A 230,686-nucleotide genomic window follows, 5' to 3' on the forward strand; every position below is an offset into this window, starting at 1 on the left:
CAGCCACCCACACCACCCTCACCGACCCGGGCCGCGTCGCCCACCTACTGCAGGAACTACGCAGGGCAGGGCAGGAGGAAGCGGTGCAGGCACTGGCCTCCCGCGCAGCCACCCACACCACCCTCACCGACCCGGGCCGCGTCGCCCACCTACTGCAGGAACTACGCAGGGCAGGGCAGGAGGAAGCGGTGCAGGCACTGTTGGCGCGCGACCCCACCAACCCGTTCGGCGTCGCCTACCTGCTGCAGGAACTGCGCGACGCAGGGCAGGAGGAAGCGGTGCAGGCACTGGCCTCCCGCGCAGCCACCCACACCACCCTCACCCACCCAGGCGGCATCGCCTACCTGCTGCAGGAACTACGCAGGGCAGGGCAGGAGGAAGCGGTGCAGGCACTGGCCTCCCGCGCAGCCACCCACACCACCCTCACCGCCCCGGTCGGCGTCGCCCTCCTGCTGCAGGAACTGCGCGAGGCAGGGCAGGAGGAAGCGGTGCAGGCACTGGCCTCCCGCGCAGCCACCCACACCACCCTGACCGCCCCGGACGGCATCGCCCTCCTGCTGTGGGAGCTGCGCGAGGCAGGGCAGGAAGATGCGGCAAAGACGGTGGAGCGCCGGGCCCTGGACTCCTGACACGCTGTCTCGTGCCGGGTTTCTTGAGAGTTCGTCATGACCACCTCCTGCTTCGGAAGGTAGACCCGGTCCGGCCGAGGGACCCTAGCCCGGAGCTAGGGTCCTCGGAGGGAAGGCTCGGTGTGGGCCTCCTCGCGCGAGGATCTACGGTCGAAGCACGCGACCGATTCCGCGTTCCGACGGCAGACACCTGGGCCAACTCCTGAACCGACCGCCAGCCCCACGACTCCGCTGTCGCGGCTTCCCACCGACCTCCAACAGGTGCTACTCGCAGCCGACACCGTCGCCGTCTCGGTCCAGGTGGGGTCCGTAGCCCGGGTCTCCTCGGCGTACCGGCGCCGCTCCGGCAGCGCGGGCGGCGTCGCAATTCTCGTAGTAAGCGCTCGCGCCGCCACCCGAACCATCGCCGTCAGAGCCTGTCCCGCTCTCCGCTCGCACGGTCTCGGTAGCGGTCACCGTCACCTCGACCTCCTCGGTGGCCGTGACCGTCACCGTCTCGGTGGCGGTCACGGGGACCTCCTCGGTAGCGGTGACCGTCTCCACGACGGTCGGGGCATCGGAGGTGTCGGGGGCGTCCCCGGACAGCGCCGACACACATCCGGCGAAGAGCGCCAGCATCGCGAAGAGGCCGAGGCAGCCGAGGCAGCTGGCACCGATGATCTGATTGGTGGACATATTGGTCCGCGGCTGCTGGGAGGGCTGGGGGATGGTCATCTCGTGATCCGTTCTTCCACGGGAAGTGAGAGACGGCGGAGCGGGCGCCCTGAGTGCTGAGACGGTACCGCCTACCGGACAGCTCCGCCAGCAGTTCTTGTCCGTCGGCCAGCCACCTACCCGGTCGCGGTGCCGTTCACCAACAACCTGGCTGAGCCTGGTGCTCAGACCGGCCAAGACCCGGGCGAAGATCTCCGGTTGCCTCCAGTCAGAGCAAGAAGCGGCGGCGTGACCAGCACACGCACTCTCACGTTTCCGAATATTTACGCTTCGACAGGTTCGCAGCGAAGCCGGTTACCCAAGAGGACACAGTCGAACTCGGAATTTCGTGACCGCTTCCGGACACGGACGCGAAACCAACCCTCAGAGAATCGTTCTTCGAGGTCAGGACAAGTTCCGAACCTTCCCTTAACCCGGAAACCGTCCGCGATCTCGACGTTCAGACAGCCGTCATCGAATGCCACCTTGTCCTCGCACACCATGCCGTTATAGTAGTGAGCCCTTCTCGAAGAGCGACCCTCGCGGCATCACGAATCTTTCCCCAGAGCCGAACGGGAGCACCTTTGACAGATATCGAAACCCTCACTTCCCAGGTGTTTCCATATGTGAAAGACGCGGTCAGTGCCTATGGGCAGGCAGTGCTGTCCAAGTCCGAGGACGCGGCGGCGAGCGTCACCGTGCGGCACGGTCAACGGTTACTGGCCGCCATCCTCAGGCGCGGGAAATCCGAACCGAAGGTCGAAAGCGCGGTCAGGAAGCTCAGCCGAGCACCGGAGGACGCCAACGCCGCCGAGGAACTCCGCGACCAGATCAAGCGGGCCCTGCGGGAGGACCCGGATCTGGCCAGAAGCCTGGCCGCCATGAACACGCAACTGTCCTCGGTCAACGTGTCGGGACACCACAACGTGGGTGTGGGCGGAAACCACCAGGGACCGATCCACATAGGCGACAACACCAGCAACACGCGCCACAACGTTCACCACACGGTGCACAACAACATCCATGAGCAGAGGATCAGCGGCTTCTCCATCGCGACTCTCGTCCTGGGCCTGTTGGGCTTCCTCATCCTGCCCATCCCCGTCGCCATCGTCCTCGGCCTCCTCGCCCTCACCCGAGTGCTCCGGGCGCCATCCTCGGCCCCGCCCTCGGGCAGCGGCCAGGCGAACAGCGGCGCGACCGGTCCCGGAGGAGCGCCGACCGCCACCGACCCCCAGGGATCGATGGCAGGCCCCGCAGATTCGACCAGCGCGAACTCCGTACCCGCGGCCCACAGCACGCCCCGACCTTCCGATCCGACCGGGTCCGCCACCGACCCGGCGACCGCCGCTCCCGACGGATCCGTGGGCCAGACCAGCCCTTCCACCGTCGGCACGGACCCGGCCTCACCAACTGCACCGGACGGACCTGCGGTACAGGCGGATCCCACCGCCGGCATGTGCCCGGCACCGGCCGCCGAGTCAGCTGCGGCGAGTACGCCGTTCACACCACCGGTCGCACCGCCGTTCGCCGGGGCGTCGGCCCCCTTCGCGCCGGCCACCGCGACAGGATTCGCGGCCGCTAAGGCGATCAGCGTCGTCTTCTCCCTGATCGGACTCCTGGCCGCGTGCTTGTGGGGCCTCGGATGGACGACCGCGGCCGTCATCATCGTGCAGGCGGGATCCGGCTCCTACGCCTCGGAGAGCACGGACCCGTTCGCCCCCTACGACCCGCAGGGTGTAGACCCCTCAGTCTCCACCGGCGAAGGCCAGGGACCCTCCCCCACCGAGCTCTGCGAGCCCTCGCCCGGGTACGCCACGGTGTGCACGCTGCAAACCGGCGACTGCTTCATCGATCCTCCGACCACGGAGTTCTACGAGGTCGAACTCACCTCCTGCAACGAGCCGCACAACGCCCAGGTGATCGGCTCCTACTCCCCCTCCGGAGGTGATTGGCCCGGACGGGCCGCCTTCGACGCCGACATCGAGGCCACGTGCGACCCGATGAGCGAACGCACCCTGGACCCCGCGCGTACCCCGGACACGTATTTCGTCGGCTACATCGCGCCGAACCAGGACTCGTGGAACTACGGAATCCAGAACGTCTTCTGCTACGTGGCCGCTGACGGAGAGTCGTGGACCACGTCCCTCATCTCATGACTATGCGGCCGACGGCCCCGTGCTGGCGGAAGCAGCCGGTTGTGAGCGGGGAACGACGATGATCTCCCAGCAGGAGATCTACACGCGCCCACGCCGAGAAGGCGATCGAGGCGTTCACGAAGACCTACGGCACGAAGGGGCCCAAGGCCATCGCGAAGATCACCGAGGACCGGGAGGAGCTGCTGGCGTTCTACGACCGCGATGGTGTTCAAGCTCGCCGAGACCGCCCAGGCCCGATGGCGCGCGATCACCGGCGCCCACCTCGTCCCGCTGGTCCGCGCCGGGGCCCGCTTCGAATGCGGTCAGCTCGTCGAACGCCCCAAAAACCCCGCAGCATGAACGTGCTCAGCTGACACACTGAGGCCGAAGCGCAGAACCGCGCAGAGGACCCAGGCGCCCATGTTGAACCCACTCGACGCTCCAGACGCGGTGTCAGCCGCGGCTGAACCGCTCGAGGAGCTGCTCGACGACTGCGACCATGTGTCGTCCATAGAACTGCTCCATGTAGTCCCAGTGGCCGGGACGACACCCGGTCATGACTGGATGAAGGGCCTCGCTCAAGCCGTGTACGACGCGGGGGCCAGTGGACACCAAATGCTAATCCGATGGCCGCAGGTGCGAACCCTGCCGGGTGCGCCACAAAACCACAGGTCAAACTGGGTGCGGCACCTCACCTCAGAGGACGTACCGCGCCGATGGGTCCAGGGTGGGTCCAGGGCGGGACCAACTCCAGACCCCGCCGACCACCCCGCCCCTCGCATGCCGACGCTCCCTCCCGGCGTCCCCGAGCGCCAGCTACCCTGTCCGTTCGCCCAACCGCGCTACCACCTCCGGCGGCTCGACGCCGGCCGACCCCGCAGTACGTTCGGAGTGTGCCCCAGATCGAACGCGACGAAGACCCGGCTCACGGGGAGTGACGGGAGGCGATCCCAGCACACACCACAGCCTCCATCACCCCCAGCACGAAACACACCGCTGACGCGGGCGGGCCGAACGGCCACCGGGTCCGGGCCATGACCGCTTCGCCTGTCTGGGGGATCGAGGTCACCGTGCTGTGCTTTCCGCCGGAAACGTCGAAGCGGAACAAGATCGAGCACCGCCCGTCCGCCCAGATCTCCTCGAACCGGCGCAGCTCCGAACAGTCATCCCCACACCGGTCGGCCACGAGCTCCACGGCGAAACCGAGGGCTCCCGTCGTAGGCCCTCGTTCCCCCACCGCCCCGGGACCCCCGCGGGGCACCGCTTCAGCCGCGGGTCCTTGCGGTGACGACGCCGGACGGCCGCACCTCGACGACGCGTTCGAGGCGGGCGAGGGTCTCGGCCCGGTGGGACGCGATGAGGACGGTGCCGTGGAATTCGGCGATGACGTCGGAGATCAGCCGTTCGGTGGCCGGGTCGAGGCTGGCGGTGACCTCGTCCACGAGCAGGACGCGTGGGCGGCGCGCGAGGGCACGGGCAAGGCACAGGCGTGCCCTCTGTCCGCCGGACAGCCGCACACCTCCCTCTCCGAGTTCGTCGTCGAGGCCGATCCAGTCGGCGGCTCCGACGCGTTCGAGCAGAGCGGCCAGGTCGCCGTCGGATCGTGGCCCGCAGCCGCGCAGCAGGTTGTCTCGAACGGTGCCGTGGAAGAGCATCGCGTCCTGGTCGACCAGGGCGACGGCCCCCCGCAGTGCCGCGTCGTCGAGATCGGCGACGGGGATGCCCCCGCCGTCCGCCGTGACGAGTTCGACGGTGCCCGCAGAGGGGTCCCAGAGGCGGGCCGCGAGGGAGATGACCGTGCTCTTGCCCGAGCCGGAGGGGCCGACCAGCCCGACGTGCTCGCCGGGGGCGAGTTCGGTGGACCAGGACGCGAGCGTCGGCTGTCGGCCCTCGTAGGAGAAGGACACGTCCCGGAACCGGAGGCCGAGCGGCCCGGGGGGCAGCTGTCGTGGCACTTCGGGCACGGTGACGACCGAGGGGCGGTTGATGCCGGCGGCGACGCGTTCGGCGCCGGAGACGAGTGGATGGAGCCGGGTGAGGGTGTCGGTGGCGTCGACGACCGCGGCGATGCCGACCAGGGCCAGAGCGACCAGCGCTGGCAGCTCCGCGGAGGGCAGCCGCACCTGAGCGCCTTCTGAGAGCACACCCGCGGCGGTGGCGCTGATGGCGATGACGCCGATGATCACGGCGGTGAGGATGAGTTCCCGGACTGCGGTGACCAGGTGCGACAGCAGTTCGCGCCGTCGCGCGATCGTGGCGGCGCGTGCGGTGGCGGCACTGGTCTCGGCGATGATCCGAGGGGCGAGTCCGTAGGCGAGTACTTCGCGCAGGGCGCCCAGGGCGTCGACGATGTGCTCGGACAGGTCCGAGCGCTCACGCCGTTCACGCTCGCCCAGCCGCCGGGCGGCCCGTGCCCAGTACAGCGCGCTGCTCGCTACGACGGCGGCGCCGAGGAGCATGACGAGTGCGGACTCGGGCAGCAGCAGTGACGCCGTCACGAGGGAGACGACGAACACGGTGAGCGAGGCGCCGAGCTGGGCGATCGTGTGAGCGTAGAAGAACTCGAGCTTTTCGATGTCGTCCATCGCGACGGCGGCCGCCCGTCCGGAGTGCTCACGACGCCGACCGGGAACGCTGCGTGCGTAGGCGTCGAACAGTGCCATCCTCAGCCGGGCCAGCACACGGTAGGCCAAGGCATGGGAGACGTCCATCTCCCGCCAGGTCAGAACCACGCGCAGCAGCACGAGCCCGAGGACCAGGGCCCACCAGAGGGGTCCGGGCGGTGTCCGCTCCACGACGGCGTGGCCGACCGCCCATGCCGTGAGGACGGTCAGACCGGCCAGACCGAGCGAGCTCGCGGTGCCGATCACGTAGATCCAGAGCATTCCCCGCCATTCGGGCCGTAGGACGGGCAGCAGATCGCGGAAGGCTCGGAACGCGGAGAGGGTGTTCACGAGGCGCTCCTGTTCAGGTGTCCGGAGTCGAGGCTCAGCACGTGGGGGACCTCGGTGAGGGTCTCGGAGCGGTGGCTGATCATGATGACGACGCGGTCGCGGGCGACACGGTGCAGCGTCTGGACGACGTCCGCGGCACGGTCGGCGTCCAACGCGCTCGTCGGCTCGTCGACGAGGAGGACCGGGCGCTGTGCCAGCAGTGCGCGGGCCAGGGCGAGGCGTTGACGCTGTCCGCCCGACAGGCTGGTACCGGCCTCCGTGACCTCGGTGTCGAAGCCGCGCGGGAAGCGCTGGATCTCGTCGAGGATCCCCGCATCGCGGCAGGCCGCGACGAGGTCCGCTTCCGCGGTGGCGCCGGTGACCGCGAGATTGTCGCGGATCGTCCCGGCGAAGAGCACCGGCCGCTGGGAGACCACGGCGATGTCCGAGGTGTGGAGCGACCGACCGTCGAGGTCGATGCTTCCGGTGTGCGGGGTGAGGAAACCCAGGAGGAGGTCGAAGAGGGTGGACTTTCCCGCCCCGGAGGCGCCGACGATCGCGGTGAGGGAGCCCCGCCGGGCGGTCAGATCGAGGTCGTGGATGACGTCGCCGGGTGCGTCGGGGTAGCGGAAGCTCAGACCGGTCACGCGCAGCACGTCCGCCCGTCGGTCCTCGGTCGCCCGGCCGTCTCCGGGGCCGGGCGCGGTGTGGTCGGGGGTGGCGTCGCGCTGTTCGGTGAAGGCCCCGATCCGTTCGAGGCCGGGGATCGCGGTGAGGCCGAGGAATCCGGCGTGCCAGTGCCGTGAGAGGTCCCGGATGGGACGGAACGCCTCGGAGGAGAGCAGGAGGAGCAGGTAGACCTCCACGGCGGGGGCCTGCCCGGTGACCGCGTGGGCGATGGCGACGGCCGCGGCCGCGACCGCTCCCCCCTGGACGGCCGCGTCGGTGACGGCCGTCTCGCCCAGGGAGCCGCGCATCACCCGTTCGGTGGCCCTGCGCAGCGCATCCGATCGGCCGTCCAGCCGGTCACGGGTGCCGGACACGTCGCCGAGCGTGCGCAGGGTGGCCATTCCGCGCAGGGATTCGAGCAGGTCGGCGCTGAGCGCCTCGTAGCTGTCCCAGTGATCGAGACCGCGCCGGGCCATCATCCGCTTCCACGCCATGGGCCCCACCAGTGCGAGCACGACCCCGGCCGCGACGCACAGTCCCGCCCACGGTGCGATCAGCATCAGGCCGATCACGACGATCGGGCAGGTGAGGAGCAGTTGCACGATGGCGGGAACGTACTTGGACACGTAGGCGTCGATGCCGTCGACGCCGTCACCGAGGCTGGCGCGCATCGAACCGTCCCGGGCCGCCGTGTCGTGCAGCCGCTCGGGCACGAGCGCGGCCCGCATCGCGCGGCGGCGGACCGTCTGCCTGACCCGGCCGCCCAGATGTGCGGCGGCCGACGCCTGTGCGAGGGAGAGCACCAGGCGCAGCAGTGCGATCCCGAGGATCAGCGACAGCGCGACGATCACGTCCCGGGCCTGCCCGTGCAGCACCGCCGACATCGACCAGGCGATCGCCACGGCCTGTCCGACGTGGGTGAGGAAGACGAGGACCAACAGGGCGACACTCCGTGCCAGGGCCGCGGGGAACCGGGCCGCCTCCCGCCACAGCAGGGGGACGATCATCATGCGTGTGACTCCTTGTCGAGGTCGGGTGCGCCGGGGAGCGTCGCCAGGGCGTGCACGGTCCAGCGGTCCCGCGTGGCGACGAATCCCGACACCGGGCGGCAGCGCCATCGCCGGGACAGGGCGCCCGCGTAGCACAGGCCGGCCGCGGCCCGGTGGGCCCGCCACAGGGTCTCGGTGAACTCGGCGGCGGGCGCGTCGATCGCGACGGACCACGTCTCCAGCCGGTGGGCCCCGAGGACCCAGGCCTGCCCGGAGGCCCGCGCGACGTCCACGGCCCGCGGATCGCGTGCGCGCTCCGCGGCCTCGAACTCGCCGATCGCCGGGGAACGCCGCGCGGCCAGGGCGTCCCGGTGCGTGGGAACGACCGACCAGGAGTCGGGCAGCTCGATGGCGGCCAGCGGGATCTCCGGCGCGAGTCCGCGCGCGAGCCACCTACCGTGGTCGGCTCCGCGCGGCACGCCGAGCAGTGCGCGCAGCCACGGACCGGGACCCAGCCGTACCGCGACGGGGGCCGGAGCGCACAGGAACTCCACCGCGGTCAGGGCGTAGGCGGTGTCCGCGATCCACAGCGGCCAGGCCCGGTGGCGGTACCGGCCGAAGCTTCGACCGGGCTGCACGGTCAGGACCAGGTGGGTCCCCGTCACGTCGGCGCCCGTGCGGTGGACGTTCCAGCCCGCTTCCCGTTCTCGGGTCTCGTCACGCCGGTCGAGCGTGCCGTGTTCCAGGTCGAAGGCGTACCGCCCCGCCGTCAGGGGGCCGTTCGCACCGACGACCAGGTGGGTGCGCACGGGGTACGTCGCTCCCGCGGAGGGCACCGGGCGCCTGGGGACACGGGTCACCGTCCCGTCGGCCAGGCGGTGGTGTCCCGCACCGCGCCACAGGCCGTCGAGCAGGGCGCGTTCGCGTTCGGGTACCGGCACCGGGTCGGCTCCGGCCCGCCGCCAGGGGTTGGCGCGCGGCCCGGGCGGGAGGGGAGGACCCGGTGTTTCGGCCGAGAGGGCGCGTGCCAGCGCGGGCGGCAGGCGCGGCGGGTCCGCCGGACCGCGCCCGGCGCCGAGCGGTGAGGGGGTCGGTGGGATGGGGCGGGACATGGGTGCGCCTCACATGTGCGGGGGCGGAACGAGGGTGACGTCCGTCGGGCTCCCGTCCCAGGAGGTGCGCCACCCCCGTTCGAGGGCCGTGTGCTCGAAACGGGACATACCGAGGTAGGCGAAGGCCGCGGGGGCGTTCGGGACGAGTCCCGTGACGAAGCTCCGCACCACCCGCAGCGAGGTGCGACGGACATCCCTCGTCGTCAGATCGCGGGTGAGGACGCGGTGTCCGCGAACGGCCAGGGACCGGTAGACATCGTCCATCGACACGGCCGGGACCTCGGCGATCGAGCGCATCCCCAGGGCGGGCGCCGTGAAGCGCCGGGCCTCCCCGTGGACCCGGGGGTCGAGCCAGACCTGGACGTGCGCGCCCAGATCCACGATGTGCTCGCACTGGGCGCCGGCGGCGTCGAGGTAGGTGGCGTCGGCGCGGAAGTCGAGGTAGAGGCCGCGAGCCATCAGGCCCTGCTCGACGGCACGGAAGACCCACCCGTCGGCGGCGGTGCAGCCCTGGGTGTAGACCCAGGTGTGGACGGCCTCGAGGACGGCCTTGCGGGCGGCCCTGACCGGGTCGAGCGAGGCGGAGAATCCCGCGGCGTACAGGCCGCGTTCCCCGTCGTGCACGAGTGCCGCCACGGCGGGGGCGAACTCCGAGGGCATGGCCACCAGGGACACGTCCAGGGAGCTGCCGCGCAGGTCGTCGGCCAACCCGGGAACGCTGGCGGGGTCGATGCCGAAGGTGGGTCCGTCCAGGTGCCACCACAGTTCGAGGGCGTCGCGTTCGATGATCTCCAGGACCCCTCGGTCCCTCGCGTCGTCGGCCCCCTGCCCGGTGGCGATTCCGGCGTAGTTGAGGTGATGGACACGCGGCAGGTGCCGGAAGCGCGACTGCCTCCAGTTGAGGTAGACCAGCGAGGCCGGCATCCAGACCTCGGCGCCGTCGCCGTCGTCGCAGCGCGCCCAGAGGGTGGGGGTGTCCTCGGTGAGCGGTCGGTAGGGGAACGCGGCCCGGGTGTACTGCCACGAGGCGAACTGGGGCAGCTCACCCAGGCTGATCGGCTGACGCCCCGCGGCCAGCAGTTCCGCGCGGGATCCGATGCGCAGTTCGTCGTCGGGAAGGTCGGCTGGAAGCCAGTTCCCGCAGTAGCGCTCGATCCCTTCGGCGATCGCGGCGATCCTGGCCTGCTCGACGTCGTCGAAGGACGTGCCCAGCGAGACCCGGTCGGCCGGCCACTCACCGAGCTGTCGGGCGTCGGCGACGGACGCGGTCAGCCCCAGGTAGGACGCGGGAGCCCCCTCGGGGTGCGGCACGGCCCGCACCGAGCGGATGATGCCGCATTCGGGGTCGACGAGCGCCTCCACGGGCATGGGGTGGTCGGCCCTGGTCGTCTCGTTGCGGGCGGCCCCCAGGTGGCGCCGCCCGGTCGTGGTGGGGGTCAAGGTGAGTTCCCTTCATGGCGCCAGGTCCCTGACGCGGAATCGAGGGTGGACCTGGTGTGGGGCACGGACGCGGCCGTGAGGACCTCGGTCCACTCCGCCGGGGAGCCCGGCAGTCCCTGGGCCGCCAGCCACGGGTCGACGATGCGGGTCAGCCCGCCTGCGGCCCTGATGCCGGCCCGCAGGACCTGATCGGCGACGCCGGCGACCAGGCGGTGCCCCCAGGGGCCGCTGGCGAAATGGCTCGGGGCGGGCCACGTACGCGCGAGTCGCCGGGCGTCGTCGTGGAAGAAGTCGTCATCGCCGCTGATCACCAGGAGCGGCGCATCGATGCGGCCGTAGCGCGATGCCAGGTCCACACGCTCCGCGCTCCACAGCCGCCGCCAGCCGGTCAACGTCGACGGCGACCAGTCCCAGTGCTCGGCGGCCTCGACGACACCCAGCTCGTGTGCCTGTGCGACGCGGCGGTCGAGCTCGCCCGCGGGCAGCGGGGGTTGGGAGCGCCGGTGGCGCCCGTGTTCGTGCCACCATCCGATCCGGTGCAGGATCTGCGGGGCGCCCTGGGTGTCCCACGCGGTCTCGGCCAGTCCGAGGGCTGGGACGAGGGCGATGATCGCCGAGACCGGGGGCGCGCCGTCGCGTGCCACGGCCCGAGCGGCTTCCAACGCGGTGTGAGCGGCGTACGAGGCGCCGAAGAGGACCAGCGGCAGCCCTTCGTACTCGTCGAGCAGATGAGCGAGGACCCGTCCGCCGTCGTCCTCCTCGTGCGCGTAGGGGGACCAGGCTCCCGCTGACCGGTAGCGTCCGCGCACGTCCTGCACGAGGCAGTGGTAGCCGCGGGCGTTCCATGAGCGTGCCGTCGTCTCGTGCTGGTCGGCGTCGTAGGGGGTGCGGATCACCACGAGGCCCTCCGGGTTCGCGCATTCCCAGATCCGCCCGCGCAGGACGGCGCCGTCGCCTGCCCGGCAGAGGTGTTCGCGTCGGGGCTCCTCGGTCATACCCGCTGACGTGCCCCTCGGTCGATGGCGGACGGCGGGTCATAGGCCAGGAGCGGGTGCTCACTGACCGTGCCGGTGGCGGGGACCAGCTTCCACAGCGTGCTGCGGTAGCCCTCCAACGTGTCCGACTCCTGTGCCCATGCCAGGGCGAGGGTGAGCAGTCGGCTCGTCAGCAGCATGTGTGCGGCGGGCGAGGGGGGTGCGTCGGCCACGGCCGCGCGCCGCCAGGCGTCGAGTTCGTGGGGGACCGAGCTCGCCGCCAGGCGTCGCCGATACACCTGTTCGGCGCCGGGGTCGTCCCCGTTGAGGCAGATCGGATCGACGAAGCCGTTCTCGCCCTCGCGGTAGGCGCGCAGCCAGGCGACGCCCTGGCTCGGCAGCGCGTCGAGCCGGTCCCATCCGAGGCGCTCGGCGGGTGAGTCCGCGTACGCGACCACGAGCCCCCACGGCGGGGCGCCCTCTCCGCGGGGACCGGCCGTGCCGCCGTCCTCGCGGTCGTCGTCGGCCATGCCGTCCATCGCGGCGAGCAGGGCCGCGGCGTCGGTGTGGCGGGTGACGGCCGCGCCCCAGTCGGTCAGGGCCTCAGCCACCGTGTCGACGAGCTGGCCACCGCCGACCAGGGCGACCTCGCGTCGCGGACCCGGCCAGCGGCGCTGTGCGTCCTCCTCCTGGCGTGCGGACAACCTCGCCCGGAGCGCCTCGGTGAACGCGGCGGCCTCCCCGTGACCGCTCGAAGCACCGCGCAGGACGTCCAGGAGACCGGGCGGCGGGGACACGAGACGGAGGATGTGTCCGGAGGAGGTGCGGACGACACCGGTACCCCCGCCGTCGACGATGACGTGCGCGCCGGTCCCCGGCACGGGGGCGATGGATGGTTCTGGGGGCATGGCCGACCTCTCACACGGCCCGGTCGGGCAGCGCGGGGCTGCCCGACCGGGTGGTTCTCACCGACTACGTCGCGGGGGACGAGGGTCAGTCGAAGGGGTTCTCGACGAGCGCGTTGGAGTGCGTGGCCGACAGGTGCGCCAGCTGCTCGGACTCCACGATCTCGGCGACGACGTCGAAGGGGTTCTCGACGAGGGCGTTGGAGTGCGTGGCCGACAGGTGGGCGAGCTGCTCGGACTCCTCGATCTCGGCGACGATCTGGTTGTCCATAGGGAGTTCCCTTCTCAAGGCAGGACGTATCGGTCATCTGTGCCGACAGGTGTTCGCCGGGGCGAACAGGACTCACCCTAATTGAAAACGATTGTCATTTCCAATAGGCTGGCCTCATGAACTTCCAGGAGCTCCTCGTGGCCGACTACCGCGCGGGCCGCACCTACGCCGTCGCCGACGGCGCCGTGAGACCGCTCGGCAACGCCGTCCTCGCCGAGCACGCCGGGTTCCTCACGCTGCCCCGCCATGGCGAGGGCGGTGCCGCATGGGCCTTCGTCGACGACCGCTCCGGCGCGCTCGTGGTCTCCGGCCCTCGCGGGGAACGGCGCTTCCCCGTGGCCATCCCCGGTGAGCACCTCGCCTGCGACGCCTCGGGCCGCTACGTGGTGGTGACGACCGGACTGGGCGCGAACGCGCGGGCGTGGAGCGACGTCGTCACCCTCGTCGACCTGGAGCGGGGCGAGTCGGTACGGTTCCGCTCCCGGGTCGGCGAGCCCGGGGTGATGATCGTCCCGGACCAGGCCGACGGCGAACCGGTGGCCGTGCTGCGGCACAGGGAGCCCGGCGCCCTCGAGGCGCTTCCTCTCTCCCGGTGCCTCGACGTCGCCCCCCACGTGCCCCGGATCACCGGTGAGACCATCCGCGGGATCGCCGACGACGGGCACGGCGACGTCGTCGACCAGCGCACCGGCATCGCCGCGACCGCGACCAGCGAGGGACTGGAGCGTTTCGTCATCGACGGCGGCGTCCCGCGCATGCTCGACACCGTCGCCTGGCCCGTACCCGGACGCGCCTACTACCTGCGCCTGGACCCGGCCACGGGCCGTGCGGTGGGCGTGGTCCGAGGCGGTCCGGCGTCCCCGACGGCATGGACCGAGTGGACGAACCACCTGGTCGACGTCGACCTGTCCACCGGCCGGACCCGCTGCCTGGAGCTGCTTCCGGGACTGGCCTTCCGCTTCGCGCTCGGCGGCGCCCGGGCCGCCGTCGCCACGATCCATCCCGACGGGGACCAGCTCACCGTCATCGAGCGGGCCGATCCGCTGATGGGCGTCGCGCACCGGATCCCGCTTCCCGCGATGTCGTGTCCGCCCTCCCCCGGGCACCTGCCCTGGGACCCCGTCGGCGACTCACCCGCCCAGCGGCGCTCCGTCGCCGTCGATCCCACCGGGACGACGGTCGCGGTGACCCGAGGGGGCGACGGCCAACTGCACCTGTTCCACGACGGCGAACTGGACACCGTCACCGTGCCCAGCGCCCTCGACGAGGGCGGGCACCTGTACTGGCACGGCGGCGACATCGACACCGTCGGCCGGTGAGCGATGCACGACTCCTTCCCTCCCATCGTCCCCGCCATCGACACCGCGCTCGCGAAGTGGGAACGGCACGGCCGCCCGGGTCTGCCGGAGAACGGGTACGCGCTCAGCCGACCGCCCGGACGCCGACGCCACGGCATCTACCGAGTGGACGCCGGCACACCCGTGATCGAGCCCGAGGGGCACATCCTGCGCATGGCCCCCTCTCCGGACGGACGCAGCATCTGCGTCCAACTGGCCGAGCACGCGGACGAGGACGCCGCGCTCGGGCTGGTCGACACCGCCACCGGAGCGCTGCGGCTCTACCCCCGGGTGCGCTGCCGCTACGACCCCATGCTCTGGGACGACGACTCGTCCGGTGTCGAACTGGTGGCCGGCCGGTCCCACAGCCTCGTCCGCCTCGACGCGCGCACCGGGCGGTCGACGGCCTCGGCCGTGTCGCCGGACACCCGGCTCAGGCTCTTCCCCGGAGGCCGGTGCGGCCTGTTCGCCGAAAGCCGCCACGGTGGGCCCAGCCGCCTCATCGACCGAGCCACCGGCGTCGAGATCGCCGCGTTCAGCGCCGTCGCCCGGGTCCTGCCCGCCGGCGACGACATCGTCGTCGACGACGGCACACGCCTTCAGTGCCTCGATCCGGGCAGCGGTGCCGAGAGATGGCGCTGGGACGACCCGAACCTGCGAGTCACCTCCTTCGCCACCCGCGGCCAGGACATCGTCGCCGTCGGCGTGCGCGCCGGCCGCAGTGTCATCGTGCGGCTCCTCCAGGGCTCGGTCGTGGCCGAACGCGAGGTCACGTACCAGGGCGCCCCGGCTGTCGCGACCGGGGTGAGCGCTGACGCCGGTCGGTTCCACGCCCTCGTCGAGGGCCCTGTCCTGCCCCCGCGGGTCGTACCCGCCGAGGAGTTGCTGTCCCCTCGGCCGGCAGCGGTCCACCAGGTGACCCCGGCACGCACCGAACGGCACGTCTTCACCGCCGAGGACGGCGCACGCGTCCCCGTCGTGGTCACCTCACCGGCCGACGCCCGGGGCCCCGCACCGCTGATCCTCACCTGCTACGGCGGCTTCGGGGTGCCGAGTCTGCCCACGTTCGAGCCGACCGTGCCGACGTGGGTCGAGCAGGGTGGCCGGTACGCCATCGCCCAGGTCCGAGGCGGAGGCGAGCACGGACCGGCCTGGCGGCGGGCCGGGCACGGCCTCGCCAAGGGCCGCGGCATCGACGACCTCGCCGTCATCGCACGCGGTCTGGTCGAGGCCGGGATCACCCGGCCCGACCTGCTCGTCCTGGCGGGCGCCTCCCACGGCGGAGTCCTGGCCACCAGCTGCGCCCTCGGTTCGCCGGACCTGTGCGCCGGTGTCGTCAGCACCGCGGCGCCGCTCGATCTGCTCAACCTCGGCGCCCATCCGCTCGGACAGCGGTGGGCCGGCGAGTTCGGGGCCTCGGACTCCGCCGAGGGGATCGCCCACCTGCGCCGCATCTCACCGCTGCACCGTGCCGAGGCCCTCGCCTCCGGCACCCCTCTGCCCCGCTTCCTCGGCATCGTGTTGGCGGAGGACTCCCGGGTGGCCGCCGACGACACCCTGGCGGTCGCCGAAGCGCTGCGCCGCGCCGGAGGCGGCGCCACCGTATGGCGCGCCCCGGAAACGGGCCACGGCGGCAACCACCTCGACAGCCTCCACCGTCTCGGGGCGACCGTCCTCAGCTTCGCCGCCGTCACCACCGGATCAGCACAGACCGCTCCGTCAACGACCTGAGAGAGCCCCCGCGACAGATGGCACAAGCAACGAACGAAAGACGCGTGTCGACTTCCCTCCAACGCCTCCTGACCAACGCGCGCCCCGGAGGAGGACGATCCGGCGGCGCCCCGGGTCCGGCCGCTCCCGCGGCCGACACCCGGCGGCGCGGCGTCCTCGCCGCTCGGATCCTCGTTCCGGTCCTGGCTCTCGCGCTGGTCGCGGTGGTGCTGCTGTCGACGAGCGTCGGCACGATCGACGTGTCCCCGGCGGACGCCCTGCGTATCGTCATCGGCCATCTCGTGCCCGGAATGCCGTGGATGTCGGACGGGTCGCTGACGACGGTGCAGGACAACGCCGTCTGGCAGTTCCGGCTGCCCCGCGTGCTTCTGGCCGCGACCGCCGGTGCCGCGCTCGCCCTGGCCGGTGCGCTGATGCAGGCCGTGGTCCACAACTCCCTGGCCGAGCCCTACATCCTCGGCGTCTCCGCCGGCGCCGGGGTCGGCGCGGTCTCGTTCATCGTCCTGGGCATCGGAGCCACCTCCCTCGGGGTGGGGGGCGCGGCCTTCCTCGGCGCTCTCCTGGCCACCGCGGCCGTCTACACCCTGGCCCACAAGAACGGGCGCATCGCGCCCCAGCGCCTCATCCTCGCGGGCGTCGCCCTCGGTTCCCTGTTCAGCGCCGTGACCAGCTACCTGACCATCACCACCGAGGCGCAGAACGTCTTCAGCATCATGTTCTTCCTGCTGGGGTCGGTCTCCGCCGCCACGATGGGCCACCTCGCCCTGCCCTCGGCGGCGCTGCTCGCCGTGGGGCTCTACGCCGCCCTCCGCGCGCGAGCGCTCAACGCCCTTCTCGTCGGGGACGACGCGGCCGCGTCCCTGGGCGTCAACGTCAACCGGCTGCGCAGCGGAACCCTCGTCGCCGCGGCCCTGCTGACCGGATCGGTCGTCGCGGTCTCCGGAGGCATCGGCTTCGTCGGGCTGATCATCCCCCACATCGCCCGCATCATCGTCGGTTCCGACCACCGCAGGATGCTCCCGGTCGCCCTGCTCGGAGGAGCGGTGTTCCTCGCCACCTGCGACTTCCTGGCCAGGACCCTCGCCGCTCCCGCGGAGATCCCCCTGGGCGTGCTCACCGCGATGGTCGGAGCACCGTTCTTCCTGTGGCTGCTGCGACGCGACCGCGCCGACAGCGTGGGGGTGGGCCGATGAGGATCGACATCGAGAACCTCGCCGCCCACCGCGGCGGACGGCCCGTCGTCACCGACGTGAGCGTCTCGGTGCCCTCGGGCACCGTGCTCGGGCTGCTCGGGCCCAACGGGAGCGGCAAGTCCACACTGCTGCGCACCGTCTCGGGGCTCACGGCTCCCTCAGCCGGCCGTGTGCGGTTCGACGGTACCGACATCACCGCGCTGAAGCGCAAGGAGCTGGCCCGGCACGTGGCGGTGATGGCACAGGAGCACAGCGAGGAGTTCGAGATCCCCGTCCTGGACATGGTGCTGCTCGGGCGCATCCCGCACGGACGCGGGTACGGCCGCGACTCCGACCGCGATCTCGCCCTCGCGCGGGAGGCACTCACCCGCGTCGGCGCCGCGCACCTGGAGACCCGCCCGGTCTCGGCCCTCTCGGGTGGCGAGCGCCAGCGTGTGCTCTTCGCCCGCGCGCTCGCCCAGGACACACCCGTGCTCGTCCTCGACGAGCCCACGAACCACCTCGACATCGCCCATCAGCTTGAACTCCTCGATCTGGTCAGAGCCACCGACCGCACCGTAGTGGTCGCCCTGCACGACCTGAACCTGGCCGCGCGCTCCTGCGACGCCATCGGCGTCCTGGCCGAGGGGCGTCTGCTCTCCCTCGGCACCCCGGACGAGGTGCTTCACACCGACCTGGTCCGTTCGGTCTTCGGCGTCGAGACGACCGCCGTCGCCCATCCGCGTTCCGGACGGCGGCACCTGCTCTTCGACGCCCGCAGCCCGCTGAAGCCGAACGACCACGGCCCCGCGAACCCATCCATCACGACTCAGGAAGAAATCAGGACCCCATGACAGTCAATGCCACCCGGGCCATGTCTCGGCGCGGTTCCCGCCCCCTCACCCTCTCGACCGCGTGCGCCGCCCTCGCCGTGCTACCGCTGGCGCTGACCGCCTGCGGCACCGGCGTCACCGTCGATTCGGCGGACACCGGGGACTCCGGGCAGACCGTGACGGTCACGAACTGCGGACGGGAGCTGTCCTTCGACACCACTCCCAGCAGCATCGTCGGACTGATGCCCTCGCAGACCGAACTGCTCATCCGCCTCGGCGTGCGGGACTCCATCGTCGGCCAGGCCCAGACCGAGGTCTCGGCGCTGCCGGACGACATCGCCGACGAGGCCGCCGACATCCCGGTGATCAGCGCGGACGCGCCGCCGGCCCGCGAGGACCTGCTCGCCGTCACCCCCGACTTCGTGGCCTCCCCGACGGAGTACGAGTTCACGGCCGAACAGGGCTTCGCCAGCATCGAGCAGCTGAACGAGAACGGCGCCCAGGCCTACGTCGCGACCGGTGGTTGCGCCGACCGCCGCAACACCGCGGAGGTCACCGACGTGTTGACGGACATCACCGACCTCGGCGCCATCCTGGGCGTCCCCGACGCGGCCGAGGAGCTCACACAGGACGTCGAGGCACGGCTGGCCGCCGTGGAGGACGCGATCGGCGACTCCGCGCGGCCCACCGTCGCGCAGGTCTACGTCGAGGGCGACTCGCTGTCGGCCATCGGCGCCGGCATCGAGGCGAACATCATCGAGACCGCCGGCGGCGACAACGTCTTCGACCCCGACGCACCCGAGTTCGCCGACTTCTTCGCCGCCCAGATCAACCCGGAGGAGATCATCAGCCGCGCTCCCGAAGCCATCGTGTTCGGTGTGACCGGAGCCGAGCACGAAGAGCGGACCCGCGAGTACCTTCGCGGCACCTTCCCCGACGTCCCGGCCGTGGAGGACGATCTCCTCATCGCCGTGCCCGCGAGTGATCTGTTCCCCGGCGCCCTGGGGAATGTCGACGCTGTGGAGACGATCGCCCGGGAGCTCTACCCGGACGCGCTCTAGACGGCCTGAAGGAGGATCACGAAGACGCCGGGACCCCGCTCACATGCGTTGCCCCGTGGGTTGCCGACCAGGCAGAACCTGGCCGGTAGCGCCTACGTGTGGGGGAGGTCCCGGCCCAGGCGGTCCGGTACCAAGCTGTCGCGGGGCTCAGGAACGGCGGAGCCAACCCCGTGCAGGAGGACGAACAGCACGAAATCCCGAGCTGCACGAGGCTGGCGCGGAGCTCCGTCGACCTCGCGCGGCAGTGGCGCGATGCTGGGTGGGGAGAGCGCCGATCGGTCAGCCGGTGGTCTTGCCGCGGATCCAGTAGTACTGCGTGTGCTGCCGGTGTTTCGGCAGTGCCCACTCGCGGCGGAACAGCTGGCGCATGCCCGACACGTCGGAGCGCTCACCCGCGCCCCACGCGTACACGTCGTCGGCGTCGACGTCGAGTGCGCGCAACAGTCGGAGCTGTTCGGCCCCGGTGCGCACGATCGACAGCCGCGTGTTCTCGCGCGTGCGGAACGGCAGCTCGGCGGCGTCGTCGTGGGGGTCGGTGAACACCACGTGCGCCGTGGCGTGGTCGGGGATGTGGTCCAGCAGCGAGTTGATCGCCGGCAGCGCCGAGGCGTCGCCGCCGATCACGTAGGTGCCGATCGCCGGGTCGGGATCGATCCTGGCCGGCGTGAACGCGATCTCGGCGCTGTCTCCCACCCGCACGGTCTCGGCCCAGCGCGCCGCGGCGCCCGCGGGCTGGTGCAGCACGAACTCCAGGGCGAAGGTGCCCGCGGCGGGATCGGGGTCGACGAGGGTGTATCCGCGTTGCCTGAGCACCGTGGGGTCGTCCAACGAGGGCACCCACAGCCGGATCCACACCGTCGGGAACACCTCGAGCCCGCTCAGGAACTCCGGCGCGGAGAAGTGCACCCGCCGGTACCAGGGGAGCACGTCGTCGACCGCGGTGACGGTCACCGGTTGCTCGCGCGCGCCGATGGCGCGCAGGATGGTGCGCTGGATGTTCAGGGCCATGGGGTTCCATCCGTTGCGGGCGTGAGGCGCCACCCCGCGGCGCGGGAGCGTTCGTTCCAGAACGCCGCGTAGCGGCCGTCCGCGGCGAGCAGGTCGTCGTGGGTACCGCGCTCGACGACGCGGCCTTCGTCGAGGAAGACGATCTGGTCGGCGTGCTGGATGGTCGCCAGCCGGTGGGCGACGACGAGCACGGTCTTCCCGGCGGTGAGTTCCCGGATGCCGCGCACCACCGCCGCCTCGTTCTGCGGGTCGAGGGCACTGGTCGCCTCGTCGAGCAGCACGACGGGGGCGTCCTTGAGCAGGGCCCGTGCGATCGAGACCCGCTGGCGCTCACCGCCCGACAGCGACGACCCGCCCTCACCGACCCGCGTGTCCCAGCTCTCGGGGAGGCGGTCGACGATCTCGTCGACGCGCGCGATCCGGGCCGCCTGGCGGACCTCGTCGTCGGTGGCGCCGGGGCGGCCGATGCGGATGTTCTCCTCGATCGTCTGGTCGAACAGGTACACCTCTTGGAACACCAGCGACACCTGTGACAGCAGCGTGTCGGTCGCGCAGGCGCTCACCGGCAGACCGCCGAGGCGGACGGTGCCGCGGTCGGTGTCGTAGAAGCGGGCGGCCAGGCGCAACAGGGTGGTCTTGCCCGACCCGCTCGGGCCCACGATGGCGGTGGTGGTGCCCGGGCGGAGCTCCAGCGAGATACCACGCAGCACCTCGCGGTCGGCGTGGTAGCCGAACCGCACGTCGTCGAAGCGCACCCAGTCCGGGCTCACCAGACCGCGCCGGACCCCCGTCGCCGTCGGCGAGGACCCGCGGTTCCGGCGTCTGCCGCACGTCGTACAGGCGCACGGCGGCCGTCGTCGCCTGGCGCAGCGACTGGGCGGCGTACCCCACGGTGAGCACCGTCGCCCCCAAGCCCAGCCCGACCAGCAGGAAGGGCACGAGGGTCAGGGGAGGCATGCCGAACCCGACGCCCACGAGCACCAGCGCAAGCGTGAACACCGGGTTCAGGAGTGTTCCGGCGCCCGCCTCGAGGCGGGTCATCGGGGTCGCCCACTCGCGGAAGTACGCCGCGAACCCGTCCACCGCCTCCTGGTAGCGGCGGTGGGCACGTCGGGCCTGACCGAACGTGCGCACGACCTGGATGCCGTCGACGAACTCGACCGTGGCCGCCTCGGCGCGGCGCTGCCAGTCCTCGTAGGTGCGCATCTGCTCGCCGTACCCGGGGCCGAGCATCTTCGCCAGCGCCGCCGCGTAGACCCCGAGCGGCACGCGGCCGAGCTTGGCCGCCAGGAAGCGGCGCAGCGAGAGCTGGTTGTCGGCGTCGATGAAGTGGGTCCACAGCAGCGCGGCCGAGCTGAGCAGGCCCCGCGCGCCGAGGGCGACCAACGCGATGACGGCCATCCGCCAGGCGCCGTCGGCGTCTCCGGCGAGCAGGGCGCGACAGGCCTCGACGACGAGGAGGAAGGGGGCCACGGCCAGAGCCGAGGCCAGCACGGCGACCGCGCTCGCGGCGGCGAGGGGGCCGCGCACTGGTGCCATCACCTGCGCGGTCGCCGCGCGGGTGTGCGCTTTCCGCTCGCCGGGGTCGTCGGGTGGGCCGGTCGCGGTAGCCGGATGTTCCGTGACGGGGGCAGCCAATCCGCGCCTTTCTCAAGCGGTGTGGGAAACTCAGGACACGATAGTACTCCGAGGCTACGAAGGGAAGGCTTTCCTAACCATGAGGAGCGAGGATGCCGCGCCCCGCGTGGGCAGACCGCCGCGCGTCACCCGCGACGACATCATCGAGGCCGTTCTCGAACTGGGGTTCGACGCGGCGACGGTCACCGCCGTCGCCCGGCGGCTGCGAGTCGACCCGTCCACCCTGTACGGCCACGTGCCGGGACGCGAGGCGATGCTGAACGCCGCCGCGGAGACGGCGATCGCCCGGGCTCCGTGGCCCGAACCGACCGGATCGTGGCGTGACTACGTGCGGGCATGCGCTGAGGTGATGTGGGTGCTGTTCGACGCGCACCCCGGGTTGGCGCGGCGGCTGCGGACCATGGCGAGTCTGCCGCCGTCGCTCGCCGCCGTGTCGCTGCGGATCACGCGACACCTCGTCACCATGCTCGACATCGACGTGCACTTCGCGGCGCTCATCGTCGACACCGTCGGCGACATGATGATCGACTCCCACATCACGGCGATCGCGCTCAACGAGCCCGTGGCCGGCACGGCGCGGGGGCTCACCGGACGCGAGCGGTCCCAGCACCTGCTCGACACGGCGGTCGGGATCGACGATCCCTTCGTCGCCGAGTACACCCGGGTGATCCACGAGGCGATGGGAGAACCCGGACGCCCGAGCGGCTGGTGGCGCGAGAAGCTCGCCCTCGTCCTCGACGGCATCGAGCACCGCCTGGGCCGATGACGCGAACCGCCCACTCCCGCGGGCCGCGCACCTGCTTGCGTTCCGGGTTCATCGGAGGCGTCCTCCATCACACCCGGCACGAAACGGCCCCGCTACCCGATCCGGTGGACGCCGGACCTCACCGGCCGGATCCTTGGCGCGCGTCGTCCGCGGATCCATGGTCGGAGTGCGGGCGGAACCGCGGGTGCGCCGTGACGAACACCGCGACGACCGCCATGACGACCGTGCCGACGATGACCGGCAGCGGCGCCCACACACCGTAGAGTGCCGTCCCGGCGGTGGGCGCCACGACGAACGTGAGGCCGTTGGTGGCGCCGATCAGGCCCGCGAGGCCGCCCTGCTCGTCCCGGTCGACGAGGAGCGTGGGACCCGCGGTGTAGCCGGGGATCGCGATGCCCAGTCCGAGGCCGATGAGGAGGAGGGCGGCGAAGAGCGAGACCTCCCCGAGGTCGGGGACCAGCAGCGCGAAACCGGCCAGGGCGACAACGCCGCCGACGCGCAGCAACGTCGGTGGGCTCCACCCGCTACGGGGCACGAGACCGCCCTGGGCGACGACCATGCCCACCCCCGCGGTGAGGAGGGCTCCACCGGTGACCAGGCCGGTGGTCTCCGCGTCGAGTCCGAGCCTGTCCTGGACGATGAACCCCGTGACCACCTGGATGAAGCCGAGGGCGGTGAACATGCCGAACCCGGCGAACAGGAACGGCCAGACGCGGGGGTCGGTGGGACGGACGCGGGCGGGCTGCTCGATGAGCTCCGCACGGGATTCACGGCGCAGTCGGAAGGCGACGAGGACGAGGCCCAGGCCGAGCAGGACGGGCACGGCGACGAGGGGGGTGATCAGCCCGAACGCGGCCAGCACTCCGCCGACGACGGAACCGGCCACCATGGCGACGCCCTGCGCGGCGCCGATGCCCGCCATCCCCTTCACCCGGACCGCCTCGTCGTGGGTGACGTCGGCGATGTAGGCCTGAGCGGTCGGCGGGACGGCCGCGATGGCCGTGCCGAATCCGACACCGCGGAGCAGGACGAACAGGGCGAACAGCGCGCCTCCGGTCAGGACACCGCTCATACCGAGTTGGGCGAGGAGGGCGAACAGCGCCATCGTGACCGTCGCGAGTACGAAGGCGGCGACGAGCACGGGTTTGCGGCCCCACGACTGGGAGCGCCGCCCCCAGAACTGGCTCGTGGCCACGACCATGACGGCCGCCGCACTGATCGTCACCCCCACCTGCCACTCCGCGAGTCCGACCTCGCGTGAGAGCGGAGCGATGATCGGATTCAGTGTCATCTGCCCGAGGAAGATGAGGAAGACCGCGCCGAGCAGGAGGGGGATCTGGGGTTTCGGCGCGCTCGCGCCGTGGTCGGGGGTGGGGACCGAGCGGTGTGTGGCCATACCGTCCTTCTTCGGTTCACGGGCGGGGGCACGGGCGCGCCCGGTGGGGGTGTGGGGTGTGGGGTCGGCGCCGTTCGTCAGGGCCCCTCCCCCGGCGGCGCCAGTTCGCGTTCGATGCCGCTGAGGACGACGCGCAGCTTGCCGCGGAACCACGTGATCGGCTCCGCCTGGATCGCGCGCACCATCTCCGCGCGGATCACGGCACGCGTGTCGTCGGGGTCGTCCCCCGGATCCGTGCGCGCCCACTGTTCCTCGACCCGCCGCCTGGCTCCGTGGCGCACGTCCGTCCCTCCGGGGGCTGGGGACACCGCGTCGAGGGCCTCGACGCCGCGCCGGTTGTCGGCGGCGAGGTCGAACACGAGGTCCACGGCGAGCACCGCGTCGCGGGCCGTGAATCCGCGCGCCGTGAGAGCGGCGCCGACCCGGTCCGCGAGGTCCACCATGGTCGGGGGGATCACGCCGCGCGCCACCTCGGTGACGGCGCCGGGGTGGCGCTCCCACACACGCCAGGACGCCAGCGCCCAGCGCTCCAGCAGGTCGCGCCACGACCCGTCCAGTCCGGGCCACTCGGTGCGGCGCATCGCGAGGTCGACGCCGAGCCGCACGAGTTCGTCGCGGTCGGGCGCGTGCCGGTAGAGGGTCGCCTGCCCGACGCCGAGCCGGGCGGCGACCGCGGCGAAGGTCAGATCCGGGAACCCGACGGCGAGGACCGCCTCGGCGATCGCCTCCGCGTCGACCGCGGGCGGTCTGCCCGGGCCGCGCCGGGTCCGTCGACTCATCGCCACCGCCTCCACTGTAGGTGAGGCTTACCTTATCAGATTATGAGAGTGAACTATCTAATCTGTACGCGCGAACCTTCCCCCACCCCCGGCCGGGAGCGGTCAGTCCGCCTCGGCCCGGACGGACATGGGCAGAACACTCGTCCAGTGCGTCGTGACGTAGTCCAGGGCGGACGCGTGGTGCTCGGCGCTGCAGTCGGCGACGAGGAAGGGCTCGATTGGTGAGCAGCACGTCGTCGGCCCCGGGCACCAGGTGCGGGTCGATCGCGGTGTGCCGTTCGGCCGCCGTCATGCCCGGCCCCCAGAAGTCGAGCTCCAGGCCCCGCTGGCTCTGGGTCATCCCCCCGGGCTTGACCGTGTAGACCACGGGGACGCCCGCCCGGTGACACGCGTCGCGCAGGGCCCGGATGTGGGCGCGTACACCTGCCAGGGGCTGGGCGTCGGCGCGGTACGGGCTCAGGAAGTAGCTCTGCATGTCGTGGACCAGGAGGAACGCGCGCACCGGGTCGATGGTCCAAAGCGCCCGGTTGGCGGGCAGGTCGTCCGCCGCGGGCAGCGGGTAGGGATCGATCGTGGGAAGGGCCATCAGTCGTCCAATCGGGCCAGCGCCCGCCGCAGGTCGCGGCGGGAGACCTTGCCGACAGCCGTGGCGGGGAACTCCGCCACGACCTCGACGCGGTCGGGGATCTTGTAGGCGGCCAGTCCGCGCTCGCGCAGGAAGCGCAGGAGCTCACCGCGGGTGGGGGCCTGCTCTCGGGCGATGACGTAGACGCAGGAGCGTTCGCCCAGGTAGGGGTTGGGAACCGCGACCACGCAGGCGTCACGCACGGCCGGGTGGGCGAGGATGTGGTCCTCGACCTCGTCGGCGCTGATCTTCTCGCCGCCGCGGTTGATCTGGTCCTTGGCCCGCCCGGTGACGACGAGGTTGCCCGACGGGTGGCGGCGGACGATGTCGCCGGTCCGGTGGAAGCCGTCCTCGGTGAAGGCCCGCGCGTTGTGCCCGGCCGCGCGGTAGTACCCGCGGATGGTGTAGAGGCCGCGGGTGAGCAAGTGCCCAGGCTCGCCGTCGGCGACGGGCCGGTCGTGGTCGTCCACGATCCGGATCTCGTCGTGCGGGCTGATCGGCCGCCCCTGCGTGGTGGTGACCACGTCGTCGGGGTCGTCCGGCCTGGTGTAGTTGACCAGCCCCTCGGCCATGCCGAAGACCTGTTGGACCATCCCCGCGTGCGCGGGGAGCAGACTTGCCGACCTGGGCCTTTACTCTCCCCGGTAGCTCAAATCTGCAAGTTGCTGAAAATCAGACACAAGAAACAAAAATGAACAAAAACACACATAAAACCCCATCAGCCGCAAAACCCCACTCATCACCGGAGGACCCACCCACCCCCGATCGCCTCACATCATCCACGGAATGACAAGCTCGCGAGGTGCCATCGGACACCGCCGGCAGCCCGTGTGTGCTCCGTTCGTGCTCTTCAGTTCCGTACCGACACGACAGCCGACGGCTTCATGCGCCCCCAGGCGGCACGGCGGATCGGATGGGGTGACACGAAACGGTATATAGCGACACGCGACGGCACCAGATCACCGGACTTCTAACGATGGCCGCAGGTTCGAATCCTGCCGGGGGCGCCACAAAACCCCAGTTCAGGCGAGGTGCGCGAGTCGAACAGACGAGGTGCGAGGCCCGTCTGGGGGCGGACCTCGCGGAGCATTTTGCCATCCCGTGCCCTGCCCGGGGCGGCCCATGTCCGCCCACCAGCGCCCCGCCACAGCCGGTGGCAAACACGGCCCTGTACGGCCGCGTCCGCCCCGAACACCCCCGCCCCCTACCCCGGGGGGCCAACCAAACGCGTCAGCCGCCCACACGCGGCCTGTCCGCCAGTCACAACGCAGCCCGCTAAACCCCGCGATCGGTCCGTGGTGGAGCATCAGGCCGTGCGTAGACCCCGGCCGGTCCGATCACCAAGTGTCGACAGTCCTCCGCAGCGGTCTCAACGGCTTCTTCGATGTGAACGAGGAACAGTTGAAGCGCACCGATCTCCTGAGGGGTGTTCGGGAACAGTTCGCTGATGTCCTCCATGGCCCGCAGATGCTCGGCCAGGGTCGGCGGGTCCACGTGCAACACATACGGCGGATCCAGCCCACGGCCCCGCCAGCGGTGCAGAAGGACACCCTCCCGCGCGGGAGCTTCGTCGGCCGAGCCGTCGTCCAGGTTGAGCCGGTACACGAGTTCGGTGAACAGGCGTGTGTCGTCCATGAGCTCTCCAGCGCCTACCCGCGCCGAGGAAAGGCCGTGATGATGTTACGTGACTCATTGCTCACGGAGACCAGAGGTCGGTAGGTCCTGACGATGTTCGCGTCATCGTCTCAGATCTGCACTGGTGCCGCAAAAGCATAGGTGTCGTTCTTAGCCTCGCAGGAGACACTCTCGGGCGCGATAAGAATCTGGTCAATAGCAAAGTCGGCAAACGATCGCCAGTTATCTCCGATCTGGACGGCGACGTTGTTCCAGTCATCCATGTGCCTGTCCTTGATGTGTCGATATCCCCAGTTTCGTGAGCCGCATTTGAGGTAGGCGTATTGTCCGGACGGCCCTCCGTTCTTGGTGAAATTACGGACGAGCTTGTGATTGTCGTCCCGCACCCCGCAGGCCGCCCAAGTCTGGGAGCGCCCTGCGACGGCTGATACTCGACCTCGTTGATCTCTGCTTAGTAGTTCTCGACTGTGGTCCTTGGTGAAGCATGTGCAGCATGGGCTTGCGGCATCGAAGCAAGAAGAGCAAGAGCCATCAAGGCAGCAAGCACTGGGGATCTTCTTGAGCATGCGGACTCCTAGCATCCCACGCCTCATTGACAGAAGTACGCCACGTTCATTCCACGGTCCAACGGCAGGGAAACCATCTCCTCGAGGGCACAACCTTGCCCACATGAGAATATTTTCCGCCTGCGAGGAATCTTCCGACAGGCGACCATGATTGGGGATTTCTCCCCCGATTTCAGAAGAAAGCGGCGTCGAATTGACTACAGCGTCCAGCTCAATCCAGGGGACCTTCCATCCGATGGGATGACAACCCCGGGAACGAGAAAACCCCAGGCCAGCACGGGTGAGTCTCCCGCGCAGCCCGGGGCCGGAGGCGTTTTCTCGCTCCTGGTGTGCTCCCCAGTCCGGCTACCCCGCCACAGCTACGCGCGCACGGGCCTGAGCAGGGCCGCTGTCGCCTCAGCCGCCGCTTTGGCGACCTCGGGGAACACTGTCTGGTAGGTGTCCTGGGTGAAATGGGTAGTCGCGTGGCCCAGCTCGGTGGAGACGACCTTCACGTCCGCCCCCGCCGCCAGGGCGAGGGAGGCGGCCCCGTGGCGGAGCCCGTGTAGGTGGACCGGCGGGAGCCCTGCTGTTTTCACGATCCGGTTGATCCAGCGGGTCACCACCCCCGGATGCCACCCGGACCCGTCGGGCTGGGTGAACACCAACCCCGAGTCCGCCCACGCCTGCCCCGCCTGCAGGCGAGCTTCGTTCTGGAACCGCTTCCACGAGCGGAGTACCCGCACCGTGCCGGAGTCCAGAGTGATGGTCCTCCGTCCGGCCGCGCTCTTCGGGGTGGTCGTGATCGTCTTCCACCCCAAGGTGACGACCTGGGTACGGATGTCGACCTGACCATCGGTCAACCGGGTGTTGGACCAGGGCAACCCGACCGCCTCACCGCGCCGGAGCCCCTTGACGGCGATGAGGTGGAACATCGGGAACAACCACCGGTACTTGCCTGCGTGGGTCAGGTAGGTGATGGTCTGCTGAGGTGTCCACACCATCACCTCCCCCGGCACCACCCCGTCGATCTGCCACTGACGCACCCGCTCCGGTGTCCACACCAACGGCTTGCTGCGCGGACATGACGGCAACCGGCAGGTCCGGACGCCGCACCGCTTCGGAGAACGCGCTGCGCAACGTCGCCCTGATCCGGTGCTTGGTCGACAGCGAGATGACCCGCTGCCCCTTGACCGAGTCCCGCACCTTCGCGTTGTCGGACTCGCGGCACTCCAGGATCCGCTGGTTGTTCTCCTCGATCGCGGCGAACATCTCCTCCACCTGCCAGGACGTGAGCTTGTCCAGGCGTGTGGGCCCCAGGTGCGGCACGAGGTGGTTGCGGATGTGCCCCTCGTACGAGGCCCGGGTCTTGGGTGCCAGGTCGGGTTTGCCGTTCAACCATTCCTTGAGCCACTGGGCGACGACGGGGATCTTCTCGCGGGTGCGTGCCCCGGCCCCGATGCGGCGTTTGACCTCGACCGTCTCCGGCAACGGACGACGTGCCCGCAGGGCTTGCTGGATGAGGTCGGCGACCTGCGCCTCGATCTCGGGCTCGTCCTCGGCCAGGCGGATCAGCGCCTTGAGGTGATCGAGCTGGGCCTGGGCCTCTTCTTGGGAGGCCAGTCCGCCCCGGCGTGCCTGACGCCGCTTCCCCTCGCCAGTGCGGGGGAGTTCAAGTTGGAAGGCCCACTCGCCATGGCGGGGGTTCCACGCCCCGTCCTCACGGCGGGGTCTGTCAAGTTGAGGTGTGTAACTATCTCTGCTGGCCAGAGGCGTGTCGCGGTCAACCGGCCGTCGAAAGCCAGATCGAACGCGTTCAACGCCCGCTTCCAGCGACTGGTCCACTTCGCGCGCCCCGCCCCCATCGGATCCAGCGCCATCAACGCCGGATAGACACACTTGAGCGCGGCCTGCTCGCTGGGGAAATGCCCCCGAGCCTTGACCGCCCGCCGGATCCGGGCGTTGATCGACTCCACCGCGTTCGTGGTGCAGACGATCCGCCGGATCTCCACGTCGAAGGCCAGGAACGGCACCATCTCCGCCCACGCGCTCTCCCACAACCGCACGATCGCCGGATAGAGCTCACCCCAGTCGTCGCAGAACTCACCGAACCGCTCCAGGGCCGCCTCCTCGGTAAGGGCGGTGTAGACCGGCCGCAACCCAGCGGCGACCTTGCGCCGGTCGGTGTAGGAGGCATACCGGAAGCTGTTGCGCAGCAGGTGGACGATGCAGGTCTGCACCACCGTGCGCGGCCACACCGACTCCACCGCCTCGACCATGCCCTTGCCCCCGTCGGCCACCAGCATCAGCACGTCCGTCACGCCGCGGTTGCGCAGCTCGGTGAACACCTGCGCCCAGTACTTGGCGCCCTCGCCCCCGTCGCCGGCCCACAGACCCAGGATGTCGCGCTCGCCCTCGGCCGTGACGCCCAGGACCACGTAGACGGGCCGGTTGGCGACCTGGCCGTCACGGATCTTGACGTTGATCGCGTCGACGAACAGCACCGGGTAGACCGGGTCCAGGGGCCGGTTCTGCCACTCGGTCATCCGCTCCATGGCAGCCTCGGTGATGGCCGAGATCGTCTGCTTGGACACGTTGGCGTCATAGACCTCGTCCAGGTGGGCGCAGATCTCCCCGTGGGTCAGGCCGCGGGCCGACAGGGATAAGACGATGCCGTTGACCCCGGACAGCCGCCGCTGCCTCTTCTTGACGACCTGGGGCTCGAAGGAGCCGTCGCGGTCGCGGGGCACGTCGAGCTGGACCGGACCGGCTTCGGTGGTGACCGTCTTGGACCTGGTCCCGTTGCGAGCGTTGCCGTGCCCGTTCGTGGAGCGTTCGTGCTTGGCGTAGCCCAGGTGGGAGTCCATCTCGGCTTGCAGGACGTTCTCCAGGGTGGTCTTGGTCAGGCGGAACAGCAGCCCGTTCTCCCCGACCAGGTCGATGCCCTCGGCTTTGGCTTTGGCCACCAGCTCTTGGGCGAGTTCCTCGTCCGACCTGCCAGTATCCGCCTTGACCCGCGTCTAGTCACTCATGGTGAACCCCTACGCCCTTGGAGTTACACCCTTATCTTTACAGTCCCTTCTCATCCGGCGGCCACAGGTTCGAACCCCGCCGAGCACGCCACAAAACCCGTTCACATCCCTACTTGACGGTGACCAGGAGTTACCTACTTCTGCTGGGACCGCAGGTTGGAACCGGCCCTTGTGGATGCCCCGGTCTCCCCGCCCCTTGGTCTGGCCGGAGTCGCATGGCACCAGCCGCGCCGTCCCCTCCGCCGCATCTGGCAGCACGCTGGTGTAGGCGTCCGCGGTCAACGCGATGCTGACAGGACCCAGCGCCGCCCGCTCCACCTTCAACGCGTGCCCCTGCCCGGAGACCGAACCCAACGACTGGCCGACGCACGGGAGTGACGGGAGGCGAACCCGGCACGTCCGGGTCTCCATTACTCTCACCACGGAACCGCCCCCACCGTGGACACCCTGGCAGCGGCCACCCTTCCTTCAGGTTCACTGGCCGACCTCATACGACGCCCATGACCACACCGCCCTCGCCATCGTTGAAAGGCGTGTACACCAGGACCGCCCCGGGCCCCGCCAGCAACGCCAGGTCCACGAGGGAGTGCCGGTCATCGAGCCCCTCCAGTCCGACCAGGGGCACCGTTGTTGGCCGCGACCCATCCCACGGCAAGACGTCGACGCGCCAGTCCCAGTCCACCCTGGCAACGCGCACCACCGCGTCGTCCAAGTCGAGAGCCCCCAGCGCGGAGAGGCCCTGACCACGATAGTTGACGCCAGTTGACCGTAGGGTTTGCCCGGACCAGTCCGTCTCCTCGTAGCGCAGGGACGCGCAGTGCTCATCCTCGGCCACCGACTCGGCGCACCGCCAGCCCGTGTACGAACGGTCGGTGAACCCGGTCACAGCGCCCCTGTCCAGGAAGGGATCGCCCCCGTCGTACAGCGCGTCACCGGTCCCGGAGTCGACGACCAACCTGTTGGACTCCATCGTCACGGCAGACCCGTCCTCAGAGGCATCGAACCACGCCGACCTCGGCTCGTCCTGACCCGCGGCGTCAGAGACCGACCATGGATACTCCCGCCGCCACGCCTCCACGCCAGTGGCCGTGTCGATGCCCAGAAGGAGGCCGTGCATGTCCTGGCCCACACCGCAGGCCAAGGACAGGACCACCGTGCCCCCCGCCACCAGGGCCTGCCCCTCGTCGGGACGCAGGTGCCCGTCTGGCGAGGGAAAACAGCCTTCCTCCCCCGGGTGGCCCCAGCGCTCGGTGCCGTCGGCGCTCTGGAAGCCCACCAGGACGTTCTCTCCCCCGTCGCGGTTCAGGTAACCGTCCTCCTCCTCGGAGAGTCTCCCCATCGCCTGGGCTAGGAGCAGGGAGGACTCGGATCCGGCCAACTCGTCGGCCCCGGACAAGAGGACCTCACCGGTGGAGGCCGCCAACACGGCCCAGCCCCGCTCCGGGCCGTCTCCGTGGTGGCTGAGGTACACGCGCTCCCGGTCAGCGGACAGGTCAGCCCCGACCGTGGTCGATGGGTCACGGTAGGAATCGGCCGAGATACCCTCGGGACGGCGGTAGCGCCACCGTTCCTCTCCGGTGAGGGGGTCCAGGGCGACGACGCCGTCCGACAGTCGTACGATCCCGACCGTGTCCGTGGTCCACACGTCCAAGACACGCGTATTCTCCGGAGACTCCCACGTCCAGGCGTGCTCGCTGACTGTGCCGTCCTCCGGCGCGCGAGCCGGTAAGGCGTCTGCAGTACTGTGCACCACTAGGTGCTCGGCGAGCACCAGGCCACCCGCGCCCGTTCCCACCATCAACAGGAGCGCCGTACCTGCTGCGCCGACGACCGTCCACCGCTCCGGAGCCTGCGGCGCGGTCGTCCCCGTCGGCGGACCGGCCAGGGCGAGCACGATCCCCGCCAGCACGAACAGAGCGGACCCTACAAGGATGAGGAAAGGGCCGGGGTCGCTCAGAGGGGGCAGGACCAGGGTCGTGTACCGGCGGACGGAGGATGTGGCAGCGACCGCCATGAGCACGGCGGCGGAAAGCTGGACAGTGGTTCGGAGACCGTTCGTCTTGGTATCGGGCCACTGCCGACCGCGCCGCCAGGACACGTACAGGGCCGCCCCGGCCAGCCCAGCGGCGCTCCAGGAGCCAATGGACCACAAAAGGGTGGCCCCGACGGCGGCCGGTCCCCGTGCGAGGGTCACGCCCAGTGCCGCGCATAGCACACCGAGTGCCAGCAACAGAACACCGGACAGCGAGACGGCTGTCCGTGCCGGCGCAGCCAGTCGCATTCTCAGCCTCCGTACCGTTCATCTCCGCTCGTGGGCGTCCACTATGCCCCATGCGTGGCGCGGACTGCCCTAAAGGGTGTGGGCTATTGAGGGGGCTGCCTGAGCCCCCCGAGCACCAGCCATACGGTCCGCTCAGCCGCCTCCCGCGCAATCTGCAGTAACAAGCTGGATTCGGTGCCCGCGGTCAGCATGATGCCAATCGGGGACCAGGACCGCTTGCATCAGCGTCGATGTTCACCGCGAGATCGAGATCGACGACTTCTCAGTTCACGGGAGTGACGGGAGACGATCCCGACACACACCCCAACCACCATCACGACCAGGGCACGACACCTGAGGCTCCCCGAACTCGAGAGCGATCGCCAGGTCCTCACACAGCCCCGGCGATGCCTGATCGGTCACCAAGCCGACTTCCTGGAGCCCGCGTACCCACTCCAGGAGACCAAGGGACGCCAGCGATCCGGTTCACCACATGAGCCTCAGGAGGTACACGGGTGCACACCGTCACCTGAAGAGAACCAGCACCGACAGTACTCGTCGATACCCGTGCGACAACGATCGGCACAGCACCTGGCGAACGCTACCAAGCCCCGAGTTCAGCGTCGGTGGCGCCCCGCCAGAGCCCCGTCTCCTTGTCCTGGACGAGACACGGTTGCTGGAGTGTGCCCTCGACCCACCGGCGCATCCATTCAGTGAAGGTGAACCGCTCCGGGAACAGCATCACGTCCGGGTCGTCCTCGGGCGCCGGGTTGGGATCGATGGCCCACATCCCGCCGGACGGGTTGCGACAGTCGACCAGCGACTCGATGCCGCACCCCCAGTCACAGAGCGGCAGGAGCGACCCCGCCATCGGCCGCCATCCCCCGGGCCACTCCGCCTGTCGTTTGACGGCGTCCATGACGGAGTCGCCGTACTCCGAATCCCACAGTGGGAGCAGGCCGTGGCCGGGGCCGAAGCCCCCGTCACCGAGTTCGAGGTAGCAGCGTCGAAGCAGCGGCGGCAAAGGGCAGCCGAGGCGCTCCTCGCACTCGCGTACCGCCTCCTCCGGGACAGGCGCCAACGGCGGCAACGGTTCAAGCCACCCCGCGACGAGGGCGGTGTCGTACTCCGGAGTGCCTCTGAAATACACCGTCTGCGTCTGCCACGCTCGTCGGCCAGCACGACGCTGGACCCCACCACCGCTGTCGACTCCCGACAGGCCGAGCCGGTGATCGAGGTACTCACCGGAAAGCACCCGTGCACGCACGGCCTCGAACACCACATCGTCATCATTTGCCACACGCCCAGTGTGCCCGCCGCTCGCGACAAAACCACCCGTCCCTTGACCACCCCGAAAACCGTTGATGGCCGAACGCCGCGGGCAGGGTCACCGACCGCCAACCCGGTTGCCCTGTCCCACGCCCTCAGTACCCGTGTCCTTCGCGCCACGGCCCGGGCAGAGCGTCGCCGCCTGGGATGCCCTACCGCCCCGGCGGACACATACGCCGCGACTGTGGTGAAATGATCACCCATCATAAACTTGACGACTCTCCGGTTCTGTTCCGAAGTACGGGAAGAGCGCCACGGGAATGAAGGGAAACGATCCCGGCATACCCGTAACCTCGGATGCAGAGCGACTCCGCTCAGACCGGTACCGCTCAGGGCAGGGCATGGAAGGTGAACAAGGGTGCACCCAACTCTTGAACAGCGATACCGTTCGCGGTGACCCGTGCCAAGGGGACGGCCTTCGGGTTGTGCGGTCTGGTCACGACACCGTCGACGTCCACCACGGCCCCGGAATCGAGGTGCAGGCGGCCGTTGAGGCTGTACCGGCGCATGGAACAACTGGCCATGAAGAGTTCGTCCTCGATGATGGAGACAACCTCACCGTCCGACGCACGCACCACAGCAGCCCTTCGCTCGAAGGTCTCACTGTCCAGGCCGACGAAATACCCGCCGAACCCGTGGTGGCTCGGCACCCCGTAGGCTCTCGCCCTCCAGTCCACACAGTCACCCAAGGTGGTGCCCACGACGGGTTCCCCCTCGACCAAGGGTCCGGTGCCCTCGGAGTCCCACAGTTGGGAGCCGTCCGGCCCGTAGGCGGTCACCTTGTACTTCTCGTGCTGTTCTCTCGTATCGTCGTCCCTCAGACGACCGAAGGCCACCACAGTGATGCCGTCAGCGTGCAGGAGCGAGCTGACACGGCGCTCCTCCTGGAGGGGGACGGCGGCCAGGAGGTCGCCCGAGTCCACGGCGTAACTGGCAAAGCCGCGGTCGGACCAGACGCTGGCGCGCCCGTCAGCGAGGAGTGCCCGGTCCGGGGCGGCCATCGCGTCGAATTCGGTGTCTTCGCCGTCCAAAGTCAGTCGCGTGATGAGACGCGCGTCGGCGGCGTCGTACAGGCCCCAGTGGTGGCCGTCGTCGGAATCCCTGGCCAGGAACCGCGTGGGTTCGTACGAATCGGACACCACGTCCCAGAGACCCTGGCCACACCAGCTGAAGTTACCGGTAGCCGCCTCGTAGCCGACGGTGAGTCCACGGGAGCCTGACCCTTCGGGGGCGCGGTACTCGGCGATCACGGTCCCGCCGACCTGGTGGACACGGTCCAGGTGCTGCGTGTGCCTCAGATCGTCGTACAGGGCCGAGCGGGCCGAGCGGAGTCGGTCCGGAACCACGTGCCACAGGACCCGACCGTCAGCGACGGCGCGTACCGCGAACCCCCCCTCAACTCCGCGAGGCATGACGACGACGGTGTCCCCGTGCCCGGAGACCAGGTACTCGTCCTCCGGACTGGTCCATTGGGCCGGTCCCACCAGGTGGTCGGGGTCGGTGTCTCCGGACGGGGCGGTCGCGTCCTCCCACCTGGAGCCGCCCCCGCTGGTCGCGGACGGACGCAAGCAGTCCAGAGCCCGCTGGGCCGGGGCAAGGTTCAGAGGGGTGACCAGCCCCGCCAGGAGTAGGACACCCACACCGGCGGCCAACCAACGCAGACGCCCGCGCGATTCCAGACGGTGATAAGGGTGGTCAGTCAGCCAGCCCCAGACCGGGATCCGAAACAGGGTCAGCGCGGCGACGGAGGCCAGTACCGGACCGACCCAGTCCGCGGGGGCCGCGAGAAACCAGGCGGCAATCAAAACGGCCAGCATGACCAGGTCCCACAAGACCAGTGCGATCCCCGGGAGGCGCAACGGGCACCACGGGAGGTCGAACGGACTCAGGAACAGCACACACAACAGGGCGACGACGGCGGTGGCCGCCATGGCCACAGGCGCTACCACGAGGGGCGACAGGGCCCAGTACACAGTGAACGGTGTGGCCAGGCGCAGCACCCACCAGGGAAGGGACACCCAACGAGATTGGGTGGGAGAGGTTTCCACGGGCTACTTCCTTCTGGGGGACACAGGTAGCGACCAAGGAGGAAGCCTAACAAGGAGGGTGAAATCGGGTTCCACGAGACTGCACCTGGAGTACCCCAAGGTTGCCGAACACAGACCCAGCCCAACGGCCGCGCGACGAGAACCTCACGAGGTGCTATCGGACGCCGCCAGCCGCCGTTTCGTGCTCCGTTCGTGCTCTTCAGTTCCGTACTGGCACGACACTAGGCGGCACAACACGAACTCAGACGGCACAATGGATCGGATGGGGCACCATGAAACGGTAAGCAGCGACACGTGACGGTACGTGAAAATCGCTTCTAATCCGATGACCGTAGGTTCGAATCCTGCCGGGTGCGCCGCAAAATCCCGGTTCAGACGGGATTCGGCGCCTCAGCTTAGGCTCGGCACCGTGCTGATGGGTCCAGGGTGGGCCCAAGCCCCGACGCCCCCTACGTGCTCGCGCACACCGACGAACCCTCCCGGAATCACGCAGCACCAGCCACGCCGTCCGCTCCGCCGCCTCCCAAGCCACCTCCGGCAGCACACTGGCGTAGGTGTCCGCGGTCAGCACGATGCTCGCATGCCCCAGCATCGCCTGTACCACTTTCAGCTCCACACCCGCCGCCAACACCAACGTCGCCGCCCCGTGCCGTAGATCGTGCAAGCGCACCGGCGGTAGCCCACTCTCCGTGTTCAACTCGCGGAACAGGCGCGACACACGCTCCGGAGCCAACGGGCCTCCACGCGTCCCGGTGAACACGAACTCGCGCGGATTCCACTCCTGCCCGCTTTCCTCGCCCTCCTGCTGTTGGTGCCACTGGTGACGGCGCAGCACCCCGGTCGTGGTGTGGTCCAAGGCCACCATGCGGCGGCTCGCCGCGCTCTTGGGCGACAACTCCACCAACCCACCCCGGTTGGACTGAAGCTGACGCGCGATACGGACCGTGCCCCTGATCAGGTCGAGGTCCTCCCACCGCAAGCCCACGACCTCACCGCGACACAGCCCCGTCAACCCCACCAGGTGGAACAACGCGTACAACCGATGATCCAAGACGAAGTCCAGGAACAGGCGGGTCTGCTCCACCGTCCACACCGCCACCGCAGGCCGCACCCCGCCATGGCGCCACTCGGCCACGGCCTGGTCGGTCCACACCACCGGCCGCGCACCCGCCCCGGGCTCCAACCGCAACCCCTGAGCGGGATTCGAAGGGAGCAGATGCTCGCGTACCGCGGTGTTCAACGCCGCCCTCAGCGTGGCCCGCACCCGCTGCACCGTCACCAGGAAAGGAGAACTCCTCCGGCTGTGGTGTGGTGGGAGATCGCATCGAACACCTCCTGCACCCGGCCGGGAGTCAGCTCGTCCAACAACACACCGCCCAGACACGGGTTGAGGAAGCGGTCGATGTGCTCGGCGTACCCGTTCCGGGTGCGCGGACGCAACCGGGTCCGAGCGTCCGACCAGTACCGGAGCCACTCGGCCACCGTCCGCACCGCCGGATCCGTCTCGACTGCTTCGATGCCCTGGGCTCGGCGCAAGGCCATGCGTGCGGCCTCCCGGGAGGCGAACCCACCACGACGCACCCGACACCGCTCCCCCGGCAGATGTCCCAGATCGACCGTGAAGTACCAACTCCCGTGCCCCCGCCGCCTCAGCCCCGGACACGCCCGCTCACCGACACCAGTGGCGCGGCACCCGCATCACTTGTACACCGCGCCAGACCCGGACATCACCGTCACCCCCGAGCCCAGTCTCAACCCAAGCATTGGCGGTCAGAGAAGGCGGGCTCTGGGAGGCGATCCCCGCACACATCCCGCATCAACTCGTCAGTAATCGCCGCTGGCGAACCACACAAGCATGAATACGCCGATCAGAACAAAAATGAACGGGATGACGAGTGCGACCGCGCACACCAGCGCCGCGCCACGGGCCGCCCACCCACGGCACAACGTCAAGACGAACACTGCCAGGACCCCCTCCAGAAGGAACACGCCCATGTGGACGGCCCTCCCCCCGGTCTCCGCCTGAGCCTGGACACACATCAACAGGAAAACTGCCATCAGGCCTAGGGGAAAACCCGCGGACCAGGCCCTGACAGAAGTGGTAGGCGACCGGATCCTGTTTCCAAGGAATCCCAGTATCGTGCCCGTGATAAGCGCTACAAGGGTCCAAGCCCCGTACACCAACACGTTGTAGTCGTCGACCGCCAAGCGGACTGCTACCAGGTGCCCAACGACGGCGGACAAGCACGTGATCGAACCAGCAACGGTTGCCAACCAGGGACGGACCGCCATCCATCCAAGGAGCACCGGCGGCGTGACGTAGAGCCCAACGGACCATTCCAGGAACGGCAGCCCCTCGGAGTTGAGGCCGTCGACGAACACGCCAAGTACACCGCACCCGAAGCCCACCAGCAGGGACAGAAACAACCCCACACGCCGATCCAGGAAGTCCCGGGTAGCGGAAGGAGGTCCTTCCGCCGAGAGGTCCTGCCCAGTCGCTCGTCTGATCCAGGAAGAAAATACAGGCGTGGATTCCGTGCTCACCGGCCGGTTCCCCCTGTCAGGACATCGCCCAGATAGTCGAGCGTCTCCGGGTCCTCGAAGTACCCACTGTGGCCTGTGTCCGCTTCGGGGTCGAGCCTGTGGCCGAGCTCCTCGCCGGGGTTGTTCGGATCCTCGAAGAACTCATCGTTGTCCAGAGGGGTGCCGAATCCCTCGATGACGATGCCGAACCGATCTCTGGCATCCTCGATCCAGTCATCGTCCCCCTGGATGACGTGCACGTTGTCCTCTTCGACGGACAGATCGCCGATGTGGTCGACACTCGCGTCGGCGCCGCCGACGAAGACCAGTGAGTCGGCGTCCAGCCCACCACCGATTTGGGGATTGGCTGCGGCACCCGCGATATAGGCTCCAAAGCTGTGCCCGATCACGGTGTTGTGCGAAGGCACATCGCCCTGATGTGTAGCACGCAGTCCTTCCTGGAACGAGACGAGGGCTGTGGCCCCATTCGTTGAATCCCACTCCCCGAACGGCGGGGCGTCATAGCCCGTCCAAACGATCGACGCGTGCTCACCGTTCGGATCGCTCTCGGTCATCTGGGTGTAGAGCTCCTCGGAGCGTGCGATCGGTTCCTGCATGGTGCCCATGTCGTTGAACATAGCGGGGACCATCGTGGAAACATTGGCCGCAGTGTCGGGGTTGCCGGTGGAGATGGCTGCCTGCCCACCGCTGGAGGCATCGGGGTCGAAGTAGATGAGGAACTTGTTGTCGTCACCTTCGATCGCGTCCCGGATTTCCCGCAGGTTCGCGAGCTCGAACGGATTGTTCGCGACTCCGGGGGAGGCGAGATGTTCGATCTGTTCCTCCAGATACGCACGGTTCAGCTCGTCCCTGACGACTACAGGGACGCCGTCAAGGTTTCTCAACTCGTCCGGGTACTCCTGCGCCAGATGGTCCTGTTGGTTGGGGGCGAGCGTCCACCACCAGTCCGCGATCTCCTCGGCCGACCAGTCGTCCTGAGGTTCGAACTCAACCTCGGGGTTGGTCTGACCGCCGAACAGGAAGATCTCCCTGCCCGTCATCAGGCCCGCGTCCTCGATCCGCTGCCAAGAGCCCGTGGTCGGACCGTTGGTCAGGGCCGACTTGGCGTCGTCGGTCGCGTCGTCCAGATCCGACCTGGCCCGGGAGTGCTCCGCCAACAGGGCGTCGCGGACGGTCTGCAGGTACTGCTCCTCCGCTGTCTCCTGGGTCACACCCTGGGCTGTCAGGGTGTCGGCGCCGAACTCGTCGATGCGGCCAAGCGCCGCGCTAACCAGGAGAACGTTTTTCTGGTAGCCGGTGTTTTCCAACGTCAGAACGGACGTGTTCGACTTCCCACGAATGCGAGCAGAAAGCATCATCCTTCTCTTTTTCCAGCATTAGGCACTGCGACCAGGTACGATGCATAGCGGATAGTGATTCCCCGTCGCCATACTCGCTTGGCCAGTTCTGGACAGGCAGGGGCTATCTGAAACAGGACAATGGCAGGAGGGAAGCGTCTCAGTGGTGGGGGCTCCCCCACCTCGCGAGGTGCCATCGGACGCCACCAACCGGCCGTGTGTGCTCCGTTCGTGCTCTTCAGTTCCGTACTGACACGACACCCGGCGGCATCATCCGGCCCCAGACGGCACGGCGGATCGGATGGGGTGGCACAAAACGGTACGTAGCGACACGTGGCGTTACGTAACCAGACTTCTAATCCGATGGTCGCAGGTTCGAATACTGCCGGGTGCGCCACAAAGCCCCAGGTCACAACCTGATCTGGCTAGAGCCTGACGAGGTCGTCCTGTCAATGGGTCCAGGGTGGGACCGGTCCTCTGCTCACGCCCCGTGCTCGCGCGCCGACGGGCCCTTCCGGAGTCGCTTCACACCAGAGAGACAGCACATTCACCTGTCTACGGCGCCACCTCCGGCGGAACGATGCCGGCGGCCCCAACATCACCCTCGGCGTGCACCCCAGGATCGAGAGTGACGGCGGCCCGGCTCACGGGAGTGGCGGGAGGCGACCCCGGCAACGCTCACCGCAGCCCCATCCAACGCGAAGCACGTATTCCACACCGCAACCGGCACCCCCACCCCAGACCCACCTCAGACCACTACCGTCCAGGCTCCTCACTCCAGGCGCGAGCGTCCAAGGCCAAGTCACCGTCGCCCACCATCAGGGTCTCCCGCCCGTCTTCGTCCTTGTCGATGCGAACACCCCCGAACCCGTCGAACGCCGCGGCCCGTACCCGAAGGCGAAAGGGATCGTCCGCCCGCAGAACCCGCATCCGCCACGGAGCGCCCGCGTCCTCGGCGGGCACGGCCAGGTGGGCCATGGTCGATGCCTCACGTCGGGAGCCCCGTTCGGTGTGCGCGGCGGTGTAGGACACCATCCGCAGCCCCGCCCGCTCCAAGCCGTCCGTGACCCGACGGTCGGGCGCGGGTGCGGGCGGGGCAGCCCCTTCCTTGATGAGGTCTTCGCGCGCCCCGCGCGCCAACTCCCTGGCATCGGGAACACCCTTGAGCAGCACTCCCCAGTCCGGAACCAGGTCGGGCCCGCCGCGTCGGAGCCAGACGGTGACCAGGGTGCGGAAAGCCGCTTCGCGCTGCTGTCGGGGAAGAGCGCCCGCCGCCAGGATGTCTCCTCCGGCCCCTTGGAGGGCACGGCAGTACGCCTGCACCGGGACGTGTGCCACCTCCCGTGGGAAACGCACCGAACGTATGCGCAGCATGGACCAGAGCACGAAGAACGCCGCGCCCTGAACCGAGCCCTCCAACTCTCCCACCTTCGGTGGATCCGGACGTCGAGCCTTGTCCTGACGGGGCGGGACCTGCGCGTCGGCCCTGCGACCGGCATCCGACAGGTGCCAGCAACCATCATCCAGGCGGATCGACGCCTCCCGTGCCCGCAGGACCCCGTGCGCTCCCAGACCGATCACGACCCCTCCCGGGGTGGACTCCAGACGTGCCCCGGGCGGCGCGCCGGTGTCGATGTCGGCCTCGGTCACACCGTCCAGGTGCACGTGGAGTGCGCAGGGAGCCGAGGCGTTCTCGCCCGGATCGTAGGAGCGCACCAGGTCCAGGATGAGGAAGCCCGAGAGCCGGGTACCGGTCCGTTCCAGATCCAGGTGGCGGACAGTGGCCTCGTCCAGAACGTAGTCGGCCGCCAGATCGGCCAGTGCCTCGGGCGTCCACCGAAAGTACACCGGGCGGACCACGCCCCGGTAGTCGCGGTAGGGGGTGTTGCGGAGCTCAGGTGCGGACCGGATGAGCGTGTCGATCCGGTGTCCAGCGACCGCGGCCTGCTCCACCATCCACTGCCGACGCGTCGGTCTGAGCCGGGCCATCCATTCCAGCGCGGCGCGGGCACGCCGCTCCCGCGACCAGGTGGAGGGGCCGGTCGCGGCCCAGAACAAGGGGTAGGTGGTGTTGTCCCACACATCGGAGACAGCCCTGATGGTCTCGCGGTCGAAGGTGCGCGCGTCACGAGCGGCGTCGGCGATCTGGGAGAGTGAGCGATCCAGTAGGGTGCCCAACGCTGCCAGGGCCGGGCCGGGCGGTTCAGGGGATCGAGAGCTCATGCCCGAAACCCTGACACACGATCACGAACCGCCCCCACGCACCCGGTGCATGTGTCTCGCGAGGTGCCATCGGACACCGCGAGCGCCCGGTTCGAGCTCTTCAGTTCCGTACTGACACGACACCAGGCGGCATCCCACGGCCCCAGACGGCACGACGGATCGGATGGGGTGACACGAAAGGACACGAGAAGGCACCTTCTCATCCGACGGCCGCAGGTTCGAATCTGCCGGGTGCGCCACAAAACCACAAGTCAAACGGGCTGCGGCACCTCACCTCAAAGGACGCACCGCGCCGGTGGATCCAGGGTGGGACCAACACCAGACCCCGTCAACCACTCCGTCCTCTCACATGCCGACGCCCCTCCCCGCGTCCCCGAGCACCAGGCACGCGATCCGCTCGACCAACTGCCCTACCACCTCCGGTAGCACAATGCCGACCGACCCCCGCAGCATGTTCGAGGTGTGCCCCCAGATCGAAAACGATGACTACCCGGCTCACGGGGGTGACGGGAGGCGATCCTGACACACACCACACCAGGCACGAAACAGTCACACGATTTCGGCGGAGACAACCTTCACGTCCCTCCCCGTCCAAGGTCCCGTGCCGGGTGGAACCGCTCGGAGGGCAGCTCCCTCGGGAGGCTCGAACACGACGGTGGCCCCGGGTGCCCCAGACTGGGTAGCGACCACCGCACCGGGGAGGGTTGTCACGCTGATGTCCTCCCGGCGACCGGTGGGGGTCCGTGTTGGGAATCCGGAAGCCCAGAGGAGGTCGCCGTGCGCGATTCCGAGACCGATCACGTCATGGCCCTCGTCCGCCTCCCGCTCGAAGACGGTGAACACACCGCCGAACTCCCGTAGGGTGCTCATCAACTCGCTGTCCCCGACGAACAGCTCCCTCGATCCGGGATCCGAGTGGCCCCGACCCCAGAGCACCGTTCCGTCGGAATCCAGAGCGAAGAAGTCGACCACGTACTCCCGCCGTCCTCCGTCGATGGCGGCCACAGTCGTCTCCTCGCCCAGAACCACCTGGGCCACAACGGGTCCCGCCGGTCGGGAACCTCCTGCTCGTCAGGCGCCTGAGGCAGGTCGAATTCCTTGTGGAACAGCAGCCGCCGTCGGTGGCGTCGAAGACGGACAGCCGGGGACCGAACCAGGTGGCCAGCTGACCGTGGCCCACCGCGGGGAACGGGGAACCCTCGGGCGACACGTCCCGGAACCGATCCACCTCCTCCTGGGTAAGGTCGTCGAAACCCGCCTCAACGACGCCTATGTCGGCCACGACCTCGCCCGAGAGCGCTCCGCGTTCTGCCGGTCCGTCAGAGCCGTGCCAACATCGGGTAGACACCACAACTGACGCCCTGTCGCGATGTCCACCCCGATCACGGCCCGGCCACCGCATGCGCCGTCGCGCGATTCCCCCTCCTCGGGCTCCAGCAGAAGAGTGCTGTCGATCGCGTGGACGAGGTCGGTGAGCAGTGTAGGCCCTGCAGGGCTGCCGGGACCGTATCCGAACGCCTCCGCCGTACCGCAGTCCAGCGTCCACAGCACCCGCCCTTCCCGGGCGTCGTACACAGCCAGGGAGTGGATGTTCCACAGAACCACGTGTTCCTCGGTACCGGTGACGGCGCCCCGGACGGGGAGTGCCCACCGCGCCTCGCCCAAGGCGTCGCTCCCCTCATGCGTGGCCGCGGCGTCCAGCAGAGGGGCGACAGCTCGCTCAGGAGATGGCCTTCGCGGCGGAAGCGCAGATACAGGTAGCCGGTGACCGCCGACGTCCCGGCTCCCTCGCCGCCGGGCGACGCCGCCCCCAGCGCGGTGCCCTCGGTCGTGGCGGTGTGGGACGTCGCGGAGGAGGAACCGGGCATTGTGGAGGCGCCCCTGGCGGGACCGGCCGTGTGCGGCCTCGAGGGCGCGGAATGCACGGGGTTCGTCCCTGCGTCCGACACCCCAGAGCAGGGACTGTCGGTCGCTGTCATCGACCCCGCCACCGGCGCCCCGTCACACCTCACCTGGGCTTGGAGGTCATCTCATTCGGGGTTCTCGGTCATCCGGCCGTGTGTCGACGGTTGAACGGCTGGTACCGGACGAACTCGGCGCCCGGGGCGAGCTGGGCTGGTCCCGGTGCGTGACCAACTCGGTCAACACGCGCGCTCTCCATGGGGAACCTGACGGCTCCGACCCCTGTCGATCAAGGCAAGAAGGGGACGAAGATCCACCCGATCACCGAACGGACCGGTCTACCCCTGTCCATGACGATCTCCGGGGCCAACGCCCATGACGGCCAGGCCCTACAACCCCCTGGTACAAGGGATTCCTCCGATCCGCTCCCGCCGTGGACCCCGACGGCGCAAACCGGCCGCCCTGGGGACGGCCTCTCCGGGGACCGGCACCCCTCCTCACCGGGACGCGGCGGCCTCACGTTCAGCCAGGGTCCGGGCGGCCCGGCCCAGCATGCGTCCGTTGATCCGGATGGAAAGGGTGCGAGGCAGCAGACGGGACATCACCCTCATGCGACGGTCCGGCACGTGTGTGGGGCGGCCCCGCAGGAACGCGGCCAGCGCCTCCCTCACGGCGACCCGGACCGGGAGCGGCCGGATGGGCATCGAGGCGCGGTCGATGCCGTAGGCGTCCATGACCGGCGTGTCCACGTTCCCCGGCAGCAGAACCATGACGTCCACTCCGGCCGAGGCCAGTTCGTGGTGGAGGGCCTCTCCGAGGTTGAGCGCGTAGGCCTTGGAGGCGCTTTCGTGGGCCATGTTGGGCAACCCGTGCATCGCACCCAGTGCCGAGACGAGGACCATGCCGCCACGACCGCGGGCTGCGAACCGCCGACCGAAGGCGTGGGCCAGGTCCAGGTGCGCGGTGGCGTTGACGGTGTGCCGGCGGTGCAGGTCGGCCACGTCCTGGTCGAGGAACCGGCCGGGCATTCCGGCGCCGGCGTTCGAGATGAGCAGACCGACGTCGAGGTCGGCGGTCGCGTCGACGATGGTCGCGGCGGCGCCCGTGCGGCTGAGATCGACGGTGACGATCCGGCACTCGACGCCGTGGGCCTGAGTGAGTTCGGCGCCGAGCGCCTCCAGCCGGTCGGTGGATCGGGCGGCGAGGACCAGGTGCAGTCCGGCCTCGGCGAGTTGTTCGGCGAAGGCGCGGCCGATACCGGACGAAGCTCCGGTCACGACCGCCCAGGGACCATAGGACAAGATTTGAACCATGGTTTGGACTGTAATCTAAGTTCGAATCCAGGGCAAGCGGATAGGCTGTCCGCCGTGAAGAGACCACCTGACGACCTTGCGCAGCGCCTGCTCGACGTCAGCGAGCAGGTGTTGGGCGCCACCCCGCCGCCGCGACTGGAGGACATCGCCCACCAGGTCGGGGCGTCACGGGCCACGCTGTACTACTACTTCGCCGGTCGCGACGACCTGCTCGCCTTCCTTCTGACCGCACACACCCAGGACGGAGCCCAGGCGGTGCGCAAGGCGATCGACCCGGACGGTCCGCCTGAGCAACGGTTGCGGGAGATGGTGGCTGCTCTCGCCGGCTACCTGGCGCGCCGGCCGGGTGTCTGCGTGGGCCTGCTGGGCGCGCTCGGGGCGGCGGGTCGGATGACCGAGGTCCTGGAAGCCAATGACGAATGGATCGCCGGACCGCTCCGGGAGCTCCTCACGGAGTGCCGCGCCAGCGGCGCGGTCAGGGTCGTCGACGTCTCCGACGCCGCCAACGCCGTGCTCGGTGGGCTACTGCTCGCCGTTCTGGGGCGGGCGATGGCCGACACGGATCCGAGCGATCCGGGGTTTCTGGCGGAGCTCCGCGACCAGGTGCTCCACGGCGTCCTCGCTTAGCCATCCCCGCGTGCGCACCCCTCACCCACCCGGGCGGCGTCGCCGACCTGCTGGAGGCACGACGCGAAACAGGGCAGGAGGAGACAGCGAAGGTGCTGGAGCGCCGCGCCCTGGACACCTGATCCGCACCACCCCCCTGCGACCGTGAGCCCTCCATCACACCCGGAACGAAACAGACCGAGGCCCCCGTGACAGCAACCGACAGCACGAACGTTGATGCTCGGCGACTCCTCGCTCTCGCGACCCGTCACCTGGACGACGAGGACTCCCGTCGCCCCATCACGGAGATCCCGACTCTGGACGAGTCCACCTCACTCCCGTTCCGGCCGTTCGCATCCCTGGCGCTCGCCATGGCCGCGCATGTCCTCTCCGCGTGGGAGGTGAGGACGTTCCAGGTCGAGCGCGCCGATCCGCGCGAACGTATCCGGTACTTCACCGCTGTCGGCGACGATCCCCGACTGGTCTTCCGCGCGTGTACCCTCTTCGTTCCCGAACACGGTACGCAGCGCGTGGTCGAGTTGTGCGGACACTCCTTCTGCTCCAACAGGGCGCCCGCCGCGCCCGGGAGCCGTTGTGCCGATCACCTCGGCGACCCGGCGCCGGGGAACCTCCCCCTCCACGGCCGACGAACCGAGTATCCCTGGCTCGATCTGGCGGTAGAGGCGGCCAGGTACGGGCGCGCGGGTCTCACCGAGAAGACACTGGCCGTGCACGCGATCCGTGCGGGACTGTCCCCGGAGGAGGTTCGCCGCGCGCTCGACATGCCGACATGGACGCTGCACGCCTTGACCGACGGCCCCGCACCGATACCGGACGACGTCGAGGAATCCGACGATCCAGACCAATGGCCCCTCGTACTCACTCCCCTGCGCGACATCACCGCGGCCGACACCCGCCGTGTCTACGAGTACTCGGGCGGCGAGCCCACCGAGCCCGGCCCGGACACGCTGCTCGCCCGCGAGGGCGATCTCTACATCTACTTCCCCGTGCGCGAGAACGGCCCGCTCATGGTCATCGGTGAAGACGACTACGGCTTCACACTGGAGTGGTGGCAGATGCAGGAACATCTGCCGCAGCACAGACTGGCCCGCCGTGCCGACGACCGCAGACGGGAGATGTACGAGCCTCCGTGCGCCTGCGGCGAGTGCGTGCACTGAGAAGTGCGTGCCGTTCCGGCAGGGCACGTCCTGGCCGTACGGGCCGCGAGTCGATCCGGGCCTTCCAACGCCTGCAGGACTCCGTGCCGGGGACACGCGCGTGGCCCAGAGCCGCCCCATTCGGCACATCGCACGAACTCCGGGGGTGGGGTTTGCCGCGGTTGCGCAGCGACAGCGGCTGGTTTCTTGGCGAGGATGTGAGCTCGAACCAGGTGGGACGGAGTCAGGATCCGGCCCTCCGCCACGTCAGGAGCCACCCCCATGCTCAGAAGACGACTGTTCGTTCCGCTGACCGCGCTCGTTCTCGCGCTGTCCGGTCCGGTGGGCGCCGCCGCCGCTCCCGCGCCCGTCGACGCCGATCTCGGCACCGGGTCCGCCGGTGGATACGGGGACCCCGGCCCCTACGCCACGGCTGTGGACGTCGGTGCGGTCACCACCCTGTACTACCCGCGCGACATCGCCGACAGCGACCGGCGCCACCCCGTGATCGTCTGGGGCAACGGCACGTTCGCCTTCCCCGTGGTCTACCGGAACCTGCTGCTGCACTGGGCGAGCCACGGCTTCATCGTCGCCGCCGCCAACACCCCGCAGTCCAACCTCGGCGTCTCCATGCGGGCGGGCATCGACATGCTCGAACGCAGGAACGCCGACTCCCGCAGTGACTTCCACGGACGGGTCGACCTGGACAACATCGGCGCGTCGGGCCACTCGCAGGGCGGCGCGGCCTCGATCGTGGTCGGTGACGACCCGCGGGTGGACACCGTGCTGCCGATCCAGCCCGGGCCCCTGGCCGACATCGACGATGTGGACGACCCCGTGCTGCTCCTGGCGGGGCAGCGCGACAGTATCGTCCTCCCCTGGCTGGTCAAGGCCTTCTACTACGACGCCGACCACATCCCGGCGATCTACGGCGAGGTCCGCGGCGCCGACCACTTCACGGTGGTCGGTCATCCCGGGCCGTTCGCCGCGCCGACGACCGCGTGGTTCCGCCTGCACCTGATGGACGACCAGGCGGCCTACACGGAGTTCTTCGGCTCCGACTGCGGCATCTGCACCGACTCCGACACGTGGTCGGACGTTCGCCGCAACGACCTCGCGATCCGGTTCCCGGCCGTCGCACCGTAACCCCCTCCACATCCTGACCGATCCCGCTCCCGGCCCCGGTGACCGGGGGCGGTTCGCTGATCGTCCGTCGAAAGGACATTGATGCACACCATCGCGAGTACCCGGCAGGGCAGGATCCGGGGCCTGGTTCGGGACGGGGTGGCGGCCTATCTCGGCGTCCCCTACGCGGCACCGCCCTTCGGCGCCCGCCGGTTCCGCGCCCCGGCCCCCGCCGAACCCTGGGAGGGGGTGCGGGACGCGCTGGAGTTCGGACCGACCGCTCCCCAGCGCCCCTACCGGTCGCCGCTGGACCGGCTGATCCCCACGGTGGACGTCCCCGGGGACGGGTGCCTCAACCTCAACGTCTGGGCGCCCGACGGCGGTGACGCAGGGCGGCCGGTGATGGTGTGGATCCACGGGGGCTCGCTGCGCAACGGCTCGACGGCTCTGCCGCTCTATGACGGGTCGGCGTTCGCACGCGACGGTGTGGTGCTCGTGTCGGTCAACTACCGGCTCGGGGTCGAGGGCTTCGGGGTCTTCCCCGACGCCCCCGACAACCGCGGCCTGCTCGACCAGATCGCGGCGCTGAGATGGGTCCGCGACAACATCGCCTCCTTCGGAGGGGACCCGGCCAACGTCACCGTCTTCGGCGAGTCCGCCGGCGCCACCAGCATCGCGGCCCTGACCGCCAGCCCGCATGCGCGGGGGTCGTTCCGCCGGGCGATCATGCAGAGCGGGCCCCCGCACACCGTCTCGCGTGACGAGGGCGCCAGGGCGGTGCGGCTGATGGCGAAGGAGCTGGGGACGCCCGCCACGGCCGAGGCGTTCGCGGCGGTGGATCGCGAACGGCTGCTGGACGTCCAGGACACGGTCGTCGGCGGGGCCGACCCGATCGGCGGTGGGCCGGGCTTCCACATCGTGGTCGACGACGACGTGGTGCCGGTCGATCCGGTGCCCGCCGACGTCGATCTGCTGCTGGGCGCCAACCGGGAGGAGTACCGGCTGTGGTTCGTGCCGACCGGGACGGTCGAGCGGGTCAGCGGTCTCACCCTGCGATTGGCGCTGCTGAAGTTCCGGATCCCCAGGCGCGTGGCGCGGATGTACCGGACTGGTCGGCCGGGGGCCAGGCCGGGGGAGATCCTCGGTGAGATGGCCACGGACATGCTGCTGCGCGGACCCCTGAACCGGCTGGCGGACTCACGGCTGCCGAGCTCGCCTGCTTCGACCGCGTCACCCGTTCCCGCACCCTCGCCTCAGGCGCCCCGGACTCCCCGGACGTTCGTCTACGAGTTCGCGTGGCGCTCACCCGTGCTGAACCTCGGCGCCTGCCACGCGCTGGAGATCGGCTTCGTCTTCGACACCCTGCGCTCCAGCGAGGAGCTGACCGGTTCCGGCGCTCCCCAGGCGCTGGCCGACGCCATGCACCGGGCCTGGGTGTCCTTCGCCGCCTCGGGGGATCCCGGTTGGGCCGACTGGTCGGAACGGCGGCCGGTCATGGTCTTCGACGACCCGGACTCGTGTTTGGCCTTCGCACCACGGAATGAGGAGCTGCGCGTGTGGCTCTGAGACATGGCTGTCCGGTACAGGTGCGCGGGTGAACCACGTGGTACGAACGCCTCAGCGAAGTTCGCGGGCGGTGAGAGCCGCCTGGAGCAGGCGTGCCTCGGCGGGCACCGCGAGGTCCAACCCGGTCAGCGCGCTCACCCTCTGCAACCGGTAGTCGAGGGTGTTGCGGTGGATCGACAAGGCCAGGGCGCTCTGGCGGCGGTTGTGCCCGCGGTCGACGAACACCCGCAGGGTGTGGAGCAGGTAGGGGTGCGCCTCCAACGGGTCGAGCTTGGCGGCCAGCCGGACCAGAGCGTCGCCGGGTCGCGCGAGCTGGTACTCCAACAGCACGTCGTCGAGGCGGTAGAGCCCGGGTGGGCGCCCGAGCCGTTGGACCAGGTCGAGCACGCGACCCGCCTCCGCGGACGCCCGGGGGATGGCCGCCGGGTCGGTGGCCGGCGCGGCTGCGGCGAGCAGGGGCTCGCCCAGGTCGCGTGCGAGCGTGGCGATCAGGTCCGGCAGATCGGGTCGGCCAGGCAGCAGCGCGATCCCCGCGACAGGGTCCATCAGCACCGGGACGCCCGTGTGGGCGTCGAGTGAGGACTGCACCAGCCTGGTCGGCGGGTCCGCGGTGAAGGCGAACGCCACGACCTCGTGCTCCCCGGTCACCGCGACCCGTGCCGCCTCCGCCAGTGCCTCATACGGTCGGGCGTCCAGCAGGGCGGTGAGCAGGGCGCGGCGGACGCGCTTGTCCTCGCTGTTGACGTCCTCCTGTGCCTGTTGGTGGGCGAGCACGACAGCGGGCATGGCCGTGTGCAGGCAGGACAGCAGGTTCGCGCCCGCCTCGGCCAGCTCGCCGGGGTCCGCCGTGGCTGTCAGGGCCCGCCACCACTCCTGGGCGCCGACGAGATAGGCGGCGGTCACGGCCTCCAGGGGGACGCGTTCCTCCGCTCGCCGGGCCGACCATTCGATGAGCCGGGTCAGGTCGCCCGGCCGCACCTCGCCGCCTTCGCGCAGTGTGCGCAGCAGCAGCGCGTGAACGGCCGCGACCGACCGCGCCACCTCGCCTTCGAGTACCTGGCGCGGCAGGTCCCTGTAGTACGGCACCTCCGCCCCACAGCGCGCGATGACGGTCGCTGTGACGTCAGTGCTCAGCGCTGCCATACGGGTGTGCAGGTCGGACATCCGCACATCGTCACACCGCCCGAACACGGTCGTCAACGATGGCGACGCGCGTACGAACGGTCATGTCCCGTGGGGTGGTGTGACTCCGGTAGGAGGGATCTGGCCCGCAGGGCTGGAGCGACGGGGCGAACCATCGTGACAGCGAAACCCGAGCGTTGTGGCCCCAGTTCCCGCGCGGCCCACGCTTCCGCGGCCTGGCAGCCTGTGGCTCCGGGAACCGCACTGATCACGCCTCTGGAGTGCTCCGTTCAGAGCGGCCCCGTCACAGGACACCGTCTGGAGCCCGCCGCAGCACGCACCGGCCCCGGGCCCTCCAGGCCGGTGCACAGTGCCAGAAATTAGGCGTTCTGCACATCTTGTGGTGATACGTCACTACACATAGCATCAGGCCGACCCCACCGGGTCACCGAAGGATCAGCACCCTCACCCCCAAGGGAGACCCCCATGCTGAGACGCGTCCTCACACCCCTCCTGATCGCGCTGAGCGCGCTGACGCTGACGCTGGTGGGCGCCGCACCGGCCACCGCGGCACCCGCGGAGCAGTCCCAGCCGCTGCGCCAGACCGTCCTGTACTACGACGCCAGGCTGGCCGCGGAGTACACCTCCGCCGTCTCCTCGGCCGTGCGCGTGTGGAACTACAGCGTCACCAACGTTCGCCTGGAGCCGGCCCCCGCCGGACGGCGGGCCGAGATCCGCATCATCGCCGACAACGGCTGGCCCCGCGCCCACCTGGGCCCCGTGCGCCCGGGCGGGCGGGTCACCGTCTGGATGGGCCGCCAGGGCACCGCGGCGGGCTACGACGCCGTGCGCATCGCCGCGCACGAGCTCGGCCACAGCCTGGGCCTGCCCGACGTCAAGCCCGGCCCGTGCTCGTCGCTGATGTCGGGCTCGACCGGCGGCGTGAGCTGCACCAACCCCTACCCCAACGCCTCCGAGCGCTCGCGGGTCGAGGCCAACTACGGCCGCGGCCTGACCGGCCAGAGCGCCACCGACGGGCAGCTCCTGGTCGACCGCGTCTGATCAGGCGCACCGGCTCCGGACCCGACGGCCCTCGGCGGCGGCCCGCATTGGCGGGCCGCCGCCGGAGGCGTCGCGCCCCCGGCCCTCGCTCGCGAACGCGAGATCCACGTCACCCCCTTGCTCGGTGACGCGTCCGGTGGCACGCTCGTCACCCGATGGACCGGTGGCGCCGGGAGAACGCATGGCCGGGATCCGCCGAGGAGCTCCGCCGTCCTCGACCGGCGGTGCACGGGACCGGACGGTCTGGTCACCACGCTTGCACCATGAACCCACGACCATGGAGGTGGACACCGTGACACGCGTCGGCGTCATCGGGGTGGGCGAGATCGGCCGGGCCATCGTGGACGGGCTGTGCGACGGGGTCGAGGAACCGCCTGAGGTCTTCCTCTCCCCCCGAGGGGCGCGGACGGTCGCGGAGCTGTCCGAGCGCCACGGGGGCGTCCACGTGTGCGCGAGCAACCAGCAGGTGGTGGACCGCTCCGAGGTGGTCGTCATCGCCGTGCGCCCGCGGGACTGGTCGGAGGCGCTGGCCGACCTGCGGGTGGACGGCGACACGGTGGTGGTCAACGTGATGGCCGGCGTCAGCGACGACGACCTTCGCCGGACACTCGCCACCCGCGCCCCGTTGGTACGGGCCATCCCCCTGCCCGCCGTGCGCGAGCGCCGCTCCGTCACGGTGACCTGTCCGTCGCACCCGGTGGTGGACTCCCTCTTCGAGCGCCTGGGCGGGGCGCTCCCGGTGGCGGACGAGGCGGTCTTCAACGTCTTCTCCGCACTGACGGCGACGCTGACCAGCCACTACTGGTACCTCGCCACGCTCACGGAGTGGGCCGCCGCCCACGGCGTCGCCACCGACAACGCGGACCGCTACGTCCGCGGCCTGTTCCAGGGCGTCGGCCGCGCTCTGAGCGACGAGACCCGCTCCCTGCACCGGCTCGCGGCCGACCACGAGACCCCGAACGGCATCAACGAACGCGTCCGCACCACCTGGTTCGGCCCCGCCAACGCCGAGGCCCTGCGCCGGACCCTCGACGACCTCCTCACCGATCTGCGGTAGCCCGGGTCCTCCGCGTGCTCCCTCGCGCCGCCGTCGTCAGGCCCTCAGGCGAACTGGTCGCGCGTCCTCGGACCCGACCGCCACACGCGCGCCGCCTCGTCGATGAGCGTTTCCCCCCTCACCGCCTCGGCCCCGGCCACCGCGCCGAGGGTGACCAGGACCGCGTCCGTGTCCACCGCCTCCAGCAGGGCCGGTGCGTGCTCGTCGAGGTAGGTCCGCAGGGCCACACCGTCCTGGTGCTCGCCGAGCACCTCCTGGAGGGCGGACGCCCACGTCCGTACGCGTGCGGCTCGTTTGCCCAGCACGGGAGCGGCGAGCGTGGCGGCGTAGCGGGTGCGTTTGGCGGCCTTGCGCACCTCGTGCCAGGCGGTCAGTCGCGTGTCGGCGTCCTCGGCGGTCACCGCGCGGTCGTGTGCGGCGGACATCCGGCGACAGGCCCGTCCGAGGTCGCGGGCCAGGACGGGACCCGGCGTCCGGTCGGCCGCCCCGGTGAGCGGAGGGTCGGCGCGCAGGCGGTCCAGGGCCTCCAGCAGCGCGAAGTAGCGCGGACTCGACAGCTCCTCGGTGATCTGGCGCATCTCGGCGGCGCGGTGGTCGTCGATCGCGTGGAGCCAGACGTCGGTGAGCCGGTTCCCGGCGGCGTGGTCGGGGAGGTCGTCGATCCACCGCGCGCACCTCTCCCGGAGGACCTCCAGGTCCCGCGCCTGCCCCAGTACACGCGCCAGGCGGCGGAGTTCGTCCGCGACCGGCCGCGTGGACTTCCGGGCCAGGACGGAGGGGAACGTCTGGAGCACGGCGCGGATCCTGCGGGTGGCCACCCGCATCTGGTGCACGGCGTCGGGTTCGTCGAGACGGACCTTGGGGTCGTGTTCCAGCAGGTGCTCCACCTGGTCCCACAGGTAGACCAGGACGACGTCGCCCGCGGTCCCGCCCTCGGGGCGGGGCACGGGTCGCGCGACCCGGTCGCCGAGCAGGGTGAGGAGCTTGGTGCCGGTCGCGGAGGGGGTGGCCCCGGCCGAGGCCAGGCGTTGACCGATGTCGCGCTGCAGTTCGCGGCCGCCTTCGACGAGTTCGATCTCGATCTCCCGCCACGCGACGGTGGTGGTCGTCTCCCCGGTGACCGTGTCGTCGGCGACCAGGGCGAGGGGCTCGCCCCTGGTGTCGCGCAGCTCGTACTCGGTGCGCCGGGTGCCGATCCGGGCGACCGGGCGCAGCGGCTCGCCCCGGGCGGCCGAGGCCGCGAGCCGCGCCAGTTCGGACGGCACGGCCTCGGTGTCCTGACCCAGCGGAGCGTGGAACTCGCGTTTGGCGTCCGTGCCCCACGGGATCTTCAGGTGCCATCCGGCGTCCGTCCCGCCGGTGCGTCGGCGCAGCGTGATGCGGCGCGTGGCCAGGCGCAGGTCGTCGGTGTCGTAGTACGTGGCGTCCAGCTCGTGCGGCCGCTCCTCGATCCCGCCGGGCGCGAGGTCGGCCAGGTCCGGCAGTGGTGTGTGCCTGTCGACGGAGTAGGTGGTCTCGATCTCGATGTGGTCGGGCACCGGTGGTACACCTCCGGCGTCGCGTCCCGCACCCGCACGGACGGGGGCGAGTGGTGGAGCCCTGTGCCTACCATCTACCCGCGCGACGCCACGGGAAAGGCGTCGCGACGGGTTTCGCCCCGACCGACCGGGGTCAGGCCGGCGCGTAGGTGAGGCAGTCCACCTGGTTCTCGACGTAGCCCACGTTGATGCCCGGGGCCTGGCATTCGAGGTGGACGTTGTGCTCGCAGTCGGACATCTTGCAGGCGCCGACGTGGCCGGTCTGGACGGGATCGCCTCCCGCGGTCTCGCTCCCGAAGAAGGTGTCGCAGTGGGCACGGGGCTCGTCTCCCACGGTGATGGCGAGAGCGTGGCAGGAGTGGTCGGTGTTGTACGCGCAGGCATGCGCCTCGCACGAGTTCACCAGCGGCATGTTCACAGTGATCCCTCCAGGACATCGGCGACGCTGCAGAGCCTCGCACGCCAGACTCCCCACATCCAGAACATCACCCCGTGTCACGAGAGTTCGTGGTCCGCTTCCGTGCGACGTCGGAAGCGGCCCACGACGCTCGGCCGTCAGACGGCGGGGCGGGCGACGGCGGGAGCCCGCGTGCCCGGGTCGGATTCCCGTACGGACCTGACCAACAGCCACACGATGAACGACACCTCCGCGATCGCCGGAGGGGTCATGACGAACGGCGAGATGCTCGCGCCGAGATCGGGGGCGAGGAAGCGCGCGAACACGTCGGTGAGGTGGCCGATGCATCCGATGATCAACAGGACGCCCAGCACCCTGGGGAAGTAGCCCGACCTGATGACCAGGTAGCCCAGCGGCAGCAGCCACAGGCCGAAGTACGTCTGGGCGATGAGGTACCCGTCGTGGCGCATGTCGACGAACAGCGTCGCCAGCTGGTCGGAGCCCGTCGGGCCGAAGGCGAAGTCCTCGCCGGTGGCGATGGCCAGCGCCGTCTGCTGGTTGAGCAGGTTCAGGCTCTGGATCGCGACGCTGACGGCGACGAACGTGACCATCGCGGCCGCGGCCATCGGGTGGACGTGCCTGAGCAGCAGGTACAGCGCCATGGCCGTCATGAGGAACGCCGTGGCCCCGACCATCTCGCTGACGAGGCCGACGCGGTACAGCGTGGCCGAGGCGGCGATGGCGTCGGCTGTCGCCCCCGCCTCGCCCGACTCGGCGACGCGCGTGTTCACCACCCCGGCGAAGATGGTGAACACGGCGACCAGCAGGTACAGGAACCCCGCGACCCTCGCGAGCTTCTTCGGTTCCCTCACGGTGTGGTCCTTCCTCGGTTCAGGACGTCGATCGGCCGCGTCCGGCCGCGGCGGGAACGCGCGGCGCGTTCGTGTCACACGGGGGGATCGGGCGCCCCGGATCCTCACGCCGTGCCACCGGCGTGGGCGAGGGCCGACGGGGTCAGCCGACCGACGATGGCCGGGGCCTCGCGGACGAGGGCGTCGTCGTCCACCGCCTCGACCATGAACCGGGCGTAGTCCACGCGCCGGGTCAGGTTGCTCGCGAGGACGGGGTCGCCCACGTGCCGGCTCCACACCGGCAGGCCCTGGCTCTCGCCCTCCTCCAGGTCGCTGCCCCGCACGACCGTCCAGCTGGTGTCGCTGGCGAAGATCCGCCGGCACGCCTCCACCTGGTCGTCCACGTCGACGACACGCGCCAGCTTGGCCAGCCGCCCGAACACGGCCGCGTACAGCCTGAACCTCCGGCTGTACACGTCCTTCCCGTCGCGCGTGATGTGCCAGCCGCAGGAGAACACCAGCCGGGCGCCCGGACGCGCGTGGTCGAGCACGGCCTGGGCCGTACCGGTGGCGTAGTGGTTCACCCCCCACGGCACCAGCACCGTGAGCACGGCGTCGCACCCGTCCACCGCCCGCGCGATGACCGCGCGGTCGTCGGTCATCCCGGGGATCACGGTGATCCGCCCCTCGAACCCGGCGAGCTTGTCCACGCTCCGCTCCCGGCACACACCGACGACCTCGTATCCGAGGTCCAGGGCGTGCCGCACCATGTGGCGCCCGAGTTTGCCCGACGCGCCGACGACGCACACCCTCCTGCCCGCTCCCGGCTTCCCGACGCCGTCCACACCGGTCGGTTCCATGACCCTCTCCTCCGCTCAGCGCTTCCCTCTTACGGTGTAAGGTACAGCCTTGCAGTGTAAGGTTGTCAAGCATCCAGGTAGCCCGACAGGAGGACCCCCGTGACCACGGAGCCGACCGACCCGCCTCGCCGCGACCCGCTGAGCAAGGAGACGGTGCTCCGCACGGCGGTCGAACTGGCGGACGAGACCGGCGCCGGCGCGCCGAGCATGCGCGGCCTCGCCAGGCGGCTCGGCGTCGAGGCCATGTCGCTGTACCACCACTTCCGCAACAAGGAGGCGATCCTCGACGGCATGGTCGACCTCGTCTTCGGCGAGATCGAACTGCCCTCGGACGACGTCGACTGGCCGACGGCGATGCGGCGTCGGGCGGTCTCGATGCGCGACGCGCTGACCCGGCACCCGTGGGCGGTCAGCCTGATGGACTCACGGACCAGCCCCGGCCCGGCGACCCTGCGCCACCACGACGCGGTCATCGGCTGCCTGCGGGCGGGAGGCTTCTCGATCGCCGGGGCGGCGCACGCGCTGTCGGTGCTGGACGGCTACGTCTACGGGTTCACGCTCCAGGAGCTCAGCCTGCCCTTCACGTCATCGGCCGACCTGGAGGACGTGGCGGGCTCCATCCTGGAACGGATCCCCGGTGACGACTTCCCGCACCTCACCGAGATGATCGCCGACCGCGCCCTCAGCCCCGGTTACGCGTACGCCGAGGAGTTCGACATCGGACTCGATCTGATCCTCGACGGACTCGAACGACGCCGCGCGACCTGGCGGTAGCCGCGCGAACCCACCCGACCCCCGTGTCGTGCACCGGCTGAGCGTGGCGCGGCGACGAGGATGACTGCGACGCCGCCGCCGTGAAACGGAGACGCCGCATGACGGTCGCCCACGCCCTGCTCGCCTCCACCCTCGCCGCCACGGTCCTGGTGACCGTGGTGAACACCGCCCCCGCGACCGCCGACACATCGATCGCGTACCGGCTCAACACCTTCGAGCGCGCGACCGCGGGCCGCCCCTACCCCCTGTCGGAATGGGCGAAGGACGGGTGGCACGCCCCTCGCGGCCGGGGCATGGACGAGCGCACCCTGGTCGACGACGACGTCGCCCACTCGGGGCGGCACTCGCTGCGCGTGTCCTATCCCGCGGGGAGGATCGGCCCGCGGGACTCCGGCGCGCAGGCGCCGTTCAGGCTCGCCCCCGCACGCGAGTACCACGTGTCGTTCTGGGTGCGGTTCAGCGAGGACTTCAGCTGGGGGACCACCTCGTTCGGCGGAAAACTGGGCCTGGGTCTGGCGGGGGGCGCCGGGTGTTCCGGCGGCAGGGTGTGCGACGGCGAGAACGGCTTCAGCTCCCGCATGATCTGGCGCCGCGACGGCCTGGCGGCCGTGTACTACTACCACATGGACAAGGAGGGACGCTTCGGCGACCAGGCGTTCCTGCGCGTGGACGACGCCGACGTCCACTACCCCCGGGGTGAGTGGGTGAACATCGTGCAGCGGCTCAGGGTCAACACCGTGACCGACGGCCGGGCCAACCCCGACGGCGAGATCGAGGTCCTCTACAACGGCGCGCCCGCCGCCGAGGTCACCGGCCTGCGCCTGGTCTCCAACGACGACCTGGTGGACAAGGCCTACTTCTCGTCCTTCTTCGGCGGTTCCACCGAGGGGTTCGCTCCGGCCGACGACAGCCACATCTGGTACGACGACCTGAGGGTGTCGGCCCTCCCCGGGGACCTCTGCGAGATCGGCGGCTGCGTGTGACCGCCCCCGGTCCCGCCGACCCGCACGGTCACGGCGCCAGCCCCGGCTGGGCGGTCACGCGCCCCTCCGTCCGGAAGAGCCGGCACACCGCGTCCCGTACGGCCGAACCCCTGACCCGGTCCACGAAGGAGTCCGGCGTGGGGCCGCACAGGCCGCGGAGTGCGGCCGATTCCGCCAGCAGGGCCCGGATGAGCGTCGGCTGATCGGTCAGCCGACGCGGCCGTCCCTCGCCGTCCACCAGACAGCCGTGTCCGCTGACGTAGACCGAGCAGGGCGGGAGCCGCACACCGGATTCGAGCGTGACCGGGTGGCGGTCCACCGGCAGGAGCCGTCGCCGGTAGTGGGGTTCCGTGGCGTCGAGCGCGTCGAGTTCCGCATCGTCCAGCCACAGGACGAACAGGCGGCCGGTCGGCCCGGAAACCTCGACGGGAGCCGCGGGAACGTAGCCCCGCCGGTTCACGTGCGCGGACACGCCCGGAGCGATGCCGTCCACGTCGGCCGACGTCATCGGGATGACCGGCCTGACGTGCCGGGTGAGCAACTTGCGGCGCAGCTGACCGGGCGCGGCGTTCGAACCCACCGCCACCACGGGGTGTCGGTCCGCCAGGCCGGCCCGGCCCAGCCGTGACAGGACGCCCGCCAGCGTCATGCGCTCGCCGGCGAACTCCGCGGACCACACGTCCGCCGACCGGCCCCGGCGAGGCCGCAGCGGGAGGTAGGCGTCGCCCAGGAACACACCCGACGTGTCGGGGATCCGGCCCGGGTAGGCCAGGGGCCGTGTCATCGGGTCATCGCGGAACAGGTCCACGGCCGCACCTCCGTCTCCCGCCGCGCCGCGGTCCGAGCGGAGTCACGGATGGCTCAGCTGCTCCCGCGGGTCACGGGCCCCGACCGTGTGTCGCGGGGGTCGCGCGGGCACATGTCACTGTAGACGACCAGCGGATCCGCGCCGGGCTCGAACAGCTCCGGCAGCCGCACCGCGGTCGCAGAGCCGTCGGGCCCCTCCCCCGGGAAGACGTCGTCCTCCAGGACCGGTCCCCCACGGGGCTCCGTGTCGCGGTATCGCGCCGCCGACCGCCCGGGCGGGGAACAGGGGGCACAGGTGAGGTGGAACGCCACCCAGGAGGACCTGGTGCGCGCCGCGCGTGTGGAGGGTGTGCACGACGAGCGGGTGCTCGCCGCGTTCCGCGAGGTCCCGCGCGGCCGGTTCGTTCCGCGCGCCCACCGGTCGGTGGCCTACGAGGACCGGCCGCTCCCCATCGGGCACGGCCAGGTGACGACGCAGCCGTCCCTGTCCGGGACGATGCTCCAGGCCCTGCGGTTGACCGGGGACGAGCGCGTGCTGGAGGTCGGGACGGGCTACGGCTTCCAGACCGCCCTGTTGGCCCGGCTCGCGGCGCGGGTGGTGAGCGTCGACCTGTGGCCCGACCTGGTCGAGCGGGTCCGAAGGACGCTCGACGCCATGGGGGTGGCCAACGTCGTGCTGCGCGTCGGCGACGGGACGCTCGGGGCGCCCGACGAGGCGCCCTTCGACGCGGTCCTGGTCTCGGCCGCCCACCCGAGCGTGCCCCCGCCGCTCATCGACCAGCTGGCGGTGGGCGGGCGTCTGGTCCAGCCGATCGGTACGGGAGGCGACGAGGACGTGGTGCTGTTCGAGCGCACCGCCGAGGGGCTGCGGGAGCGCGCCTCGATGACGCGTGCCCGTTTCGTCCGCCTGCACGGCGAGCACGGCTACCCCCTGCCGGAGGACTGGGAGGACCGCTGACGTCCCGGTCGCGCCGGAGACGCTGGACGGGACGCCCCGCGAACGCCGGAAGCCGGCTCGGCCGTGAGGGCCGAGCCGGCTCCGGGTTCGGGTGTCACGCACCCGGGGAGCGGATCAGACGAGGTCGAACCGGTCCGCGTTCATCACCTTGGTCCACGCCGCGACGAAGTCCGCGACGAACTTCTCCTTCGCGTCGTCGGAGGCGTACACCTCGGCGAGGGCGCGCAGCTCGGAGTTGGAGCCGAACACCAGGTCGACACGGCTGCCGGTCCACCTGACCGCGCCGGATTCGTCCTTGGCCTCGAACGTCCGCGACGTCTCGGAGGTCTCGCCGGTCGGGGCCCACGTGGTGCCCAGGTCGAGCAGGTTGACGAAGAAGTCGTTCGTCAGCGTGCCCGGCTGGTCGGTGAGGACGCCCAGGTCGGAGTTGTCGTGGTTGGCGCCCAGCACGCGCAGGCCGCCCACCAGGACCGTCATCTCGGGCGCGCTCACGCCGAGCAGGTTCGCCTTGTCCAGGAGCAGGTACTCGGCGGGGAGGCGGTTGCCCTCGCCGTAGTAGTTGCGGAAGCCGTCGGCGACCGGCTCGAGGTAGGCGAACGACTCGGTGTCCGTGTGCTCGGCCGTGGCGTCCACGCGGCCCGGGGTGAAGGGCACGACGACGTCGTGACCGGCGGCCTTGGCGGCCTGCTCGACACCGACACCGCCGGCGAGCACGATCAGGTCGGCGAGGGAGACCTTCGTGTCGGAGGAGGCGTTGAACTCCTTGACGATCTCCTCGAGCGCGCCGAGCACCTCACGCAGCTCGGTCGGGTTGTTGACCTTCCAGTCGACCTGCGGCTCCAGGCGGACGCGCGCGCCGTTGGCGCCGCCGCGCTTGTCGCTGTCGCGGTAGGTCGACGCCGAGGCCCACGCCGTGGACACCAGCTGCCCGACGGACAGGCCGGACTCGGCGACCTTCGCCTTCAGCGCGGCGATCTCCGCCTCGCCGATGACCTCGCCCTCCCACGCGGGGAGCGGGTCCTGCCAGATCAGCGTCTCCTCCGGGACCTCCGGGCCGAGGTAGCGCACCTTCGGACCCATGTCGCGGTGGGTCAGCTTGAACCACGCGCGCGCGAACGCGTCCGCGAACTCCTCGGGGTTCTCGTGGAAGCGGCGCGAGATCCGCTCGTAGACCGGGTCGAAACGCAGCGACAGGTCCGTGGTGAGCATGGTCGGCTTGTGCTTCTTGGACGCGTCGTGGGCGTCGGGGATGATCTCCTCGGCGTCCTTGGCGATCCACTGCTTCGCGCCGGCCGGGCTCTCCGTGAGCTCGTACTCGAACTCGAAGAGGTTCTTGAAGAAGCCCTGGCTCCACTGCGCGGGCGTGGTGGTCCAGGTGACCTCCAGGCCCGAGGTGATCGTGTCGCCGCCCTTGCCGGTGCCGTGGTTGTTCTTCCAGCCCAGGCCCTGCATCTCCAGGCCGGCGGCCTCGGGGTCGGCCTCCAGGTTGCTGTCCGGAGCGGCGCCGTGGGTCTTGCCGAAGGTGTGGCCGCCGGCGATGAGGGCGACGGTCTCCTCGTCGTTCATCCCCATGCGGCCGAAGGTCTCGCGGATGTCGCGCGCGGCGGCGATCGGGTCCGGGTTGCCGTTCGGGCCCTCCGGGTTGACGTAGATGAGCCCCATCTGGACGGCGGCCAGCGGCTTCTCCAGATCACGGTCGCCCGTGTAGCGCTGGTCGTCGAGCCAGGTGGTCTCGGGGCCCCAGTAGACGTCCTCGTCGGGCTCCCAGACGTCCGCGCGGCCGCCGCCGAAGCCGAAGGTCTCGAAGCCCATCGACTCGAGCGCGACGTTGCCGGCGAGGATCATGAGGTCGGCCCAGGAGATGTTCTGGCCGTACTTCTTCTTGACCGGCCAGAGCAGGCGGCGGGCCTTGTCCAGGTTGACGTTGTCCGGCCAGCTGTTCAGCGGCGCGAAGCGCTGCTGGCCGGCGCTGCCGCCGCCGCGGCCGTCGTGCGAGCGGTAGGTGCCGGCGCTGTGCCAGGCCATGCGGATGATGAGCGGGCCGTAGTGCCCGAAGTCGGCCGGCCACCAGTCCTGGGAGGTGGTCAGGACCTCGGCGATGTCCGCCTTCACGGCGTCCAGGTCGAGGGCCTCGAACGCGGCGGCGTAGTCGAACTCCGCACCGAGCGGGTTCGCCACGGCCGGGTTCTTGGCCAGGATCTTCAGGTTGAGCTGGTTCGGCCACCAGCCCCGGTTGCCGCCGCCCTGCGTGGGGTGCGGGGCGCGGTCGTGGGCGACGGGGCAGCCGCCCGTTTTGGCCGCTTCGTGACTTTCAGACATGGAGATCCTTCCGCCTAAGGGAGAGAGGTGAACGCGTTGACTCAGGAACCGCGTGCGCTGGAGCAGTCGGGGCAGAGCCCCCAGTAGACGACCTCGGCCTCGTCGACCGCGAAACCGTGGTCGTCGGAGGCGTACAGGCACGGCGCGTGGCCGACGGCGCAGTCGACGTCGGCGATGGCTCCGCACGACCGGCACACGATGTGGTGATGGTTGTCCCCGACCCGGGTCTCGTAGCGGGCCACGGAGCCCTGCGGCTGGATGCGTCGTACCAGGCCCGCGCCGGTCAGCGCCTTGAGCACGTCGTAGACGGCCTGGTCGGACACCGTGCCGAGGCTGTCGCGCACGAGGCCGATGATCGACTCCGTGTCCGCGTGCGGGTGGTCGTGCACCGCGGAGAGCACGGCGAGCCGAGGGCTCGTCACCCGCAGGGCGGACTCGCGCAGCATCCGCTCGAAATCCGAAGGGCTTGGCATGTCCTCAGTCTGACCACTTTTCTGGAGTAAGTCAAATAATGTAAATCCTCCGATGTAGAGTGCGGGCCGCGCGCGGCGCCGGGATCCGCCCCCTCAGGAGGTGGGCACGTCAGGAGAACCGCCGGGCCGGGGCGCCTCGGTAGAGTCGCCAGCGTCCTCCCCCAGGAACGGCGAGAGCGGTCTATGCGCAGCACGGGAAATCCGCCGGGAACCAGAATTCCGAAGGTCGTCGTCGTCAACACCGCGCTGGCCGCCTGCGTGTGGCTGGTGTGGGCGCTCGTGTGGGGGCCGCGGTACCTCGACATCCTCCAGGCCAACTGGCCGGTGGCGCTCACGATGGTGTTCGGCTCGCTCATCGGCGGCGGGACCAGTGAGGGCGGCGGCGCGGTCTCCTTCCCCGTCATGACCAAGCTGCTCGACGTCCCCGCCGACGAGGCCCGCGTCTTCACGTTCGCGATCCAGTCGGTCGGCATGACCGCGGCGTCGATCTCCATCCTGGCGTGCCGGGTGCCCATCGAGAGGCGGGTGGTGGTCCACGGTTCGGCCGCGGGCGTGGTCGGCGTGGTCGTCAGCGCCGTGTACCTGGCGCCCCTGGTACCGCTTCCGATGGTCCGCGTGCTGTTCACGATGCTGCTCGTGGCGCTCGCCGTCGCGCTCCTGCTCCAGCTGTTCCAACGCGGGTACCGGAGGAACCCGGTCATCCCCGAGTGGACCGTCCGGGAACGGGTCCTGGTGATCGGTACCGGATTCGCGGGCGGGCTGCTCAGCGGTGTGGCGGGCGTGGGCGAGAACTGCGTGATGTTCCTGCTCCTGGTGCTGCTGTTCCGCGTCTCGGAGAAGGTGAGCACACCCACGACCGTGATCATGATGACCGTGGTCTCGCTCGCCGCGTTCGCCACGCACGTGTTCGTCATCGGGGACTTCACCGGTGCGGTGGTCGGCTACTGGGTGGCGGCCGCGCCCGTCGTCGCGGTCGGCGCGCCGCTGGGCGCGTGGATCTGCACGCGGCTCACACCGTTCACGATCCGGGTGATCCTGTTCGTGCTGATCGGGAGCGAGCTGGTGAGCACGCTGCTGTTCGTGCCCTTCACGCCCCTGCTGACGGTCCTGAGCCTGACCACGCTCACCGTCTTCACGGTGCTCTGCGTGGCGTTCATCCGGACCGCCCGGTACGCGGCCGGTGGACCCGCGCCGGCGGAGGCCGACGGAACCCGGACCCCGCTGAGGTCCGGAGCCGGGTGACGACGCCGCGGTCCGCCCTCCCGGGAGGGCGGACCGTCGGACGCGCGTGGTCGCGGGTCAGTCGTTGCCGGACTCGATGGCCGCGTGGTCGAGCAGGTCGCCGTCGCCGGAGCCCTCGCCGCGCGAGGCGATCGTCTCGGCGCCGCCCTCGGGCATCGCGCCGATCAGCCCGGTCGCGGCGGCCTGGGCCGCGCCGATGGTGGTCGGGTGGGCGCTCTCGCCGACCATGCCGATGCTGGCGTACTCCTCCAGCTTGGCGCGGGAGTCGGCGATGTCGAGGTTGCGCATGGTCAGCTGGCCGATCCGGTCGACCGGGCCGAACGCGGAGTCCTCCGTGCGCTCCATGGACAGCTTGTCCGGGTGGTAGCTGAACGAGGGACCGCGCGTGTCCATGATCGAGTAGTCCTCGCCGCGCCGCAGCCGCAGCGTCACCTCGCCGGTGACGGCCGTGCCCACCCAGCGCTGCAGCGACTCGCGCAGCATCAGGGCCTGCGGCTCCAGCCAGCGGCCCTCGTACATCAGCCTGCCGAGCCGCCGCCCCTCGTTGTGGTAGGCCGCGATGGTGTCCTCGTTGTGGATGGCGTTGACCAGCCGCTCGTAGGCCGCGTGCAGGAGCGCCATGCCCGGCGCCTCGTAGATGCCCCGGCTCTTGGCCTCGATGACGCGGTTCTCGATCTGGTCGGACATGCCCAGGCCGTGGCGGCCGCCGACGGTGTTGGCCTCCAGCACCAGGTCGACGGCGGTGGGGAAGCTCTCGCCGTTGATGGTCACCGGCCGCCCCTGCTCGAAGCCGATGGTGACGTCCTCGGCGGGGATCTCGACCTCCGGGTCCCAGAACCGCACGCCCATGATCGGGTCGACGATCTCCACGCCGGTGTCGAGGTGCTCCAGGGCCTTGGCCTCGTGCGTGGCGCCCCAGATGTTGGCGTCGGTGGAGTAGGCCTTCTCCGCGCTGTCCCGGTAGGGCAGACCGCGTTCGGTCAGCCACTCGGACATCTCCTTGCGGCCGCCCAGCTCGTTGACGAAGTCGGCGTCCAACCAGGGCTTGTAGATGCGCAGGGCCGGGTTGGCCAGCAGGCCGTAGCGGTAGAACCGCTCGATGTCGTTGCCCTTGAACGTGGAGCCGTCGCCCCAGATCTGCACGCCGTCCTCGAGCATCGCGCGCACGAGCAGGGTGCCCGTGACCGCCCGCCCGAGCGGGGTGGTGTTGAAGTAGGCCCGACCACCGGTCCGGATGTGGAACGCCCCGCAGGCCAGAGCCGTGAGCCCCTCCTCCACCAGGGCGGCGCGACCGTCGACCAGGCGGGCGACCTCCGCCCCGTAGTCGGCGGCACGCCCCGGCACCGAGGCGATGTCGGGTTCGTCGTACTGGCCGATGTCGGCGGTGTAGGCGCACGGGACGGCGCCCTTCTCGCGCATCCACGCGACCGCCACCGAGGTGTCGAGGCCACCGGAGAAGGCGATGCCGACGCGTTCACCGACAGGGAGAGAGGTGAGTACCTTGGACATGGCAATAAGTATGCACGAAAATGAATGATCATGCAAGACGGGCGTCGGACCAGGCACGCCGGGTGGCCGCGGCGCCCGTGGGCGCGCGACCACCCGGGGCGGTCAGGAGTGGGCGACCGTCAGGCACGGCCGCCGGGAACGACGGTCAGGGCCGGGCCGCGGACAGCACGACGTCCGCCAGGCGGTCGGCCGCGTCCGGGCGCCCGAGCGCGCGGGCGTTCTCCTCGATCCGACGACGGCGCTCGGGGTCCGCCAGCAGCGGCTCGACCGCCTCCCGCAGGCGGTCGGCGCCGACCTCGTCCAACAGCGCGACCGCCGCACCCGACTCCTGGAGGTGCCGGGCGTTGTGCCGCTGCTCGTCACCGGCGGACGTGGCGAGCGGGATCAGCGCGGCGGCCCTGCCCAGCGCGGTCAGCTCCGCGATCGTCCCCGCGCCGCTGCGCGAGACCACGACGTCGGCCAGCGCCAGCACGTCGGGCAGCTCCGGGCCGACGAAGTCCGTCAGGTGGTAGCGGACGAGCAGCTCGGGGGCGAGGTCGCGGGTGGCCTCGCGCAGTGGGTCCAGGTGGGCCGCGCCGCACTGGTGCACGACGTTGGCGCGCGTCAGCAGCCACGGCAGCAGGTCGCGGACGGTGCCGTTGATCTGGGCCGACCCCTGCGCCCCTCCGGTCACGTAGACCGTGGGCAGCGACGGGTCGTGCCCCTCGAACCCGAGCCCCTCGGCGGCCCGGTCCGCCCGCCCGCGCAGCACCTCGGGGCGGACCGGGTTGCCGGTGATCACCGCGCGGTCGCGGACGTCGTCGGGCAGCAGCTCCGTGCTCGACGGCGAGGACACCGCGACCCGCGCGGCACGGCGGGCGAGCACCTTGTTGGCCAGTCCGAGGCGCACGGTCTGCTCGTGCACCACCAGGGGACGGCGGCACATCGCCGCGCCCACGCCGACGGGGACCGCGACGTAGCCGCCGGTGGCCAGCACGACGTTCGGCGCGAAGTCGGTGATGATCCGCCGCGCCTGGAGCACGCCGCGCGGCACGTTGGCCATGTCGCGGAGGTTCTCCTTCGAGAGCATCCTCAGCGGGTTGGCCGCCCGGCGGACCTTGCCGACCTCCACCGAGTCGAACGCGATCCCGTTGGACCCGGCCACCCGCTGCTCCAGGCTGTCGGCGGCGCCCACCCACAGCACCTTCAGGGCGCCCCCGTCGGCCTCCAGCCGCTCGCGCAGGGTGTTGACGACCGTCAGCGCGGGATAGGTGTGCCCGCCCGTTCCCCCTCCGGTCACGATCAGACGCAGTTCCTGGGTTCGGCTGTTGTTCACGGGTGTCCCATCTGTGCTCGCCCGCCGGCGCGCGCGGGTCGAGGGTCTCTTCGGTCGCGGGGAACCCCTCGGCGGACCGGTCGGGTCGCACCGGGGTCGACATGCACGGTAGCCGCCCGGGGAGCCCACCGCACGCGGGACTCCGGTCGGCCCCATCTCCCCCATCCACACCACCGTTGCCAACCCGACGAAGATCTCTTGCGTTTTTCACGAATTTCATGAAGGTTTTCCACAGAACCTCCGCACTTCGTCACCCTTCGTGCCCAAAAAGCTACGATGAGACTTCATGCGGTGTCTGGCCCACGCACTGCTTCCAGGAGGAAGCCGGAAGGAGCCACGTTGGCGCGACCGAACCGGAACCAGTCCGCCCCCGCGGCCGCCGCGGCCCGGGTCCGCGGACGCCGAACCGTCCTCCTGAGCGGCGTCCTCGCCGCCGCGCTCACCGCGTCCCCGCTCCACGCGTCGCCCGCCGCCGCAGGGGACGGGCACCGGCGCGCACCCGCGGAGTGCGAGGCCGACCCGCTCGCCCCGCCCAAGCGCGAGATGCGCGCGGAGTGGATCGCGGGCGTCTACAACATCGACTGGCCGAGTGAGCAGGGCCTGACCCCGGAGCAACAGCGCGCCGAGCTGGTCGACCTCTACGACGAGGCCGGGGCCAACGGCCTCAACGCCGTGTTCGTGCAGATCCGTCCCACCGCCGACGCCTTCTGGCCCTCACCGCACGAACCGTGGTCGGAGTGGCTCACCGGCCAGCAGGGCCGCGACCCCGGCTACGATCCCCTGGAGTTCGCGGTCGAGGAGGCCCACGCCCGCAACCTGGAGTTCCACGGGTGGTTCAACCCCTACCGGGTGGCCATGCACGACGACCCGGGCAGGCTGGTCGAGGGGCACCCGGCCCGGCGGAACCCGGACTGGGTGTTCGACTACGGCGGGCGCCTCTACTACGACCCGGGCATCCCCGAGGTGCGCGCGTTCGTGATCGAGGCGATGATGCACGCGGTCGAGAACTACGACCTCGACGGCGTGCACTTCGACGACTACTTCTACCCCTATCCCTCGTCCGGCGCGGCGATCCCCGACCGGGACACCTTCGAGCGGTACGGCGGCGCGTTCGACGACATCGGCGACTGGCGCCGCGACAACGTCAACCGCCTGGTACGGGAGATGAGCGCGGCGGTGCACGCGGCGAAGCCGCACGTGCGGTTCGGGATCAGCCCGTTCGGGATCTGGCGGAACGCGTCCAGCGACCCGAACGGCTCCGACACCCGCGGCTTCGAGTCCTACGACAGCATCTACGCCGACAGCCGAAGATGGGTCCGCGAGGGGTGGCTGGACTACGTCAACCCGCAGGTCTACTGGGAGATCGGCCTGCCGGTGGCCGACTACGCCGTGCTGGTCCCCTGGTGGGAGGAGGTCACCGCGGGCACGGGAACCCACCTGTACATCGGGCAGGCCGCCTACAAGGTCGGCAACGACGGCGCCTGGTCGCGGCCCCGCGAACTCGCCAGACACGTGGAGATGGATCGCGCCCACCCCGGTGTGCACGGCGAGGTCTACTTCAGCGCCACGTCCCTGCGCACCAACGCGGCCGACGCCATGGCGATCCTGGCCCGCGAGCACTACGCCCACCCCGCCCTCGTGCCGGTGACGCCGGACCGGGGCGGCGCGGCGCCCGGGCGGCCGGTGGTGGTCGGGGCCGAGGAGGCCGACGGCGACGTCCGGCTGACGGTCCGCGCCGGGCAGGGCCCGGCGCCGGCCTACTACGCGGTGTACGCGTTCGAGGGGCACGACGGCCTCAGACCGACGCCGTGCCGGTTCGAGGACCCGCGCTCGCTGGTCACCACCGTGCGTGCCTCGGACGGCAGGGAGACGGTGCTGACCCTGCCGGGTGGGACCGGCGCGCACACCTACTTCGTGACCGCGCTCGACCGGCTGCACCACGAGAGCGACCCGAGCAACCCGCGCCGCCTGCCCTGAGCGCGGACGGGCCCGCCTACGCGCGCGTGGCTCTGCGGCGCGGTGGGGCGGGCTCGATGCCGGGGTCGGGCACGCGCTCGGGGACGTCGCGATCGGTGAAGGGCAGCGTTCCCGGGTAGCCGACGGCCAGGGCGACGTGCCGCCCGGCCAGCTCGCGCGCCGCCGGGACGGTCAGGACCGGATCGCGGGCCAGGAGTCGCACGGCCAGTCCGCCGAGGAGGGCGTGGGCCGTGGCGGCGGCCTCCTCGGGGTCGCAGGGGCCGAAGTCGCCCGAGGCGACGCCGTCGCGGACCGCCGCGGCGAAGGGCTCGCGCATCCGCGCGTAGAGGCTGGTCAGCGCGTTCGCCAGGTCGGCGGAGCGCACGGCGCGGCTCTCCAGCTCCGACCACAGCATCCACTCCCGCACGTCGTCGGGGGTGAGCGGCAGCCAGAAGTCGACCAGGTCGGCGACGCGCTCGGGCGGTGAGGTGCGGCCGACGCCCTCGGCCAGGTCGGCGGACCGCGCGTGCTCGCGGTCCAGGGAGTGCGCGATGGCCGCCGCCAGCAGCTGGGTGCGGGTGGCGAAGTGGTAGTGGATCAGCGCCGTGGAGGACCGGGCGCGCCGGGCGATCTCGGCCAGGCGCACACCGTCGTATCCGTCCCGGGCGATCAGCTCGACGGCGGCGTCGAGGATGCGGGTGCGGCTGTCGCTGGAGGTCATGGCGCCATTCTTTACCATCGGGCGCTTGTGTCGCAGTTCACTCTGACTTTAAGATCAGTCAAATTGATTTTAAAGTCAGGCCCCGAGGAGTGCACATGCCAGACCCCCACGGCATCCGACGGCCGTCCACGGGAGTGGCCACGGACGAGGTCTTCCAGGTCGAGACGCACGGCGCCGACCGCATCCCGCTCAGCGACCGCCACGGCGGCCCGCGCGAGCTGTTCTGGGTGTGGTTCGGCGCCAACCTGACCTTCACCTTCGTCATCAACGGCGCCCTCGTGGTCGGCTTCGGCCTCTCCTTCTGGGAGGCGACCGCGATCTTCCTCATCGGCAACCTGGCCTTCTTCGCGGTCGGGGCGGCGTCGATCACCGGCGCCCGCACCGGCTCGCCCACCCTCGTCGTCGCCCGTGCCCCGTTCGGGCGCTGGGGCAACTACCCCGTGGCCGTGCTCAACTGGCTCGTCAGCATCGGCTACATCATCCTGAACACGGTCGTCGGGGTCCTCGCCCTGGCCGTCCTGGCCGACACCGTCGGACTGGGCGACGGCGCGGCGGTCCGCGTCACCGCCCTGGTCCTGATGATCGTGTGCACCGCCAGCGTCGCCGTCTGGGGACACGCCACCGTCGAGGTCATGCAGCGCTGGCTGGGCGTTGGCCTGGTCGTGTGCACGGTCGTGCTCGGCGCCCTCGTCCTGCCCCAGGCCGACCTGTCCGTCACCGCCCCGACCGAGCCCCGCCTGTGGGCGTGGAGCCTGGGCCTGGTCGTCGCCGTCTCCGGCGGCGCCCTGTCCTACATCGCCATCTGCGCCGACTTCACCCGCTACCTGCCCGCCGACAGCCGCGCACGCGGGATCACCCTGGCCACCGGGCTGGGCGCGATGCTGCCCTCCGTGGCGCTGGGCGTCATCGGCGTCGCCGCGGCCACCAGGGTCGGCACCGACGCGGACACCGACCCCGTCGAGGCCGTCGCGGGCCTGCTCCCGGTCTGGTTCCAGGTTCCGTTCCTGCTGGTCGTGGTGGGCGGATCGGTCACCAACACGATCATGACCCTCTACTCCTCGGGGCTGAACCTCCAGGTCCTCGGCGTGCCGCTGAGGCGCGCCCGGACCGTGCTGATCCAGGTCGTCCTGGTCACCACGGGGTCGGCGGTCGCCCTGTTCGTCGTCGACTTCACCGCGGCCGTCCTGTCCCTGCTGTCGGTCATGGTCGTGGTCTTCACGCCCTGGGCCGGGGTGTTCCTCACCGACGCCGCCCTGCGCCGCGCCCGCTACGACGCCGCCGGGCTGCACGACCTCCACGGCGGCCCCTACCGCTACACCCGCGGGTTCCACCGCTCGGGCCTGATCGCCCTCGCGGTCGGAACCGTGTTCTCGGCGCTGGCCGCCGACTCCGAACTGTGGCTCGGCCCGCTGGCCGCCGCCGTCGGCGCCGACCTGTCCCTGCTGGGCGGTCCGATCGCCGGAGCCGTCTACTACCTGCTCGTCCGGGGCCGGGTGGGCCCGACCACCGGCCCGGACACGAGCACCACCGCATCCACCATCGAAGGAGACCGTCCATGACACGCTTCGCCCCGCTGTTCGGCCCCGACATCACGTTCCTCGGCATCGACCGGTGCGACCTCGACCAACCCGCCACCTGGGCCGACTCCGAGGCGGTCATCATGGGGGTGCCCTTCGACGGGGGCACGTCCTACCGTGCGGGCACGCGCTTCGGCCCGCGCGCGCTCCGGGGGACCGACTACCTGCCGCACGACGGGCGGCGCCCGCACCTGGCGGTCCGCGCCGACGGCCTGGTCGAGCTCAACGTCAGGGACGCGGGCGACGTCGACTGCTTCAACGGCGACATCGAGGGGATGGTCGAGAACGTCCGCGAGGCGGTGACCAAGGTCGCGGCGGCCGGGAAGATCCCCGTCATGCTGGGCGGCGACCACACCATCGCCCTGCCCGACGTGCAGGGTGTGGCCAGCCACCACGGGTGGGGGCGCGTGTCGGTGATCCACTTCGACGCGCACGCCGACACCGGAGACATCGACTTCGGGTCGCTGCTCGGCCACGGGCTGCCCATGCGCAGGCTGATCGAGTCGGGCGCCGTGCGCGGCGACCGGTTCATCCAGATGGGGCTGCGCGGCTACTGGCCCGAGGAGGAGACGCTGTCCTGGATGGCCCAGCAGGGCATGCGCTGCTACGAGATGAGCGAGATGGACGCGCGCGGCCTCAACACCTGCCTGGACGAGGCCTTCGCCCTGGCCACCGACGAGTGCGAGGGCGTGTTCCTGTCGGTCGACGTGGACGTCGTCGACCCCGGGATGGCCCCGGGCACCGGGACCCCGGAGCCGGGCGGCCTCACCTCGCGCCAGCTGCTGGACGCCGTGCGCCGCATCTGCGTGGAGCTGCCCGTGGTCGGCGTGGACATCGTGGAGGTGTCCCCGGACCACGACCACGCGGACATCACCGCGATGCTGGGCAACCGCGTCGTGCTGGAGGCGCTGTCGGGGATCGCCGCCCGCCGCAAGGGGCAGGGCTGGGACCCCGCCCGGCCGCTGCTGGACGGCCGCTGACCGAACCCGGCCGTCACGCCGCGACTCGTCGGGCCCCGGAGCACACCGCTCCGGGGCCGCCGTGCCGACCGGATGGCCCCGCACCCGCGTCCGCCCGGTGTGACCTCCCACTCCTCCCCCGCTCGCGTGACCGGGCGCGGGACATCCGCCACTACCTTGAGGTGAACACCGGAGGGAGGGGGGAGCAGCGTGGAACACCACCTGCGGATCGGCGAGGTGGCCGAGCGCACGGGGCTGTCCCTGCGCACGATCCGCTACTACGGCGAGGTCGACCTGGTCGTTCCCTCCGCGCGCTCCCGCGGCGGCTTCCGGCTCTACACCGAGAGCGACGTCGACCGTCTCCAGCTGATCAAGCGGATGAAACCGCTCGGGTTCAGCCTGGAGGAGACCCGTGACCTGCTCACCGCCGTCGACGGCCTGAGCGCGCCCGGCACCGGGGCGGACGAACGCACCGCACTGGCCGAGCGCCTGGACGCCTTCGAGGCGGCCATCGCCGACCGCTGCGTCACCCTGCGCCGCCAGCTGGACATGGCCGAGGAGTTCGCCGAACGCCTGCGCGAGCGGCGCGCGGGTCGCGGCGCCGACCGGCCGGTGTGAACATCCCGACCCCGCCTCACCGATCGTCACACCGGGTCAGCGCGCCCGGATGAGGGGATGTGCCCCCGATCCCCGCCCTGTCAGCGGGAACGGCGTCCGGCGGCGTCCCCCTGTGAGGGTTGTCTCAGTCGCGCACAGTGACGCAAAACCTCACGTAACGGTAGAGTCGCTCTCGTTGGGCCCACGCACCCTCCGCTGACCCACCGACGACTTCCCGACCCTCCCGGCGACACGTTCCCCGGGGACCACGGTCGGGCACGCGGCGACGCAGCCGCGCTCCGGGGCGCCGACCCGTACCGCGCCGGAACACCAGGCGCCACCCCACACCCTCAGGTGCGGGCCGCCGCGCGCCGTCACCGCGCCACCAGACCCGAACACCGCGGCCCTGGCTGTGGGCTGCCCGACCCCAGATGGGTTCCATGAATCTGCCGCTGAAGACCTCCTCACGAACGTGGAAGTCCCGCATCCCCAACGCGGCCCAGATCCGCGCCGACGTGCTCGCCGGGCTGGTCGTCGCGCTGGCCCTGATCCCCGAGGCCATCGCCTTCTCGATCATCGCCGGCGTCGACCCCCGCGTCGGGCTGTACGCGTCCTTCGTCATGGCCGTCTCCATCGCGTTCCTGGGCGGCCGTCCCGCGATGATCTCCGCCGCCACCGGCGCCATGGCCCTGGTCGCGGCCCCGCTGTCGATGGAGTACGGCCTCGACCACCTCCTCGCCGCCACCATCCTCGCCGGAGTCCTCCAGGTCGTGCTGGGCCTGCTCGGGGTGGCCAAGCTGATGCGGTTCGTGCCGCCCAGCGTCATGACCGGGTTCATCAACGCCCTGGCCATCCTCATCTTCCTGGCCCAGATGCCGCATCTGGTGAACGTGGGCGTGCCGGTCTACGTCATGGTCGGCGTCGGTCTGGCGATCATCTTCGGCCTGCCGTACCTGACCAAGGCCGTCCCGGCGCCGCTGGTCGCGATCGTGGTGCTGACGGTCGCCTCGATCGCGCTGGGCCTCCAGGCCCGGACCGTCGGCGACATGGGCGAGCTGCCCGACAGCGTGCCGGTGCCGTTCCTGCCGGACGTGCCGTTCACGTGGGAGACGCTCACCGTCATCGCTCCGTACTCCCTCACCCTGGCGCTGGTGGGTCTGATGGAGTCGCTGATGACCGCCAAGGTCGTCGACGAGCAGACCGAGACCTCCTCCGACCACTCCCGCGAGGCGCGCGGGCAGGGTGTCGCCAACGTCATCGTCGGCTTCTTCGGCGGCATGGCCGGGTGCGCGATGATCGGCCAGACGATGATCAACGTCTCCTCCGGCGCCCGCACCCGCGTCTCCACGTTCCTGGCCGGTGCGTTCCTGCTCATCCTGTGCGTCGGGCTGGGCGACGTCGTCGGCATGATCCCGATGGCGGCCCTGGTCGCGGTGATGATCTTCGTGTCCGTCGTCACCTTCGACTGGCACAGCGTCGCCCCGGCCACGGTCCGCAGGATGCCCTGGACCGAGACCCTGGTCATGGTGGTCACCGTCGCGGTCGTGGTCTACACCCACAACCTGGCCCTGGGCGTGATCATCGGGGTGATCGTGTCGATGGTGCTGTTCGCGCAGAAGGCCGCCACCCAGGCCGACGTGACCAGCGTGCTGGACCCCGAGGGCGGCACGCGGGTGTACACGGTGCACGGGGAGCTGTTCTTCGCCTCCACCAACCAGCTCGTCGGCCGGTTCGACTACCAGGAGGAGAACCTGGCCAAGGTGATCGTGGACATGTCCGAGGCGCACGTGTGGGACTCCTCCGCCGTCGCCGCCCTGGACCACGTCTCCGAGCACTTCCGCAAGCACGGCGTCGAGGTCGAGATCACCGGCCTCAACCAGCCCAGCCAGCGACTGCACAAGGAACTGACCGGCACGCTGTCCGGCGGACACTGAGCGCACCGGTCCCGCCGTGTCGGGCGGGACCCCTCACCCACGGGCCGTTCGGGGAACCCTCCCCGGACGGCCCGTCGTGGTTCCCGCCGAGGTCCCGGAACGCCGGGGGGCGTGGGACTCGGGCGCCCCGACCCTCCCCGACCCCTCCTCGTCGGGACGTCGTGATCCGGGCGCGTCCATACCCTTGTGGCCCCTGGCCGTTAAGTGATGACATAACACTCCCATTCCACCTGATTTGCCATTTGGCGTGCCCACATATCCGGTGGATCAGGACGAAACGAATTCCGACTACGGGCGCGTCGCGGGCCGGTCTGGTACTTTTCGAATGGCCGCGACGATATCCGCGGCTCCCGACACGACCCGCTCCAGTGTGCCGCGCCCAGCCAGCCCGGACCACGCGCTCCACCGTCCCACGCCCCGGCCAGCCACCGGGGCCCGCCCGGACCCATGTCCCGCCAACGGAAGGCCAAACCCAGGGAAACAGCGTGCGACGCACGCATGCCATTCCACTGAAATTGGACATTTCCGCTGCGCCAGCGTGCCCGAAAACGCCCGCCAGGCCGGGGGAGAGGCGGAGTCGCCACGCACACCCGAGAATCCAGAAGGAAACGATGCTGACCGACCCCGGATCATCCTTCACCGACGACAGGATCGCGATCATCGGCATGGGGTGCCGCTTCCCCGGCGGCGCGTCCGACCACCGCACCTTCTGGAGAAACCTCGTCGACGGCCGCGACTGCCTGGTCCCCACACCGGCCGACCGGTACGACGTCGCCACCCTCGGCAGCCGGGACAGGGCCAAGCCGGGACGGCTGGTCGGCGGTCGCGGCGGGTACGTCGACGGGTTCGACCGGTTCGAGCCGGAGTTCTTCGGCATCAGCCCGCGCGAGGCCGAGCACATGGACCCGCAGCAGCGCAAACTGCTGGAGGTGGCCTGGGAGGCGCTGGAGGACGGGGGCCAGAAGCCGTTCGGCCTCGCCGGGACCGACGTCGGGGTCTTCGTCGGCGCCTTCACCCTCGACTACAAGATCCTCCAGTTCGCCGACCTGGACTTCGACACCCTGGCCGCGCACACCGCGACCGGGACCATGATGACGATGGTCTCCAACCGCATCTCCCACTGCTTCGACTTCCGGGGGCCCAGTGTCTCCCTCGACACCGCGTGCAGCTCGTCCCTGGTGGCCGTGCACATGGCCTGCCAGAGCCTGCGGCGCGGGGAGAGCACCCTGGCGCTGGCGGGGGGAGCCCTGCTGCACATGACCCCGCAGTACACCATCGCCGAGACCAAGGGCGGGCTCCTGTCCGCCGACGGACGGTCGCGGACCTTCGACGCCTCCGCCGACGGCTACGTCCGCGCCGAGGGCGTGGGGCTGGTCGCGCTCAAGCGCCTGCCGGAGGCCCTGCGCGACGGCGACCCGGTGCACGCGGTGATCACCGCGACCGGCGTCAACCAGGACGGGCGCACCGACGGGATCACCGTCCCGAACCCGGACGCCCAGGTGCGCCTGGTCGAGCGCGTGTGCGCCGAGGCGGGCATCACGCCCGGCGACCTCCAGTACGTGGAGGCGCACGGCACGTCCACCCCGGTCGGCGACCCGATCGAGGCCGGTGCGCTCGGCCGCGCGCTGGCCGTGGGCAGGGCCGCGGGGGCGCCCTGCCACGTGGGGTCGGTCAAGGCCAACATCGGGCACACCGAGTCCGCCGCCGGGGTGGCCGGGCTGATCAAGACCGTGATGAGCCTCAAGCACGGTGTGATCGCCCCGCAGATCAACCTGGACGAACTCAACCCCGGGATCGACGCCGAGGCCCTGCCGTACACGATCCCCACCGAGGCGACGCCCTGGCCCGAGCACGACGGCCCCGCCCGCGCCGGGGTCAACTCGTTCGGATTCGGCGGCACCAACGCGCACGTGCTGGTGGAGGAGGCGCCCCCGCGACGTGACTCCCCCGCCCCGGCCGCACGGTCGCGCGGCTCCCACGGGTACGCGGTCCTCCCGCTGAGCGCGCGCGACCCCAGGGCCCTGCCGGAGGTCGCGGCGGGCGTCCGGGACGAGCTGGCCTCGGGGGACGTCGCCCTCGCCGACGTCGGGCACACCCTCGCGCACCGCCGCGAGCACCTGGAGTCGCGCCTGTCGGTCGTGTACTCCTCCCGCGACTCCCTGGTCGAGGCGCTGGACGCCCGCGCCCGGGGCGAGAGCCACCCGCGCGCGGTCGAGGAGCGCGTCCTGGAGGGCGCCGACCGGAGGCTGGTGTGGGTCTTCACCGGGATGGGCCCGCAGTGGTGGGCGATGGGCCGCCAGCTGTTCGCGACCGAGCCCGTGTACCGCGCCGCGGTCGAACGGTGCGACCGGGAGATCGCCCGCCTGACCGGCTGGTCGCTGGTCGAGGAGACGTCCGCCGACGAGGACGCCTCGCGGATGGACCAGACCTGGCTCGCCCAGCCCGCCAACTTCGCCGTCCAGGTGGGGCTGGCCGCGCTGTGGCGCTCGTGGGGGGTGCGCCCGGACGCCATCGTGGGTCACAGCACCGGCGAGGTCGCCGCCTTCCACGAGGCCGGGGTGTACACGCTGGAGGAGGCGGTCGCGGTGGTCGTGCACCGCGGCAGGCTCCAGCAGACCCTGGTCGGCACCGGCACGATGCTGGCGGCGGGCCTGGCCGAGGAGGAGGCGGTCCGGCGCGCCCGCCCGTTCGGGGACCGCGTCTGCGTCGCCGCCGTCAACGCCCCGGCGAGCGTGACCTTCGCGGGCGACGCCGACGCGCTGGAGGAGCTGGCCGACCGGCTCGCGGACGAGGGAGCCTTCCACCGGTTCCTCGACGTGCCCGTGCCGTACCACAGCGCCCGCATGGACCCCGTCCGGGACGACCTGCTCGCCTCCCTCACCGGCCTGCGTCCCCAGCCCGCCGAGGTGCCGCTGTACCTGACCGGGCGCGAGGGCCGGGCCGACGGGCCGGAGCTGGACGCCCGCTACTGGTGGGACAACGTCCGCGGCGCCGTGCGGTTCCGCGCGGCGGTCGACCGGCTGGTCGAGGACGGTCACCGCGTGTTCCTGGAGGTCGGGCCGCACCCCGTCCTGGGCCACGCGATCCGCGAGTGCCTCGACGCCCGCGGTGTCCAGGGGCGGTGCCTGCCCTCGATCCGCCGCCAGGAGGACGAGCCCGAACGCATGGCCGTGTCCCTGGCGGCCCTGCACGGACTGGGCTTCGAGGTCGACTGGGGCGCCCTGCACCCGGAGGGCGCGCCCGTGTCGCTGCCGCCCTACCCGTGGCGGCGGGATCGGTACTGGGTCGAGCCCGAGAGCGTGGCGCGGGTCCGTCTGGGCCGGGTCGACCACCCGTTGCTGGGCCGACGGCTGCCCGGCGCGGATCCGGCGTGGGAGGCGTCCCTGGACACCGAGGCCATGCCCTACCTGGCCGACCACCGCGTCCAGGGCGACACCGTGTTCCCCGCCGCCGGGTACCTGGGGATGGCGATCCAGGCGGCGCGGGCGCTGACCGGCGGCGATCGGGCGGGGCTGGCGGACGTGGAGTTCCGCCGGGCGCTGTTCCTGCCGGCGGGGTCGGCCGTCCGGGCCCGGGTGTCCTTCGCGCCGCACGACGCGACCTTCACCGTCGCCACCGGGTCCGCCGACGACCGGTCGGTGCACGCGACCGGGACGGTGCGCGGCGGCCAGCCCCGCCGCCTCGGCCCGGACCTGGACGTCGGCGCGGTCCAGCGTCGTGCCGACCGGGTCCTCGACGCCGACGCGTGCTACGCGGCGCTGGGCGAGCAGGGGTACCACTACGGGCCCGCGTTCCGGGGCGTCGAGCGGGTGTGGATCGGCGCCGACGAGGCGCTCGCGCTCATCCGGCCGACCGCACCCGTGCGGGGTGAGTCCGCCGACCACCACGTCCATCCGGTGGTCCTGGACTCCTGCTTCCAGGCCCTGTTGACGACCCGGCTGACCGGGGCGAGCGGTACGGGGATCCGCCTGCCGGTGTCGGTGGCCGAGGTCCTGATCGACCCGGTCGGCGACCGGCCGGTGTGGGCGCACGCGACGGTCACGGGCTCGGACGCGGACGGGCTGACCGGGGACATCCGGCTGCACGCCGAGGACGGGACGCCGCTGGGCACGGTCACCGGCCTGCGCGTGGTGGACGTGGAGCGGGCGTCCACGTCCGTGGGCACGGGCACGATCGACGGCTGGCTCTCGGACGTGGCGTGGGTGCCCGCGCCCCGCGTCGCACCCGTCGAGGTGTTCGCGACCACGGTGAAAGCCACAACTACTGAGACCCGTGACGTTGGCGGGACAAGCGAGACCGTGCGGGTGACAGGGACCACCGGGGCGGCCGGGATCGACGAATCGACCAAGGCCGCGGGGACCACCGACCGGCCGGGCGGCGAGTGGCTCGTCCTGGCCGACGCCGGGGGCTTGGGCGACGCCTTCGCGGAGCTGGTGGCCGGGCGCGGTGGCCGGTGCCACCTGGTCCGGCCGGGTATCGGCTACCGGGCCTTGGGCATGAGTCACGGCACTGACGTGAACCACGCGGCGGACGGGGAACACGGCCTGGCCTTCGAGGTCCGGCCGGACTCGGCCGAGGACTTCCGCCGCCTTCTGGACGGCCTGGGGGAGCGCGTCGGCGCCCTGACGGGGATCGTCCACCTGTGGAACCTGGACGCCCCGTCGTTCGACGGGGCCGACGACGCCGAGGTCGACGCCTTCCAGGGCACCGGCGCCTACTCCCTGGTGGCGCTGGCCCAGGCCCTGAACGACCACGAGGTCGGCGGCGCCCTGCACGTCGTGACCCGCCAGGCGCAGGGGGTGGTCCCCGGCGAGGAGGTCGAACCCCTCGGCGCCCCCGCCTGGGGCGTCGGCCGTGTCCTGTGGCAGCAGGAGCTGACCGACCGCCGGGGCGTCCTGGTCGACCTGGGCCCCCGGCCGAACGACCACGGCCGGGAGGCCGCCGCCCTGCTCGCCGAGCTGACCGCCGACACCGGCGACGACGAGGTCGCCCTGCGCGGCGGCGACCGGTACGTCAGCCGACTGCTCCCGGTCGCCGACCTGCCCCGCCCGCTGCCGCTGCGGCTGCGCGCCGACGGCGCCTACCTGGTCACCGGCGCGTTCGGCGCCCTCGGCCGCCTGCTGTGCCGTACCCTCGTCCGGCGGGGGGCGCGCCGCCTGGTCCTGGCCGGCCGCACGCCCCTGCCCGACCGGGCGGTGTGGCGGGCGACCGACCCCGACACCCGCGCGGGCCGCGACGTCCGCTTCGTGCGCGACCTGGAGCGGCTGGGCGCCCACGTCGAACCGGTCTGCCTGGACCTGACCGACGCCGACGCGCTCTCCGCCTGGCTCGCCGCCCGGCGCGCACAGGACCCGCCGCCGCTGCGCGGGGTGTTCCACCTGGCCGGACACGTCGACGACACCCTGCTGCCCGCCATGGACCGCACCGCGTTCGACACCGTGTTCGCGCCCAAGGCCACCGTCGCCCGTCTGCTGCACCGCCTCCTGGCCGACGAGCCGCTGGAGCACTTCGTCCTGTTCTCGTCCGTGGCCGGGCTGCTGACCACGGCGGGCCAGGCCAACTACGCGGCGGGCAACGCCCTCCTGGACGCCCTGGCCCACCACCGCCGGACACGCGGGCTGCCCGCGCTCAGCCTGGACTGGGGCCCGTGGGCGACCGGCATGATCGAGGAGCTCGGTCTGGTCGAGCACTACCGCACCGCGCGCGGGATGGGCTCGCTGTCCCCCGAGGCGGGTATGGCCGTGCTCGAACGCGTCATCGAGCAGGACCGCGCCCAGCTGCTGGTGTGCCCCGTGGTCGACTGGCCGGCCTTCCTGGCCTGGTACTCGCCACCGCCGCCGCTGGTGTCGCTCCTGGCCGAGACGGCCGCGGCGGCGTCCGGCGACACGGCGGGCACGGCGGCCTCCTTCCCCGAGGTCTTCGCCGCCACCCCCGCCGAGGCCCGGGGGGATCTGCTCACCGAGCGGTTCACGGGGATCGTGGCGCGGGTCCTGCGCGTGCCGGAGGACCGCGTGGACCCGACCGCGACCCTGACCTCCCTGGGGATGGACTCGCTGCTGGCGATGGAGCTGCGCTCCGGCGTCCAGACCGAGATCGGGGTGACCGTGCCGGTGGTCGCCCTGCTGGGCTCCGGGCCGGTCGGAGCCCTGGTGGAGGAGCTGCGCGGGCGGCTGTCGGAGCTGGTCGCCGACGGCGCGGGCGGCCACCGGGGCGAGGTCGAGCTGTTCACCGACCCCGCCGAGTACCCGCTGACGCAGAACCAGAAGGCCCTGTGGTTCCTCAACCAGCTCAACCCGGACGGGTGCGCCTACAACATCGGCGGCGCCGTCCAGGTGCGGGCCCAACTCGACCCCGACACCGTGTTCGCCGCCTTCCGCGCGGTCGTGGAGCGCCACCCGAGCCTGCGGACCAACGTGTCCACGCGCGACGGCCGCCCCGTGCAGCGCGTCCGCCCCGTCGGGGACGCGGTGCTCGACCACGCGCTCGTCGACGTCGAGGGGCAGCCGTGGGAGGAGATCCACCGGCTCATCGTGGACACCTACCGCGAGCCCTACGACCTGGAGCGCGACCCGCTGGTGCGGTTCCGGCTCTACCGCCGGGCGGACGACCGCTGGGTGATCATGAAGGCGGTGCACCACATCGTCTCGGACGCGGTCTCCACGTTCACGTTCATCGAGGAGCTGTTCGCGGTCTACGAGGCGCTGCGGTCGGGGCGTCCGGTCGAGCTGCCCGACCACGCGGCCACCTACCTGGACTTCCTCAACCACCAGAACCGCTTCCTCGCCGGTCCCGACGCGGCGCGGATGCGCGAGTACTGGATCGACCACCTGCCCGACGAGGCGCCCGCGCTCGACCTGCCCACGGACCGGCCGCGTCCGCTGGTGCGGACCGACAACGGGGCCTCGGAGTTCTTCACGCTCGACGCCGACCTGAGCGCGCGCGTGCGCGCGGTGGCCGAGGAGCACGGCGTCACGGTGTTCGTGGTCCTGCTCAGCGCCTACTACCTGTTCCTCCAGCGCTACTCCGGCCAGGACGACCTGGTCGTCGGCAGTCCGGTGACCGGTCGGACCAGCCCCGAGTTCGCGTCGGTGTACGGGTACTTCGTCAACCCGCTGCCCCTGCGCACCGACCTGTCGGGCGACCCCACGGTGGCCGAGCTGCTCGACCGGGTGCGCACGACCGTGCTGGGCGGACTGGACCACCAGGAGTACCCGTTCACGCTGCTGGTGGACGAGCTCGGTCGGCGACACGACCCCGGCCGCTCCGCCGTCTTCCAGACGATGTTCGTCCTGCTCACGCACAGCGTGTCCACGGAGCGGCACGGGTACCGGCTGGAGTACGTCGAGCTGCCGGAGGAGGAGGGCCAGTTCGACCTGACGCTCTCCGCCCACGAGGAGGCGGCCGACGGCCTCTTCCACTGCGTGTTCAAGTACAACACCGACCTGTTCGACGCCGACACCGTGCGGCGGATGCTGACGCACTACGTGAACCTGCTCCGGGGTCTGACGCGGGGCCACGCCGACCTGCCGGTGGCGCGCCTGTCGATGCTGGAGGCCGCGGAGCGGGAGCTCATCCTCGACCGCTGGAGCGGGCGGCGCGTGCCCGCCGCGCCCACCGAGCCCGTCCACGTCCTGTTCGGACGGGCGGCGGCCGCCGCCCCGGACACGGTCGCGGTGTCGGCGCCGACCGAGTCGGGTGACACGCGCACGCTCACCTACGGGGAGCTGGACGAGCGCTCCGCCCTCCTCGCCGCCCATCTGCGCGGTACGGGCGTGGGAGCGGGGTCGGTCGTGGCGCTGTGCCTGGAGAAGTCGCCGGAGCTGGTGACCCTGGTGCTGGCGGTGCTCCGGGCGGGGGCCGCCTACCTCCCCCTGGACCCGGAGTACCCGGTGGACCGGCTCTCGGCCCTGGTCGAGGCGTCCGGGGCGCGGCTGCTCGTGACCGACGACCGCGGCGCCGAGCGGCTGGCCGGAGCACCGGTCGCGGTGGTGTCGGCGGCCGACCTCTCCCTCACCGCCGAGGCGCGCGCCGCCGGAGGAGGAGCGGTCACGGCCCCGCCGCCCGTCGAGGACGCCGAGGACGCCACCGCCTACCTGGTGTCGACCTCGGGCTCCACCGGTCGGCCGAAGCTGGTCCGCGTCGGCCACGCCAACCTGGCCGCCGCCTACGCGGGCTGGCGCGACGCCTACCGCCTGGAGGAGGACGTGCGCGTCCACCTCCAGATGGCGAGCCCTGCCTTCGACGTGTTCACCGGCGACCTGGTCCGGGCGCTGTGCTCGGGCGGGACGCTGGTGCTGGCCTCGCGGGAGCTCCTGCTCAACTCGGCGCTGCTGTACGACACGATGGTCCGTGAGCGGGTGGACTGCGGGGAGTTCGTCCCCTCGGTGGTGCGCGGGCTGATGGCGCACTGCGAGCGCGACGGCCGTGCGCTGGACTTCCCGCGGCTGCTGGTGGTCGGCTCCGACGTGTGGAGGAACGAGGAGTACCTGCGGCTGCGCGCGCTGTGCGGGCGCGACACCCGGGTGGTCAACTCCTACGGCCTGAGCGAGGCGACCATCGACACCACCTGGTTCGAGGGGTCGGTGGACGCCGCCGACCCCGGCCGGACGGTGCCGATCGGACGGCCCTTCCCCGGCAGCGCGGTCTACGTCCTGGACGGGGGCGGCGAACCCGTGCCGCCCGGCGTGACCGGGGAGCTGTGGGTCGGGGGGACCGGCGTCGCCCAGGGGTACGCGGACGACGCGGAGCTGACCCGGGAGCGCTTCGTCACCCTGGCCCTCCCCTCGACCACCACCGCTCCGGGGCGGCGCGTGCGCCTGTACCGGACCGGTGACCTCGCCCGCTGGGACGCCACCGGGGTCCTGCACCTGGTCGGCCGGGCCGACACCCAGGTCAAGGTGCGCGGCCACCGGGTCGAGATCGGTGAGATCGAGTCGCGGCTGGCCGCCTGGCCCGGACTGGAGCAGGCGGTGGTGACGGTCAGCCCCGGCACGGCCGGGAACGCCGGTCTGTGCGCGTACTGCGTCCCGGCACCGGGAACCGTCCTCGACGTCCGGGAGGTGCGCCGCCACCTGGCCGCCACCCTGCCGACCTTCATGGTCCCCGCGGCCTTCGTGGAGATGGCTGAGCTGCCGGTGACCGCCAACGGGAAGGTGGACACGGCCGCGTTGCCCGCGCCGGCGCCCGAGACCCGCGACCGGGCGCACGAACCGCCCGCCACCCTCTACGAGACCCGGATGGCGGAGCACTGGCGGGAGCTGCTGGGCGTCGGGGAGGTCGGGCCGCGGGACGACTTCTTCGAGCTCGGCGGCGGTTCGGTCCTGCTGATCGAGCTGGTCCACCGCCTCCAGCACGAGTTCAACGCCACGATCCTGGTCAGCCACCTCTTCCGGGCCACCACCCTGCACGGGATGTCGGCCACCCTGGAGGGGGTGGTCACCGGGCGGATCGAGGGGGCCGGGCCCTACCTGGAGTTCAACCGGGGCGGGACCGGGCCGTACGTGTTCTGCTTCCCGCCCGCCGGAGGCCACGGGCTGGTGTACCGGCGACTGGCCGAGCACCTGCCCGACCACCGCCTGGTGGCGTTCAACCACCTGGCGGGCGACGACAAGGCGGCCCGCCACGCCGATCTCGTCGAGTCCGTCCAGCCCGAGGGGCCCTACCGGCTCTTCGGGTACTCGCTCGGCGGGAACCTGGCCTTCGAGGTGGCCAAGGAGCTGGAGCGCCGTGGGCGCCGGGTGCGGGACGTGGTCGCCATGGACGCCTACCGGATCCGCGAGGAGTTCGCGTTCGGCGAGGAGCACCTGGCGGTCTTCGAGCTCGAACTCGCCGAGCACCTGCGCAGGCACACCGGGTCGGCGGCCGTGGCGGCCGAGACGCTGGACCGGGCACGCGAGTACGTCGGCTTCTGCGCCCGCACGCCCAACACGGGGACGGTGGCGGCGCGGATCACGGTCGTGGCCGACGAGAAGAAGGCGGACCTGTTCGCCGAGGGCGAGGAGGGGTCCTGGCACGGGTGCTCGTCCACGGCCACCGTGGTGCTGGCCGGGTCCGGCGAGCACGCCGACATGCTCGACGACGAGCACCTGGGGTTCAACGCGGGGCTGGTGCGCGAGGTCCTCGCCGAGGAGGCCGGCCATGGCACCGTCTGAGACCTCGGACCGGGCCGCGGCGCGGTTCCTCTCCCCTGGCCCGGGGCCGCGCTCGCGGACGTGGGACGACCGACGGGCGGAGGCACGATGAGGGGTCGGCGTCAGCGCGGGCCGCGCGGCGGAGCCGCCACGCGGCCCCGGGAGTCGATGATCATCGTCGGCGGGGGGCTGGGCGGGCTGTCCACCGGCGTGTACGCGCGGATGAACGGGTACCGGACGCGGATCTTCGAGATGCACGAGATCCCCGGGGGGTGCTGCACGGCCTGGGACAAGGGCGACTTCACCTTCGACTGGTGCGTGAGCTGGCTGCTCGGCAACGGGCCGGGCAGCGAGATGCACCGGATCTGGTTGGAACTGGGGGCGCTCCATGGCAAGGAGATGCGCCACTTCGACGTGTTCAACGTCGTGCGGGGGCGGGACGGGAGGAAGGTGTACTTCTACTCCGACCCGGACCGGCTGGAGGCGCACCTGCTCGACCTGTCCCCCGCCGACGCCCGGGTCGTCCGCGACTTCTGCCGCGGGTTGCGGCGGTTCATCCGGTGCCTGCGCGTCTACCCATTCCTGAAACCGGTGGGGCTGATGGGTCCCGTGGAGCGGATGCGCATGATGTCGAGGTTCATCCCGTACGCCAACGTCATCCGCGGGTCGATCACGGTGCTGATGCGCGACTACTCCCGGCGGTTCACCAACCCACTGCTCAGGGACGCGTTCAACCACATCCTGTACGAGAAACACCCCAACTTCCCGGTGCTGCCGTTCTACTTCCAACTCGCGGCGCACGCCGCGCGCACGGCGGGAGTCCCCGAGGGCGGCTCGCTCGGGTTGGCGCGCTCGATCGAGGACCGCTACCGGCGGCTGGGCGGCGAGATCGCCTACAACGCCCGGGTCGAGGAGATCCTGGTGGAGGACGACCGGGCGGTGGGCGTGCGGCTCAGCGACGGGAGCGAGCACCGCGCGGACATCGTGGTGTCGGCGTGCGACGGGTACACGACCATGCACGACCTGCTGAAGGGCCGCTACCTCAACGGGGAGTACCGCCGCCTCTACACGCGGACCGTCCACGAGCCGGACATGGTCTTCCCCGGGTACTTCTCGGTCTTCCTGGGCCTGGGCGAGGAGTTCCCCGACGCCGACCCGTGCACGACCCACCTGCTGACGGAGGAGGAGGCCGCGCCGCTGCTCGGGATCCGGCACCCGAGCGTCAACGTCCAGTTCCGCAGTGCCCACTACCCGGAGCTGTCGCCGCCGGGGACGGCGGTGGTGTACGCGACGTACTTCTGCGACATCGGCCGATGGCGTGAGCTCAGCACCGGGCCCGAGCGGTCGAGCCGCGTGTACCGCGGCGAGGAGGTGCACACGCTGCCGGTGCGACGCGGCCGGGAGTACGTCCGTGCCAAGCGCCGGGTGGCCGACGCCCTGGTGGAGCTCATCGACCGCCGCCATCCGGGGCTGCGCGAGGCGGTCCGGGTGCGCGACGTCGCCACGCCGCTCACCCAGGTCCGCTACACCGGCAATCTGGACGGGACGGTGCTCGGCTGGCAGCCGTTCGTGGAGGGCGGAGAGACGTTGGAGGAGCTGGTGAGGAAGTACGGCCCCGGGCTGCCGGGGCTGGACGGGTTCTACATGTCCGGGGTGTGGGCGACCACGGGCGGGCTGATCCGCGCCGCCGCGTCCGGTCGGCACGTGATGCAGTTCGTGTGCCGCGACGACGGACGGGAGTTCCGGGCGGAGGTGGACGAGAGCGCGCCCCCGCCCACCCACCGGCTCATCCCGGTCGGTCCGCCGACCGGGCCGAGGTCCGACGCGGCGGCCGAGGCGCGGACGTAGGGCCCGATGTCCGGGCGGCCCCGTCCGTGCCGTGGCCGCCCGGACCCGCACGCGGTGGCCCGGTCCCGTTCCCCTCAGTCGACGAACAGCGCGTCCAGCCGCGAGTCCAGCACCCGCGCGGCCTCCTCCTCCGTCACCTGCCCCAGGAGCCGCTGGGCGCGCATTCCCTCCACCAGCGCGAGCAGGGCGGCCGCCTCCAGACCGGGGTCCGTCTCGGCCCTGGTCGGTCCGCCGTCGATCCCCCGGCGGATGAGGTACTCCAGCGTCTCCCGGACACCGCTGTAGGCGCGGTGCACGCGCCGGGCCAGCTCCGGTTCGACGAGGGCGCGCGCCTGGAAGGCCACCCCGACCCTCAGCCCGTCCACCCGCCGCGACTCCTCACCGAGCAGCCCGCCGAGGATGACGCGCACCACCTCCCTGGGGGAGAGGGGACCGGGCCGCTCCTCCAGCGACGCGCGCACCCGCGCCATGTCGCGCTCGCCCGCGTACTCCAGCGTGAAGGCGAGCATCTCGCCCTTGGTCCGGAAGTAGTGCTGCACCCGGCCCATCGACACCCCCGCCTGGGCCGCGACGTCCCGCAGGCTCGCCGCCTCCAGCCCCCGGGCGGAGACGAGCGCGCACACCGCCTCCGCGATCTGGACCCGTCGCTGCTGGTGGTCGACCCGTTTGGGCATGGGTCCCGTCCTCCCCGTACACCCGCATTGCACCACACCCGTCACTCGAACACTGCCTAGTGTCGCCTGGGGCCGAACCGGTCGGCGCGGAAGGGCTCCAGGACGGCGGGTCGGGCCCCGTCGACCAGGAAGGCGGCGAGCGCCTCGGCCGCCGGGCCCGACAGCGTCAGACCGAGCATGGAGTAGCCGGTGGCCAGGTAGGCGTTGGCGTAGCCGGGCAGCCGGTCGACCACGGGCAGACCGTCCGGTGTCAGGGGGCGGTCCCCCGCCCACGCGTGCCGCCGGTCGGTCCAGTCCACGCCGACGACCATGGGCGCCGCGCCGCGCGTGATGGCGTCGATCCGCTCCGGGACCGGGCGGGCGGGGCCGCGCCCGAAGTCCATTCCGCCCGACACACGCACCCTGCCGCCCATGGGCGCGCACGCCACGTGTGCGTCGAGCAGCAGGGTGGACGCGCGCGGCAGCCGCTCGGCGGGCACGTCGAAGCTGTACCCCCGGCCGCCGACCACCGGGACGCGCCGACCGAGCCGGGTGGCGAGCGCGGCGGCCTTGGCGCCGGTGGCGATGACGAGGGCGCCGACCCGTCGCTCCCCCGCCGTCGTCGTGACCGCCTCCACCACGCCTCCCCGCGCGCTGATCCCCGTCACCGCCACGCCCTCCTCGACCGGGACGCCCCCGGCGCGCAGGTGCGCGGTCAGTCCGGCGACGAGACTGTCCGGTTCGGTCTGGACGTGGTCACGCAGGCGCACCCCGGCGCGCACGCGGCCGGACAGCACCGGTTCGGCCTCGCGCAGCTCGTCGCCGCCCAGCACGGTGGCGGGCAGGGCGAAGCCCGCCTGGCGCAGGGGTTCGAGGGAGCCGAGGTAGGCCTCGGCCGCGCGCGGGTCCTGGGCGACGGCGAGGAAGTCCGTGCGGGTGTGGGTGAACTCCACGCCGTCCTCGGCGAGCTGGTCCAGCAGGGGGAAGGTGCGCCTGCCCAGCAGGGCCAGGGCGTGGGCGCCGCGTGCGTGGCGGGCGGGGGTGCAGTTGCGCAGGAACCGCAGGAACCAGGGGGTGAGCAGGGGCAGCGCGTCGGGGGCGATGCGCAGCGGGGCGTCGGGGTCGCGGAAGGCGCGCAGGGCGTCGCCGAGCAGGACGGGGTCGGGGACCGGACCGGCCTGCGCGGGGTTGACCCAGCCCGCGTTGCCGTGGGAGGCGCCCGCTCCCGGCTGGCGGGACTCCACGACCGCGACGTCGATCCCGCGACGGCGCAACTGGTGGGCGACGTTGAGCCCGGCGACGCCCGCGCCGACGACGAGCACCCCGCCCGCACCTGTGGTCATGGGCCGACTCCCCTCGGTGACGAAGACCCGTGATGGTGCAGTGCCCGCGTGGACGGGCGGGAAACGGCTTTCCCGGGTACCGCGCACGGCGCTACCGGACGGTAGGAATGGAGACGGCGCGAACCGACCGCCGCCCCACGACCCCGAGGAGTGCCCATGCCCCCCACCGCCCCCGCCAGAACCGCGCTCGTGACGGGCGCGTCGTCGGGTATCGGCGCGGCCGTCGCCGCCGCCCTGGTCCGACGCGGGTTCCGCGTGTACGGAACCAGCCGCGATCCCGAGACGGTCGCCGACCCGATCCCCGGCGTCGAGTACCTGGCCCTGGACCTGGCCGACGACGCGTCGGTCGAGGCGTGCGCGTCCGCCGCCGGTCCGGTCGACGTGCTGGTCAACAATGCCGGGGAGAGCCAGAGCGGCCCCCTGGAGGAGCTGCCGGCCGAGGCCGTGGAGCGGCTGTTCCGGATCAACGTGTTCGGCGCGGTGCGCCTGACCCAGCTCGTCCTGCCCGGGATGCGGGAGCGGCGGTACGGGCGCGTGGTCATGGTGGGGTCGATGCTGGCGAGCTTCCCGCTGGCGTTCCGGTCGTCGTACGTGGCGTCCAAGGCGGCGCTCAAGGGGTTCGCCAACGCGCTGCGCCGGGAGGTGTCGCCGTACGGGGTCGGCGTGACCACGGTGGAGCCGGGGTCGATCAACACGGGCATCAGCGAGCGGCGCACCGAGTACGTGGGGGCGGCCTCGCCGTTCGCCGACGAGTACCGGACGATGCTGAGCGCGCTCAACGCCAACGAGGCGCGGGGGATCTCGGCGCGGACGGTGGCCCGGACGATCGTGCGCGCGGTCGAGGCGGACCCGCCGCGCCCGTTCTACGCCGTGGGCAGCAACGCCCCGCTGGTGTTCGCCCTGCGGAGGCTGTTCCCGCGTTCGGTGGTGCTGCGGATGGTCTCGCGCAAGCACGGGCTTTGACACGGGCGGCCGGGTCCGCGGGGATACGGCCGGTCTCCGGCAGGATGTGGTGGGCCACCCACAGCGCCCCGGGGAGTCCACCGTGAAGCAGCAGGTCCACTTCATCACCCTCGCCACCGCCGACCTCGACGCGGCCCGGTCCTTCTACTGCGACGGACTCGGCTGGCAGCGCCTCCTGGACGTGCCGGGCGAGATCGTCTTCTTCCAGATCGCCCCGGGTGTGGTGCTGGGGCTGTTCGACGCCGAGAAGTTCGACCGCGACCTCGGCGGCGCGGCGGGCGTGACCGGGACGGCCGGCGCGTCGGGGGTGACCCTGGCGCACAACGTCGGCGGTCCCGAGGAGGTGGAGGAGACCGTGGCGCTGATGCTGGCCGCGGGCGGGACGGTGCTCAAGCGCCCCCAGCCGGGAGAGTTCGGCGGGATCTTCCACGCCCACGTGCAGGACCCGAACGGGGTGGTGTGGGAGATCGCGCACAACCCGGGGTGGCGGATCGACGAGAACGGCGACGTCGTCTTCGGCTGACCGGCCGATAGGTTGGGCCCGTATCGAACAACGCGAGGGGTGCGACATGAGCGTCGTCAAGTTCAACGTCCTGACCGTCCCCGAGGGGGCCGGGACCACCCTGGAGGAACGCTTCGCCAAGCGTGCCGGGCTGGTGGAGAACCAGCCGGGGTTCGAGGAGTTCCAGCTGCTGCGCCCCGTCGAGGGCACCGACCGGTACCTGGTCTACACCCGGTGGCGCTCGGAGGAGGACTTCCAGAACTGGGTGAGCGGCCAGGACTTCCGGCACGGGCACGCCCAGGCCGCCCGGGAGTCCGGACAGACCGGTCACGGCCACGGTCACGGCGGCGAGGGCGCGGCGAAGCCCGCCGCGACCGGCAGTGAGCTGTGGGGCTTCGAGGTCGTCCAGCGGGTCTCCGGCAAGGCCTAGCCACGGACGCGGGGCCGGAGCCCCGGTCGGGATCCGGCCCCGGGCGGCGTGGCGCTCAGCCCTTGATCTGCCGTGCCCCCTCACCGCCGGTGATGCTGATCCTGCGCGGCTTGGCCCGCTCGGCCACCGGAACGCGCACGGTGAGGACGCCGTCGGCGTAGTCGGCCGACAGGTTCTCCGTGTCCAGCTCCTCGCCGAGGTAGAGCTGCCGCGAGAAGGTCCCCGTGGGCCGCTCGGCCACGACCGCGTCACTGCCCTCCGGGACCGACAGCCGACGCTCCGCCCTGCAGGTGAGGACGTTCCGCTCGATCTCCAGGTCGATGGAGTCGGCGCGGACGCCGGGCAGGTCGAAGTGCACGACGAACTCGTCGCCCTCACGGTAGGCGTCGATCGGCATGACGACCGGGTGGATCGCGTCGCCGAGGAGCCGCTGGGTGATCCGGTCGAACTCCTGGAACGGGTCGGTACGCATGAGCATCATGACGACCTCCAGAGTCATGAAGCGTGCAGTATTGACCTCATGTCTTCTTCTTTCCAAGGTCGTGCGTCGGACTAACGGGAACCCGGGTAAGAAGATCCCGCCGCCGGTCGGACGACAGCGGTGATCCGACCGAGGACGGGAGGCGGGCGCCGGTGTCCGTCATGGCGCACCCCCGCCGCCGGGCCGTCCCCGCCGCCGGACCGACAGCGGACGCACCCGCGCCGGGCCCGCCACGGTCTCCCGTCTCAGGGAGCGGAGGAGGGCCGCCATCATGATGAAGGCGATGGCGAAGAACGGCAGCCCGAAAACGATGATCGTCTGTTGCAGGGCGTCCAGTCCGCCGACGCCGGAGGCGGTGAGCACGGTGGCGGCCACCACCCCCTCGGCCACGCCCCAGAAGACCCGTTGCCGCGTGGGGTTCTTCGCCGTCCCCGAGCACAGCATGTCCACCACCAGGGACGCCGAGTCGGAGGAGGTGGTGAAGAAGATGACCACGATGACGATCGACGCCGCCGACAGGAGCACCGTCAGCGGATAGTGCTCCAGGAACGCGAACAGGGCCCCGGGCAGGTCCCCCTCGTCCACGACCGCCTGGACGAGCCCTCCGCCGCCGTACCTCTCGATGTCGAACGCCGACAGCCCGAACACGCTGAACCACACGATGCTGAACGCGGTCGGGATGAACAGCACTCCGATGACGAACTCCCGGATCGTGCGCCCCTTGGAGACGCGGGCGATGAAGATGCCCACGAACGGCGACCAGGTGATCGTCCAGGCCCAGTAGAAGACGGTCCAGGACCCCTGCCATCCCGTGTCGTCGAAGGTGTCGTTCCAGAACGACAGCGGGACGAGCGCCTCCAGGTACACGCCCGTGGTCTCGATGATCCCGCGGGCGAGGTACACCGACGACCCCATGACGAAGACGTACACGAGCAGGGCCACGGCCAGGACGATGTTGAGGGTCGACAGCCACTTGATGCCGATGTCCAGTCCCGAGGCCACCGACGCCACGGCGATGCACGTGACGACGCCGATGAGCACGACCTGGGTCAGCCGGGTCTCCGGGATCCCGAACAGCTCGTTCAGCCCGCTGTTGATCTGCATCGTGCCCAGGCCGATGGTGACCGCCACCCCGAACAGGGTGCCCAGGACGGCGACGATGTCCACGGTCCGTCCGACCGCTCCGTGGATCCTGTCGCCGATGAAGGGGTGGAGGACCGAACTGACCCGGAACGGCAGGCCCTTCCGGTACACGAAGTAGGCGAAGGCGAGCGCGGGCAGGCAGAAGATCGTCCAGGTGTGCAGGCCGAAGTGGTAGAGGGTGAACCCCATGGCCTGCCGGGCCGCCTCCACGGACTCGGGTTCCACGTCCCTCCGGGGCGGGTCCGCGTAGTGGCTGATCGGCTCGGCGACGCCCCAGAACATGAGGATGCTCCCGATCCCCGCCGCGAACAGCATGCAGAACCAGATGACGTCGCTGTACTCCGGTTCGCTGTCCTGCGGCCCGAGCCGGACGTGCCCGTACCGGCTGAGCGCGATCCCGACGAGGAAGACGAGGAACGTCGTGACGCCGAGGATGTAGAGCCATCCGAGGTTGGTGAGAATCCACTCGGACACCACGCCGAAGGCCGTGTCGACGGCGTCGGTGAAGACGATCGCGGAGACCACGAAGACGACGGCCAGCCCGGCGGAGACGGTGAAGATGACCGGGTCCGTCCGCAGCCCCAGCCGCGCTGTCACTCTGTCGATCATTCCGTGCGCTTTCCGGTCTCCGTGGCCCGCTCCACCGCGCCGGGGTGGATTTCGCCATCCGCTCCGACCTCGCACGATACAACGGACGGGAGACAAGCGATCGGCACCGTCCCGAAACCCCGGCGCCGCGTGTGTTCTTCCCAGAACCACCGAAAGACACACGGGAAAATCACGGGCGATACCCCCGGGAGAAACCGATCTCGGAAAAACCACCCTTTTCTTAGACGATTTCTCCGGATATGTCATGCCATTCGCGGCGCGATGACGGTCGCGCCGCGTTCCGGTCGTCCACAGCCCCGTTCGGTGCGCTCAGGACCCCAGGCGCACCAGCATCTTTCCGGTGTTGGCGCCGCGCATCATGTCCAGGAAGCCGTCGACGGCGTGGTCGATCCCCTCGACGACGGTCTGCTCGGCGCGCAGGGAACCCTCGGCCAGCCAGGCCGCGGCACGCTGGGCGTACTCGCCGAACAGGTCGTAGTGGTCGCCGACGATGAACCCGCGCAGGGTGAGCCGCTTGCCCACCGCCAGGAAGAGGTTGTCGGGGCCGGGCACCGGCTCGGTCGCGTTGTACACGGAGATGGCTCCGCACAGCGCGATCCGCCCGTGGGGACGCATGGCGCCGATCGCCGCGCGCAGGTGGTCGCCGCCGACGTTGTCGAAGTAGACGTCGATCCCGTCCGGGGCGGCCTCGGCCAGCTGGCCCTTCAGGTCGCCCTCGCGGTAGTCGATCGCGGCGTCGTAGCCGAACTCCTCCAGCAGGCGGCGCTTCTTCTCGGGGCCGCCCGCCGAACCGACGACACGGGACGCGCCGAGCTGGCGCGCGATCTGTCCGGCGAGGCTGCCGACCGCGCCCGCCGCGCCGGAGACGAACACGACGTCGCCCTCCTTGACCGGGGCGATCCGCGTCAGGCCCGCGTAGGCGGTGAGGCCGGTCATCCCCAGGACGCCCAGATACGCCTCGGCGGGCGCCCGGTCGACGTCGACCACGCGCACCGCGTCCGCGTCGAGGAGGGCGTACTCGCGCCAGCCGCCCATGTGCAGGACGGTGGCGCCGACGGGGACCGCGTCGCTGCCCGAGGCGGTCACGGTGCCGACCGCGCCGCCCTCCATCGCCTCGCCCAGGCGGAAGGGAGGCACGTAGGACTCGGCGTCGTTCATCCGCCCGCGCATGTACGGGTCGACGGACATCCAGTCGTTGCGGACCAGGACCTGGCCCGGTCCGGGGTCGGCGACGGTGGTCTCGGCCAGGGAGAAGTCCCCGGGCTTGGGCTCGCCGATCGGACGCGCGACGAGACGGACTTCCCTGCTGGTGACGGACATGGTGCTTCCTCTGAGCTCTGACCTGGTGTTCGATGTACGCGGCCGAGGTCGCGCACTCGCCCACAGTAGACCGCACCATGATCGAGTTACCAATAGAAATACCTGGGAACGTCATAGATTTTCCGATGGGCTCCCTGATGTGGGGTGCGCCGCCGGGCTCCGTTGCGCGGGTGGGTGGCGTTCGCGGTGCCGCTCGTGGCGGCGGCCGGTCTGGGCGACCACGGGCGGGAGTGCGGCGGGTTCACCATGGCGCACGCGGGGGTGTCGCTGCCCGCGGGGCGGTAGGGTTCCGCGCGTGCACACCGACGGAGCGGAGGACAGCGTGGGCGGTTACGGCGAGGCGACCGTGCTGTTCGACCTGGACGGGGTCCTGGTCGACTCGGGAGCGAGCATCGTCGGGGGGCTCACGGCGTGGGCCGAGGAGCGCGGCCTGGACGTGGACGAGGTGCTGCGGTACCACGCGGGGCGCACCGACCTCGGTCTGGTCCGCCTCGTCGCCCCGCACCTGGACCCGGAGACGGAGGCGCACCGGATCCAGGCCCACGAGGTGGCGCGGGCCGAGGACGTCACGGCGATGCCGCACGCCCGGGAGCTGCTCGCGGCGCTCGACGGGCGCGGCCGGGCGTGGGGGATCGTGACGTCCGGCGGCGACCTGATCGCGCACGCCCGTCTGGAGGCGTCGCGGCTGCCGGTTCCGGACGTCCTGGTGACCGCGGACCAGGTGACGGAGGGCAAGCCGGACCCGGCGCCGTATCTGCTCGGGGCCGAGCGCATGGGGGTCGACCCCGGACGCTGCGTGGTGGTGGAGGACTCACCTGCCGGGGTCCGCGCCGGTCGGGCCGCCGGGATGCCGGTGGTGGCCGTGACCGCGACCCACACCGTCGAGGAACTGGCGGCGGCCACCGTGGTGGTGGCGGACCTCCGGGAGACCGCCGAACTCCTGGTGTGAGGAGCGGGGGCGCGGTGCGGCGATTTCGGGTGTTTCGCTACTTTTGCACCATCCGAGACGAGGAGAACCCGTGCCCGAACGCGTCACCTTCACCCCCGCCCGCGCCGAGGACGTCCCGGCGATCGTCGCCCTGCTCAGGGACGACCCCCTGGGGGCCGGACGCGAGAGCGGGGACGACATCACGCCCTACCTCGCCGCGTTCGAGGCCATCGACGAGGACCCCGGTGAACTGCTCATGGTCGGCCGCCGTGGCGGGCGGGTGATCGCCACCTTCCAGCTCTCCTTCGTCCCCGGCCTGTCCCGGAGCGGGGCGACGCGCGCCCAGATCGAGGCCGTCCGGGTGCACGCCGACGAGCGCGGCAACGGTGTGGGGGCCGACCTCATGGCCTGGGCCGAGGAGGAGACGCGCCGACGCGGGTGCGCGCTGCTCCAGCTGACCTCGGACGCCACGCGGGGGGACGCGCACCGCTTCTACGAGCGCCTGGGGTACGCGCCCTCGCACGTCGGGTTCAAGAAGCGCCTGGACTGACCCCGGTCCCACCGCCCACGGCCGCCGTGAAGTGCCCCCGCACGGCGGCGCCGACGCGGTCGGCGTCCCCCGTGGCGAGCAGGTCGAGCAGGCCGCCGCGCAGAACCGCGAGGGCCCGCGTGCGGCGGGCCTCCCCGATCGGCGTGTCCCGCTCGTCGTCGGGCTGCGCGTCGGCCAGCAGGGCGAGCCAGTCCCGGACGGTCGCCTCGGCGAACTCCGCCCACGGGCCGGTCGGGTCGACGAGCGAGCGGGCGTAGCCCTCGACCCACAGTGTGAGCAGCGCGCGGTGCTCCCGCGCGGCCAGCCACTCCCACACGCCCAGCGCGGCCGTGTCGAGGTCGGCCGCGCGCACGCGCGCCAGCAAGTCCAGTTCGTCGGCGCGCGCCCGTTCCAGGAGGGCGCGGATCAGCCCGTCCTTGCTGCCGAAGAGGTACAGGAGCACCCGGGGACTGGAGCCGATGGCGGCGGCGAGCGGGCGCAGCGACAGGTCGGCCAGCCCGTGCTCCAGCGCGTACCGGTAGGCGGCCTCCAACAGCTCCGTCTGGCGCGCCGAGGGGGTTGAGTCCGTGCTGTTCACGGAACTAGACTAAAGCAACTGAAACACTCGTGTCAGTAGCATGGAGGTTCCATGAAGAGCGAGATCCGTCCCCTCGGCCGCCCCGGGGACCTGGGGTGGGTCGTCATGGCGCACGGAGAGGCCTACGCCGCGCAGTTCGGCTGGGGCCACGACTTCGAGGCCCTCGTCGCGCGGATCGCGGCCGACTACGACCCCGCGACGGGCGGCGCGTGGATCGCCGAGGTCGACGGCGAGCGCGCCGGCTGCGTCTTCTGCGTCCCCGGCGACGAGGAGGGCACGGCCAGACTGCGCGTCCTGCTGGTCCTGCCGCACGCGCGCGGCCACGGGTTCGGGTCCCGGCTGGTCGACCGGTGCGTGGAGTGGGCCCGCGCGTCGGGGTACGAGCGCGTGTCGCTGTGGACCAACGACGTCCTGACCAGCGCGCGACGCGTCTACGAGGCCGCCGGGTTCGCCCTGGTCGACCAGGAGCCGCACGACCTGTTCGGGAAGGACCTCGTCGGCCAGACCTGGGTGCTGCGGCTGTGACCGGATCGGTCCGGTCACGGCCCCGATCGTGTCTGTCGCGCCCCGGGCTGCGCTGACACGATCGACGCATGGCACACGCACTCCTCGTCATCGACGCCCAGAAGTCCTTCCTCCAGCGCGCGAGCTGGACGGCCGCCTCGGACCCGAACGTGGCCGACCGGATCGCCGCGCTGGTCGACCACGCCCGCGACCGGGGCGACCTCGTGGTCTGGGTCCTGCACACCGAGCCCGGCACCGGCACCGTGTTCGACCCCGAGCGCGGCTTCGTCGAGCTCATGGACGGACTCGTCCCCCAGGACGGCGAACCGGTCCGCACCAAGACCGTGCACAACGCCATCACCGGCGCCGACCTGCACGACTACCTCACCGAGCGCGGCGTGGACGAGGTCACCGTCTGCGGCGTGCGCACCGAGCAGTGCTGCGAGACCACCGCGCGGGTCGCCTCCGACCTCGGCTACCGGGTGACGTTCGCGGTCGACGCCACCGCCACCGAGCCGATCGAGGCCCCGGGCTCCCCCGCGGGACGCTCGCTGGAGGAGATCCTCGCCGACCCCGCCACGCTGCTGCCCGACGCCGTCGTCCAGCGGACCGTGTACGCACTGGCGGGCCGCTTCGCGCAGGTGCGCACGGTCGCCGAGATCACCGGCGAGGTCGCCGCCACACGCGGGTGAGACCGCGGCGGAGGGCGGGCCCGGCCGCGTACTACACTGACCGGATCGTGACCACCGTCGTCTTCCTCCTCACGCCGGGCCTGCACCTGCTCGACCTCGCGGGCCCGGCGCAGGTGTTCTCCACCGCCGCGTCCCACCTGGGTCTGGACTACCGGACCCGGTACGTCGCCGAGCACGGGGACGTCCCCACCGCGCAGGGCGTGTCCCTGCGCGCCGAGACCTCCTGGCCCGCCCCGGGACCGGGCGACCTCGTCCTGGTCCCGGGCTGGCGGACCGGTGACGTACCCGTGCGCCGGGTGCTGACCGATGCCCAGGCGCGGGCCCTGACCGCGCACCACGCGGCGGGCGGCACCGTGGCGAGCGTGTGCTCGGGCGCGTTCGCCCTGGCCGAGGCGGGCCTGTTGGACGGGCGGCGCTGCACCACCCACCACGGTCTCCAGGAGGAGTTGGCCCGCCGGCACCCGGGGGCGCGCGTGGTGCCCGATGTTCTGTACGTGGCCGACGGGGGTGTGGTGACCTCGGCGGGGATCGCCAGCGGCATCGACCTGGCCCTCCACCTCGTCACCGTCCGGCACGGCCCGTCGGCGGCGGCGTCGGTCGCACGGCAGATGGTGGTCTACGCGCGCCGCAACGGCGACGAACCCCAGGCGAGCGCCATGCTGCGGCACCGGGGACACGTCGTGGACGTCGTGCACCGGGTCCAGGACGCCATCGACGCGCGGTACGGGTCGCCGCTGCGGCTGGCGGACCTGGCCGCGTCGGCGGGGGTGAGCGAGCGCACGCTCACCCGGGCGTTCGTGTCGGCGACCGGGTTGACCCCGTTGCGGTACCAGCAGTCGCTGCGGCTGGAGCGCGCCGAGCACCTGATCGGCGCCGGGGAGACCGTGGAGGCGGCGGCACGGGCGGTCGGCTTCCAGGACGCCCGGATGCTGCGGCGCCTGCGGTCGCGGTTCAGGACGGCACCGCTTCGAGCCGTGACCGGGACCGGTACCGGGACGGGCTGACCCCCGTGTGTCTGCGGAAGGCCGTGCTGAACGCGAAGGCGCTGCCGTAGCCGACCCGCGCCGCGACCGCCTCCAGGCCCAGCTCCGGGTGGGCGGTGAGCAGGTCGGCGGCCAGGGTCAGCCGCCACGTGCGCAGGTAGGTCATGGGCGGCGTGCCCACGGCCCGCTGGAAACGCGCGGCCAGGGTGGCGCGGGAGACCACGCAGGCGCGGGCGAGCGTGTCCAGGGTCCAGGGTTCGGCGACGCGTTCGTGCAGCAGGTCAAGGGCGTGCGCGACCACGGGGTCGCTCTGTCCGCGGAGCCAGCTGGGGCAGCGGTCGCAGTCCTCCTCCAGCCAGGCGCGCACGGCCATGACCAGCAGGGAGTCCAGGAGCCGGTCGGTGAGACTGGCCTGGGCGACGCGGTCGGAGGTGACCTCCCGGGTCAGCAGGTCCACGAGCGCCGGGTCGACGCGGCCGCTCGGCAGGACGGCCATCGGCGGCAGGGCGGCCAGGGCCAGTCGGCCGACCGCGCTGCCGTCCTCGTAGGCGCCCACGATCATCGTGTCCTCGCCGTCGGGGTCGTTCCCCCAGGTCCCGACACCGTGGCTCATGGTCAGGTGGACCTCCTCCCCCTCGGCGGACACACAGCGCTGCCCGGGGAGGATGGTGATCGTGGGGCTGCTCCCGGCGGAGTCCGAGACGACGTACGGGTCCGGTCCGCGCATCAGCGCCACGTCGCCGGGGCCCAGGTCGGCCTCCCCGTGCGGGCTGATCACGCGGGCCCGTCCCGAGATGACCACGACGAGGGTCAGGGCGGCGTGGTCGCGGACGTCGATCGCCCAGGGCGGGCTCATCACCGTGTGCAGGGTGCAGGCGCCCCGGGCGCGGGGCCCGTCCAGGAGTTGGGTGAGGGGATCCATGCCCCCACCCTACTCCGACTCAGACGATCTCTTATGCGATCCAGCATATGAACCATGTTCCGTCTGACCCGGCGCTGCTGTACTGAACGCATGACGACACACGAACGAGTCCTTGTCACCGGCGGCACCGGGATGACCGGCCGCCGCGTCACCGATCTCCTCAAGCAGCGCGGAATCGACACGCGCGTCGGCTCGCGGTCGGGCGCGCCGCGCTTCGACTGGCACGACACCGACACCTGGGACCCCGTGCTGGAGGGGGTCACCAGCGTCTACCTCTGCTACCACCCGGACCTGGCCTTCCCCGGCGCGGCAGAGACCGTCGCGGCCTTCGCCGACCGGGCCGCCGAGCGCGGGGTGCGCAGGGCGGTCCTGCTCTCCGGGCGCGGGGAGGACGGCGCGCTCGCCGCCGAGCGGGCGGTCCGCAAGGCGTTCCCGGCCACGACCCTGACGCGGTCCTCGTACTTCGCGCAGAACTTCTCCGAGTCCTTCTTCACCGAGCAGGTCCGCGCGGGGACCACGCTCCTGCCGGTCCCGGACGTCGCCGAACCCTTCATCGACCTGGACGACTTCGCGGAGGTGGCCGTGACGGCGCTGACCGAGGACGGGCACGCCGGGCGGACCTACGACCTGACCGGGCCCCGGTCGCTGACCTTCACGGAGGCCGCCGCGGTCCTGTCCGAGGCGTCCGGGCGGACGGTGGAGCACCTGTCGATCACACCGGAGGAGTACGTCGAGGGAGCGGTGGCGGAGGGCCTGTCCGCCGAGCTCGCCCAGGGGCTGGTGATGATCTTCCAGGAGACCCTGGACGGGCGGAACGCCGAGCCGACCGACGACGTGGCGCGGGTCCTGGGCCGCCCGGCCGGCGACTTCGCCGACTACGCCCGGCGCGCCGCCCGCGCCGGGGTCTGGGGCTGAGCCCCACCGGCGCCCGCGCGCCGTGGCGCCGACCACCCGCCCGGTCGCGCCCACACGGGCACGGCCGGGCGTCGTCGGGTCCGGTCCGCGGTGACACGGGCGCCGCCCCGCCCGCACATCGCCTAACGTGGGCACATCCACCCGGTTCCGCACCTGAGAGGGCCCCGTGTCCACGTCCGAGCGGTTCCAGGGCCTGTTCGTGGCCGCGGCGGCGCTGGCCGGACTGGCCGCGGGCACGCTGTGGCCCGTCGGCACGGCCGCGGGCCGCGTGGTCCTGCCCGCCCTGATCCTGCTCCTCGTCGCGGTGTTCACCCAGGTGGACGCCGGTCAGGTCCGTGCCGCCCGGGAGTCCGGGCGGGTGGTCGCGGCGAGTCTGGCGCTGAACTTCGTCCTGACCCCGCTCCTGGCCTGGGCGCTGGGGGCGGGGCTGCTCGGCGACGCCCCGGACCTGCGGATCGGGCTCCTGTTGCTGCTGGTCACGCCGTGCACGGACTGGTACCTGGTGTTCACGGCGCTGGCCCGGGGACACATGGGCTCGGCCACGGCGCTGCTGCCGCTGAACCTGGTGCTCCAGCTCGTCCTGCTGCCGGTGTACGTGCTGCTGCTGGGCGGCGAGGCGGCGATGGTCGGCGCGGACACGCTGGTGGAAGCGGTGCTCGTGGTCCTGGTGCTGCCCATGGTGGCGGCGGTGGTGCTGCGCCGGTCCGCGCGGTGGTGGCGCGGCCCCCTCTGGCGGGACAGGGTGCTCATGGGGTGGGCCAACCGGGCGGTGCTGCCGCTGCTGTACACGGCCGTGCTGGCGATGTTCGCGTGGCAGGCGCGCACGGTGGCCGAGCACGCCGGGGACCTCGTCGGCCTGCTGCCGCCACTGGCGGTGTTCTTCGTGGTCGCGCCCCTGGCCGCGGTGGGCGCCGCGCGGGTGCTGCGGCTGCCCGCCGACCAGCGGGTCACGCTCACCATGACGACGGTCGCCCGCAACTCACCCGTCGCCCTGGCCGTGGCCGTCGCCGCCTTCCCGGACCGACCGCTCATCGCGGTCGCCCTGGTGGCGGGTCCGCTCCTGGAGCTGCCGGTGCTGGCGCTGCTCACCCAGCTCGTGCGGGTACGGGGGACGGGTCCCCCCGGCTGACTCCGGGTCCGGCCGGACCCGGCGGACGTCAGACCAGGTGCGCGGCCAGCGCGCCCCGGCGGCCCTGGAGGCGGTCGATCCGGGAGTCGAGCTCGGCCAGCTCACGGCGGATCGTGGCCAGCAGGTCCGGGCACATCTCCAGGTCCAGCGGCTCGTCCGCCTCGCCCCGCGCGCACGGCAGGATCGAGCCGATGACCTCCGTGGACAGGCCCATGTCCAGGAGTGCGCGGATGTGGTGGACGACGCGCACCGCGTCGGGGCCGTAGACGCGGTAGCCGTTGGCCGAGCGCGTGGAGTCGAGCAGTCCCTGCTCCTCGTAGTACCGCAGCAGCCGCCGACTCACCCCGGTCCGCTCCGACAGCTCCCCGATCAGCACGACGTGCCCCGCCTCACACTTGACCTTCACACCGATGTCAATGCCTAACGTCGCCGCATGATCGAACATTTCGCCCACACGGTCAAGGGCTCCGGTCCCGGTCTCGTCCTCGCGCACGGCGCCGGCGGAGGGATCGAGCCGAACTTCGGCCCCCTGCTCGACGACCTCACCAGCACGCACACCGTGGTCGCCCCCGACCTGCCCGGGACCGGCGGCACTCCGCGCAGCTCGTCTCCGCTCGACCTGGACGCCACGGCCGACACCCTCGTGGCGACGGCCGTCGCGGCCGGGGTGGAGCGGTTCACGGTCCTCGGGTACTCGATGGGGACCGCGATCGCCGTCCGCGCCGCCGCCCGGCACCCGGAGCGGGTCACCGGGCTGATCCTCACCGCCGGATTCGCCCGGCCGAACAACCGGATGCGGATGGCAGTCCAAGTGTGGCGGGAGCTGCTGAGGGGTGACCGGGAGCTGCTTGCCCGCTTCCTCACCTTCGTGGCGCCCAGTGACCACGTCCTGGAGGCGATAAGCACGGCGGACCTGGAACGGGCGGTGACCGACCTGGCCGTGTTCGTCCCGGAGGGCAGCCCCGAACACGTGGACCTGGTCGGACGCTCCGACACCACCGCCGACCTCCCCGGGATCGCGGTGCCGACGCTGGTCGTCGCCGCCGCGCTCGACCGGCTCGTCCCTCCCGCGCTCTCCCGCGAACTGGCGGACGGGATCCCCGGCGCGAGGTTCGTGGAGGTCGAGTCCGGGCACCTGGTCGCCGCCGAGGCACCCGACGCGTGGCGGGCGGCGGTGCGCGCGTTCCTCGACGAGCACCCCTGACGGACGGTCAGAGGGCGACGGGGGCGGTGGCGGGGGTGGCCCTGCGGGCGAACTCCCAGGCGTCGGAGACGATGGCGTGCAGGTCGGACCGCTCGGGCCGCCAGCCCAGCACGCGCGCGGCGCGCTCGGACGAGGCCACCAGGGTCGCGGGGTCACCGGGTCGGCGGGCGGCGGGCACGGTGGGGACGGGGTGTCCGGTGACCTCGCGGCACACCTCCAGCACCCGGTGGACGGAGAAACCCGTCCCGTTGCCCAGGTTGAGGATCTCGTGCGCGCCGGGCCGGGCGTGTTCCAGGGCCAGCAGGTGCGCCCGCGCCAGGTCGGCCACGTGGATGTAGTCGCGCACGCAGGTGCCGTCGGGGGTCGGGTAGTCGTCGCCGTGGACCGACACCGACTCCCGCTCCCCCAGCGCCGCCGACAGGACGATCGGGATCAGGTGGGTCTCGACCCCGTGCCGCTCCCCCAGGCCCCGGTCGGCCCCGGCGACGTTGAAGTACCGGAGGCTGACCGCCGCCGTGCCGTGCATGCGGGCGTGCTCGGTGAGGGCGGCGTCGACGGCGGCCTTGGTGGCGCCGTAGGGGTTGGTGGGGCGGACGGGCGCGTCCTCGGTGATCGGGGTGGTCTCGGGCTCGCCGTAGACGGCGGCGGTCGAGGAGAACACCAGGCGTCGCGTGCCGGTGGCGCGCATCGCCTCCAGCAGGGCGATCGACGTGCCGACGTTGCCGTCCCAGTAGCGACCCGGGTGGGCGACCGACTCGGAGACGATCGAGCGCGCCGCGAAGTGCAGGACCGCGTCCTGGCCCTCGGAGAGCACGTCGGCCGCGCGGTCGCGGATCGTGCCGGGCACGAGGCGGGCCCCCGGGTGGACGGCGTCGGCGTGCCCCGTCGAGAGGTCGTCGAGGACGGTGACCCGGTGGCCCGCCTCGACGAGCCAGGCGGTGACGACGCTGCCGACGTATCCGGCGCCTCCGGTGACCAGGACCCTCATCGTCGTTCCCCCGTGTTCGGCGCTCCGGATGCGTGACTGACCTCACCCTAGGGCAATGACCAGGGAAAACGCATCCGGAGAAGACGGGCCATTCCCGACTTCCCGGGCGATTCGACCGGGTTCGCCGAACCGCGGACCGCGCCGGTCGGCACGGGTGGGCGGTCCCGGGTCACGCGTTGTTCAGCCAGATGTTCAGGTTGAGCGCCGAGGCGAACGCCACCCAGAGAACGTAGGGGAGCAGCAGCAGGGTCGCCGGCCTGTGCAGGCGCCAGAAGGCGACCATCGTGACCACCACGGCGACGAGCAGCAGGCAGATGTCGAGGAAGGCCAGACCGTACTGCCGGGCGCCGAAGAACAACGGGGTCCAGGCGGCGTTCAGGGCGAGTTGCACCCACCACCACAGCAGCGCGGTGCGCGCGCTCCACCCCGCCCGCCGCCAGACCAGCCAGGCGGAGACGCCGATCAGCCCGTAGAGAACCGTCCACACCGGGGCGAACACCCAGGACGGCGGGGCCCACGGCGGTCGTTCCAACGAGGCGTACAACACGCCGGCGTCCGACGCGACGGCGGCCCCGACGACCGCGACCAGGTAGGACGCGCCGACGAACACCGCCAGTGAGGGCAGGCCGCGCTTGGGTTCCCCACCGTCCCCGAACCACTTCGCCATGGACATGTCACTCATCGTAACGAAGACGGGCCCGGTTCCGGGGAGCCCGCGTGCGTTGGCGGCGCATCACCCGAGGCGCGTCACCCGACGCGGATCAGGCCGCGCTGGATCGCGGTGGTGATCGCGGCCGTGCGGTTGTCCACCTCCAGCTTGTCGAACACGTGCACGAGGTGCGTCTTCACCGTCGCCTCGCTGATGAACAGCTCCCGCGAGATCGCGCGGTTGGACAGCCCCCGGGCGAGCAGTCCCAGGATCTCCAGTTCGCGCGCGCTCAACGCCGGGCTCGGCGAGCGCAGCCGGGCCATGAGCCGGTTGGCGACGTCGGGGGCCAGCGCGGTCTGCCCGCGCGCGGCCGCGTGCACGGCCTCGCACAGCTGGTCGGGCGGCGCGTCCTTGAGCATGTACCCCGTGGCGCCCGCCTCCACGGCGGCCAGGATGTCGGCGTCGGTGTCGTAGGTGGTCAGCACCAGCACGGGCGGCGGCGCGTCGCGTTCGGTGATGCGGCGGATCGCGGTCACCCCGTCCATCCCCGTTCCCATGCGCAGGTCCATGAGGATCACGTCGACGCCCGTGCCCGCGTCGAGCACGTCCAGGGCCGCCCGGCCGTCGGCGGCCTCGGCGACCACCGCCATGTCGGGCCGGTCGGCGAACATGGCCGTGAGCCCGTGCCGCACGACCGGGTGGTCGTCCACGAGCAGGATGCGCAGGGGTGCGCCCGTCACGGGGTCTCCTCGGGTGTCAGGGGCAGGCGGACGGCGATCGCGGTGCCCTGGCCGGGAGCGGACTCCACGTCGAGGCGACCGCCCAGGAGCGCGACCCGCTCCCGGAGCCCGGCGAGCCCGAACCCCGTGCCGTCCTCCCTGCGGGGTGTGTGAGCGGGGTCGAACCCGACCCCGTCGTCGTACACGTCCAGGGTGACCTCCCCCTCCAGGTAGCCGAGCGTGACCACGGCAGTCGCGGCGCGGGCGTGCGCCGCGACGTTCGCCAGACTGGCCTGCGCGGCCCGCAGCAGCGCCACCTCGTACCCGGGCGGCAGAGCGCTCGGCGTTCCGTCCAGGCGGAAACGGCAGGCGGTCCCCTCGGACCGTCCGACCCGTTCGCACAGGCGGCGCAGGGCCTCGGGCAGGTTGCCCCCGGCGAGGGACGGCGGAGCCAGGTCGCGGACGAACCGGCGCGCCTCCTCCAGGTTGGCCGACGCGCTCTCGCGGGCCTCCGCGATCCGCGCCGTCGCCAGGTCGGGCGCGTCGGGCAGGGCGTTCTCGGCGGCGCGCAGCAGCAGGACGATGCTGGACAGGCCCTGCGCGAGCGTGTCGTGGATCTCGCGGGCCAGGCGCTCGCGCTCGTCGAGCACGCCCGTCCGCCGTTGGGAGGCGGCGAGTTCGTCGCGGGTCCGGGTGAGCACGTCGATCAGCTCGCGCCGCCGTTCGCTCTCCCGGTACAGGGCCGCGTAGCCGACGGCGATCGCCACCGCGAACACCGCGCCGAGCATCGGCCCCAGAACGGTTCCCGCGGTGAGGTCCCCGGCGTGCAGGGCCTGTCCGCCGATCGCGGCGGCCGTGATGACGGCGACGGCCAGCACGCCGTGCGCTCCGCGCAGCAGGTGCAGGTGGAGGAAGAACAGGGGGAAGGCCAGCCACACGAAGCCGGGCGCGGCCAGGGACAGCAGCGCCCACAGCGCCGTCACCGCGGCCAGCCACGCCAACGACCGGCCCCGGCGCACGTCGTGCCGGGCGGCCAGCGCGCCCGCGCAGTACACGGCGGCGAGCAGCAGCGCGCCGACCACGACCGCCCACCGGGTCCACAGCGGGTGGCCCGGCGCCACGACGTCCGGACCAGGCAGGAGGTAACGGACCAGGCCCACCCCGAGCAACAGCAGGAAGCACGCGTGCAGCAGCAGCCGCAGGACGCGCAGCACCGTCGTGACCTCGGGCGCCCCGGCGGCCCACCCTTCTCCGTACCGCATCATCGCAGCGTACGGCGTGTTCGGCCCGCCCCGCATCAACCGATCGGTGGACTTTCCGATCCACCCCGGCCCCGCCGACGACGCTCCCTTCGGGCGATGTGGACGGGCCCGGCCCCGAAGGAGCCTGGGGGACACGCACCTGCCACATGAGCCAGGAAGGAGGGCCGCCGTGTTCGTCGCCCTTCGTGACATCCGCTTCGCCCGGGGGCGGTTCGCCCTCATGGGCTCGGTCGTCGCGCTCATCACCCTGTTGATCGTCCTGCTGTCCGGACTGACGGCGGGACTGGCCGACCAGTCCACCTCGGCGGTCCGCGAGCTGCCCGCCAGCCACGTCGCCTTCGGGACCTCCGGCGACGACGCCCCCGAGGAGTCCTACGACGACAGCGGCGTCACCGGCGCCCAACTCGACGCCTGGAGCGGCGCCGACGGCGTCGAGTGGGCCGAGCCGCTGGGCCTGACCACCGTCCGCGCGGAGTTCGACGACGGCGCGTCCTCGGCGGTGGCGCTGTTCGCCGCCCCGGCGGGCGGGCGCCTCGCACCGGAGGGCGTCGCCGACGGGGTGGTCGTCGGGCGGGACCTCGCCGACGAGTACGGGCTCGAAGCCGGTGACACCCTCACCGTCGTCGGGACCGACCTGACCGTGTCCGCCGTCGCCGACACCGGTCACCACAGCCACCTGCCCGTGGTGTGGGCCGACATCGACGCCTGGCGGGAGCTCGACCCGCGCCCGGACCGGGGCGGGACCCCCGACGCGCCGGTCGCGACCGTGGTGGCCGCCGAGGTCGCCTCCCCCGACGCGGCGGAGGCCGCCGACGAGAGCGCGGGCACGGTGTCGGCCACCCGCGACGACAGCCTGACCGCCATCGGCTCGTTCTCCTCCGAGAACGGCTCCCTCGTGGCCATGCAGGGCTTCCTGTACGCGATCTCCGCGCTCGTGGTCGGGGCGTTCCTGACCGTGTGGACGATCCAGCGCGCCGGGGACGTCGCGATCCTCAAGGCGCTCGGCGGCTCCACCCGCTACCTGCTGCGCGACGCGGTGGCCCAGGCGCTCGTCGTCCTCGTCTCGGGGGCCGCCGTGGGCGGCGCCGCGGGCGTGGCGCTGGGCGCGGCGGCCGCGTCGGCGCTGCCGTTCGCCCTGACTCCGGCGACCACGCTCGGGCCCGTGGCCGCGATGGTCGGGCTGGGCATGCTCGGAGCGGTCCTGGCCGTCCGCCGCATCACCTCCGTCGACCCGTTGACCGCCCTGGGAGGCGTCCGATGAGCCTGGAACTGCACGACGTGACCCTGACCTTCCCCGACGGCGACGGGGTGGTGACCGCTCTGGACCGGGTGTCGGTCCGGGTGGCCCCCGGCGAACTGGCCGCCGTGGTCGGCCCGTCCGGTTCGGGCAAGTCGAGCCTGCTGGCGGTGGCCGCGACCCTGGTCCGGCCCGACTCCGGCGACGTGGTCGTGGGCGGGACCGACACGCTCGGCCTGCGGTCCCGGGAGCTGGCCGCCCTCCGGCTGCGGGAGGTGGGGATCGTGTTCCAGCAGCCGAACCTGCTGGGATCGCTCACCGCCGTCGAACAGCTCCAGGTGACCGACCACATGCGCGGCCGTTCGCCCCGTGAGTCACGGGCCGCCGCCCTGGAGACCCTGGCCGCCGTCGGACTGTCGGGCAAGGAACACCGGCGTCCGCACCAGCTCTCGGGAGGCGAACGGCAGCGGGTGAACATCGCGCGGGCGCTCGTGGGGCGGCCGAGCGTCCTGCTGGTGGACGAGCCGACGGCGGCGCTGGACCACGAGCGGGGCGCGCGGATCATGGACCTGCTGGCCGAGGCGACCCGGGCCTTCGATGTCGCCGCCCTCCTGGTCACCCATGACACCGAGCACCTCGGCGTGGCCGCCCGGGTGCTGGAGATGCGCGACGGCCGGTTGAGCGCCCTCGAACGGACCCGGTGACGGGGGTTCGACGGCCCGCGTCCCACCGGTGGGACCGTGTCCCGCCGACGGGCGGGGGACCGCGGCTCCGCCCCTTCACCTGGTCTCCCCGGGGCGCCTGCACCACCGCTGTGCCCCCGCTGCACCCGGGATGCAGTTCCGGTACAGCCGGTTCGCCGACGCTGGCGGTCATGTTCACGAAACCGCGACACCCCGGTGACACGATCGACGTCGCCCGACGGGGCGACCAGGCGCACGGCTCCGACCGGCGGGCCGGGGCGACCGACCACCTCCGGGCGGGGGACCGCCCCGGCCGCCCCGGCCCCGCGGCCGCCGCGCGCGCCGTGGGCCACGGCCGCGTCGGCGGCCCGCGCGGATCGGCCTCGGGGACCCCGGAGGAGCGGATTCGGCGGGTGATCGACACCGCCCGGGCGCAGATCGGCCGGGGCTACAGCTACTCCTGGGGCGCCGGGGGCTACGGCGGCGCCTCCTACGGCATCAGCTCCCCCAGCCCCGACGGCCACTACGACCACGACGTCCTCGGCTTCGACGGTGCGGGACTGACGCTGTACGCCTTCTGGAACGGCGCGGGCATCGACATCGGCGCCCACCCCGAGGCGCAGTACGACCACGGTTCCGCGAGGAGGGTTCCCTACGGTCAGCGGGCGCCCGGTGACCTGGTCCTCTGGGGGGACGCCCCCTCCTCGGCCACACACGTGGCGCTCTACGTCGGCGGCGACCGGATCATCGAGGCGGCCCCGCCGCGCGACACCGACGGCATCCGCGTGTCGCGGGTCGACGGGCCCCACGGTCCTCCCATGTCCGCCGTGGTCCGGTTCATCGAGTAGATCGAGCAGGCACTGACCGCCGTCCACGCCTGAGATCCGTTCATCCCGTTGTGGGAGGATCCTCGGCGTGGACTTCCTCGTACTCGGCCCCCTGCGGATCACGAACGGCGATGCGTCGGCGGCCCCGCGGGCCGCCAAGGACCGTCTCTTCCTCGGCGAACTGCTGGCCCACTCGGGCGGTCAGGTCTCCACCTCGCACCTGGCCGACGCCCTCTGGCCGCAACGTCTGCCCGCCAACCCCGCCAACGCCGTTCAGGTGCGCGCCTCGCGGCTGCGCGCGACGCTGCGCTCCGTCGGCGGGTCCGAGGAGATCTTCGAGACCGTTCGGACGGACCCGGGCGGGTACCTCCTCGCGTCCGCTCCGTCGGACCTGGCCCGGCTGCGGAAGGCGGTCCGCCTGGCGCCGGACTCGACGGAGGGCAGAAGCCTTCTGGCGGACGCGCTGGCGCTGTGGCGGGGCGAGCCCTTCGCGGACGTCCCCGACACCCTCTGCGTCGAGGCCGAGCGGGAGCGGGCGCGCGAACTGCGGCTCACCGCCCTGGAACTGTACGCCGACCTGTCGCTGCGGGACGGCCGACCCGAGCCCACCCTCATCGCGGAGCTGTCCGAGCAGGCCGGACTCCATCCCCTCCGGGAGTCTCTGCACGGCGGTCTGGTCCGGCTGCTGCACGCCTCCGGACGGTCGGCGGAGGCGCTGGACGCCTACGAGCGGCTGCGCCGGAGGCTCGCCGAGGAACTCGGGTGCGGCCCGAGACCGGAGATCCAGGAGCTGCACCAGCGGATCCTGCGCGAGCAGCACGACGTGACCGTCCCGATCGCGCCTCGGCCGGTCGAGCCTCCCCCGGCCGCGCCGCCCAGGCCCACCAAAGAAGACGAACCGCCCCCCGCCCCCGCCGCGTCCGCGCCACGACGGCGGTTCGACCTTCCCGGATGGGCCCACACCGTGGTCGGCGCCGTCGCCGGGTCCGCTCTGACGTTGGTGAGCGTGCAGGTCACGGGGCTCGGGTCGGCCGAATCCCCGGCCTCGGAGAGCTCCGTGTCGCCCGTGGCGGAGACCGCACGCCCGATCCGCGGGGACGCCTCGCGCTTCGACATGGACGTCACCGTCCCCGACGGGACCCCGGTCAGCCCGGGTGAGGAGTTCGTCAAGTCCTGGCAGCTGACCAACACGGGGCTGATCCCGTGGCGGGACCGGTACATGTCCCGGCAGAGTGGTGGCGAGGGGAGCTGCACCTCCGCCGAGCGGGTCCCCGTTCCCGACACCGAGCCCGGGAAGCCGGCCGTGATCAGCGTCGTCGTCACCGCCGGTACCGAGCCCGGGCGGTGCCGCGTCCTGTGGAAGATGACGGACTCCGACGGAGAGCTCTACTACCCCAACATGACGGGGGTCTTCTACGAGGTGTTCGTCGTCGACGACGCCTCCGGCTGACCGCCGCCGAAACGGCGAAGCACCCCGGGGCGCGGGCCCCGCCGAGGAGGAGAGAAGGGAAAGGCGAGGGCCGGTGCGGCAGCTCATCCGCCCGCGTTGTCAAAATCCGAGAAATGGGAGAAACAATCGCCCGATCCCTCTCCCCACCAGCCCCGACGCGCCCACCGCACCCCTTGGCCGCGTCCCGCGCCCCCGTGTCTGAGCACCTTCCTCGGGCTTCCTGACGGCGGCCGTGACCGGCACGGGGACCTGCCGTGGAACTCGGCCGGGGGAATACCGGCACCGCGGGCTCGGCCCCACACACGTGTGCGGATGTCCGCTCCACCCCTTTCCCCCGCATCGGTAAAATCTTGAAGGACGGAGATTTATGGATAAACGGGGGTAGGCGTGCGAGCTGACCGGAGCGGTATCCGGTTTCGACTGCTCGGACCGGTCGAGGTGGTCAGGGACGGTGAACCTCTCCGTGTCGGTGGGCCGAAGCGCCGGACGGTCCTGGCGTCGCTCCTCCTCCACCCCCGCACGGTGGTCGACGACGACCGTCTGATCGACCTGCTGTGGGGCTGCGATCCGCCGCGCAACGCCCGCGGCCAGCTCCAGGTGCACGTACACCACCTGCGCGGACTCCTGGGCGCGGAGACCATCGTCCGGCGCCCCTCCGGCTACGAGATCGCCGTCGACCCCGCGTCGACCGACCTCGGTGAGTTCGAACTGCTCCTCGCCCGGGCCCGGACCGATCGCGCCGCCGACCGGCCCGACGCCGCGCTCACCGCGCTGAGGGCCGCCGTGGCCCTGTGGTCGGAGCCACCCCTGGCCGGTGTCACCCCGTCCCTCGCCGACTCCGCGCGCCCCTGGCTGGAGGAGCGGCACCTGTCGGCCCTGGACGAGATCCACGAACTCCAGATCGCCACCGGCCGTCATCTGGAGGCCGTCGGCGGGCTGCGCCGGACGCTGTCACTCCACCCCGCCCGGGAGACGGTCGCCGAGAGCCTGATGTGCGCACTCCACGCCTGCGGCCGGACGCCGGAGGCCCTGGAGGTCTACACCGACCTGCGCGACCACCTGGTGGAGGAACTCGGCATCGAACCGGGTCCCCGTCTGCGACGGCTCCAACAAAGGCTGCTCCGCGGTGATGCGGTCCAGGAGCCGGAACCGACGCCCGCGTCCGCCTCCCCCGTCCGCCCCGCCGAGCTGCCGTACGACGTCCCCGGCTTCGTGGCCCGAACGGCCGAACTGGCCGAACTCGACGCCGTCCTGGACGGCTCCCGCGACGCCAACGCGATCGTGTGCGTCACCGGGATCGCCGGGGTGGGAAAGAGCGCCCTGGCCGTGCACTGGAGCCACACCGTCCGGGAGTCGTTCCCCGACGGCCAGCTCCACCTGGACCTGCACGGATCGGGCGAACAACCGGTCCACCCGCACGACGCGCTCCGCCACCTCCTGCACAGCCTGGGCGCGGACCACCGTTTCCTGCCCGACGACGTCGAGGGGCTGGCCAAGCTCTACCGGTCGATGACCGCCGACCGGCGACTGCTCCTGCTGGTCGACGACGCCGCGACCGCCGAACAGGTCACGCCGCTGCTGCCCTGCGGCCGGGGCAGCATGGTCCTGGTGACCAGTCGGCGCGACCTGAGCGGTCTCGTGGCTCGGCACGGGGCGCGACGCGTCCGCCTCGACGTGCTGAGTCCCGAGGAGTCGGTCCGACTCCTGAGATCGGTCACCGGCACCGACGCCCTGTCGGGGCGGCCGGAGGCCGAGGCGGAGATCGGCGAGCACTGCGGACACCTGCCCCTGGCGCTGTGTCTGGCCGCCGCCAAAATCAGCACCGCGAGCTGGGACGTCCCCGAGGCACTGAACGCCCTCCAGGGGGCGGAACGCTTCTCCTTCCTCTCCGAGGACGGCGGCTCCGGCGGCGTGGCGGCGGCCTTCTCCGGCACCTACCGGTCACTGCCCGCGGACGTGGCCCGCCTCTTCCGGCTGCTGGGAACGGTTCCCCTGCGATCGGTCACGTACCGGACCGCGGCGGCCGTCGCCGACGTGTCCCCGGACCTGGCCGCGGACGGGCTCCGCGCACTGAGCTCCCACCACCTGGTCGAACGCTGCCCCGGTGGCCGGTACCGGTTCCAGCACCTCGTGCGGGCCCACGCCGCCGAGCTCGCCTCGGACCGGGAGAGGGAGTCGGTCGCGCACCGGCTGCTGGCCCACTACCAGGACGCGGTCGACAGATCCGAGCCGCGTCTGTGGGAGGAGTGGGGGAACATCACCGCGACCGTCGTCCACGCCCGTGAGCACGGCCGCCCCGAGGAGGTGGTGCGCCTCGTCCGGGCACTGTCCCCCCTGGTCCGGGACGGCGGCCCGCACACCGCGTGGCTGACCACCGCACGGGCCGGGTTGGACTGCGCCCGAAGGTGCGCGGAACCGGAGGCCGAGGCCGCCATGCACGTGCTCCTGGGCGACGCCTACCTGCGGTTCGGTCCCACCACTCAGGCGGTGGAGGCCTTCACTGCGGCGCTCGACGTGCACCGGGAGCCCGGTTCGAACCGCACCCGGGCCCGGGCCCTGCTCGGGCTGGCCAGGGCCGCCGCGCACCAGGGCGACCTCACCGGGGCGGTCCCGGTCCTCGGGCGGGCGTGGCGGACGGCCGAGGAGATCGGCTGGCGGTCCGGGACGGCGGCCGCGATGGGTCAGCTGGGGGCGATCCTCGGGTGGATGGGGCAGGTGGAGGAGGGGCACCGGAAACTCGCCCGGTCGATCGAGGCATGCCGCGAGTCCGAATCCGAGCCCCTGCTCCACTGGCTGCTGTGCGAGATGAGCTGGAACCGCCGCGCTCTGGGCGACCCGGGCACGGCGTGGGCGGACGCCAGGGAGGCGCTGGAGATCGCCGAGGGGATCGGCAGCCCGACGTCGCGGGCGGTCGCCCTCGCCGGTCTGGCCCAGGTGCTGTGCGACGTCGACGACCCGGCCAACGCGCTCGCCCACGCCGGGAGGGCGATGGGGGCGGCGGAGGAGTCGGGGTCGCCGTGGGCCGTGACGGCCGCGCTCAACGCCCGGGGGCGCGCCGAGCTGTCGGTCGGTCGGCACGCCGACGCCGACGCACTGTTCACCGACTCCCTGCGGCACCAGGTACGGGACGGGGTGCACTGGCACTCGATCGAGGCGCTGATCGGCCGCGCCGCGGCCTGCGCCGGGCTGGACCGGAACGAGCGCGCCGCCTGGTTCGCCGAACAGGCGCGGGCGGTGGCGGACCGACACGGTTACGCCCTCCTGAGGGCGCGGGCCGCCGACCAGCTGGCCGAGCTGCGCGCCCGCGCGGACAGGACCGCGATCACGCCCTGACGGCGTTCTCCCCGGCCGACGCGGCCCCATCCACGGTAGAGGGCCCACCAGGCGATCGAGCGTTCCACGAGCCTCAAGGACCCAACGCCTCGATCTCCGCTCGGGCCCTTTCCAACAGACCCTCGCGCACCTGGGCGAAGAGAGCGAAATCCGCAGGGTGTTCCTCGATCAGACCACGTTGTGCCTCAGCCTCGGCGCTCCACCAGATCTCGACGACCGAGGCTTCGTCCTTGCACGCCACGTCCGCCGTCGCCACCTCGATCTCCTCCGGGAGCGGCTCGTCCTCCCTGTCCGCCCAACGAGCGTCGTCTCCCGTGTCCACGGGTGTTTCGTAGTCGAAGCCCCGGGCCGCCATGCACGTGCTCCAGTCGGCGAAGGCGTCGACCACCTCGGGGGCCTCCCGCGAGGCGTCGAATCCCGTGGCGATGTAGGAGTTCAACAGGTTGTGGTCCATGTCGGGAACACCGTCCGTGACGCGTTCCCGGGCCTGGCCGTGGCACCCGCCGCCGTCGTCGTCGCCGAAAGCCCTCAGGTATTCCTCCTGTGGCAGCGTTTCACGGCTCTCCCACACCTCAGCCCGAGCCCTGTCGTCCTCGGATCCGACCGGTGCCACGTAGCCGTAGCGTTCGGCCACTTCGGGTTCGATCACGCCGTAGCGTCGCCGGTGCGGGGGGTCGGTGCCCTCCTCCTCCGGAACCGGAAGGATCTCCCAGTCCATGCCGTGATCTCTCATGCAGTCACGGATGACCAGGTCCTCCGCGTAGTCGATCATCTGCATCTCGAAGGGGGAGAGGGTGTGGTCGTCGAAGGGAAGGACCAGTGACCGAGTCTGCTCACTCGCGGGGATGACGGGATTCTCGGCTCCGTCGTCTCCTCGGGCACCGCAGGCGGTGAGGCCGAGAACGACGCACAGAAACCCTGCCGTCAGGAGGGAACGTGGGTTGGACATGAGGGACATTCCGCTCTTCCACCTGAGAAGCGGGGGCGGAGAGGTCCAGCATCCGCCCCCGCCCGTTTCCGAACTACCAGAACCTGATCGAGCTGATGTTGTTGTCGAACCCGTTGTTGGTCAGGTCCTTGTCGGAGGACCTCGGCTGCGCGTAGTAGGACGGCCCGCTGTAGTTCGAGTGCTTGTACATGGAGACGCCCCTGGAGGTCTGGTTCCTCATCGAGCTGGCGTTGTCGTTGACCACACGGCAGCCGCTACCGGACCAGCAGTTGTTCGACAGGTTGCTGTCGTTGCCGGAGAAGCGGGCGTAGCCGCCCTTGTAGTCGTCGTGCTCGTAGATGTAGAGGTAGCTGGCCTGGGCCCCGACGGTGGGGGCGGCGGCGGCCGAGGCGGCCGGAGCGATGCCGAGCACACCCGCCAGGGCGATCGAGGCCATGACACCAGCGGTGGTGATCTTGCGCTTCATTCCAGACATGAGACTCCCTTTCACGATGGAACAGACGTGCACCCGAGCCGAGGGCGCTCGACAGGTGGAGGACGGGCGTCACGGCCGGATGTGCTCCCTGTCATGCGCGGGCGCTGGAGACCACGCTGTCGTCACCGGCTTTGTTCTCGCTTGCCTTCCACTTGTCGCGTGAGGTCTCCGCGTCGTCGTGCGGCGGCTTCCGGGCTGGCCTGATCCGGCCACGCCGGGTCGATCGTCGGGCCCGCTCCCTACCCTGGGCGGCAGCCGACCCCGGGGAGAACGCCATGCACCTGTCCGCGCTGTTGGACTTCGACGTCGTGCCCCTGGACACCGACGACGCCGTGTCCGTCCTGCTCGACGCGACCGCGCCCGAGCGTGAGAAGGACGCCGACCGCCCGCTGGCGAAGTCGGCGCAGGCGGTGTCGCTGCGGGTGCCGTCCGGCCCGCACGTGCGGGGGGTCGAGGTGATCGGCGAGGTTCCGTCGTCGGCGCTTCCGGACGGCTCCCTCATGGTGGAGCTGGGTGACCTCTACTCGGGGGAGAGCCGACGCCTGCTGCTGCGCGTCGAGGTGCCCGGGGTGTCGACGCTGGGGGCGGTCACGGTCACCACCGTGGAGGCCACCTACGTCGACCCGGCGACGCTCACCACCTACACCACGACGCTGCCGGTCACGGTGAACGTGGTGCCGGGGGACGAGGCCGCGGGCAGGGCCCCGAGGCCCGACGTGCGGACCGAGGAGGCGCTGCAACGGGCGCAGACCGCGAAGCGGAGGGCGAGCGAGGCGCTGCGGCGCGGCGATCGGGAGGCGGCGGCGGAGATCCTGGACGAGGCGCGCCGCAACCTGCCCGAGCCGCCCGCGGGGTCGGCACGGCACCCCGACCCGCAGGTGGACGAACAGGCGGACGAACTCGGACGGATGGCCCGACGGGCGCGCCGGGACGACGCGTCGCGCACGTCGAAGGAGCTGTACGCGAGCCAGTCGGGGTACTCGCGACGCAGGGAGCACGGGCTCAGGAAGAAGCAGCGGGAGGAGGAGATCCGGGGGCAGGAGACCGGCCGCGACCAGTCCTTCCCCGACCAGGAGCCGCCGAACGCGTCGTGACGCCTCCCCACGGGGTCCCACCCACCGGCGAGGGCCCCGGAGCTCTACCGACCGACGCGCATCGAGGCCAGGAGGGCGGCCCACTCACCAGCGGGAACGTCGAGGCGGCCAAGCTCCCGGTACCGCGTGTCACGGACACCGGTCACCGGCCCCTCGGAGACCTCCACACACTCCCCCGAGTGCCCGCTGTAAGAGGACTTGTGGTAACCATCGACGGTCTTCACGTCTTGTTCCTTTCCCTCACCAGAAAGTCCCTGCTCGATGCAGGGGAGAGTGCTACCGCCATCAGAGAGTTGAACCGACCGGTAGCGTTCGCCACGATCTGAGGGTCTGCGTAGACCTGTCCGCTCTCGGCGTTCTCCAGGTACATCACAGACTCCACCGGCGATAGTCCCAGGATGGTGAATGCGCCCTCCATCGAAGCGTATGCCCCATGATCGTAGGGGATCACCTGGACCTTGGTGAACGGCTGGTCCATTCGCTCGATGATGCTGTCCCACTGAGCTCGCATGATGTCCGGACCGCCGACCATGCGCCGCAGCACCGCCTCGTCCAGGACGTACTCCACGAAGGGCGGCTCCCCCCGCCCCAGGATCGACTGCCTACGCATTCGCGTCTCCAGGAGTTCCTCGATATCCGCGTGAGGCTTCGGGGGAAAGCCCGCTTGCAGAACCACCCGGGCGTACTCCTCCGTCTGTATCAGAGCTGGGACGAGTTGCGGATGGAACTGGCGGATGTTCTGGGCCCGTCGTTCCAACTCCACATACTTGGGCAGCGAACGCCGGTGCCCCAGCAGCTTCGTCGCGGACCACAACTCGGTGAAGTAGCCGTTCACACCCAACTTCTCGTCCAACAAGCGGGCGAACTGCCGTGTCGGGGCGCGTTCCTGCCGCTCGACCGCACCGATCTGCTGGCCAGACACGCCAATGAGGTCTCCGAACTCTTTCTGCGACAATCCGGACGCACTACGCCTGAGGAACATTTCCCTCGCGAACAGCGCGACCGCCGCTTCGTTGACTAGCTTTTTCTTCGCCATTGCCACAGGAAACCACGGATTCAGATTCCTCACTTGTGGTTCCTGCAAATCCGCTCGGAAAACAGCTCACCCCTGGACCGCGAGATGGCTGCTCAGGCACGGTTCCACTACCGGGCGACGCGTCAGTGTCACTCGACCCGACCCGGCCCTCGGGTCGGGCCGACCACCGGGACGGTCCTCCGCGAACGGCTCAGGGGCCCGGTGGCCCGGCCGTCCCGCCCTCAGGTGGGGGGAGGGCGGGACGGCCCCGAAAAACAACGAAGCGCCCCGTGCCGATAGAAGCGGCTCCGGGGCGCGGGCCTCTCACCCGATGTGATCAAGGAAGGCGAAGACCGATGCCAAAGTCTACCCGCGCACACTCCGGAAATCCGCGAAACAGGAAAACCGACCACCCGATCCCCCTCCCTCGACGGCCCCGGCGCGCCCACCGCGTCCGCTCCTACGTCCCCCTCCCCTGCTCGATGACCGTCCCCGCGTGCGTCCTGCGCGCGGCCCTGGACGGCCTCTCCTGGCTGGGGGCGCACCGATGACCCGCGTCTGCGACATCCGCGAACTGCCCACGGTGTCCGAACTGCGCGCCTGGGCCGACGCGCACGGCGCCCGGATCCGCCACCTCGGCGCCGACCTGGAGAACCACCCCGTCTACGGCGCCACCCGGGGCCACGTCACCCGTGTCGCCCGGGGCCCGCGCCCGGACCGGCACCCGCACGCCCTGGTCTGGCACTCGCCACTGGAGAACCGGGAGGCCACCCGTGAATGACCACCGAGAAGACCACGGGTCGCCTCCCGATCCGGTGGAGATCCCGACCCCCACGACCCTCGCCGACGCGGTCGGGCTCGCCCTGATCCTGCCGCCCAGCCTGGCGGTCGACGACGACCGGATCGCCCGCCTCCAGACCATCCTCCGCGCCGCGCTGGACTCCTGATCCACCACGACCCACCGCTGCCGGGCCCTCCCCCGTTGCCGGGAGGCCGTCGGCGGAGAACCCGGAGCACACCATGGACGGCGCGACCGCGTGCCCCAGCGGGCGGGGCCACGACTACGTCCCCGACCAACCGCCGGTCCGCCACGGAACGACGGCGTCGGCCACCTGTTCCCGCTGCGGCCACAACATCACCACGACCCGGGGCACCGCCCGGAGGGCTACGGCACCTGGTGGTCGGTGGCGTGAACGTCGGTGACCGCCAGGACTCACAGGCGGAACCGCACCCGCGTCCCGGGCACGGCCTGGGCCGCCCGGGGCAGGTCGGCCGAGCGCACCACGGCGACGACCGGGTACCCCCCGGTCACGGGATGGTCGGCGAGGAAGAGCACCGGCTCCCCGCTCGGCGGCACCTGGAGCGACCCCGGAACCATGCCCTCGCTCGGCAGCTCGCCGTGGCGCGCCCTCTCCAGCGCCGGTCCGGTCAGGCGCGCCCCCACCCGGTCGCTGCGCGCGGTCACCTCGTACTCCTGGGACAGCAGGGTGGCCACGGCCTCGTCGGTGAACCAGTCGTCCCGGGCCCCGAGCACGACGCGCAGCCCGATCGACGGACCGCCCACCGGCGCGGTCGCCACGTGGTCCACCCGGGGCAACGCCGCGGGCGCCGGTCCCACGGGCAACCGGGTCCCGGGCACGGGCACGGCCGGGCCGAGCCCCGCGAGGACGTCGGTGCTGCGCGACCCCAGCACGGGGGCGACGTCCACGCCCCCGCGCACGGCCAGGTAGGTGCGCAGCCCCCGCGCGGGAACGCCCATGGTCAGCACCGCGCCGTCGGGCAGGTGGATGACGGAGTCCACCGCCGCGCCGCGCGCGTCCACCTGCAGCGGCACGGGCGCCCCGGTGACGGCCACCGTCACCGCCCCGCGGGCGCGCACGCGCAGACCGCCCATGGTCGCCTCCAGGGCGGCGGCGCCGACCGGGTTGGCCACGAGCCGGTTGGCCAGGGCGTAGGACGCGGTGTCGGCCGCGCCCGACCGCCCCACCCCGAGGTCGGCGTGCCCGAACCGCCCCGCGTCCTGCACGGTGGTCATCGGCCCGGTGGCCAGGATCTCCAGCTCGCTCACGCCGCCTCCGTGAATCGCACGCGCACACCGGGACGCAGCAGCCCCGGGGGATCGCGGTCCAGGTCCCACACCCGTACGTCGGTGCGGCCGATCAGCTGCCACCCGCCCGGGGAGCTGCGCGGGTACACCCCGGCGAACTCCCCCGCCAGGGCCACCGCACCGGCGGGCACGCGGGTGCGCGCCTCGGGGCGTCGGGGGACGTGCAGGCGCGGGTCGTCGCCCACCATGTACCCGAAGCCGGGCGCGAAACCGCAGAACGCGACCGTCCAGGCAGCGGCGGTGTGGGCCTTGACGACCTCCGCCGGGGTGAGCCCGGTCAGCGCGGCGACGTCGGCGAGGTCCTCGCCGTCGTAGACGACCGGGATGGTGACCGTGTCGCCGTCGACCGCCCGCTCCGCCCCTCCCAGGGGCAGGGCGGTGACGGCGGCGGCGACCGCGTCGGTGTTCGTTCCGGGCTCCACCCGCAGCAGGACGGTGCGGGCGGCGGGGACGACGTCGGTGACCCCGGGCACGGGGTGCGCGGCGAGTGCGGCGCGCAGGGCGATCACCTCCGTCAGGTCGGCGACCTCCACCAGCACACCGGTGTCGCCGCACGTCAGGACGCGCACGTTCGGTTCCTCCAGGGTCAGGCGGTGAAGGGGGCGAGGGTGACGCCCTCGGCCCTCAGCGTGTCGGCGACGGTGCGGGCGATCTCCACCGCGCCCGGGCTGTCGCCGTGCACGCAGAGCGAGTCGGCCTCGACGCGGATCTCGCCGCCGTCGACCGCGGTGATCGGCTCGCCGCGCGCGATGCGCAGGCAGCGGTCGGCGATCCGGTCGGGGTCGTGCAGGACGGCGCCGGGTTCGCGGCGGGAGACCAGCGTCCCCTCGGGGGTGTAGGCGCGGTCGGCGAACGCCTCGCGGCGGGTGGGCAGCCCGGCCTCCTCCGCCAGCCGCAGGAACTCCGAGCCGGGCAGGCCGAGCACGACGAGGCCGGGGTCGAAGGAGCGGACCGCCTCGACCACGGCGGCGGCCTGGTCGGTGTGGTGCACGATCGCGTTGTACAGCGCGCCGTGCGGCTTGACGTAGCGGACGCGCTCACCGGCCAGCCCCGTGAACGCGGACAGGGCGCCCAGCTGGTAGAGGACGTCGTCGGCCAGCTCGCCGGGCGGCATGTCGATGAAGCGACGCCCGAACCCGGTGAGGTCGCGGTACCCGACGTGCGCTCCGACGGCCACACCGCGTTCGGCGGCCGCGCGGGTGGTGCGCCGCAGCACGGTCGGGTCGCCCGCGTGGAACCCGCAGGCGACGTTGGCGCTGGTGACGATGGCCAGCAGCGCCTGGTCGTCGCCCAGTTCCCAGCGGCCGTGGCCTTCGCCGAGGTCGGAGTTGAGGTCGATGCGCAACGTGGGTCCTCCTCAGGGGTCGTGCCCCGCCCGCGCCCGGTGACCGGGTCCGGGCGGGGCACGGCCGGGGTCGGGGTGGGCTAGCCCAGGAGCGCGGCGATGCCGCCGAGCGCGTTCCAGGCCATGTACAGGGTCAGTGCCCAGGCGGCCCAGCCGACGGCGAGCAGCCAGCGCGGGTAACGGTAGCCGCCGAGCAGGTCGCGGGAGCGGAGGGTGGCCGCGTAGAGCATGATGCCGAGGCCGATCGGCAGGATGGCGCCGTTGAGCGCGCCCGCCAGGACGAGCAGCGTTGCGGGGGCCTTCCCGGCGACCAGGAAGACCGCCAGCGACACGCCGACGAAGGCGGTGACCAGCAGGCCTCGGCGCTGGGTGACCACGGGGTGGAAGGTGGTGACGAAGGAGACGGAGGTGTAGGACGCGCCGATCACGGAGCTGACGGCGGCGGCCCAGAAGATGACGCCGAACATCCGCAGCCCGACCTCGCCCGCCGCCACGCGGAACGCCTCCGCGGCCGGGTTGGCCGCGTCCGCGATCGCGGCGCCGCCCGCGACCACGCCGAGGACGGCGAGGAAGAGCACGACCCGCATGACGCCGGTGACGATGATGCCGGTGACGGAGGTGCGGGTGATGGCGGAGACGTTCTCCCGCCCGCCCTTGCCCAGTTCGACCAGGCGGTGCGCGCCCGCGTAGGTGATGTAGCCGCCGACCGTGCCGCCGATGATGGTGACGGTCGCGAGGAAGACGTCACTGCCGAGCTGGTCGGGCAGGACCGACTGGCGCAGCGCCTCCCCGACCGGCGGCCGGGACACGAACGCGACGTACAGGGTCAGGGCGATCATCGCGACGCCCAGCACGACCAGGATCCGGTCCAGGGCCACCCCGAGCCGCCGGACGCCGAGGATCACGACCGCCAGGACCGCGGACAGGACGGCGCCGACACGCGGGTCGAGTCCGGTCATCGCCTCCAGGCCGAGACCCGTCCCGGCGAGGTTGCCGACGTTGAAGACCAGCCCGCCGAAGACGATGAGGGCCGCCAGCAGGTAGCCGGTCCCGGGGAACACCCGGTTGGCGAGGTCCTGGGCGCGCATGTCGGCGACGCCGATGACGCGCCAGATGTTCAGCTGGACGGCGATGTCCACCAGGACCGACACCAGGATGGCGAAGGCGAAGGTGGCGCCCAGCTGGGCGGTGAAGGTCGTGGTCTGGGTGATGAAGCCGGGCCCCACGGCGCTGGTGGCCATGAGGAACAGGGCGCCGAGCAGGCCGCTGTTCAGCGCGACGCGTGCGGGACGGGGGCGCACCTTGGAGGGGGCGGAGGAGTCGTCCATGGGGTGTCTCCAGGTGTGGAGGGGGATCGATGTGACCCACACCATCGTGGGATTGTTGAACAATACTTCAATCCAACAAAGCCGGTAAAGACCCGGTAAGTAAAATCGAACCCGCCGGTCGTACCATGGAGGGGATGATCCCGCCCTCGAAGGAGCCCACGTGACGGCCACGGACGACCTCATCGACCGGCTCCCCGAGCCACCGGAGGCCCTGGCCCGAGCGACCAGCCAGGCCGAACGGGTCGCCGACATGCTGCGGGTCTTCGTCATCGACGGGGCGCTCGCCCCCGGGACCCGCCTGTCCGAGGAGCGGCTCAGCCGCAAGTACGGGGTCTCCCGCAACACCCTGCGCGAGGCCTTCCGCCTCCTGTCACGTGAGCGTCTCCTGGTGCACCAGATGCACCGGGGCGTCTTCGTCAGTCACCCCACCAGCGACGACGTCCGCGACCTGTTCAGCGTGCGCCGGACGCTGGAGATCCCCGCCGTCCGGGGGGCGCGGCACGCCCCCGACGAGGCCGTCGCCGCCGTCGGCGCCGCCGTGGCCGAGGGCGAGGCGGCGCGCGAGAAGGCCGACTGGTGGGCCATGGGCACGGCCAACATGCACTTCCACCGGGCGCTGGCGGGGCTGGCGGGCAGCGCGCGGATCGACGAGTTCATGAACCAGGTGCTGGCCGAGACCCGCCTGGTCTTCCACGTGATGAACGCGCCCGAGCAGTTCCACGCCCCCTACCTGGACTGGAACCGACGGATCCACCTCCGGCTGGCCGAACGCGACGCCGACGGCGCCGCCGCCGAGCTGTCCCGCTACCTGGACGCCTCCGAGGAGCAGCTGGTCACGGCGTTCACCGTGATGGAGCGGGGTTCGGACGGCTCCTGACCGCGCGACCGTCCGACCCCCGCCTCCGCCGTGGGCGGGATCCCGCTCAGGGGGCGTCGGCGACCACCTCCCGGTCGCGTCGGCTCCGTCCCGTGGAACGGTCCTCCCCGTCCCGCACGGCCACGCCCGCGCGCCCCGGCCACCAGGTCCGCTCCCCCAGCTCCAGCGCGAGCGCGGGGACGAGCAGCGACCGCACCAGCAGCGTGTCCACGAGGACGCCGAAGGCCACCAGGAACGCCAGCTGGAGCAGGAACAGCAGCGGGATGACCGCCAGCGCGGCGAACGTCGCGGCCAGCACCACGCCGGCCGACGTGATGACGCCGCCGGTCACCGTGAGGGCGCGCAGGACGCCGGGCCGGTGGCCGTGGACGAGGGTCTCCTCCCGTGCCCTGGACATGAGGAAGATGCTGTAGTCGATCCCCAGCGCCACCAGGAAGACGAAGGCGAACAGGGGCACCACGGGATCGGCGGGGGGCAGGCCCAGCACGTGCTCGAAGACCAGGGCGCCGACGCCGAGGACGGCGGCGAAGGACAGCACGTTGGCCGCCATCAGCAGCAGGGGCGCCACCAGCGAGCGCAGGAGCGGGATGAGGACGAGGAAGACCACCACGAGGACGAGCGGGACCACGACCCCGAAGTCGCGCTGGGCCGTCTCCCGGGTGTCCAGGGCGGTCGCCGTCACCCCGCCGACGAGCGCGTCGGCCCCGTCGGTCTCCGCGAGGGCGCCGCGCAGTTCCCGCACGGCGTCCACGGCCTCGGCCGACTCCGGAGGGGCCGCGAGCACGGCCTCGACCAGGACGCGCCCGTCCTCGGTGATCGGGGCGCCCTCCCGGCCCGGAGGACCCGGTTCGCGGACCGTGTCGGCGCTGGTGACCGCGGGGACGCCCTCCGCCGCGGCGACCACGGCGTCCGCGTGCTCGGCGTCGGCGACGACCAGGACCGGGGCGGCCGTGGAGTCGGCTCCGAAGCCGCGGGTCAGGGTCTCCTGGCCGTCGACCGCCTCGACCTCGGTCCGGAAGATCTCCGCCTGTGAGGCGCCCTCCGCGTCGAACCGCGGCGCGAAGGCGGCGGCGACCAGGAGGAGGACGGCGGTTCCCACCCAGTAGGCGCGCGGCCGGCGTCCGACCGACGCCGCCACCGCGCCCCACACGCGGTGCTCGGCGGGGACCGCGTCCGCGCCCTCACCGGCGCCCCTGCCCTGACGGCCGCCCCGACGGCCTGGCGCGAGGGGCCAGAACGCGGCCCGGCCGAGGAGGAGCAGCGCCGCGGGCAGGAACGTCAGCGCCGCCAGGACGGCCGCGCCGATCCCGATGGCGACGACGGGGCCCAGCCCGCGTGTCGAGGCGAGGTCGGCGGCGAGCAGGCAGAGCACCCCGAGGACCACGGTTCCGGCGGAGGCCAGGATCGGGCCGATCACGCCGCGCAGGGCGGCGACGACGGCCTCCGCCACGGTGCTCCGCGCCGCCAGTTCCTCGCGGTACCGGGCGACCAGGAGCAGCGCGTAGTCGGTGCAGGCCCCGACCACGAGGATGAAGAGGATGCCCTGGCTCTGGCCGTTGAGGGTGATCAGACCCGCGTCGGCGGCGGCGTACACGAGCGCGCCGGACAACGCCAGGGCCAGGAGCGCGGCCACGATCACGACGACGGGGAGCAGGGGCGAGCGGTAGACGACGACGAGGATGACCAGGACGGCGGCGAGGGCGACGAGGAGCAGGGTCGTGTCGATGCCGCCGAAGGCCGCCGACAGGTCGGCGGCGAACCCGGCCGGTCCGGTGACCTGGGGCTGGAGCCCGGGCACGGGGTCGTCCGCGAGCACGTCCCTGAGCTCGCCGACGGCCTCCGCGGTGTCGGCCCCGGAGCCGATCGGGACGATGATCTGCGCGACGGAGGCGTCCTCCGTCCCGGGAAGCGGCCCGACGACGGCCCCGTCGACCCACGGCCGGTCGGCGAGGTCCTCGGCGACCCGGGAGAGCGCCGCCAGATCGTCGGCGTCCAGGTCCCGTTCGGCGGAGTAGACCACGATCGCGGGCACGCCGTCACCTCGGGCGAACTCCTCCGCGAGCTCCCCGGCGCGCGTCGACTCCGCGCCGAGCGGCAGGAAGGCGCTCGGGTCGTTGGTCTGGACGTCGCCGAGAGCGCCGAGGAGCGAGCCGAGGGGGCCCGCGCCGAGAATCCACGCCACCACCGCCACGGCCGCCAGCAGCCCGGGTATCCGACCCCGGCGCCCGGTGTCCCGTGTCATCGCAGCCCACCTCCACGTCGAACGGCAATACCTCTGAAAACAACTATCTTGTTTTCCGAGCTAATTTCCCCACGACGGTAACACGAAGCCGGACGACCGGCCCCCCGGGGGCTTGACGACCGACGACCTCGTGTCCTACCCCTCGTGGCCCGCCCGACGGGCGATGTTGCGAGCCATCGAACCGAACACCAGTCCGTGGAAGGGGGTGACCGCCTTCCAGTAGAGGTGCCCGGCCAGTCCTCGCGGACGGAACAGCGCACGCTGGCGGTACACGGTGCGACCGTCCTCGCGCCCGACCCCCAGCTCCAGCCACGCCAGCCCGGGCAGCCGCATCTCCGCCCGGAGCCGCAGCAGCTCCCCGGGGACGATCTCCTCCACCCGCCAGAAGTCGACCGAGTCCCCCGCCCGCAGGCGGCGGGGGTCCCGACGGCCCCGGCGCAGGCCGACACCGCCCACGGCCAGGTCGATCCATCCGCGCGCGGCCCAGGCCAGCGGCCACGAGTACCAGCCCTGCTCTCCGCCGATGCCCTCGACGACCGCCCACAGCCGGTCGGGCGGCGCGTCCACGGGCCTGGAGCGCTCGTCGGTGTACAGACTGCCGCCCGCCCAGTCCGGATCGGTGGGCAGCGGGTCCGACGGGGCGGTCGGCCAGGCGGCGGACGACCACCGCGTGTCCACGCGCGCCTGGTCCACCCGACGCAGCGCGAGCCGCACCGCCTCGTCGAACCGGAGCCGGTCGTGGTCGTCAAGCAGGTCGGACAGGTCGTCCTCCCGCGTCACCGCGTCGTGGCGCAGCGACTCCACCAGCGGGCGCGCGATGGACGGGGGCACGGGCGTCACGAGCCCCACCCACAGGCTGGAGAGCCCCGGCGACAGGACGGGCACCGGGATGATCCACCGGCGTCGGATCCCCGCGACCGCGGCGAACCGCTGGATCATCTCCGCGTAGGTGAGCACCTCCGGGCCGCCGACGTCGAACGTGCGGTCAGTCCCCGGTGGCAGTTCCGCCGACTCCACGAGCAGCCGGAGCACATCGCGCACGGCGATGGGCTGGACCCGGCTGCGCACCCACCGGGGCGTGGTCATGACCGGCAGCCGCTCGGTCAGGTGCCGCAGCATCTCGAAGGAGGCCGAACCCGAGCCGATGATCACCGCCGCCCGCAGGACGACGGCGGGCACGGCGGAGGCGAGCAGGATCTCGCCGACCTCCGACCGCGAGGCCATGTGCGCCGACAGCGGCACCCCCTCCGGGGCGAGGCCACCGAGGTAGACGACGCGTCCGACGCCCGCCTTCTCGGCCGCGCAGGCGAAGACGCGGGCGCCCAACGCGTCCTGACCGGCGAAACCACGCCCCCCGCCCATCGCGTGCACGAGGTAGTAGGCGGTGTCCACCCCGGCGAGCGCCTCGGCCAGGCCGGACCCGTCGGTCACGTCCCCTCGGACCACGTCGACCCGGTCACGCCAGGGATGGTCGCGGAGCTTGTCCGGGGTACGCGCCAGGCACCGGACGTCGTGTCCCGCGTCCAGCAGGAGCGGCACCAGCCGACCCCCGACGTACCCGCTGGCACCGGTCACCAGTACCCGCACGGCGGTCAGCCCGCCGTCCCGGCCGCCGCACGGCGGCCGCGCCCGCACTCCCGCCGCCGGGCGGCCGCACACGTGTCCAGGGTTTCCATCGCGCCTCCCCCCATCGGTGTTCCCCGTGGGAGCCGGTCGCACCCGGCCGACGACGGTTCACCGCCGGACCCGGTCGGCCGCCGCCCGGGAACGCCTTCCGACGGCCCCTCTAGACTCCTGGGTAGGACCGGACCAGCCGGTCACCGACCCGCCGGGAGCTCCATGGAAACGGCGCCGGCCTCGCCCTCCGGCGGACCCGACACACGGTCGCGGGCCGACCTCTACGACGCGCTCCAGGACGGCGGCCAGCGGCTCGCGGTCGGCCTGGTGCGCCTCCTGCACCGGATGGCGACCGTCAGCGGCATGAACCCGACGGACTTCCAGTGCTACACGCTGCTGCGTGTGTCCGGCACCCTCACCCCGGGGGAGATCGCCGACAGCCTGTGCCTGTCCACGGGCTCGGTCACCGGGGTCCTCGACCGGCTGGAGGAACGCGGTCTCGTGGAGCGCACCCGCCACCCCGAGGACCGGCGCAAGGTCGCGGTACGGCTCGCCGAGGGCGCCGAGCGCCTCGCCGCGGCCTCGTCCCCGGGCATGCGCGACGCCATGACGGAGCTGCACGAGGGCTACTCCGACGAGGAACTGGCCGTCATCGTCGGCTGGCTGGACCGGGTCGGCGCGACCCTCGACGGTGTCGTCCGCGCTCCCCGCCCCCCGGTCTGACCTCCCTGCCGCGCCTGCGGGAAACTCCGGTGACACAAGGTCCCGGAATGCCATGATGGGGACGACATGGAACTGAACGGACGCCCCGTCAGCACCGGGGAACTCGCCGGCCTCGCCCTGTACGGATACGGCCACTTCACCACCATGCTCGTGACGGACCTGCGCGTCCGCGGCCTGGACCTGCACGCCGAACGGCTCTCCCGCGACTGCCGCACGCTCTTCGGCACGGAGCTGGACCTGCCCCGCGTCCGCGAACTCGTCCGCCGCGCCGCCCGCACCCACCCCTCCCCCCGCGTCGTGCGCGTGACCGTCTACGACCCGGACCTGGACCTGGGCCGTCCGGCCGCCCGCGCGCTGCCGCAGATCCTCGTCACCACCCGGCCCGCCCCCGACCCGACCGCCCCGCCGCGCCCCCTGCGCCTGGTCACCCGCCCGTTCACCCGGGACCTCCCCCAGGTCAAGGGCACGGGCCTGTTCGGCTCGATCCGCCAACGCCGGACCGCCCAACTCGACGGGTACGACGACGCGCTGTTCACCGGCCCGGACGGCCGCGTCTCGGAGGGCCCCACCTGGAACATCGGTTTCCTGGACGGCGGCGGCCTGGTGTGGCCGCAGGCCCCGTGCCTGCCGGGCGTGACCGCCCAGCTCGTCGAGCGGGCCGCCGTCGACCTGGGGGTCCCGGTCTCCACCCGGCCGATCGCCGCCGCGGCCTGCACCCGGATGGCGGGCGCGTTCACCACCAACGCCACGACCGGGGTGCGCCCGGTGACCGCGATCGACGGCGTCCACCTGCCGCGGTCGGTGCTCGTCGACCGCCTCGCCGAGGCCTACGCCGCCCTGCCGGGCCAGCCGCTCTGACCCCGCCCGGCCCCTTTCGTCGGGGACGGTGGGGGAAACTCCCGGATCGCGCCACCCGGGCACTCGCCCCGGCCTCCCCCTACCATCCGGAATACATCGGCCGTGGCCCGCACGGACGCCATTCGACACCGGACACCGCCGTCCCGGCCAGCAGGGCAGCCGACCCTCCGGGGCTGGGGAGGAGCCACCATCTCAACCCTGCGCGACTACCTACGGGAGCACACGAACCCCGCGGTCTTCTTCGTGTCCGGGGCCGTGATCATCGCCTTCGTCGTCGTCGGCGTCTTCGCCACAGTCCCGCTGCTCAACGCGGCCACGGCCACACGCGACTGGATCGGGAACCAGCTCGGCTGGCTCTACGTCCTGTCGACCACGTTCTTCCTCATCCTGGCCGTCTACCTCATGCTCAGCCGGTTCGGCCGGATCCGCCTCGGCCCCGACGACGCCCGCCCCGAGTTCAGCACCCTGGCGTGGTTCGCGATGCTCTTCACCACCGGCATGGGCATCGGTCTGGTGTTCTGGGGCGTGTCCGAACCCATCCACCACCTGACCTGGCCGAGGAACGCCGACTTCCTCGTCCCCGAGGGCGAGGCGCCCCCGACGGAGGCCGCCGACGAGGCGCTCGCGCTGAGCTTCTTCCACTGGAGCTTCCACCCGTGGGCGATCTACATCGCGCTCGGGCTCTCGCTGGGCTACTTCGCGTTCCGCAAGGGCCTCCCCCTGCGCCCGGCCTCGGCCCTCTACCCGCTGCTCGGCGACCGCGCGTTCGGCTGGACCGGCAACCTCGTCGACATCCTCGCGGTGTTCGGCACGCTCTTCGGCCTGGCCACGTCCCTGGGTCTGGGCACGCTCCAGATCAACGGCGGTCTCAACCACGTGTTCGGCGTGCCCGTCAGCCAGCCCGTGCAGTCGATCATCATCATCGTCATCACCAGCATCGCGCTGCTCAGCGTGCTCGCCGGGATCGACAAGGGCATCCGCCGCCTGTCCGTCATCAACCTGTGGCTGGCGTTCCTTCTGCTCATCGTGGTCTTCCTGTTCGGTCCCAAGCTGTGGATGATGAGCACCATGACCACGGCGGCCGGCGAGTACCTGGCCGCCCTCATCCCGCTCAGCCTGTCCTTTCCCAGCCCGCTCGCCGACCCCCAGGCGGCCCGGTGGACCACGGCGTGGAGCATCTTCTACTGGGGTTGGTGGATCTCCTGGGCGCCCTTCGTCGGCGTCTTCCTCGCCCGGATCTCCTACGGCCGCACCATCCGCGAGTTCGTCGTCGGCGCGCTGTTCGCACCGGTGATCGTGTCCATCCTGTGGTTCGGCGTGTTCGGCGGCTCCGGCCTGTTCTACGAACTCTTCGAGGGCGGCGGACTGTCCGAGCTGCCGGAGGAACAGCGCGCGTTCCGCCTCGTCGACGTGATGTTCACGTTCTCACCCGTGCTCGGCGACGCGATCGCGCTGCTGCTCATCCTGGTGGTCACGATCTTCTTCATCACCTCGTCCGACTCCGGCTCCCTGGTGGTCGACACGCTGACCAACGGCGGCGACCTCCACCCGGTCCGGGCGCAGCGCGCCTTCTGGGCGATCTCCGAGGGCGCCGTCACCCTCGTCCTGCTCGTCCTGGGCGGCTCGGACGCCCTCGCCGCCCTCCAGGCCGCCTCCGTCGTGACCGGGCTGCCGTTCGCCGTGATCCTGATGTTCATGCTGTGGGGCCTGGGCAGGGCACTGGCCGAGGAGCCGCGCCCCGGTGAGGCCGGGATCCGCGCCCGGGACCGCGCCACGGCCCCGCGCCCCCGGGAGGAGTGACCCACATGGACCACCCGCAGACCGAGACCCGCAGGAGGCGGCCGTGACACGCAGGAGGAAGGGCAACCCCTTCCACGGGGTGATGGACATGATCACCGAGATGAACCGCATCTCCGAGACCATGTCATCGAGCGAGATCAGCCACGCCGGAGAGCGCGAGCGCGGCTTCGCCGACGCGTGGAGCCCGCCCACCGACATCCTCGCGCGCGGCGACGACCTGGTGATCCGCTGCGAGATCCCGGGGGTGTACGAGGAGGACGTCGTGGTCAGCCTCACCCAGAACGTCCTCACCATCAGCGGACAGCGCCGCCGCGACGAGGACGACGTCGTCTACTACTCCTCCGAGCGGTACATGGGCGCCTTCCGCCGCGACATCACCCTTCCCGAGAACGTCGGGGACGAGGACGTCGAGGCCGGCTACGGCGAGGGGCTGCTGGAGGTCACCGTGCACGGCGCGGCCAACGCCGCCGCGCCCACCCCGATCGAGATTCGCCGGCGCAGGCGCCGCTGAGAACGCCGGGAACCGAGTGCCGCCGCGGAGCGACTGTCACGGTGAACGGCCGCGTCCGCGGCCCGACACGGGAGTCACCCGATGCATCAGCGCACCACCCGTTCCGCCACGGCGGCGGCCCTGTTCGCCCTCGCCCTCTCCGCCTGCGGCGGCGGCACCGGCGAGCAGGAGGAGGCACCGGCCGAGGAGGCCGCGGCGGAGGCGACGGCGGCCGACGGCTTCGAGATCACCGACCCCTGGATCAAGGCGGTCTCCCAGGAGGAGGGGATGACCGGCGTCTTCGGGGAGATCGCCAACACCTCCGGGGCCGAGATGACCATCGTCGCCGCCGAGGCCGACGGCGCCGACATGGTCGAGCTGCACGAGGTCTCCATGGACGGGGCCGACGCGACGATGAGCGAGGTCGAGGGGGGCTTCGTCATCCCGGCCGGCGAGACCCACACCCTGGAGCCCGGCGGCTACCACATCATGCTCATGGAGCTGACCCAGGACCTGGAGGCCGGGAACGAGCTCACCGTGACCGTGGAGTTCGCGGACGGCTCGACCGCCTCCTTCGACGCGGCCATCCGGCCCTACACCGGCGCCAACGAGAACTACGACGGCGGCGAGGGCGACGACATGGGCGACATGGAGGGCATGGAGGGCGACCACTCCGGCCACGGCGGCGGCTCGGACACGGACGAGGACGGTGGCGACTCCGGCGACGGGTACGGGGACGAGTGATGGCCGACGGAAGACCCGAGGACGAGACGCGCGACCGCCGGGCACGCGGCGGCCGGATGAGCCGCCGGGGACTGCTCCTGGGCGGCGCGGCCGGACTCGGCGCGGTGGGCGTCGGCGCGGCCGGGGCCACCGCGGCGCACCGGCTGGTCGGGGGGACCGACCCGGCTCCCGGATCGGAGTCGGCGCCCCTCCACGGCGGTCGCACCGTGCCGTTCCACGGTCGGCGCCAGGCCGGTGTGGAGACGCCGCCGCAGTCGCACGCCACGTTCGTCGCCCTCGACCTGAACGACGACGCGAACGCCGACGCCGTGCGGCGGCTCATGGTCATCCTCAGCGACAACGCCGCGCGCCTCACCCAGGGCGTCCCCTCGCTCACCGACACCGAGCCCGAACTGGCCGAGGTCCCCGCCCGTCTGACCACCACCTTCGGGTTCGGGCGGGGGCTGGTCGAACGGGTGGACCCCGACGCCGTGCCCGACTGGCTCGGTCCGCTGCCGGAGTTCGAGCAGGACGACCTGCGCCCGGAGTGGGGCGAGGCCGACCTGCTCGTCCAGGTCTGCGCGGACGATCCGGTCACCGTCTCGCACGCCGTGCGGATGATGGTCCGGGACGCCCGTCCCTTCGGTCGGCCGCGCTGGTCCCAGAGCGGGTTCCGGCGTGCCCACGGCTCCCAGCCCGACGGCACCACGATGCGCAACCTCATGGGCCAGGTGGACGGCACCGTCAACCCGGCGCCGGGAACGGAGGACTTCGACCACCTCGTCTGGGGCGGGAACGGCCCGGACTGGATGGCCGGCGGCACCAGCCTCGTCCTGCGCCGGATCGCCACCGACCTGGACACGTGGGACGAGATCGACCGGCCCGCCCGCGAGGCGGTCATGGGGCGCCGTCTGGACAACGGCGCGCCGCTGACCGGCGGGAACGAGCACGACGAGGTCGACCTGGAGGCCACCGGGCCCGACGGCCTGACCGTCATACCGTCGTTCGCGCACGTGCGGCGGGCCCGGACGGGCGACCCGGACGAGCGGATCTTCCGCCGCGGCTACAACTACGACCTGCGCGACGGCGTGGAGGGCGAGGCCGGACTGCTCTTCGTCTCCTACCAGGCCGACCCGTTGCGCCAGTTCGTCCCCATCCAGCGTCAGCTGGACGAGCTGGACCTGCTCAACCAGTGGGTCACGGCCGTGGGGTCGGCGGTGTTCGCCGTGCCGCCGGGCTGTGCGGACGGCGGGTACGTCGGCCAGACCCTGCTGGAGGGATGAACCCCGGGGGCGCCGCTCCGCTCGGGGCGGCACCCCGGAGGCGCGCTCGCCTGGGGCCTCCGCTTCGCTAGAAGCGGCGGTCCTTGTCGTAGGGGCCGATGACGGCGAGGGCGCGCGGACGCGCGAGCAGGTCGGCGGCGACCTCGGCCACGTCCCGCTCGGTCACCGCGTCGAACAGCGCGAGGTCCTCGTCGATCGACAGGTGGCGCGGGTGGTTGAGCTCGTGCCCGAGCAGGCGGCCCATCCGCGCGTTGGTGCCCTCGTTGCCCAGCACCCACGTGCCCTGGATCTGGCCCTTGGCCCGGGTGAGCTCCTCGGCCGTGATCCCGGCCGCCGCCACCTTCGCCAGCTCGTCCCGGCACACGCCGATGACCTCGTCGGCCTTCTCCGGCAGGCAGCCCGCGTAGATCTGGAAGGTCCCGGTGTCGGCGTAGCCCGTGTGGTAGGCGTGCACCGCGTAGGCCAGACCGCGCTTCTCGCGCACCTCCTGGAACAGTCGGGACGACATGCCCCCGCCGAGCGCCGCGCTGAGCAGACGCAGGGCGTGCCAGCGCGGGTCGGTGCGCGGCAGGCCCTCCGACCCCAGGATGATGTGCGCCTGCTCGGTCTCGCGCGGCTCCACCACGGTGCCGCCGAACGTCGTCACCGGGCCGTCGCTCAGGCGCGGGCGCGCCGGACGGCCGTCCCCGGCGGCGGCGAGCTGGTCGGCGAACATCTCACGGACCCGCGCCACCACCTCGTCGTGGTCGAGGCTTCCGGCGGCGGTCACCACCAGCTCACCGGGCACGTAGGCGGACCGGTACTGTTCGATGATCCGCTCGCGGGGCAGGGCGCGGATGGTGTCGATCGTGCCGAGGATCGGCCGACCCAGCGGGCTGTCCCCGAAGAAGTGCGCGGCGAAGACGTCGTCCACCAGGTCGGCGGGCTCGTCCTCGTACATGGCGATCTCCTCCAGGATCACGCCGCGCTCGGTCTCCACCTCGCGCTCGTCGAGCACCGAGTTGGCGACCATGTCACCGACGACGTCGATCGCCAGCGGGAGGTCCCGGTCGAGCACCTTCGCGTAGTAGCAGGTGTGCTCCTTGGTGGTGTAGGCGTTGTGGTCGGCGCCCACCCCGTCCAGCAGCGCGGAGATCTCCATCGCCGAACGCGTCCGGGTCCCCTTGAACAGCAGGTGTTCGAGGAAGTGCGCCGACCCCGCGTGCGCCGCGTCCTCGTCACGCGACCCCGTGGTCGCGGAGATCCCGAAGGCCGCCGACCGGCCGCCGGGGACGTCCTCGGTGACCACCCGCAGACCACCGGGCAGCACGGTCCGCCGCACGAGGCCGGACCCGCGTTCGGGCTCCAGCAGCGTGACGGTGGTGTCCGGCTCCTGCTCGGCGGCGATGGGGACAGAGCTCATGAAACCTTCTTCTTCGCGTCGTTGGTGCGCTGGGTCGGTCCGCGGGCGCCGCGCGCCCCGCCGGTCCAGCAGAGCATACGCGGTGGGGGCGGCCACACCACCGGTGCGACCGCCCCCATCAGCTGATTTTACGCTTCGACCCAGCCGATCAGGTGTTCTCGGAGCGACCGGAGGAGCGGCGGCGACGGCGGCGCGGAGCGTCCCCGCCCTTGTCGGCCGACTTGTCCGCCGGCTTCTCGTCACCGGACTCCGCGGCGGGCTCCTCGGGGCTCGCGGCGGCCTCGGCCTCGACCACCTCGACCGGAACCAGCGACAGCTTGCCGCGGTCGTCGATCTCGCGGATCTCGACCTGGATCTTCTCGCCGATGCTGATCACGTCGTCGAGGTTCTCGATCCGCTTGCCGCCGTGCAGCTTGCGGATCTGCGAGACGTGCAGCAGACCGTCCTTGCCGGGCAGCAGCGACACGAACGCGCCGAACGTGGTCGTCTTGACGACGGTGCCCAGGTAGCGGTCGCCGACCTCGGGCATCGTCGGGTTGGCGATCTGGTTGATCGTGTCCCGCGCGGCCTCGGCGGACGGACCGTCGGTGGCGCCGATGTAGATCGTGCCGTCGTCCTCGATGGTGATCTCGGCGCCGGTGTCGTCCTGGATCGAGTTGATCATCTTGCCCTTGGGGCCGATGACCTCACCGATCTTGTCCACCGGGACCTTGACGGTGAGGATGCGCGGAGCGTTCGGGCTCATCTCGGCCGGACGCTCGATGGCCTCCTGCATGACGTCGAGGATGGCCAGGCGGGCGCCGCGGGCCTGCTGGAGCGCGAGGGCCAGCTGCTCGGCGGGGATGCCGTCGAGCTTGGTGTCCAGCTGGAGCGCGGTGATGAGCTCGCGGGTGCCGGCGACCTTGAAGTCCATGTCGCCGAACGCGTCCTCGGCGCCCAGGATGTCGGTGAGCGTGACGAACTCGCCGCCCTCACTGATCAGGCCCATGGCGATGCCGGACACCATCTCCTTGAGCGGCACACCGGCCGCCATCAGGGACATGGTCGACGCGCAGACCGAGCCCATCGAGGTGGAGCCGTTGGAGCCCAGCGCCTCCGACACCTGCCGGATGGCGTACGGGAACTCCTCGCGCGAGGGCAGGACCGGGAGCAGGGCCCGCTCGGCGAGCGCGCCGTGCCCGATCTCGCGCCGCTTGGGCGAGCCCACCCGGCCGGTCTCACCGGTGGAGTAGGGCGGGAAGTTGTAGTTGTGCATGTAGCGCTTGGTCTTCTCCGGGTTGAGCGTGTCAACCATCTGCTCCATGCGCAACATGTTGAGCGTGGTGACGCCCAGGATCTGGGTCTCACCGCGCTCGAAGAGGGCCGAGCCGTGCACCCGCGGCAGGACGCCGACCTCGGCGCTCAGCGAACGGATGTCCTTGGGGCCGCGGCCGTCGATGCGGACCTTGTCCCGCAGCACGCGCTCGCGCATGAGCTGCTTGGACAGCGAGCGGAAGGCGGCGCCGACCTCCTTCTCACGGCCCTCGAAGGCCTCGCCGACCTTCTCGGCGGCGACCGCCTTGACGCGGTCGAGCTCGGCCTCGCGCTCCTGCTTGTCGGCGATGGTCAGCGCCTTGGCCAGGTCCTCGCGGACGGCGGAGTCGACGGCCTCGTAGGCGTCGTCCTCGTAGTCCAGGAAGATCGGGAACTCGGCGACCTCGCGGCTGCCCTGCTCCGCGACGGCGGCCTGGGCGCGGCACAGGACCTTGATGAAGGGCTTGGCGGCCTCCAGGCCCTCGGCGACCGTCTGCTCGTTCGGGCCCACGGCGCCCTCGGCGACCAGCTTGAGGGTGCGCGTGGTGGACTCCGCCTCGACCATCATGATCGCGACGTCGCCGTCCTCCAGGACGCGACCGGCGACGACCATGTCGAAGGTGGCGTTCTCCAGCTCCGAGTGGGTGGGGAAGCCGACCCACTGGCCGTCGATCAGGGCGACGCGCACGCCGCCGATCGGGCCGGAGAACGGAATCCCGGAGATCTGCGTGGACATCGAGGCCGCGTTGATCGCGACGACGTCGTACAGGTGGTCGGGGTGCAGGGCCAGGACCGTCTCGACGATCTGGATCTCGTTGCGCAGGCCCTTCTTGAACGACGGGCGCAGCGGCCGGTCGATCAGGCGGCAGGTGAGGATGGCGTCCTCGGAGGGACGGCCCTCACGCCGGAAGAAGGAGCCGGGGATGCGGCCCGCGGCGTACATGCGCTCCTCGACGTCCACCGTCAGGGGGAAGAAGTCGAGGTTCTCCTTGGGGCGCTTCGAGGCGGTGGTGGCCGACAGGACGACGGTCTCGTCGTCCAGGTAGACCGACGCCGAACCGGCGGCCTGGCGGGCCAGCCGACCGGTCTCGAAGCGGATGGTGCGGGTGCCGAAGCGACCGTTGTCGATCACGGCCTCGGCCGAGTACACGCCCTCCATGGGCGACCTCCTACTACACGTTCTCGGGGCGCGCCGGGCGGGTCGGTGCCCGCGGCGCGCTGATGTCGTCGCCCGCGTCCGTGCCCCGGAGTTGATGACGGCCGGTCATCGATCGAAGTCCACGGAGCCCACCGCGGGGCGTCCGGAGACCACTACCGAGGACCGGCCCCGACTCTGTGGCCGAGGGAAGGATCGCGGGTCTACCTTTGTGAAGTTGTCGTGCTCCACGCGCGACGGAGGATTCCGGCACGCGTGTCACACCTTACTAACAAAGCGGGAGCGGCCGGAGCCACTCCCGCGAGCCACCTAGCGGCGCAGACCCAGACGCTCGATCAGCGAGCGGTAGCGGGTGATGTCCTGCTTCGCGACGTACTTGAGCAGACGACGGCGGCGGCCGACCATCAGGAGCAGGCCACGACGGCTGTGGTGGTCGTGCTTGTGGCCCTTGAGGTGCTCGGTGAGCTCGGTGATGCGGTGCGTGAGCAGCGCGATCTGGACCTCAGGGGAACCGGTGTCACCCTCGGAGGTGGCGTACTCGGCGATGATCTTTTCCTTGGTGGCGGCGTCGATCGACACGGCGCTCCGTTTCTACGTTGTCGGTACGCGGGACGTGCCCGGCTCAGGAGGCCGGGATCAGACGCGGTGACCGCGCGTACGAACAGTCACCGTCGCGTGTGGTCGGGCGCGGGCCACGCCGGGGCGTGGGCACGGCGCGCTTCCCGGGTTCGGGCCCTCGGAGGGGGCCTGACCGCGGGGCACACGTGGACGCCACCCAGCCTACCGCAAACCGCGAGGTGAAAGCCCCTGTGCGTGGGCGGGCGGGTGGCGCCGGGGTCAGGTGGACAGGACCTCGCGGCAGCGGTCGACGTCGCGGCGCATGGCCACGATGAGGTCGTCGATGCTGTCGAAGCGCTCCTGGCCCCGGATGTGCTCGGTGAACTCCACGGCCATGTGCGCGCCGTAGAGCTCCAGGTCGTCGCGGTCCAGGGCGTAGGCCTCCACGGTCCGCTCCGCGCCGTCGAACGTGGGGTTGGTGCCGACCGAGATCGCCGCGGGCCACCGCGACTCCTGCCCCGCGACCGGGGCGAGGTGGCTGAGCCAGCCCGCGTACACGCCGTCGCCGGGCACGGCCGCGTGCGGGGTGAGGTTCATGTTGGCGGTGGGGAAACCGAGCAGTTCGCGACCGCGCGCCGCGCCGTGCACGACCTCGCCCTCGACCCGGTGCGGACGGCCGAGGAGGTTCGCGGCCGGAGCCACCGCGCCCTCGGCGAGGAGGGCGCGCACGCGCGTGGAGGTGATGGTGTCGCCGTCGGCCACCAGGCGCACGCCGTCGGCGGTGAAGTCGTACTTGTGCCCGAGCTCGGTCAGCGCGGCCACGTCTCCGGCGGCGCGGTGCCCGAACCGGAAGTCCTCGCCGACGACCACCGCGGCGGCGCGCAGCCGGTCGACCAGGACGCCCTGGACGAACTCCTCCGCGCTCAGCGCCGAGAGCTCCCGGGTGAACGGCAGGACGCACACCTGGTCGGCGCCGTGCTCCTCCAGCAGCTCCACCCGCCGGTCCAGGGGGGTGAGCACGGGCGGTGTGGCGCCGCGCAGGACCGCCTCGGGATGGGGGTCGAAGGTGACCACCACCACCGGGAGTCCGAGGTCGCGTGCCCGGCGCGCCGCGGTCGCGACGATGGCCTGGTGACCGCGGTGCACGCCGTCGAAGACGCCGATCGCCACCACGGACCGGCCCCACCCCGGGGGAACGTCCCCCAGTCCATCCCATCGCCCCACCTGAGGACTCCCCTTCCGAACCGTGCGCGTTCGGCCGCGCGGCGCTTCGTGGGCGGCGCGCGGCCCTCGGGAACAAGGGTGCCATGCCGCTCGCCGCGCCGCGCACGCGCGGCACCGCTCTGCCCGCCGCAGAAGGGGGTTGGACCGCCGACGACGCCCCCGTAGCGTTCCGGCATGGCGAGAATCACCATCGGATCGACGACCCTGGGCTACGACGAGGCGGGCGAGGGCCCGCCCGTCATCCTCGTGCACGCGGCGGTCGGGGACCGCGCGATGTGGGACCACCAGTTCGCGGCCCTGTCCACGAGGTACCGCGTGGTGCGGTACGACTGGCGCGGGTACGGGGACTCGGACGACGCGGAGGGGCCGGTCGCGCACCACGAGGACCTGCTCGCGCTGATGGACGCGCTGGACATCGAACGGGCCGCCCTGGTCGGCGCGTCGATGGGCGGCGGGCACGCGGTGGACGCGGCGCTGGTCGCGCCGGAGCGCGTCGACGCCCTGGCCCTGGTCTGCGCGGGGATGACCGGCCGGGAGTGGCCGCGGGGGTTCACCGAGGCCGCCGCCCGCGCGATGGACGGGGCCGTCCCCGAGGAACGCCTCGCGCGGTACCGCGAGGGGCGCGCCGACCCCGACCCGGCGGACGTGGCGGCGATGGCGGAGGCGCAGGCGCGGTTCGTCGCCGTGGGTCCCGCACGGAGCCCGCAGGACCTGCCCGCACCCGTGTGGGAGCGGATCCTGGGGATGTACCGGACGACCTTCCACCGGATGTGGAGCGGGCCGCCGAGCACGACGCGCGCACCGGAGCCACCCGCCGAGGGCCGCCTGAGGGAGGTCGCCGCGCCGACCCTGGTGGTCAGGGGAGGGTTTGACGTCCCGGAGATCCAGCAGGTGTCCGACCTCTACGCCGGGGGAATCCCGGGCGCCCGGCTGGTGGAGCTGCCCGACGCGGGCCACCTGCCCTCCGTGGAGCGCCCCGCCGAGTTGACCGGGGTCCTCGACGCGTTCCTGACGGAAGTGGCTCCTTCGAGCTGACTTCCGTGGAAACACCCTCATCGCGATCCCGCCACCGCTACGTTACGTGATGTGGACAAGGCAAACCTGGAAAAGCTCGCGGATGACGTCACGGCCACTGCCAGGAACAAACTCGCACAAGTCCGCCTCGCCGAGCTCCTCGCCGCTATGGAAGCGGTGAACGGGCCGGTCAGTGAGGAGCGGATTCAAGCAGTCCGTGACACCATCCGTCGAGCCCATGCTGAGCAAGGAGTCACGGCAGAATGCCCGACAGCGGCCTCTGCCGAAATCCCTCGGGATCAGTGCCCACCCGAATAGTGGTAGGCGTCAGCTCGCCCTCGGATATCGAAGACGACGACCGCGTGCTTGTCGTCGTCTATGGCGTATCGGATGCGGTAGGTGGCACGACGCGCCACCCAGTCGCCTTCGTACGGAGCGTTCAGCGGCTTCCCCACTCGTCGAGGCGCGGCCCTGAGGTCACCGTCGATCAGCTCCCACGCGGCTGAGGCCACCTTGAAAGGCAGTACGTCCGAAAGCGCACGGCGAGCGGTCCTCGTCAGGATGAGTTCGTACCGATCACTCAAGTCCCAGACTCCCGCCGTACCCGCTCACGCATGATGGCGGCCATCTCATCACCGGTCACGACGTCTCCAGTGGCGTACTCCTCCTTCGCTCGCGCCAGGCGAGCGCGGTCCTCGTCATCCTCCAGCAACGCGAAGGTCTCCCGCATGGACTCATAGTCGTCCACTGAGATCACCACAGCCGACGGCTTTCCGTTGCGCGTGATGGTGACCGAGTCGTGAGTTCTCTCAATGTCGTCGATGATCTTGGACAGGTTGTTTCTGGCTTCAGCCAGCGGCAGCGTCATCATGTACATGATTCTAGCCAGCAAGCCCTGCCCATGTACATGATTCTCGCCAACCAACGGCTACGCCGGGTCGAAGACCACCACCGGCTTCATGTGGTCGCGCCGGTTCTCCCCCAGGGCGACCACGCGGCCGTCCGGCGCGAACAGGCCCACCGTCCCCGGGCCCAGCGTGCTCGGGTCGATCCGGTTGCCGTGGCGGATCCGCTGCGTCTCCTCCTCCGACAGCGTCCGCACCGGGAACGCCGCCGCCACCGCCCGGTCCAGCGGGACCTGCGTGAACTCCTCCGCCAACTGGTCGAGGGTGCGCGCCTGGGACAGGTCGTAGGGCCCCACCCGGGTCCGGCGCAGCGCGGTCAGGTGGCCGCCGACGCCCAGGTCCTCCCCCATGTCGCGGGCCAGGGACCGGATGTAGGTGCCGCTGGAGCACGTGATGACGGCGTCCACGTCCACGAACGTCCCGTCCGCGTCCACTGCCCTGCGGATGTCGGAGACCGCGAACTCCGCGACCGTCACCTCACGCGCCCTGAGGGCGACCTCCTTGCCCTCCCGGGCCGACTTGTACGCCCGCTTCCCGTCCACCTTGATCGCGCTGACCTGCGGCGGGACCTGCTGGATCCGACCGGTCAGCCGCGCGACGGCCGCGCGCACGGCCTCGTCGCCGACTCCCGACGCGTCCACCCGCGCGCCGGGCTCGCCCTCGGCGTCGTCGGTGGTGGTCGTCAGGCCCAGGCGGACGGTCGCCTCGTAGGTCTTCTCCGTGAGGGTCAGGTGGCCCAGGAGCTTGGTGCCCTTCTCGACGCCCAGCACCAGGACCCCGGTCGCCATCGGGTCGAGCGTCCCCGCGTGGCCCACCCTGCGCGTTCGCGCCAGACCGCGCGTCCTGGCGACCACGTCGTGCGAGGTCCAGTCCGCGGGTTTGTCGACGACCACGACGCCGCTCTCGGCCATGGATCTCCTCACGAGACGGGGGCGGCGGCGCGCTCGCGCCGCCGCCGTGCTGTCGATCGGACGCTACTCGTCCTCGTCCTCGGGGCGGGGCGCCCTGTACGGGTCCGCCTCCCCCGCGTGCCGGGCGCCGGTGGCCCGCTGGGCCACCTCCTCGTCGGACTGGCGCGCCTTGGCCAGCAGCTCCTCGATGTGCTGGGCGTTCTCCTGCACCTCGTCGACGACGAAGGTCAGGCTCGGCGTGTGCCGAATACCGGTCTGGCGGCCCACCTCGCTGCGGATCACGCCCTTGGCGCTCTCCAGGGCGGCCGAGGTGCCCGCCTTCTCCTCCGGCGTGCCGAACACCGTGTAGTACACCGTGGCGTCCCGCAGGTCGGCGGTGATCCGGGCGTCGGTCACCGTGACGAACCCCAGCCGGGGGTCCTTGATCCGCCGGTCCAGCATCTCGGCGACGACGCGCTGGATGCGGTCGGCGATCTTCCGCGCGCGTGCGGCGTCAACCATGGTCAGTCTTCCTCTTCGTTGAAGAGCCGCTGCCTGGCGGACAGCAGCTCCAGTTCGGGGCGGGCCGCGACGAAGCGTTCGCAGGCGTCCATCAGCTCCCGCACGTGCGCGGCGCTCGGCGCGACCACGGCGACGCCGATCTTCGTGCGCCGGTACAGGTCGTGCTCCCCGGCCTCGGAGACCGCCACCAGGAACTTGCGGCGCAGGTCGGCGATGACCGGCCGGACCACCGATCGCTTCTCCTTGAGCGAGTGGACGTCCCCGAGAAGGACGTCCAGGGTCAGCGCCCCAATGTACAAGTGATCACCTTCGATTGGAGTGAACCGTCAAAGGCGGGGCCCCGGCCGCTCGGCCGGGGCCCCGTGGAGTGGCTCCGCGAGCTAGTCGCGGGGCTTCTCCTGCATCTCGTAGGTCTCGATGACGTCCTCGACCCGGAGATCGTTGTAGCCGACGCCGATACCGCACTCGAAGCCCTCGCGGACCTCGGTCGCGTCGTCCTTGAACCGGCGCAGCGACTCCACGGTGAGGTTGTCGGAGATGACCACCCCGTCGCGGATGAGCCGCGCCTTGGAGTTGCGGCGGATGAGGCCGTTGCGGACGATCGAACCGGCGATGTTGCCGATCTTCGGCACCTTGAAGACCTCGCGGATCTCGGCGCTGCCGAGCTGGACCTCCTCGTACACCGGCTTGAGGAGACCCTTGACCGCGGCCTCGACCTCGTCGATGGCCTGGTAGATCACCGAGTAGTACCGGATGTCGACGCCCATGCGGTCGGCGAGCTCGCTGTTCTTGCCCTCGGGCCGAACGTTGAAGCCGACGATGATCGCGTCCGCGGAGGCCGCCAGGTTGATGTCGTTCTGCGTGATGGCACCGACACCGCGCCCGATGACCCGGATGCTGACCTCGTCGCCACCGGCGTCGATCTTGAGCAGCGACTCCTCGAGCGCCTCGACCGAACCGGACATGTCACCCTTGATGAGGAGGAGCAGCTCGGAGCGCTCGCCCTCCTTGAGGTGCTGCTGCCAGGTCTCCATGGTGACGCGGCGGGCCGAACGCGCCTGCTGGGCGAAGCGCTCGCGCGCCTCACGCTGCTGGGCGATCTGCCGCGCCACCCGGTCGTCCTTGACGACCAGGAAGCTGTCACCGGCGCTGGGCACGTTGGTCAGACCCAGCACCTGGACCGGACGGGACGGCTCGGCGCTCTGCACGTTCTGGCCGTACTCGTCGAGCATGGCGCGGACGCGACCGTAGGCGTCACCGCACACGATCGAGTCGCCGACGTTCAGCGTGCCGCGCTGGACCAGCACCGTGGCCATGGAACCGCGACCGCGGTCCAGGTAGGCCTCGATGGCCAGACCCTGCGCGTCCATGTCCGGGTTGGCCTGGAGCTCCAGGGCCGCGTCGGACGTCAGCACGATCGACTCGAGCAGGGCGTCGATGTTCTGGCCCTTGAGCGCGGAGATGTCCACGAACTGGACGTCGCCGCCGTACTCCTCGGCCACCAGGCCGTACTCGGTCAGCTGCGCGCGGACCCGCTGCGGGTCGGCGCCCTCGACGTCGATCTTGTTGACCGCGACGACGATCGGCACCTCGGCCGCCTTGGCGTGGTCGATGGCCTCGGCCGTCTGCGGCTTGACGCCGTCGTCGGCCGCCACGACCAGCACGGCGATGTCGGTCACCTTCGCACCGCGGGCACGCATGGCGGTGAACGCCTCGTGACCCGGGGTGTCGATGAAGGTGATCCTGCGCTCCTCCTCGTCCACGACCGTGGAGACCTGGTAGGCGCCGATGTGCTGGGTGATGCCGCCGGCCTCGCCGCTGACGACGTTGGTCTTGCGGATCGTGTCCAGCAGTCGGGTCTTACCGTGGTCGACGTGACCCATGACGGTGACCACCGGCGGACGCGGACGCAGGTCCTCGTCGCCGCCCTCGTCCTCTCCGTACTCGATGGAGAAGGACTCCAGCAGCTCGCGGTCCTCGTCCTCCGGGCTGACGACCTCGACCGTGTACTTCAGCTCCTCGCCGAGCAGCTGCAGGGTCTCGTCCGGCAGGGACTGGGTCGCGGTGACCATCTCGCCCAGGTGCATCATCACCTGGACCAGCGACGCCGGGTTGACGTCGATCTTGTCGCCGAAGTCGGACAGCGAGGCGCCGCGGGACAGGCGGATGACCTGGTTGTTGCCGCTCGGGATCTTGACGCCGCCGAACGACGGGGCCTGGAGGTCGTTGAACTCCTGACGCCGCTGCTTCTTGGACTTGCGGGCACGCCCGGGACGACCGCCGGGACGGCCGAAGGCGCCCGCCGTGCCGCCGCGACCGCGACCGCCGCCACCGGGACGACCGCCGAAGCCGCCCGGACGACCGCCGCCGGCACCGCCGCCACCACCGGGGCGCGGACCCGCGGGGGCTCCCCCGCGACCACGGCCACCGGGGCCGGGACGCCCGGCGCCGCCGCCGCGGCCGCCGCCACCGGGCGCGGCCGGACGGGACGAGGGCATGTTCATCGGGCTGGGGCGCGGACCGCCGGGACGCGGGCCCGGACGCGGAGCGCCGGACGCGCCGCCGGGACGGGGAGCGCCCGCGGCGCCGCCCGGACGCGGGGCGCGCTGGTCGCCGCCGCCCTGCGGACCGCCAGGACGCGGGCCGGGACGGGGACCCGGACGCGGGGCGCCGCCACCGGGACGCGGACCGGCGGGCTTGGCGCCCATCCCGGACGCGGTGGACGCGAACGGGTTGTTGCCGGGACGCGGACCGGCCGGACGCGGACCCGCCGGACGGGGGCTGCGGCCACCCTCGGGGCGACCGCCGCGCTCACCGCGCTCGCCACGCTCACCGCGCTGCGGGCGCTCGCCGCGACCGGACTGCGGGCCGGGCTTCGGGGCGCCGCCGGGGCGCGGACCGGCCTCGCCACGGGGACCCTTCGAGCCGGGCTTGGCCGCACCGGGCTTCGGCGCCGGCTCGGCCTGCGGGGCGGGCTTGGCGGCACCGGGCTTCGGGGCCGGCTCGGCCTGCGGGGCGGGCTTGGCCGCCGGACGCGGACCCGGCTTGGGCGCGGGACCCGGCTTGGGGGCCGCCGCGCGTGCGGAACCCTCGGACGCGGCCGTACGCGGCCCCGGCTTGGGGGCCGAGCCGCTCTTCTTGCCGCCCTCGGATCCCTGGTTGAAAGCTTCCTGCAGGCGTCGCACGACAGGCGCCTCTATCGTCGAGGACGCCGAACGAACGAATTCGCCCATCTCGTTGAGCTTGGCCAGGACGGCCTTGCTCTCTACGCCGAACTCCTTGGCGAGTTCGTACACCCGGACCTTCGCCACTACTCTCCTTCAGCTTCGGTCCGGGACATGGGCACGTGCCGGACCGTCGTTAGCTCGAGTTACTCATCGCTGCGTACTCATCAGGCGCTCATCGCAATCTCGACCTGCTTCCTCATCGCTACACAACAATGGGCCGGTTCTGCGTGCCGACACAGCACCGCACGCCGACCACGGTTACTACAACACCGTCGGCCGGCTCAGACATTCCAACCCTAACCGGAGTGGTGGGCCGATCCGCCACCCGGGGTGGCGCCGATCAGTGCCTCCACACGGGAGAGGTCCCACCCGGTGGAGCCCCCTCCGTCTCGGCTCCGGAAGGCGCGCGCCCACACCCTGCGACGCACGGCGAGCTCGAAGCACCGCCGGTCGTCGTGCAGGTAGGCGCCACGCCCTGGTAGTCGACCCCGGGTGTCGGGCGTGATGACCGTGCCCTCGGCCACCAGCCGCACGAGGTCGGACTGGACTGCCCGTGACCGGCACCCCACGCACGTGCGTACGGGTCGGTCAAGACCGCCTGCTTCCACCCTATCGCGTCGAGACACGGACGCGACCCCATTAATCGCCATCGGCCCCGTCATCGGCCCGGTCGGCGGGTTCCGCGTCCGAGCGGATGTCGATGCGCCAGCCGGTGAGCCGCGCGGCCAGACGGGCGTTCTGCCCCTCCTTGCCGATCGCCAGCGACTGCTGGTAGTCCGGCACCACGACACGGGCGACGCGGGCGGCCATGTCCAGGATCTCCACCGAGTTGACCCGGGCGGGCGACAGGGCGTTGGCGACGAAGACGGCCGGGTCGTCGGAGTGGTCGACGATGTCGATCTTCTCCCCGTGCAGCTCGGCCATGACGTTGCGGACCCGGCTGCCCAGCGGTCCGATGCAGGCGCCCTTGGCGTTGACGCCGCCGCGGTTGGACCGGACGGCCATCTTGGTGCGGTGCCCGGCCTCGCGGGCGATCGAGGCGATCTCCACGGTGCCGTCGGCGATCTCGGGCACCTCCAGCTCGAAGAGCTTGCGGACCAGGTTCGGGTGGGTCCGCGACAGGGTGACCGAGGGGCCGCGGTGGCCCTTGCGGACCTGCACCACGTAGGCGCGCAGGCGCTCGCCGTGCGTGTAGGTCTCCGTCGGCACCTGCTCCTGCGGAGGCAGGATGGCCTCGATCTTGCCGAGGTCCACCAGCACGTTCCGGGGGTCCTTGCCCTGCTGGATGATGCCGGAGACGATGTCGTGCTCGCGGCCGGCGAACTCGCCGAGGGTCAGCTCGTCCTCCGCGTCGCGCAGGCGCTGGAGGATGACCTGCTTGGCCGTCGAGGTCGCGATCCGGCCGAACCCGGTGGGGGTGCCGTCGTACTCGCCGGCGACCTCGCCCTCCTCGTCGAGCTCCGCCACCCACACGGTCACGTGGCCGGTGGAGCGGTTCAGCTCGACGCGGGCGCGCTTGTCGGCGCCCTCCTCACGGTGGTAGGCGATCAGTAGGGCGTCCTCGATGGCCTTGGCGACCAGCTCGACCGCGATGTCCTTCTCGCGCTCCAGGCTGCGCAGGACACTCATGTCAATATCCACGGGGCTTCCCCTCTAGTCCACCGCGTCGGCGTCGCGACGGAATTCCACCTGCACCCTGCCCTTGGCCAGTTCGGCGTGGGCGAAGGAGCGGGGCTGACCCTCGACGTCCAGGGTGACCCCCTGGTCGTCGGCGCCGGTCACCCGACCGGTGACCTCGCCGCCCCCGGTGAGGGCGGCCTTCACCAGCCGGCCGCGGGAGCGCCGCCAGTGGCGCGGCTGTGTCAGGGGACGGTCCACGCCGGGAGAGGTGACCTCCAGGACGTAGGGAAGCTCACCCATGACGTCGGAGGCGTCCAGGGCGTCGTTGACGTCCTGCGAGACCTCGCCCACCGTGTCCAGGTCGACCCCGTCGTCGGAGTCCACGACCACACGCAGGACCCGGCGTTTCCCGGCGGGTGTCAGCTCGACGGCCTCCAGGTCCAGCCCGGCCTCGGCCAGTACCGGCTCCAGCAGCTCGGCGATGCGCTCGTCGCGCCCCTGCGCTCCCATGTCGTGTCTGCCCCTCCAACGGCGAAATTCCGCCCGTGTTCGGGGCGGTCCAGCTCTGTACGTAGTCTGCTTATCGGTTCCGCCGCGTCCTCGTGTGACGGCGGCTGTGCTGCAAGGGTATCCACTCCTGGACACGTTCCAGGTCGCTGGCGTGTCGGACGCCGTGGAAAGATGGTCCACGGCCGGGGAGCACGGGAGGAGACCAGGTGGGTCTGAACGGCGTCAGCCGCCGCACGGTGCTGGGCGCGGCGGTGGTTCTGGGTCTGACCGGATGTGGCCGCGCGGAGTGGTATCCGTCGGACGTGACCCCCGAGGAGTTCACGCTCCGCGCCCTGATCCGCGAGAAGAACCGGACGGTGGCGCGCTACGAGACCGCGCTGGCCGAGGGAGCGGGTCCGGAGGACCTGCTGCGCCCCATCCTGGAACGGCACCTCGCGCACCTGGACTCCCTGGTGGAGGCCCTGCCGGAGGACTCCTCCCCGGCCTCGGCCGCGCCGGAGGAGGGCGAGCCCGCCGCGCTCCCCACCGAGGTCCTGGACCTGGCGGAACTGACGGCCCTGGAGTCCGCCGCGGCGAGCGCGCGCGTGGACCGGGCGCTCGCCGTGGCGGACGCCGGACTGGCGCAGCTGATCAGCGGGATCGGCGCCTGCGAGGCCGGACACGCCTACCTGCTGGGCCGACACGGAGAGGATCGAGGGTGAGCGAGGACAGCGAGGACTCCGTCGTCCCCGAGGCACTGGCCGAGGCGCTGGCCGCGGAGCACGCGGCCGTGCACGGATACGAGTACCTGCGCGGTGTCGCCGAGGGCGCGCCCCGCCGCGACGCCGCGGGCGGGTACGCCCACCGGCACAAGGCGCTGCGCGACGCGCTGCACGCCGCCGCCGTGGACCGGGGCGTCGGACCGGAGCCCGCCCGGGCGTCGTACCCGCTGCCCGAGGAGCGGGACCAGGCGGGCCTGGACGCCTTCGCGGCGGGCCTGGAGGAGACCGCGGCGCGGGCGTACCTGTGGCTGGCCGCCTCCGACGACGCCGAGCTGCGCTCGACCGCCGCCCGCGCGCTCCAGGAGACGACGGTCCGGGCGCTCGCGTGGGGCGGCGAACTCGACGCCCTGCCCGGCTTCGAACAGGCCTGACCGCCCCGGCCTGCGCGGGCCGGGGCGGTCAGGCCCACGTCACGGGAGCGGTCACCCCTGGCAGGCGGCCACCGCGCGGTCGACGACCTCCGCCAGCGCGACCTCCTCGCGGTCACCGGTCCGGCGGTCCCGCAGCTCCACCACGCCGTCCTTGAGCCCGCGCCCGACGATGACGCCGGTCGGGATACCGAGCAGCTCCGCGTCGGTGAACTTCACGCCCGGCGACACGCCCTTGCGGTCGTCGACGAGGACGCGCAGGCCCCGGGCCTCCAGCTCCCGGGCGATCCGGAGCGCCTCCTCGATCTGGTCGCCCTTGCCGGTCCCCACCACGTGCACGTCGGCGGGAGCGACCTCGCGCGGCCACACGATGCCCTTGTCGTCGTGCGACTGCTCCACGATCGCGGCCACCGCGCGGGACACGCCGATCCCGTACGAGCCCATCGTGACGCGCTTGGGCTTGCCGTCGGAGCCCAGGGCGTCCACCTGGAAGGCGTCGGTGTACTTGCGGCCCAGCTGGAAGATGTGGCCGATCTCGATGCCCCGGGCCGTGTACAGGGCGCCCTGGCCGTCGGGAGAGGGGTCGCCGTCGCGCACCTCGGCGACGTCGATCGTCCCGTCCGGCGTGAAGTCGCGCCCGGCGACCAGGTCCACCACGTGGTGGTCGGTCTTGTCGGCGCCGGTCACCCAGGAGGTCCCCGTCACCACGCGCGGGTCGACCAGGTACCGGACCTTGTTGTCCAGGAGCGCGCGCGGGCCGATGTAGCCCTTGGCCAGGAACGGGTTGGCGGCGAAGTCGGTCTCGTCGAGGAGCGCGACCTCGGCGGGCTCCAGGGCGGCCTCCAGGCGCTTGAGGTCCACCTCGCGGTCGCCGGGCAGGCCGATGCCGAGCAGCTCCCACTCGTCCGCGCCGGGCGCGCGCGTCTTGACCAGGATGTTCTTCAGGGTGTCGGCCTCGGTGAAGTCCCGGCCCAGGTCGGCGGCGTTGAGGAAGTCCACCAGCGTCTGGATCGTCGCCGTGTCCGGGGTGTGGTGGACCCGGGCCTCGGGCAGCCCCTCGATCGGCAGGGCGGGCGGCGCGGGGGTGGTGACGGCCTCGACGTTGGCGGCGTAGTCGGACCCGGTGCTGCGGACGAAGGTGTCCTCACCGGTCGGCGCGACGGCGAGGAACTCCTCGGAGGCGGAGCCGCCCATCGCCCCGGACGTGGCCGACACGATCACGTAGTCGAGCCCGAGCCGGTCGAAGACGCGGATGTAGGCGGCGCGGTGGGCGTCGTAGGAGGCCTGGAGGCCCTCGTCGTCGATGTCGAAGGAGTAGGAGTCCTTCATGTGGAACTCGCGGCCGCGCAGCACGCCCGCCCGGGGCCGCGCCTCGTCCCGGAACTTCTCCTGGATCTGGTACAGGATGACCGGGAAGTCCTTGTAGGAGGAGTACTCGCCCTTGACCAGGAGTGTGAAGAGCTCCTCGTGGGTGGGGCCGAGCAGGTAGTCGGCGCCCTTGCGGTCCTGGAGGCGGAAGAGCGTGTCGCCGTACTCGGTCCAGCGCCCGGTCGCCTCGTAGTACTCCCTGGGCAGCAGGGCGGGCAGGAGCACCTCCTGGGCGTCGATGGCGTTCATCTCCTCGCGCACGACGCGCGACACGTTCTCCAGCACCATCTTGCCCAGGGGCAGCCACGTGTAGACGCCGGGAGCGGCGCGGCGCACGAACCCGCCGCGCACGAGCAGCTTGTGGCTCGGCACCTCGGCGTCCGCCGGGTCCTCACGCAGGGTGCGCAGGAACAGGTTCGACATCCGCAGTAGCACGGCCACTCCTCGTTGCTGGCGCCGGTCCGGCGCGCGGTGGGGATTCTTGGAAAACCAAGGCTAGCGGCAGTGCGGAGGCGTTCGCGCGCCCTTTGTCGGGGTGGGGGACCAGCCCACGCCCGCGGTGCGGCGCCCCCGGCCATGTCCTAGCCTGGGGGGATCGGCGATCCGGGGGGCGTGGACATGGGCAGGCGACGTGCGCGCCAGCGGGACGGGGACCCGGCGGCAGACGAGGTGCCGGTGCCGACCGCCCCGCCCGGCGCGGAGCTGCTCGCCGACGCCGACCGCCCCGACTCCTGGTTCCTGGTGGTCGAGGGCACCCCGCAGTCGCACGTGGACCTCACCGACCCCACCCACCTCGACTTCTCCTACGTCCGGCGGATCGCGCACGCCGTCGACCTGGTCGCCCCCGAGGGGGAGCCGATCGACGCCCTGCACCTGGGCGCGGGCGCGCTCACCCTGGCGCGCTACGTCGCGCACACCCGCCCGGGTTCGCGGCAGCGCGCGGTCGACGTGGACGCCCCGCTGGTCGAGGTGGTACGCCGCAGGCTGCCCTGGGACCGGCGCGCCCAGCTGCGCGTGGGGATCGGCGACGCGCGCGAGTGGATCTCCGCCCGCCGCGACGCCAGCGCGGACCTCGTCGTCAGCGACGTCTTCTCGGGTGCCCGGACGCCCGCGCGGCTGACGTCCGTGGAGTTCTACACGGAGGCGGCGCGCGTGCTGCGCCCCGGCGGGTTCCTCGTGGTCAACATCGGCGACGGCCACACGCTCGACCACGCGCGCGCCCAGGTCGCCACCGCCGGCGCGGTCCTGCCGCACCTGGCGCTGACCGCCGAACCGGGGGTCCTGCGCGGGCGCCGGTTCGGCAACCTCGTCCTCGTCGCCGGGCACCGGCCCCTGCCCGCCGACGACCTGGGCCGCCGCGCCCACCGCGACCCGGAGATGGCGCGCCTGCTCGCGGGCGGGGACCTGGACCGGTTCGCGTCGGGGCGGTCGCCGGTACGGGACGCCGACGCCGTGGACTCCCCCGCTCCCCCCGACGGCGTCTTCTGACCCCGCCCTCCGCCTCCCCTCGCCTACTCCCGTGGGAGTACACGGGGACGCGGAGAACCCTCCCGTGGACGACGCGCGCCCGCGAGGGGTGCCCCGTACTGTCGAGGGTGTGGCAGCACTACTCCCGCGCCCCACGCGCACCGACACCTGGATCGCCCTGGCCGTCCTGTCCCTCTCGCTGGCCAGCACGCTCGCGGTCCACCTGATCGACCCCGTCCCCGCGCAGCGGGACCCGTGGCCGTGGGGGTACGCGCTCGTCGCGGCCGCGTGCGCGCCGGTGTTCTGGCGCGTCAGCCGCCCGTGCGTCGGCAGCGTCGTGGCGATCGCCGCCGCGACCGTGTACTACCCGTTGGGGTTCCCCGACGGCCTGGTGATGCTCAGCGCGGCGGTGATGCTCTACTCGGCGGTTAGGTACGGGCACCGGGTCTTCGGTTGGGCGCTGGGCATCGGCCAGTTCGCGTCGATGTACGCGTACGAGATCGTCGCGACCGGGACGGTGCGGCTGGAGGCCGTCGGTCTCGTGGCCTGGGTGCTCGTCCTGCTGTGCACGGCCGAGGTGATGCGCTGGCGGGCGGAGTACCAGCGCGCCGACGCCGCGCGCGCCGCCGAGGCCACGCGCACCCGGGAGGAGGAGTTGCTGCGGAGGGCCTCCGACGAGCGGCTGCGGTTGGCCCGCGACGTCCACGACACCGTCGCCCACAACATCTCCCTGATCAACGTGCAGGCCGGGACGGCGCTGTACCTGATGGAGAGCGAGCCGGAACGGGCCGCGGAGGCCCTGGCCACCATCAAGGCGACGAGCAAGGACACGCTCACCGAACTGCGCGCCATGCTCGGGGTGCTGCGGTCGGCCGACGAGGCCGCGCCCCGCTCCCCGGTCCGGGGGCTGGACCGGGTCGGGGAACTGGTGGCGGGGGCGCGCCGGGCGGGTGTCGACGTCACCGTGGAGACGGAGGGCGGGCGCGACCACCTGCCCGTGGGCACGGACACGGCGGCCTACCGCACGGTGCAGGAGGCGCTGACCAACGTGGTCCGGCACTCGGGCGCGGTCTCGGCGACCGTGCGGCTCGCGTACGGCGCCACGGCGCTGGACATCGAGGTCACCGACGACGGGCACGGCACGGTCGGCCCGCCCGTGCCCGGCAACGGCATCACCGGCATGGCCGAGCGCGCCGCCCTGGTCGGCGGCTCGGTGGACGTGGGACCGCTGGCGGGTGGAGGATTCCGGGTGCGGGCGCGCCTGCCGCTGGACGGCGAGCGCCCCTCCGCCGCGGTCTCCGACGGGGCCGCGACCGCCGACGAAACGGAGTCGCCGTGATCCGGGTGCTGCTCGCCGACGACCAGGCCCTGGTGCGCGCCGGGTTCCGCGCCCTGCTGGACAGCACGCCGGACATCCGGGTGGTCGCCGAGGCCGGAGACGGCGCGGAGGCGGTGCGGCTCGCCCGGGAGGAGACGCCCGACGTCGTCCTCATGGACATCCGCATGCCGGGCGTCGACGGGTTGGCGGCGGCCGGGCGCATCCTGTCCGACCGGTCGCTGGAGCGCACACGGGTCGTCATCCTCACCACGTTCGACCTGGACGAGTACATCTTCGAGGCGCTGCGGGCGGGGGCGAGCGGGTTCCTGGTCAAGGACACCGAGCCGGCCGACCTGCTCCAGGCGGTGCGGGTCGTGCACGGGGGCGAGGCCCTGTTGTCGCCCGGGGTCACGCGGCGGCTCATCGCCGACTACGCCCGCCGCCCCAGGAGCGCGCCCCAGCCGTCGACGCGGCTGAACGGGCTCACCGAACGCGAGCGCGAGGTGGTCGCGCTGGTGGGGGAGGGCCTGTCCAACGAGGAGATCGCCGCGCGCCTGGTGGTCAGCCCCGCCACGGCCAAGACGCACGTGAGCCGGGCGATGGTGAAACTCGGGGCGCGGGACCGCGCGCAGCTGGTCGTCATCGCCTACGAGACCGCGCTGGTCGCCCCCCGGTGGAGCCGGGGGGACTGAGCGGCGCCGTCCGTGCCCGGCGGAACCGGGCTCCGGGACCCCTGACCCTCGCTCGGGGACCTCCCGTACCCGCCCTGGCGTAGCCGCGCGGCGGCGACTACCGCTGCGGGCGTCGATCGGGTGACGCCGACGGGACGACGCGCGGCGCCCCGCCCGCGTCGGATGCTGGACCCCGTCCACGGCACCCGACCCCGAGGCCCGGCCATGTTCGAAGACCCCCTCCTGCTCGCCCGGCTCCAGTTCGCGCTGACGGCCGCCACGCACTACGTGTTCGTGGCCCTCACGCTGGGCCTGGCCCCCTACATCCTGGTCACCCAGGCGGTCGCCACCGTGCGCGGCGACCGGTCGCGGATGGTGGCGGTCCGCTTCTGGGGCGGCCTCTACCTGGTCAACTACGGCATGGGCGTCCTGTCCGGCCTGGTGATGGAGCTCCAGCTCGGACTGAACTGGAGCGGGCTCCAGGAGGTGTTCGGCTACTCCTTCGCCGCACCGATCGCGGTGGAGACGATGACCGCGTTCTTCGTCGAGTCCACGTTCCTCGGGCTGTGGATCTTCGGCTGGGACCGGATGGGCCGGTGGGCGCACCTGACGTGTTTCGCGGTGGTCACGGTCACCGCCTACGCGTCCGCGTGGTGGGTGCTGGTCGCCAACGGGTTCCTGCGCCACCCGGTCGGCTTCGAGATGGTGGACGGCGTGGCGCACCTGACGGACCCGGTGGCGCTGCTGGCCAACCCCGCCTCGGCGATGGCGTTCGGGCACGTCGTGACCGGCGCGGCGCTGGTCGGAGCCCTGGTGGTCGCGGCCGTGAGCGCCTACCACCTGGTGCGGCGGAACGACCCGCACGGGATCTTCCGGCGGGGCGTGCGCTACGCGGCGATCACGGTCACCCTCCTGGTCCTGCCCGTGGCGGCCTTCGGCGGGACGCAGTTCGCGTACTTCGACCAGGCGCCGCCGACCAGCGGTCTGACCTACACGGCCGAGGAGATCGCGGCGATCGAGGCGGCGGCCGGGGGCGGCGCGGCCGAGGTGGCGGGCCTGGCCGGAGAGACGACGATGATCCTGGCGTGGACCGTGATCGCCCTGATCGGTCCGCTGATGCTGCTGGCGTGGCCGTTCGGCGGGCTCGACCGGTGGCGCTGGTTCCTGGCCCCGCTCGTGGCGGCCCCCCTCCTGCCGTACGCGGCCAGCGTCGGCGGCTGGGTGTTCCGGGAGACCAACCGGCAGCCGTGGGTCGTCGTCCACCACCTGACCACGGCGGACGCGATGACCCCCCTGTCGCCGGGGATGGCCCTGGTCTCCTTCTCGCTCTTCACCGGGGCGTTCGCGGTACTGGCCGCGGTCACCTGCTGGCTCCTGGTGCGCTACGCCCGGCGCGGCCCCGAGGGCGGTCCCCTCGCCGAACGCCGGGAGATCGCGTCCGAGGAGCCCGCCGCCCCCGTCCACTCGTTCTGACCCCAGGGAGCCCACCATGGACGTCCTCTCCTCCGTACTCCTCGCCCTGTTCCTCGTCGGCTACCTCGTCCTGGCCGGGTCCGACGTGGGCCTGAGCATGCTCATGCCCGTCGTGGGACGCGCCCCGGGGCAGCGCCGCCGGGTGGTCGCCGCGATCGCCCCCTACTTCCTGGCCTCGGAGGTGTGGCTGGTCGCCGCCGTGGGCGTGCTGGCCGGGCTGTTCCCCGTCACCGAGCACCACGTGGTCGTGGAGCTCTGGCCGGTGCTCGTCGCCCTCCTCGCCGGGTGGCTGGTCCGCGACGCCGGACTGTGGTCGCGGGCGCGGATCGACCGGCCGGGCTGGCGGGCCGTCTGCGACGGGGCGATCGTGGCGGGCGGCTGGGCGGTGGCCGTCGCCTGGGGGCTGGTCGTGGCCGGTCTGCTCACCGGGGGGCCGACCGCGAGCCCGTTCACCGTGGCGTGCGCGGCCACCGTGGTCTGCCTGTTCGCCCTGCGGGGCGCGGCGTTCGGCGCGGAGCGCCTGGTCGGAGCGGACGAGTGCGACGGCGCGGACGCGGCGGCCCGGGCGACGCGTCCGCTGGCCAGGGTCGGGCTGGGCCTGGCCGTCGTCACGGCCGCGGCGACGCTCCTGCCCGGAGGCCCGGCGGACGGGGCCGCGGTGGTGTCCGTCGTCCTGGCGGTGGTCCTGGTCGGCGCGCTCGCGGCGACGAGCGGGCTGAGGGGGCCGATGCTGTCCCGGCACACGTCGGCGGTCGCGATCGCGGTCCCGGGACTGTTCGCGGTCCTGGCGGCGGACCTCCCGACGGCGTCCATCCCGGCCACCACCGGCGCCTTCGTGTGGGCGGCGCTCGCTCCGGTGATTCCGGTCATGGTCATCGGGCAGGTTTGGCTCTACCGAATGACACGCCGACCGGCGCCGGAGCCGACCTTCTTCGGCTGAATCCGCCCGCCGCACCCGCGCCCGGAGCTCGGCGAAGGTGCAGGTCACCGGAGCTACGCGCGACGATCGCCGGGCGCGGACCCGCCCCGGGCCAGCGCGGCGGGTCGGCCCGACGGGTTGGGGCGGCCGGGCGGGGGGCACCTCTTCGTCGGGATAGGCGTCCGTGGCGTCCCCTGTCGAATCAGGGGGCTCCCATGGGTCACGGGCGCCGTCGAGCCCGGAGGAGGGACCGTGACTCACTCCCTGACCACCACCCCCGAAGCGAGCGGTTGCAGCTGCGGTTCCGGCTGTGGTTGCGGCTGCCAGAGCGGCGGCTCGTGCAACTGCGGCGGCAGCTGCGGATAGCGCTCCGACCGACCAGCACACCGACACACCGTGGACGGGCCGCCGTTTCGGGCGGCCCGTTATCCGCCCTCACACGCCGCGACATTCCGCAACGATAGTTATACCCTGTGTGACATCGCGGGGCCGCGTATCCACCCGGCGGGGGGAGATCAGCGATGTCATCGTCCACGACGCCAGCGCCACGGGGAGGGTTCACCTCCCCACACGCGCGACTGCTCCGGTGCGTCCAGGGGATCCGGGAGCGCTCGGCCCGCGCGGTCCCGTGGGAGCCCGACACGGTCGGCCTCCCGAGGGCGGGCGACTCCGACAGCGCCCTGGCCCGGATCAACGACGTCGCCTTCTACGCGAACGCGCGCGACGAGGTCGCGGCCCTCGCCGGAGTCTGCGTCGACCTGTTGTTCCTGCACCGCCCGGACGAGGACGGCGACCCCGAGGGGCGCCGCTGCCTGGGCTGCGAGCTGCCGTGGCCGTGCCTGACCTTCGGCGAGCTCACACGGCTGCTGCGCTGACCCCGACGGCGACGCCCGCCGGGCGCCGCCCCCGGACATGGCGCCGCCCGGCGGGGTCGGGGCGCGATCCGACCGCACCGGGCGGCGTGCACTCGCCGTCCGCTGGCGCCCGATGACCGAACAACCGGGCGCCCTCACCGGGCGAGGTATACGCCGAGGCTAAACTGAAACGCGTTCTACCGCAAGCCCTCACGCGCCTGAAAAACCGAATGGGCCCAGCGAACCGTGTTCGCAGGGCCCATGGAACATGATCTACCCGGTGATCTCGACCGGGTACTGGATCGCCGCCCGGTCCGCCAGCATCGGTCGGATGACGGCCAGGGCGGCCTGGTGCGCGGGGTGGTCCCGGTAGGCGGCGAAACCCGCCTCGTCGTCGACGTCGGCGACCACGGCGAAGTCGTAGGTCCCCTCACTGATCCCCGCGTCCGGGCCGAAGGCGTAGGCCCGCAGTTCGGGGATGACGCCGGGCAGCTCGCCGAGGAGCTTCTCCACCTGGGCGACCCCGGCGGGGGTGACGTCGTCCCGCCAGCGGAACAGTGCGATGTGTCGAATACCCATACCGGAGAACCTACTCTCCCGCCTCGACACGGGAACGGCCAGGCCCAGGGGCGGGGGACAGCCCCTGGGACCGACCGGGGCGGCGAGGCGCAGCGTCCCGTGGACTCTCCGAGAGCAGGGCCCTCCCAAACGCGACGGGGCGCGCCTCGCACCACCGACGTTAACGAGGCGGCGGTAACGCGAACACCCTCCAAGAGGTAACCGGAACATCTCGATTCGCCCCGTGGGCACCGCGCGTACACCCTGCTGACCTGCGACGACACACCGTCACACCGGCGCCGCGGTACCAACTCCCCCACCCGCCACACACGCACCAGGGGCCCCAGAGGCCCGGGAGGACGCCGAACGCATCTCCGGGAATCCGCCGGGGCGTCGCCGTACCGTCACGAAATTCGCCGGGGGTTGCACGGGGTTGCGATTCCGACCGAATGGGGGAACAAAGAAAGCCCCGGGGGTTTCCCGGGGCGGCTGGTCAACTTATCCGTGTCGCCAGCAGATATGCGGACGGTGAATCCGCGTCGACGATATCCGTGACCCTCCAGGCCTGCCCTCCGACTGTGAAGACCTCACCGACGCGGACGTCGATCATCGGCGTGGGCCGCCACTCCTTCGGGCCACCGATCTTGGCCACCGGCTGGCCGTCCTCCGCGATCCAGAACTGGCCACCGCCGACCGGACCGCCGGCGAAACGATCGTTCCGCCCATAACTGATCTTCTCCTGCGCACCGATCTCGTGGACCACCGTGGTTTCAGTCCCAACCCGTCTCGGAATCCATTGAAAACGCAGCCGCGCGACCCGGACGCACGAAGGATCACGGCGTTTTCTCACCGGGCCGCTCATTCAGCAGACTAGCCCACGAAAATAATGCGCGGGCGGGACCTTGGTCCCGACCCGCGCACCGAAACAGAGGATGTGACGCGCTTCTCAACCGCGCTCGGCGGTGCCCCTTCCGCCCTTCAGACGGCCCACCAGCGTCTCCAGCGCCGAGCTGAACGGGTGGTCGTGCACCATGTACGTCCACGTCATCGACGGGCGCTTGACACCCACCTCGCCGACGTCGAGCCGACCGTCGCGCACCTCCAGCTCCTCGAAGCTCTCCGCGGCGCGCGCCCGCGCCTCGTCGAGGAAGCCCTTGAAGACCGGCACCGCCTCCCGGTTGAACTCGTCCAGGGGGTCGCGGCGGCCCAGGAAACGCAGGTGGATGCCCTCACGCAGCTCCGCCAGGAACGCGTTGTGGTCGGTCCATCCCCGGTCCAGGTGGTAGAGGGTGATCAGGCGCGCCGCCCTGGCCACGCTCTCGTCGTCCAGCTCCTCGGCCAGCTCCTTGTGGCGGTCGGGGCGGTCCGCCCTGATGTGGCGGGCGCCCTCGTCCCCGGTCAGCACCTTCTCGCGGTGCTCCAGCACGACGTCGCGCTGGACGTCGATGAGCTGGTTGTACCGCCACGTGTTGCGGTGCACCTCCAGCAGCTGTCCCTCGGCGACCCGCTGCGCGTGGTCGACCATGGCCAGCCAGCCGTCGTCGGTGATCTCGCCGTCGTCGGTCGTCCGGTAGCCGGTGGTCTCCGACGCGTGGTTGACCAGCAGATCGTCGTCCATGCTGACGAAGAAGATCGAGTCGCCGGGGTCGCCCTGGCGGCCCGCGCGTCCGCGCAGCTGCCCGTCCAGGCGGCTGGAGGGGTAACGGCCGAAGCCCATGACGTACAGGCCGCCCGCCTCGACCACGCGGTCGCGGTCGGACATGTCGCTGCCGCCGAGGCGGATGTCGGTACCGCGCCCGGCCATCTGCGTGGAAACCGTGATCGCGCCGTGGGTACCGGCCTCGGCGATGATCGCGGCCTCGTCGGCGTCGTTCTTGGCGTTGAGGACCACGCACTCCAGCCCGTCCTTGCGCAGGCGCTCGGCCAGGAGTTCGGACTCGGCGACGTCCTGCGTGCCGATGAGGATCGGGCGGCCCGTCCCGTGGACGTCCTCGACCCTCGCGATGAGGGCGTCCTCCTTCTCCTCACGCGTGGCGTACAGCCGCGTGCCGTGGTCCTCACGCACGCACGGCTTGTTGTCGGGGATGACCGCGACCTCGAGCTCGTAGAACTCCCGCAGCTGCTCGGCCACGGCCATGGCCGTACCGGTCATCCCGGCGCGCACGGGGTAGCGCAGCACGAGCGACTGCACGGTGATGGAGTCGAGGACCTCGCCGGTCTCGCTGAGCGCGACCTTCTCCTTGGCCTCGACGGCGGCCTGGAGGCCGTCCGGCCAGCGCTGGAGCAGGGCGATGCGGCCGCGCGACTCGTTGATCAGCCGCACCTCGCCGTCGCGCACGACGTAGTGGACGTCGCGCTGGAGCAGGACGTGGGCGTGCAGGGCCAGGTTGACCTGCGGCAGGACGGAGGTGTCGTCCTCCGAGTACAGGTCGACGCCGCCCAGGGCCTTCTCCACGGCGTCGATGCCCGCGTCGGTGAGCTGGACGTTGCGTCCCTCGCCGTCGACCTCGTAGTGCAGGCGCGGCTTGAGGGCGTGGACGACGTCGGCCATCTCGACGTCGGCGGCGACGGCCTCGGCGGCGCCGGCCAGGACGAGGGGCACGCGGGCCTCGTCGACGAGCACGGAGTCGGCCTCGTCGACGATCGCGACGGAGGGCTCGGGCACCACGCGGTCGTCGATGTCGGTGACCATGCGGTCGCGCAGGACGTCGAAGCCCAGCTCGCTCACGGCCACGTAGGTGACGTCGCAGGCGTAGGCGGCGCGGCGCTCGTCGGTGGAGGACTCCTCGTTGATCCACCCGACGGTCACGCCGAGCGTGTCGTAGAGCGGCCGCATCCACTCGGCGTCGCGGCGGGCGAGGTAGTCGTTGACACTGAGGACGTGCACCCGCTTGCCGCGCAGCGCGAACCCGGCCGCGGCGAGCGCGCCGGCGAGGGTCTTGCCCTCACCGGTCGCCATCTCGGCGACGTGTCCGTCGAGCAGGGCCATGACGCCCAGCAGCTGCGAGTCGAAGGGGCGCTCGTCCAGGGTTCGCCGGGCGGCCTCGCGGCCGACGGCGCACAACGACACGAGGTCGTCGCGTTCGTAGGGGAGCTCGGCGTTCCCGAGGTCGATGGCGCGGTCCGTCAGCTCGGTGTCGCTGAGCTCACGCAGACCGTCCTCCTCGGCCTCGATCGCCGGCAGGAGCTTGGTATAGGGCCGCAGATCCACCGCGCCTGGCTTGCCCAGGAGGCGGCGGACGCTTTCCGCCATTCGTCCGAACACCACGCCAGGGTAACGCCGAGCACAACCCCCGGGTTCCCGCCGGACGCCCCGTGTCCGATCCGCGTGCCGACGACCGGCCGACACGCGGACGCGCTCAGGCGAGCTGCCGGTGCGGACGCTGGCGGGCCTCCAGGGCCATGGCGTGCTTGACGAGCGTGACCAGGACCCCGACGACGGACTGGCGGTCGCGGGCGTCGCAGCGGACGATCGGCACGTCGGGGGTCAGGTCGAGGGCGTCGCGCAGTTCGTCGGTGGTGTAGGCGGCCTCGGGGTCGAAGTCGTTGACGGCCACGACGAACGGGAGGCGGTACTGCCGTTCGAAGTAGTCCAGCGCCTGGAAGGTGTCCTCCAGGCGGCGCGTGTCGGCCAGGATGACGGCCCCGAGGGCGCCCCGGACCAGGTCGTCCCACATGAACCAGAAGCGCTGCTGTCCGGGTGTGCCGAACAGGAACAGGGTCAGGTCGGTCTCCAGGGAGATCCGGCCGAAGTCCATCGCGACCGTGGTGCTGGTCTTGTCCGGCGTGTGCGAGAGGTCGTCGACCCCGACGCTGGCCTCGGTCACCGCGGCCTCGGTGCGGACCGGGGGGATCTCCGAGACGGCTCCGACGAACGTGGTCTTGCCGACCCCGAAGCCACCGGCCACGATGATCTTCGTGGAGAGTTCGGTCGTTGCCTGGACGTGCTTGGAGCTGTTGGCTGGATGGATCACAGTTAGTCCTAGCGGAGAGTGCCGGGCGCGCACTGCGGACGGTTGGTTGGCACGACCCGGACTTGAGGGGCGCGGGCGCCCCCGGATCCGAACCACCGCGAGGGGCACCGCCCCTGGAACCTAACACCGGATCGCCTTCCGTGAAGGCGATTCCGCGCAGTGTGACACGACACCCAGCCCCGCCCTCCGAGGGGGTTCCCGGCCCTGGGCACGCCGAGGGGCCACGGGTCCCGAGGAGGCGGCGCCGTGGCGGGGTGTCCGCGAACACGGACGCACCGTGACCAGCAAAGCACGGAACAGTACCCGCGTGGACCGACTTCACGACTATGTGAGCGGCCGTATTCGGCCGCTTTCGGCCGCGCCGATCCCTGTCCGCGACCGACCGCGGAGTCTACGGTGGAGGGCGGGGCACCCGTCGGAACACGGTCGTCAGGACTCCTGGCACGAGCAGGCGACCGGAGCGGGCGCCCCGGCGGCGCCCCTGGGCGTTCGTCCGCGAACCGACGCCTCGCTCTTCGGTGTCGGGGGCGGTCGGCGGCCCGAGGTCCACGCCCGCGGAGCCCGTCGGCCCACATCCGTCCACGTGGGTCGGCGGGCTCTCCCCTCCCGACCGCCGCCGCGCCCGGTTCGCCGCCCGCGGGCTGCGGACGACCGGTGCCGCGAGCCGGGTTGGCCGTAGGATGGACGCAGCCCCTTCCCGCGGACGAGCCGCACGCCGGAGCGCGCGGGAGCGACGGGGCACGGACCCGACCGTCGATTCTCCCGAGGGAGCCGAGAACCCCACATGTCCGAGCAGCGCGTCGTCCGCCCCACTCCCATCAGCGGTTTCCCCGAGTGGACCCCCCAGGTCCGGGCCGTGGAGCAGCGCTGGCTGGACCATATCCGAGCCGGGTTCGAGTCCTACGGCTTCGCGTCCGTGGAGACCCCCTCGGTGGAGAACCTGGACGTCCTGCTGGCCAAGGGCGAGACCTCCCAGGAGGTCTACACCCTCCAGCGGCTCCAGGCCGACGCCAAGGACGACTCCGACGCCAAGCTCGGGCTGCACTTCGACCTCACCGTGCCGACGGCGCGGTACGTCGCCCAGCACTTCAACGAGCTGACCTTCCCGTTCAAGCGCTACCAGATACAGCGCGTCTGGCGCGGCGAGCGCCCGCAGGAGGGCCGGTACCGCGAGTTCACCCAGTGCGACATCGACGTCATCAACGTCGACTCCGTCCCGCTGCACTTCGACGCCGAGCTGCCGCGCATCGCCCACGAGGTGCTCAGCGGCCTGGACCTGCCCGCCTGGACGCTCAACGTCAACAACCGCAAGGTCCTCCAGGGCTTCTACGAGGGCCTGGGCGTCAAGGACCCCGTCGTGGTCATCCGCGCGGTGGACAAGCTGCACAAGATCGGCGACGACGGCGTGCGCGACATCCTCCTCGCCGAGGGCCTGAACGACGAGCAGGCCGACGCGTGCCTGGCCCTGGCACGGGTGCGCGGGGGCGGCGCGGACGTCACCGGGAAGGTCGAGGCGCTCGGTGTCGCCTCCGAGCTGCTCTCCGAGGGCCTGCGGGAGCTCACCTTCGTCCTGGACGAGCTGTCCGACCTGCCCGAGGGCAGCGTGGTCGCCGACCTGTCCATCGCCCGCGGGCTGGACTACTACACCGGGACGGTCTACGAGGCCTCCTTCGACGACGACCCCGGCTACGGCAGCATCTGCGCGGGCGGCCGCTACGAGGACCTGGCGGGCCAGTTCATCCGCCGCCGCCTGCCCGGGGTGGGCATCTCCATCGGCCTGACCCGCATCTTCGCCAAGCTCGTGGCCGAGGGCCGGATCCAGGAGGGACGGGTCTGCCCGACCGACGTCATGGTGGTGGTGCCGGGCGCCGAACAGCGCGCGGAGGCCCTGCGCACCGGGGCGCTCCTGCGCGGGCGCGGGTTCAACACCGAGGTGTTCCACTCCACCGCCAAGGTCGGCAAGCAGATCCAGTACGCGTCGAAGAAGGGCGTCCCCTTCGTCTGGTTCCCGCCCTTCGGCGCGGACGGGGCCCACGAGGTCAAGGACATGGCCAGCGGCGAGCAGGGCCCGGCCGACCCGGCGACCTGGCGTCCCGCCGACGCCGCCGAGTAATCGGTTCCGGCATGGGCGGTTTCTGACCGCTCGTGCCGGAACCGGCCATTCGCGAGACAGCCCCGGCCGGTCGGTGGGAGACTGGGGGCAGGCTGTCCTCCGTGCCTCCGCGCCCGCCAGGCGTGCGCGGCGCGGGCCGATTCGGTGTCCAAGTAATCGAGGCCATGTCTCATCCCCGCCACAACCTGCCCCTGTCCGCTGGCGAGTTCATCCGGTTCGTCGGACGTGAGCGCGACATCGTCGACCTGGGCCGCCTTCTCGGGACCGCCAGGATGGTCACGCTCACCGGGACCGGCGGCATCGGGAAGACGCGGCTCGCCCTCCACCTCGCCGAGCGCGTGCTCCGCCGCTTCCCCGACGGCGTGCGCTTCATCGACCTGAGCGAGGCCTCCACCCACGACCAGGCGCTGCGCACGGTCGCCAGCGGCCTCCAGGCCGTCGAGGACGACGCCCGCACGGTGATGGAGGCGATCATCACCGCTCTGCGCACCCAGAACCTGCTGCTGCTCCTGGACACCTGCGAGCACGCCGTCGGGCCGATGGCCGAACTGTGCGAGGCCGTCCTGCGCGACTGCCCGCGGGTGCGCATCCTGGCCACCAGCCGCCAGCCGCTGCACGTGTCGGAGGAGAACATCTGGCGGGTCCCGCCGCTCTCCCTGCCCGCCCGGCCGACGCCCACCGACCCCTACGCCGCCGACCCCGCGCCCATCCCCCGCCGCGACACCCAGCGCTACGAGTCGGTGCGCCTGTTCGTCACCCGCGCCCACGCGGCCCGCTCCGGTTTCGAGATGACCCGCGAGAACTCCGGCTACGTGGCGGAGATCTGCCGGATGCTCGACGGCATGCCGCTGGCGATCGAACTGGCGGCGGCCCGGGTGCGCGTGCTGTCCGTCCAGCAGATCCTGCGCCGCCTGGACGACCGCTTCCGCCTGCTCACCAGCGACGGCTCCGACGACCTCCCCGCCCGCCAGCGCACCCTGCGCGCGGTCCTGGAGTGGAGCCACGACCTGCTGACGGAACCCGAACGCCGCCTGCTGCACCGGTTGTCGGTGTTCACCACGTGGTACCTGGAGGCCGCCGAGGAGGTCTGCTCGGGCGACGGGGTCGACCCCGCGGACATCCTGCCGCTGCACTTCTCGCTCGTGGACAAGTCGCTCGTGGTGATGGACGCCGAGATCGACGGCACCACGCACTACCGCCTCACCGAGACCGTGCGCGCCTACGCCGCCGAGCGCCTGGCCGAGGAGGGCGACGAGGACGAGCGCTGGGAACGCTACCTCCGCTTCAGCGTCCAGCACCTGGAGCAGATCGCCGCGGGTGTCGCCAAACCGCTGACCTGGGAGGAACGCCTGGGGCAGCTGCGCCTCCTCGACCACCACCGCGACAACCACGCGCGGGTCACCCAGTGGGCGCTCTCGCGCGGCCGCGTGGACGACGCCCTGCGGGTGTGCGTGGCCCTGCGCCCGTACTGGCTGGTCCGGGACCTGTCCGCCGAGGGCGGCCGTGCCCTGGAGAGCGTCCTGGACACCGACCCCGACCGGCAGTCGCCCGTCCTGCGCACCCGTGCCCTGGCGCTCCACGCCGAGCTGCGCCTGGACCTGGACCCCGCGCCGCGCGTCTCCGCCCTGGCCCAGTGCGCCCTGGAGGCCGCGCGGGCCTGCCGTGAGCCGGGGGCCGCCGCCTCCGCGCTGACCACCCTGGCCGCGCTCGCCCTGCGCACGGGTGCGCTCGACGAGGGGCGGCGGTACGCCGACCGGGCCCGTGAGTGGGCCCGGGGCGTGGGCGACCCGATCACCGACGGGAGCACGCTGGGCGTGCTGGCCCGGCTGGCCCGCCGCCGGGGCGACACCGAGGAGGCCGTCCGGCACCTGGAGCACAGCATGGAGGTCGCGGAGGGCTTGGGCGACCGGTGGAGCGTGGCGCGCAGCCTGCACGGTCTGGGGTCGATCGCGGCCGAGGAACGCGACCACGACCGCGCGCGGGAGCTGCTGTCGGAGGCGCTGGCGGTCTTCAGCGCGTTGGAGGCCGCCCCGGCGGCGGCCCGCTGTGCCCGCACCCTGGGCAGGCTCCTGCTCAACGACGGCGACGTCCTGGAGGCCCGCGAGCCCCTGTCGACCTGCCTGCGGCTGAGCTTCACGTCCGGTCAGCGGATCGCGGTCGCCCGTGCCCTGGAGGCGCTGGCGGAGCTGGCGTTGGCCGAACGGGAGGCCGAGCGCGCGGCGGCTCTGGCGGGCGTGGCCTCGGACCTGAGGACGTCACTGGGCCGCCCGTCGGCCGAGACCGTCCGGCTGCGGTCGGCGGTGGAGCGGCGCGTGGGCGGCGCCCGGGCCGCCGAGGCGTGGAACGCGTGGCGGACCCTGCCCCTGGAGCAGGTCCGGGACCGCGCCCTGGCCTTCCCCCGGGCCCCCGACCGCGCCGCCGGGCCGGAGTCCCTGACGCCCCGGGAACGCGAGATCGCCGAACTGGCCGGGCAGGGGCTGTCCAACCGGGAGATCGCCGAGCGACTGACCATCAGTCAGGCCACCGCCGCACGCCACGTCGCGAACATCTTCAGAAAACTCTCGATTTCGTCGAGGACGCAGTTGACCGGCTGGACTTCCGCGGCGGACTCGGGATGAGGGTCGGCGTGTTGTCCGGAAGCACTTGCACAGTGCGCGTGCACGCGCTAAACCAGAAACTCCAAGTACCACGTCCCACCTCCCTACGTGTTCGATCCCGTACCCCTTTCCTCCGCACTGGTGAAGACCTTCCCCGACCGCCCCTACCTGTGAAGGCCATGGCACCTCTGACCGCGCCCGCGCGGCACAACCTCCCTCGGCCGGGAACCGGCTTCGTGGGCCGCGAGCGGGATCTGAGCGACCTGCTCCGACTCCTGGGTTCCAGCCGCTCCGTCACCCTGTGCGGGTCCGACGGTCTCGGCAAGACCCGGCTGGCGCTGCGGGTCGCGGAGCAGTCCACCGTCTCCTTTCCCGACGGCGTGTGGATCGCCGACCTCACCGACGCGGGCACGGCCCTGGAGGTCCACGCGCGCGTCGCGAACGCGGTGGGCGTGGTGGAGGAGCCCGGGCAGCCGATGTCGACGACGGTGATCGAGGCGCTGCGCTCGCGCCGTCTCCTGCTGATCCTGGACGCGTGCGAACACCTCGCCGACGTGGTCACCGAGGTCGGGGAGGTCCTGCTGACGGAGTGTCCGGCGGTGACGGTCCTGCTCACCAGCCGGGTGCCGATCCGGCTGAGCGGTGGCACGGTGTGGCGAGTGCCGCCGATGGCGTTGCCCGTGGCCACGCGCAACGCCCCGCCGCCGGACCCCGCCGGCGCCGAGGCGGTCCGCCTGTTCCTGGACCGGGCCCGCGCCCGCGACCCCCGCTTCACCGTCTCGCCCGGGGAGCTGGAGACGGTGGCGGTGCTGTGCGACCTGGCCGGAGGGGTCCCGCTCGGGATCGAGGTGCTCGGCGCGAGCGCCCCCGGAGCAGACCTCGACGCCCTCGCCGAGGGCCTGCGCGCCCACCTGGCCTCGCCGGACGTGCGTCCCGGTCCGGGTCAGGCGGTGGCGCGCAGCGAGGTGCTGCCGCTGGTGCTGGACTTCGTGTACGCCAACCTGACCGAGCGGCAACGCCTGCTGCTGTGCCGCCTGTCGGTGTTCCGCGGGTGGGACCTGGAGCTGGCGGAGCAGGTGTGCGCCGACGAGGAACTCCCGGAGACCGAGATCCTCGATCTGCTGACCTCGCTGCTCAACCGGTCGCTGATCACGGTGACCGGTGAGTTCGAGGGCCGCGTGCGCTACCGGCTGCCCGGGGCGGTACGCGGGTTCGCCCGGGAGCGCCTGGCCGCCCGCGGCGAGGCCGAGCGGTTCCAGGAGCGGCTGTTCACGCGGATGCTGCGGCTGGTGGAGGACCTGGGTCGGCGGTTGGAGTCGAGCCAGGCGATGCCCTGGACCGAGCGGGACTCGGGACGCCAGCGGGTCATCGCCGAGTTCTCGACGCTGCGCTCGGTGCTGCGTTGGGCGCACCAGCAGGGGGCCGCCGAACCGGGCCTGCGGCTGTGCGTGGGTCTGGTCGCGCACTGGGTCAGCCACCAGTGCTACTCCGAGGGCGCGCACTGGATGGACCTGCTGCTCGGCCTGGAGGACGCCGCCAAGGCTCCCTCGCGGGCCCGGGCCCTGGTCGGGCGGGCCCAGCTCGCTCGGGTGCGGCGGGACCACGATCGCGCCCTGGCCCTGGGCGAGGAGGGGCTGCGGCTGTGCCGCGAGGCGGGCGACGACCCGTTCGTGCGCACGTGCCTCAACCTCCTCGCGCTGGTGGAGGTGCGCACCCGCACCGGGGACCGCGCCGCGGTGCGGGTGGAGGAGGCCCTGCGGATGTGCCGGGAGACCGGCGACCTGTGGGGCGAGGCGATCGCCCTGGGCACGCGGGCCGCCCTCGTCGCCCAGCAGGGCGACTACCCGAGCGCGGACCACCACTTCAACGCCGCGCTGACCCTGTTGCGCGGGATCGACCACCGCTGGGGGGTCGGCGTCATCCTCATCGGCCAGGCGGGCGCGGCGGAGGCCAACGGCGACCTCATCACCGCCGACCGCTGCTACCGGGAGGCCCTGGACACCCAGCGGCTGATCGGCGCGGTCGCCGAGGAGGCCCGCTGCCTGTCCGGCATCGGGCGCGTCGCCCACGCGCAGGGGCACACCGAGCAGGCCTGCGACTACCTGAGCGAGGGCCTCGGCCTGAGCCACGCCACCGGGCAGCGGGCGGAGGCCGCGCGCACCCTGACCGCGCTCGCGCGGGTCGCGTTCGAGCGGAACCAGCGCGAGTCGGCCTGCCGCCTGGCGGGCGCGGCCATGGAGGTCCGGGGCCGCCTGGGCCTGCCGACGCGCCCGGCGCCGTGGCCGTTCGCCGACCAGGAGCGGATCCGCCGCCGCAGGCGCCAACTGGTCGGGTGGTGGGAGCAGGGGCGGGTGCTGGACCTGGCCGAGGCCGTCCGGGAGGCGGAGCTCCTGTCGGAGGAGGGTCGCCGACCGCCGTCGCGGCGCTCGTCGAGCGGGCGGCGGGGCGGGACCCGGACGAGGCGGACGGAGTCCTCCGCCGCGCCCCCGCCGGAGTCGACCAGCCCGCGCCAGCGCCTGACCCGGCGGGAGCTGGAGATCGCGCGCCTGGTGAGCACCGGCAAGAGCAACCCGGAGATCGCCCGGGCGCTGTTCATCACGCCGTCGACGGCCGCCCGGCACGTCGCCAACATCAACCGGAAGATGGGCTTCCACTCACGTACGCAGATCACCGCCTGGATCGAGCGGCACGGCACGTCGGGCTGAGCGGCGCGGCCACGCCGTACCGGCCGCACACCGGCCGCGCCGCAGCCGCACGCGCGCAATCTACATATGCATCTGCACCGCAACATGCATGTGCACCTGGCCGTGAACGCGCTAGGCTTCCAGCCATGGGACCTCGGGCCCAACACCACCCGGGGTCGGTGGAGAACCGTGCCGGGACGAGGCGCTCCCAGGGGAGGGGTACCGCGGCACCCGCCCGGCACGGTCGGCCGGGCTCGCCACGTGGAGGGGGCGTGACGAGCCCGGACAGCCGAACCACCGCCGCCTGGGACGACTGGGGGTACGCATGGGGGTAGCACTGACTGCGGGAGCCGGACGGCCGGGACACCAACTGCCACGGAGGGACGACCCGATCGGCTCCCTCACCGGGGGACTGTGCGAGCGGCTGCGGCTGCGCCCCGCTCGGGGCGGCACCATCCGCGGGCGGAACGGCCGGGTGGACGCGCTGACCTTCGCCGCCACGGTGGAACGGGCGGCCTCGGGACTGAGCCGCCGGGGGATGTGCTTCGGCGACGTCGTGGGGGTGCTGGCCCCCGTCTCGCCCGAGCGCTTCCTGGCCACCTACACCGTGATGGCCGTGGGCGGTCGCGCCCTGCCGCTGGCGACAGCCTCGGACCTGGACACCCAGAGCGCCATCCTCGCCGAGACCGACACACGCCTGCTGCTGGTCACCGCCGACCTGGCCCAGACCGCCCTGGAGCTGGCCGAGCGCTCGCGGGTGCGCCAGGTGATCGCCTTCGGGGACGCCCTGGGGACGACCCCCTTCGACGAGCTTCTCCAGCCCAGCCCGGACGGAAGCGGCTACAACCCCACGCGGGGCCTCTTCGACAACGGCATCCTGGGTTATGAGCGCACCAGCGACGGCGTCCTGACCACCCTCTACCCGCACAGCGACCTCATGGCGCGCTTCTGTGCCCTACGGGGACGACTGGACCTGACCTCCGACGACGTGGTCGCCGTGGACGAGGGCGGCGACGAGCCCACGCGGGTGGCGCTGGTGGCGCTCGCGCTCTGGACGGGAGCGTGCGTCGTGGCCGGAGAGGACTCCGCCGTGCCGGAGGGGCGACGGGTGACGGTCCGCTGCGCCCCCGAACCGACGCGGGTGGCCCACCCGCACGCCGACGCGATGTACTGAGACGCGCCCGCCGCGGGTCTCCGCGACCGGGGGCCTACTCGCCGCCCACGGTGCCCGGGTCGTCGATCTCGAACCACGCCACGTGGGTGGCCCCGCTCCAGTACTCACCGCTGCGGCTGGCGCAGCTGTCGACGATGAGGCGGCCGCGCCCGTAGTCCTCGCCGTCCTCGCGCGAGTGCCCGTCGACGCCGTCGCGCTCGCCCTGGTCGGCGACGGCGACCCTCAGCCGACCCGTGCCCGAGCGCAGGAACAGCGTCATGACCCCGCCGGTCTGCCCCGAGCGCGAGTGCAGGAGCGCGTTGGTGGCGAGTTCGCTGACGGCGAGTTCGGCGTCGTCCAGGGCGCCCTCGGCGTGGCCCCTCCCGGAGAGGAACCCGCGCACGCGCGCCCGGATGGAGCGGACGGCCGTGAGGTTGCCCGCGCAGCTCCAGACGGTGTTGTCGGTGGCGTCACCGGGGAGGTCGCCGAGTTCGATCGTCGGCGCGACCGGCGGTGTCGGCGCGGTGTCCTCCGGAACCTCCGCGGGGACGTGTTCCCGGAGTTGCCTCGCCTCAGCCATCCGGTCACTCCAATCACCCGCGACGGCGCGCGGGTCGCGCAGCCTGCACTCACCTTAGACAAGGGTGGGCTTGGTCCAGAACAGCACACCCGGCGTCCCGCCGTCGCGGATCGGCCACAAAACGCCGTCACGTTTCCTCCCCCGTGAGGACAAAGGAAACAGCGGACACCCCAGAAGCACCCATGTGACGTGTAACACGTTGGCAATGCGGAAGGGACACGGCCGTTCGCCTGACAGGCACTCGACCCAGGAACGATAATCGTTCCCCATCAGTGGGGTCGCGGCGCGACCCTCCACCGTGCGGGCCGGAGCGCCCTCCGACCCGCACCCGACGCGAAGGACACCATGAAGATCGCGTTCGCGGGCAAGGGCGGCAGCGGCAAGACCACGCTCTCCGCGCTCTTCACCCGCCACCTCGCCGCGCAGCGGGTCCCGGTCGTGGCGGTCGACGCCGACATCAACCAGCACCTGGGCGCGGCGCTCGGCGTACCCGAACGCCACCTGGACCGCCTGCCCGCGCTGGGCGCGCACCCGACCGAGATCAAGGAGATCCTGCGCGGGGACAACCCGCGGATCGCCTCGGCGGAGGCGATGATCAAGACGACGCCGCCCGGTCGGGGGTCGCGCCTGCTGAGGGTGACCGGCGAGAACCCGGTGCACGCCCGGTTCGGGGCGCCCGCCCACGGCGCGACGCTCATGGTCACCGGCCCCTACTCCGAGGAGGACCTCGGCGTCTCCTGCTACCACTCCAAGGTCGGCATGGCGGAGATGTACCTCAACCACCTGGTCGACGGGCCCGGCGAGTACGTGGTCGTGGACATGACCGCGGGCGCCGACTCCTTCTCCTCCGGACTGTTCACCCGCTTCGACATGACCTTCCTGGTGGCCGAGCCGACCCTGCGCGGCGTGGGCGTGTACCGGCAGTACGCCGACTACGCGCGCGACCACGACGTCGAGATCCGCGTGGTCGGCAACAAGGTGCGCGACGAGGAGGACGTCGAGTTCCTGCGCGAGCACGTCGGCGACGCGCTCGCGGCGTGGATGTCGCACTCGGGGTTCGTGCGGTCGATGGAGAAGGGCCGCCACCCGGAGCTGACCGACCTGGAGGAGGAGAACGTCAAGACGCTCGGCCGACTGCGGGACATGGTCGACGCGACCCGCAAGGACTGGGCGCGGTTCACCCGACAGTCATCCGAGTTTCACCTGCGCTACAGTCGGGGCCGCGCGGACGCGGCCGAGCTGGCGGCCCAGGTCGACCCGGACTTCCTCATGGGTCCGACGGCCCTCGATCCCGACTCCCCCGCAGGTGAAACGGACAAAACGGACAAATAGCTCGTTAAACACCACGGTTTCACTTCCCCCCGACATCGATTGGGGCACAACCTCCAGGTGACGCGAGCCACAAACACCCCGTGGGCGGCATACGCGCACGACCGCGTGCGACGTCCGCGGGGACCCGCGTGAATCGGCAGGCCACCAAGGCTTTGCGCCGCCGCGACGCCACGCTCCGCGAGCGCCCCCCAGAGGGGTGACTCGCACCCCCTCCCCGCCCTCACCCGAGTTTGACGCCTCATAGGGGTCCCACAAGGATCAAAACGGACTGATACCGGTCAGTACGCCCAGGCCCGAACCCCGCCCGGGGACGCCCGGCCCCGGTGTCGTCCCGTCGAAGCTCCCGTACCCCACACGAGGTGTCCCGTGTCGCCGTTGTCCGAAGAGCCCATCCAGCCCCGCGTCCACGCCCCCAGCCGACGCTCCCTGCTCAAGGCGTCCGCGGCGGGCGCGGCCGTCGCCCCGGTCCTGGCCGCCTGCGGCGGTGACTCGGAGTCCGACGGCTCCGGCGGAGGCGGCGAGCCCCAGCGGGGCGGCCGCCTGCGGGTCGGCATCGCGGGCGGCGGCGCCAGCGACACCCTGGACGCGCACCAGCCCACCGACAACGTCGACATCGCGCGCAACCACGCCCTGTACGCCACCCTGGTGAGCTACACCAAGGACGGCTCCATCGAGATGGACCTGGCCGAGTCCCTGGAGCCCAACGACGACGCCACCGAGTGGACCGTCGTGCTCAAGGAGGGGCTGACCTTCCACGACGACTCCCCCGTCACCGCCGACGACGTGGTCTTCTCCCTGCGCCGCATCACGGACGAGGAGAACCCGATGCGCGGGGCGGGCGACCTGGAGAGCGTCGACGTCGACGCGGTGGAGGCCACCGACGAGCGCACCGTCGTCATCCCCTGCACCGAGCCCTTCGTGACCCTTCCCGAGGCGCTGGCCGAGTACTACAACTGCGTCGTCCCCCAGGGCTACGACCCGGCGAACCCGATCGGCTGCGGCCCGTTCCGCCACGTGGAGTTCACCGCCGGCGAGTACAGCCTCTTCGAGCGGCACGAGGGCTACCACGTCGAGGGCCTGCCCTACGTCGACGAGCTGCATATCCGGGACTTCCCCGAGGACGACGCCCGGGTCAACGCCCTGACCAGTCTCAGCGTCGACGTCGTCAGCCAGGTGCCGCACGCCCAGGTCGCCATCATCGAGGGCAACGTCGACGTGGAGGTCATGGAGTCCGAGACCGGCATGTGGCTGCCGTTCACCATGCGGGTGGACCGGGCGCCCTTCGACGACGTGCGGGTCCGCCAGGCCTTCCGTCTCATCGTCGACCGCCAGCAGATGGTCGACCAGGCGCTGGCCGGGTACGGGCAGATCGGCAACGACATGTACGGCCGTATGGACCCGTCCTACCCCGAGGACTTCGAGCAGCGCGAACAGGACCTGGAGGAGGCCCGCCGCCTGCTCGCCGAGGCCGGGCACGAGGACGGCCTGGAGGTCGAACTGGTCACCGGTGACATCAACGCCGGTATCGTCGCCGCCGCCGAGGTGTTCAAGGAACAGGCCCGCGAGGCCGGGGTCACCGTCAACATCCGCCGCGTCAACCCCAGCGACTACTGGAACGAGGAGGAGGGCTTTCCCTACACCTTCGGCCAGGACTACTGGAGCGCGCGCAACTACATCACGCAGACCTCGCAGGGCTCGGTCGTGGGCGCCCCCTACAACGAGACCATGTGGGGCGAGGACGAGGAGTGGGTGGAACTCGTCGAGGAGGCCCGCCGGACCCCCGACGAGGAGGCGCGGGGCGAGCTGATCCGTCAGGCCCAGCGGATCGAGTACGAGGAGGGCGGCTACATCGTGTGGGGCTTCGTGAACCTGCTCGACGCCCACTCCAGCCGCGTGCACGGTCTGGAGCCCACGGTCTCCGGCCACCCGCTCGGTTCGTACTCGTTCCACAAGATGTGGAAGGAGCAGTAGCGGCTCGGCGGAAACCCGCAGGACAGATCGCTACCGAAAGCTCACCATGACTCGACTCATCGCCGTCCGCCTCCTGTTCGGCGTGCTGACGCTCTGGGCGGTGTCCGTCGTGGTCTTCGCGGCCACACAGGCACTCCCGGGCGACGCCGCCCAGTTGATCCTGGGGCGCGACGCCACTCCGGAGCGCCTGGAGGCGCTGCGCGACCAGCTCAACCTGCACCAACCCGTGGCCGTGCAGTACGCGCAGTGGCTCCAGGGACTGGTCCAGGGCGACCTGGGCACGTCCTTCTCCAACCGCCAGCCCGTCGCCGAGTTCCTCGCGTCGCCGGTGCGGAGCTCGCTGACCCTCATGGGGTTGGCGGCCCTGGTCGCCACACCCGTCTCGCTGGTCGTCGGCGCGTTCAGCGCGCTGCGCCGCGACCGGGGGTTCGACCACTCCGCGTCCCTGGGAACGCTGGTCCTGGCCTCCGTCCCCGAGTTCGTGGTCGGCATCCTGCTGATCCTCGTCCTGGGGCCGAACGGGCTCAACCTGTTCCCCTCGGTCTACTCGCGTGAGGGCGGCCCCGAGCAGTGGACGCTGCCGGTCCTGACACTGGCCCTGGCGGTGGCGCCGCCGATCGTCCGGATGATGCGGGCGACGATGATCGAGGTCCTGGAGAGCGAGTACGTGCAGCAGGCGCGGCTCAAGGGCCTGGACGAGCGGGTCGTGCTGTGGCGCCACGCCGCGCCCAACGCGATCGGCCCGGTGGCCCAGGTCGTCGCGCTCCAGCTGGCGTGGCTGGCGGGCGGCGTCGTGGCCGTGGAGTTCCTGTTCAACATCCCGGGTATCGGCAAGGTCCTCATGGACGCCATCGCCAACCGCGACGTCCCGCTGGTCCAGGCCGTGGTCCTGCTCATCGCCGGCATCTACATCCTGGTCAACCTGCTCGCCGACGTGATCGGCCTGGCGGCCAACCCGAAGGTCCGGGTCACGGCCCGCCGCACGAACCCGAAGGCGGAGGTGGCGAAGCGATGAGCACGACGACCAACCCCGAGGTCGCCAAGGCCGCCAGGCGCGGTCCCGGGCTGTTCCGGACGGCGTGGGGCTTCGGGCGCACCCGGGTGGGCGTGGTCCTGACCGGGATCATCGTCCTGATCGCCGTGGTCGGCCCGTTCGTGGCCCCCTACGAGCCCACCGAGTTCGTCGCCCCGCCCTACGGGACGGGTGTGGACGGCGCGGTGTTCGGCGGTGACAACCTCGGCCGCGACGTGCTGACCCGGTTCCTGTGGGGCGGGTGGACGCTGCTGCTGCTCGCCGCCTCGGCCGCCGGGATCGGCGTGGCCGTCGGCACGGTGGTCGGCATCGTCGCCGGCTACCGGCGCGGGTGGCTGGACGACGTGCTCATGCGGTTCAACGACGTCCTGCTGGCCTTCCCCCAGCTGATCGCCGCGCTGCTGGTGATGTCGATCATCGGCCCGAAGGTGTGGCTGATCGTCGCGGTGATCGCCGTGTCCCACGTGCCCCGGGTGGCGCGTGTGATCCGTGAGGCGACCCGCAAGGTGATCGAGCAGGACTTCGTCAAGGCGGCGGAGGCGATCGGCCTGCCGCGCTGGCGAATCATGGCGGTCGAGATCCTGCCGAACGTCACCAGCCCGCTCCTGGTGGAGCTGGGCCTGCGGCTGACCTACTCGATCGGCGTGGTCGCGGTCCTGGGCTTCCTGGGCATGGGACTGCAACCGCCGACGGCCGACTGGGGTCTGATGATCAACGAGACGCGCCAGGGCATGGCCGTGCAGCCGTGGCCGGTGGCCCTGCCGGTGGCGGCGATCGCGATCCTGACCATCGGCGCCAACCTCATCACCGACGGGCTGTCGCGCGCGGCCATCGGCATCGACCGGGGGGTCGAGAAATGACGCGAAGTGAGCACACCGTCCTGGAGGTCGACGACCTGACGGTGATCGGCCGTCCGTCGCACGTGGAGATCATCTCCGACGTGTCGGTCAGCGTGCGGCGGGGCGAGATCCTCGGCCTGGTCGGCGAGTCCGGCTCCGGCAAGACCACGCTCGGGCTGTCCCTGCTGGCGCACTGCAAGCGGGCGACGCAGATCGCCCGCGGCCACGTGGAGGTGGGCGGCGAGGACCTGGCCACCCTGTCGGAGAAGGGGGTCCGCCAGCTGCGCGGGCGGGCGGTGGCCTACATCCCGCAGTCCCCGGCCTCGGCGCTCAACCCGGCGCTGCGGCTGCGGACGCAGCTGAGCGAGGCCCTGCACGACGCCTCCCTGCCCAGCGCGAAGGTCCTGGAGCGGGTCCGCGAGGTGCTGCGCGAGGTGGCGCTGCCCGACGACGACCAGTTCCTCCGCCGTTACCCGCACCAGCTGTCCGGCGGGCAGCAGCAGCGGGTGGCGATCGCGATGGCGTTCATCGGCCGCCCGGACGTGATCGTCCTCGACGAGCCGACCACGGGTTTGGACGTCACCACGCAGGCGCACGTGCTGGAGACCATCCGGCGGATGACCCGCGAGTACGGGACCGCCGGGGTCTACATCAGCCACGACATGGCCGTGGTCGCCGACCTGGCCGACGAGATCGCGGTCATGTACCGGGGACGGCTGGTCGAGCGCGGCGGTACCGACGAGGTGATGGCCGCGCCCCGGCACGAGTACACCCGGCGGCTGCTGTCGGCCGTGCCCCTGCTGCGCACGGAGGGGCACGAGGCGGCCGAGGAGACGGAGGAGCCGCCGCTGTTGCGGGTCTCCGGACTGGCGGCGGGGTACGGGCGGACACAGGTCCTGGAGGGGATCGACGTGTCGGTCTCCCGGGGCGAGTGCGTGGCCCTGCTCGGCGAGTCCGGCTCCGGCAAGACCACGCTCTCGCGTTCGGTGGCCGGGCTGCACCACCAGTTCACCGGCGAGATGCTCTTCGACGGCGAGCCGCTGGCGCGCAGCAGCTACCGGCGCACCGCCGAGCAGCGGCGCCGCGTGCAGTACGTGTTCCAGAACCCGTACGAGGCGCTGAATCCGCGCAAGCGCGTGCGGGACCAGATCCTGGGCCCCTACCGGCACCTGGTCGGCCGCCCGGACGACCCGGACCGCGTGGTGGCCGAGGCCCTGGAGCGCGCGGCCCTGCCCGCCGCCTACGCCGACCGGTTCCCGGAGCAGCTCAGCGGCGGCGAGCGTCAGCGCGTGTGCATCGCGCGCGCGGTGGCGACGGGGCCGGACCTGATGGTGTGCGACGAGATCACGTCGGCGCTGGACGTGTCGGTGCAGGCGGAGATCGTGGCGCTGCTGCGGAACCTCCAGGACGCGGGGATGGCCCTGTTGTTCGTCACGCACAACATCGCTCTGGTGTCCAACATCGCCCAGCGGGTGGCGGTGCTGAACCAGGGCCGGATCGTCGAGTACGGGCCGGTCGGCCAGGTGATGGCCGCGCCCCGGCACGAGTACACGCGTGCGCTCATCGCCGACACCCCGGACTTCCAGCCGTCCTTCGCGGCGACCGCGGACTAGGTCTCGGGGGCGGGAGGGGCGGGGGGCGTTCGGGCGCCGCCGCCCCTCCCCTCAGAACAGCACCGACATGACCTCGCCGACCTGGCGGAAGCCGACGCGGCGGTAGGTGGCGCGGGCCGGGGCGTTGAAGTCGTTGACGTAGAGGGTGACGCGCGGCGCGATCTCGGCGAGGGCGTACCGGACGACCGCCGCCATGCCCGCCGTGGAGTGGCCCCGGCCGCGCAGGTCCGGGTGGACCCACACGCCCTGGACCTGGCAGGCGTGCGGGGTGACCGCGCCGATCTCGGCCTTGAACACCACCCGGCCGTCCTCGATCCGCGCGAACGCCCGACCGGTGCGCACCAGCTCCTCGATCCGCGCCCGGTACAGGGCGCCGCCGTCGCCGGAGTCCGGTGGGACGCCGACCTCCTCGGTGAACATGGCCACGCAGGCCGGGACCAGGGTGTTCAGCTCCGAGAGCCGGACCCGGCGCACCTCCGGGTCGGCGGGCACCGCGGAGGGGGCGTCGATCTCCAGGACGGGCTGGCTGGCGCGGATGACGCGGGCGGGCCCCCACGCGGGGGTGACCTGCTCCCAGAAGTCCCGGACCGCGCCGACGGGCCCGACGATCGAGGAGCACCGGCGTCCGCGCCACCGGGCGTGGTCGGCGAAGCTGCGGATCGCGGCGGGTCCGGCGTTGACCGGGACCAGGTTGGCGCCGGAGTAGCACAGGGCCGTCAGCCGCCCGTCCTCGACGTGGCCCCAGACCTCGGTGCCGCTGAAGCGCGAGGCGATCCCGGTCGTCATCAGGCGCGAGGCGACGAAGACGTTGCCCACGGGGTCGGTGTCCAGGAGCGCGCGGACGGCCGCCCGGTCACGCTCTCCGAGGATCCGCACCGGCGAGGTCCGAAGCATCGCTTTCTCCCCCATCGTCCCGTCGGCCCCCGGTGGGTGCCGGGGGATGCGACCCGATCCAGTTCGCGCCGGTTACAGAGTATTCGACGGGTTACCCGGGCTCGCCGGGGAGATCGGCGATGACCGCGGCGACCCCCTCCGTCGCCGCCCTCAGGTCCTCGCGGCGGGAGCCCGGGCGCGGCTCGGGCCGGCGCTCGCACGCGACGTCGGGGCCGCTCGCCCCCCGGGCGGGCAGGACGCCGCGCAGCAGGTAGGCGGAGACGATCTCGTCGACGCACGTGTTCCCGGTGAAGGCGACGCCGTGCGTGTGGCCGCCCTCCTCCATGACCAGGACCGAGCCGGGCAGGCGGTGGCGCAGGGCGTGGGCGCCCTCGACGGGGGTGGCTCCGTCCCCGGACGCGTGCACGATGAGGGCCGGGCCGTCGAAGGCGCGGTGTTCGTGGGGCGCGTCGCCGACCTGGAACCAGTCGCCGGAGTCGGCGCCCCAGTCCAGGCACGGCGCGTTGTACCAGGCGTTGTGCCAGCCGACGAAGGGCGCCTCCTCGTGCGCCAGGCGGGCGTCGGTGCGCCAGGCGGACCAGTCGGTCGGCCAGTGCGCGTCGGTGCACTGGACCGCCAGGTAGCCGCCGTAGCTCTGGTCGCTGTCGGCGTGGTCGCCGTAGGCCCGGTGGAGGCTGAGCAGCCCGGTGCCGTCGCCCTCGTTGATCCGGGCGGACAGCGCGCGGGCCACGCCGGGCCAGGTGGAGTCGGCGTAGGCGACCACGAGGGCGGCGGTCTCCAGTTCGGTGGGGCCGACGGTGGCCTCGATCGGGTCGGTGCGCAGCTCGGAGCGCAGTCGGTAGTAGGCCTCGGCGACCTCGTCGCCCGTGCGGCCCAGACGGTAGGCGGCGTGGTGGCGGGCGGCCCAGTCGAAGAAGTGCTGTGCGGCCCGTTGGAGGGCGCGGCTCTGGACGTGGTTGCTCTCGTACCAGGGGTTGTCCGGGTTGACGACGCTGTCGAGGACGAGCGAGCGGACCCGGTCCGGGTAGAGCGAGGAGTAGACGGTGCCCAGGTAGCTGCCGTAGGAGTAGCCGAGGTAGTCGATCCGGTCCTCGCCCAGGGCACGGCGGACGGCGTCCATGTCGTGGGCGGTGTCCTCGGTACGGGTGTGGGCCAGGAGGCGTCCGGTGTTCTCGGCGCAGGCGCGGGCGTAGGCCCGGGCGTCGGCGCGCAGGGCGGCCTCCTCGTCCCCGTCGGCGGGCACGGTGTCCGGCCGGACCGGGGCGAAGTGGTCGGGGTCGCAGGAGATGGCGGGGGTGGAGGCGCCGATGCCGCGCGGGTCGAAGGCGACCACGTCGTACACCTCGCGCAGCTCCTCGGGCATGCGCTCGTGGGTCATGGAGGCCCAGCGGCGGGCTCCGCTGCCGGGGCCGCCCGGGTTGACGATCAGCGTGTGCCGCGTGGTGCCGCTCGCGCGGACGCGGGAGAGCGCCAGTTCGACGGTCTCATCGGCGCCGGGGACCCGGTCGCCGCCCGCGGTGCGCACGAGCGGGACGGTCAGGGTGGCGCACTCCAGGACCTCGTCGCCGCGGGGTTCGAGGTCCTTGCAGGGGCCCCAGTCGAGGCCCGTGCGGTCGACGCGCGTCGCGGGTCGGACGGTGTCGGCCTGGGCGGGCACGGGGACGCCCACGAGCGAGGCCAGCAGGGCCCCGGCGGTGACGGTGGCCCGGATTCGTCGTCGCACTCGTGTTCTCCCCCTGAGCGTCCTGATGTCAAGAGGCATTGTCTCCGTTACCGAACGTGACATGCGGAAGCGACACGGACCCCCACGAGGTACCGCCCCGGTAGCATGTGCCCTGGTGAGGTCATACGGGGACATAAGGGGCGCAATGCGGCTGGATCGTGTCGACGAGCGGATCATCGCGATACTCGGCGCGGACGCGCGGATGAGCTTCGCCGAGATCGGCGGCGAGGTCGGGCTGAGCCCCTCGGCGGTCAAGCGCCGCGTGGACCGGCTGATCGAGTCCGGCGCCGTGCGCGGCTTCACCGTGGTCGTCGAGCCCCAGGCGATCGGCTGGACCACCGAGGCCTACATCGAGCTGTACTGCCGCGCGCGCACGTCCCCGGGCGAGATCCGCAACGGGCTGGCCGGGTACGCCGAGATCACGTCCGCCTGCACGGTGACCGGCGAGGCCGACGCCGTGGTCCAGGTCCGCGCCCGCGACACCCACCACCTGGAGGAGGTCATCGAGCGCATCGGCGCCGAGCCCTTCGTGGTGCGCACCAAGAGCACCCTGGTGCTGTCGCGGCTGGTGGACCAGCCCATCCTGGCCGGGACCAGCGGCCTCTCCTAGGTTCCGGGCCCGGCGTCGCCCGGACCGCCCCGGACAGGGGGACGGCCCCCGGCCGTGCGCGGTTCGGTGGGCGCACGGCCGGAGGCCGTCGGGACGGGGTCGGTCGGACCCTCAGTCCTCGGGGAGGCGCACGGGCGCCAGGTCGTCGAAGCGGTCACCCGGACCCGGGTTGGTCGGGTCGGTGTGCCCGCCGAAGTGGCGCACGACGCCCCAGACCGCGTTGAGCGCGGTCTGCACGGCGCCCTCGGCCCAGCCCGCCGTCCAGGACACGTCGTCCCCGGCCAGGAACAGGCCGCGGTGGCGCTCCTCCAGCTCGTCCTGCTTGAAGTGCGTGAACAGGCGGCGCTGGTAGCGGTAGTGGCCCGGGAGGTTGGCCTTGAACGCGCCCATGAAGTAGGGCTCGTCCTCCCACGAGACGGTCACCGGGTCCCCCGTGATGTGCGAGCGGATGTCGACGCCGGGGTAGATCTTGCCCAGAGAGTTCAGCATGACCTCCATCCGCTCGTTCGCGGACAGCGGCAGCCACTTCAGCGAGTCGTCGCACCACGTGTAGGACATGCAGATCGCGGCCGGAGCGTCCGGGTCCTCCCCCTCCAGGAGGTAGGTGCCCCGGGTCATGCGGTCGGTGAGCGTCATGCTCATGACGTCGCGGCCGGTCTCGGGGTCCTTGTCCCGCCAGAACGCGCGGTCCACCGGAACGAACAGCTTGGAGGACTCCATGTAGTGGGTCCGCTCGATCGCCGTCCAGTGGTCGATCGGCAGCAGGCTCTCGTCGCAGTCGATCTTGGACAGCATCATCCAGCTCTGCGCGGTGAACACGGCCGCCGCGTAGGTGCGGGTGGAGCCAGAGGAGTCCGTCACCGTGACGTTCCCGGACGCGGAGCCCCGGGCGGCGGTGCGGCGCAGCGCGGTGACGCCCGGGCGCGGCCCGTCGCCGTGCAGCGAGGCCAGGGAGGTGCCCTGCGCCCAGTACGTGATCTTGTCGGGGGCGTGCTCCCACATCCGCAGCGGCAGCTGCTGGACGCCGCCGACGATCCCCATGTGGTCGTCGTCCGCACCCGTGTAGGTGACGCGCAGGATCTCCAGGATGGAGTTGGGGAAGTCGGTGTCCCAACCGCCGGTGCCGAAGCCCACCTGGCCGAAGATCTCGCGGTGCCGGAAGGAGGCGAAGGCGGGCGAGTCGCACAGGAAACCGTAGAAGGTCTGGTTGTCGAGCTCGGCGACCAGCTCGTTCCAGATCTCCTTCTGCGTGGCGACGTCGCGCTCGCGGATCGCCTTCTGCATCCGGGTGTGCTGGGCGCCCTCCTCCAGGGTGCGGTCCCAGGCGCGCGCCACCTCGCGGTAGACCTCGGGCAGGTCGTCGAGGCTGGTCGCGTAGTGGGTCTCGCCCTTGAGGTCGACCACGGTGCTCGGGGTGACCGGCGCGAGCGGGTTGGGGAAGGGGACCGTCTCCAGGCCCATCTTCTCGACGTAGTGCAGGAACGCGGTCGACGACGGCGGGAAGCGCATGGCGCCCATCTCGGCGACGACGTCGTCCGGGCAGTGCGGCAGCTTCCGCGTGCGCAGACGCCCGCCGATCTCGTCGGCCTCGTACACGACCGGCTTGAGCCCCATCTTCATGAGCTCGTAGGCCGTGACGATGCCCGACAGACCGCCGCCGATCACGGCGACCTCGGTCCCGTGGCGCTCGGCCGGGACCTGCCCGAGCCCGGCGGGGCTCTCCAGGTAGGCGTCGTAGGCGAACGGGAAGTCCGGCCCGCACATGTTCAACGGGGTGTCCTGTGCGGACGCGGAACCTGCGGCCGTGGGCACGGCTGACGTCATGCGCCCCTCCTTTACGCGTGGGTGTCGACGAGCGGGGTGTACCGCGTGGCTGGTCGGGTGGTGGTTCAGAGGGCGAGCGACCCGTAGAGGTCGGGTCGGCGGTCGTCCAGGTAGGAGTGCTCGGCGAGCAGGTCGGCGGCCGCGGCGGGGTCGACGTCCCCGACCAGCAGCGCCTCGTCGGGTCCGGCGCGCAGCAGTTCGGCGCCGTCCGGGCCGACCAGGGTGCTCAGCCCCATGTAGTCGAGGTCGCCCTCGACGTCGCACCGGTTGACGTAGGCCAGGTGCAGCTGGTTCTCCATCGCGCGGGCGGGGACCAGCAGGGTGGGGACCAGGACGTTGGGCTGCATGAGGGCCGTGGGGACGACGAGGAGTTCGGTCCCGGCCAGGGCGTGCGCGCGCACCGCCTCGGGGAACTCGACGTCGTAGCAGACGAGGAAGCCGAGGCGGACGCCGCCCAGGTCCGTCTGCACGACCGCGGTGTCCCCGGGGGCGTACATGTCCCGGTCCAGGTCGCCGAACAGGTGGTTCTTGCGGTACAGGGCGCGGTCGGCACCGTGGCCGTCCACGAGGCGCACCGCGTTGTACACGCGCCCGTCGGCGCGCTCGGGGAAGCCGTACACGATCGCGACGCCGGTGTCGGCGGCCAGGCGGGCGACGGCCTCGAACAGGGGGCCGTCGGCGGGCTCGGCCAGGCGCGTGACGTCGGCGCCCAGCGCGTAGCCGGTCATCGACATCTCGGGGCCGATCAGCAGGTCGGCGCCGGCCTCGGCGGCGGCTCGGGCCCGCTCGGCGAGCCGGGTCAGGGAGGAGGCGGTGTCTCCGCTGCGTCCGGCGCCCTGGTCCAGGGCGACGCGCAGGGTTCGGCGTGCCATGTCTCCTCCTCCCGTGGGGTCCTGGGGTGCGACCGCGTCCACTCTAGGTGCGACATCGCGCCCGAAATGTGTCTTCGGCCCGCACTCCGTTGCGTCTTTCACCCGCTTCGACGTGGTTCGTTGCGCGGATCGAGGGATGCGCGCCCGAGTCGGATCTCCCGGGCCACCCCGAGTAACGCGAGGGCGGGGCCGGAAGATTCCCGACCCCGCCCTCTCACGTGCCCTCGGTCGCTCAGACGCCCGCCTCGACGGTGCCCTCCGCCTCCAGGGCGGAGCGGCGCATGCTGTAGGCGAAGTAGACGGCCAGGCCGACGGCGAGCCAGGCGAGGAAGGCCGCCCACACGCTCAGGTCCATGCTGACCATGAGGTAGGCGCAGGCGAGGACGCCCAGGACCGGGGTGACCGGCGCGCCCGGCATCCGGAAGGCGCGCTCCAGGTCGGGGCGGCGCTTGCGCAGGACCAGGACGGCCACGTTGACCAGGGCGAACGCGAAGAGCGTGCCGATGGCGGTGGCGTCGGCGAGCGGCCCCAGCGGGACCAGCGCGGCCAGGACGGCGATGACCACGGAGGTGATGACCGTGTTGGCGCGCGGCGTGCCCTTGGCGTCGACCTTGGAGAAGGCCTTGGGGATGAGGCCGTCGCGCGACATCGCGAAGAGGATGCGGGTCTGGCTGTAGAGGACCACCAGGACGACGCTGGCCAGGGCGAGCACGGCGCCGGCGGCGAAGATGACCGCCCAGACCGGGGTGCCGGTGACGCGGGTCAGGATCCCGGCCAGGGAGGTCTCGCCGTCGGCGAATTCGGTCCAGTTGAGCGCGCCGATCGCGGCGAAGGCGACCAGGCAGTACAGGGCCGTCACCAGGATCATCGAGAACATGATGGCGCGGGGCAGGTCGCGCTGCGGGTTCTTGGCCTCCTCGCTGGCGGTGGAGGCGGAGTCGAACCCGATGTAGGAGAAGAACAGCGTGGCGCCCGCGGCGCTGACACCGGCCATGCCCATCGGCATGAACGGGGCGAAGTTGCCGTCCTGGACGGCGGTGATCGCGATGGCCACGAACATGGCCAGGATGCCGATCTTGATGGCGACCATGACCGCGTTGACGCGGCTGCTCTCGCGCACCCCGACGAGCAGGGCGAACATCGACAGCAGGACGACGATCGCGGCGGGCAGGTTGATCAGCCCGCCCTCCATCGGCCCGGCGAGCAGCTCGGCGGGCATGGACAGCCCGGTGGTCAGCTGCAGGAGCTCGTCGATGTACTGCCCCCAGCCCACGCCGACGGCCGCGACGGACACGCCGTAGGTGAGCATCAGGCACCAGCCGCAGATCCAGGCCATGAACTCGCCCATGGTGGCGTAGGCGTAGGAGTACGCGGAGCCGGAGGCGGGGATCATCCCGGCCATCTCCGCGTAGGCGAGGGCGGAGAACAGGGCGGTGATCCCGGCCAGGACGAACGCGACGATGACCGCGGGCCCGGCGACCGGCACGGCCTCGCCGAGGACGACGAAGATGCCGGTGCCCAGGGTGGCGCCGATGCCGATCATGGACAGCTGCCAGAAGCCCATGTGGCGGCGCAGCCCCGTCCCTTCGGAGGCCTGGGCTTCGGCCACGAGCCGCTCGACCGGCTTGCGGCGGGTGAGGCGGTCCCTCAGCGAGGGCGCACCGCCCTGGCCGACGGGCACGGGGGTGCCCGCCGTGGTCTTCTGGTCCACCACGTCAACTACTCCTCGGCGCATTCGTGCATGGGCGCACCACACCCCTGGACAGGGCGTGTGGTGAGGGGGTGACCGTCGCTCCCGGAGGACACACGGTGCGGACGGCCGGCCGTCGCCGCCGGTGGCGGTCGAAACGAACCTCCAGCAACGTTAGCCGCGTTACCTAGGTAACATGACCACTGAACGTTGCGTATGTCCGACTTCGACGCCTGATCTCGTGCGCCTCGGCGCAACGAAACGCGCGTGAACGTGATTCACGCCATATGTCGTCACTCACAGTAGCGGTAAACCTTTGACCTGCGAAGGGGTCTGAGGACACCGCTGATTTACCCATTCTTTACCCGCACCCGGTACCCCGGGGGACCGCGTCGCACGCGGAGACGGCTGGAGCCCGACCCACGCGCGTGGCGCGGGCCGGGCTCCAGCCGTCCGGGCGGGCGGGGTCAGGCGCGGACGCCCACCAGGCGCACGAAGCGCGCGGTCCTCGCGCGGCGGCCCCAGGCGAGCAGGGCCATCGGCACGAGGTAGGCGACCGGGAACAGCGCGGTGACCGGATCGGCCACCAGCAGCTGGGTCACGGTCGCCCCGACCAGCAGGGCGGACAGTCCCAGCGCGGCGGGGCCGCTGAGCGCCGGGACGAGGAGTGCGACCGCGCCCGCCAGCTCGATGACGCCGACGGCGTACATCAACCACGGGCCCAGGCCGATCTGCTCGAAACCCGCGACCGCCTCAGGGGTGGCGGCGAGCTTGGTGTACGCCGCCGTCAGGAAGGCCCCGGCCAGCAGGACCTGGAGAACCCACAGGACGGCGTTGGCCGCGCGGCCGGGGGCGTTCGTCTTCGCGGTGTGAGCGGTGTTAACGGTCGTCATGTCCCGATCCCCTGTTCGTGGTGGTGGACTCTCACCCCTAGGTCGAACGGGACGGGCCGGAATCGACACGTCCGGCGGGATTTCCCGAAGCGGCCCCCGACCGGAACCGCACCCGCGCGGGGTCCCGGAGACGACACGAGCCCGGCCCGCGCGCGTGGCGCGGGCCGGGCTCCGGCTCCGTGGGTGGTCGGGGTCAGCCCGCGACGGCCACGGTGGGCTCGCCCGGCTCGGCACCGGCCTCGCCCATCTCCTCGGCGATACGCATGGCCTCCTCGATGAGGGTCTCCACGATCTTGGACTCCGGCACGGTCTTGATGACCTCGCCCTTGACGAAGATCTGGCCCTTGCCGTTGCCGGAGGCCACACCCAGGTCGGCGTCGCGCGCCTCACCCGGGCCGTTGACGACGCAGCCCATGACGGCCACGCGCAGCGGCACCTCCATGCCCTCCAGTCCGGCGGTGACCTCCTCGGCGAGCGTGTACACGTCGACCTGGGCGCGTCCGCAGCTGGGGCAGGAGACGATCTCCAGGCCGCGCTCGCGCAGGCCGAGCGACTCCAGGATCTGCGTGCCGACCTTGACCTCCTCGGCGGGCGGCGCGGACAGCGAGACGCGGATGGTGTCGCCGATCCCCTCGGACAGGAGCGCGCCGAAGGCCACCGCGGACTTGATGGTGCCCTGGAAGGCCGGACCGGCCTCGGTCACGCCCAGGTGCAGCGGGTAGTCGCACGCCGCCGCCAGCTGCCGGTAGGCGTTGACCATCACGACGGGGTCGTTGTGCTTGACCGAGATCTTGATGTCGCGGAAGCCGTGCTCCTCGAACAGGGAGCACTCCCACAGCGCCGACTCCACCAGCGCCTCGGGCGTGGCCTTGCCGTACTTGGCGAGCAGCCGCTTGTCGAGGGAACCGGCGTTGACGCCGATCCGGATCGGGACGCCCGCGTCGCCGGCGGCCTTGGCGATCTCGGCGACCTTGTCGTCGAACTTCTTGATGTTGCCCGGGTTGACGCGCACGGCCGCGCAACCGGCGTCGATCGCCGCGAACACGTACTTGGGCTGGAAGTGGATGTCGGCGATCACCGGGATCTGCGACTTCCTCGCGATGATCGGCAGCGCATCGGCGTCGTCGTTGGTCGGGACGGCCACCCGGACGATCTGGCAGCCGGTCGCGGTGAGCTCCGCGATCTGCTGGAGGGTCGCGTTGATGTCGGAGGTGCGGGTGGTCGTCATGGACTGGACCGACACCGGTGCGTCCCCGCCCACGGGAACGTTTCCGACCATGATCTGCCGCGACGTGCGCCGGGTCGCCAGCGGGCGCGGCGGAGCGGTGGGGATACCGAGATCGACGGTCACGCTTGTTTCACCTCGTCTGCCACCGAAGGGGCGGCACTTGATTCGTCCGGATGCGGAAAAGGGAGAGCGCCCTGCGCAACGCGCGGTGCCGCGTCCGGGGGGTCGGTTCCCCTGCGGCGCCGATCGCGCCGTCGTCCCGGATCGCGCTGCCCAGACTACCCGTACCAGCGGGGACGAGGGGCGAATGTGGCGCTCACATCACCCGAACAGCCGGACCGGGTTGAACAGGTCGGCGACGAGCAGGACCACGCTGAACACCAGGAAGCACGCGACCACCACGTAGGCCACCGGGGTCAGCATCGCCACGTCCACCGGCCCCGGGTCGGGCCGCCGGGTCAGTCTGGCCCAGCCGCGCCGGATCGCCTCCCACAGCGCGCCCGCCATGTGTCCGCCGTCCAGGGGCAGGATCGGCAGCATGTTGAAGGCGAACAGGAAGAGGTTCACCCCGGCGAGGATCTGGATCATGAGCGCGGCGGTGTCCACCAGGGGCAGGCCCTGGGACATGATCTCGCCGCCGATGCGGGAGATGCCGACGATGCCGACCGGGGAGTCCTGGGTGCGCTGTTCCCCGAGGAACGCGGCGCCGAACACCTCGGGCACCCTGCCGGGCAGGGCGATGAGCGCCTCGCCCACGCTGACGAGCATGTTCCCCATCTCCGCAGCGGACTCGCCCAGGGTCAGGGTGGAGCGCTCGGTGGCGAACACGATGCCCAGGAAGCCGACGGTCTCGGTCTGGTAGACGCGGTATCCCTGGTCGTCGTAGACGAAGTCGCCGTCGGCGTCGGTCTCGTAGAGGATCTCGCCCCCGGCGTCGCGGGCGGGCAGCTCGTTCTCGATGATGTCGACGTCGAACGGGATCCGCTCGCCGTCGCGCTCCACGACGATCTCGGTGCCGCCGAGGGACTCGCGGATGGCCTGGTTGGCGGCGTTCCAGTCCGGGGTGGGCGCGCCGTCCACCTCCACGATGACGTCACCGGCCTCCAGACCGGCCTCGGCCGCGGGGGTGGGCGGTTCGTCGGTGCACTCGGTGACGGACTCCCCCGCCGGGGCGACGCACTCGGTGACCAGGCCGATCGTCGTGGTGCTCTGCGGGACGCCGATGCCCATGAACAGCACGCCGAGCAGGATCGCGGCCAGGACCACGTTCATGCCCGGACCGGCGAACATGACGATCAGCCGCTTCCACGGAGAGCGCTGGTAGAACTGCCGGTCCTCGTCCTCGGGACCGACCTCGATGTAGGACGCCTCGCGCGCGTCCTCGGCCATCGCGCGCCAGCGGGAGAGCTTGCGCGGGCCGTCGTCACCGGTCCGCCGGGCGGGCGGGAGCATGCCGACCATCCGCACGAACCCGCCCAGCGGAATGGCCTTGACGCCGTACTCGGTCTCGCCTCTGCGCACCGACCACAGGGTCCTGCCGAAGCCGACCATGTACTCGGTGCACTTGATCCCGAACATCTTGGCGGTGGAGAGATGCCCCAGCTCGTGCCAGGCGATCGAGAACAGCAGTCCGAGGACGAACAGGACGATCCCGATCACGGTCATCAACGCGACCATGCACTCTCCTCAAGCCGGCGTCAGGCCCGGCCCGTCAGCAGTTCACGCGCGCGCGCACGGGCCCAGGCGTCAGCGGCGTACACGTCGTCAAGGGTCAGGTCAGCCGAGGGGGCACCGGAGGAGCGCTCCGACCGCTGATGCTCCGAGACTACCCGGGACACGGTGTCCATGATGGCCGGGAAAGCGAGGTTTCCCCTCAGGAAGGCGTCGACCGCCTCCTCGTTGGCCGCGTTGTACACCGCCGGGGCGGTCCCGCCCGCCGCGCCGACCTCGCCGGCCAGGCGCACGGCCGGGAAGGCGTCGTGGTCGAGCGGTTCGAAGGTCCACTCCTGGGCGCGCGTGAAGTCCAGGCCGGGGGCGGCGTCGGGCACCCTGCCGGGGGCGCCGAGGCCGTAGGCGATGGGAATCATCATGCTCGGCGGGCTGGCCTTGGCGATGGTGGACCCGTCCACGTACTCGACCATCGAGTGGACGATGGACTGCGGGTGGACGACGACGTCGATGCGCTCGAAGGGGACGTCGAACAGCAGGTTGGCCTCGATGACCTCCAACCCCTTGTTGACCAGGGTGGCGGAGTTGACCGTGATGACCGGGCCCATGCTCCACGTGGGGTGGTTGAGCGCGTCCTCGGGGGTGACGGCCTCCAGCTCGCCCCTTCCACGGCCGCGGAAGGGGCCCCCGCTGGCGGTGACCACGAGGCGGCGCACCTCGTCGCGGCGGGCGTGCGTGTGGCCCTGGGCGAGGCTGGTCAGCTCGTCCTCGGGCACGTGCGGGAAGCACTGGGCGATGGCGTAGTGCTCGGAGTCGACGGGGACGATCTGTCCTGGCGCGGCCACCGCGCGGACCAGCGGCCCGCCGATGATGAGGGACTCCTTGTTGGCCAGGGCGAGCGTGCGCCCGGCGCGCAGCGCGGCGAGGGTGGACTCCAGGCCCAGCGCTCCGGTGATGCCGTTGAGGACGACGTCGCACTCGGCGCCCGCCAGTTCGGCGACCCCCTCGGCGCCGGCCAGGACGGTGGCGGCGCTGCCGTGCTCGGCGAGGGCGCGCGCGAGCTCGGGGGCGCGGTCGGCGTCGGCGACGGCCACCAGGCGGGCGCCGAGTTCGGCGGCCTGCTTCGCGAGCAGGTCGATCCGACCGCCGCCCGCGGCCAGACCCACCACCCGGAAGCGGTCGGGGTTGCGCTGGACGATGTCGATCGCCTGGGTGCCGATCGAGCCGGTCGAGCCGAGGATCACTGCGGTTCGCTGCTGTTGTTGTCGCACGTCCTCATTGTTCCGCACGGGGCGCACCGGCACGTGCTTCGGCGGGATTTCGGGGACTTTACAAGCGGATGTCGATCGCCTACCTTACCGGTTAGTAAGTTACCTCACAGTACGGAATGCCCTCCGTCACACCCACCGGTCGGACCGGAGACCGGCCCCCACACCCCCGATGGCGACGGCGCGGCCCATCGGGAACCTCCCCCTCCCCCGACGACCCCCGAGGTTCCCCCTCATGCGTCAGACAGACACGCCCACCCCCGCACCCCGCGGTGGGCGCGCGACCCCCGGCGTCCCGCGCGCGCTCGCCCGGCTGTTCTCCCTCGCCCTGGCGACGCTGCTCGCCGCCGCGATCCTGCCCGCCGCCCCCGCCGCCGCCTCGGTCGGGGCCACCGTCCGCTACGAGACCATCGTCAGCCACGACGGCGCCGAACTCGGCGCCAAGGTGATCACCCCCACCGGCGTCGAGGGGCCGCACCCGCTGCTGGTCATGCCCTCGGCGTGGGGCACGAACAACCTCCTCTACGTGGGCGCCGCCTACCACCTGGCCTACGAGTCCGGGTACCAGGTGGTCTCCTACACCTCGCGCGGGTTCTGGGACTCCGGCGGCGAGGTGCAGATCGCCGGACCCGAGGACCGCGCCGACGCCAGCGCCGTCATCGACTGGGCGCTGGAGAACACGGACGCCGACCCCGAGCGGATCGGCATGGCCGGGATCTCCTACGGCGGGGGCATCAGCATGCTGACCGCCGCCGAGGACGACCGCGTGCGCGCGGTGGCGGCGATGAGCGGCTGGACCGACCTGGTCCCGTCGCTGTACCCGAACGAGACCATCGACATGCAGTCCGTCGAGGTGCTGCTCGCCCTGGGCAACCTCACCGGCCGCCCCGGCGAGGTCATGCGCGAGGTCGAGCACGGGTACCGGCGCGGGAACGTCGAACCCGCGCTGGAGATGGCCCCCGACCGCTCGGTGGCCACCAAGGTCGACCAGATCAACGCCAACGGCACCGCGGTGATGATGGCCAACGCCTGGAACGACGGCTTCTTCCCGCCGGGGCAGATCACCGACTTCTACGAGCGGCTCGAAGGCCCCAAGCGGCTCATGCTCACCCCCGGCGACCACGCCACCGCCGAGGCCTTCGGCGCGGCGGGCCTGCCGAACGAGATCTGGGAGGCGGTGGGCGACTGGTTCGACCACCACCTCAAGGGCGAGGAGAACGAGGTCGACGCCGAGGGCGCGGTCCACGTCAAGCCGAACAACGGCCGCGGCGGCTGGACCTCCCACCCCGACTGGGCGTCGGTCACGGGCGAGACCGACCGCTACTACCTGGACCGGCCCAGCACCGACTGGTTCCGCTGGCAGAGCAGCGGGGCCATGGAGGAGGAGCCCTCGACGGGATGGGACTACGACTTCCGGACGGGGATCACCACGACCGCGGTCAGCGGCACGGTCCTGCTGTCCGGCGCGCTCCAGCAGTTCTTCGACGTGCCCACCGGGGTCCTGCTGCCGACGGTGAACCGCTACCGCGCGGCCGTGTGGACCAGCCCCTCCTACCCCGACGGGGCGCGCGTGGCCGGGACGCCGGAGGTGACGCTCACCCTGGAGCCCACCGACGACGAGCAGTCGGTGTTCGTGTACCTGTACGACATCAACAGGCACGGCACCGGATCGTTGATCTCCCACACCCCGTACACCCTGCGCGGGGGCGCGGACGGGCCGGTGACGGTCACCGCCGAGCTCCAGCCGGTCGTGTGGGACGTCCCGGCGGGCCACCGCCTGGCCGTGGTCGTCGACAGCGCCGACCCGCGCTACTGGAGTGAGAGCAGCTTCTTCCACCGGGTCGAGGTGACCTCCCCCGAGAGCGCCCCGTCCCAGATCACGATCCCGCTGGCCTGAGGGCCGACGTCCGGTCGGCGCCGCTCCCGCGGTGTCGGCCGGGCACCTCGCCGTCGGACCGACGGTTTCTTCCCACGGAACCCGAGACACAAACACAAAGTAGTCACCGTGTTACCGAAAGTGTGCGAGGATCGGTCCATGACCTCGTCCACCGCACACAAGATCCTCGCCCCCGTCGCCGCCGCGGCGCTCGCCCTCGGGGGCATGGTCCTCCTCGACCTGCCGTCCGAAGCGGCCTCCGCCGTCACCCAGGCCATCCACATGTCCCACCCGTCCGGTCCGGAGCCGGGACGGGAACGGGTCGCGCTCTCGCGCATGGACGGGGTGTCCCACCAGAGCGCCGCCGTGACCGAGGCCCAGCGCAGGGCCGTGCTCGACTACTGGACGAGCGAACGGATGGCCGCCGCACGGCCGCTCACGAGCCTGGTCGAGGACACCCTCGGCGTCGACGCCCCCGGAGCCTCCGTCGGCGCCGGGGCCGAGCACCAGGCGGCGCCGCGCGAGGACAGCCCCGGTGACGTGTGGGGGATCGGCGGCCTGGTCACCCGGACCACCGGCAAGGTGTACCTGACGATGGACGGCCGCGACTTCACGTGCTCGGCCTCCGTCATCGACGCGGCGAACCGCAGCACCGTCGTCACCGCCGGGCACTGCGCCAAGGACGGAACCGGCTCGTGGGCGCGCAACTGGACGTTCGTGCCGGGATACCGGGACGGGAAGAGCCCCTACGGCCGCTACACCGCGCGCGACATGCTGGTCTCGCCCCGGTGGTCGCGCGAGGCCGACGACAGCCACGACGTGGCCATGGTCGTGCTCAACACCGACGGCGGCGACTCCGTGCAGGACCGGGTGGGAGCCCAGCGCGTCTCGTTCTCCGCCTGGTCGGACCAGCGGGTGCGCAGGGGCGTTCAGGTGTACACCTTCGGCTACCCGGCCGCCTCGCCCTACGACGGGCGCTACCTGCACTACTGCTCGGGCCGGACCAAGCCCGACAACGGCGGCACCACGGCCAACGGCGTGCGCTGCCGCATGACCCAGGGCTCCAGCGGCGGCCCGTGGTTCACCGACTTCGACACGAGCACCGGCCGGGGGACGATCTCGTCGGTGGTCAGCTTCAAGTACGCCAACGACCGGAACACGCAGTACGGGCCGCGCTTCGGCGAGGAGGCGCGGCGACTCTACGACGGGGCCGCGCGGCTCTGACCCGCTCCCCCGCCGTGAGCGGCGGCGGCCCCGCGTCGACCGGGGCCGCCGCACGCGTCACAGGTCGATGCCGGTGAGCACCAGGACGCGCTCGTAGGTGAGGTCCTCCATCGCGGAGCGCACGCCCTCCTTGCCCACGCCGGACTTGCGGACGCCGCCGTAGGGCATCTGGTCGGCGCGGAAGGTGGGGACGTCGCCGATCACCACGCCGCCGACCTCCAGCTCCCGGTGGGCGCGGAAGGCGGTGGGCAGGTCGCGGGTGAACACGCCCGCCTGGAGACCGAAGTCGCTGTCGTTGACGGCGGCGAACGCGGCGTCGGTGTCGGCGACCCGCTGGACCACCAGGACCGGGCCGAAGACCTCCTCGCGCACGACCTTGGCGTCGGCCGGGGCGTCGGCGATCACGGTCGGGGCCACGGTCACGCCGTCGCGGGTGCCGCCGGTGAGGATCGTGGCCCCGGCCTCGGCGGCCTCGTCGATCCAGGCCTCGACCCGCTCGGCCGCGGCCTCGTCGACCAGCGGGCCGACCTGGGTGGCCGGGTCGGCGGGGTCGCCCACGCCCAGGGCCTCGACCCGCTCGACCAGCTTGCCGACGAACGCGTCGTGGACCGAGTCCTCGACGATCACGCGCTGGACGCCGATGCAGACCTGGCCCGCCTGGTTGTTGCCGAACAGGGCGACGCGCTGGGCGGCCCAGTCCAGGTCGGCGTCGGCCAGGACGACGGCGGCGGCGTTGCCGCCGAGTTCCAGGGTGACGTGCTTGTGCGGGGCGCGGCGCTGGAGCTCCCAGCCGAACTGGCCGCCGGTGAAGGAGATGACCGGGAGGCGCTCGTCGGTGATGAGCGGGGCGGCGCGCTCGTTGGGCATCGGCAGGACGGACAGCACGCCGCCGGGCAGGTCGGTCTCGGCGACGATCTCGCCGAGGATGAGCGCCGTCATCGGCGTGGCCGGGGCGGGCTTGAGGATGATCGGAGCGCCCACGGCCAGGGCCGGGGCGATCTTGTGCGCGACCAGGTTGAGCGGGAAGTTGAACGGGGAGATGCCCAGGACCGGGCCCTTGGGGACGCGGCGGATGAGCGCCATGCGGCCCGTGCCGCCCGCGTCGGTGTCCAGGCGCTGGAGTTCGCCGCTGTCCCGGCGGGCCTCCTCGGCGGCCAGGCGGAAGACGGACACGGCGCGTCCGACCTCGCCGCGCGCCCACGTGATGGGCTTGCCGCTCTCGGCGGTGATCGTCTGGGCGATCTCCTCGGCGCGCTCGCCGATCCGGCGGGACACGTGCGCCAGGGCGTCGGCGCGCACGTGGGCGGGCAGGGCGGCGGCCTCGTCGGCGACCGCGTGCGCGGCGGCCACGGCCTCCTCGATCTGGGCCGCGGTGGGCACGGCGACGGTGCCCGCGGGTCGACCCGTGTAGGGGTTGACGACGGTGATCTCGGTGTCGCCGGTCGCGGCGGTGCCGGCCAGCCAGAACGGACGCGTAGACATGCCAGGAACGCTAGCCGCCGCCGCGCGGGCGCGCCTTGTCCACCGTTGCCAAGCCGTTCCGCCGACTTGGCCACACTGGCGCACCGGACGCGTTCCCGCCCCCGGGACTTTCTCCCCCAAGCGTGCCGGAACCCGTTATCCACAGGCGATACCGCACTCCGTCGGACACGCTCCGAAACGTCTAAGCTGATCTTCCTGAGAGGGGATCTTCGGTCAACCGACTAGCGTTGGCGGACGCCTTCGTTCAAAGTGGTTGGTGAGGGCTCAGCCTGCGCGTTCGGGTCGGCCCTCGGGTCCACCGCCACCGACGGGAAGCCCGGGAGCGCTCATTGCCACTTGTCTACCGCACGCTCGTCTCGGTCCCGGAAACCGACGGTGACCTGGTCACCGTCACGTCGACGGTGCTGTCCCGGTGGCTGAGCAGGAGGGGCAACTCGGGCGCGCGCGTGGACTTCTCCGCCTCGGGGCGTTTCGAATTGAGCAACCGGTCGCGGGCCCTGGTGGTGCGGCACGACAACCCCGACGAGGGGCTGGTGTTCCTGCGCCTGACCACCGAGTCGGACAAACCCGACGGCGTCTGGCGCACCGCGGCCACCGCGGTCGTCGATCCCGAACTCTCCCCCTGGCACCACGTGTGGATCGACATGAGCGTCGACCCGCTCGACCGCGCCGACCTCCCCTCGGACGCGCCGCGCCCGGACGTCATGCCGCCCGAGGCCGCGCGGATGATCCTGGAGGAGGTCGACGCCCACGACGGCCGCTGGCCCATGCCGTCGTCCCCCCAGATCGTGCGGGGCCGGGACGACGCCCTGGTCGAGGCTCTGGTGTCGGCGGTCCAGGACCCGGGCCGCCGGATGGCGATCGTGGCCACGGGCGCCCCGCGCGACGTCACCGTGGCCGCCTGGCGCGGCGCCATGACCACGGCCCTGGCCCGGTGCACCGGGATGTGCGCCGGATACGTGCTCGACGCCGCCGCGCTGGAGCGGGTGGGCGCACTGCTGCCGGAGGCGCTGGACGTTCCGGCGGGCGGGGTGCGCACCTTCTTACCCGGGGTCGATCCATCGGACGAGGCCGACGGCGCGCGCCATCCCCGGATGAGCCCGACCACGTTGGACAACGCGCGGGACGGCGACCGCGTCCGCAACTGGGTGGGCGCGGCGCTCGCCCGCAAGGTCCGGGAGAACGCCGTGGGCGTGACGCTGCCCGACCCCCTGCGCGCCATCGACGCCCTCCTGACCGAGGAGACGGCGGACCTGCGCTCCCACGCCCCGCCCGTCGCGCGCGCCCCGGTTCCGGCGCCCCCGCCGAGCCACGGCCACCTGGCGGCGCCGGACTCGGCCGCCTCGACCGAACTCGCCGCCGCCCAGGAACGGGAGGCCCAGGAGCAGCTGACCCAGCGCCTGCGCGACGAGGTCAAACGGCTCAGCGCCCGCATCAGCGAGCTCACCGACGAGCGTCAGGAGCTGGTCGCCGAGACCACCGACCTCACCGACGAGCTCGACACCGCCCGCGAACAGCTGCGCGCCGCCCGTCACGAGACCCGGTGGCTGCGCGCCCAGGCCCGCGAGGCCGGGCTCTACCGCCTGGCGGCCGCACCCGCGCCACGCGACACCCGGCGTCCTCCCCCCACCTGCGTGAGCGAACTCCTGGAACAGATCACCGACGGCTCCGCCCTGCCGCACCTGTTCTTCACCATCGAGGACCACGACACGGTGTACGAGCTCTCCGACAGCCGCAAGGAGGGGCTGTGGGTCACGCGCGCCTGGGAGGCGCTGCTGGCCCTCAACGACTACGCCCGCTACCAGTTCGACAACCCGGGCAGCGGACTGGGCTTCCACTCCTACCTGCGCGAGACCCCGGACGGGTACCAGGTGATCCCGGTCAAGCGGCTGGCGTCACAGGAGTCGGACTACGTGCGCAACCGGGGCAAGCTCAACGAGAAACGGCTGTTCCGGGTCCCGACGGAGGTGGACCCGAGCGGTCGGGTGCCCATGTACGCCCACATCAAGCTCGACACCGAGTACGGGATCTGCCCGAGGCTGTACTTCTACCCCCACCTGGGTCCGGGCACCACCAACCGCGTCTACGTCGGCTACCTCGGCCGCCACCTGCCGGTGCAGCAGTCGAACTGACCCGGGCGCCGCGCTCCCGGGCCGCGCGTACCCTGGGGGCCGTGACGGGAACGACGACCGGGGCGGTGACCGCCCTCGCCGAGCACGAGTGGCGCGGGCGCGCCCTGCGGCACGAGCGGCGCGTGGACGCGCTGCTCGCCGACCACCTGCGGCGCCGCGCGGAGGGCGAGCGCCACCCGGTGGAGGACTTCCTGTTCACCTACTACAACCTCAAGCCCTCGCAGATGCGGCGCTGGCACCCCGGCGTGGGGACCGTCCTGCTGGGCCCGGCCGCCCGCGCCCGTCTGGAGGAGCGCTTCTACACCGAGGTCCCCGGAACCGGCGGGGCCGTGGGGCTGGACGTCGACGGTTTCCGCGCGGCCCGGCGCGTCGTGGACTTCGTCGAACGGCTGCTGTCGGCGGTCGCCGAGCGCCCCGCCCACCTGGGGTGCTTCGGACTGCACGAGTGGGCGATGGTGTACCGGACGGACGAGGTCCGGCACGGCCAGGTGCCGCTGCGGCTCGGCCGGGAGGGCACCGACCGGGTCGTGGAGTCGCACCGGATCCGGTGCTCCCACTTCGACGCCTTCCGGTTCTTCACCGAGCCCGCCCGGCCGCTCAACACCCTCCAGCCGTCCCGCGACGCCCAGGTCGAACTGGACCAGCCGGGCTGCCTGCACGCCAACATGGACCTGTACAAGTGGGCGTACAAGCTCGCCCCGGCGGTCCCGTCCGAGCTGCTGGTGGACTGCTTCGAGCTGTCCCGGGACATCCGCGTCCTCGACATGCGCGCCTCCCCCTACGACCTGCTCGCGTGGGGGTACGCGCCGGTCCGGATCGAGACCGCCGACGGCAAGGCGGAGTACATGGCCGCCCAGCAGGGGTTCGCCGAGCGCGGCGCCGCGCTCCGGCGGCGGCTGCTCGACGTCTGCGCGGCCCTGCGCGCGGCCTGACCGGTCGCACGCGACGGGGGCGGTACCGGCGACCGGCGCCGCGAGGAGTCCCGTCAGGCGGAGGCGGCCACCAGTCCCCACACCATCAGCGAGCCGAGGGTGAGGGAGAAGACCACCGACAGGACGAACACGGGCACGTGCAGCCACCGCCAGCGCGCGTTGTCCGTCGGCGCCCGGCGTAGGTGCCACACCCCGACCGTCAGCGCGGCGGCCACCGCACCGACGGCCAGGGCCCACAGCACGGCGGGGGTCGAGGTCCAGTCACCGGCCCGCTGTCCGGCGGCGAGCCAGGACAGGGAGCCCAGGGAGAGCGACACGACGCGGAGCCGGTCCAGCGGACGCTGGGTCACCAGCGTGCGACGGCGCAGCAGGAGGGAGAGCAGGAGCACCGGGGGGATCACCGCCATCATCACGGTCGGAACGGTCGTGAGCCAGACCGGGGTGCCACCGGTCAACGGCTCGGGTTCGTCCTTCAGGAGTTCGCGGCTCAGGCCCAGGGAGTCGACGCTCATCGAGTTGGCCATGACGACCACCCCGTGGGTGTCGTCGAAGGCCACCATCGTGCTGGTGCCGAGCGTACCGCCGCTGTGCGAGGTCACCCGACCGACGTCCGCCCAGTCGGAGGAGATCCAGGCCAGCCCGATGTCGAAGTCGCCGAGCCCGGACGCGTGGTCCGCGGGCACGCCGGGGAAGGCGAGGCCCTCGTGCACGGGTTCCAGGGCGTCCATGCCGGGCGCGGCGCCCTGGGTGACCGCCGTGAGCAGGCGGGTCAGGTCGGCGGTGGTGCTCCAGGTGGTGATCCCGGCGGGCGCGTAGGCGGTGTTGTGCCACGGTTCGACGCGCGATCCGGGCACGACGTTGGGCGCCGCGCCGCCCTCGGGGACCCCCGCGACGACGACGGTGTCGTCCATGCCGAGCGGCTCCAGGACCCGCTCGGCGACCAGCTCCCCGTAGGGGGTGCCGCTCTCGGCAGCCAGCGCCGCGCCGAGCACGGAGAAGCCGAGGTTGGAGTACTCGAACGCGCCCGGCTCACCGGCGGTGGTCGTCTCCAGCGCCTCCACCGGGGGCGGGGCGGCGGCGTAGGCGTCCGTCAAGACGAGGGAGGGGAGCACGTGGGCGCGCAGGGTCATGCCGTCGGGAGCGGTCGGCAGACCGGAGTGGTGGGTGGCCAGATCCTCCAACGTGGCCCCGGCCACCGCCGCGTCGGCGAAGTCGACGTCGGGGAACACCTCGGCGAGGGTGCGGTCGAGCGTGGTCTCGCCGTTCGCCACCATGTCGGCCAGGGTCATCGCGGTGACGGTCTTGAACACGGACGCCGTCTCGAAGGGGGTGTCCTCGTCGGCGGGGACGGAGCCGTCGATCGTCCCCGCCCACGCGAACGCGACCGCGTCCGGGTCGTCGACCGGGAAGCGGGCCACCGCCAGACCCTGGACGCGGCGCTCGTCGAGCACGGTGTCGAGGTCGTCGGCGAGTGTCTCGTCCCCGCCGAACACCGCGGGCGGCGGCGGGGAGGCGGGGGCGAACAGGAAGGCGAGGACGGTGGCGACCGCGCCCACCGCAAGTGCGGCCAGCCACACCCGCCCGGGCGCCGCGGCCGGGAGGGGACGGCGGGTCGCGCGCTTCGGTGGGGTGGGCGGGGACTGGACGCGGGGGTCGGCGGTCGTCATGCCCCCAGCGTGTCCGGACGCCCGCGCGCCCGGAAGTCGCGGCTGTCACCGTCCGACCGTGAGGATCGACCGGATCGGTGATGACATCTGTCATGTGGGCTGGTGGGGCCGCCCGGATCACGCGGCGGCGGCCACCAGGCCCCACAGCGTGAGCGAGCCGAGGGCCAGGGAGAAGATCACCGACAGGACGAACACCGGCACGTGCAGCCACCGCCACCGCCCGTTCTCCGTCGGCGCCCGACGGAAGTGCCACACCCCGACCGTCACCCCGGCCGCCACGGCTCCCGCTGCCAGGGCCCACAGCGCCAACGGAGCCCAGGTCCAGTCACCGAGGCGCTGTCCGGCGACGAGCCAGGCCACCGCCCCCAGGGACAGCGACACGACGCGCAGCCGGTCGAGCGGGCTCCCGGTGACGAGGGTCCGGCGGCGCACCATGAGCGAGAGCAGGAGGACCGGCGCGACCACCGTCATCGCGGTCACGGCCACCGTGACGGGGGTGGGGGGTGCGGGCGGCAGCGGCTCGGGGTCGTCCCCGAGGAGTGCGTAGGCCAGGTCCATGGCGTCGACGCTCTGGCTGTTGGCCATGACGACCACGCCCTGGGTGTCGTCGAAGGCCAGCATGGTACTAGTGCCGAACGTGTCACCGGCGTGCCTGGTCACCGAGCCGACACCGGTCACGTCCACCGTGAACCAGGCCAATCCGATCGCGGCGTGGTCCGACCCGTTCCGGGGGGCCGGAATCCACTCGTACACCGGCTGCACGGCGCTCGCGCCGGGTGCGGTGCCCCGGGCGACGGCGGTGAGCAGCCGGGTCAGGTCGGCCGGGGTGCTCCAGGTGGCGCTCCCGGCGGGAGCGTAGGCGGTGTTGTGCCACGGTTCGGTCGGCGCCCCGGGAACGCTGTGGGGACGCGCCCCTCCCCCGGGGACGCCGATGACGGTGTCGTCCATGCCGAGCGGCTCCAGGACCCGCTCGGCGACCAGTTCCCCGTAGGGGGTGCCGCTCTCGGCGGCCAGCGCCGCGCCGAGCACGGAGAAGCCGAGGTTGGAGTACTGAAACGCGCCCGGCTCGTCGGCCGTGGTCGTCTCCAGCGCCTCCACCGGGGGCGGGACCGCCGCGAAGGGGTCGGTGAGGGTGAGCGTCGGCAGGACGTGGGCGCGCAGGACCATGCCGTCGGGAACGGTCGGCAGACCGGAGTGGTGGGTGGCCAGATCCTCCAGCGAGGCCCCGGCGACGGCCGGGTCGGCGAAGTCGACGTCGGGGAAGATCTCGAAGAGGGTGCGGTCGAGCGAGGTCTCGCCCCGGTCGACCATGTCCGCCAGGGTCATCGCCGTGACCGTCTTGAACAGCGAACCGGTCTCGAACCGCGTCTCCTCGTCCACGGGGACCGTGCCGCCCTCGGTCCCAGCACGCGCGAACGCGACCGCGTCCGGGTCGTCGACCGGGAAGCGGGCCACCACCAGCCCCTGCACGTCCCGGGCGTCGAGCACGGTCGCCACGTCGTCGGCGAGCGCTTCGGCACCCTCGACCGTCGGGATCGGCGGCGGGGCGACGGGGGCGAACAGGAAGGCGAGGACGGCCGCGACCAGACCCACCGCCAGGCCGACCAGCCACACCCGCCCGGGCGCCTCGGCCGGGCGGGTACGTTCTCCCCTCGCCGACGGGAAGGTCCTCCCGTGGCCCTGACCAGCGGGCTCGCCCATAACCCCATGGTGACGCGCCCCACGCCTCCCCGGAAGTCACCACCCTGGGGCGGGGCCGCGTGGATCGGCCCCGGACGGGCCTCACCCCCCGTGCACGATGCGTTCGGCGCGCTCCTCGCTCGGCTGGATCTCACCGGACAGGATCCTCTCGGCGTGGTGGCACGCCACCCGGTGGGCGCCCGTCTCCGGCGCGCCCTCCAACCGCCGCAGCTCCGGCCGTTCCGTGGCGCACCGTTCGTCCTGCCGCCACGGGCACCGGGTGTGGAAGCGGCACCCCGACGGCGGGTTCGCGGGCGAGGGCAGGTCCCCGGCGAGCAGGATCCGCTCCCGGGCGTCCTCCACCTGCGGGTCCGGGACGGGCACCGCCGACATGAGCGACCGCGTGTAGGGGTGCAGCGGCGTCCGGTACAGGTCGTCGCTGTCGGCCTCCTCGACCAGACCGCCCAGGTACATCACCCCGACCACGTCGCTCACGTGGCGGACCACCGCCAGGTCGTGCGCGATCACCAGGTAGGTCAGTCCGAGCTCGCCCTGGAGCTCCTCCAGCAGGTTCAGCACCTGGGCCTGGATCGACACGTCCAGCGCCGACACCGGTTCGTCGCAGATGATGAGGTCCGGTTCCAGCACGAGGGCCCGGGCGATCCCGATGCGCTGGCGCTGTCCGCCGGAGAACTCGTGCGGGTAGCGGGTGAGCGCCTTCGCGGACAGCCCCACCCGTTCCAGGGCCTCGACCACGCGCCTCCGCTGGTCCTGGAGCACGAGTCTCCCGAGCGCGCGACCGCGCGGCGCGTCCTCTCCCCCGTCCGGCCCGCCGATCCCGTGCGCGCGCAACCCCTCCATGAGGATCGACCCCACGTTCTGCCGGGGGTTGAGGCTGCCCAGCGGGTCCTGGAAGACCATCTGGAGTCTGCGCCGTTCCCGGCGCATCGACCGCGCGTCGAGTCCGGCCAGGTCCCGTCCGTCGAACCACACCGCGCCGCCGGTGATGTCCGCCAGGCGCAGCACGGCGCGGCCCAGGGTGGTCTTGCCGCAGCCCGACTCGCCCACGAGCCCGTAGGTCTGGCCGCGCTCGACCGCCAGACTGACCCCGTCGACCGCGCGCACGTGGCCGATGGTCCGGTCGATCACCACCCCCCGCCTGATCGGGAAGTGCACCTTCAGGTCCTCGATCCGCAGCAGACTCATGCCCGCTCCTCCTCGTCCTCGGCCGCCCCGTCCGGCGCCCGCACCGCCTCGGCGTCTCCGGAGGGGTTCACGCAGCGGTGCACGTGGGCGCCGCCGCCCTCCGCCGACACGAGCGCGGGAGGCCCCTGGAGGCACGCCATCGCGTAGTGGTCGCAGCGCGGGGCGAAGGCGCACCCGTCGGCCCAGGCGATGTTGTCGTTGACCGACCCCCGCACCGGCGTGAGCGGCTCGCCGCGCGGGGCGTCCAGCCGGGGGATGGAGCCGAGCAGTCCGACGGTGTAGGGGTGGGTGGGGTCGGCGAACAGCCGCGACCGGGACGCCCGCTCCACGGCCCTCCCCGCGTACAGGACGTTGATGTCGTCGCACAGCCCGGCGACCACGCCCAGGTCGTGGGTGATCATCAGCAGGGCGGTGCCCTCCTCGACGACCAGGTCGCGCAGCAGTTCCAGGATCTGCGCCTGGATGGTGACGTCCAGCGCGGTGGTCGGCTCGTCGGCGATCATCAGCCGGGGGCGGCAGGCGACCGCCATCGCGATCAGCGCGCGCTGGCGCATGCCGCCGGACAGCTGGTGCGGGTACTCGCGCAGCCGCCGCGTCGGATCGGGGATGCCCACCCGGTACAGCAGGTCGGCGGCCTCCTTGCGAGCCCGTTCCCCGCCCAGGCCCCGATGGCGTTTCAGGATCTCGGTGACCTGGCGGCCGATGGGGACCACCGGGTTGAGCGAGCTGAGCGGGTCCTGGAAGATCATCGCCAGCTGGGACCCGCGCAGGTCGCGCATCCGCTTCTGGGACAGGGCGAGCAGGTCGACGTTCCCGTCCGGCAGCCGCAGCACGGCGGAGCCGCCGACCGACACGCCCCGGTCGGGCAGCAGCCCCATCAGGGCCAGCGACGTGACGCTCTTGCCGCACCCGGACTCGCCGACGAGACCGGTGACCCGGCCCTCCTCCAGGGTGAAGGACACCCCGTCCACGGCGCGGGTCTCGTCGGCCCCGCGCCGCCGGAACACCACGGACAGCTCGTCCACGGTCAGCAGTGGCGTGCTGGAACTCATGGCTACTTCCTCAGCTTGGGGTCGAGGGCCTCCCGCATCGCCTCACCGAGCAGGGTGAAGCCGAGCGCGGTCACGATGATGCCCAGGGCGGGGTAGACCGCCAGGGAGGGGGCGCTGGACAGGAAGCGCTGGGCGTCGGCGAGCATCGTCCCCCACTCGGGGAAGGACGGGTCCGGGTTGCCCAGGCCCAGGTAGGACAGGGCGGCGGCGTCGATGATCGCGGTCGCCAGGGTCAGCGTCGACTGCACGATCACCGGCCCCATCGAGTTGGGCAGGATGTGGGTCAGCGCGATCCTGCGTTCGCCCACGCCCAGCGCCCGCGCGGCGAGCACGTAGTCGCGTCCGCCCTGGGAGATCATCGCGCCGCGCAGCAGTCGGGCGAAGATCGGCACCTGGGCCACGCCGACCGCCAGCATGACCGTGAGCAGGCTGGGGCCGATGAGCGCGGCGACGGTGACGGCGAGCAGCAGGGTGGGCAGGGCCAGCATCATGTCGATGACGCGCATGATGACGTTGTCGAGCTGGCGGCCCCAGCGTCCGCCGAGCACGGAGGCGGCGCCGGCCGTCCCACCGAGCAGGGCGCCCACGCCGAAGCCGACGACCGTGGCGACCACGCCGACCAGGAGGGTCTGCCGGGCCCCGATCACCATGCGGGAGAACTGGTCGCGGCCGAGGTTGTCCAGTCCGAACCAGTTCTCGGCGCGCGGGCCGACGAACACGTTGCGGTTGGGGAAGACCTCGTCTCCCCAGGTCTGGGCGACAGGGCTGTAGGGCGCGATCAGCGGGGCGCCCAGGGCGATGAGCAGGAACACGACGACGACGACGGCGCCCGCGATCGCCATCGGACTGCGCCGCATGCGGGAGAGGGCCTCCCGCCAGACGCTCGCGCCGTGGCCGTCGGCGGACCGCTCGCCCATGAGTTCGGCGAGCCGGTCGACCTTGGCCGCCTTGCGGCCGAGGAGTGGGGAGCTGGGTGTCGTCGGCATCACTGGGCCCGCACTCTCGGGTCGAGGAGGCTGTAGGAGATGTCCACCAGCAGGTTGATGAAGACGTACATGGTGGCGATGAGCAGGATGAAGCCGGTCAGCGCCGGGTAGTCGCGCTCCTGGGTGGCGGAGTAGACGAAGGACCCGATGCCGGGGAAGGCGAAGACGCTCTCGGTCAGGACCGCCCCCGCGAAGAGGCTGCCGGTGAGCAGGCCGACGGCGGTGACCACGGGGAGCATCGCGTTGCGCATGACGTGGCGGGTGCGCACGGTGCGGCGGTGCAGGCCCTTGGCGTCGGCGGTGCGCACGTAGTCCTCGCCCAGGACCTCCAGGACGCTGGCGCGGGTCATGCGGACGATGACGGCCAGCGGGATCGAGGCCAGGGCGAGGCCGGGCAGGATCAGATGGAGGAACCCGTCCCAGACCACGTCCCACTCGCGGGTCATGACGGCGTCGAGCAGCACGAACCCGGTGATGTCGGTGCGGCTCAGGCCCGGTGAGAGGCGGAACGCGGAGGGCAGCCAGCCCAGGGTCTCGGCGAAGACCGCCTTGAGGATGAACGCCAGGAAGAAGACCGGCGTGCAGATCCCGAGGAGAGAGCCGCCGACCGCCGCGAAGTCGAGGGCCGAGCCGCGCCTGCGCGCGGCCAGGTAGCCGAGCGGGATGCCGACGGAGACGGCGATGAGCATCGCCGTCACGGACAGCTCGATCGTGGCGGGGAACCGGGTCAGGAACTCGGTGAGCACGGGTCTGCCGGTCTGGAGGGAGGCGCCCAGGTCGCCCTGGGCGATCCTCCGGAGGAAGGCGAGGTACTGGACGGTGAAGGGTTCGTCCAGGCCGAGCGCGCGCCGCAGCGCCTCGCGCTGCTCCTCGGTGGCGTCGTCGGGGAGGAGGGCGTACTCCGGGCCGCCGGGCAGCCGTTGCAGCCAGGCGAACAGCAGGATCGACAGTCCCCCCAGGGTGGGGATCAGCTGCAGGGCGCGCCTGACGATGAATCGCAGCACCTTCGCCGCCTTTCGTCAGCGGTGGGAACGATGAGACCGGCGGCGCCCCGCCGGGGTGGGGCGGGTGCGCCGGTGCGCACGGTGGGAGGGGCCCGACCGGGGTCGTGGTCGGGCCCCTCCCCTCCCCGTCGGGGGGAGGGGGCGCGGGTCACTGCCAGGAGGCCTCGCGGAACTCCTCCTGGGTCAACGGGCTCACGTTCGGCGGGTTGACGTTGGCCGCGAAGGCGATGGAGGGCGGGGAGCTGGAGATGGGCAGCCCCGGCAGGATCTCCATGATCTGCTCGTTCAGGTCCTCGTAGGCGGCGACCCGCTCCTCGGTGTCCGGGTTGGAGCTGGCCTCGGCCATGGCCTCGAACAGGTCCTCGTCGCGCAGTCCGAACTCGTCGGAGGGGCCGCTGAACCAGGTGCCGATGAAGTTGTAGGCGTCGTTGTAGTCGCCGGTCCAGCCGAGCAGGTACATGTCGCAGTCGCCCGCGTTGGTCCGCGGGATGTACTCGGTCCACTCGTAGGTCGTGGGCTCCACGGTGACGCCGACGGCCTCCAGGTCGGCGGCGATGACGTCGAAGATGTCGCGCGGCGCGGGCATGTAGGGGCGGGTGACGTCGGTGGGGTAGCAGAACTCGACCGTCAGGTCCTCCTGCCCGGCGTCCTCCAGCATCTGCTGCGCCAGGTCGGTGTCGTACTCGTAGGTCTGGACGTCGGGCGACCAGCCGTCGAGGGTGTCGGGCATGAACTGGGTGGCCACCTCGCCGCCCTCGGGGAGGATGGTGTCGACGATCCGCTGCCGGTCGACCGCGTGCGCGAGGGCCCGGCGGACCTCCGCGTCGGCGAGGGCCTCGTTGGTCTCCTGCTGGTAGGCCATGTAGAGGACGTTGAACACGCCGCGGGTGGGCACCTGGAACCCGGCGGCCTCCAGGGGTTCGACGTCGGCGGGGGCGACCAGGTCGTAGCCGTGGATGTCGCCCGCCTCCAGGGCTTGGCGGCGCGCGTTCTCGTCGGGGATGGCGCGCAGGATCATCGTCTCGAAGCCCGCGGGCTCGCCCCAGTAGTCGTCGTAGCGCTCCAGGGCGACCTCGGCCTGGTCCTGGTTCCACTCGGTGACGCGGAACGGCCCGGTCCCCGCGACCGTCCCGGCCTCCTGGGTGTAGGCGGGGAGGGTGAAGTTGCCGGGCTCGCCGGTGATCTCCTCGTCGGCGACCTGCTCGATCACGGCCGGGCTCATGATGCCGAACGCGGCGAGGGAGAAGCCGCCGGGGAAGACGGAGGAGTACTCGGCGATGGTGATGACCGCGGTGAGCTCGTCGGTCGCCTCGCAGGACTCGAAGCGGGGCTCGCCGATGTCCTCGTTCTCGTTCTCGGCGAACCCGCCGAAGATCGTCTGCCAGTAGTAGGAGTTGTTGCCGTCCTGGTAGGGGCCGGTCATGTTGTACCAGCGGTCGAAGTTGGCGCAGACCGCCTCGGCGTTGAATTCCTCGCCGTCGTGGAAGGTGACGCCGTCCCGCAGGTGGAAGGTCCATTCGGTGCCGTCCTCGGACTGCTCCCAGTCCTCGGCGAGGCCGCCGACGATCTCCGTGCCGCCGGATTCGTGCTTCAGCAGTGTTTCGAAGACCTGCCTGCTGTAGCGGAAAGTTTCTCCGTCACTGGTGAAGAAGGGGTCGAGGGTGCTGATGTCACCGGCGCTCGCGAAGACGAACGGCTCGGAGTCGTCGCCACCCGATCCCTCGCGATCGCTCTCGGCGCAGGCTGTCGCCACCAGTACGAGTGAGGCGGCCGCGGCGATGAGCGCGAGCGGCCTTCGGGAAGACTTCCTGAACATGGTCCACCTCGGTGTGGGCGGGGGGGTCGAGGCCCTGGTCGATAGATCGGACCCTAAACCGCGTGAAGTCCGCCGGGGAAGATGGACGGCTGGGTGTTAATACAACCGTTTCAGTTCTGTGCCGCGATCCATAGGTCGGGTTTTGTGTGCGCCGCGTGCAGGCCGGACTCGCTATCACGTGAACCGCGGGAAAGAAACCCCACAGTGAATTATATGGTTATTGATAGCCGAGTGCCCGAATTGAAAGGGATGATAGGACGTTCAATCTTTGTCTTTTTTGTCCACGAACGTGACGTTGGGGACCCTGGTCCGACACCGGACACGGAGCGCCCGGAGCCACATGGGCCCAAGATTCCTCAAACTTCCCTGTTGCCGTGGAAGATACGGAAGGTTAGAGTAGCCCTGTGAATGATCGTCTCTACTCCGTGGAACAGGTCGCCGAGCTGCTGGGCCTGCACGTCCGCACCATCCGCAACTACGTGCGCGACGGGCGGCTCAACGCGGTGCGCATCGGCAAGCAGTACCGGATCGCCCAGTCCGACCTGGAGGCCTTCACCGGGCGACCGGTGCCCGGTCCGCCGGGCGCGGCGCCCGGACGGCGGCACAGCGAGGTGTCGAGCATCGTGGAGGTGGAGGGCGTGGACCGGGCGACCGCCGACCGCGTGGCCACACTCCTGACCAGCGTGGCCGCCAGCCCCCGCCCGGACGGCCCGCCGCTGCGCGTCCAGACGGTCTTCGACGCCGAGCGGTCGCGGATGAAGGTCGTCGTCCTGGGCGGCCTGGCGGACACGGCCCGGATGCTCGACTGCGTGGAGGGGGTGCTCGCCCCGTGAGCGTCATCTACCGGTCGGCGGCCGACGAGCGGGCGATCCGCGACCGCTACCGCCGTGACCTGGCCGTCTGGCCCGTCCCCGTCGAGCACCGGCGGGTGGCCACCCGCCAGGGCGAGACCTTCGTCGTGGTCTGCGGGCCGCGGGACGCGCCCCCGGTCGTGCTCCTGCACGGTTCGGGCGCCAACACGACCATGTGGCGGGAGGACGCCGCCGCCCTGGCCCGGCGACACCGGGTCCACTGCGTCGACCTCATCGGCGAGCCGGGCCTGAGCGCGCCCTCGCGCCCGCCCCTGGACTCCGACGCCCTGTCCGCGTGGCTGGACGAGGTCCTGGACGGGTTGGGGATCGCCGAGACCGCGCTCGTCGGGGCCTCCCTGGGCGGTTGGGTGGCCCTCGACCACGCCGTCCGGCGCCCGGAGCGGATCCGCCGCCTGGCACTGCTGTGCCCGGGCGGGGTGGGTCGGCAGACCACGGAGCGGATCCTCGCGGCCCTGCTGCTGCGCCTGTTCGGGGCGTGGGGCAGACGCCGCTCGGTGCGGGCGGCCACGGGCCTGAGGGACCCCGAGGACCGGGAGGTGCTCGAGGCCGTGGAGGAGACCTTCGCCGGGTTCCGGCCGCGGACCGAACGGCTGCCCGTGTTCTCCGACGACGCCCTGCGCGGCCTGGCGATGCCGACGCTGGTGGTCGTGGGCGACCGCGACGCGATGTTCGACTCCCGTGGGACCGCCCGTCGCGTGCGCGCCCTCGTCCCGCACGCCGCGGTGACCGTCCTGCCCGGGACCGGACACGCGATCCTCGGGCAGGGCGGGAGACTCTCAGCCTTCCTGGCCGACGCGACCGGCTGAGCCCGCCGAGCACCAGCGTCGGACCACCGTGGTCCACAGGGCGACGTTGACGAGGATGGCGGCCAGTGCCGCCAGGGCCCCGGCGACCATGAGCGGGGTACTGGCGATCTGGGCCGCCCGGTGCAGGCCCGACAGGGCGACGGCCATCCCCAGGAGGGCGCCCGCCTGGGACACCCGCCACAGCAGGGGCACGGCCCTGAGCACCGGGACGGCCAGCCCGGCCATCGCCGCACCCGCCGCGGCGGAGCCGACCAGCACGGCCCACAGACCGGTGGCCACCGGGGCCGGGACGTCGCCCGCGCCCATGATGTCCCAGGCCGTGTAGGCGAGGAAGGCGAAGAAGGGTGCGGTGGCGACCATCAGGACGCAGGCCTGCAGCACGTCCGACGGGGCCCGTTCACCGGGGCGGCGTCCGGCGAGGAGGCCGGTGCCGGGGGTCGGCGCGGCGGCCTCGGGCCGCCGCTCGGCGACGGAGGGGGAGGAAACCGTCTCATACATGACGAACAGGGTCGCGTGCGGCGCGGGCACGGCGCAACAGGGGGATGGTCCGTATCCACCCCGAGCCGAGGCCCCCAACCCACGGTGGGCCGCGACAGCCGTCCGGAAACCGCGGGTCAGAGGCGTTCCCGTGGGGAGTTCAGGCCCCGGCCGGGCGGGACTGGCGGCCGACGTAGGCCAGGGCGCGCCGGGTGAGCACGTCGACGTCCTCGCGCACGTCGAACACCTCCCCCGGTTCGTCGGGGCCCAGGTCCTCCAGGGTGGCCAGCTGCGACTCCAGCAGCGCGGGGGGCATGAAGTGGCCCTCGCGGGCGCCCATGCGCGCGCTGATCACCTCGAAGGACCCGCTCATGTGCAGGAAGCGCACATCCGGGGCGCCCGCGCGCAGCACGTCGCGATAGGAGCGTTTGAGCGCCGAGCACGCCATGACGGTGGACTCGCCGCGCGCGTCGTGCCCGGCGATCCACGCGGCGAGGTCGCGCAGCCAGGGCCACCGGTCCTCGTCGGTCAACGGCACCCCCGCGGCCATCTTGGCGACGCTCTCCGGGGAGTGGAACGCGTCGGCCTCCGCGAAGGGGAGGTCGAGCCGCCCCGCCACGCGCGCGGCCACCGTGGTCTTGCCGCTGCCCGAGACGCCCATGAAGACGAAGTGCATGGTCTCTCCCGCTCTCGTTGGTACCCGCGTGCGCACACGACTACCGTCATCAATAGTGATATCAATCAGTCCGACTAGGCTTCGGGCTGGCCGCGCCCCACACGGCGGGCGCCATCCGGAAGCGCTGGGAGCACGATGGGCACTGACAACCGCACACTGCACAACCGCGTGCTGGCGGTCCTGGGCCCCGCGATCGCCGCCGACGAGTACGAGCCCGGCCACGCGTTCACGCTCCAGGGACTGGAGGAGGACTTCGGGGTCTCCCGCACGGTCGCCCGCGAGGCCGTCCGCGTCCTGGAGTCGATGCGCCTGGTGGTCAGCCGGCCCCGGACCGGGATCCGCGTGCGCCCGCGCTCGGACTGGAGCGTCTTCGACCCCCAGCTGATCCGCTGGCGCCTGGCGGGGCCGGGCCGGATGGCCCAGCTGCGCTCGCTCAACGAACTGCGCGCCGCCGTGGAACCGGCCGCCGCCGCCCTCGCCGCCGCGCGCGGCGACGCCGAGGAACGCGCCCAGCTCGTCGTGGTCGCCGAGCGGATGACCAGCACCGGCCAGGCCGGTGACCTGGACGCCTTCCTCGACCTGGACATCGCCTTCCACCGCCGGATCCTGGAGCTGTCGGCGAACGAGATGTTCGTCGGACTCTCCCAGGTGGTGGCCGAGGTGCTGATCGGGCGCACCTCCTTCCACCTCATGCCGCGCAACCCCCGTCCGGAGGCGCTGCGCCTGCACACGGCTGTGGCCAGGGCCGTCGCCGACGGTCTGCCCGACGTGGCCGAGGCGGCGATGCGCTCGATCGTCAGCGAGGTCGCCGTCGCGCTGGAGGCCGACGGGAGCGCGTGACGGGCGGGCATCCGCCCGCCCGTCACCCGCGCGGGAACCGGTCACACCACCAGGCTCAGGCCGAAGGCGAGGCCGAAGCCCACGAAGCCGATGAGGGTCTCCATGACCGTCCACGTCTTGAGCGTCGTCTTGACGTCCATGCCGAGGAACCGGCCGACCAGCCAGAACCCGGAGTCGTTGACGTGGGAGAAGGCGGTCGCTCCGCAGGCGATCGCGATGACGATCAGGGCCAGGTCCATCGAGGACAGGCCGCTGGTGGCGTGCACCGCGGGAGCGATGAGGCCGGCCGCCGTGGTCAGGGCCACCGTCGCCGAACCCTGCGCGACCCGCAGGGCCAGCGCGATGACGAAGGCCGCGACGATCACGGGGAGCCCGGTGGACTCCAGGGTCCCGGCGAGGGCCTCGCCGATGCCGCTGGTGCGCAGGACGCCGCCGAACATGCCGCCGGCGCCGGTGATGAGGATGATGCCGCAGACCGGGCCTAGCGCCTCGCCGACGATCTGCTCGACACTCGCGCGGGAGTACCGTCCGTGCCCGAGCGCGACCATCGCGACGAGCACGGTCAGCAGCAGCGCGATCGGCGTCTGGCCGAGCAGCTGCAGGACCCGCACCCACAGGGCGTCCTCGGCGACGGCGCCGGTCGCCACGAGGGTGGCGGTGCCGGTGTTGCCGAAGATCAGCACCATCGGGAGCAGGAGGATGCCCAGGACGGTGGCCAGGCGCGGCGGGTCGTCGTGCTGGACGGTGCCGTCGGCCAGGATGTCGTCGGGGACGGGGATCTCGAAGCGTCTGCCCGCCCACAGGCCGTAGAGGTAGCTGGAGAGATACCAGGTGGGGATGGCCAGGACCAGGCCGACGAGGAGGGCCAGGCCCATGTCCGCGCCGATCTCGACCGCCGCGGTGACCGGACCGGGGTGCGGCGGGACGAAGGCGTGCATGACCGCGAACGCACCGGCCGTGGGCAGGGCGTAGGTGAGCACGGATCCGCCCAGGCGCCGGGCGACGCTGAAGACGATCGGCAGCATGACGATGAGGCCGACGTCGAAGAAGATCGGGAAGCCGAAGAGCAGGGAGGCCACGCCGAGCGCGAGGGGGGCTCGCTTCTCCCCGAAGGCCTTGATCAGGGCCCCGGCGAGGACGGCTGCGCCGCCGGTCACCTCCAGGAGGCGGCCGATCATGACGCCGAGGCCGACCAGGAGGGCGACGTTGGCGAGGGTGCCGCCGAAGCCGCCGAGGAGGGTGGGCACCACGCCGGCGGCGGGGATGCCGGTCGCGAGCGCGGTCAGGACGCTGACCAGGACGAGCGCGACGAACGCGTGCAGTCGGAAGCGGATGATCAGGAGCAGCAGGAGGGCGATGGCACCAGCCGCGATCCCGAGGAGGGGTCCCGTGCCGTAGACGGGTTCGAAGTTCTCCACGACGGAGCCTTCCGATGGGCGGATGTGGACACTGGGCCGCCGATGACACGGCCCTGACCTGCACTTGGGGCAGGCGACCGCAATGGTAATACCATTTGTGAGCCCGTGTGAAGCGGGTCGTTCGGATCTGTTACATCCACGAGACCCGCGTCACCCTCCCCGCCCACGCGGGCACGCGTTCGGGCCCGTGGCGCGGGGCGCCACGGGCCCGACGGTGCGGTTCGTCGTCAGACGCCGACGGCGACGAGGAGGCGGCGGCCGGCGCCGGTCGGCGGGGGTCACCCCTCTCCGCTTTTCCTTCGCGGGAGCCGTGACATTGTGCGCCGTCCGAAAAGGCACGGCAGACCGTTTCTGCGCCAATATGCCCACAGAGCTCGCGGGGAGTCCCTACCGTGTCATCACGGCCGCGGGCGACCGCGCGCCCGCGGGCGACGGCGCACACCTCCCCACAGCATCTCTCGGACACTCCTCCATTGACAACATGATGTCAACATGACAGGATGCTGTCATGATCGAAGCACCCAAGCGCATCGTCCACCTCGCCGTCTACGACCAGATGGCCGACTGGGAGATCGGGCACGCCGTCGCGCACATCCGCAACGGGCACGCGCACCGACGCCCCGGCCGCCACGACGTGGTCACCGTCGGCCTCACCGGCGCTCCCGTCACCACGATGGGCGGGCTCACCGTCCTGCCCGACCTCGCGCTCCCCCAGCTCAAGCCCTCCGCCAGCGCGATGCTGATCCTCCCCGGCTCCGACCTCTGGGACGCCGACCCCGAGGCGCTCACGCCCTTCACCTCCGCCGCCGGGATCTTCCTCGACGCCGGCGTCCCGGTCGGGGCCATCTGCGGCGCGACCGCCGGGCTGGCCCGCGAGGGGCTCCTCGACGACCGCGCCCACACCAGCGGCGCCCCCGAGTACCTCCTGGCCACCGGGTACGCCGGGATCGCGCACTACCGTTCCGAACTCGCGGTCACCGACGGGGACCTGATCACCGCGGGCCCCACCGCGCCGATGGAGTTCGCGCGCGAGATCTTCGCGATGCTGGACCTGTACTCGCCGCGCGTCCTCGACGCCTGGTACCGGCTGTTCAGCCAGCACGACCCGGAGGCCTTCGCCGTCCTCGCGGAGGCGTCCCACGCATGACCTCGGCGGACAGGAACCACTCGAACCTGCTGTCGGGCGCCGCGCTCACGGTGTTCCGCCTCAACGGGCAGCTCCTCAGCGTGGCCGAGGGCCTGGCCAGACCGGTGGGGCTGACGGCGGCGCGGTGGCAGGTGCTGGGCGCGGTGACCGACGAGCCGCTGACGGTGTCGGCGATCGCCCGCCGGTTCGGCATCTCGCGGCAGAGCGTCCAGCGCATGGCGGACCTGCTGGTGGACCAGGGGATGGCCGAGTACCGGCCCAACCCGGCGCACAGCCGGGCCAAGCTGCTCGCCCTCACCGAGCAGGGTGTGGCGGCGATGCGCCGCATCCGCCCGGACCACGCCCGGGTCGCGGACGCGCTGGTGGACGAGTTGGGAGAGGAGGAGACCGAACGCGCCCTGGAGTCGCTGCGGCTGCTGTCCCAGGCCCTGGACCGGATCGGGGAGTCCTGACTCCGCCCGGATCGCCCCGGTGTCGTCGGTTCCGCCGTCGGCGTCGCACTCATCCGGCTCGTCCTTCACCCGGGCATCACCGACAGCGATGTCGAGGCCGCCGCCGGGGCGATCACCAAGGCCGTCGCGGAGCTGTGAACCTCCTCCCCCCGCAGGTCAGGGCGCGGGTCGGGGGCTACACTTGCCCGACCGCACACGGAGCCGAAACGCACGCGAGGTGTGACGTGTCACATCGCGTAGTAGCATTTCGCGTATGACATTGTCGTACTAGAGAGTGGTTGCACCCCCATGCCGGGAAGAATCCAGTCGATCGAACGCGCCGCCGCCATCCTCCGGCTCCTGGCCAGCGGCGCCCGGGGGCTGAGCCTGGCGGAGATCTCCCGGTCCCTCGAACTGCCCAAGGGCACCGCCCTGGGCATCCTGCGCACCCTCCAGCACGTGGGGTTCGTCGAGCAGGACCCGGAGTCGGGTCGCTACCGCCTGGGCGGCGGCATGCTGAGCCTGGGCACCCGCTACCTCGACGGGAACGAACTGCGCACCCGTGCCCTGAACTGGGCCGACACCCTCGCCTCCCGCAGCGGCGAGAGCGTGCGGATCGGCACCCTCCACAAGAGCCAGGTCCTGGTGGTGCACCACGTCTTCCGCCCGGACTCGACCCGGCAGACACTCGACGTGGGCGACCTGCTGCCCCTGCACGCGACCGCCATCGGCAAGGTCCTCATGGCCTTCGACCCCCTCGCCGTCCCCGAGGAGGACACCCCGGCCTCGGAGTCCGGCGGGGTCGTCTCGCTCCCCGCGTTCACCCGGCGCACCGTCGTCTCCCCGGCCGCCCTGGAGGCGCAGCTGGTCGAGGTGCGCGACAACGGCTGGGCGTGGGAGGCCGAGGAGCTGGTCGAGGGCGAGGTCTCCATCGCCGCGCCCATCCGCGACCGGCGCGGCGTCACCGTGGGCGGCATCGGTGTGCGCGGCGCGGTGGAGCGCCTGGCGGCGGACGACGGCAAGCCGGACATGGAACAGGTCTCCTACGTGCGCGACGCCGCCCGCGCGATATCCCGGGACCTGGGCGCCACCCCCTACTGACCGCCACCCCGCGCCCGATCGCCCTCCGCCGCTGAGCCTCGCGATATCCGCAGGTCGGAGTGGTGGGTTCCACGCCAGCCCCGGCCCTGACACAGTTCTTGTACACCCACGGGCGATCACTCTCCGTGTTGTGTGATCCACGCGACACGATTGCGTCACGCCGTCTTGACATGGGAAGGAAAGACGGATGAAACTGACGCGTACTTCATACGTCAATGTCGTACGCCGTTCGGTACATGCCGAGTTCACCCGTTCGACACCCATCCCGGCTTCCCACCCGCAGCCGTCCACCGGAAGGCGAACATCCCGATGAGTCAGCAGTACGTCGCCGCGATCGACCAGGGCACCACGTCGAGCCGCTGCATCCTCTTCGACCGGGACGGGCGGATCGTCTCGGTCGACCAGCGCGAGCACCGCCAGATCTTCCCCCAGCCCGGCTGGGTGGAGCACGACGCCGAGGAGATCTGGACCAACGTCGAGGTCGTCGTCCAGCAGGCCCTCCAGAAGAGCGACATCACCCCAGACCAGGTCGCCGCCATCGGCATCACCAACCAGCGCGAGACCACCGTCGTGTGGGACCGCGAGACGGGCAAGCCGGTCCACAACGCCATCGTCTGGCAGGACACGCGCACCCACGACATCGTCCGCGAGCTCAGCGAGAAGGGCGGCCAGGACCGCTTCCGCGCCGCGTGCGGCCTCCCCCTCGCCACCTACTTCTCCGGCCCCAAGCTCCGCTGGCTGCTGGACAACGTCGACGGCCTGCGCGGGCGAGCCGAGCGCGGCGAGGTGCTGTTCGGCACCATGGACACCTGGCTCATCTGGAAGCTGACGGGCCACCACGTCACCGACGTGACCAACGCCAGCCGCACCATGCTGATGAACCTCCACACGCTGGAGTGGGACCCCGAGGTCCTGGACGCGATGGACATCCCCGCGGCCATCCTCCCCGAGATCCGCTCCTCCTCCGAGGTCTACGGCACCGCCCGCGGCTACCTCGCCGGCACCCCGGTCGCCTCCTCCCTCGGAGACCAGCACGCCGCCCTGTTCGGCCAGACCTGCTTCGACCCGGGTGACGTCAAGGGCACCTACGGCACCGGCACCTTCCTGGTGATGAACACCGGCACCGAGCCGGTCACCTCCGACAACGGCCTGCTCACCACGCTCGGCTACAAGCTGGGCGACGAGCCCGCCGTGTACGCCCTGGAGGGCTCGATCGCCGTCACCGGCTCCCTCGTCCAGTGGCTGCGCGACAACCTGGGCCTGATCTCCACCGCCCCGGAGATCGAGACCCTCGCGCGCACGGTGGAGGACAACGGCGGCTGCTACATCGTTCCCGCCTTCTCCGGTCTGTTCGCCCCGCACTGGCGCAGCGACGCCCGCGGCGTCGTCGCCGGCCTGACCGGCTACGTCAACAAGGGCCACATCGCCCGCGCCGTCCTGGAGGCGTCGGCGTGGCAGACCCGCGAGGTCGTCGACGCGATGAACGCCGACTCCCAGATCGACCTGACCACCCTCAAGGTGGACGGCGGCATGACGGCGGACAACCTCCTCATGCAGATCCTGTCCGACGTGCTCGACGCCGAGGTCGTCCGGCCGATGGTCGCCGAGACCACCTGCCTGGGCGCGGCCTACGCCGCCGGTCTGGCCGTCGGCTACTGGCCGGACGTGGAGACCCTGCGCGCCAACTGGCACAAGGCGGCCGAGTGGACGCCCAAGATGGAGCCCGAGGTCCGCGACCGCGAGTACCGCAACTGGAACAAGGCCGTCGAGCGCACCCTCGGCTGGGTCGAGCACCCGGGCGAGAACGCGAAGTAGAACGCTTCGGCGATCCCCTCTGACGACCGCTCCCAGGGGTCACCGGCCACCGCCGGGGATCCCTGGGGCGGCACTCGGGGCACACCGCGTGCCCCGCACATCCCCATCACGTGACGGGTGAGTCCGCTGTTGCCCGTGTCCCGCGCCCCCCGGACGCGGAGCGACGGACCTCCCGCACCCCGCATGCCCCGTACGGGGCGGAGGTCCACATGGTTTATCTGGCAGAGTTCGTCGGTACGGCGATCCTGATCCTGCTCGGCGGCGGTGTCGTCGCCGGTGTCGTGCTGGCCAAGTCCAAGGCCAACAACGCCGGCTGGATCGTCATCACGTTCGGCTGGGGTATGGCGGTCGCGATGGCCGTCTACGTCACGGGCACCACGAGCGGCGCCCACATCAACCCGGCGGTCACCATCGGTCTGGCGAGCATCGGCTCGTTCGAGTGGTCCCTGGTCCCCGGGTACATCGCCGCGCAGATGGCGGGCGCCTTCACCGGTGCGGTGCTGGTGTACCTCGTCTACCACGCGCACTGGGCGCCGACCGAGGACGCCGACGCCAAGCTCGCGGTGTTCAGCACGGCCCCGGCCGTGCGCAAGCCGGTCGCCAACTTCGTCACCGAGGTCATCGGCACCGCGATGCTGCTCATCGGCATCCTGGGCATCGGCGCCAACAGCGAGCACATCCGCGACGGTGAGGTGGACCTGTCGGCGCTGTTCGCCACGGGTCTGGCCCCGCTCCTGGTCGGTCTGCTCGTGTTCGGCATCGGCCTGTCCCTGGGCGGCCCGACCGGCTACGCGATCAACCCGGCCCGTGACCTGGGCCCGCGCATCGCGCACGCGCTCCTGCCCATCCCGGGCAAGGGCTCCTCGGACTGGGGTTACGCCTGGATCCCCGTCGTCGCGCCGATCGTCGGCGGCGTGCTCGGCGCCTGGATCTGGAAGCTGACCGGGTTCGGCGGCTGACGCCCGTTCCGACGGGGGGAGCCGGGTACCGCCACGGGGGCGGTACCCGGCTCCTTCGTCTGCGGCCCGATCTCTCGACGCCCGGGCACCCGCACTGGTACTGACCAGGGCGTTCGACAATACCGAACATGCACGACTCCATGAACACGCTTCGCCACCCTGAGCAACGCATTTCCCACGAAAACACGGTCAGGACCCCGACTCCACGCCTACTCGCAGGTAGAGGGGAGGGCTATCTTCACCATCGTGCGGCATTGTCGTATTATGCAGACGACACCTGCCTGAAACGTCAGAGCCCGTTCAGGTACAGGCGCGGCACCCGCCATCCCTCCCGAACGGACGGAGCACCAGCCATGACCGCCAGAACCCACCAACACGACATCGCCTCCTCCCGCGCCCACACGCGCGAGGAACTCGCCAGGGGCACGTTCGACCTCCTCGTGATCGGCGGCGGCATCCTGGGCACATCCGCCGCCTGGACCGCCACCCAGGCCGGTCTGCGCGTCGCCATGGTCGACGCCGGTGACTTCGCCGGGGCCACCTCCAGCGCCTCCTCCAAGCTCGTGCACGGCGGCCTGCGCTACCTCCAGACGGGCAACGTGCGCCTGGTCGCCGAGAACCACAAGGAGCGCCGCTCCCTCGCCTCGGACGTGGCCCCCCACCTGGTCAACCACATGCCGTTCCTGGTCCCCATCTACTCCGGCGGCCCCCACGGCGCCGCGAAGATGGGCGCGGGCGTGTTCCTGTACTCGGCTCTGTCGGCCTTCGGCGACGGCATGGGCCGTCTGCTCTCCCCCACCCAGGCCAAGCGGCTGGCCCCGGGCCTGCGCACCGACGGGCTCAAGTCGGTCGCCGCCTACAGCGACCACCAGATGAACGACAGCCGCATGGCCGTCATGACCGTCCGCGCCGCCGTCGACGCGGGCGCGGTCGTGCTCAACCACGCCGAGGTCGCGGGCCTGCGCACCACCCGCGGGCGGGTGACCGGCGCCGACCTGCGCGACCGGGTCGACGGGCAGGAGTTCGGGATCGACGCGCGCCTGGTGCTCAACGCCACCGGCCCGTGGGTCGACCGCCTGCGCGACATGGAGCAGCCCGGCGTCGCGCCGAGCGTGCGCCTGTCCAAGGGCGCCCACCTGGTGCTCAAGACCCCGGAGCCGTGGCGCGCCGCGCTGACCATCCCCGTCGACAAGTACCGCGTCTCCTTCGCCATCCCGTGGGAGGGCCGCCTCCTGCTGGGCACGACGGACGAGGAGTACACCGGCGACCCCGCCGAGGTCGGTGTGGTCCCGGGTGACGTCGACCAGATCCTCGGCGAGGCGACGCTCGGCATCGACGCGCCCTACCTCAACCCCGACAACATCACCTACTCCTTCGCCGGGCTGCGCGTCCTGCCCGGCGGCCCCGGCGGCACCAGCTCCGCCAAGCGCGAGACCGTGGTGACCCAGGGCCGGGGCGGCATGCTGTCGGTCGCGGGCGGCAAGTGGACCACCTACCGGCACATCGGCCGCACCATCCTGGAGGAGCTGCGCAAGGTCTCGGCCGTGCCGCTGGCCGAGGACATGTCCGACCCGCTCAAGACGGTGCCGCTGCCCGGTCTGGCCAGCCCCGAGGCGGTCACCCACCGGATCATCATCGACCGCGATCCGGGCGCCCGCCTGGACCCGCTGGTCGCGCGGCACCTCGCCTCGCACTACGGCAGCCTGGCGATGGACATCGCGGCCCTGGTGCGCGACGAGCCCGCGCTGGGCGAGCGCATCCACCCCGACGGCCCCGACATCTGGGCCCAGGTGGTCTTCGCCCGCGACCACGAGTGGGCGGTCACCGTGGACGACGTCCTGCGCCGCCGCACCACCGTCACCGTGCGCGGGCTGGACACCTCCGAGGTGCGCCAGCGCACCGAGGCCCTGCTCCAGGGCTGACCCCGAACCCCGGCCGCCCCGCACTCCCTGGAAGGGGCGGCCGGTCCACCCCGTCCCGGCGCCGGGCTCCTGACCCCGGCGCCGGGACGTCCCTATGCCTGGGGCGTGTTCCGCGTCCGCCCGTCCCGAGCGGCGAACGGCCCCCCGAAGACCGCCGTCGCGAAGCGCTCCCCGATCCGCCGGTGCGCGGCGGTGTCCGGGTGCAGCGCGTCGGGCAGCGGCAGCTCCGCGTGGTCCGACTCCCCGTAGAGCGCGCGGCCGTCGAGGTGGTGCAGGTGGGGGTCCTCGGCCGCCCTCCGCTCGACGAGGCGGGCGAGCTCGTCCCGGATGACGGTGAGCGTCAGCCGTCCGGCGGCGGTGTCCGCTGGGTCGCCGATCGCCCGGAAGCGCGGCGTCGCGGACTCCGGGTCGAGTGTCACGGGCCCCGGCGTGTCCTCCTGGATGGGGCACAGGAGCGGGGAGACCACCAGCAGCGGTGTGTCCGGATGTCCCTCGCGGATCGTGTCGAGGAAGCCGTGGACCGCCGGGGTGAAGGCGCGCAGCCGCATCAGGTCGGTGTTGGTCAGGTTGATGCCGATCTTGACGCTGATCAGGTCCGCCGGGGTGTCCCGCATCGTGCGGGCGGTGAACGGGTCGAGCAGGGCGTTGCCGCCGAACCCCAGGTTGACCAGCTCCACACCGGCTCGGGAGGCGGCGACCACGGGCCAGATCTCGGTCGGACGTTCGGCGTTGGAGCCCTGGCTGATGGAGCTTCCGTGGTGCAGCCAGACCCTCCGGCCGTGGTCCGGGGCTGGCCGGACCGGGGCGTCGGCGCGCAGGGCGATCAGCTCGGTGACCTCGCGGTGGGGCAGCCAGATCTCCACGTCCTTCTCCTCCCCGGACAGCCCGGAGAAGCGGACGGCGCCGGGCTGACCGGGGGTGGTGTCCGAGGACTGGGGGTCCAGGTCGACCGTGACGACGTTCCCCCCGGCGATGCCGCCCCGACCACACGTGACGCCGTCGACCACCAGGTCGTACACGCCGTCCTTCGGAGGCGGCCCACCGCGGTACACGGTCTTGGTGGGCAGTGCCTCCAGCTCGATGACGGTGGCGCGGGTACGCAGGCACAGCCGCACCCCGGAGCCCCGGGCCTCCATCGCGGCCAGGCCCGCGTCGGGGAACTGCCGTCGGGCCCAGGCGGGCAACCGGTGCGGCAGGACGCCGCGGTCGGTGCGCTCCACCTCGACGGCTCCGCGCAGCATGCCGGGCTCGACGGGTGTGGTGATCCACTCGGTCATCGTCTTCACTTCCGGGGACGTCGTCGACGCTGGGGCACGGCACAGTCTGCCGGGCCGGGCCCGGACACGCGAACGCCCCCGGAAGGCGGACCTTCCGGGGGCGTGCGGCTACGTGTGTGGCCCTACCTAGATGGCGACGACGTTCTCGGCCTGCGGGCCGCGGGTGCCGGCGACGATCTCGAACTCCACGCGCTGGTTCTCCTCGAGGTTACGGAAGCCGGAACCCTGGATCGCGCTGTAGTGGACGAAAGCGTCGGGCCCACCGTCGTCGGGGGAGATGAAGCCGAAGCCCTTCTCGCCGTTGAACCACTTCACAGTACCCTGAACAGTAGTGCCCTGAGCCATGTTCTCTCCTTCAGCTCGGTGTGCACGGACGCTTACACACGCGTCCGAGCAATTGCCGCGAGCCGATCGAAACCGCCCGCCGGTCACAAACTCCGCGGGCATACACCAACTGCGAAATTCAACGACTAACAATCACCATCGAACGTATCACAGCCGGACGCGCCGGCGGAGGATTTCGGTGTGGCAACCCGCACGGACGCCCGGGGAATACACCGCCGCACCCGGGGCAGCGCGCGTGGCCGACCGGGAGGCCACCGGAACGTCACCCTCCGCTCACCCTGATGTCGCCAGGACGTCGTCGACGCACCTCAGGACGGGTTCGGTCAGCACGGCGGAGGGGTCCAGGCGTGCACCGTCCGTGATGACGAACGTGTGCTCCTCCCCCGGCGGCGGCGTCCCCGGGGCGGTGTCCGCGATGGCCGCCGGGTCGAGGCGGTCGACCTCGGCCACCGGATCCCGCGGCAGCGCGCGGGCGCGGATCCGTATCCGCGAATCCCCGCCGCGCACGCGCGTTTGCGCGTCGAATTCCGGTTCGCGGCAGTCGAGATCCCGGTCCCGGGCGAAGAACCGCCACGCCCGCTCCCCGGCTCCGTCGACGGTCGGCACGGCGCACGGCCCCCGTCGGTCGGCGGGGTGACCCACCGTGCCTAGCGCTGGCAGCCGGGACACCAGTACAGGGTGCGTCCGGCCAGGTCCGTGGAGGCGGCGGGCGATCCGCACACGCGGCAGGGCTCCCCCGTGCGGTAGCAGACGTAGAGCGTGTCCGGGCGGGGCACGGGGTGGGCGTCGGGGTCGGGCCGGTGCTCGGGGCGGGTGGTGATGATGTACCCGTCGCGCACGCCGTCGCGGAGCAGGGCCGTGAGGTCGTCCCAGAGCGCGGTCCACTGGTCGCGATCGAGGTCGCGGCCCGGGGTCAGCGGGTCGATCCCGGCCCGGAAGAGGGACTCCGCGCGGTAGATGTTGCCGATGCCCGCGATGACGTCCTGGCGCATGAGCAGCACGGCGACGCTCGTCCGGGAGCGGCTGATCACGCGCCACGCGCGTTCGGGGTCGGCGTCGTCGCGCAGCGGGTCGGGGCCCAGCCTGTCCTGGACCGCGTGCTTCTCGTCGTCGGTGATCACCTCGCAGGCCGAGGGACCGCGCAGGTCCGCCCAGCCCGAGGTGGTGACCAGCCGGGCGCGCACGGCGCCGACGGGGGCGGGCGGCAGGACGAAGCCCTCGGCGTCCCGCTCCAGCTCGCGGCGGCCCGCGCCCTCGGTCCTGGGCGCGCCCAGGTGGCGTTCGCCGTCGGCGTCGCCGAAGGTCCACGCGCCGTACAGGCCGAGGTGCACCCGGAGCCACTCCCCCGAGTCGAACCCGAGGAACAGCTGCTTGCCGTGCGCCTCGCTCTCGGCGAGTACCCGCCCGTCGACACGCGCCGCGCCCTCGGCGAAGCGGCCCTGGGGGCTGGAGGCGCGCACGGCGGCGCCGCCGAAGGTCTTGTCGAAGTGCGCCGCCAACCGGTGCAGCGTGTGGCCCTCAGGCACGGTCTCCCCCCTCCGCCCGGCACGGCGGACGGACCGCCACGAGCCGGGCACGATGCTCCGAACAGCGTAGTGCGGCGCATCCGTGTCCAGGACGGGCGCCGGCCCGGCCCCGCCACGCGCTCAGTACGCGGCGAGGATCTCCTCCACCAGGGCACGGGGGTCGGCCAGGCAGCGCCAGGCGGGCACCAGCACGACGGGGTCGCCGGTGACGCGGTTGAGCGCCTCGCCCCGGACGATGAGGTGGCGCAGCGCGCGACCGTCCGGCTCCCGGTCGAGCAGGATGATCAACCGGCGGGCGGCGAAGCGCACCACCAGGTCCACCGTCCACCCCTGGACGGTCTGGAGCAGGGCGACCGACGTGCCCGCGCCGCGCAGTTCGTCCACCAGGGCGTCCCTGGCCGGGTCGGCCCCGGCCGCCGCGTGCGTGCCCGACACCAACGTGTCCAGGTCGGCCAACGGCCCGTCGCCGCCGATCCAGTACCCCCGATCCCCCACCGCGACGAGCCGCCGCCGCGTGCGGGTGAGCACCGACGACCACAGGTGCCCCATCCGCCGCACCCGGCGTTCGGCGATGGCGGGCGCACCGGCCGCCAGCATCGGCGAGAGCACGGTGACGTCGACGGCGTCCCGGTCGCAGGCGAGCAGGCCGGGACCGCCGACGCGCACGTCGTGGCGCGGTTCGCGCTGGCGGAGCTGGCGGCGGATCAGCGCCACCTGCGGCTGCGTCGGCGCCACCACCGCGATCACGTGGTCGGCGGGCAGCGCGGCGTCGAGTTCGTCCACCACCACCGCCACCCGGTAGGCCTCGTCGCGGTTGACGTAGGACGCGCCCGGCGCCGCCTCGCACGTGCCGTGCACGTCGTGCCACTCGAAGGCGGGGCCGCCCGCCGGGTCGGGGATCGTGCGCACGGCCACCCGCCCCCCGTAGCAGTGCCGGGAGGCCGCCGCGGCCAGCGGCGGGGCCGCGCCGACGTGCTCGTCCAGCCACAGCAGCGGCGGAGCGGCCTTGTAGGCGGCCCGCAGCGCCGATCCCGCCCCGTGCCGCAGACCCCGGTCGTCGAGCTGGTCGGCGGTCAACCCGGCGGCGGTCAGGGCCCGGCGCTCCTCGGCGGGTTCGAGCACGCTGGGCGGCCCCGGGTGGGCGGGGTCGCCGAGCACGACCGCCCGACTGGCGCGGTAGAGGGCGGGCAGCACCTCGGCGGCCCGGGTGCGCTCGGCCCCCACCACGATGACCAGGTCGTACAGTCCTGCCTGCGGCGGCAGGGCGCGGACCTGGTCCGTGCGGCACATCCAGGTGGGCAGGGTGTCCAGCAGATTGGACACCCCGGGCCAGCCGGTGCCGTGGTGCCAGTTGAGGGTCTCCAGACGGTTCTCGATGGCCGCCCGGCCACGCCAGAGCCGGGGCTCGGTCGCCGCGCTCAGACAGGCGGAGCTGGACCGGCGGTGCCCGGCCAGGGCGTCGGACAGTCCGCCGGTCAGCTCGCCCAGCGGGGCGCAGCGCGTCCGCTGGTCGACCGCCGCCCGCCACTCGCTCTCCATCCGGGCGAGCGCGCACAGCCGGGCGAGGGTGTCGGGATCGGTGCTCACGCCCAGCTCGCGACGGATGGCGGCGCGGTGCTGAAGACCGACGAACCCGCCCGCCCCGGCGCGTTCGGCGCGGTGCAGCCAGTACTCCGGGCCGCCCCGCTCGGGGGTGAACAGCGCGTCGGGGTCCCAGCCGCCCGCGATGCTGCGCCCGCGCTCCTCCGCCAGCCGCGCGAGCGCGTGACCGCCGGAGGCCATGGAGTCCATGGCCCGCCACGCCCGGCGGACGCGCGCCCAGTCGTCGGCGAGGTCGGCCAGGTGGGAGACGGCCGCACCGTCGGCGGGGTCGGGCGTGACCGGGGGCGGGGTCCCGGCGTGGTCGAGGAGCAGCCGGTTGAGCTGCCGGATCTCGGCGGCGCGGTGTTCGGACCCGCCGACGCGCACGACCGGGTGTCCCGGCGCGATCCGGGCGCGCCGGGTGATCTCGGCGAGGTCGTTCTCCGAGCTCCCGCAGACCAGGACCCGCTGGCCGTTGCTGACGGCGGTGCGCACGAGCGCGTCGACCAGGTCGTGGACGCCGCTGCCGGGCGGGGCCGCCGCCACCGTGAGCTGTTCGCGCATGGCCGCGTCCAGGACCGCGTACTGGGACTGGTTGAGGGGGGTGGCCGAGACGGGGACCGACGCGGCGTCGCCGTCGTCGCGGTCCTCCGGCGCCGGGGCGGCGGTCCGGTGGGCGGAACCGCCGACCGGGGGCCGCCGTGCCGTCTCCGGCTGGGCCGGCCGCGCGCCGCGGCCGAGGAGGGGTTCCAGGGCGGTGCCGACGGCCGTCTCGGGGTCCAGTCCGTCCCGGTCGGAGGGGTCAAGGTCGGCGAGCACGCCCTCGACGGAGCCGGGCTCGTGGTCGTCGCCCTCGGACTGGGCGCCGGGTCCGGCGCGGAAGAGGACGGCGGTGTTGTGCGCGCCGCGCGCGAGCGCGGCGGGCAGGCCGCGGGCGCCCAGCGGGTCGATGGCGTCGACCCGCTCGACCTCCAACCGGGTCAGGAGGGTGCGCACCTTGGCGGTGAGGTCGGCGACGGCGGCCGGGCGGCGCGCGGTGTCGGGCGCGCCGGTCCGCAGGCGGGCGCGGAGCTCGAACAGGTCGTCGGGGTCGTCGATCCCGAGGCGGGTGAGCAGGGCGACGTTGACGTCGGGCGGGCCGACCGCGCGGACCGCGATCCCGGTCTCGGCACGGGGTCCGCGATCGCGCGGCAGCCCGTCGAGGTCGTCCACGGCGCGGACGTCGGTGGTGAGCAGCGGGAGCGCGACGCGGTCGGCCCCCTCTCCGAGGACCACCAGCGGGTACCCGTACCGCAGCGCCTGACCGCGCAGCTGCGCCAGGTGCAGGACGCGGGCGCCCTCGGGGTGCAGGGGGACGGTGTCCTGGGCGCCGCTGAACAGCGGCTCGGGGCCGGGCGGCAGGCAGGCGCAGATGTCGGAGTCGAGGTGCTCGGCCCGCACGACGTGGGTGTGCACGCCCTCCCGGCTCAGGCAGGCGCGCAGGTAGGCGAGGACGGACCGGACCTCGTCGTGGTCGATCGAGGGCTTCCACCGCAGCGATGCCGTCCCCACGCCGGACCTGCCGACCCGGGTGGCGGTGGAGGGCGTTCCGGGCGCCCCCGCGACCGTCGCGGGACCGATCGGCCCGCCGATCTGCTGTTCGTCGTCGCGCAGTGACCTCACGTCGCCCCCCGGTCCGCCACCCCGTGATCGGGTGATTACCGCCCGCTAGCAAGGCCATTCTTGTGGATCAGCCCGGCCCAAGCCGGTGGAACCACGGAAACCGCCCCGACTTTCACTCTGGGTGACGGTATTCGGGGCGGTCCGGCGGCGGGGTCACCCGCAGGCGGGAGCGGCCCGCGTGGGGATCAGTCGACGCCGTGCACGCGCAGGGCGATCCAGAGCTCGGCCCGGTAGTCGGGGTCGTCGAGGTCCCCGGGGAGCAGGTCCCGGATCCGGGTCATCCGGTACCGCAGGGTGTGGCGGTGGACGCCGAGCGCCTCGGCCGCGGCGTCCCACCGGCCCGCGCTGGCCAGGTACGCGCGCAGCGACGCCAGTAACTCGGCCCCGGTGCGCTGGCCGCTGAGCGGTCGGAGCAGGTCCTCGGCCATGCGCGCGCCCGCCGGGGTCTGCGCCAGGCCGAGGAGGCCCCCGGGCAGATCGCCGACGCGGACCACGCCGCCCTCCCCCTCGCGGGCGACGGCCCGGGCGCGTTCGGCCTCGGCCAGGGCGGTGTCCAGGTCCGCGTACCCGCCGGGCTCGCTCACGCCGATCGGCCCGTCCAGGACCTCGCGGATCACCGCGCCCGGGGTCGCGGCCCCCGCCAGGAGCAGCGCCCGCCCGTCGTGTTCGGCGACGAACACCCCCTCGGGCGGGTGGGCGGCCCCGACCGCGTCGCCGACGCCGACCACGACCGGTTCGCGGGGAAGCATCTCGCGCAGGAGGGCCGCTCCCTCGTGCAGGGGGTCGAGCGCCCCGGTCAGCAGCGCGGCCACCACGCCCTCGCCCGCCTGGACGGACGGGCCGCGCCCGGTGCGTTCGAGTTCGAGCGAGAGCAGCGACACCGCCGCGTTGACCAGCGTGCGCTCGTCCGAGCCGAGCGGCCCGCCGGTCCCCACGGCCAGGTACCCGCGCACCCGCCGCCCCGTGGCCAGGGGCTGCACGGACACCCGCTCGCCCCCGGTCTCCACGGACGCGCTGGCGCGCACGCCCGCCGCACGGAGCCGGGGCAGCTCCGCGGCGATCACCGTCGCGTGCCTCCCGGCCGCGGCGGGCGCCGCGTGCGTGACGGCGCCGTCGTCGCCGAGCAGCAGCACCCAGGCGTCGAGGTCGCGGGCCAGCCGGTCGATGATCTCGGGCGCCCCCACGAGCGCCGCCCGCGTCAGTTCGCGCTGTGCCGCGAAGGCCCGGGTGAGACCCTCGTACTCCTCCTTGGCCAGCAGCCGCGAGACCTCCTTGCCCACCGCGATGAACGGCGTCTCCCGCGCCACCTCGACGAGCGGGACGCCGAACTCGGCCGCCGCCTCGCACAGCGGCGGAGGGGTCTGGTCCAGCACGACGCCGACCCCGAAGCCGAGTCCCGCCACCCGCCGCTCGGCCAGGCGGCGCACGTAGTCGCGGTGGTCCGGCGCGCTGTCCGCCCACCTGACGCCCGTGGTCAGCACGAGTTCGCCCCCCGCCAGGTACGGGGTGGGGTCGGTGAGTTCGCTGACCGCGACCCAGTCGACCCGACGGTCCAACCGGTCCTCGCCGGTGAGCAGGCGCAGCCTCAGGCGCGGCGTCCGCAGCAGGGCGCCCAGGGTCGGGGGCATCCGCTCTCCCTCCGTCCACGTGTCGCACGCCTCATTGGCACAGCTCTTCGCCCCAATTATCCACCGTGTCCATGTCTGGCCCGGTCCGCGCCGCCTAAGGTCATGGCAGTCGGATCGACACCCTCACCGAGCCCGTTCACAGGAGGCAGCCGCATGGCCACGTCCGAGGTCGTCCAGTCACGTCGGATCGTCACGGAGATCCCCGGCCCGAAGAGCCGCGCGATCCAGGAGCGCCGCAAGGGTGCGGTCGCCCAGGGCGTCGGCAGTGTCCTGCCCGTCTACGTCGAGCGCGCGGGCGGCGGGATCGTCGAGGACATCGACGGCAACGCCCTGATCGACTTCGGTTCCGGCATCGCGGTCACCAACGTCGGCAACGCCGACCCGCGCGTCGTCGAGCGCGCCGCCGAGCAGCTCGGCCGGTTCACCCACACGTGTTTCATGGTCAACCCGTACGAGGCGTACGTGGACGTGTGCGAGGCCCTCAACCGCGTCACCCCGGGCGACCACGAGAAGCGCTCGATCCTGCTCAACTCCGGCGCCGAGGCGGTGGAGAACGCGGTCAAGATCGCCCGCAGCGCCACCGGCCGCCAGGCCGTCGTCGTCTTCGACCACGCCTACCACGGCCGCACCAACCTCACCATGGGCCTCACCGCCAAGAACATGCCCTACAAGCAGGGCTTCGGACCGTTCGCCAGCGAGATCTACCGCGTGCCGATGGCCTACCCCTACCGCTGGGCGACCGGCCCCGAGAACTGCGGCCCCGAGGCCGCCAGGGCCGCCATCGACCAGATCACCAAGCAGATCGGCGCCGAGAACGTCGCCGCCGTGGTGATCGAGCCGATCCAGGGTGAGGGCGGCTTCATCGAGCCGGGCGCCGGGTTCCTGCCCGCGATCGTCGACTTCTGCCGCGCCAACGGCATCGTGTTCGTCGCCGACGAGGTCCAGACCGGCTTCGCCCGTACCGGTGACCTGTTCGCCTGCGACCACGAGGGCATCGTCCCCGACCTCATCACCACCGCGAAGGGCATCGCGGGCGGCCTGCCGCTGGCCGCCGTGACCGGCCGCGCCGAGCTGATGGACGCCGTCCACGGCGGTGGCCTCGGCGGCACCTACGGCGGCAACCCGGCCGCGTGCGCCGCCGCCCTGGCCGCGCTGGACGCCATCGAGTCCGACGGCCTGGTCGAGCGCGCCCGCCGGATCGGCGAGCTGATGCTGGGCCGCCTGCGCGAGCTGGCCGCCAAGCACGACATCATCGGCGACGTGCGCGGTCGCGGCGCGATGATCGCGATCGAGCTGGTCAAGGACGCGGACAAGACGCCGAACCCGGAGGCGCTGGGCAAGGTGCTCTCCTACGCCCACTCCCAGGGCCTGATCCTGCTGAGCGCGGGCACCTACGGCAACGTCGTCCGCATGCTGCCGCCGCTGGTGATCTCCGACGAGCTCCTGAACGAGGGGCTGGACATCCTCGACGAGGCGTTCGCCCGGCTGTAGACCACCCGGCCCCCGGGGGCGTTCGACGGCGCACGCCCCCGCCCCGACCACCTTGGCGGATTTCGCCCGGTCACGGCCGTGCGCGACAGGCTCTGGTATGCCCGCGTCCTCCGTGATCTCGCCAAGGCGCGGCCCCGCCCGCGCGTCTCGTTGGACGCGGGCGGGGCCGTACTCATCCGGGTTCGGCGCTAGCGCGTACCCCAGGCGTAGGTCTGCTTGCGGAGCTTGAGGTAGAGGAAGGTCTCGGTGGAGCCGACCGTGTCGACGTCCCGGATCCGCGCCAGGATCTCCAGCAGCCGGGGATCGTCCTCGGCGACCACCTCGACCAGCAGGTCGAAGGAGCCCGCGGTGATCACCACGTACTCCACGCCCGGGATGTCGGAGATCGCGTCGGCCGCCTGGTTGAGGTCGCCGGTCGTGCGGACGCCGATCATCGCCTGCCGGTTGAAGCCCAGCATCATCGGATCGGTGACGCCGACCACCTGCACGACTCCCGCCTCCAACAGCCGCTGGACGCGCTGGCGCACCGCCGCCTCCGACAGGCCGACCAGCTTGCCGATGGACGCGTAGGACCGCCGCCCGTCCTCCTGGAGGAGCTCGATGATGCGCTTGGCGGTATCGTCGAGGACGATGCCGTTGTTCCTGCGCGCGGGACCGGAGTCCGCCTGGTCGGTCACATGATCCTCCGCTTGCTACCGCAAGAATCCGATGAATTCTGGCCTGACGACGTAGGGAATTCGCCGCTACGCCAGCCAACAACGACGGATTCCACGTTACTGCACGGTTGATTCCCGGCGGAAGACTCTCCCGCGAACCCGCTGTCGGACCAGGTCAGCGCTCGTCGCGTACCGAGTCCAGGGACAACAGGGCCACGTGCAGCGACAGACACGTCTCCACGGATTCCAGGTCGGCGTCGAGGATGTTGCCAATCCGCCGCAGCCGTTCGTAGAAGGCGGGCCGCGACAGGTGGGCGCGGCTGGCGGCGAGCGCCTTGTTGCGCCCCGCGCCCAGGTAGCACCGGAGCATGGCGGTGAGGTCGTCGCCGTGCCGGGCGTCGTGGTCCAGCAGCGGACCCAGTTCGCGCTCGACGTAGGTCTGGAGCCGCTCGTCGTCGCGGAAGAGGTGCAGCAGCCCGCGCAGGTGCAGGTCGGGCAGCCGGTAGAAGGGGCGCTGGTCGCTCTGGCGCACGGCCACGTCACCGACCTGCCGCGCCTCCAGGAACGACCGCCGCACCTCCCGGACGCCGTCCGCCGACGAGCCCACGGCCAGCACGGCCGCGTCCCCGGTGGTGTGCCGCACCCGGTCGGCGAGCATGTGCAGGGTCGGTTCCAGCCGCTGCTTACTCGACAGCGGAAGCAGGATGCCCACCCGCAGGTCGTCGAGCGAGCCGACCAGGGCGGGCAGTCGCAGCTCGCGGCAGGCGCGCGCGGCGCCCTCGGCGGTGTCCGACAGCCGCGCCTGGGCCGCCAGTCCGGTCCCGCTCTCGCGCAGCCGCAGGACCAGCCCGACCAGCTCGCGCCCCTTGAGCGGCACCCCGACCGCCCGAGCCCGGACCAGCGCCTCCTCGGGGTCGGAGTAGGCGCGGTCGATGATGCTGGAGATGATCGTCCGGTGCGTCTGGCGCTCCAGGCTCTCCTGGTGGCGTTCGAGCAGCCGACCGAGCGCCAGCGTGGTGGCGGCGCGTTCGATGAGCATGCTCTGGCGCTGGGTGGGGTTGGCGCCGACGATGAGGATGAGGCGGCCCCAGTCCTGACCGCGCGCCCCGACCGTGGTGACCAGCCAGCCGGTGCTGGGCGCGTGGACGGTGTGGCTGCCCGAGCGGATCGCGCGCGACCTGCTCTCCCAGGACGTGAGCAGCGTGCCGGGGTCCTCGCCGTTGAGGTCGCAGGCCAGCACCTGGTGGGTGAGGTTCTCCAGCACCACCGGGCACCCGGACAGCTGGGCGACCTCGTGCAGGATCTGGGCGGTGTCGGCGCCCTCCACCGAGAGCTGGGTGAAGACCGAGTGCAGCTTCTCCGACTCCCGCAGCTCCTCCAGCTGCTCGTTGACCACCCGGATGTGCACGGCCTCGGTGATCTCCACGAACCGCGCCTCGCGGTCGAGCAGGACGACGGGCACCCCCGCGTCGCGCGCGGCGCCCAGGAAGGCGGGCGGGAGTTCGGCGTGGTACTTGCGGCCGAGCTCGACCGCGATGCCGCTGACACCGGCGGCGGCGAGGTCGTCGATGTAGCGGCGCAGGGCGTCGGGGTCGTCGGGCATGGCGATGCCGGTGCTGAGCACCAGTTCGCCGCCGCGCAGCAGGTGGGCCAGGTCGGTGACCTCGGCGATGTGCACCCAGCGCACGGGCACGTCCAGGCGGTCGGAGCCGACCACGACGCGTGGGCGCGCG

The 230,686-nt window shown here is 72.0% G+C and carries 192 protein-coding genes and 4 pseudogenes (1 of these 196 cut by a window edge); 87 read left to right on the forward strand and 109 right to left on the reverse strand.

Annotation, left to right across the window (positions count from 1 at the left end):
• On the forward strand, nt 1-629 hold a 629-nt coding region (locus tag AB0I72_RS17480; RefSeq protein ID WP_358569274.1), incomplete at its 5' end, for a hypothetical protein.
• A 264-nt stretch (nt 630-893) separates the two neighbouring features.
• On the opposite strand, the gene AB0I72_RS17485 is transcribed toward AB0I72_RS17480, so the two are convergent.
• Nucleotides 894-1,343 carry an excalibur calcium-binding domain-containing protein gene (locus tag AB0I72_RS17485; protein ID WP_358569277.1) on the reverse strand — a complete coding sequence of 150 codons (450 nt, stop codon included), beginning with the start codon at nt 1,341-1,343 and terminating at the stop codon, nt 894-896.
• A 638-nt stretch (nt 1,344-1,981) separates the two neighbouring features.
• Here AB0I72_RS17485 and AB0I72_RS17490 point away from each other — a divergent pair.
• The 3 genes and pseudogenes from AB0I72_RS17490 to AB0I72_RS17500 all read left to right on the forward strand — a co-directional run.
• Nucleotides 1,982-3,478: a septum formation family protein gene (locus tag AB0I72_RS17490; RefSeq protein ID WP_358569280.1), complete on the forward strand. Its 1,497-nt coding sequence runs from the start codon at nt 1,982-1,984 to the stop codon at nt 3,476-3,478.
• Nucleotides 3,479-3,679: 201 nt separating this feature from the next.
• Entirely contained in the window at nt 3,680-3,817 is a 138-nt protein-coding gene (locus AB0I72_RS17495) for a hypothetical protein (RefSeq protein WP_358569283.1), read from the forward strand.
• A gap of 632 nt (nt 3,818-4,449) precedes the next feature.
• Nucleotides 4,450-4,611, forward strand: a pseudogene (locus tag AB0I72_RS17500) (ISAzo13 family transposase); the annotation flags it as partial.
• 111 nt (nt 4,612-4,722) lie between these two features.
• On the opposite strand, the gene AB0I72_RS17505 reads toward AB0I72_RS17500, so the two are convergent.
• The 7 genes from AB0I72_RS17505 to amiA all read right to left on the reverse strand — a co-directional run bounded on the left by AB0I72_RS17505 (nt 4,723) and on the right by amiA (nt 12,750).
• Complete coding sequence (locus AB0I72_RS17505) at nt 4,723-6,411, reverse strand: ABC transporter ATP-binding protein (protein ID WP_358569286.1); 1,689 nt, start codon at nt 6,409-6,411, stop codon at nt 4,723-4,725.
• Nucleotides 6,408-8,069, reverse strand: coding sequence for an ATP-binding cassette domain-containing protein (locus AB0I72_RS17510; RefSeq protein WP_358569289.1), 1,662 nt, complete (start codon nt 8,067-8,069; stop codon nt 6,408-6,410). Before AB0I72_RS17510 ends, AB0I72_RS17505 begins: the two co-directional genes overlap by 4 nt.
• Nucleotides 8,066-9,160, reverse strand: coding sequence for a hypothetical protein (locus tag AB0I72_RS17515; protein ID WP_358569292.1), 1,095 nt, complete (start codon nt 9,158-9,160; stop codon nt 8,066-8,068). Before AB0I72_RS17515 ends, AB0I72_RS17510 begins: the two co-directional genes overlap by 4 nt.
• A gap of 9 nt (nt 9,161-9,169) precedes the next feature.
• Nucleotides 9,170-10,600 carry a YcaO-like family protein gene (locus tag AB0I72_RS17520; protein WP_358569295.1) on the reverse strand — a complete coding sequence of 477 codons (1,431 nt, stop codon included), beginning with the start codon at nt 10,598-10,600 and terminating at the stop codon, nt 9,170-9,172.
• Nucleotides 10,597-11,595: a CocE/NonD family hydrolase gene (locus AB0I72_RS17525; RefSeq protein ID WP_358569298.1), complete on the reverse strand. Its 999-nt coding sequence runs from the start codon at nt 11,593-11,595 to the stop codon at nt 10,597-10,599. The genes AB0I72_RS17520 and AB0I72_RS17525 overlap by 4 nt, the downstream gene beginning before the upstream one ends.
• Nucleotides 11,592-12,482 (reverse strand): hypothetical protein, encoded by an 891-nt coding sequence (locus tag AB0I72_RS17530; RefSeq protein ID WP_358569301.1) that lies wholly within the window; start codon nt 12,480-12,482, stop codon nt 11,592-11,594. The genes AB0I72_RS17525 and AB0I72_RS17530 overlap by 4 nt, the downstream gene beginning before the upstream one ends.
• Before the next feature lie 85 nt (nt 12,483-12,567).
• On the reverse strand, nt 12,568-12,750 hold the full coding sequence (gene amiA / locus AB0I72_RS17535) for a streptamidine family RiPP (protein WP_358569304.1): 183 nt from the start codon (nt 12,748-12,750) through the stop codon (nt 12,568-12,570).
• A 116-nt stretch (nt 12,751-12,866) separates the two neighbouring features.
• Between amiA and AB0I72_RS17540 the strand changes: the two genes are divergently transcribed.
• From AB0I72_RS17540 to AB0I72_RS17560, 5 genes are all read left to right on the forward strand, one after another.
• Entirely contained in the window at nt 12,867-14,069 is a 1,203-nt protein-coding gene (locus AB0I72_RS17540) for a hypothetical protein (protein ID WP_358569307.1), read from the forward strand.
• Nucleotides 14,070-14,072: 3 nt separating this feature from the next.
• Nucleotides 14,073-15,818, forward strand: coding sequence for a prolyl oligopeptidase family serine peptidase (locus tag AB0I72_RS17545; protein ID WP_358569310.1), 1,746 nt, complete (start codon nt 14,073-14,075; stop codon nt 15,816-15,818).
• Between the two features lie 167 nt (nt 15,819-15,985).
• Nucleotides 15,986-17,011, forward strand: coding sequence for an iron ABC transporter permease (locus AB0I72_RS17550; RefSeq protein WP_358569952.1), 1,026 nt, complete (start codon nt 15,986-15,988; stop codon nt 17,009-17,011).
• Complete coding sequence (locus AB0I72_RS17555) at nt 17,008-17,844, forward strand: ABC transporter ATP-binding protein (RefSeq protein ID WP_358569313.1); 837 nt, start codon at nt 17,008-17,010, stop codon at nt 17,842-17,844. The genes AB0I72_RS17550 and AB0I72_RS17555 overlap by 4 nt, the downstream gene beginning before the upstream one ends.
• On the forward strand, nt 17,841-18,884 hold the full coding sequence (locus tag AB0I72_RS17560; RefSeq protein WP_358569316.1) for an ABC transporter substrate-binding protein: 1,044 nt from the start codon (nt 17,841-17,843) through the stop codon (nt 18,882-18,884). The genes AB0I72_RS17555 and AB0I72_RS17560 overlap by 4 nt, the downstream gene beginning before the upstream one ends.
• Before the next feature lie 279 nt (nt 18,885-19,163).
• On the opposite strand, the gene AB0I72_RS17565 is transcribed toward AB0I72_RS17560, so the two are convergent.
• Together AB0I72_RS17565 and AB0I72_RS17570 are read right to left on the reverse strand one after the other, a co-directional pair.
• Nucleotides 19,164-19,892, reverse strand: coding sequence for a siderophore-interacting protein (locus AB0I72_RS17565; RefSeq protein WP_358569319.1), 729 nt, complete (start codon nt 19,890-19,892; stop codon nt 19,164-19,166).
• The gene (locus AB0I72_RS17570; RefSeq protein ID WP_358569322.1) at nt 19,883-20,662 is read right to left on the reverse strand and encodes an ATP-binding cassette domain-containing protein; all 780 of its coding nucleotides are present in this window, start codon (nt 20,660-20,662) and stop codon (nt 19,883-19,885) included. The genes AB0I72_RS17565 and AB0I72_RS17570 overlap by 10 nt, the downstream gene beginning before the upstream one ends.
• Nucleotides 20,663-21,609: 947 nt before the next feature.
• Here AB0I72_RS17570 and AB0I72_RS17575 point away from each other — a divergent pair.
• Nucleotides 21,610-22,296, forward strand: a complete 687-nt coding sequence (locus AB0I72_RS17575) for a helix-turn-helix domain-containing protein (protein WP_358569324.1) — start codon at nt 21,610-21,612, stop codon at nt 22,294-22,296.
• A 118-nt stretch (nt 22,297-22,414) separates the two neighbouring features.
• On the opposite strand, the gene AB0I72_RS17580 is transcribed toward AB0I72_RS17575, so the two are convergent.
• The 18 genes and pseudogenes from AB0I72_RS17580 to AB0I72_RS17665 form a co-directional block, all read right to left on the reverse strand.
• Nucleotides 22,415-23,692: an MFS transporter gene (locus AB0I72_RS17580; RefSeq protein WP_358569327.1), complete on the reverse strand. Its 1,278-nt coding sequence runs from the start codon at nt 23,690-23,692 to the stop codon at nt 22,415-22,417.
• Nucleotides 23,693-23,769: 77 nt separating this feature from the next.
• Complete coding sequence (locus AB0I72_RS17585) at nt 23,770-24,471, reverse strand: helix-turn-helix domain-containing protein (RefSeq protein WP_358569330.1); 702 nt, start codon at nt 24,469-24,471, stop codon at nt 23,770-23,772.
• Between the two features lie 40 nt (nt 24,472-24,511).
• Nucleotides 24,512-25,057, reverse strand: a complete 546-nt coding sequence (locus AB0I72_RS17590; RefSeq protein ID WP_358569333.1) for an isochorismatase family protein — start codon at nt 25,055-25,057, stop codon at nt 24,512-24,514.
• Nucleotides 25,057-25,686 (reverse strand): annotated as a pseudogene (locus AB0I72_RS17595) (AMP-binding protein); the annotation flags it as partial. The gene AB0I72_RS17590 and the pseudogene AB0I72_RS17595, both read right to left, overlap by 1 nt.
• 685 nt (nt 25,687-26,371) lie before the next feature.
• Entirely contained in the window at nt 26,372-26,731 is a 360-nt protein-coding gene (locus AB0I72_RS17600) for a hypothetical protein (protein ID WP_358569336.1), read from the reverse strand.
• A 110-nt stretch (nt 26,732-26,841) separates the two neighbouring features.
• Nucleotides 26,842-26,994 (reverse strand): hypothetical protein, encoded by a 153-nt coding sequence (locus AB0I72_RS17605; protein ID WP_358569339.1) that lies wholly within the window; start codon nt 26,992-26,994, stop codon nt 26,842-26,844.
• 662 nt (nt 26,995-27,656) lie between these two features.
• Entirely contained in the window at nt 27,657-28,211 is a 555-nt protein-coding gene (locus tag AB0I72_RS17610) for a site-specific integrase (protein ID WP_358569342.1), read from the reverse strand.
• Nucleotides 28,171-28,767 (reverse strand): N-terminal phage integrase SAM-like domain-containing protein, encoded by a 597-nt coding sequence (locus AB0I72_RS17615; RefSeq protein ID WP_358569345.1) that lies wholly within the window; start codon nt 28,765-28,767, stop codon nt 28,171-28,173. The genes AB0I72_RS17610 and AB0I72_RS17615 overlap by 41 nt, the downstream gene beginning before the upstream one ends.
• 305 nt (nt 28,768-29,072) lie before the next feature.
• A pseudogene (locus AB0I72_RS17620) lies at nt 29,073-30,245 on the reverse strand (IS256 family transposase); the annotation flags it as partial.
• Between the two features lie 550 nt (nt 30,246-30,795).
• Nucleotides 30,796-32,322, reverse strand: a complete 1,527-nt coding sequence (locus AB0I72_RS17625; protein WP_358569348.1) for a PQQ-binding-like beta-propeller repeat protein — start codon at nt 32,320-32,322, stop codon at nt 30,796-30,798.
• 847 nt (nt 32,323-33,169) lie between these two features.
• Nucleotides 33,170-33,868: an SMI1/KNR4 family protein gene (locus tag AB0I72_RS17630; RefSeq protein ID WP_358569351.1), complete on the reverse strand. Its 699-nt coding sequence runs from the start codon at nt 33,866-33,868 to the stop codon at nt 33,170-33,172.
• A gap of 358 nt (nt 33,869-34,226) precedes the next feature.
• A complete protein-coding gene (locus AB0I72_RS17635; protein WP_358569354.1) occupies nt 34,227-35,915 on the reverse strand; it encodes a hypothetical protein in 1,689 nt (562 codons plus the stop codon).
• A 271-nt stretch (nt 35,916-36,186) separates the two neighbouring features.
• A complete protein-coding gene (locus tag AB0I72_RS17640; RefSeq protein WP_358569357.1) occupies nt 36,187-37,224 on the reverse strand; it encodes a site-specific integrase in 1,038 nt (345 codons plus the stop codon).
• On the reverse strand, nt 37,221-37,487 hold the full coding sequence (locus AB0I72_RS17645; protein ID WP_358569360.1) for a hypothetical protein: 267 nt from the start codon (nt 37,485-37,487) through the stop codon (nt 37,221-37,223). Before AB0I72_RS17645 ends, AB0I72_RS17640 begins: the two co-directional genes overlap by 4 nt.
• 282 nt (nt 37,488-37,769) lie before the next feature.
• Nucleotides 37,770-38,378 carry a DUF6518 family protein gene (locus tag AB0I72_RS17650; RefSeq protein ID WP_358569363.1) on the reverse strand — a complete coding sequence of 203 codons (609 nt, stop codon included), beginning with the start codon at nt 38,376-38,378 and terminating at the stop codon, nt 37,770-37,772.
• Between the two features lie 107 nt (nt 38,379-38,485).
• Nucleotides 38,486-39,847, reverse strand: coding sequence for an alpha/beta hydrolase (locus AB0I72_RS17655; RefSeq protein ID WP_358569366.1), 1,362 nt, complete (start codon nt 39,845-39,847; stop codon nt 38,486-38,488).
• A 735-nt stretch (nt 39,848-40,582) separates the two neighbouring features.
• On the reverse strand, nt 40,583-42,049 hold the full coding sequence (locus AB0I72_RS17660) for a hypothetical protein (protein ID WP_358569369.1): 1,467 nt from the start codon (nt 42,047-42,049) through the stop codon (nt 40,583-40,585).
• Between the two features lie 549 nt (nt 42,050-42,598).
• Complete coding sequence (locus AB0I72_RS17665; protein ID WP_358569372.1) at nt 42,599-43,054, reverse strand: hypothetical protein; 456 nt, start codon at nt 43,052-43,054, stop codon at nt 42,599-42,601.
• Between the two features lie 1,051 nt (nt 43,055-44,105).
• Here AB0I72_RS17665 and AB0I72_RS17670 point away from each other — a divergent pair.
• Nucleotides 44,106-44,410 (forward strand): annotated as a pseudogene (locus AB0I72_RS17670) (IS5/IS1182 family transposase); the annotation flags it as partial.
• A gap of 38 nt (nt 44,411-44,448) precedes the next feature.
• Here the strand turns inward: AB0I72_RS17670 and AB0I72_RS17675 are convergent.
• The gene (locus tag AB0I72_RS17675) at nt 44,449-45,264 is read right to left on the reverse strand and encodes an SDR family NAD(P)-dependent oxidoreductase (RefSeq protein ID WP_358569375.1); all 816 of its coding nucleotides are present in this window, start codon (nt 45,262-45,264) and stop codon (nt 44,449-44,451) included.
• A 54-nt stretch (nt 45,265-45,318) separates the two neighbouring features.
• Between AB0I72_RS17675 and AB0I72_RS17680 the strand changes: the two genes are divergently transcribed.
• The 4 genes from AB0I72_RS17680 to AB0I72_RS17695 all read left to right on the forward strand — a co-directional run bounded on the left by AB0I72_RS17680 (nt 45,319) and on the right by AB0I72_RS17695 (nt 49,718).
• On the forward strand, nt 45,319-45,891 hold the full coding sequence (locus AB0I72_RS17680; RefSeq protein ID WP_358569378.1) for a TetR/AcrR family transcriptional regulator: 573 nt from the start codon (nt 45,319-45,321) through the stop codon (nt 45,889-45,891).
• 188 nt (nt 45,892-46,079) lie between these two features.
• Entirely contained in the window at nt 46,080-47,048 is a 969-nt protein-coding gene (locus AB0I72_RS17685; RefSeq protein WP_358569381.1) for a hypothetical protein, read from the forward strand.
• Between the two features lie 261 nt (nt 47,049-47,309).
• A complete protein-coding gene (locus tag AB0I72_RS17690; protein WP_358569384.1) occupies nt 47,310-48,173 on the forward strand; it encodes an acetylxylan esterase in 864 nt (287 codons plus the stop codon).
• Between the two features lie 81 nt (nt 48,174-48,254).
• Nucleotides 48,255-49,718 (forward strand): carboxylesterase family protein, encoded by a 1,464-nt coding sequence (locus tag AB0I72_RS17695; protein WP_358569387.1) that lies wholly within the window; start codon nt 48,255-48,257, stop codon nt 49,716-49,718.
• A gap of 51 nt (nt 49,719-49,769) precedes the next feature.
• On the opposite strand, the gene AB0I72_RS17700 is transcribed toward AB0I72_RS17695, so the two are convergent.
• On the reverse strand, nt 49,770-50,882 hold the full coding sequence (locus tag AB0I72_RS17700; protein WP_358569390.1) for a helix-turn-helix domain-containing protein: 1,113 nt from the start codon (nt 50,880-50,882) through the stop codon (nt 49,770-49,772).
• 444 nt (nt 50,883-51,326) lie between these two features.
• Here AB0I72_RS17700 and AB0I72_RS17705 point away from each other — a divergent pair, with 444 nt between their 5' ends.
• Together AB0I72_RS17705 and AB0I72_RS17710 are read left to right on the forward strand one after the other, a co-directional pair.
• Nucleotides 51,327-51,902, forward strand: a complete 576-nt coding sequence (locus AB0I72_RS17705; RefSeq protein WP_358569393.1) for a snapalysin family zinc-dependent metalloprotease — start codon at nt 51,327-51,329, stop codon at nt 51,900-51,902.
• A 292-nt stretch (nt 51,903-52,194) separates the two neighbouring features.
• On the forward strand, nt 52,195-52,959 hold the full coding sequence (locus tag AB0I72_RS17710) for an NAD(P)-binding domain-containing protein (protein WP_358569396.1): 765 nt from the start codon (nt 52,195-52,197) through the stop codon (nt 52,957-52,959).
• Nucleotides 52,960-53,003: 44 nt separating this feature from the next.
• On the opposite strand, the gene AB0I72_RS17715 is transcribed toward AB0I72_RS17710, so the two are convergent.
• The 4 genes from AB0I72_RS17715 to AB0I72_RS17730 form a co-directional block, all read right to left on the reverse strand.
• Nucleotides 53,004-54,497 carry a CYTH and CHAD domain-containing protein gene (locus AB0I72_RS17715; RefSeq protein WP_358569399.1) on the reverse strand — a complete coding sequence of 498 codons (1,494 nt, stop codon included), beginning with the start codon at nt 54,495-54,497 and terminating at the stop codon, nt 53,004-53,006.
• A gap of 133 nt (nt 54,498-54,630) precedes the next feature.
• Nucleotides 54,631-54,909, reverse strand: coding sequence for a DUF1540 domain-containing protein (locus AB0I72_RS17720; protein WP_358569402.1), 279 nt, complete (start codon nt 54,907-54,909; stop codon nt 54,631-54,633).
• A gap of 143 nt (nt 54,910-55,052) precedes the next feature.
• Complete coding sequence (locus AB0I72_RS17725) at nt 55,053-55,766, reverse strand: DUF4386 domain-containing protein (RefSeq protein WP_358569404.1); 714 nt, start codon at nt 55,764-55,766, stop codon at nt 55,053-55,055.
• Between the two features lie 104 nt (nt 55,767-55,870).
• A complete protein-coding gene (locus AB0I72_RS17730; RefSeq protein WP_358569406.1) occupies nt 55,871-56,605 on the reverse strand; it encodes an NAD(P)H-binding protein in 735 nt (244 codons plus the stop codon).
• A 99-nt stretch (nt 56,606-56,704) separates the two neighbouring features.
• On the opposite strand from AB0I72_RS17730, the gene AB0I72_RS17735 reads away from it, so the two are divergent.
• Both AB0I72_RS17735 and AB0I72_RS17740 read left to right on the forward strand, forming a co-directional pair.
• Nucleotides 56,705-57,379, forward strand: a complete 675-nt coding sequence (locus AB0I72_RS17735; RefSeq protein WP_358569409.1) for a TetR/AcrR family transcriptional regulator — start codon at nt 56,705-56,707, stop codon at nt 57,377-57,379.
• A 98-nt stretch (nt 57,380-57,477) separates the two neighbouring features.
• Complete coding sequence (locus AB0I72_RS17740) at nt 57,478-58,362, forward strand: polysaccharide lyase (RefSeq protein ID WP_358569412.1); 885 nt, start codon at nt 57,478-57,480, stop codon at nt 58,360-58,362.
• A 28-nt stretch (nt 58,363-58,390) separates the two neighbouring features.
• Here AB0I72_RS17740 and AB0I72_RS17745 read toward each other — a convergent pair whose 3' ends face one another.
• Nucleotides 58,391-59,170 (reverse strand): hypothetical protein, encoded by a 780-nt coding sequence (locus AB0I72_RS17745; protein WP_358569415.1) that lies wholly within the window; start codon nt 59,168-59,170, stop codon nt 58,391-58,393.
• A gap of 294 nt (nt 59,171-59,464) precedes the next feature.
• Here AB0I72_RS17745 and AB0I72_RS17750 point away from each other — a divergent pair, with 294 nt between their 5' ends.
• A complete protein-coding gene (locus AB0I72_RS17750) occupies nt 59,465-60,127 on the forward strand; it encodes a protein-L-isoaspartate(D-aspartate) O-methyltransferase (protein WP_358569418.1) in 663 nt (220 codons plus the stop codon).
• A gap of 114 nt (nt 60,128-60,241) precedes the next feature.
• Here the strand turns inward: AB0I72_RS17750 and katG are convergent, their stop codons facing one another.
• Together katG and AB0I72_RS17760 are read right to left on the reverse strand one after the other, a co-directional pair.
• Nucleotides 60,242-62,446: a catalase/peroxidase HPI gene (gene katG / locus AB0I72_RS17755; protein WP_358569421.1), complete on the reverse strand. Its 2,205-nt coding sequence runs from the start codon at nt 62,444-62,446 to the stop codon at nt 60,242-60,244.
• Nucleotides 62,447-62,487: 41 nt separating this feature from the next.
• Complete coding sequence (locus AB0I72_RS17760) at nt 62,488-62,919, reverse strand: Fur family transcriptional regulator (protein ID WP_358569423.1); 432 nt, start codon at nt 62,917-62,919, stop codon at nt 62,488-62,490.
• Between the two features lie 183 nt (nt 62,920-63,102).
• Here AB0I72_RS17760 and AB0I72_RS17765 point away from each other — a divergent pair, with 183 nt between their 5' ends.
• Entirely contained in the window at nt 63,103-64,161 is a 1,059-nt protein-coding gene (locus AB0I72_RS17765; protein WP_358569426.1) for a TSUP family transporter, read from the forward strand.
• A 57-nt stretch (nt 64,162-64,218) separates the two neighbouring features.
• Here the strand turns inward: AB0I72_RS17765 and argG are convergent, their stop codons facing one another.
• Entirely contained in the window at nt 64,219-65,670 is a 1,452-nt protein-coding gene (gene argG, locus AB0I72_RS17770; RefSeq protein ID WP_358569429.1) for an argininosuccinate synthase, read from the reverse strand.
• A 145-nt stretch (nt 65,671-65,815) separates the two neighbouring features.
• Complete coding sequence (locus tag AB0I72_RS17775; protein ID WP_358569432.1) at nt 65,816-66,985, reverse strand: UDP-N-acetylglucosamine--N-acetylmuramyl-(pentapeptide) pyrophosphoryl-undecaprenol N-acetylglucosamine transferase; 1,170 nt, start codon at nt 66,983-66,985, stop codon at nt 65,816-65,818.
• Between the two features lie 339 nt (nt 66,986-67,324).
• Here AB0I72_RS17775 and AB0I72_RS17780 point away from each other — a divergent pair, with 339 nt between their 5' ends.
• Nucleotides 67,325-68,962 carry a family 10 glycosylhydrolase gene (locus tag AB0I72_RS17780; protein ID WP_358569435.1) on the forward strand — a complete coding sequence of 546 codons (1,638 nt, stop codon included), beginning with the start codon at nt 67,325-67,327 and terminating at the stop codon, nt 68,960-68,962.
• Nucleotides 68,963-68,978: 16 nt separating this feature from the next.
• Here the strand turns inward: AB0I72_RS17780 and AB0I72_RS17785 are convergent, their stop codons facing one another.
• Nucleotides 68,979-69,662: a TetR/AcrR family transcriptional regulator gene (locus AB0I72_RS17785; RefSeq protein ID WP_358569438.1), complete on the reverse strand. Its 684-nt coding sequence runs from the start codon at nt 69,660-69,662 to the stop codon at nt 68,979-68,981.
• Between the two features lie 95 nt (nt 69,663-69,757).
• Here AB0I72_RS17785 and AB0I72_RS17790 point away from each other — a divergent pair, with 95 nt between their 5' ends.
• The 6 genes from AB0I72_RS17790 to AB0I72_RS17815 all read left to right on the forward strand — a co-directional run bounded on the left by AB0I72_RS17790 (nt 69,758) and on the right by AB0I72_RS17815 (nt 86,707).
• The gene (locus AB0I72_RS17790) at nt 69,758-71,221 is read left to right on the forward strand and encodes a cytosine permease (RefSeq protein ID WP_358569441.1); all 1,464 of its coding nucleotides are present in this window, start codon (nt 69,758-69,760) and stop codon (nt 71,219-71,221) included.
• A complete protein-coding gene (gene speB / locus AB0I72_RS17795; protein ID WP_358569444.1) occupies nt 71,218-72,219 on the forward strand; it encodes an agmatinase in 1,002 nt (333 codons plus the stop codon). The genes AB0I72_RS17790 and speB overlap by 4 nt, the downstream gene beginning before the upstream one ends.
• Nucleotides 72,220-72,408: 189 nt before the next feature.
• Nucleotides 72,409-72,816, forward strand: a complete 408-nt coding sequence (locus AB0I72_RS17800) for a MerR family transcriptional regulator (RefSeq protein WP_358569447.1) — start codon at nt 72,409-72,411, stop codon at nt 72,814-72,816.
• Nucleotides 72,817-73,226: 410 nt separating this feature from the next.
• Nucleotides 73,227-74,729, forward strand: coding sequence for a SulP family inorganic anion transporter (locus tag AB0I72_RS17805; RefSeq protein WP_358569450.1), 1,503 nt, complete (start codon nt 73,227-73,229; stop codon nt 74,727-74,729).
• Nucleotides 74,730-75,340: 611 nt separating this feature from the next.
• Complete coding sequence (locus AB0I72_RS17810; protein ID WP_358569453.1) at nt 75,341-84,880, forward strand: amino acid adenylation domain-containing protein; 9,540 nt, start codon at nt 75,341-75,343, stop codon at nt 84,878-84,880.
• An 87-nt stretch (nt 84,881-84,967) separates the two neighbouring features.
• Entirely contained in the window at nt 84,968-86,707 is a 1,740-nt protein-coding gene (locus AB0I72_RS17815; RefSeq protein WP_358569456.1) for an NAD(P)/FAD-dependent oxidoreductase, read from the forward strand.
• Between the two features lie 74 nt (nt 86,708-86,781).
• Here AB0I72_RS17815 and AB0I72_RS17820 read toward each other — a convergent pair whose 3' ends face one another.
• Together AB0I72_RS17820 and AB0I72_RS17825 are read right to left on the reverse strand one after the other, a co-directional pair.
• Nucleotides 86,782-87,381: a TetR/AcrR family transcriptional regulator gene (locus AB0I72_RS17820; protein ID WP_358569459.1), complete on the reverse strand. Its 600-nt coding sequence runs from the start codon at nt 87,379-87,381 to the stop codon at nt 86,782-86,784.
• 56 nt (nt 87,382-87,437) lie between these two features.
• Nucleotides 87,438-88,703 (reverse strand): FAD-dependent oxidoreductase, encoded by a 1,266-nt coding sequence (locus tag AB0I72_RS17825; RefSeq protein WP_358569462.1) that lies wholly within the window; start codon nt 88,701-88,703, stop codon nt 87,438-87,440.
• A gap of 156 nt (nt 88,704-88,859) precedes the next feature.
• Between AB0I72_RS17825 and AB0I72_RS17830 the strand changes: the two genes are divergently transcribed.
• The 3 genes from AB0I72_RS17830 (at nt 88,860) to AB0I72_RS17840 (ending at nt 90,598) form a co-directional block, all read left to right on the forward strand.
• Nucleotides 88,860-89,666, forward strand: coding sequence for an SDR family oxidoreductase (locus AB0I72_RS17830; RefSeq protein ID WP_358569465.1), 807 nt, complete (start codon nt 88,860-88,862; stop codon nt 89,664-89,666).
• Between the two features lie 82 nt (nt 89,667-89,748).
• Nucleotides 89,749-90,189, forward strand: coding sequence for a VOC family protein (locus tag AB0I72_RS17835; protein WP_358569468.1), 441 nt, complete (start codon nt 89,749-89,751; stop codon nt 90,187-90,189).
• A 46-nt stretch (nt 90,190-90,235) separates the two neighbouring features.
• Nucleotides 90,236-90,598 carry an antibiotic biosynthesis monooxygenase gene (locus AB0I72_RS17840; protein WP_358569471.1) on the forward strand — a complete coding sequence of 121 codons (363 nt, stop codon included), beginning with the start codon at nt 90,236-90,238 and terminating at the stop codon, nt 90,596-90,598.
• A 55-nt stretch (nt 90,599-90,653) separates the two neighbouring features.
• Here AB0I72_RS17840 and AB0I72_RS17845 read toward each other — a convergent pair whose 3' ends face one another.
• The 3 genes from AB0I72_RS17845 to AB0I72_RS17855 form a co-directional block, all read right to left on the reverse strand.
• Complete coding sequence (locus AB0I72_RS17845) at nt 90,654-91,079, reverse strand: Hsp20 family protein (protein WP_358569954.1); 426 nt, start codon at nt 91,077-91,079, stop codon at nt 90,654-90,656.
• 159 nt (nt 91,080-91,238) lie between these two features.
• Complete coding sequence (locus AB0I72_RS17850) at nt 91,239-92,831, reverse strand: BCCT family transporter (protein ID WP_358569474.1); 1,593 nt, start codon at nt 92,829-92,831, stop codon at nt 91,239-91,241.
• A gap of 309 nt (nt 92,832-93,140) precedes the next feature.
• Nucleotides 93,141-94,151, reverse strand: coding sequence for an NADP-dependent oxidoreductase (locus AB0I72_RS17855; RefSeq protein ID WP_358569477.1), 1,011 nt, complete (start codon nt 94,149-94,151; stop codon nt 93,141-93,143).
• A 295-nt stretch (nt 94,152-94,446) separates the two neighbouring features.
• Between AB0I72_RS17855 and AB0I72_RS17860 the strand changes: the two genes are divergently transcribed.
• Nucleotides 94,447-95,100 (forward strand): HAD-IA family hydrolase, encoded by a 654-nt coding sequence (locus AB0I72_RS17860; RefSeq protein ID WP_358569480.1) that lies wholly within the window; start codon nt 94,447-94,449, stop codon nt 95,098-95,100.
• A gap of 70 nt (nt 95,101-95,170) precedes the next feature.
• Nucleotides 95,171-95,629, forward strand: a complete 459-nt coding sequence (locus AB0I72_RS17865; RefSeq protein ID WP_358569483.1) for a GNAT family N-acetyltransferase — start codon at nt 95,171-95,173, stop codon at nt 95,627-95,629.
• On the opposite strand, the gene AB0I72_RS17870 is transcribed toward AB0I72_RS17865, so the two are convergent.
• Nucleotides 95,610-96,206 carry a TetR/AcrR family transcriptional regulator gene (locus AB0I72_RS17870; RefSeq protein ID WP_358569486.1) on the reverse strand — a complete coding sequence of 199 codons (597 nt, stop codon included), beginning with the start codon at nt 96,204-96,206 and terminating at the stop codon, nt 95,610-95,612. The two genes, AB0I72_RS17865 and AB0I72_RS17870, sit on opposite strands and share 20 nt — an antisense overlap.
• Nucleotides 96,207-96,257: 51 nt before the next feature.
• Between AB0I72_RS17870 and AB0I72_RS17875 the strand changes: the two genes are divergently transcribed.
• The 3 genes from AB0I72_RS17875 to AB0I72_RS17885 all read left to right on the forward strand — a co-directional run bounded on the left by AB0I72_RS17875 (nt 96,258) and on the right by AB0I72_RS17885 (nt 98,406).
• A complete protein-coding gene (locus AB0I72_RS17875) occupies nt 96,258-96,731 on the forward strand; it encodes a GNAT family N-acetyltransferase (protein ID WP_358569489.1) in 474 nt (157 codons plus the stop codon).
• Between the two features lie 68 nt (nt 96,732-96,799).
• Complete coding sequence (locus tag AB0I72_RS17880) at nt 96,800-97,402, forward strand: isochorismatase family protein (protein WP_358569492.1); 603 nt, start codon at nt 96,800-96,802, stop codon at nt 97,400-97,402.
• 47 nt (nt 97,403-97,449) lie between these two features.
• Complete coding sequence (locus AB0I72_RS17885) at nt 97,450-98,406, forward strand: DJ-1/PfpI family protein (RefSeq protein WP_358569495.1); 957 nt, start codon at nt 97,450-97,452, stop codon at nt 98,404-98,406.
• Here the strand turns inward: AB0I72_RS17885 and AB0I72_RS17890 are convergent.
• Complete coding sequence (locus tag AB0I72_RS17890; RefSeq protein WP_358569498.1) at nt 98,354-99,307, reverse strand: AraC family transcriptional regulator; 954 nt, start codon at nt 99,305-99,307, stop codon at nt 98,354-98,356. The genes AB0I72_RS17885 and AB0I72_RS17890 overlap by 53 nt on opposite strands.
• Nucleotides 99,308-99,397: 90 nt before the next feature.
• On the opposite strand from AB0I72_RS17890, the gene AB0I72_RS17895 reads away from it, so the two are divergent.
• Both AB0I72_RS17895 and AB0I72_RS17900 read left to right on the forward strand, forming a co-directional pair.
• Complete coding sequence (locus tag AB0I72_RS17895) at nt 99,398-100,222, forward strand: NAD-dependent epimerase/dehydratase family protein (RefSeq protein ID WP_358569501.1); 825 nt, start codon at nt 99,398-99,400, stop codon at nt 100,220-100,222.
• A gap of 166 nt (nt 100,223-100,388) precedes the next feature.
• Complete coding sequence (locus tag AB0I72_RS17900) at nt 100,389-101,351, forward strand: arsenic resistance protein (RefSeq protein ID WP_358569504.1); 963 nt, start codon at nt 100,389-100,391, stop codon at nt 101,349-101,351.
• Between the two features lie 28 nt (nt 101,352-101,379).
• Here the strand turns inward: AB0I72_RS17900 and AB0I72_RS17905 are convergent, their stop codons facing one another.
• Complete coding sequence (locus tag AB0I72_RS17905; protein WP_358569957.1) at nt 101,380-101,727, reverse strand: MerR family transcriptional regulator; 348 nt, start codon at nt 101,725-101,727, stop codon at nt 101,380-101,382.
• A 57-nt stretch (nt 101,728-101,784) separates the two neighbouring features.
• On the opposite strand from AB0I72_RS17905, the gene AB0I72_RS17910 reads away from it, so the two are divergent.
• A complete protein-coding gene (locus AB0I72_RS17910; RefSeq protein ID WP_358569507.1) occupies nt 101,785-102,555 on the forward strand; it encodes an alpha/beta fold hydrolase in 771 nt (256 codons plus the stop codon).
• A gap of 7 nt (nt 102,556-102,562) precedes the next feature.
• Here the strand turns inward: AB0I72_RS17910 and galE are convergent, their stop codons facing one another.
• The 4 genes from galE to AB0I72_RS17930 all read right to left on the reverse strand — a co-directional run bounded on the left by galE (nt 102,563) and on the right by AB0I72_RS17930 (nt 106,173).
• Nucleotides 102,563-103,543, reverse strand: coding sequence for a UDP-glucose 4-epimerase GalE (galE, locus tag AB0I72_RS17915; protein WP_358569510.1), 981 nt, complete (start codon nt 103,541-103,543; stop codon nt 102,563-102,565).
• A gap of 169 nt (nt 103,544-103,712) precedes the next feature.
• Nucleotides 103,713-104,216, reverse strand: coding sequence for a TspO/MBR family protein (locus AB0I72_RS17920; protein ID WP_358569513.1), 504 nt, complete (start codon nt 104,214-104,216; stop codon nt 103,713-103,715).
• A 74-nt stretch (nt 104,217-104,290) separates the two neighbouring features.
• Nucleotides 104,291-104,932 carry a response regulator transcription factor gene (locus AB0I72_RS17925; protein WP_358569516.1) on the reverse strand — a complete coding sequence of 214 codons (642 nt, stop codon included), beginning with the start codon at nt 104,930-104,932 and terminating at the stop codon, nt 104,291-104,293.
• Nucleotides 104,929-106,173, reverse strand: coding sequence for a sensor histidine kinase (locus AB0I72_RS17930; RefSeq protein WP_358569519.1), 1,245 nt, complete (start codon nt 106,171-106,173; stop codon nt 104,929-104,931). The genes AB0I72_RS17925 and AB0I72_RS17930 overlap by 4 nt, the downstream gene beginning before the upstream one ends.
• A gap of 169 nt (nt 106,174-106,342) precedes the next feature.
• Here AB0I72_RS17930 and AB0I72_RS17935 point away from each other — a divergent pair, with 169 nt between their 5' ends.
• The 5 genes from AB0I72_RS17935 (at nt 106,343) to AB0I72_RS17955 (ending at nt 113,703) form a co-directional block, all read left to right on the forward strand.
• The gene (locus AB0I72_RS17935; RefSeq protein ID WP_358569522.1) at nt 106,343-107,434 is read left to right on the forward strand and encodes an ABC transporter permease; all 1,092 of its coding nucleotides are present in this window, start codon (nt 106,343-106,345) and stop codon (nt 107,432-107,434) included.
• On the forward strand, nt 107,431-108,114 hold the full coding sequence (locus AB0I72_RS17940) for an ABC transporter ATP-binding protein (protein WP_358569525.1): 684 nt from the start codon (nt 107,431-107,433) through the stop codon (nt 108,112-108,114). The genes AB0I72_RS17935 and AB0I72_RS17940 overlap by 4 nt, the downstream gene beginning before the upstream one ends.
• Nucleotides 108,115-108,284: 170 nt before the next feature.
• Nucleotides 108,285-108,941, forward strand: a complete 657-nt coding sequence (locus AB0I72_RS17945) for an NlpC/P60 family protein (protein WP_358569527.1) — start codon at nt 108,285-108,287, stop codon at nt 108,939-108,941.
• 67 nt (nt 108,942-109,008) lie between these two features.
• The gene (locus tag AB0I72_RS17950) at nt 109,009-110,370 is read left to right on the forward strand and encodes a BTAD domain-containing putative transcriptional regulator (protein ID WP_358569529.1); all 1,362 of its coding nucleotides are present in this window, start codon (nt 109,009-109,011) and stop codon (nt 110,368-110,370) included.
• Between the two features lie 387 nt (nt 110,371-110,757).
• The gene (locus tag AB0I72_RS17955; protein ID WP_358569532.1) at nt 110,758-113,703 is read left to right on the forward strand and encodes a BTAD domain-containing putative transcriptional regulator; all 2,946 of its coding nucleotides are present in this window, start codon (nt 110,758-110,760) and stop codon (nt 113,701-113,703) included.
• 73 nt (nt 113,704-113,776) lie between these two features.
• On the opposite strand, the gene AB0I72_RS17960 is transcribed toward AB0I72_RS17955, so the two are convergent.
• Together AB0I72_RS17960 and AB0I72_RS17965 are read right to left on the reverse strand one after the other, a co-directional pair.
• Nucleotides 113,777-114,652: a hypothetical protein gene (locus tag AB0I72_RS17960; protein WP_358569535.1), complete on the reverse strand. Its 876-nt coding sequence runs from the start codon at nt 114,650-114,652 to the stop codon at nt 113,777-113,779.
• A gap of 73 nt (nt 114,653-114,725) precedes the next feature.
• Nucleotides 114,726-115,127, reverse strand: coding sequence for a peptidase inhibitor family I36 protein (locus tag AB0I72_RS17965; protein WP_358569538.1), 402 nt, complete (start codon nt 115,125-115,127; stop codon nt 114,726-114,728).
• Nucleotides 115,128-115,402: 275 nt separating this feature from the next.
• Here AB0I72_RS17965 and AB0I72_RS17970 point away from each other — a divergent pair, with 275 nt between their 5' ends.
• The gene (locus tag AB0I72_RS17970; RefSeq protein WP_358569541.1) at nt 115,403-116,221 is read left to right on the forward strand and encodes a hypothetical protein; all 819 of its coding nucleotides are present in this window, start codon (nt 115,403-115,405) and stop codon (nt 116,219-116,221) included.
• Nucleotides 116,222-116,265: 44 nt separating this feature from the next.
• Here AB0I72_RS17970 and AB0I72_RS17975 read toward each other — a convergent pair whose 3' ends face one another.
• Nucleotides 116,266-116,445: a DUF397 domain-containing protein gene (locus tag AB0I72_RS17975; protein ID WP_358569544.1), complete on the reverse strand. Its 180-nt coding sequence runs from the start codon at nt 116,443-116,445 to the stop codon at nt 116,266-116,268.
• Nucleotides 116,442-117,257: a helix-turn-helix transcriptional regulator gene (locus AB0I72_RS17980; protein ID WP_358569546.1), complete on the reverse strand. Its 816-nt coding sequence runs from the start codon at nt 117,255-117,257 to the stop codon at nt 116,442-116,444. The genes AB0I72_RS17975 and AB0I72_RS17980 overlap by 4 nt, the downstream gene beginning before the upstream one ends.
• Before the next feature lie 526 nt (nt 117,258-117,783).
• Here AB0I72_RS17980 and AB0I72_RS17985 point away from each other — a divergent pair.
• Nucleotides 117,784-118,017 (forward strand): hypothetical protein, encoded by a 234-nt coding sequence (locus tag AB0I72_RS17985; RefSeq protein ID WP_358569549.1) that lies wholly within the window; start codon nt 117,784-117,786, stop codon nt 118,015-118,017.
• Nucleotides 118,010-118,183: a hypothetical protein gene (locus AB0I72_RS17990; RefSeq protein ID WP_358569552.1), complete on the forward strand. Its 174-nt coding sequence runs from the start codon at nt 118,010-118,012 to the stop codon at nt 118,181-118,183. Before AB0I72_RS17985 ends, AB0I72_RS17990 begins: the two co-directional genes overlap by 8 nt.
• Nucleotides 118,184-118,449: 266 nt before the next feature.
• On the opposite strand, the gene AB0I72_RS17995 is transcribed toward AB0I72_RS17990, so the two are convergent.
• The 4 genes from AB0I72_RS17995 to AB0I72_RS18010 all read right to left on the reverse strand — a co-directional run bounded on the left by AB0I72_RS17995 (nt 118,450) and on the right by AB0I72_RS18010 (nt 122,016).
• The gene (locus tag AB0I72_RS17995) at nt 118,450-119,304 is read right to left on the reverse strand and encodes a biotin-dependent carboxyltransferase family protein (protein WP_358569555.1); all 855 of its coding nucleotides are present in this window, start codon (nt 119,302-119,304) and stop codon (nt 118,450-118,452) included.
• Nucleotides 119,301-119,912, reverse strand: a complete 612-nt coding sequence (locus AB0I72_RS18000) for an allophanate hydrolase subunit 1 (protein ID WP_358569558.1) — start codon at nt 119,910-119,912, stop codon at nt 119,301-119,303. The genes AB0I72_RS17995 and AB0I72_RS18000 overlap by 4 nt, the downstream gene beginning before the upstream one ends.
• A gap of 17 nt (nt 119,913-119,929) precedes the next feature.
• The gene (locus AB0I72_RS18005; RefSeq protein ID WP_358569561.1) at nt 119,930-120,688 is read right to left on the reverse strand and encodes a 5-oxoprolinase subunit PxpA; all 759 of its coding nucleotides are present in this window, start codon (nt 120,686-120,688) and stop codon (nt 119,930-119,932) included.
• 80 nt (nt 120,689-120,768) lie between these two features.
• Complete coding sequence (locus AB0I72_RS18010; RefSeq protein ID WP_358569564.1) at nt 120,769-122,016, reverse strand: NRAMP family divalent metal transporter; 1,248 nt, start codon at nt 122,014-122,016, stop codon at nt 120,769-120,771.
• Nucleotides 122,017-122,176: 160 nt separating this feature from the next.
• On the opposite strand from AB0I72_RS18010, the gene AB0I72_RS18015 reads away from it, so the two are divergent.
• Nucleotides 122,177-122,893: a GntR family transcriptional regulator gene (locus AB0I72_RS18015; RefSeq protein WP_358569567.1), complete on the forward strand. Its 717-nt coding sequence runs from the start codon at nt 122,177-122,179 to the stop codon at nt 122,891-122,893.
• 46 nt (nt 122,894-122,939) lie between these two features.
• On the opposite strand, the gene AB0I72_RS18020 is transcribed toward AB0I72_RS18015, so the two are convergent.
• On the reverse strand, nt 122,940-125,135 hold the full coding sequence (locus AB0I72_RS18020; RefSeq protein ID WP_358569570.1) for an MMPL family transporter: 2,196 nt from the start codon (nt 125,133-125,135) through the stop codon (nt 122,940-122,942).
• A gap of 135 nt (nt 125,136-125,270) precedes the next feature.
• A complete protein-coding gene (locus AB0I72_RS18025) occupies nt 125,271-126,722 on the reverse strand; it encodes an SDR family oxidoreductase (protein ID WP_358569960.1) in 1,452 nt (483 codons plus the stop codon).
• 252 nt (nt 126,723-126,974) lie between these two features.
• On the opposite strand from AB0I72_RS18025, the gene AB0I72_RS18030 reads away from it, so the two are divergent.
• From AB0I72_RS18030 to AB0I72_RS18055, 6 genes are all read left to right on the forward strand, one after another.
• Nucleotides 126,975-127,475, forward strand: a complete 501-nt coding sequence (locus AB0I72_RS18030) for a MarR family transcriptional regulator (RefSeq protein WP_358569573.1) — start codon at nt 126,975-126,977, stop codon at nt 127,473-127,475.
• Between the two features lie 66 nt (nt 127,476-127,541).
• Nucleotides 127,542-128,333 (forward strand): aminotransferase class IV family protein, encoded by a 792-nt coding sequence (locus AB0I72_RS18035; protein WP_358569576.1) that lies wholly within the window; start codon nt 127,542-127,544, stop codon nt 128,331-128,333.
• A 243-nt stretch (nt 128,334-128,576) separates the two neighbouring features.
• A complete protein-coding gene (locus AB0I72_RS18040; protein ID WP_358569963.1) occupies nt 128,577-130,133 on the forward strand; it encodes a BCCT family transporter in 1,557 nt (518 codons plus the stop codon).
• 43 nt (nt 130,134-130,176) lie between these two features.
• Nucleotides 130,177-130,644 (forward strand): Hsp20/alpha crystallin family protein, encoded by a 468-nt coding sequence (locus AB0I72_RS18045; protein ID WP_358569579.1) that lies wholly within the window; start codon nt 130,177-130,179, stop codon nt 130,642-130,644.
• Between the two features lie 81 nt (nt 130,645-130,725).
• Nucleotides 130,726-131,367, forward strand: a complete 642-nt coding sequence (locus AB0I72_RS18050) for a copper chaperone PCu(A)C (RefSeq protein ID WP_358569582.1) — start codon at nt 130,726-130,728, stop codon at nt 131,365-131,367.
• Nucleotides 131,367-132,629, forward strand: a complete 1,263-nt coding sequence (locus AB0I72_RS18055) for a Dyp-type peroxidase (RefSeq protein WP_358569585.1) — start codon at nt 131,367-131,369, stop codon at nt 132,627-132,629. The genes AB0I72_RS18050 and AB0I72_RS18055 overlap by 1 nt, the downstream gene beginning before the upstream one ends.
• Before the next feature lie 67 nt (nt 132,630-132,696).
• Here AB0I72_RS18055 and AB0I72_RS18060 read toward each other — a convergent pair whose 3' ends face one another.
• From AB0I72_RS18060 to AB0I72_RS18075, 4 genes are all read right to left on the reverse strand, one after another.
• The gene (locus AB0I72_RS18060) at nt 132,697-134,031 is read right to left on the reverse strand and encodes a pitrilysin family protein (protein ID WP_358569588.1); all 1,335 of its coding nucleotides are present in this window, start codon (nt 134,029-134,031) and stop codon (nt 132,697-132,699) included.
• A gap of 148 nt (nt 134,032-134,179) precedes the next feature.
• Complete coding sequence (locus AB0I72_RS18065) at nt 134,180-136,483, reverse strand: polyribonucleotide nucleotidyltransferase (protein WP_358569591.1); 2,304 nt, start codon at nt 136,481-136,483, stop codon at nt 134,180-134,182.
• Between the two features lie 306 nt (nt 136,484-136,789).
• On the reverse strand, nt 136,790-137,059 hold the full coding sequence (rpsO, locus tag AB0I72_RS18070; protein ID WP_075925387.1) for a 30S ribosomal protein S15: 270 nt from the start codon (nt 137,057-137,059) through the stop codon (nt 136,790-136,792).
• 258 nt (nt 137,060-137,317) lie between these two features.
• Nucleotides 137,318-138,262: a bifunctional riboflavin kinase/FAD synthetase gene (locus AB0I72_RS18075; protein ID WP_358569594.1), complete on the reverse strand. Its 945-nt coding sequence runs from the start codon at nt 138,260-138,262 to the stop codon at nt 137,318-137,320.
• A gap of 174 nt (nt 138,263-138,436) precedes the next feature.
• On the opposite strand from AB0I72_RS18075, the gene AB0I72_RS18080 reads away from it, so the two are divergent.
• The gene (locus AB0I72_RS18080; protein WP_358569597.1) at nt 138,437-139,297 is read left to right on the forward strand and encodes an alpha/beta hydrolase; all 861 of its coding nucleotides are present in this window, start codon (nt 138,437-138,439) and stop codon (nt 139,295-139,297) included.
• 278 nt (nt 139,298-139,575) lie between these two features.
• Here AB0I72_RS18080 and AB0I72_RS18085 read toward each other — a convergent pair whose 3' ends face one another.
• The 9 genes from AB0I72_RS18085 to rimP form a co-directional block, all read right to left on the reverse strand.
• Nucleotides 139,576-139,860, reverse strand: a complete 285-nt coding sequence (locus tag AB0I72_RS18085; protein WP_358569599.1) for a hypothetical protein — start codon at nt 139,858-139,860, stop codon at nt 139,576-139,578.
• Complete coding sequence (locus AB0I72_RS18090; RefSeq protein WP_075925397.1) at nt 139,857-140,147, reverse strand: type II toxin-antitoxin system Phd/YefM family antitoxin; 291 nt, start codon at nt 140,145-140,147, stop codon at nt 139,857-139,859. The genes AB0I72_RS18085 and AB0I72_RS18090 overlap by 4 nt, the downstream gene beginning before the upstream one ends.
• A 57-nt stretch (nt 140,148-140,204) precedes the next feature.
• Nucleotides 140,205-141,092, reverse strand: coding sequence for a tRNA pseudouridine(55) synthase TruB (gene truB, locus AB0I72_RS18095; RefSeq protein ID WP_358569602.1), 888 nt, complete (start codon nt 141,090-141,092; stop codon nt 140,205-140,207).
• A 63-nt stretch (nt 141,093-141,155) separates the two neighbouring features.
• Nucleotides 141,156-141,593 carry a 30S ribosome-binding factor RbfA gene (rbfA, locus tag AB0I72_RS18100; protein ID WP_017599449.1) on the reverse strand — a complete coding sequence of 146 codons (438 nt, stop codon included), beginning with the start codon at nt 141,591-141,593 and terminating at the stop codon, nt 141,156-141,158.
• A gap of 2 nt (nt 141,594-141,595) precedes the next feature.
• Nucleotides 141,596-141,892: a DUF503 domain-containing protein gene (locus AB0I72_RS18105; protein ID WP_075925390.1), complete on the reverse strand. Its 297-nt coding sequence runs from the start codon at nt 141,890-141,892 to the stop codon at nt 141,596-141,598.
• An 81-nt stretch (nt 141,893-141,973) separates the two neighbouring features.
• Entirely contained in the window at nt 141,974-144,904 is a 2,931-nt protein-coding gene (infB, locus tag AB0I72_RS18110) for a translation initiation factor IF-2 (RefSeq protein ID WP_358569607.1), read from the reverse strand.
• 212 nt (nt 144,905-145,116) lie between these two features.
• Nucleotides 145,117-145,482, reverse strand: coding sequence for a YlxR family protein (locus tag AB0I72_RS18115; RefSeq protein ID WP_358569610.1), 366 nt, complete (start codon nt 145,480-145,482; stop codon nt 145,117-145,119).
• A complete protein-coding gene (gene nusA / locus AB0I72_RS18120) occupies nt 145,460-146,449 on the reverse strand; it encodes a transcription termination factor NusA (protein ID WP_358569613.1) in 990 nt (329 codons plus the stop codon). Before nusA ends, AB0I72_RS18115 begins: the two co-directional genes overlap by 23 nt.
• A gap of 24 nt (nt 146,450-146,473) precedes the next feature.
• Complete coding sequence (gene rimP, locus AB0I72_RS18125; protein WP_358569616.1) at nt 146,474-146,950, reverse strand: ribosome maturation factor RimP; 477 nt, start codon at nt 146,948-146,950, stop codon at nt 146,474-146,476.
• Between the two features lie 206 nt (nt 146,951-147,156).
• Between rimP and AB0I72_RS18130 the strand changes: the two genes are divergently transcribed.
• Both AB0I72_RS18130 and AB0I72_RS18135 read left to right on the forward strand, forming a co-directional pair.
• A complete protein-coding gene (locus AB0I72_RS18130; protein ID WP_358569619.1) occupies nt 147,157-147,651 on the forward strand; it encodes a hypothetical protein in 495 nt (164 codons plus the stop codon).
• Nucleotides 147,648-148,082, forward strand: a complete 435-nt coding sequence (locus tag AB0I72_RS18135; RefSeq protein WP_358569622.1) for a DUF4439 domain-containing protein — start codon at nt 147,648-147,650, stop codon at nt 148,080-148,082. Before AB0I72_RS18130 ends, AB0I72_RS18135 begins: the two co-directional genes overlap by 4 nt.
• Before the next feature lie 51 nt (nt 148,083-148,133).
• Here AB0I72_RS18135 and AB0I72_RS18140 read toward each other — a convergent pair whose 3' ends face one another.
• Nucleotides 148,134-149,870 carry a proline--tRNA ligase gene (locus tag AB0I72_RS18140; RefSeq protein WP_358569966.1) on the reverse strand — a complete coding sequence of 579 codons (1,737 nt, stop codon included), beginning with the start codon at nt 149,868-149,870 and terminating at the stop codon, nt 148,134-148,136.
• Between the two features lie 195 nt (nt 149,871-150,065).
• Here AB0I72_RS18140 and AB0I72_RS18145 point away from each other — a divergent pair, with 195 nt between their 5' ends.
• The 6 genes from AB0I72_RS18145 (at nt 150,066) to AB0I72_RS18170 (ending at nt 156,170) form a co-directional block, all read left to right on the forward strand.
• On the forward strand, nt 150,066-150,935 hold the full coding sequence (locus tag AB0I72_RS18145; RefSeq protein ID WP_358569625.1) for a fused MFS/spermidine synthase: 870 nt from the start codon (nt 150,066-150,068) through the stop codon (nt 150,933-150,935).
• Between the two features lie 109 nt (nt 150,936-151,044).
• Nucleotides 151,045-152,253: a sensor histidine kinase gene (locus AB0I72_RS18150; protein ID WP_358569628.1), complete on the forward strand. Its 1,209-nt coding sequence runs from the start codon at nt 151,045-151,047 to the stop codon at nt 152,251-152,253.
• A complete protein-coding gene (locus tag AB0I72_RS18155; RefSeq protein ID WP_358569631.1) occupies nt 152,250-152,924 on the forward strand; it encodes a response regulator transcription factor in 675 nt (224 codons plus the stop codon). The genes AB0I72_RS18150 and AB0I72_RS18155 overlap by 4 nt, the downstream gene beginning before the upstream one ends.
• 204 nt (nt 152,925-153,128) lie before the next feature.
• Nucleotides 153,129-154,376: a cytochrome ubiquinol oxidase subunit I gene (locus tag AB0I72_RS18160; protein WP_358569634.1), complete on the forward strand. Its 1,248-nt coding sequence runs from the start codon at nt 153,129-153,131 to the stop codon at nt 154,374-154,376.
• Nucleotides 154,377-154,392: 16 nt separating this feature from the next.
• On the forward strand, nt 154,393-155,316 hold the full coding sequence (locus tag AB0I72_RS18165; RefSeq protein WP_358569637.1) for a cytochrome d ubiquinol oxidase subunit II: 924 nt from the start codon (nt 154,393-154,395) through the stop codon (nt 155,314-155,316).
• A gap of 500 nt (nt 155,317-155,816) precedes the next feature.
• Entirely contained in the window at nt 155,817-156,170 is a 354-nt protein-coding gene (locus tag AB0I72_RS18170; protein ID WP_358569640.1) for a hypothetical protein, read from the forward strand.
• A gap of 252 nt (nt 156,171-156,422) precedes the next feature.
• On the opposite strand, the gene AB0I72_RS18175 is transcribed toward AB0I72_RS18170, so the two are convergent.
• The 4 genes from AB0I72_RS18175 to AB0I72_RS18190 all read right to left on the reverse strand — a co-directional run bounded on the left by AB0I72_RS18175 (nt 156,423) and on the right by AB0I72_RS18190 (nt 160,681).
• The gene (locus tag AB0I72_RS18175) at nt 156,423-156,728 is read right to left on the reverse strand and encodes a Dabb family protein (RefSeq protein ID WP_358569643.1); all 306 of its coding nucleotides are present in this window, start codon (nt 156,726-156,728) and stop codon (nt 156,423-156,425) included.
• A 472-nt stretch (nt 156,729-157,200) separates the two neighbouring features.
• Complete coding sequence (locus AB0I72_RS18180) at nt 157,201-157,470, reverse strand: DUF6406 domain-containing protein (protein WP_358569645.1); 270 nt, start codon at nt 157,468-157,470, stop codon at nt 157,201-157,203.
• 183 nt (nt 157,471-157,653) lie between these two features.
• Nucleotides 157,654-159,960, reverse strand: coding sequence for an accessory Sec system translocase SecA2 (gene secA2 / locus AB0I72_RS18185; RefSeq protein WP_358569648.1), 2,307 nt, complete (start codon nt 159,958-159,960; stop codon nt 157,654-157,656).
• A gap of 106 nt (nt 159,961-160,066) precedes the next feature.
• On the reverse strand, nt 160,067-160,681 hold the full coding sequence (locus AB0I72_RS18190; RefSeq protein WP_358569651.1) for an ATP/GTP-binding protein: 615 nt from the start codon (nt 160,679-160,681) through the stop codon (nt 160,067-160,069).
• Nucleotides 160,682-161,465: 784 nt separating this feature from the next.
• Here AB0I72_RS18190 and hisS point away from each other — a divergent pair.
• From hisS to AB0I72_RS18210, 4 genes are all read left to right on the forward strand, one after another.
• Nucleotides 161,466-162,794: a histidine--tRNA ligase gene (gene hisS / locus AB0I72_RS18195; RefSeq protein WP_358569654.1), complete on the forward strand. Its 1,329-nt coding sequence runs from the start codon at nt 161,466-161,468 to the stop codon at nt 162,792-162,794.
• A gap of 164 nt (nt 162,795-162,958) precedes the next feature.
• The gene (locus AB0I72_RS18200) at nt 162,959-165,412 is read left to right on the forward strand and encodes a tetratricopeptide repeat protein (RefSeq protein ID WP_358569657.1); all 2,454 of its coding nucleotides are present in this window, start codon (nt 162,959-162,961) and stop codon (nt 165,410-165,412) included.
• Between the two features lie 167 nt (nt 165,413-165,579).
• On the forward strand, nt 165,580-168,096 hold the full coding sequence (locus tag AB0I72_RS18205; protein ID WP_358569969.1) for a LuxR C-terminal-related transcriptional regulator: 2,517 nt from the start codon (nt 165,580-165,582) through the stop codon (nt 168,094-168,096).
• A 304-nt stretch (nt 168,097-168,400) separates the two neighbouring features.
• On the forward strand, nt 168,401-169,249 hold the full coding sequence (locus AB0I72_RS18210) for an AMP-binding protein (protein WP_358569660.1): 849 nt from the start codon (nt 168,401-168,403) through the stop codon (nt 169,247-169,249).
• 34 nt (nt 169,250-169,283) lie between these two features.
• Here AB0I72_RS18210 and AB0I72_RS18215 read toward each other — a convergent pair whose 3' ends face one another.
• Entirely contained in the window at nt 169,284-169,808 is a 525-nt protein-coding gene (locus AB0I72_RS18215; protein ID WP_358569663.1) for an ATP-binding protein, read from the reverse strand.
• 345 nt (nt 169,809-170,153) lie between these two features.
• On the opposite strand from AB0I72_RS18215, the gene AB0I72_RS18220 reads away from it, so the two are divergent.
• The 5 genes from AB0I72_RS18220 (at nt 170,154) to AB0I72_RS18240 (ending at nt 176,596) form a co-directional block, all read left to right on the forward strand.
• The gene (locus tag AB0I72_RS18220; protein WP_358569667.1) at nt 170,154-171,140 is read left to right on the forward strand and encodes an ATP-binding protein; all 987 of its coding nucleotides are present in this window, start codon (nt 170,154-170,156) and stop codon (nt 171,138-171,140) included.
• Between the two features lie 366 nt (nt 171,141-171,506).
• Complete coding sequence (locus AB0I72_RS18225) at nt 171,507-173,111, forward strand: ABC transporter substrate-binding protein (protein WP_358569670.1); 1,605 nt, start codon at nt 171,507-171,509, stop codon at nt 173,109-173,111.
• Nucleotides 173,112-173,157: 46 nt separating this feature from the next.
• The gene (locus tag AB0I72_RS18230) at nt 173,158-174,126 is read left to right on the forward strand and encodes an ABC transporter permease (RefSeq protein WP_358569673.1); all 969 of its coding nucleotides are present in this window, start codon (nt 173,158-173,160) and stop codon (nt 174,124-174,126) included.
• Nucleotides 174,123-175,004, forward strand: coding sequence for an ABC transporter permease (locus tag AB0I72_RS18235; protein ID WP_358569676.1), 882 nt, complete (start codon nt 174,123-174,125; stop codon nt 175,002-175,004). Before AB0I72_RS18230 ends, AB0I72_RS18235 begins: the two co-directional genes overlap by 4 nt.
• A complete protein-coding gene (locus AB0I72_RS18240; RefSeq protein ID WP_358569679.1) occupies nt 175,001-176,596 on the forward strand; it encodes an ABC transporter ATP-binding protein in 1,596 nt (531 codons plus the stop codon). The genes AB0I72_RS18235 and AB0I72_RS18240 overlap by 4 nt, the downstream gene beginning before the upstream one ends.
• Nucleotides 176,597-176,647: 51 nt before the next feature.
• Here the strand turns inward: AB0I72_RS18240 and AB0I72_RS18245 are convergent, their stop codons facing one another.
• Both AB0I72_RS18245 and AB0I72_RS18250 read right to left on the reverse strand, forming a co-directional pair.
• Nucleotides 176,648-177,490, reverse strand: coding sequence for a GNAT family N-acetyltransferase (locus tag AB0I72_RS18245; RefSeq protein ID WP_358569682.1), 843 nt, complete (start codon nt 177,488-177,490; stop codon nt 176,648-176,650).
• A 91-nt stretch (nt 177,491-177,581) separates the two neighbouring features.
• Complete coding sequence (locus AB0I72_RS18250) at nt 177,582-179,213, reverse strand: alpha/beta fold hydrolase (RefSeq protein ID WP_358569685.1); 1,632 nt, start codon at nt 179,211-179,213, stop codon at nt 177,582-177,584.
• 145 nt (nt 179,214-179,358) lie between these two features.
• On the opposite strand from AB0I72_RS18250, the gene AB0I72_RS18255 reads away from it, so the two are divergent.
• Nucleotides 179,359-179,823 carry an Lrp/AsnC family transcriptional regulator gene (locus AB0I72_RS18255; protein ID WP_358569688.1) on the forward strand — a complete coding sequence of 155 codons (465 nt, stop codon included), beginning with the start codon at nt 179,359-179,361 and terminating at the stop codon, nt 179,821-179,823.
• A gap of 111 nt (nt 179,824-179,934) precedes the next feature.
• Here AB0I72_RS18255 and AB0I72_RS18260 read toward each other — a convergent pair whose 3' ends face one another.
• From AB0I72_RS18260 to dxr, 7 genes are all read right to left on the reverse strand, one after another.
• Nucleotides 179,935-181,647 (reverse strand): NAD(P)/FAD-dependent oxidoreductase, encoded by a 1,713-nt coding sequence (locus AB0I72_RS18260; RefSeq protein ID WP_358569691.1) that lies wholly within the window; start codon nt 181,645-181,647, stop codon nt 179,935-179,937.
• 65 nt (nt 181,648-181,712) lie between these two features.
• A complete protein-coding gene (locus AB0I72_RS18265) occupies nt 181,713-182,519 on the reverse strand; it encodes a carbon-nitrogen hydrolase family protein (protein WP_358569694.1) in 807 nt (268 codons plus the stop codon).
• A gap of 232 nt (nt 182,520-182,751) precedes the next feature.
• Entirely contained in the window at nt 182,752-184,233 is a 1,482-nt protein-coding gene (locus tag AB0I72_RS18270; RefSeq protein WP_358569697.1) for an amino acid permease, read from the reverse strand.
• A gap of 443 nt (nt 184,234-184,676) precedes the next feature.
• A complete protein-coding gene (locus AB0I72_RS18275) occupies nt 184,677-185,102 on the reverse strand; it encodes a DoxX family protein (protein ID WP_358569700.1) in 426 nt (141 codons plus the stop codon).
• A 193-nt stretch (nt 185,103-185,295) separates the two neighbouring features.
• Nucleotides 185,296-186,453, reverse strand: a complete 1,158-nt coding sequence (gene ispG / locus AB0I72_RS18280; RefSeq protein WP_358569703.1) for a flavodoxin-dependent (E)-4-hydroxy-3-methylbut-2-enyl-diphosphate synthase — start codon at nt 186,451-186,453, stop codon at nt 185,296-185,298.
• Nucleotides 186,454-186,651: 198 nt separating this feature from the next.
• Nucleotides 186,652-188,007 (reverse strand): site-2 protease family protein, encoded by a 1,356-nt coding sequence (locus AB0I72_RS18285; protein WP_358569706.1) that lies wholly within the window; start codon nt 188,005-188,007, stop codon nt 186,652-186,654.
• 20 nt (nt 188,008-188,027) lie between these two features.
• Nucleotides 188,028-189,242, reverse strand: coding sequence for a 1-deoxy-D-xylulose-5-phosphate reductoisomerase (dxr, locus tag AB0I72_RS18290; RefSeq protein ID WP_358569972.1), 1,215 nt, complete (start codon nt 189,240-189,242; stop codon nt 188,028-188,030).
• Between the two features lie 259 nt (nt 189,243-189,501).
• Between dxr and AB0I72_RS18295 the strand changes: the two genes are divergently transcribed.
• Nucleotides 189,502-191,163, forward strand: coding sequence for a CocE/NonD family hydrolase (locus AB0I72_RS18295; protein ID WP_358569709.1), 1,662 nt, complete (start codon nt 189,502-189,504; stop codon nt 191,161-191,163).
• A gap of 138 nt (nt 191,164-191,301) precedes the next feature.
• Nucleotides 191,302-192,366 carry a trypsin-like peptidase domain-containing protein gene (locus AB0I72_RS18300; protein WP_358569712.1) on the forward strand — a complete coding sequence of 355 codons (1,065 nt, stop codon included), beginning with the start codon at nt 191,302-191,304 and terminating at the stop codon, nt 192,364-192,366.
• Between the two features lie 57 nt (nt 192,367-192,423).
• Here AB0I72_RS18300 and AB0I72_RS18305 read toward each other — a convergent pair whose 3' ends face one another.
• The gene (locus tag AB0I72_RS18305; protein ID WP_358569715.1) at nt 192,424-193,848 is read right to left on the reverse strand and encodes an aldehyde dehydrogenase family protein; all 1,425 of its coding nucleotides are present in this window, start codon (nt 193,846-193,848) and stop codon (nt 192,424-192,426) included.
• Between the two features lie 329 nt (nt 193,849-194,177).
• Here AB0I72_RS18305 and AB0I72_RS18310 point away from each other — a divergent pair, with 329 nt between their 5' ends.
• Together AB0I72_RS18310 and AB0I72_RS18315 are read left to right on the forward strand one after the other, a co-directional pair.
• Nucleotides 194,178-195,980, forward strand: a complete 1,803-nt coding sequence (locus AB0I72_RS18310) for a hypothetical protein (protein WP_358569718.1) — start codon at nt 194,178-194,180, stop codon at nt 195,978-195,980.
• Between the two features lie 41 nt (nt 195,981-196,021).
• Nucleotides 196,022-196,912, forward strand: coding sequence for a 3-methyladenine DNA glycosylase (locus AB0I72_RS18315; protein WP_358569721.1), 891 nt, complete (start codon nt 196,022-196,024; stop codon nt 196,910-196,912).
• Nucleotides 196,913-196,965: 53 nt separating this feature from the next.
• On the opposite strand, the gene AB0I72_RS18320 is transcribed toward AB0I72_RS18315, so the two are convergent.
• From AB0I72_RS18320 to AB0I72_RS18350, 7 genes are all read right to left on the reverse strand, one after another.
• Nucleotides 196,966-198,579, reverse strand: a complete 1,614-nt coding sequence (locus AB0I72_RS18320) for a serine hydrolase domain-containing protein (protein WP_358569724.1) — start codon at nt 198,577-198,579, stop codon at nt 196,966-196,968.
• A 117-nt stretch (nt 198,580-198,696) separates the two neighbouring features.
• A complete protein-coding gene (locus AB0I72_RS18325; protein ID WP_358569727.1) occupies nt 198,697-200,280 on the reverse strand; it encodes a serine hydrolase domain-containing protein in 1,584 nt (527 codons plus the stop codon).
• Between the two features lie 81 nt (nt 200,281-200,361).
• Nucleotides 200,362-201,465: an oligopeptide/dipeptide ABC transporter ATP-binding protein gene (locus AB0I72_RS18330; RefSeq protein WP_358569730.1), complete on the reverse strand. Its 1,104-nt coding sequence runs from the start codon at nt 201,463-201,465 to the stop codon at nt 200,362-200,364.
• Nucleotides 201,462-202,517: an ABC transporter ATP-binding protein gene (locus AB0I72_RS18335; RefSeq protein ID WP_358569733.1), complete on the reverse strand. Its 1,056-nt coding sequence runs from the start codon at nt 202,515-202,517 to the stop codon at nt 201,462-201,464. Before AB0I72_RS18335 ends, AB0I72_RS18330 begins: the two co-directional genes overlap by 4 nt.
• A 2-nt stretch (nt 202,518-202,519) precedes the next feature.
• Nucleotides 202,520-203,503: an ABC transporter permease gene (locus AB0I72_RS18340; RefSeq protein ID WP_358569736.1), complete on the reverse strand. Its 984-nt coding sequence runs from the start codon at nt 203,501-203,503 to the stop codon at nt 202,520-202,522.
• Complete coding sequence (locus AB0I72_RS18345; protein WP_358569739.1) at nt 203,503-204,507, reverse strand: ABC transporter permease; 1,005 nt, start codon at nt 204,505-204,507, stop codon at nt 203,503-203,505. Before AB0I72_RS18345 ends, AB0I72_RS18340 begins: the two co-directional genes overlap by 1 nt.
• 148 nt (nt 204,508-204,655) lie before the next feature.
• Nucleotides 204,656-206,323, reverse strand: a complete 1,668-nt coding sequence (locus tag AB0I72_RS18350) for an ABC transporter substrate-binding protein (protein ID WP_358569742.1) — start codon at nt 206,321-206,323, stop codon at nt 204,656-204,658.
• Nucleotides 206,324-206,727: 404 nt separating this feature from the next.
• Here AB0I72_RS18350 and AB0I72_RS18355 point away from each other — a divergent pair, with 404 nt between their 5' ends.
• Together AB0I72_RS18355 and AB0I72_RS18360 are read left to right on the forward strand one after the other, a co-directional pair.
• Nucleotides 206,728-207,156 carry a helix-turn-helix domain-containing protein gene (locus AB0I72_RS18355; protein ID WP_358569745.1) on the forward strand — a complete coding sequence of 143 codons (429 nt, stop codon included), beginning with the start codon at nt 206,728-206,730 and terminating at the stop codon, nt 207,154-207,156.
• Entirely contained in the window at nt 207,153-208,001 is an 849-nt protein-coding gene (locus AB0I72_RS18360) for an alpha/beta fold hydrolase (protein WP_358569748.1), read from the forward strand. The genes AB0I72_RS18355 and AB0I72_RS18360 overlap by 4 nt, the downstream gene beginning before the upstream one ends.
• Here AB0I72_RS18360 and AB0I72_RS18365 read toward each other — a convergent pair.
• Nucleotides 207,972-208,499, reverse strand: a complete 528-nt coding sequence (locus AB0I72_RS18365) for a hypothetical protein (RefSeq protein ID WP_358569751.1) — start codon at nt 208,497-208,499, stop codon at nt 207,972-207,974. The genes AB0I72_RS18360 and AB0I72_RS18365 overlap by 30 nt on opposite strands.
• Before the next feature lie 139 nt (nt 208,500-208,638).
• Nucleotides 208,639-209,154 (reverse strand): gluconokinase, encoded by a 516-nt coding sequence (locus tag AB0I72_RS18370; protein WP_358569753.1) that lies wholly within the window; start codon nt 209,152-209,154, stop codon nt 208,639-208,641.
• 135 nt (nt 209,155-209,289) lie between these two features.
• Here AB0I72_RS18370 and AB0I72_RS18375 point away from each other — a divergent pair, with 135 nt between their 5' ends.
• A complete protein-coding gene (locus AB0I72_RS18375; RefSeq protein ID WP_358569756.1) occupies nt 209,290-209,994 on the forward strand; it encodes an FCD domain-containing protein in 705 nt (234 codons plus the stop codon).
• Between the two features lie 41 nt (nt 209,995-210,035).
• On the opposite strand, the gene AB0I72_RS18380 is transcribed toward AB0I72_RS18375, so the two are convergent.
• Nucleotides 210,036-211,412 (reverse strand): GntP family permease, encoded by a 1,377-nt coding sequence (locus tag AB0I72_RS18380; protein ID WP_358569758.1) that lies wholly within the window; start codon nt 211,410-211,412, stop codon nt 210,036-210,038.
• 508 nt (nt 211,413-211,920) lie between these two features.
• Here AB0I72_RS18380 and AB0I72_RS18385 point away from each other — a divergent pair.
• The 6 genes from AB0I72_RS18385 (at nt 211,921) to AB0I72_RS18410 (ending at nt 218,787) form a co-directional block, all read left to right on the forward strand.
• Entirely contained in the window at nt 211,921-212,559 is a 639-nt protein-coding gene (locus AB0I72_RS18385; protein ID WP_358569761.1) for a DJ-1/PfpI family protein, read from the forward strand.
• Entirely contained in the window at nt 212,556-213,011 is a 456-nt protein-coding gene (locus AB0I72_RS18390) for a MarR family transcriptional regulator (protein ID WP_358569764.1), read from the forward strand. The genes AB0I72_RS18385 and AB0I72_RS18390 overlap by 4 nt, the downstream gene beginning before the upstream one ends.
• Before the next feature lie 288 nt (nt 213,012-213,299).
• Nucleotides 213,300-214,091 carry an IclR family transcriptional regulator gene (locus tag AB0I72_RS18395; RefSeq protein ID WP_358569767.1) on the forward strand — a complete coding sequence of 264 codons (792 nt, stop codon included), beginning with the start codon at nt 213,300-213,302 and terminating at the stop codon, nt 214,089-214,091.
• A 309-nt stretch (nt 214,092-214,400) separates the two neighbouring features.
• Complete coding sequence (gene glpK / locus AB0I72_RS18400; RefSeq protein WP_358569770.1) at nt 214,401-215,906, forward strand: glycerol kinase GlpK; 1,506 nt, start codon at nt 214,401-214,403, stop codon at nt 215,904-215,906.
• 209 nt (nt 215,907-216,115) lie between these two features.
• A complete protein-coding gene (locus AB0I72_RS18405) occupies nt 216,116-216,865 on the forward strand; it encodes an MIP/aquaporin family protein (protein ID WP_358569773.1) in 750 nt (249 codons plus the stop codon).
• Nucleotides 216,866-217,218: 353 nt separating this feature from the next.
• Nucleotides 217,219-218,787, forward strand: coding sequence for a glycerol-3-phosphate dehydrogenase/oxidase (locus AB0I72_RS18410; RefSeq protein WP_358569776.1), 1,569 nt, complete (start codon nt 217,219-217,221; stop codon nt 218,785-218,787).
• 92 nt (nt 218,788-218,879) lie between these two features.
• On the opposite strand, the gene AB0I72_RS18415 is transcribed toward AB0I72_RS18410, so the two are convergent.
• The 6 genes from AB0I72_RS18415 to AB0I72_RS18440 all read right to left on the reverse strand — a co-directional run bounded on the left by AB0I72_RS18415 (nt 218,880) and on the right by AB0I72_RS18440 (nt 226,806).
• On the reverse strand, nt 218,880-220,064 hold the full coding sequence (locus tag AB0I72_RS18415) for an SGNH/GDSL hydrolase family protein (RefSeq protein WP_358569779.1): 1,185 nt from the start codon (nt 220,062-220,064) through the stop codon (nt 218,880-218,882).
• Nucleotides 220,065-220,190: 126 nt separating this feature from the next.
• Nucleotides 220,191-220,409, reverse strand: a complete 219-nt coding sequence (locus tag AB0I72_RS18420) for a cold-shock protein (protein ID WP_358569782.1) — start codon at nt 220,407-220,409, stop codon at nt 220,191-220,193.
• A gap of 273 nt (nt 220,410-220,682) precedes the next feature.
• Nucleotides 220,683-221,015, reverse strand: a complete 333-nt coding sequence (locus AB0I72_RS18425; RefSeq protein WP_358569785.1) for a hypothetical protein — start codon at nt 221,013-221,015, stop codon at nt 220,683-220,685.
• 41 nt (nt 221,016-221,056) lie between these two features.
• Complete coding sequence (locus AB0I72_RS18430; RefSeq protein WP_358569788.1) at nt 221,057-221,935, reverse strand: DNA-formamidopyrimidine glycosylase family protein; 879 nt, start codon at nt 221,933-221,935, stop codon at nt 221,057-221,059.
• A gap of 120 nt (nt 221,936-222,055) precedes the next feature.
• Complete coding sequence (locus AB0I72_RS18435; protein ID WP_358569975.1) at nt 222,056-225,136, reverse strand: DNA helicase; 3,081 nt, start codon at nt 225,134-225,136, stop codon at nt 222,056-222,058.
• 227 nt (nt 225,137-225,363) lie between these two features.
• Nucleotides 225,364-226,806 (reverse strand): PucR family transcriptional regulator, encoded by a 1,443-nt coding sequence (locus tag AB0I72_RS18440; RefSeq protein ID WP_358569791.1) that lies wholly within the window; start codon nt 226,804-226,806, stop codon nt 225,364-225,366.
• Nucleotides 226,807-226,959: 153 nt separating this feature from the next.
• Between AB0I72_RS18440 and gabT the strand changes: the two genes are divergently transcribed.
• Entirely contained in the window at nt 226,960-228,297 is a 1,338-nt protein-coding gene (gene gabT, locus AB0I72_RS18445) for a 4-aminobutyrate--2-oxoglutarate transaminase (protein ID WP_358569794.1), read from the forward strand.
• 188 nt (nt 228,298-228,485) lie between these two features.
• Here the strand turns inward: gabT and AB0I72_RS18450 are convergent, their stop codons facing one another.
• Entirely contained in the window at nt 228,486-228,974 is a 489-nt protein-coding gene (locus AB0I72_RS18450) for an Lrp/AsnC family transcriptional regulator (protein ID WP_358569797.1), read from the reverse strand.
• Nucleotides 228,975-229,128: 154 nt separating this feature from the next.
• Nucleotides 229,129-230,686: the 3' portion of a PucR family transcriptional regulator ligand-binding domain-containing protein gene (locus tag AB0I72_RS18455; RefSeq protein ID WP_358569800.1), read on the reverse strand. It continues 47 nt past the right edge of the window; 1,558 of the gene's 1,605 nt are visible here — the last part of the coding sequence; its start codon lies beyond the right edge, outside the window — the gene reads right to left on this strand; its stop codon occupies nt 229,129-229,131.

The sequence above is a fragment of the Nocardiopsis sp. NPDC049922 genome (assembly GCF_040660275.1).
Classification (GTDB): domain Bacteria; phylum Actinomycetota; class Actinomycetes; order Streptosporangiales; family Streptosporangiaceae; genus Nocardiopsis.

Excerpts from the sequence above, each read along its gene's own strand:
- AB0I72_RS18325 (WP_358569727.1), bottom strand. The coding sequence starts at position 200,280 with ATGGGCGAGCCCGCTGGTCAGGGCCACGGGAGGACCTTCCCGTCGGCG.
- AB0I72_RS17605 (WP_358569339.1), bottom strand. The coding sequence starts at position 26,994 with ATGGATGACTGGAACAACGTCGCCGTCCAGATCGGAGATAACTGGCGA.
- AB0I72_RS17815 (WP_358569456.1), top strand. The coding sequence starts at position 84,968 with ATGAGGGGTCGGCGTCAGCGCGGGCCGCGCGGCGGAGCCGCCACGCGG.
- AB0I72_RS18410 (WP_358569776.1), top strand. The coding sequence starts at position 217,219 with ATGACCGCCAGAACCCACCAACACGACATCGCCTCCTCCCGCGCCCAC.
- AB0I72_RS17890 (WP_358569498.1), bottom strand. The coding sequence starts at position 99,307 with ATGGATCCCCTCACCCAACTCCTGGACGGGCCCCGCGCCCGGGGCGCC.
- AB0I72_RS18275 (WP_358569700.1), bottom strand. The coding sequence starts at position 185,102 with ATGACGACCGTTAACACCGCTCACACCGCGAAGACGAACGCCCCCGGC.
- AB0I72_RS17760 (WP_358569423.1), bottom strand. The coding sequence starts at position 62,919 with ATGCCAAGCCCTTCGGATTTCGAGCGGATGCTGCGCGAGTCCGCCCTG.
- AB0I72_RS17515 (WP_358569292.1), bottom strand. The coding sequence starts at position 9,160 with ATGTCCCGCCCCATCCCACCGACCCCCTCACCGCTCGGCGCCGGGCGC.
- AB0I72_RS17765 (WP_358569426.1), top strand. The coding sequence starts at position 63,103 with ATGCGCAGCACGGGAAATCCGCCGGGAACCAGAATTCCGAAGGTCGTC.
- AB0I72_RS18165 (WP_358569637.1), top strand. The coding sequence starts at position 154,393 with ATGGACGTCCTCTCCTCCGTACTCCTCGCCCTGTTCCTCGTCGGCTAC.
- AB0I72_RS17730 (WP_358569406.1), bottom strand. The coding sequence starts at position 56,605 with ATGGAACCGACCGGTGTGGACGGCGTCGGGAAGCCGGGAGCGGGCAGG.
- AB0I72_RS17565 (WP_358569319.1), bottom strand. The coding sequence starts at position 19,892 with ATGGCCCTGAACATCCAGCGCACCATCCTGCGCGCCATCGGCGCGCGC.
- AB0I72_RS17690 (WP_358569384.1), top strand. The coding sequence starts at position 47,310 with ATGCTCAGAAGACGACTGTTCGTTCCGCTGACCGCGCTCGTTCTCGCG.
- AB0I72_RS18420 (WP_358569782.1), bottom strand. The coding sequence starts at position 220,409 with ATGGCTCAGGGCACTACTGTTCAGGGTACTGTGAAGTGGTTCAACGGC.
- AB0I72_RS17675 (WP_358569375.1), bottom strand. The coding sequence starts at position 45,264 with ATGGTTCAAATCTTGTCCTATGGTCCCTGGGCGGTCGTGACCGGAGCT.
- AB0I72_RS18375 (WP_358569756.1), top strand. The coding sequence starts at position 209,290 with ATGGGCACTGACAACCGCACACTGCACAACCGCGTGCTGGCGGTCCTG.
- AB0I72_RS18145 (WP_358569625.1), top strand. The coding sequence starts at position 150,066 with ATGGGCAGGCGACGTGCGCGCCAGCGGGACGGGGACCCGGCGGCAGAC.
- AB0I72_RS17895 (WP_358569501.1), top strand. The coding sequence starts at position 99,398 with ATGACGACACACGAACGAGTCCTTGTCACCGGCGGCACCGGGATGACC.
- AB0I72_RS17785 (WP_358569438.1), bottom strand. The coding sequence starts at position 69,662 with ATGACCTCCAGCGACAGCCGCACCCGCATCCTCGACGCCGCCGTCGAG.
- AB0I72_RS18090 (WP_075925397.1), bottom strand. The coding sequence starts at position 140,147 with ATGATGACGCTGCCGCTGGCTGAAGCCAGAAACAACCTGTCCAAGATC.
- AB0I72_RS18030 (WP_358569573.1), top strand. The coding sequence starts at position 126,975 with ATGGAAACGGCGCCGGCCTCGCCCTCCGGCGGACCCGACACACGGTCG.
- AB0I72_RS17960 (WP_358569535.1), bottom strand. The coding sequence starts at position 114,652 with ATGTCCAACCCACGTTCCCTCCTGACGGCAGGGTTTCTGTGCGTCGTT.
- AB0I72_RS18170 (WP_358569640.1), top strand. The coding sequence starts at position 155,817 with ATGTCATCGTCCACGACGCCAGCGCCACGGGGAGGGTTCACCTCCCCA.
- AB0I72_RS18175 (WP_358569643.1), bottom strand. The coding sequence starts at position 156,728 with ATGGGTATTCGACACATCGCACTGTTCCGCTGGCGGGACGACGTCACC.
- AB0I72_RS18035 (WP_358569576.1), top strand. The coding sequence starts at position 127,542 with ATGGAACTGAACGGACGCCCCGTCAGCACCGGGGAACTCGCCGGCCTC.
- AB0I72_RS17580 (WP_358569327.1), bottom strand. The coding sequence starts at position 23,692 with ATGGCCACACACCGCTCGGTCCCCACCCCCGACCACGGCGCGAGCGCG.
- AB0I72_RS18255 (WP_358569688.1), top strand. The coding sequence starts at position 179,359 with ATGCGGCTGGATCGTGTCGACGAGCGGATCATCGCGATACTCGGCGCG.
- AB0I72_RS18220 (WP_358569667.1), top strand. The coding sequence starts at position 170,154 with ATGAAGATCGCGTTCGCGGGCAAGGGCGGCAGCGGCAAGACCACGCTC.
- AB0I72_RS18390 (WP_358569764.1), top strand. The coding sequence starts at position 212,556 with ATGACCTCGGCGGACAGGAACCACTCGAACCTGCTGTCGGGCGCCGCG.
- AB0I72_RS17530 (WP_358569301.1), bottom strand. The coding sequence starts at position 12,482 with ATGCCCCCAGAACCATCCATCGCCCCCGTGCCGGGGACCGGCGCGCAC.
- AB0I72_RS18285 (WP_358569706.1), bottom strand. The coding sequence starts at position 188,007 with ATGGTCGCGTTGATGACCGTGATCGGGATCGTCCTGTTCGTCCTCGGA.
- AB0I72_RS17575 (WP_358569324.1), top strand. The coding sequence starts at position 21,610 with ATGAGGAGCGAGGATGCCGCGCCCCGCGTGGGCAGACCGCCGCGCGTC.
- AB0I72_RS18050 (WP_358569582.1), top strand. The coding sequence starts at position 130,726 with ATGCATCAGCGCACCACCCGTTCCGCCACGGCGGCGGCCCTGTTCGCC.
- galE (WP_358569510.1), bottom strand. The coding sequence starts at position 103,543 with ATGAGGGTCCTGGTCACCGGAGGCGCCGGATACGTCGGCAGCGTCGTC.
- AB0I72_RS17600 (WP_358569336.1), bottom strand. The coding sequence starts at position 26,731 with ATGGACGACACACGCCTGTTCACCGAACTCGTGTACCGGCTCAACCTG.
- AB0I72_RS18305 (WP_358569715.1), bottom strand. The coding sequence starts at position 193,848 with ATGTCTACGCGTCCGTTCTGGCTGGCCGGCACCGCCGCGACCGGCGAC.
- AB0I72_RS17825 (WP_358569462.1), bottom strand. The coding sequence starts at position 88,703 with ATGACCACAGGTGCGGGCGGGGTGCTCGTCGTCGGCGCGGGCGTCGCC.
- AB0I72_RS17510 (WP_358569289.1), bottom strand. The coding sequence starts at position 8,069 with ATGATGATCGTCCCCCTGCTGTGGCGGGAGGCGGCCCGGTTCCCCGCG.
- AB0I72_RS17805 (WP_358569450.1), top strand. The coding sequence starts at position 73,227 with ATGGGTTCCATGAATCTGCCGCTGAAGACCTCCTCACGAACGTGGAAG.
- AB0I72_RS17590 (WP_358569333.1), bottom strand. The coding sequence starts at position 25,057 with ATGGCCCTTCCCACGATCGATCCCTACCCGCTGCCCGCGGCGGACGAC.
- AB0I72_RS17655 (WP_358569366.1), bottom strand. The coding sequence starts at position 39,847 with ATGATGCTTTCTGCTCGCATTCGTGGGAAGTCGAACACGTCCGTTCTG.
- argG (WP_358569429.1), bottom strand. The coding sequence starts at position 65,670 with ATGTCCAAGGTACTCACCTCTCTCCCTGTCGGTGAACGCGTCGGCATC.
- AB0I72_RS17625 (WP_358569348.1), bottom strand. The coding sequence starts at position 32,322 with ATGGCGGTCGCTGCCACATCCTCCGTCCGCCGGTACACGACCCTGGTC.
- glpK (WP_358569770.1), top strand. The coding sequence starts at position 214,401 with ATGAGTCAGCAGTACGTCGCCGCGATCGACCAGGGCACCACGTCGAGC.
- AB0I72_RS18330 (WP_358569730.1), bottom strand. The coding sequence starts at position 201,465 with ATGAGTCTGCTGCGGATCGAGGACCTGAAGGTGCACTTCCCGATCAGG.
- nusA (WP_358569613.1), bottom strand. The coding sequence starts at position 146,449 with ATGAGTGTCCTGCGCAGCCTGGAGCGCGAGAAGGACATCGCGGTCGAG.
- AB0I72_RS17495 (WP_358569283.1), top strand. The coding sequence starts at position 3,680 with ATGGTGTTCAAGCTCGCCGAGACCGCCCAGGCCCGATGGCGCGCGATC.
- AB0I72_RS18060 (WP_358569588.1), bottom strand. The coding sequence starts at position 134,031 with ATGAGCTCTGTCCCCATCGCCGCCGAGCAGGAGCCGGACACCACCGTC.
- AB0I72_RS18370 (WP_358569753.1), bottom strand. The coding sequence starts at position 209,154 with ATGCACTTCGTCTTCATGGGCGTCTCGGGCAGCGGCAAGACCACGGTG.
- AB0I72_RS18140 (WP_358569966.1), bottom strand. The coding sequence starts at position 149,870 with ATGTCGAACCTGTTCCTGCGCACCCTGCGTGAGGACCCGGCGGACGCC.
- AB0I72_RS18160 (WP_358569634.1), top strand. The coding sequence starts at position 153,129 with ATGTTCGAAGACCCCCTCCTGCTCGCCCGGCTCCAGTTCGCGCTGACG.
- AB0I72_RS17705 (WP_358569393.1), top strand. The coding sequence starts at position 51,327 with ATGCTGAGACGCGTCCTCACACCCCTCCTGATCGCGCTGAGCGCGCTG.
- AB0I72_RS17740 (WP_358569412.1), top strand. The coding sequence starts at position 57,478 with ATGACGGTCGCCCACGCCCTGCTCGCCTCCACCCTCGCCGCCACGGTC.
- AB0I72_RS18265 (WP_358569694.1), bottom strand. The coding sequence starts at position 182,519 with ATGGCACGCCGAACCCTGCGCGTCGCCCTGGACCAGGGCGCCGGACGC.
- AB0I72_RS18415 (WP_358569779.1), bottom strand. The coding sequence starts at position 220,064 with ATGACCGAGTGGATCACCACACCCGTCGAGCCCGGCATGCTGCGCGGA.
- AB0I72_RS17965 (WP_358569538.1), bottom strand. The coding sequence starts at position 115,127 with ATGTCTGGAATGAAGCGCAAGATCACCACCGCTGGTGTCATGGCCTCG.
- AB0I72_RS17545 (WP_358569310.1), top strand. The coding sequence starts at position 14,073 with ATGCACGACTCCTTCCCTCCCATCGTCCCCGCCATCGACACCGCGCTC.
- AB0I72_RS17845 (WP_358569954.1), bottom strand. The coding sequence starts at position 91,079 with ATGATGCTCATGCGTACCGACCCGTTCCAGGAGTTCGACCGGATCACC.
- AB0I72_RS17940 (WP_358569525.1), top strand. The coding sequence starts at position 107,431 with ATGAGCCTGGAACTGCACGACGTGACCCTGACCTTCCCCGACGGCGAC.
- AB0I72_RS17720 (WP_358569402.1), bottom strand. The coding sequence starts at position 54,909 with ATGCCGCTGGTGAACTCGTGCGAGGCGCATGCCTGCGCGTACAACACC.
- amiA (WP_358569304.1), bottom strand. The coding sequence starts at position 12,750 with ATGGACAACCAGATCGTCGCCGAGATCGAGGAGTCCGAGCAGCTCGCC.
- truB (WP_358569602.1), bottom strand. The coding sequence starts at position 141,092 with ATGGCCGAGAGCGGCGTCGTGGTCGTCGACAAACCCGCGGACTGGACC.
- AB0I72_RS17910 (WP_358569507.1), top strand. The coding sequence starts at position 101,785 with ATGATCGAACATTTCGCCCACACGGTCAAGGGCTCCGGTCCCGGTCTC.
- rbfA (WP_017599449.1), bottom strand. The coding sequence starts at position 141,593 with ATGGTTGACGCCGCACGCGCGCGGAAGATCGCCGACCGCATCCAGCGC.
- AB0I72_RS18295 (WP_358569709.1), top strand. The coding sequence starts at position 189,502 with ATGCGTCAGACAGACACGCCCACCCCCGCACCCCGCGGTGGGCGCGCG.
- AB0I72_RS17525 (WP_358569298.1), bottom strand. The coding sequence starts at position 11,595 with ATGACCGAGGAGCCCCGACGCGAACACCTCTGCCGGGCAGGCGACGGC.
- AB0I72_RS18405 (WP_358569773.1), top strand. The coding sequence starts at position 216,116 with ATGGTTTATCTGGCAGAGTTCGTCGGTACGGCGATCCTGATCCTGCTC.
- secA2 (WP_358569648.1), bottom strand. The coding sequence starts at position 159,960 with ATGGCGGAAAGCGTCCGCCGCCTCCTGGGCAAGCCAGGCGCGGTGGAT.
- AB0I72_RS17645 (WP_358569360.1), bottom strand. The coding sequence starts at position 37,487 with ATGGCCTTGCGCCGAGCCCAGGGCATCGAAGCAGTCGAGACGGATCCG.
- AB0I72_RS18010 (WP_358569564.1), bottom strand. The coding sequence starts at position 122,016 with ATGGACGACTCCTCCGCCCCCTCCAAGGTGCGCCCCCGTCCCGCACGC.
- AB0I72_RS17810 (WP_358569453.1), top strand. The coding sequence starts at position 75,341 with ATGCTGACCGACCCCGGATCATCCTTCACCGACGACAGGATCGCGATC.
- AB0I72_RS18335 (WP_358569733.1), bottom strand. The coding sequence starts at position 202,517 with ATGAGTTCCAGCACGCCACTGCTGACCGTGGACGAGCTGTCCGTGGTG.
- gabT (WP_358569794.1), top strand. The coding sequence starts at position 226,960 with ATGGCCACGTCCGAGGTCGTCCAGTCACGTCGGATCGTCACGGAGATC.
- AB0I72_RS18300 (WP_358569712.1), top strand. The coding sequence starts at position 191,302 with ATGACCTCGTCCACCGCACACAAGATCCTCGCCCCCGTCGCCGCCGCG.
- AB0I72_RS18395 (WP_358569767.1), top strand. The coding sequence starts at position 213,300 with ATGCCGGGAAGAATCCAGTCGATCGAACGCGCCGCCGCCATCCTCCGG.
- AB0I72_RS18215 (WP_358569663.1), bottom strand. The coding sequence starts at position 169,808 with ATGGCTGAGGCGAGGCAACTCCGGGAACACGTCCCCGCGGAGGTTCCG.
- AB0I72_RS18365 (WP_358569751.1), bottom strand. The coding sequence starts at position 208,499 with ATGTATGAGACGGTTTCCTCCCCCTCCGTCGCCGAGCGGCGGCCCGAG.
- AB0I72_RS17555 (WP_358569313.1), top strand. The coding sequence starts at position 17,008 with ATGAGGATCGACATCGAGAACCTCGCCGCCCACCGCGGCGGACGGCCC.
- AB0I72_RS17695 (WP_358569387.1), top strand. The coding sequence starts at position 48,255 with ATGCACACCATCGCGAGTACCCGGCAGGGCAGGATCCGGGGCCTGGTT.
- AB0I72_RS18260 (WP_358569691.1), bottom strand. The coding sequence starts at position 181,647 with ATGACGTCAGCCGTGCCCACGGCCGCAGGTTCCGCGTCCGCACAGGAC.
- AB0I72_RS17610 (WP_358569342.1), bottom strand. The coding sequence starts at position 28,211 with ATGTTCCACCTCATCGCCGTCAAGGGGCTCCGGCGCGGTGAGGCGGTC.
- AB0I72_RS18235 (WP_358569676.1), top strand. The coding sequence starts at position 174,123 with ATGAGCACGACGACCAACCCCGAGGTCGCCAAGGCCGCCAGGCGCGGT.
- AB0I72_RS17855 (WP_358569477.1), bottom strand. The coding sequence starts at position 94,151 with ATGTCCGTCACCAGCAGGGAAGTCCGTCTCGTCGCGCGTCCGATCGGC.
- AB0I72_RS17850 (WP_358569474.1), bottom strand. The coding sequence starts at position 92,831 with ATGATCGACAGAGTGACAGCGCGGCTGGGGCTGCGGACGGACCCGGTC.
- speB (WP_358569444.1), top strand. The coding sequence starts at position 71,218 with ATGACACGCTTCGCCCCGCTGTTCGGCCCCGACATCACGTTCCTCGGC.
- AB0I72_RS17980 (WP_358569546.1), bottom strand. The coding sequence starts at position 117,257 with ATGGCGAAGAAAAAGCTAGTCAACGAAGCGGCGGTCGCGCTGTTCGCG.
- AB0I72_RS17880 (WP_358569492.1), top strand. The coding sequence starts at position 96,800 with ATGGCACACGCACTCCTCGTCATCGACGCCCAGAAGTCCTTCCTCCAG.
- AB0I72_RS18055 (WP_358569585.1), top strand. The coding sequence starts at position 131,367 with ATGGCCGACGGAAGACCCGAGGACGAGACGCGCGACCGCCGGGCACGC.
- AB0I72_RS17930 (WP_358569519.1), bottom strand. The coding sequence starts at position 106,173 with ATGCGGTACGGAGAAGGGTGGGCCGCCGGGGCGCCCGAGGTCACGACG.
- AB0I72_RS17985 (WP_358569549.1), top strand. The coding sequence starts at position 117,784 with ATGACCCGCGTCTGCGACATCCGCGAACTGCCCACGGTGTCCGAACTG.
- katG (WP_358569421.1), bottom strand. The coding sequence starts at position 62,446 with ATGTCTGAAAGTCACGAAGCGGCCAAAACGGGCGGCTGCCCCGTCGCC.
- AB0I72_RS17820 (WP_358569459.1), bottom strand. The coding sequence starts at position 87,381 with ATGCCCAAACGGGTCGACCACCAGCAGCGACGGGTCCAGATCGCGGAG.
- AB0I72_RS17700 (WP_358569390.1), bottom strand. The coding sequence starts at position 50,882 with ATGTCCGACCTGCACACCCGTATGGCAGCGCTGAGCACTGACGTCACA.
- AB0I72_RS17840 (WP_358569471.1), top strand. The coding sequence starts at position 90,236 with ATGAGCGTCGTCAAGTTCAACGTCCTGACCGTCCCCGAGGGGGCCGGG.
- AB0I72_RS18385 (WP_358569761.1), top strand. The coding sequence starts at position 211,921 with ATGATCGAAGCACCCAAGCGCATCGTCCACCTCGCCGTCTACGACCAG.
- AB0I72_RS18245 (WP_358569682.1), bottom strand. The coding sequence starts at position 177,490 with ATGCTTCGGACCTCGCCGGTGCGGATCCTCGGAGAGCGTGACCGGGCG.
- AB0I72_RS18210 (WP_358569660.1), top strand. The coding sequence starts at position 168,401 with ATGGGGGTAGCACTGACTGCGGGAGCCGGACGGCCGGGACACCAACTG.
- rimP (WP_358569616.1), bottom strand. The coding sequence starts at position 146,950 with ATGGGAGCGCAGGGGCGCGACGAGCGCATCGCCGAGCTGCTGGAGCCG.
- AB0I72_RS18320 (WP_358569724.1), bottom strand. The coding sequence starts at position 198,579 with ATGACGACCGCCGACCCCCGCGTCCAGTCCCCGCCCACCCCACCGAAG.
- AB0I72_RS18115 (WP_358569610.1), bottom strand. The coding sequence starts at position 145,482 with ATGACGGGGCCGATGGCGATTAATGGGGTCGCGTCCGTGTCTCGACGC.
- AB0I72_RS17560 (WP_358569316.1), top strand. The coding sequence starts at position 17,841 with ATGACAGTCAATGCCACCCGGGCCATGTCTCGGCGCGGTTCCCGCCCC.
- AB0I72_RS17920 (WP_358569513.1), bottom strand. The coding sequence starts at position 104,216 with ATGTCCATGGCGAAGTGGTTCGGGGACGGTGGGGAACCCAAGCGCGGC.
- AB0I72_RS18230 (WP_358569673.1), top strand. The coding sequence starts at position 173,158 with ATGACTCGACTCATCGCCGTCCGCCTCCTGTTCGGCGTGCTGACGCTC.
- AB0I72_RS18340 (WP_358569736.1), bottom strand. The coding sequence starts at position 203,503 with ATGCCGACGACACCCAGCTCCCCACTCCTCGGCCGCAAGGCGGCCAAG.
- AB0I72_RS17970 (WP_358569541.1), top strand. The coding sequence starts at position 115,403 with ATGCACCTGTCCGCGCTGTTGGACTTCGACGTCGTGCCCCTGGACACC.
- AB0I72_RS17585 (WP_358569330.1), bottom strand. The coding sequence starts at position 24,471 with ATGAGTCGACGGACCCGGCGCGGCCCGGGCAGACCGCCCGCGGTCGAC.
- AB0I72_RS17790 (WP_358569441.1), top strand. The coding sequence starts at position 69,758 with ATGCCAGACCCCCACGGCATCCGACGGCCGTCCACGGGAGTGGCCACG.
- AB0I72_RS17875 (WP_358569489.1), top strand. The coding sequence starts at position 96,258 with ATGAAGAGCGAGATCCGTCCCCTCGGCCGCCCCGGGGACCTGGGGTGG.
- hisS (WP_358569654.1), top strand. The coding sequence starts at position 161,466 with ATGTCCGAGCAGCGCGTCGTCCGCCCCACTCCCATCAGCGGTTTCCCC.
- AB0I72_RS18350 (WP_358569742.1), bottom strand. The coding sequence starts at position 206,323 with ATGTTCAGGAAGTCTTCCCGAAGGCCGCTCGCGCTCATCGCCGCGGCC.
- AB0I72_RS18080 (WP_358569597.1), top strand. The coding sequence starts at position 138,437 with ATGGCGAGAATCACCATCGGATCGACGACCCTGGGCTACGACGAGGCG.
- AB0I72_RS17540 (WP_358569307.1), top strand. The coding sequence starts at position 12,867 with ATGAACTTCCAGGAGCTCCTCGTGGCCGACTACCGCGCGGGCCGCACC.
- AB0I72_RS18020 (WP_358569570.1), bottom strand. The coding sequence starts at position 125,135 with ATGACACGGGACACCGGGCGCCGGGGTCGGATACCCGGGCTGCTGGCG.
- AB0I72_RS17830 (WP_358569465.1), top strand. The coding sequence starts at position 88,860 with ATGCCCCCCACCGCCCCCGCCAGAACCGCGCTCGTGACGGGCGCGTCG.
- AB0I72_RS17945 (WP_358569527.1), top strand. The coding sequence starts at position 108,285 with ATGTTCACGAAACCGCGACACCCCGGTGACACGATCGACGTCGCCCGA.
- AB0I72_RS17485 (WP_358569277.1), bottom strand. The coding sequence starts at position 1,343 with ATGACCATCCCCCAGCCCTCCCAGCAGCCGCGGACCAATATGTCCACC.
- AB0I72_RS18200 (WP_358569657.1), top strand. The coding sequence starts at position 162,959 with ATGTCTCATCCCCGCCACAACCTGCCCCTGTCCGCTGGCGAGTTCATC.
- AB0I72_RS18240 (WP_358569679.1), top strand. The coding sequence starts at position 175,001 with ATGACGCGAAGTGAGCACACCGTCCTGGAGGTCGACGACCTGACGGTG.
- AB0I72_RS18440 (WP_358569791.1), bottom strand. The coding sequence starts at position 226,806 with ATGCCCCCGACCCTGGGCGCCCTGCTGCGGACGCCGCGCCTGAGGCTG.
- AB0I72_RS18065 (WP_358569591.1), bottom strand. The coding sequence starts at position 136,483 with ATGGAGGGCGTGTACTCGGCCGAGGCCGTGATCGACAACGGTCGCTTC.
- AB0I72_RS17660 (WP_358569369.1), bottom strand. The coding sequence starts at position 42,049 with ATGAGCTCTCGATCCCCTGAACCGCCCGGCCCGGCCCTGGCAGCGTTG.